Source organism: Williamsia sp. MIQD14 (assembly GCF_051025635.1).
Lineage (GTDB): Bacteria > Actinomycetota > Actinomycetes > Mycobacteriales > Mycobacteriaceae > Williamsia_A.
Map to the genome: position 1 here is coordinate 170,178 of NZ_JBPFDG010000003.1, position 225,651 is coordinate 395,828.

Annotated in this window: 215 protein-coding genes, 1 tRNA gene, 3 pseudogenes and 2 riboswitches (2 of these 221 running past the window's edge); of the genes and pseudogenes, 125 read left to right on the plus strand and 94 right to left on the minus strand. The window is 69.0% G+C overall.

The features are described from left to right. The 4 genes in view from nth to ACQ7HM_RS12295 are tightly spaced (at most 8 nt apart) and all read left to right on the plus strand, a layout consistent with a single transcriptional unit that may run on beyond the window. Positions 1 to 49: the end of an endonuclease III gene (gene nth / locus ACQ7HM_RS12280; protein ID WP_055787605.1), read on the plus strand. The gene continues 632 nt to the left of window position 1, outside the view; only the last 49 of its 681 coding nucleotides appear in the window; its start codon lies beyond the left edge, outside the window; the stop codon is at positions 47 to 49. An 8-nt stretch (positions 50 to 57) separates the two neighbouring features. Beyond that, positions 58 to 750 carry a redoxin family protein gene (locus tag ACQ7HM_RS12285; protein WP_434216560.1) on the plus strand — a complete coding sequence of 231 codons (693 nt, stop codon included), beginning with the start codon at positions 58 to 60 and terminating at the stop codon, positions 748 to 750. Next, positions 747 to 1,523, plus strand: a complete 777-nt coding sequence (locus ACQ7HM_RS12290) for an NUDIX hydrolase (protein ID WP_434216561.1) — start codon at positions 747 to 749, stop codon at positions 1,521 to 1,523. Before ACQ7HM_RS12285 ends, ACQ7HM_RS12290 begins: the two co-directional genes overlap by 4 nt. Then, complete coding sequence (locus ACQ7HM_RS12295) at positions 1,520 to 2,716, plus strand: MarP family serine protease (protein WP_434216562.1); 1,197 nt, start codon at positions 1,520 to 1,522, stop codon at positions 2,714 to 2,716. The genes ACQ7HM_RS12290 and ACQ7HM_RS12295 overlap by 4 nt, the downstream gene beginning before the upstream one ends. 15 nt (positions 2,717 to 2,731) lie before the next feature. Here the strand turns inward: ACQ7HM_RS12295 and ACQ7HM_RS12300 are convergent, their stop codons facing one another. The 4 genes from ACQ7HM_RS12300 to ACQ7HM_RS12315 all read right to left on the minus strand — a co-directional run bounded on the left by ACQ7HM_RS12300 (position 2,732) and on the right by ACQ7HM_RS12315 (position 6,423). Continuing rightward, positions 2,732 to 3,667 carry an alpha/beta fold hydrolase gene (locus ACQ7HM_RS12300; RefSeq protein WP_434216563.1) on the minus strand — a complete coding sequence of 312 codons (936 nt, stop codon included), beginning with the start codon at positions 3,665 to 3,667 and terminating at the stop codon, positions 2,732 to 2,734. Between the two features lie 55 nt (positions 3,668 to 3,722). Further along, a complete protein-coding gene (locus ACQ7HM_RS12305) occupies positions 3,723 to 4,223 on the minus strand; it encodes a phage holin family protein (protein ID WP_434216564.1) in 501 nt (166 codons plus the stop codon). A gap of 121 nt (positions 4,224 to 4,344) precedes the next feature. Continuing rightward, positions 4,345 to 5,454 carry a cellulase family glycosylhydrolase gene (locus ACQ7HM_RS12310; protein WP_434216565.1) on the minus strand — a complete coding sequence of 370 codons (1,110 nt, stop codon included), beginning with the start codon at positions 5,452 to 5,454 and terminating at the stop codon, positions 4,345 to 4,347. A gap of 438 nt (positions 5,455 to 5,892) precedes the next feature. Beyond that, positions 5,893 to 6,423 carry a helix-turn-helix domain-containing protein gene (locus ACQ7HM_RS12315; RefSeq protein ID WP_434216566.1) on the minus strand — a complete coding sequence of 177 codons (531 nt, stop codon included), beginning with the start codon at positions 6,421 to 6,423 and terminating at the stop codon, positions 5,893 to 5,895. A 90-nt stretch (positions 6,424 to 6,513) separates the two neighbouring features. Here ACQ7HM_RS12315 and ACQ7HM_RS12320 point away from each other — a divergent pair, with 90 nt between their 5' ends. Further along, positions 6,514 to 7,749, plus strand: a complete 1,236-nt coding sequence (locus tag ACQ7HM_RS12320; RefSeq protein WP_434216567.1) for a benzoate/H(+) symporter BenE family transporter — start codon at positions 6,514 to 6,516, stop codon at positions 7,747 to 7,749. On the opposite strand, the gene ACQ7HM_RS12325 is transcribed toward ACQ7HM_RS12320, so the two are convergent. Then, complete coding sequence (locus ACQ7HM_RS12325; protein WP_434216568.1) at positions 7,727 to 8,362, minus strand: pyridoxamine 5'-phosphate oxidase family protein; 636 nt, start codon at positions 8,360 to 8,362, stop codon at positions 7,727 to 7,729. The two genes, ACQ7HM_RS12320 and ACQ7HM_RS12325, sit on opposite strands and share 23 nt — an antisense overlap. Before the next feature lie 23 nt (positions 8,363 to 8,385). Between ACQ7HM_RS12325 and ACQ7HM_RS12330 the strand changes: the two genes are divergently transcribed. Beyond that, positions 8,386 to 8,892: an SRPBCC family protein gene (locus ACQ7HM_RS12330; RefSeq protein WP_434216569.1), complete on the plus strand. Its 507-nt coding sequence runs from the start codon at positions 8,386 to 8,388 to the stop codon at positions 8,890 to 8,892. 14 nt (positions 8,893 to 8,906) lie between these two features. On the opposite strand, the gene nhaA is transcribed toward ACQ7HM_RS12330, so the two are convergent. Continuing rightward, a complete protein-coding gene (gene nhaA, locus ACQ7HM_RS12335; RefSeq protein ID WP_434216570.1) occupies positions 8,907 to 10,037 on the minus strand; it encodes a Na+/H+ antiporter NhaA in 1,131 nt (376 codons plus the stop codon). Positions 10,038 to 10,253: 216 nt separating this feature from the next. On the opposite strand from nhaA, the gene ACQ7HM_RS12340 reads away from it, so the two are divergent. Both ACQ7HM_RS12340 and ACQ7HM_RS12345 read left to right on the plus strand, forming a co-directional pair. After that, the gene (locus ACQ7HM_RS12340; RefSeq protein ID WP_434216571.1) at positions 10,254 to 11,765 is read left to right on the plus strand and encodes a SulP family inorganic anion transporter; all 1,512 of its coding nucleotides are present in this window, start codon (positions 10,254 to 10,256) and stop codon (positions 11,763 to 11,765) included. Next, the gene (locus tag ACQ7HM_RS12345; protein ID WP_434216572.1) at positions 11,765 to 12,166 is read left to right on the plus strand and encodes a MerR family transcriptional regulator; all 402 of its coding nucleotides are present in this window, start codon (positions 11,765 to 11,767) and stop codon (positions 12,164 to 12,166) included. The genes ACQ7HM_RS12340 and ACQ7HM_RS12345 overlap by 1 nt, the downstream gene beginning before the upstream one ends. Here ACQ7HM_RS12345 and ACQ7HM_RS12350 read toward each other — a convergent pair. Continuing rightward, the gene (locus tag ACQ7HM_RS12350; protein ID WP_434216573.1) at positions 12,127 to 13,065 is read right to left on the minus strand and encodes a helix-turn-helix transcriptional regulator; all 939 of its coding nucleotides are present in this window, start codon (positions 13,063 to 13,065) and stop codon (positions 12,127 to 12,129) included. The genes ACQ7HM_RS12345 and ACQ7HM_RS12350 overlap by 40 nt on opposite strands. Positions 13,066 to 13,167: 102 nt before the next feature. Here ACQ7HM_RS12350 and ACQ7HM_RS12355 point away from each other — a divergent pair, with 102 nt between their 5' ends. Together ACQ7HM_RS12355 and ACQ7HM_RS12360 are read left to right on the plus strand one after the other, a co-directional pair. After that, a complete protein-coding gene (locus tag ACQ7HM_RS12355) occupies positions 13,168 to 13,935 on the plus strand; it encodes a glucose 1-dehydrogenase (RefSeq protein WP_434216574.1) in 768 nt (255 codons plus the stop codon). A gap of 3 nt (positions 13,936 to 13,938) precedes the next feature. Further along, positions 13,939 to 14,445, plus strand: a complete 507-nt coding sequence (locus ACQ7HM_RS12360; RefSeq protein ID WP_434216575.1) for a cyclophilin-like fold protein — start codon at positions 13,939 to 13,941, stop codon at positions 14,443 to 14,445. Positions 14,446 to 14,466: 21 nt separating this feature from the next. Here ACQ7HM_RS12360 and ACQ7HM_RS12365 read toward each other — a convergent pair whose 3' ends face one another. Together ACQ7HM_RS12365 and acs are read right to left on the minus strand one after the other, a co-directional pair. Continuing rightward, positions 14,467 to 15,174 carry an SDR family oxidoreductase gene (locus ACQ7HM_RS12365; protein WP_434216576.1) on the minus strand — a complete coding sequence of 236 codons (708 nt, stop codon included), beginning with the start codon at positions 15,172 to 15,174 and terminating at the stop codon, positions 14,467 to 14,469. Between the two features lie 107 nt (positions 15,175 to 15,281). Continuing rightward, on the minus strand, positions 15,282 to 17,255 hold the full coding sequence (gene acs, locus ACQ7HM_RS12370) for an acetate--CoA ligase (RefSeq protein ID WP_434216577.1): 1,974 nt from the start codon (positions 17,253 to 17,255) through the stop codon (positions 15,282 to 15,284). Positions 17,256 to 17,698: 443 nt separating this feature from the next. Between acs and ACQ7HM_RS12375 the strand changes: the two genes are divergently transcribed. The 5 genes from ACQ7HM_RS12375 to ACQ7HM_RS12395 all read left to right on the plus strand — a co-directional run bounded on the left by ACQ7HM_RS12375 (position 17,699) and on the right by ACQ7HM_RS12395 (position 23,688). Continuing rightward, entirely contained in the window at positions 17,699 to 19,198 is a 1,500-nt protein-coding gene (locus ACQ7HM_RS12375) for a peptide ABC transporter substrate-binding protein (protein ID WP_434216578.1), read from the plus strand. Between the two features lie 128 nt (positions 19,199 to 19,326). Beyond that, the gene (locus ACQ7HM_RS12380) at positions 19,327 to 20,253 is read left to right on the plus strand and encodes an ABC transporter permease (protein ID WP_434216579.1); all 927 of its coding nucleotides are present in this window, start codon (positions 19,327 to 19,329) and stop codon (positions 20,251 to 20,253) included. Further along, positions 20,246 to 21,217 carry an ABC transporter permease gene (locus ACQ7HM_RS12385; protein WP_434216580.1) on the plus strand — a complete coding sequence of 324 codons (972 nt, stop codon included), beginning with the start codon at positions 20,246 to 20,248 and terminating at the stop codon, positions 21,215 to 21,217. Before ACQ7HM_RS12380 ends, ACQ7HM_RS12385 begins: the two co-directional genes overlap by 8 nt. After that, positions 21,214 to 22,896, plus strand: a complete 1,683-nt coding sequence (locus ACQ7HM_RS12390; protein WP_434216581.1) for a dipeptide ABC transporter ATP-binding protein — start codon at positions 21,214 to 21,216, stop codon at positions 22,894 to 22,896. Before ACQ7HM_RS12385 ends, ACQ7HM_RS12390 begins: the two co-directional genes overlap by 4 nt. A gap of 42 nt (positions 22,897 to 22,938) precedes the next feature. After that, positions 22,939 to 23,688: an oxidoreductase gene (locus ACQ7HM_RS12395; RefSeq protein ID WP_434216582.1), complete on the plus strand. Its 750-nt coding sequence runs from the start codon at positions 22,939 to 22,941 to the stop codon at positions 23,686 to 23,688. Between the two features lie 452 nt (positions 23,689 to 24,140). Here the strand turns inward: ACQ7HM_RS12395 and ACQ7HM_RS12400 are convergent, their stop codons facing one another. Further along, on the minus strand, positions 24,141 to 24,962 hold the full coding sequence (locus ACQ7HM_RS12400) for an HAD family hydrolase (protein WP_434216946.1): 822 nt from the start codon (positions 24,960 to 24,962) through the stop codon (positions 24,141 to 24,143). Positions 24,963 to 25,439: 477 nt separating this feature from the next. On the opposite strand from ACQ7HM_RS12400, the gene ssd reads away from it, so the two are divergent. From ssd to ACQ7HM_RS12425, 5 genes are all read left to right on the plus strand, one after another. Next, positions 25,440 to 26,540: a septum site-determining protein Ssd gene (ssd, locus tag ACQ7HM_RS12405; protein ID WP_434216583.1), complete on the plus strand. Its 1,101-nt coding sequence runs from the start codon at positions 25,440 to 25,442 to the stop codon at positions 26,538 to 26,540. After that, positions 26,537 to 27,727, plus strand: coding sequence for a TadA family conjugal transfer-associated ATPase (locus ACQ7HM_RS12410; protein WP_434216584.1), 1,191 nt, complete (start codon positions 26,537 to 26,539; stop codon positions 27,725 to 27,727). Before ssd ends, ACQ7HM_RS12410 begins: the two co-directional genes overlap by 4 nt. Then, the gene (locus tag ACQ7HM_RS12415; RefSeq protein WP_434216585.1) at positions 27,724 to 28,548 is read left to right on the plus strand and encodes a type II secretion system F family protein; all 825 of its coding nucleotides are present in this window, start codon (positions 27,724 to 27,726) and stop codon (positions 28,546 to 28,548) included. The genes ACQ7HM_RS12410 and ACQ7HM_RS12415 overlap by 4 nt, the downstream gene beginning before the upstream one ends. Then, a complete protein-coding gene (locus ACQ7HM_RS12420) occupies positions 28,545 to 29,141 on the plus strand; it encodes a type II secretion system F family protein (RefSeq protein WP_434216586.1) in 597 nt (198 codons plus the stop codon). The genes ACQ7HM_RS12415 and ACQ7HM_RS12420 overlap by 4 nt, the downstream gene beginning before the upstream one ends. 68 nt (positions 29,142 to 29,209) lie before the next feature. Next, on the plus strand, positions 29,210 to 29,416 hold the full coding sequence (locus ACQ7HM_RS12425) for a DUF4244 domain-containing protein (RefSeq protein ID WP_434216587.1): 207 nt from the start codon (positions 29,210 to 29,212) through the stop codon (positions 29,414 to 29,416). 49 nt (positions 29,417 to 29,465) lie between these two features. Here the strand turns inward: ACQ7HM_RS12425 and ACQ7HM_RS12430 are convergent, their stop codons facing one another. The 3 genes from ACQ7HM_RS12430 to ACQ7HM_RS12440 all read right to left on the minus strand — a co-directional run bounded on the left by ACQ7HM_RS12430 (position 29,466) and on the right by ACQ7HM_RS12440 (position 32,089). After that, entirely contained in the window at positions 29,466 to 30,245 is a 780-nt protein-coding gene (locus tag ACQ7HM_RS12430) for a glycosyltransferase (protein ID WP_434216588.1), read from the minus strand. 188 nt (positions 30,246 to 30,433) lie between these two features. Next, positions 30,434 to 31,237 (minus strand): glycosyltransferase, encoded by an 804-nt coding sequence (locus ACQ7HM_RS12435; RefSeq protein ID WP_434216589.1) that lies wholly within the window; start codon positions 31,235 to 31,237, stop codon positions 30,434 to 30,436. Positions 31,238 to 31,288: 51 nt separating this feature from the next. Next, the gene (locus ACQ7HM_RS12440) at positions 31,289 to 32,089 is read right to left on the minus strand and encodes a glycosyltransferase (protein WP_434216590.1); all 801 of its coding nucleotides are present in this window, start codon (positions 32,087 to 32,089) and stop codon (positions 31,289 to 31,291) included. A 238-nt stretch (positions 32,090 to 32,327) separates the two neighbouring features. On the opposite strand from ACQ7HM_RS12440, the gene ACQ7HM_RS12445 reads away from it, so the two are divergent. Continuing rightward, a complete protein-coding gene (locus tag ACQ7HM_RS12445) occupies positions 32,328 to 32,651 on the plus strand; it encodes a TadE family type IV pilus minor pilin (RefSeq protein ID WP_434216947.1) in 324 nt (107 codons plus the stop codon). Then, the gene (locus tag ACQ7HM_RS12450; protein WP_434216591.1) at positions 32,648 to 33,013 is read left to right on the plus strand and encodes an Rv3654c family TadE-like protein; all 366 of its coding nucleotides are present in this window, start codon (positions 32,648 to 32,650) and stop codon (positions 33,011 to 33,013) included. The genes ACQ7HM_RS12445 and ACQ7HM_RS12450 overlap by 4 nt, the downstream gene beginning before the upstream one ends. On the opposite strand, the gene ACQ7HM_RS12455 is transcribed toward ACQ7HM_RS12450, so the two are convergent. The 5 genes from ACQ7HM_RS12455 to ACQ7HM_RS12475 form a co-directional block, all read right to left on the minus strand. Further along, positions 33,014 to 34,492 (minus strand): mannitol dehydrogenase family protein, encoded by a 1,479-nt coding sequence (locus ACQ7HM_RS12455; RefSeq protein ID WP_434216592.1) that lies wholly within the window; start codon positions 34,490 to 34,492, stop codon positions 33,014 to 33,016. A gap of 117 nt (positions 34,493 to 34,609) precedes the next feature. Next, complete coding sequence (locus ACQ7HM_RS12460) at positions 34,610 to 35,575, minus strand: ABC transporter substrate-binding protein (RefSeq protein ID WP_434216593.1); 966 nt, start codon at positions 35,573 to 35,575, stop codon at positions 34,610 to 34,612. Positions 35,576 to 35,651: 76 nt separating this feature from the next. Continuing rightward, positions 35,652 to 36,752, minus strand: a complete 1,101-nt coding sequence (locus tag ACQ7HM_RS12465) for an ABC transporter permease (protein WP_434216594.1) — start codon at positions 36,750 to 36,752, stop codon at positions 35,652 to 35,654. Beyond that, positions 36,752 to 37,528 carry an ATP-binding cassette domain-containing protein gene (locus ACQ7HM_RS12470; RefSeq protein ID WP_434216595.1) on the minus strand — a complete coding sequence of 259 codons (777 nt, stop codon included), beginning with the start codon at positions 37,526 to 37,528 and terminating at the stop codon, positions 36,752 to 36,754. Before ACQ7HM_RS12470 ends, ACQ7HM_RS12465 begins: the two co-directional genes overlap by 1 nt. 58 nt (positions 37,529 to 37,586) lie before the next feature. After that, positions 37,587 to 38,282, minus strand: coding sequence for a nucleoside/nucleotide kinase family protein (locus ACQ7HM_RS12475; protein ID WP_434216596.1), 696 nt, complete (start codon positions 38,280 to 38,282; stop codon positions 37,587 to 37,589). A 364-nt stretch (positions 38,283 to 38,646) separates the two neighbouring features. Here ACQ7HM_RS12475 and ACQ7HM_RS12480 point away from each other — a divergent pair, with 364 nt between their 5' ends. Together ACQ7HM_RS12480 and ACQ7HM_RS12485 are read left to right on the plus strand one after the other, a co-directional pair. Beyond that, positions 38,647 to 39,372 (plus strand): SDR family oxidoreductase, encoded by a 726-nt coding sequence (locus ACQ7HM_RS12480; protein WP_434216597.1) that lies wholly within the window; start codon positions 38,647 to 38,649, stop codon positions 39,370 to 39,372. A 52-nt stretch (positions 39,373 to 39,424) separates the two neighbouring features. Continuing rightward, entirely contained in the window at positions 39,425 to 40,435 is a 1,011-nt protein-coding gene (locus ACQ7HM_RS12485) for a LacI family DNA-binding transcriptional regulator (RefSeq protein WP_235456274.1), read from the plus strand. 12 nt (positions 40,436 to 40,447) lie between these two features. On the opposite strand, the gene ACQ7HM_RS12490 is transcribed toward ACQ7HM_RS12485, so the two are convergent. Then, entirely contained in the window at positions 40,448 to 41,683 is a 1,236-nt protein-coding gene (locus ACQ7HM_RS12490; RefSeq protein WP_434216598.1) for an HAD-IA family hydrolase, read from the minus strand. An 85-nt stretch (positions 41,684 to 41,768) separates the two neighbouring features. On the opposite strand from ACQ7HM_RS12490, the gene ACQ7HM_RS12495 reads away from it, so the two are divergent. The 4 genes from ACQ7HM_RS12495 to ACQ7HM_RS12510 are packed head-to-tail and all read left to right on the plus strand — an operon-like array spanning position 41,769 to position 46,078. Further along, complete coding sequence (locus tag ACQ7HM_RS12495) at positions 41,769 to 42,776, plus strand: LacI family DNA-binding transcriptional regulator (RefSeq protein WP_434216599.1); 1,008 nt, start codon at positions 41,769 to 41,771, stop codon at positions 42,774 to 42,776. Further along, complete coding sequence (locus ACQ7HM_RS12500; RefSeq protein WP_434216600.1) at positions 42,773 to 44,143, plus strand: FGGY family carbohydrate kinase; 1,371 nt, start codon at positions 42,773 to 42,775, stop codon at positions 44,141 to 44,143. Before ACQ7HM_RS12495 ends, ACQ7HM_RS12500 begins: the two co-directional genes overlap by 4 nt. 46 nt (positions 44,144 to 44,189) lie before the next feature. Continuing rightward, positions 44,190 to 45,092 carry a tagatose-bisphosphate aldolase gene (locus tag ACQ7HM_RS12505; RefSeq protein ID WP_156377912.1) on the plus strand — a complete coding sequence of 301 codons (903 nt, stop codon included), beginning with the start codon at positions 44,190 to 44,192 and terminating at the stop codon, positions 45,090 to 45,092. A 50-nt stretch (positions 45,093 to 45,142) separates the two neighbouring features. Continuing rightward, positions 45,143 to 46,078, plus strand: coding sequence for a metallophosphoesterase (locus ACQ7HM_RS12510; RefSeq protein ID WP_055785601.1), 936 nt, complete (start codon positions 45,143 to 45,145; stop codon positions 46,076 to 46,078). On the opposite strand, the gene ACQ7HM_RS12515 is transcribed toward ACQ7HM_RS12510, so the two are convergent. Both ACQ7HM_RS12515 and ACQ7HM_RS12520 read right to left on the minus strand, forming a co-directional pair. Beyond that, on the minus strand, positions 46,045 to 47,697 hold the full coding sequence (locus ACQ7HM_RS12515; protein ID WP_434216601.1) for a stealth family protein: 1,653 nt from the start codon (positions 47,695 to 47,697) through the stop codon (positions 46,045 to 46,047). The two genes, ACQ7HM_RS12510 and ACQ7HM_RS12515, sit on opposite strands and share 34 nt — an antisense overlap. A 506-nt stretch (positions 47,698 to 48,203) precedes the next feature. Beyond that, positions 48,204 to 48,854 (minus strand): uracil-DNA glycosylase, encoded by a 651-nt coding sequence (locus tag ACQ7HM_RS12520; protein ID WP_055785605.1) that lies wholly within the window; start codon positions 48,852 to 48,854, stop codon positions 48,204 to 48,206. Positions 48,855 to 48,903: 49 nt separating this feature from the next. Between ACQ7HM_RS12520 and ACQ7HM_RS12525 the strand changes: the two genes are divergently transcribed. The 15 genes and pseudogenes from ACQ7HM_RS12525 to ACQ7HM_RS12595 all read left to right on the plus strand — a co-directional run bounded on the left by ACQ7HM_RS12525 (position 48,904) and on the right by ACQ7HM_RS12595 (position 62,532). Continuing rightward, positions 48,904 to 50,259, plus strand: coding sequence for a chloride channel protein (locus tag ACQ7HM_RS12525; protein ID WP_055785607.1), 1,356 nt, complete (start codon positions 48,904 to 48,906; stop codon positions 50,257 to 50,259). 94 nt (positions 50,260 to 50,353) lie between these two features. After that, positions 50,354 to 51,499 (plus strand): sulfite oxidase, encoded by a 1,146-nt coding sequence (locus tag ACQ7HM_RS12530; RefSeq protein ID WP_434216602.1) that lies wholly within the window; start codon positions 50,354 to 50,356, stop codon positions 51,497 to 51,499. Positions 51,500 to 51,766: 267 nt separating this feature from the next. Next, positions 51,767 to 53,032, plus strand: a complete 1,266-nt coding sequence (locus ACQ7HM_RS12535) for a phosphatidylserine decarboxylase family protein (protein ID WP_434216603.1) — start codon at positions 51,767 to 51,769, stop codon at positions 53,030 to 53,032. A 119-nt stretch (positions 53,033 to 53,151) separates the two neighbouring features. Continuing rightward, positions 53,152 to 54,090 (plus strand): LysR family transcriptional regulator, encoded by a 939-nt coding sequence (locus tag ACQ7HM_RS12540; protein ID WP_055785617.1) that lies wholly within the window; start codon positions 53,152 to 53,154, stop codon positions 54,088 to 54,090. Positions 54,091 to 54,198: 108 nt separating this feature from the next. Further along, positions 54,199 to 54,657 carry a hypothetical protein gene (locus tag ACQ7HM_RS12545; protein WP_055785618.1) on the plus strand — a complete coding sequence of 153 codons (459 nt, stop codon included), beginning with the start codon at positions 54,199 to 54,201 and terminating at the stop codon, positions 54,655 to 54,657. A 101-nt stretch (positions 54,658 to 54,758) separates the two neighbouring features. Further along, positions 54,759 to 56,264, plus strand: coding sequence for a multicopper oxidase family protein (locus tag ACQ7HM_RS12550; RefSeq protein WP_055785621.1), 1,506 nt, complete (start codon positions 54,759 to 54,761; stop codon positions 56,262 to 56,264). Between the two features lie 18 nt (positions 56,265 to 56,282). Continuing rightward, complete coding sequence (locus tag ACQ7HM_RS12555) at positions 56,283 to 57,440, plus strand: permease (RefSeq protein ID WP_055785625.1); 1,158 nt, start codon at positions 56,283 to 56,285, stop codon at positions 57,438 to 57,440. Beyond that, a pseudogene (locus ACQ7HM_RS12560) lies at positions 57,430 to 57,561 on the plus strand (DUF1330 domain-containing protein); the annotation flags it as partial. The gene ACQ7HM_RS12555 and the pseudogene ACQ7HM_RS12560, both read left to right, overlap by 11 nt. Positions 57,562 to 57,797: 236 nt before the next feature. Further along, the gene (locus ACQ7HM_RS12565; protein WP_162243395.1) at positions 57,798 to 58,763 is read left to right on the plus strand and encodes a DUF302 domain-containing protein; all 966 of its coding nucleotides are present in this window, start codon (positions 57,798 to 57,800) and stop codon (positions 58,761 to 58,763) included. Positions 58,764 to 58,923: 160 nt separating this feature from the next. Next, the gene (locus ACQ7HM_RS12570; protein ID WP_055785631.1) at positions 58,924 to 60,099 is read left to right on the plus strand and encodes a TDT family transporter; all 1,176 of its coding nucleotides are present in this window, start codon (positions 58,924 to 58,926) and stop codon (positions 60,097 to 60,099) included. Positions 60,100 to 60,142: 43 nt separating this feature from the next. Then, positions 60,143 to 60,460: a hypothetical protein gene (locus ACQ7HM_RS12575; protein WP_055785634.1), complete on the plus strand. Its 318-nt coding sequence runs from the start codon at positions 60,143 to 60,145 to the stop codon at positions 60,458 to 60,460. 3 nt (positions 60,461 to 60,463) lie between these two features. Then, positions 60,464 to 60,535: riboswitch (Fluoride riboswitch) on the plus strand. Between the two features lie 17 nt (positions 60,536 to 60,552). Beyond that, on the plus strand, positions 60,553 to 61,047 hold the full coding sequence (locus ACQ7HM_RS12580) for a FluC/FEX family fluoride channel (RefSeq protein WP_235456036.1): 495 nt from the start codon (positions 60,553 to 60,555) through the stop codon (positions 61,045 to 61,047). Continuing rightward, positions 61,044 to 61,412 carry a fluoride efflux transporter CrcB gene (gene crcB / locus ACQ7HM_RS12585; protein WP_055785637.1) on the plus strand — a complete coding sequence of 123 codons (369 nt, stop codon included), beginning with the start codon at positions 61,044 to 61,046 and terminating at the stop codon, positions 61,410 to 61,412. The genes ACQ7HM_RS12580 and crcB overlap by 4 nt, the downstream gene beginning before the upstream one ends. Before the next feature lie 44 nt (positions 61,413 to 61,456). Further along, positions 61,457 to 61,975, plus strand: a complete 519-nt coding sequence (locus tag ACQ7HM_RS12590) for a universal stress protein (protein WP_055785640.1) — start codon at positions 61,457 to 61,459, stop codon at positions 61,973 to 61,975. Next, a complete protein-coding gene (locus ACQ7HM_RS12595; protein WP_055785642.1) occupies positions 61,972 to 62,532 on the plus strand; it encodes a histidine phosphatase family protein in 561 nt (186 codons plus the stop codon). Before ACQ7HM_RS12590 ends, ACQ7HM_RS12595 begins: the two co-directional genes overlap by 4 nt. Here the strand turns inward: ACQ7HM_RS12595 and ACQ7HM_RS12600 are convergent. The 4 genes from ACQ7HM_RS12600 to ACQ7HM_RS12615 form a co-directional block, all read right to left on the minus strand. Further along, positions 62,529 to 63,254, minus strand: a complete 726-nt coding sequence (locus ACQ7HM_RS12600; RefSeq protein ID WP_055785646.1) for a 2,3-bisphosphoglycerate-dependent phosphoglycerate mutase — start codon at positions 63,252 to 63,254, stop codon at positions 62,529 to 62,531. The two genes, ACQ7HM_RS12595 and ACQ7HM_RS12600, sit on opposite strands and share 4 nt — an antisense overlap. After that, positions 63,251 to 63,469, minus strand: a complete 219-nt coding sequence (locus ACQ7HM_RS12605; RefSeq protein ID WP_055785649.1) for a hypothetical protein — start codon at positions 63,467 to 63,469, stop codon at positions 63,251 to 63,253. Before ACQ7HM_RS12605 ends, ACQ7HM_RS12600 begins: the two co-directional genes overlap by 4 nt. Beyond that, positions 63,466 to 64,050 (minus strand): hypothetical protein, encoded by a 585-nt coding sequence (locus tag ACQ7HM_RS12610; RefSeq protein ID WP_082501632.1) that lies wholly within the window; start codon positions 64,048 to 64,050, stop codon positions 63,466 to 63,468. The genes ACQ7HM_RS12605 and ACQ7HM_RS12610 overlap by 4 nt, the downstream gene beginning before the upstream one ends. A 200-nt stretch (positions 64,051 to 64,250) precedes the next feature. After that, positions 64,251 to 66,584: a DEAD/DEAH box helicase gene (locus ACQ7HM_RS12615; RefSeq protein WP_434216604.1), complete on the minus strand. Its 2,334-nt coding sequence runs from the start codon at positions 66,582 to 66,584 to the stop codon at positions 64,251 to 64,253. 322 nt (positions 66,585 to 66,906) lie between these two features. Here ACQ7HM_RS12615 and ACQ7HM_RS12620 point away from each other — a divergent pair, with 322 nt between their 5' ends. The 4 genes from ACQ7HM_RS12620 to ACQ7HM_RS12635 all read left to right on the plus strand — a co-directional run bounded on the left by ACQ7HM_RS12620 (position 66,907) and on the right by ACQ7HM_RS12635 (position 72,022). Further along, positions 66,907 to 67,110, plus strand: coding sequence for a cold-shock protein (locus tag ACQ7HM_RS12620; RefSeq protein WP_045821523.1), 204 nt, complete (start codon positions 66,907 to 66,909; stop codon positions 67,108 to 67,110). 152 nt (positions 67,111 to 67,262) lie between these two features. Then, positions 67,263 to 67,841, plus strand: a complete 579-nt coding sequence (locus ACQ7HM_RS12625; protein ID WP_434216605.1) for a hypothetical protein — start codon at positions 67,263 to 67,265, stop codon at positions 67,839 to 67,841. A gap of 241 nt (positions 67,842 to 68,082) precedes the next feature. Further along, entirely contained in the window at positions 68,083 to 71,166 is a 3,084-nt protein-coding gene (gene topA / locus ACQ7HM_RS12630; protein WP_434216606.1) for a type I DNA topoisomerase, read from the plus strand. Continuing rightward, the gene (locus ACQ7HM_RS12635; RefSeq protein WP_434216607.1) at positions 71,138 to 72,022 is read left to right on the plus strand and encodes a GGDEF domain-containing protein; all 885 of its coding nucleotides are present in this window, start codon (positions 71,138 to 71,140) and stop codon (positions 72,020 to 72,022) included. Before topA ends, ACQ7HM_RS12635 begins: the two co-directional genes overlap by 29 nt. Before the next feature lie 12 nt (positions 72,023 to 72,034). On the opposite strand, the gene ACQ7HM_RS12640 is transcribed toward ACQ7HM_RS12635, so the two are convergent. Continuing rightward, on the minus strand, positions 72,035 to 73,735 hold the full coding sequence (locus ACQ7HM_RS12640) for an adenylate/guanylate cyclase domain-containing protein (RefSeq protein WP_434216608.1): 1,701 nt from the start codon (positions 73,733 to 73,735) through the stop codon (positions 72,035 to 72,037). 91 nt (positions 73,736 to 73,826) lie between these two features. Here ACQ7HM_RS12640 and ACQ7HM_RS12645 point away from each other — a divergent pair, with 91 nt between their 5' ends. From ACQ7HM_RS12645 to ACQ7HM_RS12655, 3 genes are all read left to right on the plus strand, one after another. Beyond that, complete coding sequence (locus ACQ7HM_RS12645; RefSeq protein WP_055785662.1) at positions 73,827 to 75,089, plus strand: DNA polymerase III subunit delta'; 1,263 nt, start codon at positions 73,827 to 73,829, stop codon at positions 75,087 to 75,089. Positions 75,090 to 75,226: 137 nt separating this feature from the next. Continuing rightward, positions 75,227 to 75,302, plus strand: a tRNA-Thr gene (locus ACQ7HM_RS12650). Positions 75,303 to 75,715: 413 nt separating this feature from the next. Further along, on the plus strand, positions 75,716 to 75,886 hold the full coding sequence (locus ACQ7HM_RS12655; protein WP_434216609.1) for a hypothetical protein: 171 nt from the start codon (positions 75,716 to 75,718) through the stop codon (positions 75,884 to 75,886). Between the two features lie 353 nt (positions 75,887 to 76,239). On the opposite strand, the gene ACQ7HM_RS12660 is transcribed toward ACQ7HM_RS12655, so the two are convergent. Continuing rightward, positions 76,240 to 77,124, minus strand: coding sequence for a HipA domain-containing protein (locus ACQ7HM_RS12660; RefSeq protein ID WP_434216610.1), 885 nt, complete (start codon positions 77,122 to 77,124; stop codon positions 76,240 to 76,242). A gap of 213 nt (positions 77,125 to 77,337) precedes the next feature. Between ACQ7HM_RS12660 and ACQ7HM_RS12665 the strand changes: the two genes are divergently transcribed. From ACQ7HM_RS12665 to ACQ7HM_RS12680, 4 genes are all read left to right on the plus strand, one after another. After that, on the plus strand, positions 77,338 to 78,816 hold the full coding sequence (locus tag ACQ7HM_RS12665) for an amidase (RefSeq protein ID WP_434216611.1): 1,479 nt from the start codon (positions 77,338 to 77,340) through the stop codon (positions 78,814 to 78,816). Between the two features lie 46 nt (positions 78,817 to 78,862). Then, positions 78,863 to 79,213, plus strand: a complete 351-nt coding sequence (locus ACQ7HM_RS12670) for a nitroreductase/quinone reductase family protein (RefSeq protein WP_434216612.1) — start codon at positions 78,863 to 78,865, stop codon at positions 79,211 to 79,213. 78 nt (positions 79,214 to 79,291) lie between these two features. Beyond that, positions 79,292 to 80,728: an MFS transporter gene (locus tag ACQ7HM_RS12675; RefSeq protein ID WP_434216613.1), complete on the plus strand. Its 1,437-nt coding sequence runs from the start codon at positions 79,292 to 79,294 to the stop codon at positions 80,726 to 80,728. After that, positions 80,725 to 81,498 carry a PIG-L family deacetylase gene (locus ACQ7HM_RS12680; protein WP_055785669.1) on the plus strand — a complete coding sequence of 258 codons (774 nt, stop codon included), beginning with the start codon at positions 80,725 to 80,727 and terminating at the stop codon, positions 81,496 to 81,498. Before ACQ7HM_RS12675 ends, ACQ7HM_RS12680 begins: the two co-directional genes overlap by 4 nt. Positions 81,499 to 81,503: 5 nt before the next feature. Here the strand turns inward: ACQ7HM_RS12680 and ACQ7HM_RS12685 are convergent, their stop codons facing one another. Both ACQ7HM_RS12685 and wrbA read right to left on the minus strand, forming a co-directional pair. Continuing rightward, the gene (locus tag ACQ7HM_RS12685) at positions 81,504 to 82,286 is read right to left on the minus strand and encodes a pirin family protein (RefSeq protein WP_055785672.1); all 783 of its coding nucleotides are present in this window, start codon (positions 82,284 to 82,286) and stop codon (positions 81,504 to 81,506) included. Then, positions 82,283 to 82,882: an NAD(P)H:quinone oxidoreductase gene (wrbA, locus tag ACQ7HM_RS12690; RefSeq protein ID WP_055785675.1), complete on the minus strand. Its 600-nt coding sequence runs from the start codon at positions 82,880 to 82,882 to the stop codon at positions 82,283 to 82,285. The genes ACQ7HM_RS12685 and wrbA overlap by 4 nt, the downstream gene beginning before the upstream one ends. A gap of 98 nt (positions 82,883 to 82,980) precedes the next feature. On the opposite strand from wrbA, the gene ACQ7HM_RS12695 reads away from it, so the two are divergent. Both ACQ7HM_RS12695 and ACQ7HM_RS12700 read left to right on the plus strand, forming a co-directional pair. Continuing rightward, the gene (locus tag ACQ7HM_RS12695) at positions 82,981 to 83,451 is read left to right on the plus strand and encodes a MarR family winged helix-turn-helix transcriptional regulator (RefSeq protein WP_055785678.1); all 471 of its coding nucleotides are present in this window, start codon (positions 82,981 to 82,983) and stop codon (positions 83,449 to 83,451) included. 72 nt (positions 83,452 to 83,523) lie between these two features. Continuing rightward, positions 83,524 to 84,537, plus strand: a complete 1,014-nt coding sequence (locus ACQ7HM_RS12700) for an isopenicillin N synthase family dioxygenase (protein WP_434216614.1) — start codon at positions 83,524 to 83,526, stop codon at positions 84,535 to 84,537. Here ACQ7HM_RS12700 and ACQ7HM_RS12705 read toward each other — a convergent pair. Then, positions 84,534 to 84,956, minus strand: a complete 423-nt coding sequence (locus tag ACQ7HM_RS12705; protein ID WP_434216615.1) for a MarR family winged helix-turn-helix transcriptional regulator — start codon at positions 84,954 to 84,956, stop codon at positions 84,534 to 84,536. The genes ACQ7HM_RS12700 and ACQ7HM_RS12705 overlap by 4 nt on opposite strands. Next, a complete protein-coding gene (locus ACQ7HM_RS12710; RefSeq protein WP_434216616.1) occupies positions 84,949 to 86,394 on the minus strand; it encodes an MFS transporter in 1,446 nt (481 codons plus the stop codon). The genes ACQ7HM_RS12705 and ACQ7HM_RS12710 overlap by 8 nt, the downstream gene beginning before the upstream one ends. 190 nt (positions 86,395 to 86,584) lie before the next feature. On the opposite strand from ACQ7HM_RS12710, the gene ACQ7HM_RS12715 reads away from it, so the two are divergent. Then, a complete protein-coding gene (locus ACQ7HM_RS12715) occupies positions 86,585 to 87,703 on the plus strand; it encodes a CaiB/BaiF CoA transferase family protein (RefSeq protein ID WP_434216948.1) in 1,119 nt (372 codons plus the stop codon). 73 nt (positions 87,704 to 87,776) lie between these two features. Here ACQ7HM_RS12715 and ACQ7HM_RS12720 read toward each other — a convergent pair whose 3' ends face one another. Continuing rightward, positions 87,777 to 88,322 carry a GNAT family N-acetyltransferase gene (locus ACQ7HM_RS12720; RefSeq protein WP_434216617.1) on the minus strand — a complete coding sequence of 182 codons (546 nt, stop codon included), beginning with the start codon at positions 88,320 to 88,322 and terminating at the stop codon, positions 87,777 to 87,779. After that, on the minus strand, positions 88,322 to 89,215 hold the full coding sequence (locus ACQ7HM_RS12725; RefSeq protein ID WP_434216618.1) for a LysR family transcriptional regulator: 894 nt from the start codon (positions 89,213 to 89,215) through the stop codon (positions 88,322 to 88,324). The genes ACQ7HM_RS12720 and ACQ7HM_RS12725 overlap by 1 nt, the downstream gene beginning before the upstream one ends. A gap of 156 nt (positions 89,216 to 89,371) precedes the next feature. Here ACQ7HM_RS12725 and ACQ7HM_RS12730 point away from each other — a divergent pair, with 156 nt between their 5' ends. Beyond that, a complete protein-coding gene (locus ACQ7HM_RS12730; RefSeq protein ID WP_434216619.1) occupies positions 89,372 to 90,640 on the plus strand; it encodes an NAD(P)/FAD-dependent oxidoreductase in 1,269 nt (422 codons plus the stop codon). A gap of 9 nt (positions 90,641 to 90,649) precedes the next feature. Here ACQ7HM_RS12730 and ACQ7HM_RS12735 read toward each other — a convergent pair whose 3' ends face one another. The 5 genes from ACQ7HM_RS12735 to ACQ7HM_RS12755 all read right to left on the minus strand — a co-directional run bounded on the left by ACQ7HM_RS12735 (position 90,650) and on the right by ACQ7HM_RS12755 (position 96,030). Further along, a complete protein-coding gene (locus ACQ7HM_RS12735) occupies positions 90,650 to 91,015 on the minus strand; it encodes a cupin domain-containing protein (protein ID WP_055785698.1) in 366 nt (121 codons plus the stop codon). A 32-nt stretch (positions 91,016 to 91,047) separates the two neighbouring features. Then, the gene (locus tag ACQ7HM_RS12740) at positions 91,048 to 92,379 is read right to left on the minus strand and encodes a hypothetical protein (protein ID WP_434216620.1); all 1,332 of its coding nucleotides are present in this window, start codon (positions 92,377 to 92,379) and stop codon (positions 91,048 to 91,050) included. Then, a complete protein-coding gene (locus ACQ7HM_RS12745) occupies positions 92,376 to 92,570 on the minus strand; it encodes a hypothetical protein (RefSeq protein ID WP_055785703.1) in 195 nt (64 codons plus the stop codon). Before ACQ7HM_RS12745 ends, ACQ7HM_RS12740 begins: the two co-directional genes overlap by 4 nt. Then, positions 92,567 to 94,411: a hypothetical protein gene (locus ACQ7HM_RS12750; protein WP_434216621.1), complete on the minus strand. Its 1,845-nt coding sequence runs from the start codon at positions 94,409 to 94,411 to the stop codon at positions 92,567 to 92,569. Before ACQ7HM_RS12750 ends, ACQ7HM_RS12745 begins: the two co-directional genes overlap by 4 nt. 65 nt (positions 94,412 to 94,476) lie before the next feature. Continuing rightward, entirely contained in the window at positions 94,477 to 96,030 is a 1,554-nt protein-coding gene (locus ACQ7HM_RS12755) for an MFS transporter (RefSeq protein ID WP_055785710.1), read from the minus strand. A gap of 132 nt (positions 96,031 to 96,162) precedes the next feature. Between ACQ7HM_RS12755 and ACQ7HM_RS12760 the strand changes: the two genes are divergently transcribed. Beyond that, the gene (locus tag ACQ7HM_RS12760) at positions 96,163 to 96,753 is read left to right on the plus strand and encodes a TetR/AcrR family transcriptional regulator (protein WP_434216622.1); all 591 of its coding nucleotides are present in this window, start codon (positions 96,163 to 96,165) and stop codon (positions 96,751 to 96,753) included. Here ACQ7HM_RS12760 and rfbB read toward each other — a convergent pair. Further along, the gene (gene rfbB, locus ACQ7HM_RS12765) at positions 96,750 to 97,754 is read right to left on the minus strand and encodes a dTDP-glucose 4,6-dehydratase (RefSeq protein ID WP_055785716.1); all 1,005 of its coding nucleotides are present in this window, start codon (positions 97,752 to 97,754) and stop codon (positions 96,750 to 96,752) included. The two genes, ACQ7HM_RS12760 and rfbB, sit on opposite strands and share 4 nt — an antisense overlap. Positions 97,755 to 97,847: 93 nt before the next feature. Between rfbB and rfbA the strand changes: the two genes are divergently transcribed. Together rfbA and ACQ7HM_RS12775 are read left to right on the plus strand one after the other, a co-directional pair. Further along, a complete protein-coding gene (gene rfbA, locus ACQ7HM_RS12770; RefSeq protein ID WP_055785719.1) occupies positions 97,848 to 98,717 on the plus strand; it encodes a glucose-1-phosphate thymidylyltransferase RfbA in 870 nt (289 codons plus the stop codon). Between the two features lies 1 nt (position 98,718). Beyond that, positions 98,719 to 99,345, plus strand: a complete 627-nt coding sequence (locus tag ACQ7HM_RS12775) for a dTDP-4-dehydrorhamnose 3,5-epimerase family protein (protein WP_434216623.1) — start codon at positions 98,719 to 98,721, stop codon at positions 99,343 to 99,345. 16 nt (positions 99,346 to 99,361) lie between these two features. Here the strand turns inward: ACQ7HM_RS12775 and ACQ7HM_RS12780 are convergent, their stop codons facing one another. After that, positions 99,362 to 99,787, minus strand: a complete 426-nt coding sequence (locus tag ACQ7HM_RS12780; RefSeq protein WP_434216624.1) for a PPOX class F420-dependent oxidoreductase — start codon at positions 99,785 to 99,787, stop codon at positions 99,362 to 99,364. Positions 99,788 to 99,855: 68 nt separating this feature from the next. Between ACQ7HM_RS12780 and ACQ7HM_RS12785 the strand changes: the two genes are divergently transcribed. Further along, positions 99,856 to 100,356, plus strand: a complete 501-nt coding sequence (locus ACQ7HM_RS12785) for a DUF5709 domain-containing protein (protein ID WP_055785728.1) — start codon at positions 99,856 to 99,858, stop codon at positions 100,354 to 100,356. 1 nt (position 100,357) lies between these two features. Here the strand turns inward: ACQ7HM_RS12785 and ACQ7HM_RS12790 are convergent, their stop codons facing one another. Then, a complete protein-coding gene (locus ACQ7HM_RS12790; RefSeq protein WP_235456051.1) occupies positions 100,358 to 101,713 on the minus strand; it encodes a M1 family metallopeptidase in 1,356 nt (451 codons plus the stop codon). A 137-nt stretch (positions 101,714 to 101,850) separates the two neighbouring features. On the opposite strand from ACQ7HM_RS12790, the gene ACQ7HM_RS12795 reads away from it, so the two are divergent. Further along, positions 101,851 to 102,270: a DoxX family protein gene (locus tag ACQ7HM_RS12795; protein WP_434216625.1), complete on the plus strand. Its 420-nt coding sequence runs from the start codon at positions 101,851 to 101,853 to the stop codon at positions 102,268 to 102,270. A 12-nt stretch (positions 102,271 to 102,282) separates the two neighbouring features. Here ACQ7HM_RS12795 and ACQ7HM_RS12800 read toward each other — a convergent pair whose 3' ends face one another. Further along, positions 102,283 to 106,164, minus strand: coding sequence for a Pls/PosA family non-ribosomal peptide synthetase (locus tag ACQ7HM_RS12800; RefSeq protein ID WP_434216626.1), 3,882 nt, complete (start codon positions 106,162 to 106,164; stop codon positions 102,283 to 102,285). Between the two features lie 294 nt (positions 106,165 to 106,458). Here ACQ7HM_RS12800 and ACQ7HM_RS12805 point away from each other — a divergent pair, with 294 nt between their 5' ends. Next, positions 106,459 to 107,442: an alpha/beta hydrolase gene (locus tag ACQ7HM_RS12805; RefSeq protein WP_434216627.1), complete on the plus strand. Its 984-nt coding sequence runs from the start codon at positions 106,459 to 106,461 to the stop codon at positions 107,440 to 107,442. Between the two features lie 33 nt (positions 107,443 to 107,475). On the opposite strand, the gene ACQ7HM_RS12810 is transcribed toward ACQ7HM_RS12805, so the two are convergent. Together ACQ7HM_RS12810 and ACQ7HM_RS12815 are read right to left on the minus strand one after the other, a co-directional pair. Next, a complete protein-coding gene (locus ACQ7HM_RS12810; RefSeq protein ID WP_434216628.1) occupies positions 107,476 to 107,658 on the minus strand; it encodes a DUF2256 domain-containing protein in 183 nt (60 codons plus the stop codon). Beyond that, positions 107,651 to 108,457 (minus strand): DUF6882 domain-containing protein, encoded by an 807-nt coding sequence (locus tag ACQ7HM_RS12815; RefSeq protein ID WP_434216629.1) that lies wholly within the window; start codon positions 108,455 to 108,457, stop codon positions 107,651 to 107,653. The genes ACQ7HM_RS12810 and ACQ7HM_RS12815 overlap by 8 nt, the downstream gene beginning before the upstream one ends. Positions 108,458 to 108,539: 82 nt before the next feature. Between ACQ7HM_RS12815 and ACQ7HM_RS12820 the strand changes: the two genes are divergently transcribed. Continuing rightward, positions 108,540 to 109,724, plus strand: coding sequence for an acyl-CoA dehydrogenase family protein (locus ACQ7HM_RS12820; protein ID WP_434216630.1), 1,185 nt, complete (start codon positions 108,540 to 108,542; stop codon positions 109,722 to 109,724). 6 nt (positions 109,725 to 109,730) lie between these two features. Here ACQ7HM_RS12820 and ACQ7HM_RS12825 read toward each other — a convergent pair whose 3' ends face one another. Then, entirely contained in the window at positions 109,731 to 110,276 is a 546-nt protein-coding gene (locus tag ACQ7HM_RS12825) for a TetR/AcrR family transcriptional regulator (protein WP_434216631.1), read from the minus strand. Between the two features lie 165 nt (positions 110,277 to 110,441). On the opposite strand from ACQ7HM_RS12825, the gene ACQ7HM_RS12830 reads away from it, so the two are divergent. From ACQ7HM_RS12830 to ACQ7HM_RS12840, 3 genes are all read left to right on the plus strand, one after another. Then, positions 110,442 to 111,767 carry a cytochrome P450 gene (locus ACQ7HM_RS12830; protein ID WP_434216632.1) on the plus strand — a complete coding sequence of 442 codons (1,326 nt, stop codon included), beginning with the start codon at positions 110,442 to 110,444 and terminating at the stop codon, positions 111,765 to 111,767. A 27-nt stretch (positions 111,768 to 111,794) separates the two neighbouring features. After that, the gene (locus tag ACQ7HM_RS12835; protein WP_434216633.1) at positions 111,795 to 112,133 is read left to right on the plus strand and encodes a hypothetical protein; all 339 of its coding nucleotides are present in this window, start codon (positions 111,795 to 111,797) and stop codon (positions 112,131 to 112,133) included. Positions 112,134 to 112,674: 541 nt separating this feature from the next. Beyond that, a complete protein-coding gene (locus tag ACQ7HM_RS12840; protein ID WP_434216634.1) occupies positions 112,675 to 112,806 on the plus strand; it encodes a hypothetical protein in 132 nt (43 codons plus the stop codon). Between the two features lie 12 nt (positions 112,807 to 112,818). Here ACQ7HM_RS12840 and ACQ7HM_RS12845 read toward each other — a convergent pair whose 3' ends face one another. Beyond that, on the minus strand, positions 112,819 to 113,685 hold the full coding sequence (locus tag ACQ7HM_RS12845) for an LLM class flavin-dependent oxidoreductase (RefSeq protein ID WP_434216635.1): 867 nt from the start codon (positions 113,683 to 113,685) through the stop codon (positions 112,819 to 112,821). Position 113,686: 1 nt separating this feature from the next. Then, positions 113,687 to 114,706, minus strand: coding sequence for an aldo/keto reductase (locus ACQ7HM_RS12850; RefSeq protein WP_434216636.1), 1,020 nt, complete (start codon positions 114,704 to 114,706; stop codon positions 113,687 to 113,689). Positions 114,707 to 114,802: 96 nt separating this feature from the next. Here ACQ7HM_RS12850 and ACQ7HM_RS12855 point away from each other — a divergent pair, with 96 nt between their 5' ends. Continuing rightward, positions 114,803 to 115,384, plus strand: a complete 582-nt coding sequence (locus ACQ7HM_RS12855; RefSeq protein ID WP_434216637.1) for a TetR/AcrR family transcriptional regulator — start codon at positions 114,803 to 114,805, stop codon at positions 115,382 to 115,384. Between the two features lie 20 nt (positions 115,385 to 115,404). Here ACQ7HM_RS12855 and ACQ7HM_RS12860 read toward each other — a convergent pair whose 3' ends face one another. Continuing rightward, the gene (locus tag ACQ7HM_RS12860; RefSeq protein ID WP_434216638.1) at positions 115,405 to 116,157 is read right to left on the minus strand and encodes a DUF2127 domain-containing protein; all 753 of its coding nucleotides are present in this window, start codon (positions 116,155 to 116,157) and stop codon (positions 115,405 to 115,407) included. Positions 116,158 to 116,375: 218 nt separating this feature from the next. On the opposite strand from ACQ7HM_RS12860, the gene ACQ7HM_RS12865 reads away from it, so the two are divergent. After that, positions 116,376 to 118,085: a TIGR03767 family metallophosphoesterase gene (locus ACQ7HM_RS12865; RefSeq protein WP_434216639.1), complete on the plus strand. Its 1,710-nt coding sequence runs from the start codon at positions 116,376 to 116,378 to the stop codon at positions 118,083 to 118,085. Between the two features lie 82 nt (positions 118,086 to 118,167). On the opposite strand, the gene ACQ7HM_RS12870 is transcribed toward ACQ7HM_RS12865, so the two are convergent. Then, positions 118,168 to 119,298, minus strand: coding sequence for an MFS transporter (locus ACQ7HM_RS12870; protein ID WP_434216640.1), 1,131 nt, complete (start codon positions 119,296 to 119,298; stop codon positions 118,168 to 118,170). A gap of 58 nt (positions 119,299 to 119,356) precedes the next feature. Here ACQ7HM_RS12870 and ACQ7HM_RS12875 point away from each other — a divergent pair, with 58 nt between their 5' ends. The 5 genes and pseudogenes from ACQ7HM_RS12875 to ACQ7HM_RS12895 all read left to right on the plus strand — a co-directional run bounded on the left by ACQ7HM_RS12875 (position 119,357) and on the right by ACQ7HM_RS12895 (position 121,776). Next, entirely contained in the window at positions 119,357 to 119,983 is a 627-nt protein-coding gene (locus ACQ7HM_RS12875; protein WP_434216641.1) for a TetR/AcrR family transcriptional regulator, read from the plus strand. Positions 119,984 to 120,039: 56 nt separating this feature from the next. Further along, a pseudogene (locus tag ACQ7HM_RS12880) lies at positions 120,040 to 120,267 on the plus strand (nitrilase-related carbon-nitrogen hydrolase); the annotation flags it as partial. A gap of 191 nt (positions 120,268 to 120,458) precedes the next feature. Then, positions 120,459 to 120,740 carry a hypothetical protein gene (locus ACQ7HM_RS12885; protein ID WP_434216968.1) on the plus strand — a complete coding sequence of 94 codons (282 nt, stop codon included), beginning with the start codon at positions 120,459 to 120,461 and terminating at the stop codon, positions 120,738 to 120,740. A 29-nt stretch (positions 120,741 to 120,769) separates the two neighbouring features. Beyond that, positions 120,770 to 121,156: a hypothetical protein gene (locus tag ACQ7HM_RS12890; RefSeq protein ID WP_434216642.1), complete on the plus strand. Its 387-nt coding sequence runs from the start codon at positions 120,770 to 120,772 to the stop codon at positions 121,154 to 121,156. A 26-nt stretch (positions 121,157 to 121,182) separates the two neighbouring features. Beyond that, complete coding sequence (locus ACQ7HM_RS12895) at positions 121,183 to 121,776, plus strand: TetR/AcrR family transcriptional regulator (protein ID WP_434216643.1); 594 nt, start codon at positions 121,183 to 121,185, stop codon at positions 121,774 to 121,776. Here ACQ7HM_RS12895 and ACQ7HM_RS12900 read toward each other — a convergent pair. Beyond that, positions 121,766 to 123,661: an ABC transporter ATP-binding protein gene (locus ACQ7HM_RS12900; RefSeq protein ID WP_434216644.1), complete on the minus strand. Its 1,896-nt coding sequence runs from the start codon at positions 123,659 to 123,661 to the stop codon at positions 121,766 to 121,768. The genes ACQ7HM_RS12895 and ACQ7HM_RS12900 overlap by 11 nt on opposite strands. Positions 123,662 to 123,801: 140 nt before the next feature. Here ACQ7HM_RS12900 and ACQ7HM_RS12905 point away from each other — a divergent pair, with 140 nt between their 5' ends. From ACQ7HM_RS12905 to ACQ7HM_RS12915, 3 genes are read left to right on the plus strand one after another with little or no spacing between them, the layout of a single operon-like run. Then, positions 123,802 to 124,410, plus strand: a complete 609-nt coding sequence (locus tag ACQ7HM_RS12905) for a DUF5666 domain-containing protein (RefSeq protein WP_434216645.1) — start codon at positions 123,802 to 123,804, stop codon at positions 124,408 to 124,410. Positions 124,411 to 124,452: 42 nt separating this feature from the next. Further along, positions 124,453 to 125,121 (plus strand): response regulator transcription factor, encoded by a 669-nt coding sequence (locus ACQ7HM_RS12910; protein ID WP_434216646.1) that lies wholly within the window; start codon positions 124,453 to 124,455, stop codon positions 125,119 to 125,121. Positions 125,122 to 125,128: 7 nt separating this feature from the next. Then, entirely contained in the window at positions 125,129 to 126,484 is a 1,356-nt protein-coding gene (locus ACQ7HM_RS12915) for a sensor histidine kinase (protein WP_434216647.1), read from the plus strand. A 3-nt stretch (positions 126,485 to 126,487) separates the two neighbouring features. On the opposite strand, the gene ACQ7HM_RS12920 is transcribed toward ACQ7HM_RS12915, so the two are convergent. Then, a complete protein-coding gene (locus ACQ7HM_RS12920; protein ID WP_434216648.1) occupies positions 126,488 to 127,381 on the minus strand; it encodes an SGNH/GDSL hydrolase family protein in 894 nt (297 codons plus the stop codon). A gap of 182 nt (positions 127,382 to 127,563) precedes the next feature. Here ACQ7HM_RS12920 and fgd point away from each other — a divergent pair, with 182 nt between their 5' ends. The 5 genes from fgd to ACQ7HM_RS12945 all read left to right on the plus strand — a co-directional run bounded on the left by fgd (position 127,564) and on the right by ACQ7HM_RS12945 (position 131,189). Beyond that, positions 127,564 to 128,577: a glucose-6-phosphate dehydrogenase (coenzyme-F420) gene (gene fgd / locus ACQ7HM_RS12925; RefSeq protein WP_434216649.1), complete on the plus strand. Its 1,014-nt coding sequence runs from the start codon at positions 127,564 to 127,566 to the stop codon at positions 128,575 to 128,577. 175 nt (positions 128,578 to 128,752) lie between these two features. Then, a complete protein-coding gene (locus ACQ7HM_RS12930) occupies positions 128,753 to 128,911 on the plus strand; it encodes a hypothetical protein (RefSeq protein ID WP_434216650.1) in 159 nt (52 codons plus the stop codon). Between the two features lie 80 nt (positions 128,912 to 128,991). Next, complete coding sequence (locus tag ACQ7HM_RS12935; protein ID WP_434216651.1) at positions 128,992 to 129,894, plus strand: DMT family transporter; 903 nt, start codon at positions 128,992 to 128,994, stop codon at positions 129,892 to 129,894. 11 nt (positions 129,895 to 129,905) lie between these two features. Continuing rightward, entirely contained in the window at positions 129,906 to 130,469 is a 564-nt protein-coding gene (locus ACQ7HM_RS12940; protein ID WP_434216652.1) for a TetR/AcrR family transcriptional regulator, read from the plus strand. 9 nt (positions 130,470 to 130,478) lie between these two features. Next, a complete protein-coding gene (locus ACQ7HM_RS12945) occupies positions 130,479 to 131,189 on the plus strand; it encodes an enoyl-CoA hydratase/isomerase family protein (RefSeq protein ID WP_434216653.1) in 711 nt (236 codons plus the stop codon). 79 nt (positions 131,190 to 131,268) lie between these two features. Here the strand turns inward: ACQ7HM_RS12945 and ACQ7HM_RS12950 are convergent, their stop codons facing one another. Beyond that, complete coding sequence (locus ACQ7HM_RS12950) at positions 131,269 to 131,757, minus strand: polyketide cyclase (protein WP_434216654.1); 489 nt, start codon at positions 131,755 to 131,757, stop codon at positions 131,269 to 131,271. Between the two features lie 142 nt (positions 131,758 to 131,899). Between ACQ7HM_RS12950 and ACQ7HM_RS12955 the strand changes: the two genes are divergently transcribed. The 3 genes from ACQ7HM_RS12955 to ACQ7HM_RS12965 all read left to right on the plus strand — a co-directional run bounded on the left by ACQ7HM_RS12955 (position 131,900) and on the right by ACQ7HM_RS12965 (position 135,871). Beyond that, the gene (locus ACQ7HM_RS12955) at positions 131,900 to 133,945 is read left to right on the plus strand and encodes an ArnT family glycosyltransferase (RefSeq protein WP_434216655.1); all 2,046 of its coding nucleotides are present in this window, start codon (positions 131,900 to 131,902) and stop codon (positions 133,943 to 133,945) included. 149 nt (positions 133,946 to 134,094) lie between these two features. Further along, on the plus strand, positions 134,095 to 135,171 hold the full coding sequence (locus tag ACQ7HM_RS12960; protein WP_434216656.1) for an amidohydrolase family protein: 1,077 nt from the start codon (positions 134,095 to 134,097) through the stop codon (positions 135,169 to 135,171). A gap of 19 nt (positions 135,172 to 135,190) precedes the next feature. Next, positions 135,191 to 135,871, plus strand: a complete 681-nt coding sequence (locus tag ACQ7HM_RS12965; protein ID WP_434216657.1) for a TetR/AcrR family transcriptional regulator — start codon at positions 135,191 to 135,193, stop codon at positions 135,869 to 135,871. Here the strand turns inward: ACQ7HM_RS12965 and ACQ7HM_RS12970 are convergent. Then, positions 135,825 to 137,015, minus strand: a complete 1,191-nt coding sequence (locus ACQ7HM_RS12970; protein ID WP_434216658.1) for a PucR family transcriptional regulator — start codon at positions 137,013 to 137,015, stop codon at positions 135,825 to 135,827. The genes ACQ7HM_RS12965 and ACQ7HM_RS12970 overlap by 47 nt on opposite strands. A gap of 162 nt (positions 137,016 to 137,177) precedes the next feature. Between ACQ7HM_RS12970 and ACQ7HM_RS12975 the strand changes: the two genes are divergently transcribed. The 3 genes from ACQ7HM_RS12975 to ACQ7HM_RS12985 are packed head-to-tail and all read left to right on the plus strand — an operon-like array spanning position 137,178 to position 141,899. Then, positions 137,178 to 138,584, plus strand: coding sequence for a lipase family protein (locus ACQ7HM_RS12975; RefSeq protein ID WP_434216659.1), 1,407 nt, complete (start codon positions 137,178 to 137,180; stop codon positions 138,582 to 138,584). 10 nt (positions 138,585 to 138,594) lie between these two features. After that, positions 138,595 to 140,676 (plus strand): phosphate acetyltransferase, encoded by a 2,082-nt coding sequence (pta, locus tag ACQ7HM_RS12980; RefSeq protein ID WP_434216660.1) that lies wholly within the window; start codon positions 138,595 to 138,597, stop codon positions 140,674 to 140,676. Beyond that, entirely contained in the window at positions 140,676 to 141,899 is a 1,224-nt protein-coding gene (locus tag ACQ7HM_RS12985; RefSeq protein ID WP_434216661.1) for an acetate kinase, read from the plus strand. The genes pta and ACQ7HM_RS12985 overlap by 1 nt, the downstream gene beginning before the upstream one ends. A gap of 3 nt (positions 141,900 to 141,902) precedes the next feature. On the opposite strand, the gene ACQ7HM_RS12990 is transcribed toward ACQ7HM_RS12985, so the two are convergent. From ACQ7HM_RS12990 to ACQ7HM_RS13005, 4 genes are read right to left on the minus strand one after another with little or no spacing between them, the layout of a single operon-like run. Then, complete coding sequence (locus ACQ7HM_RS12990) at positions 141,903 to 142,721, minus strand: glycosyltransferase family 2 protein (RefSeq protein ID WP_434216662.1); 819 nt, start codon at positions 142,719 to 142,721, stop codon at positions 141,903 to 141,905. Next, on the minus strand, positions 142,718 to 143,722 hold the full coding sequence (locus tag ACQ7HM_RS12995) for a glycosyltransferase (RefSeq protein WP_434216663.1): 1,005 nt from the start codon (positions 143,720 to 143,722) through the stop codon (positions 142,718 to 142,720). Before ACQ7HM_RS12995 ends, ACQ7HM_RS12990 begins: the two co-directional genes overlap by 4 nt. A 6-nt stretch (positions 143,723 to 143,728) precedes the next feature. Beyond that, positions 143,729 to 144,871: a glycosyltransferase gene (locus tag ACQ7HM_RS13000; protein WP_434216949.1), complete on the minus strand. Its 1,143-nt coding sequence runs from the start codon at positions 144,869 to 144,871 to the stop codon at positions 143,729 to 143,731. Positions 144,872 to 144,888: 17 nt separating this feature from the next. Next, entirely contained in the window at positions 144,889 to 145,935 is a 1,047-nt protein-coding gene (locus ACQ7HM_RS13005; protein ID WP_434216664.1) for a glycosyltransferase, read from the minus strand. Positions 145,936 to 146,134: 199 nt separating this feature from the next. On the opposite strand from ACQ7HM_RS13005, the gene ACQ7HM_RS13010 reads away from it, so the two are divergent. Genes ACQ7HM_RS13010 through ACQ7HM_RS13020 form a run of 3 tightly spaced genes read left to right on the plus strand, consistent with a single transcriptional unit; the run spans position 146,135 to position 149,432 of the window. Further along, positions 146,135 to 147,052 (plus strand): WcbI family polysaccharide biosynthesis putative acetyltransferase, encoded by a 918-nt coding sequence (locus ACQ7HM_RS13010; protein WP_434216665.1) that lies wholly within the window; start codon positions 146,135 to 146,137, stop codon positions 147,050 to 147,052. After that, complete coding sequence (locus tag ACQ7HM_RS13015) at positions 147,049 to 148,077, plus strand: hypothetical protein (RefSeq protein ID WP_434216666.1); 1,029 nt, start codon at positions 147,049 to 147,051, stop codon at positions 148,075 to 148,077. Before ACQ7HM_RS13010 ends, ACQ7HM_RS13015 begins: the two co-directional genes overlap by 4 nt. Further along, complete coding sequence (locus ACQ7HM_RS13020) at positions 148,074 to 149,432, plus strand: glycosyltransferase (RefSeq protein ID WP_434216667.1); 1,359 nt, start codon at positions 148,074 to 148,076, stop codon at positions 149,430 to 149,432. The genes ACQ7HM_RS13015 and ACQ7HM_RS13020 overlap by 4 nt, the downstream gene beginning before the upstream one ends. A 5-nt stretch (positions 149,433 to 149,437) precedes the next feature. On the opposite strand, the gene ACQ7HM_RS13025 is transcribed toward ACQ7HM_RS13020, so the two are convergent. From ACQ7HM_RS13025 to ACQ7HM_RS13035, 3 genes are read right to left on the minus strand one after another with little or no spacing between them, the layout of a single operon-like run. Continuing rightward, a complete protein-coding gene (locus ACQ7HM_RS13025) occupies positions 149,438 to 151,954 on the minus strand; it encodes a tetratricopeptide repeat protein (protein ID WP_434216668.1) in 2,517 nt (838 codons plus the stop codon). A 35-nt stretch (positions 151,955 to 151,989) separates the two neighbouring features. Then, positions 151,990 to 152,964 (minus strand): glutamate ABC transporter substrate-binding protein, encoded by a 975-nt coding sequence (locus ACQ7HM_RS13030; RefSeq protein ID WP_434216669.1) that lies wholly within the window; start codon positions 152,962 to 152,964, stop codon positions 151,990 to 151,992. Next, the gene (locus tag ACQ7HM_RS13035) at positions 152,961 to 154,466 is read right to left on the minus strand and encodes a hypothetical protein (RefSeq protein WP_434216670.1); all 1,506 of its coding nucleotides are present in this window, start codon (positions 154,464 to 154,466) and stop codon (positions 152,961 to 152,963) included. Before ACQ7HM_RS13035 ends, ACQ7HM_RS13030 begins: the two co-directional genes overlap by 4 nt. Positions 154,467 to 154,627: 161 nt before the next feature. Between ACQ7HM_RS13035 and ACQ7HM_RS13040 the strand changes: the two genes are divergently transcribed. Then, positions 154,628 to 155,113 (plus strand): NUDIX hydrolase, encoded by a 486-nt coding sequence (locus ACQ7HM_RS13040; RefSeq protein ID WP_434216671.1) that lies wholly within the window; start codon positions 154,628 to 154,630, stop codon positions 155,111 to 155,113. A gap of 11 nt (positions 155,114 to 155,124) precedes the next feature. On the opposite strand, the gene ACQ7HM_RS13045 is transcribed toward ACQ7HM_RS13040, so the two are convergent. The 3 genes from ACQ7HM_RS13045 to thiE form a co-directional block, all read right to left on the minus strand. Continuing rightward, positions 155,125 to 155,655 carry a hypothetical protein gene (locus tag ACQ7HM_RS13045; RefSeq protein ID WP_434216672.1) on the minus strand — a complete coding sequence of 177 codons (531 nt, stop codon included), beginning with the start codon at positions 155,653 to 155,655 and terminating at the stop codon, positions 155,125 to 155,127. A 55-nt stretch (positions 155,656 to 155,710) separates the two neighbouring features. After that, on the minus strand, positions 155,711 to 156,163 hold the full coding sequence (locus ACQ7HM_RS13050) for a hypothetical protein (protein WP_434216673.1): 453 nt from the start codon (positions 156,161 to 156,163) through the stop codon (positions 155,711 to 155,713). 220 nt (positions 156,164 to 156,383) lie between these two features. After that, entirely contained in the window at positions 156,384 to 157,055 is a 672-nt protein-coding gene (gene thiE, locus ACQ7HM_RS13055) for a thiamine phosphate synthase (protein WP_434216674.1), read from the minus strand. Positions 157,056 to 157,111: 56 nt separating this feature from the next. Further along, a riboswitch (TPP riboswitch) is annotated at positions 157,112 to 157,225 on the plus strand. Between thiE and thiO the strand changes: the two genes are divergently transcribed. The 3 genes from thiO to ACQ7HM_RS13070 all read left to right on the plus strand — a co-directional run bounded on the left by thiO (position 157,222) and on the right by ACQ7HM_RS13070 (position 159,282). Further along, positions 157,222 to 158,295 (plus strand): glycine oxidase ThiO, encoded by a 1,074-nt coding sequence (gene thiO, locus ACQ7HM_RS13060; RefSeq protein ID WP_434216675.1) that lies wholly within the window; start codon positions 157,222 to 157,224, stop codon positions 158,293 to 158,295. (Overlaps the previous riboswitch by 4 nt.) Then, positions 158,292 to 158,507: a sulfur carrier protein ThiS gene (gene thiS / locus ACQ7HM_RS13065; protein WP_434216676.1), complete on the plus strand. Its 216-nt coding sequence runs from the start codon at positions 158,292 to 158,294 to the stop codon at positions 158,505 to 158,507. The genes thiO and thiS overlap by 4 nt, the downstream gene beginning before the upstream one ends. A gap of 67 nt (positions 158,508 to 158,574) precedes the next feature. Continuing rightward, complete coding sequence (locus ACQ7HM_RS13070) at positions 158,575 to 159,282, plus strand: thiazole synthase (RefSeq protein ID WP_434216950.1); 708 nt, start codon at positions 158,575 to 158,577, stop codon at positions 159,280 to 159,282. Here ACQ7HM_RS13070 and ACQ7HM_RS13075 read toward each other — a convergent pair. Then, positions 159,265 to 160,974, minus strand: coding sequence for a PAS domain S-box protein (locus ACQ7HM_RS13075; protein WP_434216677.1), 1,710 nt, complete (start codon positions 160,972 to 160,974; stop codon positions 159,265 to 159,267). The genes ACQ7HM_RS13070 and ACQ7HM_RS13075 overlap by 18 nt on opposite strands. 171 nt (positions 160,975 to 161,145) lie before the next feature. On the opposite strand from ACQ7HM_RS13075, the gene ACQ7HM_RS13080 reads away from it, so the two are divergent. Further along, positions 161,146 to 162,120 (plus strand): ABC transporter ATP-binding protein, encoded by a 975-nt coding sequence (locus ACQ7HM_RS13080; protein WP_434216678.1) that lies wholly within the window; start codon positions 161,146 to 161,148, stop codon positions 162,118 to 162,120. Next, positions 162,120 to 162,887 (plus strand): ABC transporter permease, encoded by a 768-nt coding sequence (locus ACQ7HM_RS13085; RefSeq protein WP_434216951.1) that lies wholly within the window; start codon positions 162,120 to 162,122, stop codon positions 162,885 to 162,887. The genes ACQ7HM_RS13080 and ACQ7HM_RS13085 overlap by 1 nt, the downstream gene beginning before the upstream one ends. A gap of 17 nt (positions 162,888 to 162,904) precedes the next feature. Here ACQ7HM_RS13085 and thiD read toward each other — a convergent pair whose 3' ends face one another. Then, positions 162,905 to 163,750, minus strand: coding sequence for a bifunctional hydroxymethylpyrimidine kinase/phosphomethylpyrimidine kinase (thiD, locus tag ACQ7HM_RS13090; protein WP_434216679.1), 846 nt, complete (start codon positions 163,748 to 163,750; stop codon positions 162,905 to 162,907). A 7-nt stretch (positions 163,751 to 163,757) separates the two neighbouring features. Further along, complete coding sequence (gene thiC / locus ACQ7HM_RS13095; protein ID WP_434216680.1) at positions 163,758 to 165,416, minus strand: phosphomethylpyrimidine synthase ThiC; 1,659 nt, start codon at positions 165,414 to 165,416, stop codon at positions 163,758 to 163,760. Between the two features lie 279 nt (positions 165,417 to 165,695). Here thiC and ACQ7HM_RS13100 point away from each other — a divergent pair, with 279 nt between their 5' ends. Next, entirely contained in the window at positions 165,696 to 166,040 is a 345-nt protein-coding gene (locus ACQ7HM_RS13100; RefSeq protein ID WP_434216681.1) for a GNAT family N-acetyltransferase, read from the plus strand. 67 nt (positions 166,041 to 166,107) lie between these two features. Then, complete coding sequence (locus ACQ7HM_RS13105; RefSeq protein WP_434216682.1) at positions 166,108 to 166,866, plus strand: siderophore-interacting protein; 759 nt, start codon at positions 166,108 to 166,110, stop codon at positions 166,864 to 166,866. Here the strand turns inward: ACQ7HM_RS13105 and ACQ7HM_RS13110 are convergent. Continuing rightward, positions 166,836 to 168,506: a (2,3-dihydroxybenzoyl)adenylate synthase gene (locus ACQ7HM_RS13110; protein ID WP_434216683.1), complete on the minus strand. Its 1,671-nt coding sequence runs from the start codon at positions 168,504 to 168,506 to the stop codon at positions 166,836 to 166,838. The genes ACQ7HM_RS13105 and ACQ7HM_RS13110 overlap by 31 nt on opposite strands. A 93-nt stretch (positions 168,507 to 168,599) precedes the next feature. Here ACQ7HM_RS13110 and ACQ7HM_RS13115 point away from each other — a divergent pair, with 93 nt between their 5' ends. The 8 genes from ACQ7HM_RS13115 (at position 168,600) to ACQ7HM_RS13150 (ending at position 175,586) form a co-directional block, all read left to right on the plus strand. After that, positions 168,600 to 169,928, plus strand: coding sequence for a salicylate synthase (locus ACQ7HM_RS13115; RefSeq protein WP_434216684.1), 1,329 nt, complete (start codon positions 168,600 to 168,602; stop codon positions 169,926 to 169,928). Next, positions 169,925 to 170,923 carry an ATP-binding cassette domain-containing protein gene (locus tag ACQ7HM_RS13120; RefSeq protein WP_434216685.1) on the plus strand — a complete coding sequence of 333 codons (999 nt, stop codon included), beginning with the start codon at positions 169,925 to 169,927 and terminating at the stop codon, positions 170,921 to 170,923. Before ACQ7HM_RS13115 ends, ACQ7HM_RS13120 begins: the two co-directional genes overlap by 4 nt. After that, positions 170,920 to 171,702 carry an ABC transporter permease gene (locus ACQ7HM_RS13125; protein ID WP_434216686.1) on the plus strand — a complete coding sequence of 261 codons (783 nt, stop codon included), beginning with the start codon at positions 170,920 to 170,922 and terminating at the stop codon, positions 171,700 to 171,702. Before ACQ7HM_RS13120 ends, ACQ7HM_RS13125 begins: the two co-directional genes overlap by 4 nt. Further along, a complete protein-coding gene (locus ACQ7HM_RS13130) occupies positions 171,699 to 172,514 on the plus strand; it encodes an ABC transporter permease (RefSeq protein ID WP_434216687.1) in 816 nt (271 codons plus the stop codon). The genes ACQ7HM_RS13125 and ACQ7HM_RS13130 overlap by 4 nt, the downstream gene beginning before the upstream one ends. Positions 172,515 to 172,573: 59 nt before the next feature. After that, positions 172,574 to 172,849 carry an acyl carrier protein gene (locus ACQ7HM_RS13135; protein ID WP_434216688.1) on the plus strand — a complete coding sequence of 92 codons (276 nt, stop codon included), beginning with the start codon at positions 172,574 to 172,576 and terminating at the stop codon, positions 172,847 to 172,849. Beyond that, positions 172,846 to 174,138 carry a wax ester/triacylglycerol synthase domain-containing protein gene (locus tag ACQ7HM_RS13140; protein ID WP_434216689.1) on the plus strand — a complete coding sequence of 431 codons (1,293 nt, stop codon included), beginning with the start codon at positions 172,846 to 172,848 and terminating at the stop codon, positions 174,136 to 174,138. Before ACQ7HM_RS13135 ends, ACQ7HM_RS13140 begins: the two co-directional genes overlap by 4 nt. A 250-nt stretch (positions 174,139 to 174,388) precedes the next feature. Beyond that, positions 174,389 to 174,607, plus strand: a complete 219-nt coding sequence (locus tag ACQ7HM_RS13145) for a hypothetical protein (protein WP_434216690.1) — start codon at positions 174,389 to 174,391, stop codon at positions 174,605 to 174,607. Continuing rightward, the gene (locus ACQ7HM_RS13150) at positions 174,594 to 175,586 is read left to right on the plus strand and encodes a DUF6414 family protein (RefSeq protein ID WP_434216691.1); all 993 of its coding nucleotides are present in this window, start codon (positions 174,594 to 174,596) and stop codon (positions 175,584 to 175,586) included. The genes ACQ7HM_RS13145 and ACQ7HM_RS13150 overlap by 14 nt, the downstream gene beginning before the upstream one ends. Before the next feature lie 446 nt (positions 175,587 to 176,032). Here the strand turns inward: ACQ7HM_RS13150 and ACQ7HM_RS13155 are convergent, their stop codons facing one another. The 6 genes and pseudogenes from ACQ7HM_RS13155 to ACQ7HM_RS13180 all read right to left on the minus strand — a co-directional run bounded on the left by ACQ7HM_RS13155 (position 176,033) and on the right by ACQ7HM_RS13180 (position 188,663). Beyond that, on the minus strand, positions 176,033 to 177,412 hold the full coding sequence (locus tag ACQ7HM_RS13155; RefSeq protein ID WP_434216692.1) for a lysine N(6)-hydroxylase/L-ornithine N(5)-oxygenase family protein: 1,380 nt from the start codon (positions 177,410 to 177,412) through the stop codon (positions 176,033 to 176,035). Next, the gene (locus ACQ7HM_RS13160; RefSeq protein WP_434216952.1) at positions 177,402 to 178,952 is read right to left on the minus strand and encodes a pyridoxal phosphate-dependent decarboxylase family protein; all 1,551 of its coding nucleotides are present in this window, start codon (positions 178,950 to 178,952) and stop codon (positions 177,402 to 177,404) included. The genes ACQ7HM_RS13155 and ACQ7HM_RS13160 overlap by 11 nt, the downstream gene beginning before the upstream one ends. Before the next feature lie 117 nt (positions 178,953 to 179,069). After that, positions 179,070 to 180,380, minus strand: a pseudogene (locus ACQ7HM_RS13165) (condensation domain-containing protein); the annotation flags it as partial. Between the two features lie 29 nt (positions 180,381 to 180,409). Then, positions 180,410 to 182,737 (minus strand): penicillin acylase family protein, encoded by a 2,328-nt coding sequence (locus tag ACQ7HM_RS13170; RefSeq protein ID WP_434216693.1) that lies wholly within the window; start codon positions 182,735 to 182,737, stop codon positions 180,410 to 180,412. Continuing rightward, positions 182,734 to 184,536 carry an IucA/IucC family protein gene (locus ACQ7HM_RS13175; RefSeq protein ID WP_434216953.1) on the minus strand — a complete coding sequence of 601 codons (1,803 nt, stop codon included), beginning with the start codon at positions 184,534 to 184,536 and terminating at the stop codon, positions 182,734 to 182,736. The genes ACQ7HM_RS13170 and ACQ7HM_RS13175 overlap by 4 nt, the downstream gene beginning before the upstream one ends. A 38-nt stretch (positions 184,537 to 184,574) precedes the next feature. Continuing rightward, a complete protein-coding gene (locus ACQ7HM_RS13180) occupies positions 184,575 to 188,663 on the minus strand; it encodes an amino acid adenylation domain-containing protein (RefSeq protein WP_434216694.1) in 4,089 nt (1,362 codons plus the stop codon). Between the two features lie 117 nt (positions 188,664 to 188,780). Between ACQ7HM_RS13180 and mbtM the strand changes: the two genes are divergently transcribed. The 4 genes from mbtM to ACQ7HM_RS13200 all read left to right on the plus strand — a co-directional run bounded on the left by mbtM (position 188,781) and on the right by ACQ7HM_RS13200 (position 193,539). Beyond that, entirely contained in the window at positions 188,781 to 190,433 is a 1,653-nt protein-coding gene (gene mbtM / locus ACQ7HM_RS13185; protein WP_434216695.1) for a long-chain-fatty acid--ACP ligase MbtM, read from the plus strand. Then, a complete protein-coding gene (locus ACQ7HM_RS13190) occupies positions 190,430 to 191,590 on the plus strand; it encodes an acyl-CoA dehydrogenase family protein (protein ID WP_434216954.1) in 1,161 nt (386 codons plus the stop codon). Before mbtM ends, ACQ7HM_RS13190 begins: the two co-directional genes overlap by 4 nt. A 90-nt stretch (positions 191,591 to 191,680) precedes the next feature. Continuing rightward, on the plus strand, positions 191,681 to 192,508 hold the full coding sequence (locus ACQ7HM_RS13195; RefSeq protein WP_434216696.1) for a hypothetical protein: 828 nt from the start codon (positions 191,681 to 191,683) through the stop codon (positions 192,506 to 192,508). Between the two features lie 47 nt (positions 192,509 to 192,555). Then, on the plus strand, positions 192,556 to 193,539 hold the full coding sequence (locus ACQ7HM_RS13200) for an ABC transporter substrate-binding protein (RefSeq protein WP_434216697.1): 984 nt from the start codon (positions 192,556 to 192,558) through the stop codon (positions 193,537 to 193,539). Between the two features lie 16 nt (positions 193,540 to 193,555). Here the strand turns inward: ACQ7HM_RS13200 and ACQ7HM_RS13205 are convergent, their stop codons facing one another. From ACQ7HM_RS13205 to ACQ7HM_RS13215, 3 genes are all read right to left on the minus strand, one after another. Beyond that, positions 193,556 to 194,353, minus strand: a complete 798-nt coding sequence (locus ACQ7HM_RS13205) for an exodeoxyribonuclease III (RefSeq protein WP_434216698.1) — start codon at positions 194,351 to 194,353, stop codon at positions 193,556 to 193,558. A gap of 55 nt (positions 194,354 to 194,408) precedes the next feature. Beyond that, entirely contained in the window at positions 194,409 to 194,900 is a 492-nt protein-coding gene (locus tag ACQ7HM_RS13210; RefSeq protein WP_434216955.1) for a CHAP domain-containing protein, read from the minus strand. Positions 194,901 to 195,028: 128 nt separating this feature from the next. Then, positions 195,029 to 195,697 (minus strand): hypothetical protein, encoded by a 669-nt coding sequence (locus ACQ7HM_RS13215; RefSeq protein WP_434216699.1) that lies wholly within the window; start codon positions 195,695 to 195,697, stop codon positions 195,029 to 195,031. Between the two features lie 113 nt (positions 195,698 to 195,810). Here ACQ7HM_RS13215 and ACQ7HM_RS13220 point away from each other — a divergent pair, with 113 nt between their 5' ends. Then, positions 195,811 to 196,104, plus strand: a complete 294-nt coding sequence (locus ACQ7HM_RS13220) for a zinc ribbon domain-containing protein (RefSeq protein ID WP_434216700.1) — start codon at positions 195,811 to 195,813, stop codon at positions 196,102 to 196,104. Between the two features lie 25 nt (positions 196,105 to 196,129). Beyond that, positions 196,130 to 197,383 (plus strand): formamidase, encoded by a 1,254-nt coding sequence (fmdA, locus tag ACQ7HM_RS13225; protein ID WP_434216701.1) that lies wholly within the window; start codon positions 196,130 to 196,132, stop codon positions 197,381 to 197,383. A gap of 10 nt (positions 197,384 to 197,393) precedes the next feature. On the opposite strand, the gene ACQ7HM_RS13230 is transcribed toward fmdA, so the two are convergent. Then, positions 197,394 to 197,777, minus strand: coding sequence for a hypothetical protein (locus tag ACQ7HM_RS13230; RefSeq protein WP_434216702.1), 384 nt, complete (start codon positions 197,775 to 197,777; stop codon positions 197,394 to 197,396). Between the two features lie 275 nt (positions 197,778 to 198,052). Here ACQ7HM_RS13230 and eat point away from each other — a divergent pair, with 275 nt between their 5' ends. The 4 genes from eat (at position 198,053) to ACQ7HM_RS13250 (ending at position 202,631) form a co-directional block, all read left to right on the plus strand. Next, complete coding sequence (gene eat, locus ACQ7HM_RS13235) at positions 198,053 to 199,489, plus strand: ethanolamine permease (protein WP_434216703.1); 1,437 nt, start codon at positions 198,053 to 198,055, stop codon at positions 199,487 to 199,489. Positions 199,490 to 199,492: 3 nt separating this feature from the next. After that, positions 199,493 to 200,917 (plus strand): ethanolamine ammonia-lyase subunit EutB, encoded by a 1,425-nt coding sequence (locus ACQ7HM_RS13240; protein ID WP_434216704.1) that lies wholly within the window; start codon positions 199,493 to 199,495, stop codon positions 200,915 to 200,917. Beyond that, positions 200,914 to 201,639, plus strand: a complete 726-nt coding sequence (gene eutC / locus ACQ7HM_RS13245) for an ethanolamine ammonia-lyase subunit EutC (RefSeq protein ID WP_434216705.1) — start codon at positions 200,914 to 200,916, stop codon at positions 201,637 to 201,639. The genes ACQ7HM_RS13240 and eutC overlap by 4 nt, the downstream gene beginning before the upstream one ends. A gap of 110 nt (positions 201,640 to 201,749) precedes the next feature. Next, positions 201,750 to 202,631, plus strand: a complete 882-nt coding sequence (locus ACQ7HM_RS13250) for an FAD:protein FMN transferase (RefSeq protein WP_434216706.1) — start codon at positions 201,750 to 201,752, stop codon at positions 202,629 to 202,631. Positions 202,632 to 202,652: 21 nt separating this feature from the next. On the opposite strand, the gene ACQ7HM_RS13255 is transcribed toward ACQ7HM_RS13250, so the two are convergent. Together ACQ7HM_RS13255 and ACQ7HM_RS13260 are read right to left on the minus strand one after the other, a co-directional pair. After that, positions 202,653 to 203,633: a GNAT family N-acetyltransferase gene (locus ACQ7HM_RS13255; protein ID WP_434216707.1), complete on the minus strand. Its 981-nt coding sequence runs from the start codon at positions 203,631 to 203,633 to the stop codon at positions 202,653 to 202,655. A gap of 10 nt (positions 203,634 to 203,643) precedes the next feature. Further along, the gene (locus ACQ7HM_RS13260; protein ID WP_434216708.1) at positions 203,644 to 204,267 is read right to left on the minus strand and encodes a peptide deformylase; all 624 of its coding nucleotides are present in this window, start codon (positions 204,265 to 204,267) and stop codon (positions 203,644 to 203,646) included. 161 nt (positions 204,268 to 204,428) lie between these two features. On the opposite strand from ACQ7HM_RS13260, the gene ACQ7HM_RS13265 reads away from it, so the two are divergent. From ACQ7HM_RS13265 to ACQ7HM_RS13280, 4 genes are all read left to right on the plus strand, one after another. Then, positions 204,429 to 204,797 carry a DUF3263 domain-containing protein gene (locus ACQ7HM_RS13265; protein WP_434216709.1) on the plus strand — a complete coding sequence of 123 codons (369 nt, stop codon included), beginning with the start codon at positions 204,429 to 204,431 and terminating at the stop codon, positions 204,795 to 204,797. A 63-nt stretch (positions 204,798 to 204,860) separates the two neighbouring features. Next, positions 204,861 to 205,382, plus strand: a complete 522-nt coding sequence (locus ACQ7HM_RS13270; protein WP_434216710.1) for a LytR C-terminal domain-containing protein — start codon at positions 204,861 to 204,863, stop codon at positions 205,380 to 205,382. Positions 205,383 to 205,505: 123 nt separating this feature from the next. Further along, on the plus strand, positions 205,506 to 206,225 hold the full coding sequence (gene sodC, locus ACQ7HM_RS13275) for a superoxide dismutase[Cu-Zn] (protein WP_434216711.1): 720 nt from the start codon (positions 205,506 to 205,508) through the stop codon (positions 206,223 to 206,225). Next, positions 206,225 to 207,352, plus strand: a complete 1,128-nt coding sequence (locus ACQ7HM_RS13280) for a glutamate--cysteine ligase (protein WP_434216956.1) — start codon at positions 206,225 to 206,227, stop codon at positions 207,350 to 207,352. Before sodC ends, ACQ7HM_RS13280 begins: the two co-directional genes overlap by 1 nt. Before the next feature lie 4 nt (positions 207,353 to 207,356). Here the strand turns inward: ACQ7HM_RS13280 and ACQ7HM_RS13285 are convergent, their stop codons facing one another. The 7 genes from ACQ7HM_RS13285 to ACQ7HM_RS13315 all read right to left on the minus strand — a co-directional run bounded on the left by ACQ7HM_RS13285 (position 207,357) and on the right by ACQ7HM_RS13315 (position 215,514). Next, the gene (locus tag ACQ7HM_RS13285; protein ID WP_434216712.1) at positions 207,357 to 208,637 is read right to left on the minus strand and encodes a PucR family transcriptional regulator; all 1,281 of its coding nucleotides are present in this window, start codon (positions 208,635 to 208,637) and stop codon (positions 207,357 to 207,359) included. Positions 208,638 to 208,851: 214 nt separating this feature from the next. Then, on the minus strand, positions 208,852 to 209,184 hold the full coding sequence (gene mnhG / locus ACQ7HM_RS13290; RefSeq protein ID WP_434216713.1) for a monovalent cation/H(+) antiporter subunit G: 333 nt from the start codon (positions 209,182 to 209,184) through the stop codon (positions 208,852 to 208,854). A 22-nt stretch (positions 209,185 to 209,206) separates the two neighbouring features. After that, on the minus strand, positions 209,207 to 209,521 hold the full coding sequence (locus ACQ7HM_RS13295) for a monovalent cation/H+ antiporter complex subunit F (protein WP_434216714.1): 315 nt from the start codon (positions 209,519 to 209,521) through the stop codon (positions 209,207 to 209,209). Continuing rightward, entirely contained in the window at positions 209,518 to 210,306 is a 789-nt protein-coding gene (locus tag ACQ7HM_RS13300) for a Na+/H+ antiporter subunit E (RefSeq protein ID WP_434216715.1), read from the minus strand. Before ACQ7HM_RS13300 ends, ACQ7HM_RS13295 begins: the two co-directional genes overlap by 4 nt. Further along, complete coding sequence (locus ACQ7HM_RS13305) at positions 210,303 to 211,910, minus strand: Na+/H+ antiporter subunit D (RefSeq protein WP_434216716.1); 1,608 nt, start codon at positions 211,908 to 211,910, stop codon at positions 210,303 to 210,305. Before ACQ7HM_RS13305 ends, ACQ7HM_RS13300 begins: the two co-directional genes overlap by 4 nt. Next, positions 211,907 to 212,578, minus strand: coding sequence for a Na(+)/H(+) antiporter subunit C (locus ACQ7HM_RS13310; protein WP_434216717.1), 672 nt, complete (start codon positions 212,576 to 212,578; stop codon positions 211,907 to 211,909). The genes ACQ7HM_RS13305 and ACQ7HM_RS13310 overlap by 4 nt, the downstream gene beginning before the upstream one ends. Further along, positions 212,575 to 215,514, minus strand: coding sequence for a Na+/H+ antiporter subunit A (locus ACQ7HM_RS13315; RefSeq protein ID WP_434216718.1), 2,940 nt, complete (start codon positions 215,512 to 215,514; stop codon positions 212,575 to 212,577). Before ACQ7HM_RS13315 ends, ACQ7HM_RS13310 begins: the two co-directional genes overlap by 4 nt. Positions 215,515 to 215,717: 203 nt before the next feature. Here ACQ7HM_RS13315 and ACQ7HM_RS13320 point away from each other — a divergent pair, with 203 nt between their 5' ends. Beyond that, positions 215,718 to 216,194, plus strand: a complete 477-nt coding sequence (locus ACQ7HM_RS13320) for a hypothetical protein (RefSeq protein ID WP_434216719.1) — start codon at positions 215,718 to 215,720, stop codon at positions 216,192 to 216,194. 2 nt (positions 216,195 to 216,196) lie between these two features. On the opposite strand, the gene ACQ7HM_RS13325 is transcribed toward ACQ7HM_RS13320, so the two are convergent. From ACQ7HM_RS13325 to ACQ7HM_RS13340, 4 genes are all read right to left on the minus strand, one after another. Continuing rightward, a complete protein-coding gene (locus ACQ7HM_RS13325) occupies positions 216,197 to 217,186 on the minus strand; it encodes a CDP-alcohol phosphatidyltransferase family protein (RefSeq protein WP_434216720.1) in 990 nt (329 codons plus the stop codon). Further along, a complete protein-coding gene (locus ACQ7HM_RS13330; RefSeq protein ID WP_434216957.1) occupies positions 217,183 to 217,893 on the minus strand; it encodes a phosphatidylserine decarboxylase in 711 nt (236 codons plus the stop codon). The genes ACQ7HM_RS13325 and ACQ7HM_RS13330 overlap by 4 nt, the downstream gene beginning before the upstream one ends. A gap of 211 nt (positions 217,894 to 218,104) precedes the next feature. Next, positions 218,105 to 219,334 carry a molybdopterin molybdotransferase MoeA gene (gene moeA / locus ACQ7HM_RS13335; protein ID WP_434216958.1) on the minus strand — a complete coding sequence of 410 codons (1,230 nt, stop codon included), beginning with the start codon at positions 219,332 to 219,334 and terminating at the stop codon, positions 218,105 to 218,107. 53 nt (positions 219,335 to 219,387) lie between these two features. Beyond that, complete coding sequence (locus ACQ7HM_RS13340; RefSeq protein ID WP_434216721.1) at positions 219,388 to 220,752, minus strand: M20/M25/M40 family metallo-hydrolase; 1,365 nt, start codon at positions 220,750 to 220,752, stop codon at positions 219,388 to 219,390. Positions 220,753 to 220,814: 62 nt separating this feature from the next. On the opposite strand from ACQ7HM_RS13340, the gene ACQ7HM_RS13345 reads away from it, so the two are divergent. Further along, positions 220,815 to 221,615 carry an HAD-IIA family hydrolase gene (locus tag ACQ7HM_RS13345; protein ID WP_434216722.1) on the plus strand — a complete coding sequence of 267 codons (801 nt, stop codon included), beginning with the start codon at positions 220,815 to 220,817 and terminating at the stop codon, positions 221,613 to 221,615. 122 nt (positions 221,616 to 221,737) lie between these two features. Then, complete coding sequence (locus ACQ7HM_RS13350; protein WP_328856800.1) at positions 221,738 to 221,944, plus strand: hypothetical protein; 207 nt, start codon at positions 221,738 to 221,740, stop codon at positions 221,942 to 221,944. 43 nt (positions 221,945 to 221,987) lie between these two features. Here ACQ7HM_RS13350 and ACQ7HM_RS13355 read toward each other — a convergent pair whose 3' ends face one another. The 4 genes from ACQ7HM_RS13355 to ACQ7HM_RS13370 all read right to left on the minus strand — a co-directional run. Then, positions 221,988 to 222,449 carry an SRPBCC family protein gene (locus ACQ7HM_RS13355; protein ID WP_434216723.1) on the minus strand — a complete coding sequence of 154 codons (462 nt, stop codon included), beginning with the start codon at positions 222,447 to 222,449 and terminating at the stop codon, positions 221,988 to 221,990. A gap of 92 nt (positions 222,450 to 222,541) precedes the next feature. Next, complete coding sequence (locus tag ACQ7HM_RS13360; RefSeq protein ID WP_434216724.1) at positions 222,542 to 223,666, minus strand: acyl-CoA dehydrogenase family protein; 1,125 nt, start codon at positions 223,664 to 223,666, stop codon at positions 222,542 to 222,544. A 59-nt stretch (positions 223,667 to 223,725) separates the two neighbouring features. Continuing rightward, positions 223,726 to 224,898 carry an acyl-CoA dehydrogenase family protein gene (locus ACQ7HM_RS13365; RefSeq protein WP_434216725.1) on the minus strand — a complete coding sequence of 391 codons (1,173 nt, stop codon included), beginning with the start codon at positions 224,896 to 224,898 and terminating at the stop codon, positions 223,726 to 223,728. A gap of 274 nt (positions 224,899 to 225,172) precedes the next feature. Then, positions 225,173 to 225,651, minus strand: partial view of an MFS transporter gene (locus ACQ7HM_RS13370; protein WP_434216726.1) — the 3' end only. 889 nt of this gene lie beyond the right edge of the window; only the last 479 of its 1,368 coding nucleotides appear in the window; the start codon falls outside the window, past its right edge; its stop codon occupies positions 225,173 to 225,175.

Below are 225,651 nucleotides of genomic sequence, written 5' to 3' on the forward strand. Positions count from 1 at the left end.
GGTCAAGGGACCCGAGACGGCGCACCTGCTCGCCCTGGCCGGGATCTGAGACGCAGCATGCGATCCGGTCTCCGACGTATCCCCGCGTCCGCTCGATGGTCCATCGCCGCCCTCGTGGTGGTCATCGCCTTGATCGTGGCGATCTGGCCCCGCGACACCACCTCCCCCGACGGCGCGTTGAGCGCGGGCGGCCAGACCACCGCCGGCCCCATCCCCGGGGCCAGTGCGTCGGTGAGCCCGGGCGATCTCGACGCCGCCCGGTCCCGCGCCGCGCTCGCCCCGTGTCCCGCCGGTGCCGGTCCGGCCCCGGCGACCTCGGCGCTCGCCGGGGTGACCGTGCCCTGCCTGGGCGCCCCCGGCGACGTCGACATGGGCGCGGCGACCGCGGGACGTCCCCTGCTCGTCAACTTCTGGGCGCCGTGGTGCCTGCCGTGTCGTCGCGAACTGCCGACGGTCGCGGCGTTCGCCGCCTCGGCCGCGGGCAAGGTTGACGTCCTCGCCGTGCAGGCCAAGGAGGGGTCGGAGAACCCGGTGCTCGCGCTGGGACTGCTCAGCGAGATCGACGTACGACTGCCGTCGGTGGTCGACACGCAGGCGAAGATCGCCGCGGCACTGGGCATCCCGCGCGCGTACCCGGTGTCGGTGCTGGTGCGGGCCGACGGCACCGTCGCGAAGGTGCTCCCGACGGTCTTCACCGACGAGAAGTCCATCGCGGACTCGGTCGACCGCTATCTCGGTGTCGCCCTGTGAGTCCCCGCTCGGAGGGGCGTGATCACGCCCCCACCGTGGCGGCCGGACCACTCGTCGACACCGACGCGATCCCGGCGTGGCTGCGCCCTCTCACCGACAACGTCGACGGCGTCACCGACAGCGTGAACAACCGCGGCGGTGATCGCACCCGACTGGTGCAGGCCGCGTTCCGCCGCGGGTCGCGGCCGGCGTCGGTGCTGGTGCTGTTCGGCGGCGCCTTCGACACCGACAACGGTCAGGCCCCACCGTCGGACGCCGATGTGCTTCTCACCCAGCGTGCGACGACGCTGCGCAACCACGCCGGCCAGGTCGCCTTCCCCGGTGGCGCCCGCGATCCCGGCGACGACTACCCCGTCGGCACGGCGCTGCGCGAGGCGCAGGAGGAGACCGCCCTCGATCCGGGCGAGGTCCGTGTCGTCGCCCGCCTGCAGTCGTTTCCCGTCCCGCCCTCGGGCTTCGACGTGATCCCGGTGATCGCGTGGACGCCCGATCCCGGGCCGGTGCGTGCGGTCGACCCCGGCGAGACCGCGCGCGTGGTCCGCGTGCCTATCGCGGAGATGATCGACCCGGCCCACCGATTCCAGGTGCAGCGCTCGGTGATGGGTGGCCGCGTGTACCGCGGGCCGGCGTTCTGGGTCGCGGACATGCTCGTGTGGGGTTTCACCGGCGGTCTGCTCGACGCCATCTTCGACACCGCGGGATGGACCGTCCCGTGGGACACCGACGACGTGCGTGACCTCGCGGACATGCTCGAGAAGACAGGACAGCGATGAGCGGTTCGGGATGGGTCGATCTCGCGGTGATCGCGATCGCGGTGCTCGCGGCCGCGTCGGGGTTCCGGCAGGGTGCGGTCGCCTCGGCGCTCGCGTTCGTCGGGGTCGTACTCGGTGCGATCGCGGGGATCCTGTTGGCGCCGCACCTCATCGACCACATCGGTGACCGACGGTGGCGACTCGTCGTCGGTGTCGGACTGCTGGTGGTGCTCGTCGTCATCGGTGAGGCCTCGGGGATGATCCTCGGTTGCGCCGCCCGCGGCGGCATCCGATCGCTCATGGTGCGTCGTGCCGACAGCGTCGTCGGATCGCTGCTGCAGGCCGTCGCGGTCCTCATCGCGGCGTGGCTGCTCGCCATCCCGGTGAGCAGTTCGGCCGAACCGACCATCGCCAACGCCGTGCGCGGGTCGAAGGTGCTCGGCGGTGTCGACGACGTCGCGCCGGCGTGGCTGCGGCAGCTGCCCAGCGATTTCAGTTCCCTCCTCGACGACTCGGGGCTCCCGGAGGTCATCGGGCCGTTCGGTCGCACGCCGGTCACCAGTGTCGACCCGCCCGACGCGGGGTTGTTGACGCTGCCGGTCATCTCGCAGGTCCGGCCGAGTGTCGTGAAGATCGAGGGTGTCGCCCCCAGCTGCAACCAGGCACTCGAGGGCAGCGGGTTCGTCGTGTCGGCCGAGCGCGTGATGACCAACGCCCACGTGGTCGCGGGAACGCGGTCGCTGCGGGTGCAGTCGGGCAACGGCGCGCTCGACGCCACGGTCGTGCTGTTCGACCCCGACAACGACATCGCCATCCTCGACGTCCCCGGCCTCACCGCGCCGGCCTTGAGCTTCGCCGATCGCAACGCCTCCACCGGTACCGACGCCATCGCGCTCGGCTACCCCGAGGCGGGACCGTTCACGGCGAGCGCCGAACGCATCCGTGAGGTCGTGAACCTGTCGGGTCCCGACATCTACCGCGACGGCGAGGTCAAGCGCGAGGTGTACACCGTGCGCGGGTCGATCCGACAGGGCAATTCCGGTGGCCCGCTGATCGACACCGACGGCCGGGTGCTCGGGGTGGTGTTCGGCGCGGCCGAGGACACCGCGAGCGAGACCGGGTTCGTGCTCACCGCCGATCAGGTGCAGGCGAACCTGCGGGCGTCGGAGAACCTCACCGCCGCGGTCGACACGCAGTCGTGCGTGCATTCCTGACGGGCGCTTCGACGGCTACAGCGTGAGCCGCAGGTGGTGGTCGAGCAGTTCGATCACGCGGCCGGGGTTCTCCTCGTGCGCGTAGTGGCCGCTTCCGTCGATCTCTGCGTAGGTCATCCGCGACGCGAAATATCTGCTGGCCGAGACGGTCTCGGCGTGGATGTACCGGTCGTCGCGGCCCCGCGCGGCGAGCACCGGGATGTTGAGGCGATGGTTCATCAGCCGGAGGAACTTCGCGCCGTCGCGCCGGAACTGTGACCGGAACGCCCAGCGGCGGTACTCCAGGCTGCAGAACGCGACGCCCGGGATCTGCACGGCAGATCGGTTGCGCCGCACCATCTCGGCGAACTCGTCGGTGCGTGCGAACGGGGGTGTGGTGCGTTCGGTGAACATCGTCGCGATGAACGCGCCGTCGTCGCGGGTGAGGGTCTTCTCCGCGGTGCGGGGGAGCTGGTTGCCGAGGAACTCGCCCATGAACGCCGACCGCTGAGGGCCGTTGCGCAGCACCGCATGCCGCAGGGCGCGGGGGTGGGGAGAACCGATCACCGCGATCGAGGTCACGGCCCGGGGATGCAGTGTCGCGGTGGCCCACGCCACGAGACCGCCGTCGGCATGGCCGACCAGCGCGGCCTCGGTGTGGCCCAGGGCCCGCACCAGGGCGTTGGTGTCTCCCGCGAGCGTCCACCCGTCGTATCCGCGTGGAGGCTTGTCGGTGTCGCCGTAGCCGCGCAGATCGAGCGCCACCGCGCGGAAACCCGCGTCGTCGAGCGCGGTCAGCTGGTGTCGCCAGCTCCACCAGAATTCGCCGAACCCGTGCAGCAACAGCACCAGCGGCCGATCCGCGCGCCCGGAACCGCATTCGACGGCATGGAAACGGATGCCGTTGGCCCGCACGTCGAGATCGATCCACGGTCCGTCGATCCGTGCGGTCGACGGGTCGGGCGCGGTCACCGGCGGCTCGGCGGTCGGATCAGGGTGGTCAGGTCAGTGACGTCAGATCGGGGCGTCAGCGGCGCGGGGCCGCGCCGATGCCGCCGGGGAGATCCACCGGCGCGCCCTTGTCGCCGCCGGGCAGCACGCTGGGCAGTGCCTTGGCCGAGTCGATGGTCTTCTTCGGGGCCCGTACCCGTTTGAACACGATGAAGCCGACGACGCCGACGACGATCGCGAGCACCAGCAGGATCAGGAACACGATCCCGAAGGCGGCCCAGCGGGGAAGCCACTCGTCGAGGAGTTCGGCGAGGAAGAAGAAGAAGAAAAAGCTGGAGTAGAGCGCGACGACGGCGGCGACGATGAACAGCCCCGCGCCGATCGCGCCCTTCTTGACCTCGCCGACGATCTCGGTCTTGGCCAGCTCGACCTCGGCGCGCACCAACGTCGACATGTGCGAGGTGGCGTCCTTCACCAGGCCGCCGATGGACTGCTCGGCCGGGTTGTGGGGATCGCTCAGCGGTATCGAGGAGACGTTTCTGCCGACGTGATCGGATGCACGGTCGTCCAGGCTCACAGCTGTTCCTCCATTGCGGGTCGGGCTACGGCCTCATCGTGCCATGCCCCTCATCGTGTCATGCAGCTGTGGGGTTCGGCATCGGCAGACCGCTCGGCATCGACCGGTCCGATCCACGCCCTCACGCGTTGGCCCCGGTGAGGGACCGGACCACCGCGGCAGCGGGCTTCTCGGCCCACGAGTCGGTGTAGACGCCGAAGGTGCTCTCCGCGTCGGTGGTGTCGGCGGAGTTGCGGTCGACGAGGGTGTAGACGAACGCCGGACCCGCATAGGACAGCGTGCGCCACGTGGTCACGAAGTCACCGATGAAGTCGGCCTGCTGGGCCGCGGTGGCCTGCATCGTCGAGAGTCCGTACTCGGTCGCCCAGATCTTCTTCGCCGAGTCGCCGTGGGACACCATCAGAGAGCGGATGTCGTTGACCTGGTTCAGCGGCGAGTTCGCGAGCGCCGCGCCCTGGGAGAACTTCGTGGAGCTCTGATAGGGGTGGAATGACAGGGCGTCGAAGGTCCCGGCCGCGCCGGCGGCGTACATCTGCGAGACGAAGTCGACCGGGTCGAGGGTGAAGCCGCCCCAGGTGACCACCGAGCCGAGCACCCCGCCGAGGACGACGGCCGAGCTGTTCGCCGCCTTGATCTTCGGATAGGCGGCCGCCAGGAGCTTGGTGTAGCCGACGGGGTCGGGTGCCGGGGCGTAGCTGATGGCGCCGTTCGGCTCGTTCCAGATCTCGTAGGAGGAGACGGCCGAGGGGTAGCGCGCGGCGAGCGTGCCCACGAAGGCGCCGAAATCGGCCGGATCGGTGGGTGGCTGGTAGACGCTGGTGTTCGCGGCGCGAGCCCAGGTGGGCGTGGTGGTGACCACCGCCAGCACACCCATGCCGCGGGCGGCCGCGGCGTTGACCATGTTGTCGACGCCGCCCCACGTGTACTGGCCCTTCGTGGCCTCCACGGCGGCCCACGGGACCACCAGACGGACGTTGTGGACGCCGAGTGCGGCGGTCTCGTCGAGGTGTTTGGCCACCGCGGTCGGGTCGTTGTAGGCGAAGTAGAGGTCGCTGTCGGCGATGCCGAGCGTCGTCGAGGCGGTGCCGACCGTCGCGGTGTTCGCGATGGCCGTCGGCGGACGATCGACGGGGGATCCGAGTGCCGTGACGCCAAGGGCGACGGTCGCGATCAGAGCGATGATCGTCGATCGGACGATGTCACGAAGAGACAGTTGTCGTGCGATTCGCATTTCTGAACTCCATTCCGGTGAACCCCCCGGAAGAATTCAAGTCAAACAAGATATGACCCCGAAATAAAAGAGGCTCGGGCGAATTACATTGATGTGTTCCGCTTAATGAGCCGTTGATTACAAGAATTCCGTACAGAATCAATCATCGCTATTTCTGGAGAAGCGCCAGATCAGACCAATTTTCTCGGCGTGGCATCCACGTGTATTCACTACAGCAAATACACGATCCATAAACTCCGGAATTATGTCCGATTTGTGTCGAGCGCGGCTCTATGAATGTCGGAATCGTATGATCGTCGAGGATTTCCGGTGGCGGAACGAATGATCATTCATTCTGTGAACGGGTCCGGTACGGACATGTTCGGGCAGGGCGTCGGAGCCTCATCGTGCATGCCCTTCCCGCGTCTGTGGTCGTCGACGCACGCTCTCGCCGCCGGGTCAGCTCCGCCCCGCTCGTCGCGGCGTGCGGATCACGACCACGGCTTCGGCGGGGCCGCTGGTGGTGTAGCGGTGCGGGGTGTCGCTGCGCCAGGAGTGCGATTCGCCGGCGCCGAGGCGCGTGGTGTTGTCGAGGGGGCCGACCAGCAGATCTCCCGCGACGACGGTCAGGTGTTCGGTCACTCCGGTCACGTGGCCGGGTGAGGTGTGGTCGGCATCGGCGGCGAACTCGAGACGGAACACCTCGACGGTCGCGTCGACGAGTTCGCGGATGTCGAGGGTCACCGACGTCATGCCGCCGCTCTCGGTGCGGATCGATGCGGCCGTCAACGCGGTCATCGGCACGCCGAGCGGTGTGCACAGTGCGTACAGCGTCTCGATCGTCGGATTGCGCCGCCCCGCCTCGAGGTCGGACAGCGAGCTCTTTCCCACCCCGGACCGTCGGGCCAGCTCCGACAGACTCAGACCCGCGCGTCCACGGAGCTCGCGCACGCGCTCACCCACTGCGGCCGAGAACGAGGTGGGGTCCATGGGTCTCGACTGTAGGGCGAGACACCGCTATCGTTCCACGAACAGAACGTTCTGTATGTAGAACGATTCGCGCCGGGCGAGGAGATGTCGATGCAGCGGGTGAGTCTGTCCGTGCCGATCGGCGCGGGCGTCGTGTGCGCCGTCGTCGGATTCACCAGTTCGTTCGCGGTGGTGCTGACCGGGCTGCGCGCGGTCGGTGCGAGCCCCGCTCAGGCGGCGTCGGGCCTTCTCGCGGCGTGCCTGCTGCAGGGGCTCGGCATGATCGCGCTGGCCGTGCGTTTCCGGATCCCGATCACCCTGGCGTGGTCGACACCCGGCGCCGCGCTGCTCGCGTCGACGGGTGTGGTCGAGGGCGGGTGGCCCGCCGCGGTCGGGGCCTTCCTGGTCACCGGTGTGCTGATCGTCGCGACCGGTCTGTGGTCGGGACTGTCGCGCCTCATCGCTCTCATCCCTGCCCCGGTGGCCCAGGCGATGCTGGCCGGGGTCCTGCTCCCGTTGTGCCTCGCGCCGGTGACGGCCCTGTCGCACCACCCATGGTCGATCGCGCCCATCCTCCTCGCGTGGGTGGTGTTGACGCGGTTCTCGCCCCGGTGGGCGGTGCCCGGTGCGTTCGTCGTCGCCGTGGCGGTGATCGTGGTGGACCTGGTGCGTTCCGACGCATCGATCGCCAGCGATCAGCTGCTACCGCAGGTGGTGTGGACGACGCCGCATCTCACGGTCGCCGCGGTGACCGGTATCGCGCTCCCGCTCTACATCGTGACGATGGCGGCGCAGAACATCCCCGGCGTCGCGGTGATGCGGACCTTCGACTACCGCGTGCCATGGCGACCGTCGATGGGTGTCACCGGCGTCACGACCATCGCCGGCGCGGGCTTCGGAGTCCATGCACTGAACCTCGCGGCCATCAGCGCCGCGCTCGCCGCGTCCCCCGACGCCGATCCCGACCGCAACCGTCGATGGGTGGCCGCGGCGTCGGCCGGTGTGGCCTACCTCGTGATCGGTGCGGGCTCGGCTGCGGTCGCGACCCTGGTGGTGCTGGCACCCGAGGGCACCATCCAGGCGGTCGCCGGGGTCGCGCTCCTCGCGCCATTGGCCGGGGCCTTGTCGGCGGCGGCCGGGATCGACACCGACAGGGGCGACGCGACACGGGCCACCGGTGCGCGGACCGCGGCGGTGGCGACGTTCGTGGTCGCGGCGTCGGGAACGGCGTTCGCGGGAATCGGCTCGGCCTTCTGGGCGCTGCTGGTCGGGATCGGCATCCACCTCCTGCTGCGGCCCCGACACCCGAGCGACGCCGCCGAGCTCACTGCTCCAGACGGGCCCTGAGAGAGTCGATCTCCTCCTGCAACACCCGGAGTTGTTCGGCGTGGGCGACATTGAGTTCCTTGACGTACTCACGGTCGTACTGCGGGACGATGCTGCGCGAGCAGTTCCAGTCGAACGCCTCGATGTCGATCACGATCGAGCGCTCGCTGCGCGCGGTCATGCGGCCGTCGGCGACGGTCATCAGCTGCGCGTGCAGGTCGGGATCGGCGGCGGCGTCGATCACCTGCGCGCGCCCGTACAGCTTGAGCCGGGTCCGCATCGGGAAGTCGGCGACGAAGATCGCCACGCGCCCGTCGGTGTCGATGTTGGCCAGCGACGTGAACTGTGAGTTGCCGCGGTGATCGGCGAACCCGACACGCGATCCACCGAGGTGGTGGATGAAACCGCGCGGCCCGCTGCGGTACTGCACGTAGGGCCACCCGGTCTCGGCCACCGTCGCGAGGTGGATCTGGAACGCGTGGGTGAGCATCGCGATCTCGCGGCCCGTGATCTCCGGCGGCCCGTCGTCGCCGCGCTCCATCTCCGAGCCGTAGGCGGTGTAACTACCGGTCGCACGCTGCCGGGCGAGGGCACGGGGTCCGAAGACGAGGTGGTGGTAGTGATTGTTCGGCACACCGCTGAGGTTAAGCTCGCCCGATGGCCGAGCATCAGTTGCAACCCATCGACGACGTCGCCTTCTTCCACCGGGCGCCGGTGGTCTACCGGTTCACCGTCGACCTCCCGGTGACGCCCGACGTCGCGTGGGCCGAGCTCACCCGCCAGAACACCCTGGACTGGTGTCGGATGATCAAGAAGGTCACGTTCACCTCCCCCGAACCCCACGGCGTCGGGACCACCCGCACCGCAGAACTCGCCCCCGGGCTGGTGAAGGTCAACGAGCGGTTCTTCGTGTGGGAGGCCGACGCGGAGGCGGGTACGTACCGCAACGCGTTCGCCGTCGTCTCGTCGAACGTCCCGGGACTGCGCCGGTTCGGTGAGCTGACCGAGGTGGTCCCCTCCGGACTCGGCTCGCGGCTGACATGGGCCTTCGCCATCGAGCCCGCGGGTCCGTTGGCCAAGCTGCCGGGACTCTCGGTGGTCAGCAAGCCCGCGCTGGGCACCTTCCGCACCGACACGGTCAAGTACTTCGCGAAGCTCGCCTGACCTCTCTCGCGGGCTCAGTCGTCGTCGAGCAGTCGGCTGTGGACCCGTCCGCGGCGGATGAGGGCCGCGGCCCCGAGCAGTGACGCGACCATCGAGCTGAGAAGTACTGCGGCCTTGGCCAGTTCGGCCTCCGCGGGCGGCAGTGCGAGATCGGCGATGAGCAGACTCACCGTGAACCCGATGCCGCCGAGGATGGCCACCGCGAGCAGGTCGCGGACGAAGAAACCCTCGGGTTTCGCGGCCAGGCGCAACCGGATGCACAGCCAGCTGGTGCCGAAGATGCCGATCGTCTTCCCGACCACGAGACCCACCATGATCCCGATCGCGATCCGGTCGGTGAACAGCTCACCGACGACCGGTGCGCTGATCGGTACCCCGGCGGCGAACAGTGCGAAAAGCGGTACGCAGATCGCCGCCGAGATCGGTTGAATGCGGTGTTCGAGCCGCGCCCCCGGCGCGCACTCCTCACCGGGGTCGGGTCGCACGCGGGTCAACAGACCGAGGGCGACGCCGGCGATCGTCGCGTGGATGCCGGCGTTGTAGACCGCGACCCAGGTGACGATCGCCAGGGGGATGTAGACGAACCGGGTGGTGATGCGTCGGCGTTGGCACCACCAGTAGAGCGCCATGGCCGCCGCGGCGACCGCCAGCGCGGCGAGATCGAGGGAGTCGGTGAACACCGCGGCGATGATCGCGATCGCGATGAGGTCGTCGACCACGGCGAGAGCGAGCAGGAACACCCGGGCGCTCGAGGGGATCCGCGACCCGACGAGCGCCAGCACACCCAGGGCGAAGGCGATGTCGGTGGCCGCGGGGATGGCCCAGGCCTTCTCGATTCCCGGTGTGCCCCAACCGATCGCGACACAGATCGCGATGGGGACCACGACTCCACCCACCGCGGCGATCACCGGCAGGATCGCCTGCTTGAGGCTCGACAACTCACCGAGGACGATCTCGCGTTTGAGTTCGAGGCCCGCCACGAAGAAGAACACGGCGAGCAGTCCCTCCTGCGCCCAGTGCCCGATCGTGAGATCGAGTCCGAGGACGTCGGTACCGACGTGGGTGTCGCGCAGCGTGAGGTAGGCGTCGGACCACGGCGAGTTGGCCCAGACCAGCGCGACGGCTGCCGCGGCGAGCAGGATCATGCCGCCGAACGTCTCGGTGCGCAGGTAGCGGGCGAAATCGCTGGGCGAGGGAGGGGAGAGGCGGGGCGCAGAGATGGCGGGAGTCCTTACCGGTCGCAGGGTCGACGAAGCTGTTGCCGACCAGACTTCCCGGCGCACCTGTCGAGGATCTTAACGCGATCATGACGGCGAGCGCGCATTCACACTCTCCCCTCCGGGGAGGGTAGAGTTCGCCGAATGCCCACCTCGACCACTACCGATCCCGCCCGCGACCAGTCGGTGCTGGCCGCTCTGCGCTCGCCGGCGCGCCTGCGCACCGAGGTCCTCGCCGGGCTCGTCGTCGCGCTCGCACTGATCCCCGAGGCGATCTCGTTCTCCATCATCGCCGGCGTCGATCCGCGGGTCGGTCTGTTCGCGTCGTTCACGATGGCGGTGACCATCTCGATCGTCGGCGGTCGCCCCGCCATGATCTCCGCCGCGACCGGCGCGGTCGCCCTCGTGGTCGCGCCGCTCGTCGCCGATCACGGGCTGGACTACCTGATCGCCGCGGTGATCCTCGCCGGTGTCGTGCAGATCGTCCTCGCCCTGGCCGGGGTCGCGAAGCTGATGCGGTTCATCCCGCGCAGCGTGATGGTCGGCTTCGTCAACGCGCTGGCGATCCTCATCTTCATCGCGCAGCTCACGCACCTGTTCGGGGTGCCGTGGCTGGTCTATCCGATGGTCGCGGTCGGCCTCGCGATCATGGTGTTCCTACCGCGACTGAACTCGATCGTGCCCGCCCCGCTGGTGGCGATCGTGTTGCTGACCGCGGCGACGGTGGCGTTCGGATGGAACCAGGTGCCGAATGTCGGTGACGAGGGTGACCTGCCCTCGAGCCTGCCGTCGTTCCTGATCCCCGACGTGCCCTACACGTGGCACACGCTGTCGATCATCGCGCCGTACGCGGTGACCATGGCGATCGTCGGCCTGCTCGAGTCCCTGATGACGGCCAAGTTCGTCGACGACATCACCGACACGCACTCCGACAAGACGCGGGAGAGCACCGGGCAGGGCGTCGCGAACATCGTCACGGGCTTCTTCGGCGGGCTCGGCGGCTGCGCCATGATCGGTCAGACGATGATCAACGTGAAGGTCTCCGGCGCCCGCACCCGCATCTCGACCTTCCTCGCCGGTGTCTTCCTGCTCATCCTGGTGGTCGGACTCGGAGACATCGTCGCGCTGATCCCCATGGCGGCGCTCGTCGCGGTGATGGTGATGGTCTCGGTCGGCACCTTCGACTGGCACAGCATCACGCCGGCGACGCTGCAGAGGATGCCGAAGAGCGAGACGCTGGTCATGGTGGTCACCGTCGCGGTCACCGTCCCGACCGGCAACCTCGCCTACGGTGTCGGCGCCGGAACCCTCACCGCGATGGTGCTTTTCGCCCGTCGCGTCGCCCACCTCACCGAGGTCGTCGACGTGACCGGTCCCGACGCCGCGCCCGAGACCCGTGTCTATGCCGTGCACGGCCAACTGTTCTTCGCCTCCAGCAACGACCTGATCTATCAGTTCGACTACGTCGGCGACCCGGCGAACGTCGTGATCGACCTCGCCGACGCGCGCATCTGGGACGCGTCGACCGTCGCAACCCTCGATGCCATCACCATGAAGTACGCGGCGAAGGGCACGACGGTCACCATCGTCGGCCTCGACGAGACCAGCGCGCAACGACATTCCCGACTCACCGGAACGTTGACCGGGGCGCACTGATGTCGGAGACGCATCTGCAGATCGGCGAGGTGGCCGACCGGACGGGGTTGTCGATCAAAACGATCCGCCATTACGACGAGGTGGGCCTGGTGGCGCCCTCGGCGCGGTCGGCCGGCGGCTTCCGGCTCTACACCGACGCCGACGTCGACCGACTGTTCGCGATCCGCCGGATGAAACCGTTGGGATTCACTCTCGACGAGATGGGGGAGCTGTTGCGTTCGCTGGCCGTCCTCGACGACCCGGCGTCGGCCGAGAACGAGCGGGCCTCGGCGCGCGACCATCTCGCGGACTGTCACACCCGCGCGACGCAGGCATGCGAGACGTTGAGCACCCAACTCGACTACGCCCGCGAGCTGACAGATCAGTTGTCGGCATTCGCCCCCGGCCCGGAAGTCCGCTGAGCCCGGTCGCGGCTGATGGTCGTCTGTGCTGTACCGGCGTCGGGGAATTCCGTTGCCGCCCAGGAGGAGAGCAGTCGTAGCGCCTGCTCGGACGGCGACGCGGGCTCGGCGGTGTAGATGGTGAGGGTGAGCCCGGGCTCGGCGGCCATCTCGAGACCCTCGTAGGCCAGCGTCATCTCGCCGACCACCTCGTGGTGGAAGGTCTTCGAACCGGTGCCGTGGTGGCGCACGTCGTGACGACTCCACTGCCGACGGAATTCCTCGCTACGCGTGGAGAGTTCGCCGATCAGGTCGTGGAGCTCCCTGTTGTGGGGGTCGCGTGCGGCCTCGGTGCGCAGGATGGCCACGGTGACCTCGGCGAAGAGCCCCCAATCGGGGTAGAACCGCGCCGCGCGGTCGTCGAGGAAGGTGAAGCGCGCGATGTTCGGCGGTCGGCCCGGCATGTCGAAGACGTCGCTGTAGAAGGCGCGGGCGAGCGGGTTGACGGCGAGGATGTCCATCCGGCCGTTGCGGACGAATGCCGGTCCGGCGGTGATCGCGTCCAGGGTCCACTGCAGGCTGCTGTGTGCCTGCCAGGTGCGGGTGGCGCGGCGCCGCGGTGGACGGGCGACGGGACCGGCCGCGTGCGCGAGATCGAAGAGGTGGGCGCGCTCGGCGTCGTCGAGCAGGAGCGCGCGGGCGATCGCGTCGAGGATCTCCGGCGAGGCCCCGCTGATCGCGCCGCGTTCGAGCCGTGTGTAGTACTCGACGCTCACCCCGGCGAGCACCGCGACCTCGCTGCGGCGCAGTCCGGCGACCCGCCGATTCGTGCCCGTGGGGAGTCCGACCGCGGCGGGCGAGACGTTGGCCCGACGCGAGGTCAGGAAGTCCCGGACCTCGGCCTTGTTGTCGACACCCATGGCGACGACGGTAGTCCCGGCACGCGGTGTCGAGGGAGTCCCTGCGCGTACCCCGATCAGCACGGTCTCCCTCGCGCCCCCGGCCGGTGCTGGGGTGGGGTCATGACAGAACAACTTTTCGCGGACAAGGTCGTCATCGTCACCGGGGCGGGGACGGGGATCGGTCGCGCGACCGCCGTCGCCTTCGCCGAGCAGGGGGCGTCGGTGGTGTGCACCGGCATCGACGACGACGCCACCGACGAGACGGCCGAGCTCGTGCGCGCCGCAGGTGGCCATGCGTTCTCGGCGCACTGCGACGTGACCGACGCCGATTCGGTGGTGAGCGCCCTGGAGGCGACCGTCGCGCAGTTCGGTCGGCTCGACATCGCGTTCAACAACGCCGGCGTCGAACAACCGGTGACGCCGTTGGCCGACATCGCCGACAGTGATTTCGACCGTGTCGTCGACGTCGACCTGCGCGGCACGTTCCTGTCGATGAAGCACGAGATACCGCTGATGCTCGCGGGCGGCGGAGGGTCCATCGTCAACACCGCATCCGGTGCCGGGGTGATCGGTATCAGAGGCCAGAGCGCCTATGCCGCAGCGAAACACGGGATGCTGGGGATGACGAAGTCCGCCGCTCTCGACTACGCCGATCAGGGTGTGCGGATCAACGCGATCTGCCCGGGCATCATCGACACCCCGATGATGGATCGGTTCTCCGGCGGCACCCCCGAGGGACGGGCGCGGGTGATCGCCCAGGAGCCCATCGGCCGCATGGGTCGGCCCGAGGAGATCGCGTCGGCGGTGCTGTGGTTGTGTTCGCCGCTCGCCGCGTTCACCGTCGGACACGCGATGGTCGTCGACGGCGGCCAGACCGTGGGGCTGTGAGACATGCGCGTCACGGGCAGCGCCGCCCTGCTCCTCACCGTGCTCGCGATCGCTGCGTGTGCCTCCGAGGCGGGACCCGAGGTGGCACAGACCGATTCGTCCGACCGCATCGCCTCGACGCCCGTGGCCGATGCATCTCCGACGTGTACTAACTCCGCGACGCCGATCCGCATCCGCGTCGGTGCGACCACGCTGACCGGGTCGCTCGGTGGGAGCCCGGCGGCACGCGCTCTGCGTGACCGGTTGCCGATCACCGTCGACGCCACCGACTTCGGCGGTGTCGAGAAGACCGCGGAGATCGCGCCGCTGCCGATGGCGGACATGCCCGCCGGTGCCGACCCCGGACCGGGGACGGTGGGCTACTACGCCCCCGACCGGGTGCTCGTCCTGTACTACGGCGACGTCGGGTACTTCCCCGGCATCGCCGACCTGGGGCGGTTCGCCGACCCCGACGGTGTCGTGGCCGCGGCCACCGGTGTCGTCACCGTGACCGTCGAGCTCGACTGCTGACCTGGTCGGCCCCGCTCAGACCTACGCGGTCGCGAGCTGCGGGTACAGCGTCTCGACGGGTGCGCTGAGACCTGCCTTGACCGACCGGGTGAGGTCGTCACCGAGGACCTCGTAGGCGCCGGCTTCGACTGCGGTGTAGATGGATTCGACGAACGGTGCCGCCTCGAGCTTGGGTCCCTGTGCGCCTGCGGCCATCGCGGTGTCGACGTAGCCCATGTGGACGCCGGTGACGTGGACGCCCTGCGGTGCCAGTTCGAGCCGCAACGAATTGGTCGCCGACCACAGGGCGGCCTTGGACGCGCTGTAGACACCACCGAAGGCGTTCCAGCTCGCGACCGAGTGGATGTCGATGAGGACCGCGCTCTCGGCGGCGATCAGGGCCGGGGCGAACGCGCGGGTGAGCAGCACCGGGCCGAAGAAGTTGACCTCGAGGTTGCGCCGCAGATCCGCCTCGCTGATGTCGATGAGGCTGGCCGTGTGGGTGGTGATGCCCGCGTTGTTGATCAGCACGGTGACGTCGGGGGCGGCCTGTGCGGCGGCGGCGACCGACTCCGGGTCGGTCACGTCGAGGGTCAACGGGACGATGCGCTCGTCGTCCCACTCGCGGGGAGTGCGGGCGGCGGCGTAGACCTTGCGGGCACCGTGTTCGAGGGCCGCGGTGACGAACGGGCGGCCGAGCCCTCCGTTGGCGCCGGTGACGAGAACGACGGAATCGGTGAACGTGGGCATGGTGTCGGCCTCCTGGGGCAGGTAAACAGATCGGTGTACCCATGACGGTAGACCACATGGCGACCGATGTAAACAGATCTGTGTACTCGCCCCCGGAGGGCCGCCGGTTACTTCTTCTTCCGGATGTTCTCGAACACCGTGGGATCGACGAGCGTCGAGGTGTCACCGAGTTCGCGACCCTCGGCCACGTCCTTGAGCAGTCGTCGCATGATCTTGCCGCTTCGGGTCTTCGGCAGCTCGGGCACGACGTAGATCTCGCGCGGCTTCGCGATCGGCGAGATGTCCTTCGAGACCTGCGCCTTGAGCTCCTTGATCAGCTCGTCGCCGGTGTCGGTGGTGCTGCCGCGCAGGATCACGAAGGCGACGATGCCTTGACCGGTGGTCTCGTCCGAGGCGCCGATCACCGCGGCCTCGGCGACGCCGTGGTGGTTCACCAGTGCCGATTCGACCTCGGAGGTCGAGATGCGGTGTCCCGACACGTTCATGACGTCGTCGATGCGGCCGAGAACCCACAGGGCTCCGTCGGCGTCATAGCGGGCGCCGTCACCGGCGAAGTACCACCCCTGCTTCTCGAAACGCGACCAGTAGGTCTCCTTGAACCGCTCGTCGTCGCCCCAGATACCACGCAACATGGCCGGCCACGGCTCGTCGAGGACGAGGTATCCCTGCTCGCCGTCGGCGACCGCGTTGCCGTCGTCGTCGACGATCTTGGCGCTGATCCCCGGCAACGGACGCATCGCCGAACCCGGCTTGGTCTCGGTGACGCCGGGCAGCGGCGAGATCATCATCGCGCCGGTCTCGGTCTGCCACCAGGTGTCGACGATGGGGCTGCGGTTCGCGCCGATCACGTCGCGGTACCAGCGCCACGCCTCGGGGTTGATCGGCTCACCGACGCTGCCCAGCAGGCGAATCGAGGTCAGATCGTGCGCGTCGGGGATCTCGCGGCCCCACTTCATGAAGGTGCGGATCAGCGTCGGGGCGATGTAATACGTTGTGACCTTGTACTTCTCGATGATCTCGAAGTGCCGGTGCTCGTTCGGCGAGTTCGGGGTGCCCTCGTAGACGATCTCGGTCGCACCGTTCGACAGGGGGCCGTAGACGAGATAGCTGTGCCCGGTGACCCAGCCGATGTCGGCGCCACACCAGAAGACGTCGCTTTCGGGCCGGTGGTCGAACACGTTGCGGAACGTGTAGTTGATCTGGGTGAGGTAGCCGCCGGAGGTGTGCAGGATGCCCTTGGGCTTGCCGGTGGTTCCCGAGGTGTAGAGCAGGAACAGCGGGTGCTCGGCGTCGAATGCTGTGTAGGAGTGGGTGTTCGAGGCGTTGTCGACCGTCTCGTGCCACCACACGTCGCGGCCCTCGACCCAGTTCAGGTCGGGGTCGTGGCCGGTCCGCTTGACCACCAACACCTTCTCGACCGATTCCGCGGCGTCGTCGCCGGTGCCGAGCGCCTCGTCGACCGCGGTCTTCAGCGGTGCGGGCTCGCCGCGTCGGTACTGGCCGTCGGTGGTGACGACGAGCTTCGCCGAGGCGTCGTCGACCCGCGAGCGCAGCGCGCCGGCGGAGAACCCGGCGAACACCACCGAGTGCGGCAGACCCAGGCGCGCACACGCGAGGATGGTGACGATGGCCTCGGGCACCATCGGCATGTAGACCGCCACGCGGTCGCCCGGCACCAGGCCGATCTCGGTGAAGTAGTTGGCGGCCTTGCTCACCTCGGCGAGCAGGTCGGAGTAGGTGATGGCGCGGCTGTCGCCGGGCTCACCGATCCAGTGGATCGCCACGCGATCGCCATTGCCCGCGTCGACGTGACGGTCGATGCAGTTGGCGGCCACGTTCAGTTCGCCACCGACGAACCACTTCGCGAACGGCGCGTTCGACCAGTCGAGTGTGTCGGCGAAGTCTGTCTCCCACTGCAGCTCACGCGCCTGCTTCGCCCAGAACGCCAACCGGTCGGCGTCGGCCTCGTCGTAGAGACCGGGCTGTGCGATCGCGTTCGCGGCGAACTCCGCGGGCGGCGGGTACGCGGCGGGATGGTCGGGCTCGCCTGCTGCAGTGGACTGATCGGTAGCGCTGGACATGGTGTGTCGATCACCTTTCTCTTCCCACCGCGCAGGGGAGGTGACCCCGTCGTCGGTGCTCCTCGCGTCTTCCATGGTGAGGGTAGTCACGTTGGGATCGCGTTGCAGGCGGGGTCGAGTCGGATACGTCCGTTTCGCGACAGGTCTTCACACGGATGCGCCAGGGAATTTCCCACTCAGCGAGACGGGTCCGGTGAGCTCTGGGTATCGTCCTTCACGGCTTGCATGCCGGTTAGGAACATTCACGAAGTGTTCCCGATGCGTTTCCCGGGTCCGGATCAGCCCGGATCACCCAGGTTCGACTGCGGCAATCCCGCGCCCGAACGCGTACAGAGAGAGAAGTTCATACGGTGAGAACGAAGAGATTTGTGGCTGCCGTCGGCGCGATCGTCATCGCTGCCGGTGTACTCGCCGCCTGTGGTGGCTCGAGTAACGACAGCAGCATGATCACGGTCAACGGCTCCGAGCCCGAGACCGGCCTGATCACGACGACGACCAACGAGAACGGCGGCGGTCGCATCGTCGATCGGCTGTTCACCGGCCTGTACTACTACGACGCGGACGGCAACCCGAAGCCCGCGATGGTCGACAAGCTCGACACGACGGACAACCAGAACTACACCATCACCATCAAGAAGGGCTGGAAGTTCACCGACGGCACCGAGGTGAAGGCCCACAACTTCGTCGACGCCTGGAACTTCGGCGCCTACACCCCCAACGCCCAGAAGCAGCAGAGTTTCTTCGCGCCCATCCAGGGTTATGACGACGTCTCGTCCGAGAAGCCGACCACGAAGACCATGTCGGGTCTGAAGGTCATCGACGACTACACCTTCTCCGTCGCGCTGAAGAACCCCGCCATCGACTTCAAGCTGGGGCTGGGCTTCACGCCGTTCAAGCCGCTGCCCGACGTTGCGTTCAAGGACATCAAGGCTTTCGGGGAGAACCCCGTCGGCAACGGTCCGTACAAGCTGCAGAGCTGGCAGCACAACGTGCAGGCCACACTGGTGCCCAACGACACCTACCCGGGCGAGAACAAGGCCAAGAACAAGGGCCTGATCTTCAAGTTCTACCTCGACTTCGACTCGGCCTACAGCGATCTGCAGTCGGGCAACCTCGACTTCCTCGACACGATCCCCGTCAGTGCCCTGCGGACCTACAAGCAGGATCTCGGCGATCGCGCGATCACGAAGCCGACCGCGCAGAACCAGACCGTCGACATCCCGTACTCGCTGCCGCACTTCTCCGGCGCCGAGGGTGTCCTGCGCCGCCAGGCGATCTCGATGGCGATCGACCGCAAGCAGATCACGCAGAACATCTTCGCCGGCTCGCGCAACCCGGCTCGCGATTTCACCGCGAAGACCCTTCCCGGGTTCAACGGTGATCTCCCGAACGCCTCGAATCTCGACTACAACCCCACCAAGGCAGTGCAGCTGTGGAACCAGGCGAACGCCATCTCCCCGTGGAGTGGCAACTTCGTCCTGGCGTCGAACTACGACGGCGGGCACAAGGAGTGGATCGAGGCCACGGCCAACAGCATCAAGAACGTGCTGAAGATCGACGCGCAGCCCTCGGCCATCGCGACGTTCTCGCAGCTGCGTCAGCAGGTGAACGCGCGCACCATCAAGTCCGCGTTCCGCGCGGGTTGGCAGGGTGACTACCCCTCGATGCTCGAGTTCCTCGAGCCGATCTTCGTGACCGGTGCCGGATCGAACGACACCGACTACTCCAACCCCGCCTTCGACGCGAAACTGCGTGAGGCCGAGGCGCAGAAGACCAACGAGGCCTCCTACCAGCTGACCGGTCAGGCGCAGTCGATCCTGCTCAACGACCTGCCCGCGATCCCCATGTGGGACTACGTCGCCAACGGCGGCGAGGGAGTCGGCGTCAATGCCCCGATGACCTGGTCGGGCCTCGGCGATTTCGAGAACTTCACCAAGAGCTGACACGACTCATCGGCGCTCCCACGTCCGGACCTCGGCCCGGAGGTGGGAGCGGTCGGCGTCGGCCCGTTCTCACCAGCACTGCCCTCCGGCACGTTCTCGAACTGTTCTGACAAGGAAGTGACCGACTTATGGTCTGGTACACCGTCCGGCGGATCCTGCAGCTGATCCCCGTGTTCTTCGGCGCGACGCTGCTCCTGTACTTCATGGTCTACAAGTTGCCCGGCGATCCCACGGCCGCGTTGGGTGGCGGTCGCCCGCTCACTCCCGCTGTGCGCGAACAGATCCGGGAGCAGTTCCACCTCAACGACAGCTTCTTCCAGCAATACTGGATCTACCTGAAGGGCATCTTCACCTTCGACTTCGGTCAGTCCTTCTCGGGCCGACCGGTCCTCGACGTGATGCAGCAGACCTTCCCGACGACCATCAAGCTCGCCGTCATGGCCCTGATCATCGAGGCCGTCCTCGGCATCGTCATCGGTGTGATCGCCGGCCTGCGTCGTGGCGGATTGTTCGACTCCACGGTGCTGGTGGCCAGCCTCGTCGTGATCGCCATCCCGATCTTCGTCCTGGGCTTCCTGGCGCAGTTCGTGATCGGCGTGAAGTGGGGTCTCGCCCCGGTCACCGTGGGCGGCAACACCTCGATCCAGAACCTGCTGCTCCCCGCGTTCGTCCTCGCGCTCGTCTCGATCGCGTACATCCTGCGTCTCACCCGCAACTCGGTCGCCGAGGTGGCCGGGGCCGACCACGTGCGGACCGCGACGGCGAAGGGACTCGGCCGCCCACGGGTGGTGACCGTGCACATCCTGCGCAACTCATTGATCCCGGTGGTGACGTTCCTCGGCGCCGACCTGGGGGCGCTCATGGCCGGGGCCGTGGTCACCGAGGGCATCTTCAACATCAACGGGATCGGTCAGACCGTCTTCCGCAGTGTGCAGATCGGCGAGGCGCCGACGGTGGTGTCGATCGTCACCGTGCTGGTCCTCGTGTACCTCATCGCCAACCTGGTCGTCGACCTCCTCTACGCCGCCATCGATCCGAGGATCCGTTATGCCTGACCGTGATCCGGACGCATCCGGAGTGCCGAGCAACTACCCCCACCAGGACCGGTTCATCGCCGGCGCGTCGGAGGCGGAGGTGCTCGCCGTCGACGCCGTCGCCGAACGGCAATCGTCCGCCGGGTTCTGGAAGGGCGCGTGGATCGGCCTGCGCCGACGCCCGCTGTTCATCATCTCCGCGGTGATGATCGTGCTGGTCGTCGTCATCTGCCTGTTCCCGGGCCTCTTCGCCCACCAGGACCCCCAACTCTGTCTCGGCTCCCGGAGCCTGCAGAAGCCCTCAGGCGGCCACTGGTTCGGGACCGACCTGCAGGGCTGTGACATCTACGCCCGCACCATCTACGGCGCACGCGCGTCGGTGGTCGTCGGTGTGGTGACCACGGTCATCGTGTTCCTCGTGGGCACGATCGCCGGTGTGCTGGCGGGGTTCTTCGGTGGCTGGCTCGACGTGATCATCTCCCGGCTGACCGACATCTTCTTCGCCCTGCCGCTGATCCTCGCGGCCATCGTCATCATGCAGATGTTTGCCCAGCGCAGCGTGTGGACCGTCGTCACGATCCTGGCGGTGTTCGGCTGGCCCCAGGTGGCGCGCATCGCGCGTGGCGCGACCATCTCGATTCGTGGTGAGGATTACATCACCGCGTCGAAAGCGTTGGGCGCCTCCCGGATCCGCATCATCGTGGCCCACGTGGTCCCCAATGCCCTGGGCCCGATCATCGTCATCAGCACCATCAGCCTCGGCGTCTTCATCGTCACCGAGGCCACCTTGTCGTACCTCGGCATCGGACTGCCGGCGACGAGCGTGTCGTGGGGCATCGACATCGCGGCGGGGCAGAGCCTGCTGCGCTCGGGCAATCCGATCCTGCTGTATCCCGCAGGCGCACTGGCACTCACGGTCTTGGCGTTCATCATGATGGGCGACGCGTTGCGCGACGCCCTCGACCCGAAGGCGCGTACCCGATGACCGACCACGGCACCGTCGATCCCACCCCGCTGCTCCACGTCCGCGACCTGTCGGTGTCGTTCGGCGACTCGGAGGCCGTCTCGGGTGTGAACCTGACCATCTATCCGGGCCAGACCGTCGCGATCGTGGGCGAGTCGGGGTCGGGGAAGACGACCACCGCCAATGCGGTGCTGAACCTGTTGCCCGGGGCCGGTCGTGTGACCGGGGGCAGCATCTCCTTCGACGGCCAGGAGCTGACGACCGCGTCGAAGAAGGACGTCGACGCCCTGCGCGGGACGTCGATCGGTCTGGTCCCGCAGGACCCGATGAGCAACCTGAACCCGCTGTGGAAGATCGGTTTCCAGGTTCGGGAGGCTCTCGAGGCCAACAACATCGCCAAGGGTGCGGCGGCGAAGAAGCGCGCCGCCGAACTGCTCACCGAGGCCGGCATGCGCGACGCTGAGGCCCGCATGAACCAGTACCCGCACGAGTTCTCCGGCGGTATGCGACAGCGTGCCCTCATCGCGATCGGTCTGGCGTGTCGACCGAAGCTGCTGGTGGCCGACGAGCCGACGTCGGCGCTCGACGTCACCGTGCAGCGCCAGATCCTCGATCACCTCGAGGGGCTCACCCACGAGCTGGGTACATCGGTCCTGCTGATCACCCACGATCTCGGCCTGGCCGCCGAGCGGGCGTCGCACCTCGTGGTGATGTACCGCGGCAAGGTCGTCGAATCCGGTCCGGCGCGGGAGATCCTGCGCGACCCGCAGCACGAGTACACCCAGCGACTCGTCGCGTCGGCACCGTCGTTGGCGTCGAAGCGCCTGACCGCGAAGGCCGCTCGGGCCGAGATCGTCGAGCAGGCGGCGGAGGTCGTCGAGGAGAGCAGCACCGCCGCTGTCGACAGCCCGATTCTCGTCGTTGACACCCTGACCAAGGTGTTCCCCATCCGCGGCAGCGTTCCGTGGAGATCGAAGACGCTGACCGCCGTCGACGACGTGTCGTTCTCGGTGACCCGTGGCACGACCACAGCGATCGTCGGTGAGTCCGGTTCGGGCAAGTCGACGGTGGCGCAGATGGTGCTGGCTCTGCTGCCGCCGACCGGCGGATCGGTGACGTTCGACGGCACTGATGTCACGAGCTTCCGGGGGAAGGACGCCCTGGCGTTCCGACGCCGTGTCCAGCCCATCTTCCAGAATCCGTACGGTTCGATCGACCCGCTGTTCTCGATCTACCGGGTGGTGGAGGAGCCCTTGCGGATCCACGGCATCGGGTCCGCCAAGGAGCGTGAGGCGCGTGTGCGCGATCTGCTCGACAAGGTCGCTCTTCCCTCGACGGTGATGAAGCGGTTCCCGAACGAGCTGTCGGGCGGGCAGCGGCAACGTGTCGCCATCGCGCGTGCCCTTGCACTCGACCCGGACCTCATCGTCTGCGACGAGGCGGTATCGGCGCTCGACGTGCTGGTGCAGGCCCAGATCCTCGGGCTGCTCAACGACCTGCAGGGGGAACTCGGTCTCACGTACCTGTTCATCACCCACGACCTGGCCGTCGTGAAACAGATCGCGGACAACGTCGTGGTGATGGAGCAGGGCCGCGTGGTCGAACAGGCGGCGACCGACGCGGTCTTCGACAACCCGACGCAGGACTACACACGCAAGCTGCTCGATGCGATACCGGGGGCGTCGCTCACCACGTCGTAGGCAGTCGGAGCGGGTGGTGGCGCTGCCCTAGGCTGGGCGGTTGTGACCACCGATCCGCTCGCGCCCCTGCTCGACCTCCCGGGTGTCGCGGAGGCATCCGATTCCGCGCGCGAGGCGCTCAGCGCTGTCCACCGCCACCCCGTGAACCTGCGGGGATGGCTCGACACGTCCACGGAGGCATCGTGGCGCGCGGCGCATTCGTCGGCCGCGATCGAGGGTGTGAGCGCGTCGTTCAACCGGTCCGACGACGTCGACGACCCGATGCTGGCCGGCGCGCTGCGGGTGGCGTTGGCGCTGACCGGTGACTCCCTCGACGCGTTGGTGTCGGTGTGGACGCGGGCGCCGTTGCAGGCACTCGCGCGGCTGCACCTGCTCGCGGCGACCGACATCGTGACCGACCCCGACACGCTGGGGCGTCCCCGTGTCGACGCCGAGGTGTCCGAGCGGCTCGAGCTGCTGGCCCAGCTCGTCACCGGTGCCACGACGGTCGCCGCCCCGGTCCTCGCCGCGGTGGTGCACGGCGACCTGCTGACCCTCGCCCCGTTCCCGGTCGCGAACGGGCTGGTGGCGCGGGCGGCGGCGCGGCTGGTGGCCGCCTCGACCGGACTCGACCCGCACAGCCTCGGCGTCCCCGAGGTCACTTGGCTGCGCAGAGTCGATCAGTACCGTTCGGCGGCAATGGCATTCGGCACCGGGACGGGCGACGGCGTGCGGGAGTGGGTGCTGCTGCACTGTGAGGCGCTGTCGGCCGGTGCTGTGGAGGCCAGGTCGATCGCCGAGGCTCGTCGCTGACGCAGTTCTGCACGACTTCCCCTGTGCCAGAACCGGGTCGAGAGAGTATTACGGGCGGCCGGGGTGATCCGATGTGGATCATCCCGGCCGCCCGTCAGCACGGATCCGGGTTACCAAGCGTGCGCGGTGGGTTGCGTGGGTGGCCTCGGCGATGGACCGCGATGCGATGTGCCGCGACGCCCACCCAAGGGTCGTCATGGTTTCCGCTGATCGCGATGTCGCAGGCCCGCAACACTTCTGCCTGTCGCGGCGTGCTCCGCGTGGGTGCTCGATATCCGTGCTGGGTCACGACGTCCGGGGGTCCGCTCCTTCTCTTCCGAAGTGGACTTTGCCGCTCGTCGATCCCGTGCCCTCAGTTCTACACCGTGACGGCCATCACATCAAGGCTTTGGGCGGTGTGAATTCGTCAGTGGCGCCGCGAGGGGGTCGTCGCCCTCGAATCGGTACCAGCGCTACCGGTTTCGGCCTCGGTGCAGCGCTGCGTACGTGAAGCCGCCGGCCACGACCGCGCCGATGCCGACGGCTGCGGCGCCGGTGAGCGTCCCCCGGGACGGCGCGCCGGGGATGCGTTCACGCAACGACACCGGTCGGGAGAACGTGAGCACGGGCCAGCCGTGTGTCGCTGCGGCCCTGCGTAACTGGCGATCCGGATTGACCGCGGTGGGGTGGCCGACCACGGCCAGCATCGGCAGGTCGGTGATCGAGTCGGAGTACGCGAAACACGCCTCGAGGTCGTATCCGCGGCGTGCGGCGAGGTCTTCCATCGCGGCCACCTTGCCGTCGCCGTAGCAGTAGAACTCCACCTCGCCGGAGTAGTGACCGTCAACGACCTCCATGCGGCTGGCGACCGTGGTGTCGACGCCGAGCATCTCCCCGATGGGTTCGACGATCTCGCTGCCCGACGCCGACACGATCACCACGTCGTGTCCGCGCGCCCGATGGCCGGCGATGAGGTCGGTGGCCTCGGCGAACACCAGTGGATCGACGATGTCGTGCAGCGTCTCGGCGACGATGCCCCGCACCTGCTCGACATCCCAGCCGGCGCACATCTGGGTGACGTGTCTGCGCAACCGCTCCACCTGGTCACGATCGGCGGCGGTCAGGAGGAACAAGAACTGCGCATAACTCGATTTCAGGACCGCTCGACGATTGATCAGGCCTTCGTCGAAGAATGGGCGGGAAAATGCGAGGGTGCTCGACTTCGCGATGATTGTTTTGTCGAGATCGAAGAATGCGGCGACGGGGGTCTCGGCGGTCCTCGCCGACCCCGGCACACCGTCTCGGCCGGGCGGGGTCGCGGTCACCGTCCGAGCCTACGTCGCCGACGCCCACTCGGCGCGGTGCCCGCCGGGTGCACTTCGGGGTTTCGTCTGGTCAGGCGCCGAAAACTACCCGGGGGTAACAACCGCCGGTAACTTGCGTTACGCCCCGCGGCAGTGTGTATAGTCGTCCTTACCCGGTTCATCCGGGGCTTTCAGCCCGACCCCCCGGGGCTGAAACGCGACGACCCTGGCCTCCTCCCCCCCTGGCCGGGGTCGTCCTCTATTTACGGCCCTTTTCTGGGAATCGTCGTTGGTGCAGATCCAATTTTCTGTCCACCTGTCACCGCGTGCGAAAAACCACCTCATCGAGTGCACACGTGTACCGATCGTCGTCATCGTTGTACACAGATATCGGCTCATCCACAGGGTCACCCGGTCCGCCGTGTGAAGCGACTCGGTGCATGGGTGTGCACGGCGATCATCGTCGCCATGACCGATCACGTACCCACCTTCGATCGACGACCCGGGACCGACCAGCTCTTGGCGCTCGTCGGCGCCGAGCTGCGCGACGACGTCGCACGCTGCGCCGCGGCCGCCGGCTACCAGGTGGTCGATGCCGCCGCGGCCACCGCGCGGCGCGCCTGGTCGGAGGCGACGGCCGTGGTCGTCGACGCCACGGCGGCCCGTGAACTCATCGCACTGGGGTGGCCGCGACGGCGGTGTGTCCTCGTCGTGGGACCCGCCGAGGTCGATCCCGGGCTCTGGCGGGCCGCACTCACCCTCGGGGCCGAGGACGGCCTGGTCCTGCCCGCCGACGAACACGCCGTCGTCGGTGCCCTCAGCCGGTATCGCGCGCCGCGACGTCTCGCGGGTGCTGCCGTCGCGGTGCTGGGCGGTCACGGCGGCGCCGGGGCCTCGATCCTGGCGGCCGCGGTGGCCGCGCGGGCCGCCGACGACCTGTCCGGGTCGGCGCTGCTGCTCGACCTCGACGAGCTCGGTGGCGGCATCGACCTCGTCTTCGGGGTCGAGGACTCCGCCGGCCTGCGATGGCCCGATCTCACCCTCGACGGCGGCGCGGTGTTCGCCGACAGCCTCCACGCGGCGGTGCCACACGCTGCGCCGGGCCTGGCCCTGCTGTGTCCCCGACGCGGCGTGGACCACCGCATCGGCGTCGACGCAGCGGTCGCGGTCATCGAGGCCGGACGTGACAGCGGCGACGTCGTGGTGGTCGACCTGCCCCGCGCCGGCGACCCCGTGTGCCGAGCCGTCGTCGAATGCGTCGACCTCGTGGTCGTCGTGACCACCGCGACCGTTCGCGGGTGCGCGGCCGCCCGGGACACCGTCACCCGGCTGCGCCCGGTGACCGACCGTCTCGGGCTGGTGGTGCGGGGACCCGCACCGGGTGGGCTCACCGCGTCGCAGATCGCGAACATCGTCGACGTCGAACTGCTCGCCGCGCTGCGCCCGCAACGACACCTCGCAGGCGCGATCGAATCGGGTCGACTCCCACTCGGCAGGCGGTCGCCGCTCGGCGCCGCCGCTGATGCCGTCCTCGACCGTGTTCTCGACGTGGCCGGACTCGCCGCGTGAGCAGTCCCGAATCGCGGTCGGACCTGCTGATCCGCGTGCGGGAGCGGCTGGCGGCGGAATCGGCCGACCCCACCCCGCAGGTGATGGCCGATGCCGTGCGCGCCGAATCGGGCGGAGTCCTCGGCGACACCGACCTCCTCGAGGCGTTGCGCTTCCTGCAGACCGAACTCGTCGGGGCCGGACGGCTCGAGCACCTGCTGTCCGATCCCGATGTCGCCGACATCCTCGTCGTCGGCCCCGACCAGGTGTGGGTCGATCGCGGCCGCGGTCTGGTGCCGAGCACGGTGCGGTTCGACGACGACGCCGCGGTCCGGCGACTCGCGGTCCGCCTGGCGCTCGGGGCCGGCAAGCGCCTCGACGACGCCGCGCCGTGGGTGGACGGGCAGCTCAGCAACGTCGGTCGCCGCGGCTACAGCGTGCGTCTGCACGCGGTCATCCCGCCGATCAGCGTCGACGGCACCTGCCTGTCGCTGCGGGTGCTGCGCCCGGCGACGCAACACCTCGGGGCACTGGTGGAACGGGGTGCCGTACCGCCGGAGATCGCCGGCCTCGTCGAGGAGATCGTGACCGCCCGCCTGGCGTTCCTCGTGGTCGGCGGAACAGGCGCGGGCAAGACGACCCTGTTGAGCGCCATGCTCGGACGCGTCGATCCGGCCGAGCGGATCCTCGTCGTGGAGGACGCCGTCGAACTCGCGCCCGCTCACCCGCATGTGGTGCGCCTCGTCGCCCGGACCGCCAACGTCGAGGGCGCCGGCGCGGTCGCCGTCCGCGATCTGGTGCGCCAGGCGCTTCGTATGCGGCCGGACCGCATCGTGGTCGGGGAGGTCCGGGGTCCCGAGGTCGTCGACCTGCTGACCGCGCTGAACACCGGCCACGAGGGTTGCGCGGGAACACTTCACGCGAACTCCGGGGCGGAGGTCCCCGCGCGTATGGAGGCGCTCGCCGCACTCGGCGGCATGGACCGTACCGCGCTCCACAGTCAGCTCGCGGCCGCGGTGCATGTGGTGGTCGTGGTGGCCCGCGACGCCGATGGTCACCGCGGTGTCGCCGAGATCGGGATGGTCGAACGCGGGGCCGACGGGTGGGTGCGCATCGAGCCGGTGTGGCGCCGCGACAACGGTTTCGGGTCCGCCCTCGATCGCCTCCGCACGGTGATGACCCAGCGCCGCAGCGGGATCGCAGGGTGAGCGCGGTCGTGGCGGCCGCGGCCGCACTGCTCCTGTTGTGGCCCCACGCCCGACCCACCACCCGGATCAAGGGACTCGGCCCCGAGCGGGCGCAACGGCGGAGGGCCGTCCCGGTCGGCGTGCTCGTGGCCGGCGGCGCGGTCCTCACCGCGGTGACGGCGTTCGGGCCGTCCGCGGGTGTGGCCACCGCGATCGTCGCTGTGTCCCTGGTGCACCGCGCCGGTCTCCGACGCCGTGAGCGGACCGACTCCGTCGCTCTCGACCTGTTGCTCGACGCCGTCGCGGTGATGATCGCCGAACTGTCCGTGGGTGCCCACCCGGCGCGGGCGTGTCGTCAGGCCGCCGATGATGTCGCCGCGGCGAGTGATGTGGCGCAGCGGGATTCGCCGGGATCGGTCGTCTCGGTGGTCACGAGGATGGCCGGTCGCGCCGAACTCGGCGGCGATGTCGCCGCCGGTGTCGAGAACGCCGGCGCGGTGCACCAGTCGTCGTGGGACCGGGTGGCCGTGGCCTGGCGGACCGCCGAACAGCAGGGTCTGCCGATGGCAGACCTGCTCTCGGCGGTGCGCGACGATCTCGTCGCCCGACGTCGGTTCACCGAGCGCACCCGGGCGGCTCTCGCGGGTGCCCGCGCGACCGCGACGGTCCTCGCCTTCTTGCCGGTCCTCGGCATCGGACTGGGACAGGCCATGGGGGCGTCGCCGCTGGCCGTGCTCACCGGCGGCGGCCTCGGCGGCATCCTGCTGGTGATCGGCGTGGGCCTCGTCGCGGGCGGCCTCTGGTGGACCGAGAAGATCACCGCGAAGGTGATGACGCCGTGACCGTCGCCTGGATACTGGCCGGACTCGCCGCTGCCGGCGGACTGCTCGTCCTCCCGCCGCACGGCTGGACGGTGTTCCGTATCGCGCCGCCACCCCCTCCCGACCGCACGCCGCGCTGGCTCGGCGTGACGCGCCCCCGTGACGATCCGTTCGCCACTGCCGCGGGGTACGACCTGTTCGCGGTGTGTCTGCGAGCGGGGATGCCGGTCGCTTCGGCCGCGGCGGTGGTCGCGCACTCGGCGCCGCCCGGTCTCGAGGCGACGCTCACCCGTGCCTCGGAGCTGCTCGCCCTCGGCGCCGACCCGGCGCAGGCGTGGGAGACCCCCGAGAACGCAGGCCCCGCCGCGACGTCGTTGTGCGCCATGGCCCGTCGGTCCGCACGCGCCGGGTCGTCTCCGGTCCGCGGGCTCGGAGAACTGGCCGAGGCCGAGCGGGCCGCGGCCCAGGACAACGCCGCCGCGGCTGCCGAGCGCGCCGGCGTCGCCATCTCCGGGCCGCTGGGCCTCTGTTTCCTGCCCGCGTTCGTCTGCCTCGGCATCGTGCCGGTGGTGATCGGACTCGCGGGCCGAGTTCTCGGCGGAGGGGTGCTGTGAACGCGCCGACTCCGACCGTTCCACGACGCGACGACAGACTGTCGCCGCGCATCACCAGGGGAGAAACGATGTACATCAGATGGATTCGGGACATGCAGACGCGGATCATGATCGCGGCCACCGACGAGGACGGCATGTCGACCGCCGAATACGCGATCGGGACGATCGCCGCCGCGGCGTTCGGGGCCATCCTCTACACGGTCGTCACCGGCGACAACATCGTGTCGAGCCTGACCGGCATCATCACCAAGGCGCTCGACACCGCGGTGGGGTGACGCCACACCGCGGCTCGCTCACGCCCGCACTCGCGGGCGTGGGCGGGCGTCAGCGGATGTCGACCTGCTTGCCGGTGCTGTCGCGCTCCTCGGTCCCGTACCAGGCGGCGAACTCCTTGACGCCCACGGCCTTCAGACGCCGTAGCGAGATGTACACGACGGCCTTCGGGGCGAGCGCGAGGCCACGACGGCCGGTGACGGCCCGGACGCGACGCTGCAGCATGTCGTCCTCGTTGGCCTCGTCGATCCGTACGCGGGGGAAGCCTCCGCTGGTGAGGTACATGTCGGCGTCGATCGCCATGTTGCCGCCGCACACCGCGAAGCTGCGTCGGTTCGCGTCGTCCTCGTGGCGCGTCGCCCACCACTGCAGCGCGTGGCCCAGCCGCCACAGGGTGCCGATCCCGTTGAACACGTAGCCGGTGGGTCCCTCGTCGGTGCGGGCCCGCAGGCGTCCGGCGACGAGTCGCTTCCCGTCGACGAGGGGGGCGACGATCCGGCTCAGCCAGTCGGCACGCGGAAGGCAGTCGGCGTCGGTGCGCGCGACGTATTGTGCGCCGGTGGCGATCGCGTGCCGTGCCGCGGTGTCCACCGCGCAGCCCGTGCCCTTCTCGAGTTCGGTGATGAGCTCGACGGGGACGCGGGGGTTCGACGCGATGTGCGCCGAGACGACATCGCGCGTGCCGTCGGTGCTCGCGTTGTCGACCACGATGACCCGGAACGTGTCGAGTACGCGGCCGTCAGCGCGGACCTGGAACCGCTGACGATCGAGGGCCCGCAGCGTGTGCGCTATGTACTTCTCCTCGTTGTGGGCCGGAACGATGACCGCCACAACGGATCTCTGTTCGCCGGTCACGCAGAGCCTGCTGCCGGGCGCACGCCTGTGTGCATGTCGAAATGTAAACACGAGGTTGCGTGATTCGCCGCAATTTTCAGATGAACACATCAGAAATTGTGAAACGGGACGAACCTCACGTCTGTACACGGTGACCGCGGGTCCCGTCGAGCGAGCCGAGCCGGTCAGCGGATGTCGATCTGCTTCCCGGTGGTGTCGCGGTCGTCGGTGCCGTACCAGGCGATGTAGTCCTTGGCGCCGAGCCCCTGCAGACGACGCAGCGACATGAAGACGACCGCATCCTTGGCGAGTGCGATCGCGTCGCCGCCGGCGACCCTGCGTACGCGGACCTGCAGCACGTGGTCCTCGTCCTCGTCGTCGATCTTCGTGCGCGGGAACCCACCACTGCGCTCGTAGATGTCGGCGTCGAACGCCATCGACGGCCCGCACACCGCGAAACTGCGGCGCTCCTCGTCGGGCATGTTCCGCGTCTTCACCCAGTCGACGGCGTGACCGATCCGCCACAGCGACCCCACGGCGTTGAACACCCTCGCCGTCGAACCCTCGTCGGTGCGGGCGCGCAACCGGCCACCCACGAGGCGCTTGCCCTGCAGCAGCGGCCGCAGCAGGTTGCCGAGCCAGTCGGGTGCCGGGATGGTGTCGGCGTCGGTGCGGGCGATGAACGTGGCGCCTCCGCCGATGGCGTGGCGCGTACCGGTGTCGACCGCGCAGCCGGTGCCCTTCTCGGTCTCGGTGATCAGCTCGAACGGGAACCGGGTCCCCGCGGCGATGAACTCACGAACCACATCGGCGGTGCGGTCGGTGCTGTTGTTGTCGACGACGACGACACGGAAACCGCCGAGCACCTCACGCTGGAAGAGGGTGTCGAACCGTTGTGCGTCGAGGCCGCGCAGCGTGTCGAGGATGAACTTCTCCTCGTTGAACGCCGCGACGACCACAGCGACGCGGGGCGACCCGTTACCCGACACGGGGACCAGTGAACACGATCGGGACCGCGGTGACCATCATCTGATCGACGCTCAGCGGACGTCGGCTTCCATGGTCTTCCCGGCGCCGTCGCGATCGTGGTACCAGGCGACGAAGTCCTTCACCCCGAAGGCCTCCAGGCGCCGCAGAGAGGTGTAGACGAGGGCGTCCTTCTGCAGTGCGATGGCGTCACCGCCGGCGACGTGCCGGACGCGCTGCTGCAACACGTAGTCGTCGTCGAGGTCGCTCATGTTGGTGCGGGGGAAGCCACCGCACTCGGTGTAGATCTCGGCGTCGATCGCCATGTTGTTGCCGACGACGGCGAAGCTGCGCCGCTGATCGTCGGGGCCGCGACGGGTCCGCAACCACTCGGCGGCGTGGCCCACACGCCACAGATGACCGATCGCGTTGAACGCGAACGAGGAGGTGCCCTCGTCGCTGCGCGCCTTCACACGCCCGCCCACGAGGTGCTTGCCCTCGAACAGGGGGATCAGCAGGTGGGCGAGCCAGTCGGTGGCCGGGAGTGAATCGGCGTCGGTGCGGGCGATGAACTTCGCGCCCAGCTCGATCGCACGCTTGGCGCCGGAATCGGCCGCACAGCCGCTGCCCTTCTCGGTCTCGGTGATGATCTCGACCGGGAAACGCGTCCCCGCCTCGATGTAGTCGTTCACCAGCTCCGCGGTCTTGTCGGAGCTGTTGTTGTCGACCACGATCACCCGGAAGCCGCCGAGCAGCTCGCGGTGGACAGTCGAATCGAACTCCTGGGCGTCGATCGCGCGCAGTGTGTCGAGGATGTAGTCCTGCTCGTTGTACACAGGGATGATCACGGCGACCGAGCATGTGCCTTGCGTCATGATCATGAGTAAACACCGGGAGTTCGGCCCGTGCGGTGTTCGTAGTGGGACCAGAACGCCAACTCTTCGACAACTGTGACGCAGCCCGAAGCATGACGAATCGCTCACCTGCGATGACGGGGAACCGGCGGGCAGGTCTCCGCGTCGGAGTGACATGGTTCTCACTTCGCCCCGTCCCCGTATCCGTCGGTGTGACCCGGGTCGCCGCGCGGCGCGACGACTGGCCGGCGAGGGCGGCATGGTCTCGGTGGAGGCCGCGTTCGCCATCGCCTCCATCGTCGCGGTCCTCGTCCTCGGGATCGGTGCCGTCCTGGCGATCGGCACGCACCTGCGGTGTGTCGACGCCGCCCGCGAGACCGCGCGCACGGCGGCGCAGGGCGACGCATCCGGCGCCCTCGCGGCGGGCCGGTCGGTCGCACCGGCGGGGGCCGACATCTCGATCGCCGCACGCGGCGACCGCGTGGTGGTGACCGTGCACGCGTCGTCGCCGGTCCTGCCCGGTGTCGATCTCGGTGCCGAGGCGGTGGCGGTTCGCGAACCGACCGCACAGGACGCGTCGTGACCTCCGGGCGCGCGCGGCTGCGGGACGAGCAGGGGATGGCCACCGTGTTGGGGGCGTGTGTGATCGCGGCGATGGTCGCGCTGATCGTGGGGGTGAGCTGGTTCGGGGCGGCGGTCGTCGCCCGTCACCGTGCCCAGTCGGCGGTCGATCTCGCCGCGCTGGCCGCGGCGCAGCGATGGATCCTGGCCCTCGACGATCCCTGTGGCGCAGCACGTTCCGTCGCCGCCGAGACGAGGGTTCGGATCACACTTTGTCGTACCGACGGCGACGACGTGGTGGTGACGGGGTCGGTCGACATCGATCTCGGACCGTTCGGTGCGCGGACAGCGGTGGCCGACGCCCGCGCGGGGCCGTCGGGATGATCAGCGGGCGCCGCTGGAGTGGGCGGCGACCATGCGCATCGCCCCGATCGGGCCGTGGTCCTGCAGATGACATTTCGCGAGTTGGTAGGCCACCCGCAGGCACACGCTCGATGCGAGTCGGCCGAAGACCTCGGGGTTCTCGAGGAACGCGCCCGGCCGGTCGTGGTCGGCCCAGGCGAGCCTGCGCAGATGGTCGGTGTCGGCGTCGATCATGGGGATCGTGTCGGCGTCGAGCACCGCGCACCAGGCCGCGAGCATGAGCGCGGTGTGGTCGATCGACGCGCCGGACCGCAGGCGGTCGGTGATCACCGGCAGCACGAACTTCGGCACGCGATCGGAGGTGTTCACCATCTGACGGGCGAGGGTGTCGCGGATCGCGAGGTTGGAGAACCGCTCGATCAGCTGCGTGATGTAGTCGTCGAGATCGACGCCGGACACCGGGCGCAGCGTCGGCAGCGCCTCGTGTCGCATGTAGGAGCCGACGAAGCCGCGGATGTCGTCGTCGGCGAGGGCCTCGTGCACGTAGGTGTATCCGGCGAGCACACCGAGATGACCGAGCACCTGGTGCGAGGCGTTGAGCAGCCGCAGCTTCATGTGTTCGTAGGGCTCGACGTCGTCGACGAGGACCACGCCGACGTCGTCGAACGGGGGCCGGCCGGCCGAGAAGGAATCCTCGAGCACCCATTGGGCGAACGCCTCCGAGGCCACCGGCCACGCGTCGTCGACACCGAGTTCGCGGCCGACCTGCTCGACGACGGCGTCGGTGGTGGCGGGGGTGATGCGGTCGACCATGGAGCTGGGAAAGGCGACGTTCTCGTCGATCCAGCGGGCCAGATCGGCGTCGTGGCGCGCCGCGAAACCGGTGACCGCGGCGCGGGCGACCCGACCGTTGTGTTCGATGTTGTCGCACGACATGACGGTGAACGGCGCGAGGCCCGCATCCCTGCGCATCCGTAGAGCGGCCACGATGAACCCGAACACGCTGCGTGGGTCGTCGGGATGGTCGAGGTCGCGGACGGTCAGGGCGTCGCGCGGGGCGAACTCGCCGGTGGTGTCGTCGACGCCGTAGCCGCCCTCGGTGATCGTCAACGACACGATCCGCGTGCCCGGCGCGGTGAGCACGTCGAGCACGTCCCGTGGACGGTCGGGCGCGAAGATCATGTCGGCCACGGCGCCGATGACACGCGTGTCACGACGGCCGTCGGCATCGGTGGTCACCAGCGTGTAGAGGTGGTCTTGCGCGGCGAGGATGTCGGTGATCCGGCGGTCGCCGGGGAGGACGCCGATCCCGCAGATGGCCCAGTCGGTGTGGCCCGCGGCGAGCAACCGGTCGACGAACATCGCCTCGTGTGCGCGGTGGAAACCGCCGACACCGAAATGGGCGATCCCGATCGTCAACGCCGACGGGTCGGTGACGTGGGAGGCGACGCCGACGTGTCCCGGGAGATCGGTCACGGTTGCGCGGTGCAGAGCCGGCATCAGATCACCTCCGGGGGTGTCGCTGGACAGAATCGAAGTATCGCAAATGGGATGCGGTGGCGCCCCGGTTTCGTGGTCGCGGGGCGCCACCGCAGTCTGATGGACGTCAGATCGTCATCAGCACGACGACTTGTAGACGTATTGCGCGCCGTCTCCGTCGATCGTGTCCTTGGTGATCACGTGGAATCCGGTCGAGATGGTCTTGGTGACCGGCTTGTTGTCGATCGCGTTCATGGCCTGCTCCACGCCGTCGGTGCCGATGGTGGCGGGCTGCTGGGCGATCAACGCCTGCACCACGCCCTCGCGCAACTGCTTCACCTGTGCCGGGCCGGCGTCGAAGCCGACGATCTTCACCTGGTCCTGCTTACCGGCCTGGCGTACACCGGTGGCGGTGCCCTCCGCGGCGAAGGTGTTGGTGGCGAACACGCCCACGATGTCGGGGTCCTTGGCGAGCGCGGCGGTGACGAGCTTGGCCGCCTCGGCGGGATCGTTGTGGCTGTACTGCACCCCGAGGTAGGAGAACTTCGAGTCCTTGGCGACCGCGCCCGAGAACCCCGCCACGCGGGCGTCGGTGGTCGAGACGCCCGGGTCGGTCGAGATGACGAGCACCTTGCCGCCGGAGGGGTTGAGCTGCTGGATGGCCGAGAACGCCTCGGCGCCGCCACCGGCGTTGTCCGACGAGATCGCCGAGACGGCGATCGAAGGATCGTTGATCGTGGTGTCGACGAGCACGATCTTGATGCCGGCGCGTTCGGCGGCGGCCAGCGGGGCCTGCATGGCTGCGACGTCGGTCGGGGCGATGAGGATCGCGGCGGGCCGCGATGCGACGACGGAGTCGACGATCGGCTTCTGCAGGGTGGGGTCGAACTTGGCGGGCCCCTGGACCTCGACCGAGGCGCCTGCCTTCTTGGCCGCATCCTCGATGCCGCACTGCATGCTGATGTAGAACTCGTCGCCGCTGACGCCCTGGATGAAGGCGAGCTTGTTGCTGCCACCGCCGGAGTCCGAGGAACACCCGGACAGGACAAGGGCCGAGGTGGAGAGAACGGCCAGGGCAGCAACGCTGATGCGTGAGATTGTCATGATGGCTTTCTTGTTCGGCGACGCAAGGGGTTTCACGTCAGGGGAAGTGCGTGGAAGGGTGAGCGTGCGGCCCCGATCAGGGACTCTTGGACCAGAGTTTCTTCAGTGACGACGTCGACTGCCCGCGACTGGCCGCGGCTCTGCGGCGCTGATCGAAGTAGACCGCCGCGATCAGCACGGCGCCGACGGCGACCTGCTGCCAGAACGGCTCGACACCGACGATGACGAAGCCGTTGAGGAGAACGGCCGGGATGAACAGGCCGATCACGGTGCCGAACATGGTGCCGACGCCACCGAAGAGGCTGGTGCCGCCGATGACGACGGCGGCGATCACGTTGAGGTTGGTCTGCGACTGCCCGGCGATCGCGGTGGTCCCGTACTGCGACAGCGACAGGATGCCGGCCAGACCGGCCATCGCCCCCGACAGTGCGTAGATCTTGATGAGGTGCAGGTCGACCTTGATGCCGACGCGTCGTGCCGACTCCTCCTTCGAGCCGACCGCGAAGGTGTAGAGCCCGAACTTGCTGCGGTGCAACACGACACCGAAGATCACGACCGCGACGACGGCGATCACCGAGATCAGCGGCAGGGTGGTGGCAGGCAGATTGCCGTAGCCGATCGTGTCGACCAGGACCGGGGGGACGTCGCGGATGTCGACGCCGCCGGTGATGACCTGCGACAGACCGAGTGCGCCACCGAGGGTGCCGAGGGTGACGATCAGTGGCGGCACCTTCGCCTTGCCGATGAGGATGCCGTTGAGCAGTCCCCACGCGAGCCCACACGCGACGGCCACGACGATGCCGATCGCGGCGACACCCCAACCGTCACCGCCGATGGCGCGCATGGTCTTCGCGGCGACGACACCGGAGAACACGAGCACCGAACCGACCGAGAGGTCGATGCCGCTGGTGACGATCACGAACGTCATGCCGATGCCGAGGACGGCGAGGATCGAGACGTTCTGGATGATCTGGCGGAAGTTGCCCCACTCGGGGAAGCTCTCGGGCGCCATGATGGAGAACACCAGGCAGATGGCGACCAGGACGAGGACGATCTGGATCATCTGCAGGCGGGCGAGTTTCGACATCGTGCCGACGAGATCGAAGGTGTGTTTGCCCTTCTCGGGCTCGGACGGCGGGGTGACGCCGGCGGGCGGGGTCATGGTCTGGTTGCTCATCAGGCTGCTCCGACGGTCGCGCCGGTCATCGCACCGACGAGTTGTTCCATGGTCGTGTTCTTGGCGTCGAAGGTGGCGACGCGATGCCCCATCCGCAGCACCTGCACGCGGTCGGCGACCTCGATGACGTGGGGCATCGAGTGGCTGATGAAGACCACGCCGACCCCCTTGTCGGCGACGCGGCGGATGGTGTCGAGGACGTTGCGGGTCTGCACCACACCCAGTGCGGCGGTGGGCTCGTCGAGGAAGACGACGCCCTTGGCCCAGGCGACCGCTCGGGCGATGGCGATGGCCTGTTGCTGACCACCCGACATCGACCCCACCGGGTCGGTCATGCTCCGCACGGTCGCGCCGAGGTCGTCCAACGCCTCCTGCGACTGCCTGCGCATCTCGGCGGTGTTCAGGAAGCCGAACCGCCCGAGGAGACCCGGCGCCGGCAGTTCGCGGCCGAGGAACATGTTCTGCGCGGCGTTGAGGTGCGGGGCCAACGCGAGATCCTGGAACACCGTCTCGATGCCGAGATCGGCTGCGGCGGTGGGACTGTTGAGATCGACCGGCGTGCCGTCGAAGAGGATCTCGCCGGAGTCGAGGGCGAGGCTGCCCGAGAGCGCCTTCACCAGGGTCGACTTGCCGGCGCCGTTGTCACCGATCAGCGCGACCACCTCTCCGGCGTGGACCTCGAAGTCGGCGTCGTCGAGTGCGCGGACGTTGCCGAAGCTCCGCGACAGCCCGCGTGCCTGCAGGATCGGCGTGCGGCCGGGGGACGGTTCTGCCATGGGGGCTCCTTGTGATCGGACAGGGTCGATGTCGTGGTCGGGTGGGGAGTGCTCGGCGTCAGCCGGGCGGTGCGTCGGGAACCGTGCCCGGCACCGATCCCTGCGCGTCGGGAACGGTGACAATCAGGTCGGCGCGGTGGCGGGTCTCGGTGATGACGGCGGCGTTGCGCATGTCGACGTCCTCGGTCCACCGCAGCGCGTCGTCGTGCGAGCGGCCGTGGTGTTCGTGACGGCGGATGAGCCGCGCGGCGCGGACGTCGGCGGACGCGTCTAGGAACCAGACCTCGTCGAGCGCCCCCCGCACCTCCTCCCAGCCGCCGCGGTCGAGCAGGAGGTAGTTGCCCTCGGTGACCACCAGCGGTGTGGTCCGCGCGATGGGGACGGCCGAGCCGATCGATTCCTCGATCTCCCGCTCGAATCGTGGTGCATAGACGAGATCAGCGCTCTGGGAGCGCAACCGGCGAAGCAGTGCGACGTAGCCGTCGACGTCGAAAGTGTCGGGTGCACCCTTGCGATCGCGCCGGTGCAGGCGGGTCAACTCCTCGTTGGCGAGATGGAACGCGTCCATCCCCACCAGGACCGCGTCGCTGCCGAGGCGCGCGGCGAGCATGGCGCACAGCGTCGACTTGCCCACCCCGGGAGGACCGGTGATGCCCAGGATCCGGCGATCACCGGAGGCGACGAGAGAGCGGGCACGTGCCGCGAGCTCGTCGACGAACGCGGCGAGATCCGCAGTGGCGGTTGCTCGATCCACCTGAATCACCTCCGCCACCGGCTGCATCGTCGCATCCCGTCCTCTCGCGTCACCGAACACGTCCGTCGGGTTCGATGCGGATCAGTGTGACCCACACCTCACCCGTTTGTCACGCGTTCCGGGGAAATTCATGACACCGATGACATGGCGCCGGCAGCGCGCGGTCGTGGAACCAGTGGTCTGGCGGGCGTCCGTGACACCGTGTCATGGTCCTGAAGTGCTGTTATCCGCACGATCCAGCAATCGCAGGACGCGCGTCGGGCCGGTCGTCTACTGTCCATGACATCGATGACATGTGAACCCCGATCCGAGGGTGATGACATCGATGACATGACATGTCACGAGACGAAGAGGGAGGGCCGACATGGCCGACTTCACCGGACAGACGATCCTGGTCACCGGAGCCAGCGGCGGCATCGGTGCCGCCACCGTGCGGCGGCTGGTCGCCGACGGCGCCGGCGTGATCGCCTCGGGTCGGCAGACCGATGTCCTCGACAAGCTCGCCGACGAGACCGGGGCGACGCCGCTCGCGTTCGACCTGACCTCTGAGGACGAGATCCGCGACGCGCTCTCCGGACTCGCGCTGGACGGTGTGGTCAACTGCGGTGGCTTCGGCGGCGAGATCGCCACCCCACAGGACACCGACATCGACATCTTCGACAAGGTCATCGCCATCAATGCCCGGGGCACCCTGCTCGTCACCAAGTACGTCGCGCCGGCGATGATCGCCGCCGGTCGTGGCTCGATCGTCAACGTGTCGAGCCAGGCCGGCCTGGTGGCCCTGCCCGGCCACATCTCCTACGGATCGTCGAAAGCGGCCGTGGACAACATCACCCGCGTCTCGGCACTCGAACTCGGGCCGCACGGCATCCGAGTCAACAGCGTGAACCCGACCGTGGTGATGACGGAGATGTCAGCGTTCTACTGGGGTCGGCCGGAGATCGAGGGCCCGTTCCTCGAGGCCATGCCGCTCGGGCGGTGGGCCACCGAGGACGAGATCGCCGGCCCCATCGCCTTCCTGCTCAGCGACGACGCATCGATGATCTCCGGCGTCAGCCTGCCCATCGACGGCGGCTACACCTGTCGCTGAGCGCGATGACCGGCAGGATGGCACTCGACGAGGAGGTGGGGCCGTGACGACGATGCAGGATGTCGCCGCGCTCGCGCGCGTGAGCGCCAAGACGGTGTCGCGTGTCTACAACGATGACCCGCACGTCGATCCCGACACCCGCGCACGGGTGACCGCGGCGCTGGAATCGTTGAACTACGTGCCGAACACGATCGCGACGTCGTTCCGCGCCGGCCACACCGCCGCGGTCGGTGTGGCCGTTCCCGACATCGCCGATCCGTTCTTCGCCGCCATCGCCCGGGCGATCGAGGACCGTGCGCGCCGCAACGACATGGCCGTGTTCATCACGAGCCTGGGCACCGACGGCGCCGCCGAACAGGGACTGGTCGAGTCGTTGCTGCGCCGCCAGCTCAGCGGTCTGATCATCGCGCCGACCGGGGTCGATCACGAGTACCTCAAGCGGTGGATCGGGCGCACACCCACCGTCTTCGTCGACCGTGCCGCGAACGGCATCACCGCAGACAGCTTCGTCGACGACGATCACGGCGGTGCGGTGATCGCCACCGAACACCTCTTGGCCAAGGGACACCACCGGATCGCCTTCATCGGCGACAACTCCGACATCCCCACCACCCGCAACCGACTCGCCGGGTACGGCGACGCACTCGCCGGGCGCGACCTCACGGTCGACGACTCGCTGGTGGTCACCGGCGTGATGGACCGCGCCGAGGCGGTCACCGCTCTGCGCGACCTGATGGCGCTCGACGACCCGCCCACCGCGCTGTTCCTGTCGAACGCCCGGGTCGCGATGGACTGCGTGCCGGCCATCCAGCTGTTGGGTCTCGATGACGTGGCCTTCGTCGGGTTCGGCGACTTCCCCCTGGCCGACGCGGTCTGCCCTCCGGTCACCGTGATCGATCAGAACCCCGCCGAACTCGGGCGCCAGGCCATCGAACGCATCCTCGGTCGCATAGAGCACCCGCAGCGACGTTTCCGGCGTCGCAACATCCTCGACGTGGAACTCGTGGTGCGGGAATCCTGTTCACCCCGTACGGCATCGGGTGCCCGCACCCATCGCCACTGACCATCGTCGCCGTCACCGCGGCGTGAGTGCGAACCCTTCTCCTCGCGCGACGATCTCGATCTGATCGAGTGCGTCGACCAGGAGATCTGCCCCGGAGTCGGTGAGATCGACGGTGCCACGGATCCCGAGAACCCGGCACCCCGCGGCGCGTCCCGCGGTGATGCCGGCCGGGGCGTCCTCCACCACCAGGCACCGTCGTGGATCGACGCCCAGTCGGGCCGCACCGAGCAGGTAGGGCTCGGGGTCGGGCTTACCGCGGTCGACGTCGTCGGCGGTGATCACGATGTGCGGCGCGGAGATCCCGGCGGCGGCCATCCGCGCCCCGGCGACCGGTGGTGTGCCCGAGGTGACCACGGCCCAGGGGATGTCGTCGAGACCCGCGAGCGTGTCCAGAGCGCCGGGGATGGCCGTCACATCGGCCACGTCGTCGGTCTCTAGGGCGATCAGTCGTGCGCCGGCGGCGGGTCCCGACTCGGGGCCGAGGATGGCCGAGAGGCCTGCGGCGGCGGGCATGCCGTGTCCGATGGCGGAGTCGTGGAGGTCGAACCCGAACTCGTCGGCGACCCTCGACCAACTGCGATGCACCGCCGCGGTGGAGTCGAGCAGGGTGCCGTCGAGATCGAACAGAACCGCGTCGAAGGTCTCGCCGAAGAGCGCCGACGCGGCGTCGACCGGCGTGCGGACACCGAGGGCGCGCAGCACCCGGAACACCTGCTGTTCGGTGGTCAGTGCGGCGTCGATGCCGACGACGTCCACGGCGATCTCGGTGGCGCGATCGACGCGGGGACGCTGCCGATCACGGTCGGCACCTCTGAGCGCCCGACGCGCCTCGAGCAGCTCGGGCGCTCCGGTCAGGTGGACCACGGTGATCGGCGCGGGTGCGACCGCAGCGCCCAGCGCCCGCCACGCGTCGCCGCCGGCGAGCTCGGCGGTGAACGGGGCGACAAGTATCGGGCTCTGGCCCACGGCCACCAGATCGGCCGCGGCGCAACGCAACACCGCGTAGCGGGCATCGCGGACCGCGACTCGGTGGGGTCCGTCGGCGTTCCAGTGTCCGTCGATCCCGAGCAGCGGTAACCGGTCGAGCAGCGGGTTGGTGAGCGTGTCGAGGTCGAGGATCGGGCGCCCCAGCGCCACCGCCAGTGCCCGCCCGAGCGTCGTCTTCCCGCTCCCCGCGGGGCCGGCGACCGCCACCACCGACGGTGACACCGGATCGGTCGGGGCAGGGGCTTGACAGGTGCGGTCCACGCTGTGGATCATACGAGACAACGTTGTCTCACCGGAACCCCTCGTTCTGCGAACCACGAGACAACGTTGTCAGGAGGAGTCGCCGGTGGCAGATCGCGCCAGCATCAAAGACGTCGCGGCTCGCGCCGGGGTCAGCTTCAAGACCGTCTCGCGGGTGGTCAACGGCGTCGACACCGTGCTACCCGAGCTGCGTGCGCGCGTGGAGGCCGCGGTCGTCGAACTCGACTACGTGCCCAATTCCGCCGCGCGATCACTGAAGTCGGGGGCGGGCAACGCCATCGGCATCGTGATCGACTCCATCGACGACGTGTTCTTCGCCTCCCTGGTCCGCGAGATCGAGGACAGGGCACTCGAACTCGGGCTCGCCGTGATCGTCGGCAGCACCGGCTTCGACGCCGGCCGGGAACGCGACCAGCTCATGCGGTTGGCCGGGCAGCACGTGCGCGGCATCATCCTCGCGCCGGTCGGCGACCACGGCGACTTCCTCCTCCCGCGGCGGTCCACCCTGCCGGTCGTCACCGTCGACCGCTCGGTCCCCGGGTTCGACTCGGTCACCGTCGACGACTACGCCGCAGCCACCGACGCCGTCGAGCGTCTCGTCGCCGCCGGGCACCGCAGCATCGCGCTCGTGGGGCTCGACGAACGTCTGCAGACCGCGCGCCGTCGCCGCGACGCCTTCGTCGACACCCTCGCCCGCCACGGCATCACCCCGCAGGCGCGCTTCATGCCGGAGGTGGCCCACCACGCCGACGCCGTCCGCCCGGTCGTCGATGCCCTGCTGACCCAACCCGATCCGCCGACGGCGCTGTTCGTGTCCAACGCGCGTCACGCCACCTCGGTGGTGTCGGTGCTGCACGAGCTCGCCCGTACCGACGTCGCCATGATCTCGTTCGGCAGTTTCGGGCTCGCCGAGGCCGTGGCGCCGTCGATCACCTGCATCGACCAGGACCCGCGCCACATCGGGGCGCTGGCCTTCGACCGTCTCGTCGCGCGTTTCGACGACCCCGACGGTCAGGCGGTCGACCTGCGCGCCGACACACGTCTCATCGCCCGTGCGTCCGACACCCTCCCCGTCGCCGGAGGTCGGGCATGACCGCGCGTCTCGTCGCCGGCCTCGACCTCGGCAGCACCGGTGTGAAGATGCTCGTCGCCGACGTCGACGGCAGCGAGATCCTCATCGAGTCACGACCCACGCCGTGGCGCAACGGTCCCGGGGGCACCACCGACATGGACGCGGCCGCCCTCGAGGCCGTCGTGGTCGACCTGATGTCCGCGGTCGCCCGCCGCCTGCCCGACGACACCCGCATCGAGGCGGTCGCCGTGTCGGGGATGGGGGAGACCGGCTTCCTCGTCGACCCCGCGGGCGCGGTGGCAGCCCCGGCCTTCGCGTGGTTCGACCCGCGCGGTGGCGCCGAGATGGCCGCACTCCCCGAACACCTGCGTCGCGACTTCCCCGCGCACACCGGTCTCCCGGTCGGGGCCCAGGTCTCGGTGGCCAAGATCGCCCACCTGCGCACCGAGGGGATCGACCTCACCGGTCTGCGCTGGTTCAACCTGCCCGAGTTCGTGGTCCGCATGCTCGGTGGCGCCGAGGTCGGCGAGTACTCGCTCGCGTCGCGGACCGGCCTGCTCGACCAGGACACCGGTGGCCCGTGGACGGCGCTGCTCGATCACCTGGGGATCGGCGACGACATCCTTCCCGCCCTGGTCGACGCGGGCACCGACCTCGGGTCCGCCGACACCGCCTGGCTGCCGGCCGCGTTCACCGGTGCGCGACTCACCGTCGCCGGACACGACCATCTCGTGTCCGCCGAGGCCGGCGGTGCGATCCCGGCCGATGGATATCACGTGTCCATGGGCACCGCGGAGGTGCTGCTGCGGGTGCTCGACGAACCCCCGTCGGCCCAGGCCCGGGCCCGCCTCGCCGAACATCTGATCAACGCGGTGCGCCATGTGGTCCCCGGCAAACACGTGCTCGTCGCGGGGGTGAAGACCGGCCTGATCATGCGCCGCACCCTGCAGATGTTCGACATCTCCGACCGCGACGGACGCGATCGTCTCGACGACCGGGTGTGCGCGCTGCCCCAGGACGCACTCGCGCACGGCGGGATCGAGGTGACCGGTGCCCGCAACGACGACGGCGTGTTGTCGCTGACCGTGCGCACCGACGGCGTCAGCTCGGCGGAGATCTTCGCCGCGGTGGTCGAGCACGGCAACGACGAGATCGTCCGACTGATCGCCGCCCTCGACCGCGAGATCGCGCCGGCCCGCTCGACCGTGCTGACCGGTGGATGGAGCGGGATGCGCTGTGTGCGCGACGCCCGCGCGCGCATCCTTCCCGCGGTCACCGTGTCGACGCGCAGCCAGGACACCGCCTACGGCGCAACCAGATTCGCCGCACGGCTGCTCGCTCCACACCTCCTCGCCCCACACCTCATGGCCACCGACGCCGTCGTCTGACGCCCGAACCCGACACACCAGAACCCCACATCAAGGAGAGATCACCGTGAACGAACTCACCACCATCGAGAAGCGCGGCATGGCCGCGATCTCCACCGCCGAGGGCAACATGCTCATCGTCGCCGGCGATCAACGCAACGGCATGAAGGCCGTCATGACCGATGCGCCCGACGGTCCCGGCTCGGTGACCGCACCCCAGTTGGCCGACGCCAAGGCCGATCTCGTGCGTCACCTGGGCAACCACGCCCCGGCGATCCTCCTCGACCCCGAGGTCGCGCTGCCCAGGATCGTCGACGACGGGACGCTCTCGCGAGACACCGCGCTGGTGGTCGGTATGGACGCGTCGGGCTTCGAGACCATCGACGGCCTGCGCCACACCCGTTTCGTCGACGGCGTCACCCCGCGCACGGTCCGCGACCTCGGCGGCGACGCCGCGAAGATGCTGTGGTACCTGCGCCCCGACCGCCAGGGGCTCGATTCGGTTGCTGCCCAGTCCATCCGCGACCTCACCGCCGCGGCGACCGCGGAAGGTGTGCTGCTCATCGTGGAGATCCTGACCTACCAGCTCGAGAACGAGAGCGACGAGGACTACCGCGCCGCGTTCGGCGGCCTCATCGCCGAGTCGGCGCGGCTGTCGGTCGCCTGCGGCGCCAAGGTGCTCAAGCTCCAGTACCCGGGTTCGGCGCAGGCGTGTGCCGCGGTGACCGAGGCCGCCGACGGCGTGCCGTGGGCCGTGCTGTCGGCCGGCGTCGATCACGAGACGTTCGTCGAGCAGGTCCGCATCGCGGTCGACAACGGCGCCGGTGGCGCCATGGCCGGACGATCGTTGTGGAAGGACTCGATGGCCGTCTCGGCAGCCACCCGCGCCGACCTGCTCACCCATCGGGCCCTGCCGCGTCTGCGTGAGCTCGCCGATGCGGTCGACCATCGGGTGCCCGCCCTCGCCTGACTAGAGTTGGCCGGGATGAACCTCCTGGGTGTCGACGACGCCGTGACCCGATGAAGGCCCGGACCGCCGAACACCCGCGGCCGGACTTCACCCTGCTGCACCTCAGCGACACCCACCTCGTGGCGGAGGGTGTGCTCTACGGCGACGTCGACAGCGGTCGGCGGCTGCGCGAGATCCTCGCCGACATCGGCAGCTCGGGTATCCGACCCGACGCCCTGGTGTTCAGTGGCGACCTCGTCGATCGCGGGGAGGCCACGGCATACGACGCGCTGCGCGCCATGGTCGAACCGATCGCCGCCGAGATCGGTGCCACGGTGGTGTGGGCGATGGGCAACCACGACGACCGTGCGCAGTTCCGCAGCCACCTCCTCGACACCGAACCCTCGAGCGCACCGGTCGATCTGGTCCACGACATCGACGGGCTCCGGGTCGTCGTGCTCGACACCACGGTGCCCGGGTACCACCACGGCGAGATCACCGACGCCCAGCTGGCCTGGCTCGCCGATGTTCTCGCGACCCCGGCCCGGTACGGCACCGTCCTGGTGATGCACCACCCGCCGATCCCTGCGGTACTCGACCTGTCGGTGCTCGTCGAGTTGTTCGATCAACGCCGACTGGCCGAGGTGGTGCGCGGCAGCGACATCCGCACCATCCTCTCGGGGCACCTGCACCACTCGACCAGCGCCACCTTCGCCGGGATCGGGGTGTCGGTGGTGTCGGCGACGAGCTACACGCAGGACCTGGCGATACCGGTGGGCGCGATCCGTGGTCGTGACGGTGCGCAATCGCACAACCTCGTCAGCATCTACCCCGACACCGTCGTGCACTCGGTGGTCCCGATGCGCGGTCAGTCGTCGGTGGGCGAGGCGGTCTCGGCGACCGATGTGGCGCAACGGCTGCGCGACCACGAGGTCACGATCGTCGACAGCGCACGCAGTCGTTCAGAGCCGGCTCAGGACTCCCACTCACCGGCGATCGGGAAGTAGCGCTCGAGGAAGTCGGTGACCGTCGCGGTGCGCACGTCGAGATCGACCTCGGGGAAGCTGCCGTCGTTGAGGCAGAAGAAGTCGACCGCCCGCTTGGGCAGCAGCTTGCCCATCGCCCGCAACCCCGACGCGGTCGTGGTGTCGATGTAGCGGACCTTCGCGCCCCGCTGCACCACGGCCTGACCGGTCTGCAGCGCGTAGTAGTGATAGAGCGAGTTGGTGACCGAGATGTTCTCGCTCGACCGGAAGGCGCTGGCCGCGGTGGCGGCGAACTCCTCGGGGAACTCCTGCTCCATCTGTGCCATCACGCTCTTCCGCAAGGGTGTCGCGACGTGTTCGAGGTGTCGTGTGGTCACCGACCCGAAGCGTTCCCGCAGGATCCGCCGGTTGACGCGGGCGGCGTTCTCGAAACCACTGCGCTCGTTGTCGTTGTGACCCAACCCGATTCGTACGGCACCCTCGACGAACATGCTGATGCCGCCTGGGGAGAAGAACATGTCCGGTGACACCGGTCGCGCGAAGAACATGTCGTCGTTGGAGTACAGGAAGTGCTCGGACAGGCCGGGGATGCGGTGCAGCTGCGACTCGACCGCCTGCGAGTTGTGGGTCGGCAGCACCGAGGTGTCGGCGAAGAACTCCTCGCTGCGGACGAAGGTCACGCGCGGGTCGTCGGCGAGCCAGGCCGGCCGGGGGGAGTCGGTCGCGACAAAGATGCGGCGGATCCACGGTGCGTACATGTGCACCGACCGCAGTGCGTATTTCAGCTCGTCGATCTGTCGGAACCGGGCCGCGGAGTCGTCGCCGGAGCCCACCACGTAGTTCTTCATCCGCTTGGCCCGCTGGGCCTGGAACTCCGCGGACGACCCGTCGACCCAGGAGAAGACGATGTCGATGTCGAACCCGATGTCGGAGGCATGGGCGTCGAACATGTTCTCGATGGTCGGCCAGGTGAGCCCGTACCGCTCGACGGTCCCGTGGACGGCCTCCGAGGCCGGTATCGAGCGACGGGTCAGCGAATTGACCACGGGTGCGACGATGTCGGCGTCGGTGAACGACCAGAGCTCAATCTGGACCGCACCCGACGTGCCGTAGTGCATACCGCTCGTCGGCTCGACGCGGGGTCGGTGCACGCGCAGGATTCGTGCGTCGGCGACCGTCGAGAGTCCACCGTCGGCGACCAGTCGCAGACGGGACCCGCGGATGTCCATTGCCTTGGCGTAGAACGGTTCTCGCGCACATCCGGCGGTCAGCGCGGCGCGCAGTTCGGGACCGCGGGTCACGTCGACGGCCAGCACCGGTCGGTCGTCGTTGCCGCGGACCAGCAGGTAGCCGATGTCGGCGGCGTCGAGGACTCCGCGGACGAACAGCAGGTCGGCGATCGTCGCCTCATGGGGGGTGGTGGTGACGTTGCGCAGCGCCAGGCGACCGCGGAACTCGACGATGTCGTCACGGTCACGGAGTCGGGCGACGGCGCCGGAGGTGCTGTCGGACAACGGTAGTGACGAACCCGGGTCACGGGGGACGAGTCGGAGTTCGGAGGTCGGTCGTGACGAGATGATGGTGATCCTTCCCAGGTGGCGCAGTACCCGGGCAGGAGCCGATGCGTGTTTCCCCAGCATACGGCACCTGACGAGCAGGTGACGACGCGGTGAACACGCGCCTACGGCGTCTCGCGCAGCAACGGGTTGAGCACCGCGATGGCGCCGGCCTTGTCGTACGGCTCGTTTCCGTTGCCGCACTTGGGTGATTGGACACACGACGGGCATCCGCTCTCACAGCGGCAGTCGGTGACCGCGTTGCGGGCGTCGACCTGGGGGCGGTGGCGGCAATGGAACCGGTGTCGGCGGATGACCGGTGACCGGAGTCCGTCTGCGTGGTCTCAGCACCGATGACATCGGTGTGGCGTGTGGTGCTGCGACGGTGATCACCGCGCTGTCGGATGTCGCCATCAGTCGGTGTCGTACCGACGGTGCGGCCGTCGCGGTCGTCGCGGTCGTCGCGGTCGTCGCGGGCGTGCGGGTCGATCTCGGACCCTTCGGGAGCCCGCGCAGCGGCCAGGGCCGGCCCGACGGAGTGATCGCCGACGAATGTTCAGGAGCTCGACCTGAACAGGTGTTCGATCGAACTATCGGTCGTCATGTGCTGATTTCCTCAGGAACGCCGCCACCGACGCGAAGGCGTTCTCGATGCGGGCGATCGACTCCGCTCGCGCCCCGGCGTTGCGCTGCGACGGATGCGGCGCGGCGACAACACGGCGTAGAGGTTGTCGACTCCGCGACGTCTGGTTCATGAAGCCGAGCATCGCCGGCCGGCCAAGGGTGATCACGACCTCGATACGGGATGCCACCACGAGGAGTTCGTCGAGACACACCGCGGCCGCGCGAAGGTCGCCGGCCGACGGCGACGTCGGATGGCCGGCGGCGTCGAGCACCGCCCACGGCACGACATTCCACTTCAGGCAGGCCGACCGTGGCACGCCCGCCGCCGCGCGCAGACGCGACAGCAACTCGTTGCTGCGATCCGGGTTGTCCTCCGAACAGAACCCGGTACCCCCTGCTCGCACCGTGCTCGGTGCCGGCGACTCCATGAGGATGAGCACCCGCGCATCGACGCCACCGTCGTCGGGGTCGAACCACGGGACGAGCTGTTCCGGCGCTTGGCCGCGCCATGTGTCGACAAGCGCATTGAGCGGTTCGACATGAGCAGCGCGAATGCGCTCCGATTTGGCCGCGATGATCATGACGTACTCCCTCGTCGATTCTGCGATGGTCGACATCGCGGTCGGTCGTATCCGAGGATGAAGCCATGAGCCATCGGCACCGTCGTTGACCGACCGCGAGCGCATCCCCACCCCACTGCTGAAGAAGCGCCTTCCGTCTGGCCGCGGCGCGATGTTGCAACCCAACGCGACAGGTGACGGCGAGGCGCAACTCACCGCGAGGTTCTGGGCACTGGTCATCGTGACCGGAATCGTCACCGGCTTCTTCGGTGTTCTGCTCATGCTCATCCTGTTCACCGTCGAGCATGCCGCGTTCGGGGTGAGCAGTGACGGTCAGGGGTTCTCGGCCGCGGTCGCCGCCGCCGACGGGTGGCGCCGCGTGACCCCGTTGCTGATCGGTGGCGTGATCGCCGGCGTCGGGTGGTTCCTGTTGCGGCGCTTCACCCCCGGCCGGAAATCCGAGGCCGACGAGGTCCTGTGGACCGGCGAGGGCCGCCTGTCGTTCCGACGGAGTCTCGGTACGTCTGTGTTGTCGGAGATCGTGATCGGTCTCGGTGCGTCGCTCGGGCGCGAGGCCGCGCCGAAGTTGATGGGCGCGGTGTCGGGCAGCGTCGCGGCGGAGTGGGCCGGGATGTCGGCGGCGCAGCAGCGGCTGCTCGTCGCGTGTGGCGGCGGTGCCGGGCTGGCGGCGGTGTACAACGTGCCGCTCGGCGGTGCCCTGTTCGCCGCTGAGGTGCTGATGGGCGCGGTGGCGCTGCCACTGGTGTTGCCTGCCCTGGCGTGCGCCGCGACCGCAACGGCCGTCGCCTGGGTGTACCTCCCCGAACACGCCACGTACCTCGACATCCCCGAGTATCGGTTCGACCTCCGACTGCTGGTGTGGGCCGCAGTCCTCGGGCCGATCGTCGGGATCGTCGCTGCCGGATACATCCGCGTCATCGGATGGATCTCGCACCATCAGGCGCGGGGCCGCTGGGTTCTCATCGCGCCCCTGATCGCTTTCGCTGTGCTCGCCGGTGTCGCTGTGGCCTTTCCACAGCTGTACGGCAACGGCAAAGGAATGGCCCACGACGCGTTTGTGGGCGTGGGCAGCATCGGGTTGTTGGTGGCGCTGGCGGTGCTCAAACCCCTCGTCACCGCACTCTGCCTGGGTGCAGGGGCGTCCGGCGGTCTCTTCACCCCGGTGATGAGCACCGGCGCGGTCCTCGGCGCCGCGCTCGGCATCGCATGGAGCCAGGTATGGCCGGGGAGTCCCATCGGGGCCTATGCGCTCATCGGTGCGGCCGCCATGATCGGCGCCGGGATGCAGGCCCCGCTCGCGGCACTCGTGTTGGTTCTCGAACTCACCCACAGCGGTTTCGGGTTGATGGTGCCGATGATGGTCGCCACCGTCATCGCCACCGCCATCACCCGGTGGATCGACGGCTACTCGATCTACACCGCCCGGCTGTCCTCGGCCTGAGACAGACCACCGCGCCGCGTGCGATGTGCAACCCTGGACCACATCCCGAACTCGTGCAGACCACGCGGGTTCCTCGTGATCGCCGAGGAGAACCATGTGGAACAAGCGAGCCGACACCCGTGTACACGAGGTCGATCCCTACAACGCCGAACCGTCACCGGCCGCGCTGGCCGCGGAGTCGCTGACGGCCGACGACACGTTTTACAGCCGCAATCACGGCCCCATCCCGGACATCGATCCAGCGCAGTGGCGACTGACCGTGTCGAACGGTCGCGGAGCGACCCGCACCTTCTCGTTGGACGAGATCCGACGCGACTTCGACGAGATCTCGACCGTCGCGACGTTGCAGTGCGCGGGTAACCGCCGAGCCGGGCTCATCGCGGTGCGCGACATCCCCGGCGAGGATCCGTGGACGCAGTGCGCGACATCGACCGCGCGGTGGAGCGGCGTTGCCCTCGCCGACCTACTCCGCGCCTGCGATGTCGCCGACAACAGCACAGATCACGTTGAATTCATCGGTCCCGATGTCTCCGATCTGGCAACACCACCGCAGCGGTACGGCAGCTCGATCGAGCTGAGCAAGGCGATGTCGCCGGGGACAATGCTCACCTGGGCAATGAACGGGCAACCCCTCCCACGGCTGCATGGCGGTCCGATCCGCGTGGTCGTACCCGGCTACATCGGCGCCCGCTCGGTCAAGTGGGTCGACAGCATCACAGTACGAGAAAGCCCGTCGGACAACTGGTTTCAACGAGTCGCCTACCGGGTGCTGCCCGTCGACGCCGACCCCGACACAGCCGGACCCGGCGACGGCATCTCACTGTCGTCAGTTGCCCTCAACTGCGACTTCCTCTACCCGGACCCGGCCACACCGATCGACGCCGCCGAGGTCCTGGTAGGCGGGTACGCCTTCGCCGGAGACGAACGGGGCATCTCGCGGGTACAGGTGTCGACCGACCAGGGGGCGACGTGGATGGAAGCGGACCTGGCACAGCCGCAGGGACCCTGGGCATGGCGCCGCTGGTCGGCAGTCGTCGCCCTCGACGCTCCCGCCGTGGAGTTGTGTGTCCGCGCCTGGGACGACGCGGCCGCGACGCAGCCCGCCTCGGCCGCCGAGCTGTGGAACCCGAAGGGCTACGTGAACAACTCCTGGGGGCGACTCACACTGCACCGAGACCGAGACCGAGACCGAGACCGAGACCGTGACCGAGACCGAGACCGAGACCAGACCACAACGTGAGCTTGTAGCCTCACAACGTTGCTCCCTCTACCCCTGCTGATGGTTCGCGCCGAGACTGGATGAACGAGCACCGCCACTCGCTTCCACACCCTGCGGACCCGGCATTCGACGCACCGCGTCGATTCGGCCTCGCAGTGCCGCCCGCGCGTGTTCGGGCACATCACCCCGAACTGGGGCAGCAGGACGGTTCCATGCCGCACATCCTCAGAATGTTCTCAGTATTGTTGTGCTGCAACACATGTCGAAGTTCTGGTGTAGCGTCGCATCATGACCGTAGACAAGTCGCATCCCGATTCCCGCCGCCAGGGTGGCTGGCTCCCCGCTGAGCAGGACGACCTCGAGCAGTGGTTGCGGGGGCACAGCGAGAAGGCCGAGTCGGCCGATGGCCGCGTGGTACACCCGGTCATCGTCGAGTTTCAGGAGCTGATCGACGCGGATCCGGTGGTCCGTATGTACCTGGAGAAGATGATCGAGCAGGTCCCGACGGGCAGGACCTACCGCGACCGACACGTACAGGATCTCCCCCAGTTGTTGCGTCTGATCGACGAGGTCCTCACCGTCGCACCTGAATACGGTCCCAACTCCGTCGTCACACCTCTCGGCGCTATTCTCGATTGGTCGATGGGAACCGCCGCGGGACATTCCGCGTTCCGCGACCCCCGCGTGAACGCCATGCTGAAGAAGATCTTGACGGCCTGGTGCGAGTTCCTGAGCAGCCCCGGTTCGCGGTACGTCCTTGACGACTCTCCCTCGGGATGGCTCTGTCAGGAGGCGCGCGACAAGATCGGGTTCGATGAGTTCGAACACAACCCCGATGACGAGCATGCGGGTTTCTCGTCATGGAACGATTTCTTCACCCGGACCTTCACGCCCGGAGCACGTCCCGTCGCCGCCCCCGACGACGACTCCGTCATCGTCAGTGCGTGTGAGTCCACGCCCTACCGCATCAGTAGCGATGTCTCACTGCGTGAATCGTTCTGGGTCAAGGGTCAGCCGTACTCGCTCGCCGATCTGCTCGACAACGACCCGTCGGTGGACGCGTTCGACGGCGGGACCGTGTACCAGGCGTTCCTCAGTGCTTTCAACTACCACCGCTGGCACAGCCCGGTCGCGGGCACCATCGTGAGCACACGACTCGTCGACGGCACCTACTTCTCCGAAGCCGACGGCCAAGGCGACGCGCTGCAGCCGACCTACTCCCAGTCGTACCTCGCGCACGTCTCGGCGCGGGCGATCATCGTCATCGACGCCGACAACCCGGTGATCGGGCGCATGGCGTTCGTCGCCATCGGGATGTCGGAGGTGTCGTCGTGTCTGATCTCCGACGACGTCCGTCCCGGGGCACACATCGGCAAGGGCGACGAACTGGGCTACTTCCAGTTCGGCGGCTCGACACACTGCCTCGTTTTCCGGCCGGGCGCCATCAGCGAGTTCGCCCTACGATCCGTCCCGCAGACCAACGACCCGCACGCTCCGCTGGTCCGTGTGAACTCCCACCTCGCCACCGCCGCACCCCGCCCACAGCTGTCCTGACACTCTGACTCGCCCGAACATCTCAGGAGGCCACCCCGTTCGACTCGGGTTGATCGCGGCGCTCCGTACTGCCGGACCGCCACAATCCGTGGTTGTGGACGATGAGCTATGGTGCGATCGTGGCCCTGAGTTCACGCATGCCGGATCTGACCGCCTTCGAGGTTCTCACTGCTGTCGCTGCCGGCGGCAGTCTCACCGCTGCTGCACATCAGCTGAATCTGACACAGCAGGCCGTCTCTGCTCGCATCCGCTCGATGGAGGCGCAGACCGGAGTCCAGATGGTCATTCGAACCAGCCGTGGTTCCACCCTCACCCCCGCCGGTCGCGTCGTGGCGGAGTGGGCCGACGGGCTTCTCGACACCGCTCACCGCCTCGATTCCGGGTTGGCCTCGCTCCGCACGGACGCACGCGCGCACCTTCGGGTCGCGGCGAGCCTGACGATCGCCGAACAGCTCCTACCTCGGTGGTTGATGTCGCAGCGAGCCGAGTCGATCCGGCTCGGCGTTGCGCCCCCGGAGGTGACGCTGGTGGCATCCAACAGCGAGCAGGCGATCGCCGCCGTACGCGACGGAGACGTAGATCTCGGCTTCGTCGAGAGTCCGGGAACACCGAAGGGAGTGCGCAGCCGCATCGTCGACCACGACGAACTCGTCGTCGTCGTCGCGCGGGCGCACCCGTGGGCGAGGCGAACGCGTCCGGTGACGGCCGAGGAGTTGAGCACGACGTCCCTGGTCACCCGCGAAACAGGCTCGGGGACACGCGACTTTCTGTCCTACGCCATGCGTCTGGCGCTCGGTCCCACCCATCCGCAGGCTGCGCCCGCGATGGAGATGACCACTGCCTCGGGCGTCCGATCCGCAGTCTTGGCAAACGCCGGCCCGGCAGTTCTGAGTCGCCTGTCGGTGGCCGACGACCTCACACTCGGTCGGCTCGTGGCCGTCGCCACCGACGGCATCGGTCTCCGCCGTGACCTGAGAGCCGTGTGGATGGGCGGCCGGACTCCCCCTGCCGGGGCGATCCGGGATCTCGTCGGGCACGTGGCGGCGTCACGAAGCTGACGCGGCCGCGCAGATGCTTCGCCTGGACGGCGCCACCCGTGGTCGGACGCGAGGCGCCGCACCGCCGAGGACTCGACGGGTACCCCATGGGGGTATAGATTCGATGGCATGCAGATCGGGACCGCCGCAACGGGCACAGGGGTATCGCCTCGTGGCACGCGGCGACCGGTCGTCGCGACCTTCTATGTCATGGTCGTGCTCGCCGTACTCGCGACGATCCGACTGTGTTGCTGCGTCGACGGCACGTCAGCGCAGCAACCGGAGAGCGCGGTCGCCCTCGCCGCGTCCCATCAGGCGGAGTCGGCGGCCACTGCCGTACCGAGTGTGCGCCGCGCGCATCACGAGACAGCTTCGGCACCCACCGCCCACTGCTCGAACCATTCGACGGTCGACCTGGCGATCCCCACGGGCGCGGCCGTCGACCACCACGACCCGGCCGTCCTCGCCACACGCGCACTTCCGGCCGATGAGGTGACGCCTCCGTCCTCGCGACGAACGCACAGCTCGCGTAGCCCTCCGACGACCGGCGTGACAATTCTCCACGACAAGAGTGTTCTACAGATCTGAGTGACGCCTGCGGCACGTCGTCTGTTCGACGACGCCGCCCACCAGGCCGGCCTGCGCTGCGACATCAGCCGCTGCGCGCACTCATCATCTGGAGAGACTTCATGAACACCTCGAACATCACCACGCGTCCGGTCAGTCGGCGAACCTTTCTGGGAGCTGCGGCCATGGGCCTCACCGCCGCCGCCGCCGCGTGCGGCACGCGTGCGGTCAGTCCGGTCGACGCGCACCGGGTCGACAAGAGTGCGATCGATGCCGCCGAGGCCCGACGACCGCACACCGGACGGACGGTCTCGTACACCCTCGATCCGCGGCGAACCGACATCGATCTCGGCGGCCCGGTTGTGAACACCTACGCATACGGCGACACCATTCCGGGCTCGGTCATCCGCGCCAATGTCGGCGACGAATTGTCGATCACCACGCGCAACGCACTGACCGACGCGACATCGGTGCACTGGCACGGAATCGCATTGCGCAATGACATGGACGGAGCGGCACCGGCGACTCCGGACATCGCCGCAGGCGACGCCTTCACCTACCGCTTCTCGGTACCGGACTCCGGAACATATTGGGCGCATCCGCACGTCGGATTGCAGAGTGACTTCGGCCTCTACGCTCCGATCATCATCGACGACCCTCGTGAGCCGCACGATTACGACACGGAATGGATCGTGGTTCTCGACGACTGGACCGACGGTGTCGGGAACAGTCCCCGAGACATCCTCACGTCGCTTCAGAAGGGCGGCATGTCCATGGGCGGCATGTCGGGAGGCTCGACGAGTGGGGTCGGCACGAGCGCTCTCCTCGGTGGCGACGCCGGAGACGTCGCCTACCCGCTCTACCTGGTCAACGGGCGAATCGCCAACGCGCCGACGACATTCACTGCTGCGCCGGGACAACGAATTCGTATCCGCATCATCAACGCCGGTGCGGACACCGCCTTCCGTGTCGCACTGGGTGGGCACCGGATGACCGTGACCCACACCGACGGTTTCCCGGTGACACCGACTGACGTCGACGCGCTCCTGATCGGGATGTCCGAACGCTACGACGTGGTCGTCACGGTGAAAGACGGGGTATTCCCTCTGGTGGCGTCTCCAGAGGGGAAGACCGGCACCGCTCGCGCGCTGCTGCGCACCGGCGCGGGGGCCACACCCGCGGTGAACGTTCGTCCTGCCGAGTTGGACGGATTCGTCGGTACCGTCGACACCTTCGTCGCCACCGACGACGTCACATTGCCCACCGGCCGCGAGGACGCCGCACTGCAAGCGATACTCGCGGGCACCATGAGCAAGTACCAGTGGACCATCAACGGGCGGGTCTACGAGCAGATGGAACCCATCATGATCACCCAGGGCCAACGGGCCAGCCTCACTTTCACCAACACCACGACGATGTGGCACCCGATGCATCTGCACGGCCACACATTTCAGGTTCGACGACCCGACGGCACCCCTGGCCCGCGCAAGGACACCGTAGCCGTACGTCCGGGCGAACGCGTCGTCGTCGATCTCGTCGCCGACAACCCCGGACAGTGGATGCTGCACTGCCACAATGCTTATCACCAGGACGCCGGAATGATGACCCGCCTGGACTACCGAATCTGACCACGAACAGGATCTGATATGAACGCCATAGAACATGCTCTACGCCTGACCGGCTCGATGACCTGGGAGATCCTCTGGGCGCTGGTTCTGGGATTCCTCCTCTCGGCCGTCGTGCAGGCGGTCGTCCGCCGCGGAACCGTGGTGCGGCTCCTCGGCGACGACAGCCCTCGATCCCTCGCCACCGCGACCGGTTTCGGCATCGCATCGTCGTCCTGTTCGTACGCAGCGGTGGCACTTGCGCGCTCACTCTTCCGCAAGGGGGCGAATTTCACCGCCGCCATGACCTTTCAGATCGCGTCGACCAACATGGTGATCGAGCTCGGGGTGATCCTGCTCCTGTTGATGGGGTGGCAATTCACGGCGGCCGAATTCATCGGCGGGCCGGTGATCATCGTCATCGTCGCATTGCTGTTCCGCAGGCTCCTGACGACGAAGCTGATCCGAGATGCGGCGGAGCAGGCCGACAAGGGCCTGTCCGGCTCGATGGAAGGCCATGCGGCCATGGACATGTCGGTACGGCGCAAGGGCGGGTTCCTCCGCCGGTTGGCGTCGCGCGAGGCCGCGACCTCGGTCAGTCACGTGTTCGTGATGGAATGGGCGGCCATCTGGAAAGACCTGGTGATCGGACTCCTCATCGCCGGCGCAGTCGGAGCCTGGGTCCCCGACAGCTTCTGGCAGGGATTGTTCCTGGAAGGACACCCCGTGCTCGCAGCGATCTGGGGACCCTTGATCGGTCCCATCGTCGCGGTGATCAGCTTTGTCTGCTCGGTCGGCAATGTGCCACTCGCCGTGGTTCTGTGGACGGGTGGGATCAGCTTCGGTGGGGTGATCGCGTTCGTCTTCGCCGATTTGCTGATCCTGCCCATCCTCAACATCTATCGGAAGTACTACGGCTGGCGCATGACCATGATGATCGCGGGGACCTTCTACGTCGCCATGGTCGTCGCGGGATACGTGGTCGAACTCCTCTTCACGCCGACGGGACTGGCGCCGAATCGTGCCGACGCCCATCTCCCCGACGCCGGGATCAGCTGGAACTACACCACATGGCTGAACATCGTCGCCGTCATCGTCGCCGTCGGCCTCGTCGTGAGATTCTTCCGCAGTGGCGGGCGTGGGATGTTGTCGATGATGGGCGGCGCTCCGAGTATGGAAGGCTCCCAGCATGGCCATTGATCCCCGCGGTGTCGACCTGAAACGCTTTCTCGCCGAGGATCCCGGCGGTCCCGTCGTGATGCTCGACCTCTTGCGCTTCGCCGAGGGTGGCCGCGACGACTACCGGTTACCTCGCTACGCACCACGGCGTTGGTGGAAGCAGTTCTCCAGGCTACGACCCCACGGAACCCTCTCTCTGACACAGACTGATCGGGTTGGCCGTCTCTCGCGTGCGACAACGCCGATTTGTGAGGTCACAAGCAGCTGCCCGTAGCTGAGGGGTCTGTCGTCACCTGACACTGACCGTCAGGCCATCGACTCGATGGCTCCCACCTGACGTCAGGAACACCCTTCATGAAATCCGGTCCTCTGCGCGCTGTGACCGCAACGGTCGCCACCGCGTCGATTGTTCTTCTCGCCGCCTGCTCGACCTCATCGACGAACACGGCCACGTCGTCGACGGCGGCGACATCCGCGTCGACATCGGCCGACACCACCGCGCGCGACGCGGCCCCCCAGGAATCGGGACTCATCGTCTATGTCAGCAGACATTCCTTCGGTGACACGGTCAGCGCGCTGCGGCAGCGCATCTCAGACAAGGGAACCGTCACCGCCACGGTCGACTTCGCAGCGTTGGCGAGCAAGATCGGCAAGCAACTGCGGCCGACGACAGTTGTGGTCGGAGGAAATCCACGCGCGGTCGCCCCGGTGGTGGCGGCCGATCAACGGACGGCGATCGATCTGCCGCAGAAGTACCTCGTCTGGCAGGCAGCGGGTGGCACGGTCTTCGTCGCCTACAATTCGGCCGATTACATCGCGCAACGCGCCGGGCTGGCGGTCAGCTCGGGACAACTCGACGCACTGCGGACCGGATCGGCGGCCATCACCTCCGCGGCAACGGGCTCGACATCGGCCGCGGCGGGCGGCAGCGTCACATCGACGTCGGTTCCGTATCTGGTCGAGAAGGTGAGCAACGCGTCGGTCACGGAGTCGATCGCGCGATACGCCGCCGCGTTCACAGCCAAGCAACTGCCCACGGTTGCCACCGTGGATCTCGCAGCGGCGGGGCAGAGCGTGGGGGTCGCGTTGCGGCCCACGATGACGATCCTCGTCGGAAATCCCACTGTGTCGACCGCGCTGCTGTCGCAGCAGCAGACCATGGGGATCGATCTCCCCGTCCGCTACTCGGCCTGGCAGGACGTCGACGGCGTGGTCCATGTCGCGCACCCGGACTACCGCGGCCTGGCCGCTCGTCACTCCATACCGTCGACGAGCCCCGTGCTCGCCATGGTCGACACCGCCACGTCGACCTTCACGAGTGCGGCAGCCGGAACGGGAAACTGACTGCACCGCCTTCCCGTCACGAGTTCCCATCGACCAGTGCAGAAGCGCCCGGACACTTCTGCACTGGTCGATTTACGTGCGTATGGACACAAATGAAGTTTGTGGCCCCACAAGTCAGCACCATCTGGTGCCGCACGTGCCATCCGCCGACACTCGATGTATGACCACCACCGTGAACCTCACCTCGTCAACCGTCGCGCGCTCGGCGGACCGGTCGAAGTCGCATCGTCGCGCTCCGGTCGTGTTCGGGCACCTGGGTCGCCCTGGTCAGATGCTCGAGCACATCACCCCCAACTGGTACGCCTCGGTGATGGGGACAGGCATCGTCGCGAACGCGGCCGCCACCCTGCCCCTGCAGTTCACCGGCCTGCACACCTTCGCGACCGTGGTGTGGCTCATCGCGTCGACCGCGTTGGTCGCGCTGACCGTCGCCTTCGCTGCGCACTGGACGCTGCACCGCGGTCACGCCCGTGCCCACGCCGCACACCCGGTGATGTCGCAGTTCTACGGTGCACCGCCGATGGCGATGCTCACCGTGGGCGCCGGCACGATCACGTTGGGACCTGCGCTCATCGGCTCGAGCGCCGCGGTGTGGATCGACGCAGTCCTGTGGACCGCGGGAACACTGACCGGTCTGGCCACCAGTCTGTGGATTCCGTACCGGATGATCACCGCTCACGATCACGACACCGCCATGGCGTTACCCGCGTGGTTGATGCCCATCGTGCCTCCGATGGTGTCTGCGTCGACCGGCGCACTGTTGCTCGATCACGTCGCGGCCGGGCAGTCGCGGCTCGCGCTCATCGCCGCCTGCTATGCCATGTTCGGACTGAGCCTGTTCCTCGGGATGATCACCATGACGATGATCTACTCGCGCCTGGTCCACGGCGGCATGCCCGCCGTGCAGGCCGCACCCACCGTGTGGATCACCCTGGGCATGATCGGCCAGTCCATCACCGCCACGAACCTGCTCGGCACCCACGCCGCGACGGTGTTCGTCGGCAAGCAGGCCGTCATCGCGACCGGACTCCACATCTTCGGCATCGCATACGGCTTCGCGATGGGCGGATTCGGCATCCTGATGTTCGCCCTCGCCACCATGCTGACCATCCACGCCGCACGGCGCGGGCTGAGCTTCTCACTCACCTGGTGGAGCTTCACCTTCCCGGTGGGAACCTGTGTCACCGGTGCCACCGCACTGGGCACCGCAGCCGGCATCTCGGTCATCCACGCGATGGCCGTCGGCCTCTACGTCGTGCTGCTGACCGCCTGGGCCACGGTCGCCACCCACACCCTGCGCGGCACGATCAGCGGCAAGGTCTTCCTCCCCGCCTGATGGGCGAGCAGTAACGGGAACACCGAACTTCCCTTCGATGGAGATGACGATGAACGACGTACAACGACGACTGCGCCGCGAACGGCGAACCACACCGGCCATGTGGGCTGCGGCGACGATGGTGATGGCAGGCACAGCAACCGGCGGCGTCACCCTCGTGGCGCTTGCCGGCGGCGAAGTCATCTTCTGGATCGTGATGGCGGTGATCACCCTTGTGCTGTTCGGCTCGGCGTACGCGCTCCTGAGGATGGATCTGAGCGTGTCCCGCGATCCGGCGCTGCGTCGTGATGTCGTTCGCGCGCGTCGAGCGAAGTACCTCGGTGCTTACGGCCCGATTCGCCGATCGACCCGCACACGCTAGGCTGACGAACACGGTGATGGATCCCGCCGGAGCATCTGCTCGAACCGCCACACGGCTGATGGTTCCTACCCATGTCGATGATGGGTGGGCGCATGAGTCCTGGTGACAGGCGACGAGACCTCGAGAAGCTGCCGATCGACCCCGACTCCGGCGGTCGCGCGGGAGTCCCGTTCCACCTCCGTCCGGAAGCGCTCGGCCTGGTTCTGCTCGGGGGAGCAGCGGGAACAGCGGCACGGTACGGCATCGAACTCGTGCTGCCCCACGAAGGCACCGGGTGGCCGACCGGCACATTTGTGATCAACCTCGCCGGAGCGGCCGTTCTGGGCGGGCTCCTCGAGGCGCTCGCCCGTCTGGGGCCCGACTCTGGATGGCGCCGCCGAACCAGGGTGCTCGTGGGCACCGGCGTGTGCGGCGCATTCACCACTTACAGCACCCTGGCTCTCGAGGCGTCACTCCTCGTCCGCGATGGTGCAGCGGGATTGGCAGCCGGCTATGCCGCGGCGAGCGTGGTCGGCGGGATCATCGCCGCCTGGGCCGGCATCACCGCAGCCGCGTCTGTGCGACGTACAGCGGATGGCGACCGATGACACTGATGCTGACGATCATCGCAGGGGCCATCGGCGCGGTGTGCCGGTTCGTGGTCGATGCAGAGGTCAAATCCCGATGGGAGAGCACTGTCCCGTGGGCGACCATCGCGATCAACGTCTCGGGGTCTTTTTTCCTCGGGGGTCTGGCCGGCGCAGCGATCTTCCACGGTGCAGCACCCGGGTGGCAAACGGTGCTCGGGACGGGATTCTGCGGCGGTTACACCACTTTCAGCACAGCGAGTTTCGAAAGCGTCCGACTCATCCAGCAGCGGGCGCATCTTGCTGCGGCCGTCAACATCCTCGGCACACTCGGAGCGTCGGTCGCCGCATGCGCTCTGGGACTCCTCCTGACCTCCGCACTCTGAACTGTCGAATACGCCACATCCCACCACAACGGCAGGACCATCTCATGGACAACGATCCCGAACTCGACATCGAACGTCATCGCACCATGTCGAGCACAACGGACGCTCGCGCCGCAACCACCTCACTCGTCGTCGGGTGGGATCACGAATCGGCGAGCGGGTCAGCGCTCACCTTCGCGGTCGATCTCGCGCGGCGCCTCGCCGCCCACCTACACGTCGTCCACATCGTCGACATCGACGACCTGCCGGTCGACCCGGATTCGGCGGACTGGGAGGACGAGATCCGACGCACCCTCGATTCTCAAGCCCACGACGCGGTGGCGGCACTCCGCGACGTCGACGCCGGCTGGACGTATCACTGCGCGCACGGAGACCCCGCGCGTCTTCTCCTCTCCGTCGCCCACGACTACGACTCCCTGATGGTTGTCGTCGGATCACCGCACAGCGGTCTACGGTCCTTCCTCGAATCTCTCGGTGAACCGTCGGTGGCACACGGATTGATCGGACGACACGACCTGCCGATACTCGTCGTACCGCGCGACACCGACGAGGCCCACCGATGAGCCGGATCATTCTCGTCCGGCACGGTCGCACCGTGCTCAATGCCGAGGACCGGCTTCGAGGTCTCGCCGATCCCGAACTCGACAGCATCGGTATCGATCAGGCCAAGGCGGTGGCAGCCGACATCGCTCACCTGGACCCTCACGTGGTGTGGTCGAGTCCGTTGAAGCGAGCGGTGCGCACAGCCACGATCATCGCCGACGCCGCCGCCATCACCCATCACGTCGACGCTCGGCTCAACGATCGTGATTACGGCGAATGGACCGGTGAGCTGCGCAGTGAGGTGATCAGACTGTTCGGACGCGTTGACGCCGCCCCCGGAGTCGAGCCGCAATCCGATGTGTTCGAGCGCGTCTGGCCCGCCGTCGTCGACGCAGCGCAGACCGCGACCAGCGGACCGGTGGTCCTCGTGAGTCATGACGCCGTGTTGCGACCCATCCTGGAGTCGATCATGGGAGGCACGATCGACGAGACCATCGCCCCCGGGTCATGCCACCTCATCTCCGAGGATGGCAATCGGTGGTCGGTGCAAGCGATGAATTGGAAGGTCGGTTCCTAGACCTGCTCTGATGGTGGGGGCTTCATGGTTTCGCCGCCGTGCACGGTGGGCGAGGAGTTGTGGCCGAAGCGATAGAGCAGCGGCTCACCCGTTCCCAGACGGCGCGCCGCCAATTCCGACTGCGACAGATGCTCGATGACCACCAGGAGCGCCCGCAGTGAATTTCCGTGCGCCACGACGAGCACCGTTGCGCCCGCCCCCAGTTCACTCGACAACGTCTCCTGCCAGAATCTGGATACCCGGAGAACAACGTCACCGAGGGACTCCGTCAGGATCCCGGTCAGCGACAGGCGGCTCGATGGCCACCTCGAATCCCTCAGTCGTGCCAGATCGTTGCCGGACAGCGGTGGTGGGGGCACGATGAGTGAATTTCGCGCTTCGTCGAAGAACTCGGGGCCGACAGCACCTAGAACCTCGCTTTTGTCGCGCCCGGTGAACGCCCCGTAGTGCCGCTCATCCAGCGACCGATGCGCGGTGATGCGCGCATCGAGTGATCGAGGCAGCGCCTCGCAGATCAGGCGCGCAGACTCTTGCGATCGCGAGAGGGTCGATGTGTGGATGATGTCTGGGATGCAGTCGGTCTCGGCCAAGGTCCGCCCGACACGGCCGGCCTCAGAACGACCCCGCAACGTCAGCTCGACATCGAGCCACCCGGTGAACACCCTCGCCGCGTTGGTGACGCTCTCACCGTGGCGCACGATCACCAAGCGGCCTTCGGTCACCGATCAACCCGCAGTGCGGCGAGACCAGCGGCTCGGATCGTCTCTGGGTCGGCCACGAAGATGTCGTCGCCCACCAACTGGACCACGTCACCCAGCTCTCGGATCAGCAGCTGCCACCCCTCGTCGTCACCTTCGGCGCACCCGTCTTCCAAGAACCACACCGGGAACTCGTCGATGAGACCGCGATAGAACTCAACCAGTGTCGACGGACTCATCTCCTTCCCGTCCAGCGAATACGAGGATCCGTCGAAGAACCCGTTCGCAGTCCGCTCGTCAAACCAACCCGGCGCAGTTCGGACCGCAGTGACGCATACACCTCGGCTCCCCACCGCAACGCCTCGGCGTGACACGGTGCGCCGATGGGAGCGATCATGAACTCCTGAAGATCGAGTGCGTTGGCCGCGTGCGCGCCGCCATCGAGAAGATTGAAATGCGGAACTGCTGGTCGCAGTGCGGTTCTCGTCGATGACGAGAGATAGCGGTAGAGCGGCTCGCTCCTGTCGTGGGCGAATGCGCGGGCCGCGGCCCTCGACACTCCGACGATCGCGTTCGCCCCGAGCCGGGATTTTTCCGTCGTGCCGTCCAGCGACCGCAACGCGTCGTCCAGACCGGCGAGGCGTGTCCACGCCTGTGCTGTGACCAGCTCGGCGATCTCGTCGTTCACGTGCTCGGCTGCAGTCGTGAACCAGGCAGATCGACGCCCCCGCTTCGGTACTCGTACTCGAAGCTTGTCGCCCGGTGAGATCGCTTCTCGCCCGATCGTCGTAATCGACCGGCAGTGTGCGGCCGACGACATAGCCGAGCCATTCGACAAGGCCGGGGCGGACCGATTGTGCGCTCATGTTCTCGACTCCATCGTTCGGAGAATGCTCCGTGAACAAAGGATGCGCTCACGGCCGGACACCGGAAACAGAGGAGTCGTTGTGGCGCGACAAGCGTTGGTTGTATCGAACATGGCGTCGGCCGGGTGTCCGCTGTCGACGATTCGGTGAACGTCTACCCGCGGACCTCACGCAGGATCAGGTCGAGCACCGCGATCGCACCGGGTTTGTCGAGCGGCTCGTTTCCGTTGCCGCACTTGGGTGATTGCACACACGACGGGCATCCGCTTTCACAGCGGCAGTCGGTGACCGCGTCGCGGGTGGCGCGGATCCAGGTGGCGAAGGCGGTGAACCCGCGTTCGGCGAAGCCCGCGCCTCCGGGGTAGCCGTCGTAGACGAAGACCGTCGGCAGGCCGGTGTCGGGGTGGATGTTGGTCGACAGGCCACCGATGTCCCACCGGTCACACGTGGCGATCAGCGGCAACAGTCCGATCGCGGCGTGCTCGGCGGCGTGCAGGGCGCCGGGGAAGCGGTCGACGGGGACGCCGACGGCCTCGAGCGCCTCGGGCTCGAGGGTGTACATCACCGATCGGGTGCTCAGGGTCTGCGGCGGCATGTCGAGTTCGATGACGTCGAGCACCTCACCGGTGTGCAGCGTGCGCATGTACCCGACGACCTGATGGGTCACGTCGACGTCGACGAGTGCCACCGTGAGCGGTCCCGACCGCCACGACCGGGTGGTGCCGGTGATGTCCATCGCGGTGGTCTGCCGCGCCGAGGTGGACCACTCGGGGTCCTCGGGGTGGGTCAGCGCGAGACCGTCGTCGAGGTCGAGTTCGTCGACCACGAACGACCGCCCCTGGTGCAGGTGCACCGCGCCGGGGTGCACTGTCGACATCGCGCGGCCGGTGTCGACGGTGCCGAGCAGCTGCGAGGTGGTGGCGTCGACGATCATCACCTGTCCGCCGATGCCGCCGCGGATGTCGATCTCGCCGTGCGGGAACAGCCCGGCCGCGGGGTACCAGCCCGCCGGTCGCCTGCGCAGCAGGCCGCGGGCGGTGAGGTCGGCGACGACGTCGGCGGCGTCGAAGGCCGCCACGTCGGCCTCGCTCAGCGGCAGTTCGGTGGCCGCACACAGCAGGTGCGGGCCGAGGACGTACGGGTTGGTGGGGTCGGTGACGCTCACCTCCACCGGACGCTCGAGGAGCGCCTCGGGGTGGTGCACGAGGTAGGTGTCGAGCGGGTCGTCGCGCGCCACCATCACCACCAGCGATCCCTCGCCGCGTCGCCCGGCGCGTCCGGCCTGCTGCCAGAACGACGCGACCGTGCCGGGGTAGCCGGCCACGATCACCGCGTCGAGTCCGGCGATGTCGACCCCGAGTTCGAGGGCGTTGGTGGTCGCGACGCCGAGCAGCGTCCCGTCGGACAGGGCGGCCTCGAGTTCGCGGCGGTCGTCGGCGAGATACCCGGCGCGGTAGGCGGCCACCCGATCGGCGAGTTCGGGGTCGGCGGCGGCGAGGATCTGTCGTGTCGAGAGCGCGGTGATCTCGGCACCGCGGCGGCTGCGGACGAAGCACAGCGTGCGCGCCCCCTCGATCACGAGATCGGCCATGATCCGCGCGGCCTCGGCGCCGGCGGCGCGGCGCACGGGGGCGCCGTGCTCGCCGGTGGCGCCGGGGGTGAACGTGGGCTCCCACAGCGCGACCGTGCGCTCGCCGTGCGGCGACCCGTCGTCGGTCACCTCCGCACAGTCCTCGCCGATGAGTCGGCGCAGTGCGTGACCGGGTTCGCCTGCGGTCGCACTGGCCGCGATCACCGTCGGGTTCGCGCCCGCGGCGCGGGCGAGTCGTAGGGTCCGCTGGATCACGAGCGCGGTGTGTGACCCGAAAACGCCGCGGTAGTGGTGACATTCGTCGATCACGAGGTACCGCAGGTTGCGGAAGAAGTGCCGCCACCGGCCCGGTGACCCGAGGAAACCGATGTGCAGCATGTCGGGGTTGGTGAAGATCCACCGCGAGTGTTCCCGCGCCCACTGGCGCACGTCGGGCTCGGTGTCGCCGTCGTATGCGCACGGTGCGATGTGTGCGAACTCGCGACGCCCGGCGGTCAACGCGGTGAGCGCGCGGATCTGATCGGCGCCCAATGCCTTTGTGGGAGCGATGTACAGGGCCGTGGCATGCGGTGCGACGCCCGAGGTCATGTCGGACAGGATCGGCAGTTGGTACGCCATCGACTTGCCCGAGGCCGTGCCGGTCGACACGACGACGTGGGTGCCGTCGTGGGCGTGCTGCGCGGCGACGGCCTGATGGCTCCACGGCCGACGGACGCCGATGTCGGTGTAGGCCGCGCGGACGGGTTCGGTGACCCAATCGGGCCAGTCGGCGAACTGTGCTGTCTGCGAACGCATCACGGTCTTGTATGTGACAGGTGACAAATCGGGGTCGACACCGGCCAGGGAGCGGTGCAGAAGTTGCTCACCGAACGATTCGCCGTTGTGTGAGCTGGTCATCGGAGTGCCCGTAGGGCCGTCGCGGCGTTACCGACAGATGTCGCCGACCTGAAATCTGACGATGTTCCGTTCAGTTTCGTTTCCTGACTGTCGGGCGCGACATGTTCATGATTGACTGTCGTCGGTCGCAGCTTTCGGGGGCTTCCACGAGGGTCGACATCGGCACGGATGGTCTGCCCCCCGAGAACGTGTTGCGGGCGTAATACCCAAGGTTAGTGCGCGGCACGTCCGCAAACGTCGCCAGTCGGTATGGCGGTCGGAACGGGCCCGTCGCGGTGACACATCGTGACGTATCCGGTGAGTCAGTAAAGGAATGCAAGAAATGGCACAGGGAACTGTGAAGTGGTTCAACGCGGAAAAGGGCTTCGGCTTCATCGCGCCTGATGATGGACCGGACGACGTGTTTGTCCACTACTCCGAGATCCAGGGATCCGGTTTCCGCACCCTCGAGGAGAACCAGCGCGTCGAGTTCGAGGTCGGTCAGGGAACCAAGGGTCCGCAGGCCACCGGCGTCCGCGCGGTCTGAGCTCGCACACTCTCGTTCATCGCCCCCGGCGTCCGCACATCGCGGCGCGTCGGGGGCGTTGTGCGTCTGAGGGTCAGAGCGTGGCCACTGTCGTGGGCGCGCCTGGTGATGCGTGTACCTGTCGACCATCCGTTCGAGTAGAGTTCCCGACCGTGGGCCAACTGTCCTTCTTCTCGGCCGAAACCGACGAGCCCTCACTGGAGGATCTGTCGGGATTGTTTGCCGCGCATGGGCAGTCGTCGTTCTCACCGGCCGGCAGCCGGGTCTCCATCGTCGTCGACGCGCAATGGCGCGCCGATGCACTCGTCGAGGAGATCGAACTGTGCGGCGTGCGTGCGCACCCGGCGGTCTCCGACGAGGGCTCGCCGATGGCGCGCACCGAGACCTCCAAGTCGCTCGACGCCCTCACCCGCTCATGGGTGAAGGGCGCGGTGAAGACGATGCCGGCCGATTGGGTGCCCAGTCCGCGCGCGCTGCGGCTGTGGGCGATCGCCGCGGGGCGTCGTGAGGAGGATCGCTACCTGCTCGGCCTCGACCCGCACGCACCCGAGACGCACTCGCCCCTGGCGACCGCACTGATGCGCGCGGGGATCGCACCCACCCTCGTCGGCACCCGCGGTCATTCGCCGGCCCTGCGGATCGCCGGACGGCGGCGGTTGTCGCGTCTGCTGGAGAACATCGGCGCACCGCCCGGGCACCTCGATGCCGTCGGATTCTGGCCCACGGTGTGACACATTCATTTGTCAGATCGATCACCCCGCTGACCTGCCTGTTCTCCCACCTCGCAGCGCCCTGGCGCGGGGTGTCCGGCGCCGCGGAAACCTTTGTGCTCTCAGCGGCGTTGTGTCAATAGGCTGTTATATGGGGTAGAACAAGCCAGATGTGTCGGCTGCGCGGACCGTCTCCGATGCCGTCAGAACACATATAGAAGGCCTTACCCAACAGGCCGGTAGAAAGGTGCAGGCACAGACAGTGGCTGATAGCGACACCGCGTCCACCCGCTCCGGTGGCAATGTGCGCCGCCTCGTGATCGTCGAGTCGCCCACCAAAGCCCGCAAGATCGCCGGATACCTGGGATCGAACTACGTCGTCGAGTCGTCCCGTGGACACATCCGGGACCTCCCGCGCGGCGCGGCCGACGTGCCCGCCAAATACAAGGGACAGCCCTGGGCCCGTCTGGGGGTTAACGTCGAGCAGGACTTCGAACCGCTCTACGTGGTGTCGCCGGACAAGAAGTCCACGGTCACCGAACTCAAGCAACTGCTCAAGGGTGTCGACGAGCTCTACCTCGCCACCGACGGTGACCGCGAGGGCGAGGCCATCGCGTGGCACCTGCTCGAGACGCTGCGTCCCAGCGTCCCGGTGAAGCGCATGGTGTTCCACGAGATCACCCAGTCGGCCATCCAGGCCGCCGCCGACACCCCGCGTGATCTCGACGTCGACCTCGTCGACGCCCAGGAGACCCGCCGCATCCTCGACCGCCTCTACGGGTACGAGGTGTCGCCGGTGCTGTGGAAGAAGGTCATGCCGAAGCTGTCGGCGGGCCGCGTGCAGTCGGTGGCCACCCGCATCATCGTCGAGCGCGAACGCGAGCGGATGGCGTTCATCTCCGCCTCGTACTGGGACATCGACGCCACGCTCGACGCCGGCGCCGACGTCTCCCCGCGCACGTTCAAGGCCAAGCTCGTCTCCGTCGACGACGATCGCGTCGCCTCCGGCCGCGATTTCGACGCGGCCGGCCGGATGAAGAAGTCCGAGGGCGTGGTGGTGCTCGACGAGGCCCGCGCCAACGCGCTGGCCACCGGACTGCAGGGTGCCGACCTCTCGGTCACCTCGGTCGAGGAGAAGCCGTACACACGCCGCCCGTACGCGCCGTTCATGACCTCGACGCTGCAGCAGGAAGCCGGCCGCAAGCTGCGGTTCACCTCCGACCGGACCATGCGCATCGCGCAGCGTCTGTACGAGAACGGCTACATCACCTACATGCGTACCGACTCCACGACACTGTCGGAGTCGGCCATCAACGCCGCCCGTGGGCAGGCCCGTGAGCTCTACGGCGCCGACTACGTGCACCCGACCCCGCGGCAGTACACCCGCAAGGTCAAGAACGCCCAGGAGGCCCACGAGGCCATCCGTCCGGCCGGCGAGACGTTCCGCACCCCCGGCCAGGTCGCCTCGGCCCTGCAGTCCGACGAGTTCCGGCTCTATGAGCTGATCTGGCAGCGCACCGTCGCCTCGCAGATGGCCGACGCGCGCGGCACCACCATGAGCCTGCGGATCAGCGGTACCGCCACATCCGGCGAGCGCGCGACGTTCGCCGCGTCGGGTCGCACCATCACCTTCCCCGGCTTCCTGTCGGCCTACGTCGAGACCGTCGACGAGCAGGCCGGCGGACAGGCCGACAACGAGGAGGTGCGGCTGCCGCTGCTGACCGAGGGCCAGCACCTCACCGCCGCCGAACTCGAGGCGGCCGGCCACTCGACGAACCCGCCTGCGCGGTACACCGAGGCGTCGCTGGTGAAGACGCTCGAGGAACTCGGCATCGGCCGCCCCTCGACGTACGCGTCGATCATCGGCACCATCCAGGATCGCGGCTACGTCCACAAGAAGGGCAGCGCCCTCGTCCCGTCGTGGGTGGCGTTCGCCGTCGTGGGACTGCTCGAGGCGTACTTCGGCAGCCTCGTCGACTACGACTTCACCGCCTCGCTCGAGGACGACCTCGACCAGATCGCCTCGGGTCGGGAGAACCGCACGCACTGGTTGTCGCGGTTCTACTTCGGCGCCGACGCGTCCGAGGACTCCGCCGACTCCGCGGCGAGCTCCGATGTCGCCGCCCACGGCGGGCTCAAGAAGCTCGTCGGCGTGAACCTCGAGGAGATCGACGCCCGGGAGATCAACTCCATCAAGCTCTTCGACGACGAGCAGGGCCGTCCGGTCGTCGTGCGCGTCGGTCGGTTCGGGCCGTACCTCGAGCGCAACGTCGCCGGCCCCGACGCCGAACCGGATCTGCAGCGGGCGAACCTGCCCGACGACATGACCCCGGACGAGCTGACCATCGAGGTCGCCGAGAAGTTGTTCAGCACCCCGCAGGAGGGGCGCACGCTCGGTGTCGACCCGGTCACCGGGCACGAGATCGTCGCCAAGGAAGGCCGTTTCGGCCCCTACGTCACCGAGGTCCTGCCCGATCCCGATGAGGGGTCCGATGGCGACAGCGGCGACGGTGGCAGTTCGGTTCCGGCGCTGACGGTTCCGCCCGGCCCCACCCCGCTCGACGGCGACGGTGCGGCTGCGTCCGGCGGATCCGGTGGCGGTACCGCGGTGGCCACCGAGGCCGGCGCGACCACGAAGACCGCGGCCAAGAAGGCGACCAAGAAGGTCGCCGCGAAGAAGGCCGGCCCGAAGCCGCGCACCGGATCGCTGTTCAAGTCGATGGAGATCGCGACGGTCACCCTCGACGACGCGCTCAAGTTGCTGTCGCTGCCGCGCGTGGTGGGCGCCGATCCCGAGAGCGGCGAGGAGATCACCGCCCAGAACGGTCGGTATGGCCCATACCTCAAGAAGGGCACCGATTCTCGCTCGCTGAGCGCCGAGGACCAGATCTTCGGCATCACGCTCGAGGAGGCTCTCGAGATCTACTCCGAGCCCAAGCGACGTGGTCGTGCCGCGGCGGCCCCGCCGCTGCGTGAACTGGGCAAGGACTCGGTCAGCGAACAGCCGATGGTGATCAAGGACGGTCGCTTCGGTCCGTACGTCACCGACGGTGAGACCAACGCCAGCCTCCGCAAGGACGACGACGTCGCCTCCATCACCGACGAACGCGCTATGGAACTGCTCGCCGACCGCCGCGCGCGGGGGCCGGTGAAGAAGAAGGCGAAGAAGGCCCCGGCGAAGAAGGCGACGGTCAAGAAGACGGCGGCGAAGAAGGCCCCGGCCAAGAAGGCGGTCGCGAAGAAGGCGCCGGCCAAGAAGACGGCCGCCAAGAAAGCGCCCGCGAAGAAGACCGCAGCGACGAAGACGGTGGCAACCGATGGAACCGGGTCCGACTCCGACGAGTGACCCTGTCGACCTCGACTCCCGGTGGTACCGCGCGATGTTCGAGGCCAGTACCGTGCCCATGGCGCTCGCTGACGAGGACGGTCTGTTGGTCGTCGCCAATTCCGCCTACTGCGCGATGGTGGGTCGATCGTGGGCCGAGATCGCGGGTCGCTCGTCCCGCGAGTTCACCCACGACGACGATCTCGGGCAGCACCGGGCGATGGACCGACTGATGGCCGACGCCGCCGAGCGCGGCGAGATCCTGCGGTTGGAGAAGCGCTACATCCACCCCGACGGCACCGTGCGGTGGGGGTGGGTCTCGGCCAGTCCCGTCGACGGTCCCGGCGGCCGGAGATGGACCATGGCGGTCATCCACGACACGACCGATCGTCGGCGCACCGAGGACGATCTGCTGACCGCGGCGAGTACCGACCAGCTGACCGGGCTGCTCAACCGTCGCGGGTGGATGGCGCGCCTGGCGGAGTTCGAACACAGCGCGGCCCACATCGGCGGCGATCTCGTTCTCGCGATCATCGACCTCGACCGGTTCAAGGCCTACAACGACTCCCGGGGCCACGACGCCGGCGATCGGTTGCTGGCCGAGTTCGCGCGGGCCATGGTGGCGTCGGCGTGTGAGGCGGCGGTGCTCGCGCGGTGGGGCGGTGAGGAGTTCGCGCTCGCGCTGCCCGGTTCGGCGGCCGTCCACATCGACGGTGTGCTGCGCGGTCTGGCCCGCAGGGTCCCCGACGGCCAGACGTTCTGCGCCGGATACGCCACGGTGCACGCCCGCGAGTCGGTGGCCGAGTGTTTCACGCGGGCCGACGCACGTCTCTACGAGGCGAAACGGCAGGGTCGCGGACGAGTGTTCGGCGACTGACCGCCGCGTCGTTCAGACGCTGCTGCGGGATTCCTCGTCGTCGTCCTCGTCGACGTCCGTGGTGGTTTCCGGCCGCGCGTCGGCCGTGGTGGACGCGCTCGAGGGAGTCGTGTGGGATGCCCCGACCGCGGCGTCGACGACACCGTCGGTGTCGTTGTCGACATCGTCGTCGTCGATCACCAGCGCGAACTTCGGCCGCGCGAGCTTGGTCTCGATGCCGCGACCCCGCAGCTCCACACCTTCGCCGATGTCCCAGCACTCGGCCTCGGCGTCCGACGCCAGGTACACCGCACGCGCCGACCCCAGGACCCGTGTCGGTTCGTCCTTGGCCATCTCGGTGAGCCGTGCGGCCTCGTTGACCGGGTCGCCGATCACGGTGTACTCGAGTCGTCGTTCGGATCCGATGTGGCCGGCGATCGCCTTGCCCGCCGAGACGCCGATGCCGACGTCGGTCTCGCCGAGGGTCCGCTCGAGCTCGATGCGCAGTTCGCGGGCCGCGGCGAGTGCCTGACCCGCGAAATCCTGGAGGTCCAGCGGCGCACCGAAGATCGCCAGGGCGGCATCACCCTGGAACTTGTTGATGAACCCGCCATGGCGACCGACGGTCTCGACGACCACCTGGAAGAAGTCGTTGAGCAGATCCACGACCTCACGGGGTGGGCGGGTCACCGCGAGCCGGGTCGATCCGACGATGTCGACGAACAACACCCCGACGTAGCGTTCCTCGCCGCCGAGTTCGGTTCCCGATTCGATGGCCCGTCGTGCGACGTCCTCGCCGACGTAGCGACCGAACAGGTTCCGCAGTTGCTGTCGTTCGCGGAGGTCGCCGACCATCTCGTTGAACCCGGCCTGCAGTAGACCCAGGTCGCTGCCGTCGTAGATGCGGACCGAGGTGTCGTAGTTGCCCTCGCTGACCAGGCGTTGAGCGTTGCGGAGTTGCTTGATGGGATCGGCGATGGCGCCCACGAGCCGCACCAGACCGATCAACCCGAAGATGACCGACGCGGCGGCCAGCCACAGCAGCGGTCGTTGCAGTCCCTCGGCGTCGGTGCGCACCAGCCCGAACTGCTGGCCCACGATGAGACCGACGATCGCCAACAGGGGCACCACCACGCTGACACTCCAGAACAGGGTGATGCGGACGGTCACGCTGGGCGCGACGGCGCTCGTCGGGTCGTTGGCCATCGCCGAGACGGTGATGGGACGCAACACCTTCTCCGACTGCATGTAGCCCAGTACGCAGGAGACGAACCCGCCGATCGCCGACGCGATCCACACCACCAGCGCCGTCGCACCCGAGGCGGGCAGGTTCAGCAGCGCGAACAGGATGCCACCGACGGTCCACAGCCCGAGGTTCACCGCGGTGAGCAGCACCGGCAGTCGCAGCGCGCGATTGCGGGCCATCTCGTTGTCGAGACGGGTGCGCCTGCGGTGCCAGATGAGCACCGGCAGCGTCAGCAGGATGCTGAGGTACCCCCCGACGAAGGTGGCGGCCACCAGGTACGCGACGAACACCGCCTGGTTCGAGGTGCTGATCTCCTGGATCCGCACCGTGTACTGGTACGGCATGCCGAACCGCAGGAAGGCGAAGGTGAACAGGGCGCCGATGATGTTCGCGCGGACGAGGTCGAGGGCCAGGATCGGCCACGGTGTGTGCGCCAGCCACCGCAACAGGTGCACACCCCGCTGCAGACGCGACTGTCTCTGGACCACGTGTTCACGGTAGCGGGCGCACAGGGCCCGTATCTGCCGTTGGTGACAGTGCCGACAGGCGGTGTCGGAGCGCGCGATTACGATCGCCCTCGTGACGTCGGTGTTCGATCGCCTGGTGGGCCAGCAGGCCGTGGTGGACGAGTTGTCGGCCGCCGCTCGGTCGGCGGTGGGCGCCTCGGCCGCTCTCGACGACACCGATGGCGGTGCCGAGTCGATGTTCGGCGACGCGGTGGCCGCACCCCGCAACTCCATGACCCACGCCTGGCTGTTCACGGGCCCGCCCGGCAGTGGCCGGTCGGTGGCCGCGCAATGCTTCGCCGCCGCCCTGCAGTGTGAGATCGCCACCGGCGCGCCCGGGAGCGAGGTCGGGTGCGGCCGCTGCCACGCCTGCGCGACCGTGATGGCCGGCACCCACGGTGACGTGCGCCGCATCGTCCCGGAGGGCCTCACGATCTCGGTGAAGCTGATCCGCGAGACGGTGCAGATCGCGTCGCGTCGTCCCGGGGTGGGGCGTTGGCAGATCGTCCTCATCGAGGACGCCGACCGACTCACCGAGCAGGCCGCGAACGCACTGCTCAAGGTCGTCGAGGAGCCGCCGTCGCGCACAGTGATCCTGCTGTGTGCGCCGTCGGTCGATCCCGAGGACATCTCGGTGACGCTGCGCTCGCGGTGCCGCCACGTCCCGCTGACCATGCCCGGCGTCGACTCGATCGCCGAGGTGCTCATCGGCGACGGCATCGACGCCGAGCGCGCGCGGTGGGCTGCATCGGTGAGCGGCGGCCACGTGGGTCGGGCACGGCGCCTGGCCACCGACGAATCGGCCCGCTCCGAACGCAACCAGGCGCTGGGTCTCGCGCGGGCGGCGACCAACGAGTCGACCGCCTACGGCGCGGCCGAGGCGCTGGTGAAGACCGCCGAGAACTCGGCGAAGGCCATCAGCGCCGTCCTCGACGAGGCCGAGACCGAGGAGATGCGCACCGCGCTGGGTGCGGGCGGCACCGGCAAGGGGGCCGGCGGCGCGATGCGCGGCACCGCGGGCTTCCTCAAAGACATGGAGCGGCAACAGAAGTCGCGTCGCACCCGTCTGCAGCGTGACGTGCTCGACCGAGCGCTCGTCGACCTGGCCGCGCTGTTCCGCGACGCCGTCGTCGCCTCCTACGCGGCTCCGGTCGCCGCGATGCATCCCGACCACTCCGAGCAGACCTTGCGGATGGCCGGTTTCGCCTCGCCCGAGAAGTTGCTCCGGTGTGTCGAGGCGGTGCTGGCGTGCCGCGAGGCCCTCGATGTGAACGTGAAACCGAAGTTCGCCGTCGACGCCATGGTCGCCGACGTCGCCACCGCCCTGCGTCGCTGAACCCGTTCCCGTGTAGTTCTCGCGAGAGAAACCGCAGGTCGGTGGCGCGAGATGTACGCAGATTGGGACGTGCCCACGCGGTTTGGTCGGGGTGCGCGGCGGTCGATACACTGGTCGACGTTGCCTTCGGGCGGCACGCCGCCTTAGCTCAGTCGGTAGAGCGCTTCACTCGTAATGAAAAGGTCGCGAGTTCGATTCTCGCAGGCGGCTCCATGCGTCATCACCGAACAAAAGGGTTGTCGTCACCTGGGATTGCGACGAGTCCTTCCCTGCCGGAATCGGCGTGGCACGCGTCTCTGGCCGGTGGACCACTTGCACTTGCGTCGTACGGCTTCCGCCAGCGCATGAGGCGGGCGGACGGCTGGCGAGGTGGCTACACAGGGAAGCTAAACAGTTTCCCATTGTGGGTTCGAAAACAATGCGCGGTCCACGGGCGCCCGACCCTCAATGGTCACCAGCAGTCGAAAGTGGAAACCGACCTCCGGACCATTGGCGCGCGCAACGGTGAGGCACTCATTCGACAGTGACTCGATGACCTCGATCAGTGGGTCCGGCACCCAACCTAAGCGTGTAGATCCTCCATCTGTCACAAGGAGGGCTCGCGGATTAACAGGGTTGGCGGCATCGTGTCGAAGCTGGAGCGCGTCTCCCGGCAGGAGCGAGGCAATCTGATCCTGCTCGTGCCGCTCCAGATGCCGAACGCCGTGCGTGAGGAACAGAAACGAGACTCGAGAGCCTGGATCAGCCGCTGGAGCGGGGAGCAGCTCGATGGTGTCACCGATGCGTTGGCCATGTGATCGAGCAAGCACTTCGAACGGGGCCGCATCCAGCGGCAGAGCTAGCGCTTCCATCGAGGTCATACGGTCTGGCCGTCGAGACGACACGACTCTCTCGGCGAATACGGGGAAAAGCTCAGTCGAGTAGACCGGTCCCTCAGTGGCTTTGGTCAGTCCGGGTAGCGGGCGGAACTGCTGACGCCGAAGAGCCGACGCAAGGTAGGAAAACTCATAGCCGCGTTCGGGTGAGCGGACGAGAAATCCGACGGGAAGGTAACGACGTGTATGGGGGTCGCGAACAGTCACCAGCAACCGGTTCAGCGTCCCTGACTCCGGGGTGGCGTGGTCGGGACCTGCGTCGTCCCGAGTGGTCGTCATACCGCCAGCCTCCTCTGATTGATTGTTAACAGGTTAAGAAGAAACCTACGGCGAACGTCTGACATGCCCGGAATGGCGCGCACGATTGCCTCGAGGTCGACCGTTTCTACTGCACAAATGCGGTCTATCCACACCCGAGTGTGCTCGCTTGATCGAGTCAGGGCCTGATGGGCCAGGTCGCACAACGACAGAGTCTCACCACCCTCAAAGCGGTGGGCGTAGCCGCGCGCCGCGTATGCCGCAACATCCACGGTCGCGAGGTGAGCGTCCTGGGCGCCCGACGCAAGCGCGCTGCCGTGATCGAACGACGGAGCGACGCGTCGCAGGCCATCGTCATTTGAGATGAGAACGCCCCAATTAATAGCGTGGCGGTCCGTGTTAGCTATCCACGCGTCGAAGATGAGGTACCCAGTAAAGAGGTCGAACCCGTTCAGGCCTCCGATGTCGGATTCGGGGTGATCAATTCCGGCGAGCAGGCTTTGAATGTTGTCGAGGTTATGGCCTACCCGGTTCTTTGGTCGGTGGTCACCGGCGCATGTGACGTAGCCATCAAACTCTGAAAGAAGTGTATCGCCCGATTCGAGGGAAAAGCCGTCTGGCGTAACGTTTTTTGAGATTATCCCAATCTCCGAATGTCGTTCGGCGAGTTCGACGCGGGCTGCCGGTAGCCCGATTAGAGTCGCGAGTTCGGAGGCAACTTTCTCAGACCAGTCATCACAACGCCTATAGCTCGCATTTTTGATCGGTTTGAAGACCCACCACTCCGACTGGCTCTCAAGGTGCGTGTTTTTTTGCTCTGCCACCCAGTCTTTCGGGTCGAGCCCGCGAGCCTCTTGACTAACGACCACCCAGTCGGCGATGTCGCAGACCTCGTAGGTCATGGAGACGGGAGGTCGGCCTTCCTGCATGCGTTGATCATGCCTGACGGGCGCGGTAGGCCCCAGATTCCTCAGTTCGATTCTCGCAGGCGGCTCCATCTGTTCGGCGTCACAGCGACGCCGTCACCCGCACGGGTGACCCTCCGACATCGACGGTCGGTGCCTCCCGAATCGCTATCGTCGTCGGTGTATCGACATTCGATCAGCGGGGGAGCGATGCGGCACGACGAGTACGTCGAACACGACGCGGTGGGACTGGCCGACCTCGTGGCCCGTGGTGAGGTGACTGCGGCAGAGCTGCTCGAGGCGGCCATCGCGCGGGCCGACGCCGTGGAGCCCTCGCTGAATTCCATCACCGTCCGCCAGGACGATGCCGCGCGTGATCGCGCGTCGGGTCCCCTGGCCGGACCGCTGGCCGGGGTGCCGTTCCTGGTCAAGGACCTGTACCAGTCGCAGCGTGGTGTGGTGAGCAACAACGGATCTCGTTCGTGCGCGAACGCCGTCGCCGCCGAGGACGACACCGTGGTCACACGCTGGCTCGACGCCGGGTTGGTCATCTTCGGCCGCACCAACACCCCGGAGTTCGGCGCCAAGGGGACCACCGAGCCCGAGGCGTTCGGCGCCGCCCACAACCCGTGGGACCTGGCCCACACTCCGGGCGGCTCGTCGGGTGGTTCGGCGGCCGCGGTGGCCGCGGGGATCGTCCCGGCCGCGGGTGCCAGTGACGGCGGCGGCTCGATCCGCATCCCGGCCGCCTGCTGCGGGCTGTTCGGACTCAAGCCGGGACGCGGGGTCGTGCCCTCGGGTCCCGGCCGCAGCGAGTCCCTGTACGGCTCGGCGGTGGACGGCGTGGTCACCCGGACGGTCCGCGACAGCGCCGCGATGCTCGACGTGATGCGCGGGACCGACCCCGCGGCCCCGCCGTATGTCTTCGCCGAACCGGACGCCACCTACCTCGACGCGGTGTCACGGGCACCGAAGCCGCTGCGCATCGGCGTACAGCGACTCTCCGTACTCAACAACACACCCGATCCGGCGGTGCTCGATGCGCTGTCGGCGACCTGCGATCTGCTCACCGACCTCGGCCACGTCGTGGAGGAGGCACGCCCCGCCATCGACGAGCAGCAACTCGCCGACGATTTCCTGTTGCCGTGGTTCGTGCACGTCGCGTCCGCGGTCGACGACCTGCGCGCCGACGGTGCCGGCACCTCCGACTTCGAGCTCGACACCCTCGTGATGGCCGCGATCGGCCGTACCACCAGCGGTGTCGAACTCGAGGCGGCACACGGACGATGGCACACCCACGTCCGCGCGTTGGGTGCGTTCCACCAGCGGTACGACCTGCTGATGACACCCACCGTCGCGCGGACCGCGCCCCGTCTCGGTGACTACGCGACGTCGTCGCTCGAGCGACTCGCGGCGCGCACGGTGCTCACGGCTCGACTCGGTCGGTTCCTCGACGCGACCGGGACGGTCACCGCGGCGATCCTCCGCAACCTGTCGTGGGTGCCCTACACGCAGCTCGCCAACCTCACTGGTCGACCGGCGGCGAGCATCCCGCTGCACCAGGCGGCGAACGGTCTGCCCATCGGCATCCAGTTCGTCGCCCCACCCGGCGGCGAGGGACTGCTGTTCTCGCTGGCCGGACAGCTCGAGCAGGCGTTGCCATGGCGCGATCGCCGTCCCGCTTTGTAGGCTCGTGCTCAGCGAGAGCCCGAATCCGCGAGGAGATGAGTTGATCGTGAACGCATTCCAGAAGTCGGCGGCGGTGTGGAACTCCTTCTTCACCCGCCTGATGCGAGTTCCTGTGCTGGACAAGGTGATCGGCAAGTCGACGGCCATCATCACCTACACGGGACGCAAATCGGGGAAGACGATCAGCCTCCCGGTGAGCTACTCGCGATCGGGTGAGACGCTGACGGTGCGGGTGATGATGCCGGAGAAGAAGAACTGGTGGCGCAACTTCACCGGAAATGGCGATCACGTCACCGTGGACATCGCCGGCGTCGAACGCGCCGGCCATGCGGTCACCTCGCGGAGCGACTCCGGCGCGGTGTCGGTGCGCATCGACCTCGAACCGTCCGCGCGCTGAGGCGGGGCCGTTGGCGCCGCGGCCACTGCTAGGTTTACTTGCATATAGTTTGCCGCGCTCGCCGACCGAGGACCTCCCATGACCGCACCCATCCCCACCGACGCGGGGTCCTCGCGTCGGTCCCTCGTCGTGTCGGCACTGGGCACCCTGCTGGTGTTGGTCGCGTTCACCGCACCGCTGTCGACGCTGAACGTGACCGCCGCATCGCTGGGCGCCGACGTGAGCGGCAAGACCTGGATCCTGAGCTCGATGAGCATCGGCCTGGCCGCGGCCCTGCTGTCGGCGGGGACCATCGCCGACGACTTCGGTCGTCGCCGTACCCTCACCCTCGGTCTCGTCCTCATGGCCGTCGGATCCGTTGTGGGCGTGCTGGTCCCGGATGTCCTCGTGTTCGTGCTGACCCGCGTGGTCGTCGGGGTCGGTGGAGCCGCGGTGATCGCGTCGAGCCTGGGCATCATCGCCCACACCTTCGCGCCCGGTCCGGCGCGGGCTGCGGCGAGCGGTGTCTGGGGAGCGAGCGTGGGCGCGGGTATCGCGATCGGGCCGCTGCTCTCGGCGCTGCTGGAGAAGGCGCACAGTTGGCACGACGCCTACTGGGTCCTCGCCGCAGCCGCGCTGATCCTGGCCGGGGTTGCCGAACGGGTGGTGCCCGAATCGCGTTCGGACACACCGCGAGGTCTCGACCTGCCGGGCGCCCTGCTGTTCGCCGGCGGGATCGCGACGCTGCTGGCCGGCCTCGTCGAGGGACGGCAGGGGTGGGGACAGCCGGTGGTGATCGTGCTGTTCGTCGCGTCGGCGGTGCTGCTCACGCTGTTCGTGATCGTCGAACACCGCAGCGCGACATCGATGCTCGACCTGTCGCTGCTGCGATCCCCGGCCTTCGGGGCCGCGACCCTGGCTGCCGTGGCGATCGGTGCCGGTGCGATCGCGCTCATGTCCTACATGTCGGGGTTCCTCGGTGCGGCGCTCGGGGTCTCGGCTCTCGGCTCCGCGCTGCTGCTGTTCGCGTGGTCGGGCACATCCGTCGTCACCGCGCTGTTGGCCCGCCGCATCCCCGCCCGGATATCGGGACGGGTCCAGCTCGGCGTCGGGTTGCTCGGCGTCGCCATCGGTCTCGCCGGTCTGACCGGAATCGGTGAGGGCTCGGGATGGCCGCGATTCCTCCCGGGGTTGCTGTTCGCGGGGATCGCGACAGGCGTGGTGAACGCCAACCTGGGTAAGGAGGCCGTGGCGAGTGTCCCGGCCGGACGCGGCGGGATGGGCAGTGGGGCCAACAACACCGCCCGCTACGTGGGGTCGGCGATCGGCGTGACGATCGTGTCGGTGATCGCCACCCACCCGGGACCCGGATCGGTCACCGCCGATCTCGTCCACGGCTGGAACACCGCATCGGTGGTGACGGCGGTCATCTCGGCCGTGGGGGGTCTGGTGGTGCTGTGCCTCCACGTGCGGGCCACTAAGCTCTCGACCAACGCCCTCGCGGGCCCGACAGTGCAGGTGGCCGACAAGCTGTGAGCGTTCTCGTGTGTTTCCACGCCCATCCCGACGACGAGGTGTTCAGCACCGGCGGCACGATGCGCCGAGCCTCCGACGACGGTCACCGTGTGGTGCTGGTGACGGCCACCGACGGGGCGCGGGGCGAGTTCCCGCCGGACCTGTTGGCCGAGGGCGAGTCGTTGCTCGAGCGACGTCGTGTCGAATTGCAGCGCTCGGCCGAGATCCTGGGCGTGCACCGACTCGTGATGTTCGACTACCCCGACTCGGGGATGGCCGGTACCGATGACAACGCCAACCCCGACGCGTTCACGAACGTCGACGTCGAGACCGCGGCACAGCGCCTCGCCGACATCCTCGTGGAGGAGAAGGCCGACGTGGTCACCTTCTACGACAGCAACGGCGGGTACGGGCACCCCGATCACATCGCGGTCCACCACGTAGGTCGGCGCGCCGCCGAGATCGCCGGTACACCACACAGTTTCGAGAACGTGGCGAACCGCGACCGTATGCGCGAGATGATGAAGATCAATCCGCGGTGGTCGGAGGAGGAGTCCCCGGTCGACATCGAGACGTTCGGCGTCCCGGCCGCCGAGATCACCGTCGAGGTCGACGTGAGCGACCTCATCGAGATCAAGCGCGCCGCGATGGTCGCCCACGCCACCCAGATCGGCGACTTCGGGCCGTTCCTGGAGATGCCGGTCGAGATCTTGACCGCGGCGTTCGGGCTCGAGTCGTTCCGGCGTGCCGATCTCGTGCTCGAGCCGATGCGCAACCGTCTGCCGCTGTAGCCGGTTCAGCCGATGGTGGCGTGCATCTCCCACACGATGACCTCGGCGCCGACGTCGGTCGAGAGCGTCTGACCACCGCCACCGGCGATCCGCACGGCGTCTCCCTCGGTCAGCGGACCGACCCCTTCCAGCGAGGCGGTGCCCCGCGCGACGAACACGTGCAGGAACGGCGCGTCGGGCAGCGTGACCGGGCTCGCGTCGGGCTGCAGTCGTGCGACATGCATGGCCGCGTACTTGTTCTTGATGCGGATGGCCGAATGGTCGGCGTATTGCGGCATCCCCGAGGCGACCGGGACCAACCCACCGGAGAGCAGCTCGTGATCGATCTCGAGTTGCTCGTAGGTCGGGGTGATGCCGGCCTCGTCGGGGACGACCCACATCTGTACGAAGTGCACGGGTTCGGCGTGTTCGGAGCGGTATGCGCCCGCGACGTCGCCGAGTCGCCACGAGTCGTTCTTCTCCGAGTGCATGATGCCCGTGCCGGCGCTCATGCGTTGTGCGAGACCGGGATAGATCACCCCGGAGTGCCCCATCGAGTCCTGGTGGACCAGTGACCCCTGGAGCACCCACGTCACGATCTCCATGTCACGGTGCGGATGGGTGTCGAAACCCTGTCCGGGCGTGACGATGTCGTCGTTGTTGACCAGCAACACCCCGTGGTGGGTGTTGTCCGGATCGTAGTGACTGCTGAACGAGAAGCTGTGCTTCGAGTCGAGCCACCCGATCCGGGTCTTGTACCGGTCGTCGGACCGACGGAGATCGATGTTCGGGGTGACCGCGGTGCTCATGAGGCCAGTTTGCCCGCGATGGTGACCACACGGGTGCCGAGGTGCTCGAGCGCGGCGGTGGTGGCGTCGTTGATCTCGTCGGTGTTGTTCGGGCCGGTGACGTGGCCGACGCCGTAGGGGTTGCCGTCGGCGAACTTCAGGCCGTCGGTGTAGCCGGGCGCCACGATGATGCCGCCCCAGTGCATGAACGAGGTGTACAGCGCCTGCAGCGTGGTCTCCTGGCCGCCGTGCAGGGTCTGGCTGGAGGTGAACCCGGCGTAGGCCTTGTCGGCGAGCTTGCCCTGGGCCCACAGACCGCCGAGGCCGTCCATGAAGGCCTGGAACGGGGCCGCGGTGTTGCCGAAGCGGGTCGGCGAGCCGAAGATCACGCCGTCGGCCCACACGATGTCGTCGCCGGTGGCGGCCGGCTGATCCTTGGTGGCCTCGTAGTTCGCGGTCCAGGCCGGGTTCTCGGCGAACACCGACGGGTCGGTGGTCTCGGCGATGTGGCGCACACGCACCTCGGCGCCGGCCTTCTCCGCTGCGGCGGCGATGGTGTTGGCCATCGTGGTCCCGTGGCCGGTGGCGGAGTAGTAGAGGATCGCGAGCTTGGTCATGTCGGTGACGCCTTTCGTCGGTGAGTTCGCGCGGTCTGTCGTCTTCGACGGTACAGAAGATGATTGCGTTGTCAACCAAATGTCGTATTGTGGGAGCCATGACCGAGACGCAATGGCTCACCGCGGACGAGCAGCGGATGTGGCGTGCCTACCTCGACTCCATGCGGATGCTGGTCACGCGTCTCGACCAGCAGCTCGCCCGCGACGCCGGGATCTCGCTCACCGACTACGAACTGCTGGTCACGCTGTCCGAGGCGCCGGAACGGCGGATGCGCATGTCGATGCTGGCGACCGCCGTCACCGCGACCCGCAGCGGCGTCACCAGGGCGATCAACCGATTGGTCGAGTCCGGCTGGGTCGAGCGCGTGCCGTGTCCGGACGACCGTCGCGGCGCGCTCGCGGTGCTCACCGACGCCGGCGCCGCGAAGTTGGCCGATGCCAGTCCCGGACATGTCGCCGAGGTGCGCACGAACGTCTTCGACGTGCTCTCGCCTCGCGACGTCGAACGGCTGACCTCGACCTACAGCGAGATGCGCAGTCACATGTCGGAGACGTCGCCTCGTCGGTGAGTGGTTTCATCGACAACTGTGTGCCGGGTTCTGCCGTGCGTGGTGCGTGCCCTGGGACGACAATCGACGGCTATGGGCGACGTCATCGAGGTTCCTGTGATCGATCTGTCGGGACCGCGTCACGACGTGGTCGCCGAGGTCGACGACGCCTGTAGGCGAGTCGGTTTCCTGCAGATCGTGGGCCACGGGATCAACGCCGCGGTGGCCGACGGACTGGCTGACGCGATGGACGCGTTCTTCGCACTGCCGGCCGAGGTGCGCGCCGGCTATCGGGTCCCCGGGGCCAATCGCGGCTACAGCCCGCCGAAGAGCGAGTCGCTCAGCCTGAGTCTCGGCGTCGAGTCGGTGGCCCGGATGAACGACTTCTTCGAGGCCTTCAACGTCGGCGTCGAGGGCCGATCGTTCCCCGGCCTCGACCTCGACGAGAGCGACTACGGCATCAACCTGTGGCCCGACGTCGCCGGCTTCCGCGAGAACGTGGAGGCCTGGTTCGCCGAGGCCGGACGGGTGGCACGCGCACTGACCTCGATCTTCGCCGAGGCACTGCACCTGCCGCTGGACTTCTTCACGGCGATCACCGACCACTCGATCGACGTGCTGCGCATGAACAACTACGCGCTGCCGCCGGGCACCCTCGCACCGGACGGCAAGCTCACCGGGATGGGTGAACACACCGACTTCGGCATCGTCACCGTGCTGTGGGCCGATCCGATCCCGGGACTGCAGATCGTCGGGCCCGAGGGCCGATGGCAGAACGTGGAGCCGGTCGACGGAGCGCTGTTGGTGAACCTCGGTGACCTGACCGCGCGGCTCACCAACGATCGGTGGCGTTCGACCCTGCACCGCGTGCGACCACCCGTCGTCGACGGCGCAATCCGGCGGCGGCGTTCGGCGGCGTTCTTCCACGACGGCAATCCCGATGCGGTGATCGCCACGCTTCCCGGCTTCGACTCCGCCGCAGACGGTCTGGCGTATGCACCGATCCGGATCCGCGACCACATCGCCGCGAAGCTGGCGGGCTCACGGCAGGGTCGGTCGAACGCAGCAGCGATCCGCGAGGCGCAACGCGTTCTCGACGCCCGCTAGCGCCCGCCCGCGCTCTCGAGCTTCGACAGGAGCGTCGCCAGGGTGGCCACCTCGTCGGGGTCGAGGGCGGCGAAGGCGTCGGGTGCGGGGTCGGCGGTGGCCATGGCGTCGTCGAGCATCGCGCGCCCCGCATCGGTGAGCGACACCAGCTTTCGGCGCCGGTTCGTCGGGTCGACTGACCGCTCCGCCAGACCTCGCTTCTCGAGTTCGTTCACCCCGACCGTGGCCGCCGGAGCGTCGATGGAGGCCGCGGCGGCCAGCTCGCCGATGGTGACCGGGCCCGCCGCGATGCGCCGCAGCAGCCGGAAGTGATTGAACGGCAGCCCGGTCCGGGCCATCATGGCCTTGCGCCACGGTCCGCGGTTGTCGATCACGAAGTGCGCCATCACCTGCCAGGCGCGGGTGCGCGCATCAGACATGTGCCGGGGCCTTCGGTTCGGTCGGTGTGAACAGGAACGCCGTCTTCTCGACGGTGTTCTTCGCCCACGCGGTGGTGCTCATGATGCCCAGCGCGGTGATCGCGAGCGCGAGGCCGGTGGTCACCCACCACAGCGGCTGCACCGCGTCGGTGAACGAGCCGTCCGACGCGGTGACCGCGGCGCCGGCGATCGAGCCGCTGATCGCGACACCGAGGCTGACGCCGAGCTGACGACTCGTCGACGCCACCGCCGAGGCCGCACCGGCCCGGTCACGCGGCATGCCGCTGACCGCCGATGTCGTGATGGGGGCGTTGACCAGACCGAAACCGACCCCGAACAGACCGAAGGTGATGATGAGCTGCCACACGGGGGTGGTGGGTGTGAACGTGGTGAGCAGCACCGATGCCACCGCCAGCAGGAGGCCCGACACGATGAGGGACGGGCGGGTGCCGTACTTGCCGACGAGTCGACCGGAGATCGGCGAGAAGATCAGCGTGCCCACCGCGATGGGGAGGTAGATGACGCCGGTGTGGATGGCGGAGTACCCGCGGACGTTCTGCAGGTAGTTCGACATCAGGAACAGGAATCCGCCGTACGCGGCGAAGGCCAGGATGCCGATGACCGTGGCCGTCGCGAACGGGACGCTGCGGAAGAACCGCAGGTCGATGAACGGCGACGCGTGGCGGCGTTCGTGGCGGATGAAGCCGACCAGACCGATGATCGCCACGGCGAAGATGGCGAGCGATCGTGGGTCACCCCAGCCCATGTTCGGGCCCTCGATGAGTCCCGACACCAGCGCCGCCATGAAGACGATGCCCAGCGCCTGACCGATCGGGTCGAGTCGACGCACGGTCGACGACTTCGACTCGGGCACGAAGATCGCGGCCAACACGACGGCGGCGGCACAGATCGGCAGGTTGATCCAGAACACCGCCTTCCAGTCGAGGAGGTCGATGAGGACGCCGCCCACCATCGGCCCCAGGGCCATCGAGATCCCGACCACCGCACCCCAGATACCCACGGCACGTGCACGTTCGGCGCGACCGGTGAACACCTGGGTGATGATCGACATCGCGACGGGATTCAGCATCGAACCGCCGATCGCCTGCACGAATCGCGCGGCGATGAGCATCTCGACGCTGGTCGAGAGACTGCAGAGCAGCGATCCGAGCGCGAAGACGGTGAGGCCGATCTGGAAGATGCGTCGGCGACCGATGCGATCGGCCATGGCACCGGAGAGCAGCAGCAGGCTGGCGAGCACGAGCGTGTAGATGTCGATCACCCACTGCAGACCCGACACCGAGGCGTTCAGATCGCGACGGATCGCGGGGATGGCGACGTTCACGATCGTCGCGTCCATCGACACGATGAGCAGGCTCAGGCAACACGTCGCCAGGATGATCATCTTGCGCCGCGCGCCGTACTCGGTCTCGTCCATCAAACCATTGTGAAAGTACAACTGTTAGTCGATCAAGCGATTTGCGAGTGGGATGGGTCACCCCGCGCCGCCGACCGTGCCGAAACCGACCGCCGACCGTGCCGAACCGACCGCCGACCGTGCCGAAACCGATCGCCGAGTGTGCCGATAGCGTCTGTCGGGTGGACAGTTCTCCTGACGTGACCGCGCGATCATGACCGGCGCACTCGACGGCATCGTCGTGGCCGACTTCAGTCGGGTACTGGCCGGGCCGTACGCGACGATGATGATGGGCGACCTCGGGGCCGAGGTGGTGAAGGTGGAGCGCCCGGGCACCGGCGATGACACGCGGTCGTGGGGGCCGCCGTATCTCCCGGCCGACGAGAACACCGACCCGATGGCGACGTACTTCGCGTCGGTGAACCGCAACAAGACCTCACTCGTCGTGGATCTGCAGACCGAGGACGGGCGCGAGCAGGCGCGCGACCTGGTGCGCCGATCGGATGTGGTGATCGAGAACTTCCGGGCCGGCACCATGGAGCGTCTCGGCCTCGGATACGACACCCTCGTCGCCGAGAAGCCGGATCTGATCTATTGCGCCATCACCGGTTTCGGACGCGACGACGGCGCCGACATCCCTGGTTACGACCTGCTCATCCAGGCCATGAGTGGGCTGATGAGCATCACCGGCCCGGATGGCTCGCCCAGCAAGGTGGGTGTGGCCGTGGTCGACGTCCTCACCGGCGTGCACGCCGTCGCGGGGATCCTCGCGGCCCTGCGGCACCGCGACCGGACGGGCGAGGGACAGCGCGTCGATCTCAACCTGTTCATGGTGGCGTTGTCGTCCATGGCGAACATGACCACGGCCTACCTCGGCGCCGATGTCGTGCCGCGCTCGATGGGCAACCGCCACCCCAGCATCGTCCCCTACGAGGTGTTCTCGACCGCGGATCGTCCTCTGGCGCTCGCGGTGGGCAACGACACGCAGTTCGCACGTCTGGCAACGGCATTGGGCGTCCCCGATCTGGTCGATGACGAGCGGTACGCCACGAACACCGCGCGTGTCGCCCACCGCGACGACCTCGTCGCCGAACTGACCGAGAAGCTGCGACACGAAGGCGCCGACCACTGGTACCAGGTGCTCACCCGTGCCGGTGTGCCCGCCGGTCCCATCAACGACATCGCCGAGGCGTTCACCTTCGCCCGCTCGATCGGCATCGAACCGGCCGTCGACGTCGAGGGAACCGACATCCCCGCCGTCGGCAACCCGATCGGGATGTCGCTGACGCCGGCGACATACCGCCTCCCGCCGCCGGTGCTGCCCACCTGACGTCGTTACGTGCCCAACTGGCGTCGTTAGGTGCCCAACTGCGGTCGTTACGTGCCCAACTGGCGGGTGGGGGTCAGGGGCGGGGGTCGGTGGGGAGGAGGCCGTGGAGGACGACGTCGTGGCGGCGGCCGTCGGTGCCGAGACGGACCGATCGGAGCACGCCCTCCTCGACGAACCCGCACCGCGTGGCCACCCGGCACGACGCCGGGTTGTCGGCATCGGCGTTCACCGCGATGCGCTGGGCGCCGATCGACCAGGAGTAGTCGATGAGCAACTTCGTCGCGCGGGTCGCGATCCCGCGTCCGCGCGCCCAGGGCGACACCATGTATCCGATCTCGGTCACGGCTGACTCCTCGTCGCGGATACGCAGGCCGCAGGTACCGATCAATGCGTCGTCGGCGTCGGCGATGGCCACCTCGAACCCCGGCCACACCTTCGATGCCGACGCATCGACGAACTCGACCGCGTCGGCGCGGGTGTACGGGCTCGGGATCGAGGTGAACGCCGCCGAATCGGGGTCGAGGGAGGTGGCCAGCACCGCATCGACGTCGTCGACCTCGAGTGGGCGCAGGGTGATCACGCCGTCGGTGAGGATCGGGATGGTGCGCGGCCACTCCATCAGCCCACCGCCCCGTCGCCGTGCCCGAGCGATCGCATCAGGTCGGTCGTGATCGCCCCCCGCGCACCGGTGGCGTTCTCGTGCCGCGCATCGACGCGCATCAGCGCGCTCACCGGGATCCGCAGTCTCCCTTCGCGTTCACGCAGGCGGGCGATCGCCGATCCGGGCGGCTCGTCGTAGAGAACCGTCCACGCGTCGGGCTGGTTGATCAGTTCCAGGGTCGCGGTGTGGTCGGCGGGCACGGGCGGGCCGTAGCGCGGCGTGAGACCGATATCGGCGAACGCGTCGCGGATCACGGTGTGCAGCAACACCTGCTGCTTCTGCGGCGGCATGATCAGCGGGTGGCGCGCGAGGTCAACCAACGCGACATCGGCGGTGCCGGCGAGCGGATGCTTCTCCGACATGGCCACCGTCAGTTCCTCCACCCACAGTTGCGACACGTGCAGGCGGCTGTCGACGATGGTGCCGCGGATGAGTGCGATGTCGACGTCGCCGGACACCACGGCATCGACCCGCTGCTGAAAACTCTTGATGACGAACTCGATCTCGACGCCGGGGTGACGTTCACGGACCGCGGCGATGGCAGCCAGCGACCGCCGCGCGAAGGTCATGTTGGCCGCCAGTCGAACCCGCGAGCCGGGATCACGTACGGCCGCGTACGCACGGTTCTCGAGGTCGATGATCTGGCGCGCGATGGGCAGGAGACGTTCCCCGGCCTCGGTCACGCTGACCGCACGGGTCGACCGTTCGAGCAGGGTGGCTCCGAGGTCGCGTTCGAGGCGGGCGATCTGATGACTGATCGCCGACTGCGAGATGAACGTCCGCCGCGCGGCGCGACTGAAGCTCAGCTCGTCGCACACGGCGACGAAATAGGTGAGCTGGCGCAGTTCCATTCGGGCCTCCGGGTGTCGTCCCCCGGGAACGTTACCGCTATTCATGAGTGATCGCGATGAGTTCCATCTGAGAAACGCGCGTGACGACGGGATCAAACCGCAGCACCATGGACGTTGGTCATGAGTAGAAGTGATCGGAAAGCGAGGGAGAACGAGATGCGTACAGACGATGCGACCTACTACGACGTGGTGATCGTCGGTTCGGGCTTCGGCGGACTGGCCGCAGCGCGCCGACTGCGCGGTCGCGGCAAGAGCGCTCTGCTGATCTCGAGCACCCCCGAATACCTCTTCCAGCCCCTGCTCTACCAGGTGGCGACCGGTGTCCTGCACCGCGACGACATCGCGCCCCGCACCGACGCACTGCTGCGCCGGCACCGCGACGTCGAGGTCGTCGAGGGCGAGGTCACCGCGGTCGACGCGATGCCCGCCGTCCTCACCTACCGCGCCGACGGACGTGACCACCGCGTCCGCTACGGCTCGCTGATCGCCGCGACCGGTGCCGCGCAGAGCTACTTCGGGCGCGACGAGTACGCCGATCGCACCTTCGCCCTCAAGACCATCGACGACGCCACCCGTCTGCGCGCGCACCTGCGCGCATGCTTCGACGCTCCCGCTCAGGACACCGCAGCGACCACGTTCGTCGTGGTCGGGGCGGGTGCGACCGGTGTCGAGGTCGCGGGTCAGATCGCCGAGTTGGCGCGTCGGCACGAGCACCGCGAGGTCGCCATCACCGTGGTCGAGGGACTCGACGAGGTGCTGCCCGCGTTCGGTGGCGGGCTGAGCGACTACACCCGCGCATCGTTGGAGAAGGCCGGCGTCGAGGTGCTCACCGGATCGATGGTCACCGACATTGCCGACGGCGTCGTCACCATCGACGTCCACGGCGGCGCCGCGACCCGCAAGATCACCACCGACACCGTCGTGTGGTCGGCCGGGGTCGCCGCGAGCGGCTTCGCCGGCGTCCTGGCCGAGGCGACCGGGTGCGACACCGACCGCGCCGGACGCCTGCTCGTCAACGACGACCTCACCGTCGGCGGCGTGGCCAACATCTACGCCATCGGCGACATGACCTCGCTGCACGACTTCCCCGGCCAGAGCCCGGTCGCCATGCAGCAGGGCCGCCACGCGGTCGACATCATCACGCGCAAGCTCTACCCCGGCAGCGCGTTCCACTACCTCGACAAGGGGTCGATGTCGATCATCAGCCGCGGCCGCGCGGTTGCGAAGCTGACCGAGCGGATCACCTTCCGCGGCCTGCTCGCCTTCGGCGCCTGGCTCGCGGTGCACCTCTACTACCTCGCGGGCATGGGCAACCGGGCGAAGGCGGTCGTCGCCTGGATCCGGTCGTTCCTCGGCACCGCCCGCCCGGGCTTCGCCGAGGTGACCCGCACGCCGCAGGAGCACCGCGAACGCCTCGCCGGCTGACCGGATCGGTCAGAGGGGCACGGCCTCGGTGGTGAGGTCGCCGCCGGCGTCACCGGTGTTGACGACACCCCGAGGTTCGATGAGGAGCGCCCGCACCTCGTTGTCGGCGCGCGGGCAGTGTTCGACACCGCGCGGGACGACGAACAGTTCACCGGTCTCCACCACGACGTCGCGGTCACGCATCTGGATCGTGAGCGTGCCCTCGACGACGATGAACAGCTCGTCGGTGTCGTCGTGGCTGTGCCACACGAAGTCGCCCTCGATCTTGACGACCTTCACGTCGTAGTCGTTGAGCTGGGCGACGATCTTCGGCGACCACGTCTCGGAGAACTGGCCGAAGGCGGCGGCGAGGGTCACGACAGAGCTGGATGCCATGACACGAGGATGCCACCGAGATGGCGATCAGGTCAGCCGCCGAACAGCAGGTACAGCCCGAGGAACGTGTAGCCGACCATCGTCAGCATCAACGCGAGCTGGCCGGTGAGCCGGTGGCGGCGGGGTAGAAGTCGCAGTGACGCGTCGTGTGCCGCGACCACGGCGGCGATGTGGCCGCCGACGACGAACACGAGCTTGAGGGTCGAGGACACCGTCGGGTGCGACGACAGCACGTACTCGGGGTGGATGTCGCCCAACCACAACACGTTCCAGCCGCGTTCGAGGGGATCGGCGAGCGAGGCGAACACCAGCTGGCTGCGCTCGACGATGTAGTTCAGGTAGTGGGCGAGGATGTACCCGACCACGATCGGGATGAGCGTGTGCGTCATCTGCACCGGCAGGCGTCGCCGCTGGTGCGGCGTCACGCCGCCGGTGGCACGGGTCGCCGCCCAGAACGTCACCGCCACCACCGCGATGAAACCGGCGAGCGTCACCGTCGACACCACCGATGCGATGGCGGTGCCCTCGCCGAGATCGTCGATGGTGCGCTGCCACAGCGGGAACGACGAGAAGCTGTCGAACGCCGTCGATCCCAGCAGCACCGACATCACCGCGAGCATGCCGGGTCGTTCGGGCAACGTCGACAGATGCGCCAGCGGATTGCCCACCACGACGCGGCCCGATTCGTCACGCCAGAACGGTGCGATGCGTGACGCGACGACGCCGTAGGTCTCGAACGGGTCGGCGCGGGCGAACCACCGCGTGCCGGTGAGCAGACCACCGACGGCCATGGCCACGACGTAGACCACCAACCAGATCCGTATGCCGATCAGCGAATCGGGATCGGGCGAGGCGAGTTCCAGCCACACGAACGCGGCCAGCCCGACCGCGGCGGGCCGGTGCCCCCACGACTCCGGGTACGCGCGCCGCGCCGTCGCACCGATCGGGAGGGTCGAGAGCAGCCGTGCCACGGTCCGGACCGGCGAGATGACCCGCCACACCGGTCCGATCAGCACCGACAGGACCACCAGCCCGACCCACAGCAGCACGTAGAAGACGCCGGGGAGCGGGTTGATCTCGGGATCGTCGCTGCCCGCGACGGCCGCGAGCGCGACCCACACCGTGAACAGCAACGCGGCTCCGGCGACGACCGCACGCACGCCGCGCGAGTCGACCAGTCGCGTCACCGCCGCAGGCAGCCCGATGCCCGAGGTCCGCGGATCCAAGCGCGGTGTCTTCCAGGCGAAGGCGACGATCGCAAACGACGCCGTCAGCGCCCAGGCACCACCGATCAGGGCGTAGGTGTAGGGCAGCGGAAGGTATTCCGCGCCCAGCCCGTGCGCCAGGATCGTGCTCTGGCTCACCGCCGTTCGGCCGGATCGCTGCCGGCGGGATCGACGTCGGTGGCGGAGTCGGGCTCGGTGTCCTCGTCGTCACCGCGCCGTCGGTCCCGCACCGCGATGAACACGATCACGCCGACCAGTAGGACGGCGGGGACGAACGCGGGCAGCGCCAACAGCAGCGAGTGCGACGCCAGCGTCGTCGTGGTCGTCACGGTCGCGGCCCCACCTTCGGCCGCTCGCTCGTCGAGCGCACCGGGGTGGCGTCGTTGCGGTTGATGCGCGCGGCACCCCACGCCATCGCCGTGATGAGCAGCAACGAGCAGACCCCGACGACCAGCGATGCCGCACCGTAGAGCCAGCTGGGGTAGTCGAAGGTGCGCTCGCGCTGCAGGATCGTGATCTCGCGGACGAAGTCGCGGGTCATCCTCGGCTCGGCCGGCACCTCCTCGGCGCCGATGCCCGGGTCGGCGGGCAGGTACACCGGGACCGCGGTCATGGTGGTCCCGTCCTGCACGCGCAGCAGCGTCTTCCACGACCCCGACGTCGGCACCGACCGCGTCGAGCGGTACAGCCCGGGCCCGATCTTCTCCAGCGGGTCGATGATGAGCCCGCGGGACTTGTCGAGACCGCCCTGCCAGGCCAGCATGGTCACCCACTCGGGGTCGTCGCTCACCAGATCCTTCGGCGTGATCGCGACGACGGCGGTGGCGCGGGTCTCGCCGTCCACACTCGGCGCCGGGCTCAAGGTGATGGTGGCACTGGCGTTCTCGGGCACCGTGGTCCGCAGGCCGTTGGCCACGGCGCCGCCGATCACGAGCACGGTGACCGCGACAGCGACGGTCGCCCACTTCGGCCGTGGCAGGCGTTCGCCGGTGAGGATGATGCCGAGAAGCGCACCGCAGACACCCATCCCGATGGCGACCGGGATCGCCATGGCGAGCGCCTCGGCCCACATGCCGACCGGCCATGGGTAGTGGTACACCGCGTCGATCCAGAGCGATTCGAGGTACAGGCCCGCGGTGGCGATGCCGAGCCCGCCGACGACGCCGAACCACACCGGCTTGCGGATGAGGGGTGTGAGAGCGAGGAGCTCGATCACCACGGCCGGGCCGAGGTAGAGCGCGAAGACGTTGATCGGTGCGCCGAGTCCGGGGCCGACGACGAGCGCGACGACGCCGCGGATGACGGCGGCGAACACCGCGGCGATCAGCGCGGCGCCACGCCCCAGGGTGATCCGCGCGGCGATCAGCGCGAACGCGGCCGCGCCGGCGATCATCATGGGTTGCAACACGAGTCGGAACTGCTCGATGCCGAAGTCGTACTCGATCTGGAACACCGACAGTCCGATGAGCAGTCCGCCGAAGGCCAGGCATCGGGTCAGCCACATGCCGCGTCCGTCGGCCGGGGCGTCGTCGCCCATGGCCGCGCGGCCCTCGCGCTCGAGGAGCAGGACGCCGATCAGCGACATGCCGGCACCGCCGATGAGCATGAGGTGAGTGGGGCCCCACAGGGTGACGTCCTGACCGAAGATGCGGTGCCAGATGTCGTCGAGGGGGAACCCGATCAGCGCGTACAGGCCGGAGCCCGCGAGCAGGATGCCGCCGACCGGCGCGTGCCAGGTGCGGGTGATGCGGATCGCCGCGCGGCCGGGCTTGTCGTACGGCAGGAAGATCGAGAGCATTCCCGCGATGAACAGCAGGAACAGGCCGACGAGGATGAAGTAGTGCGCGGGGTTGGCGAGCGGCCCGGCGTCACGGCCCTTCCCCACGTGCAGGCTCACGTCCCACAGGAACCCGAACAGCGCGCAGATGATCGTGGAGACGAACAGGAACACGGGCAGCGCCGCCCACGGTGGTCGGTTGAGCCGACGCCCCGCCCACTCGCCCAGCGACGTCAGCCAGGTGATCTGACGGGTCCGGTGGCGCCATCCGATCCACAGCAGCGCCACCGAGACCACGGCCGCCGCGACACTCATACCGAAAACCTGGTCGAGGGCCGCGCCGCCACCCTCGGAGGCCTCGACCGCGAGAACCGCATCAACCGGTGTTGTCATGGTCTCAGTATTGAACAACCACCGTTGTCATGTCCACGAAACGGTGTGTTTCGGGTGAACCACCCTCACCCGTCGACGGGTGCGAGGTCCTCCTGGGCCTGCTGACCTGCCTCGACACGCGCCGCGTGGAAGTCCTTCGAGCGGATGAGGAACGCTGCGCTCACCGCTGCGATCCCGGCGATGCACGCCGCGATGAGCAGGATGAGGTCGAGCGCGTCGGCGTATCCGCGTCCTGCGCGTTCGGCGACCATCGCCCGCAGCGGCGCGGGGACGGAGTCGATGACCTGGGCCGCGGCGCCGTTGGCGACGGCATCACCGATCTCGCGGCCCTTGTCGGCCAGCGGGGTGCCGGCCAGTGCCGACTGCACGTTGTTGCTCAGGCGCGAGGCGAGCAGGCTGCCCAGCAGGGCGACACCGGTGGCGATGCCGATCTGGCGAAAGGTCGAGTTCATGCCCGAGGCCATGCCGGCGCGTGCCTGCTCGACCACGCCGACGGCGGTCGAGGCCAGCGGCACGTTGATCAGACCGGTACCGATACCGGCGACGATGAAGCCCGGGATGAACTGGGTCCAGCCCCCGGTGGGGTCGGTGCCGCGCATCAGCAGCAGGCCGATGCCCACGAGGATGAAGCCGGGCGTGATGAGCCACCGCGCGGGGACCTTGTCGGAGAGTCGGCCGGCGATGGCGGCCGAGACGAAGACGAGTCCGGAGAACGGCAGGAAGTACAGACCCGCCTGCAGCGCCGAGTAGCCCATGGTGCCCTGCAGGTAGATCACGATGTAGGTCAGCAGCGAGAACATCGAGGCCGAGATGGCCCAGGCGGCGATGAGTCCGCCGGTGAAGGTGGGTACGCGGAACAGCGACGCGTCGACCATCGGCTCGGCGACGGTGCGCTCGACGACGGCGAACGCGATCAACAGCACGGCGGCGGCGATCAGCGAACCGGAGACCTGCAGCGAACCCCACCCGTCGGCGTGGCTGCGGATGAGCCCGAAGACGAGGAACGCCAGTGCGGCACTGAAGGTCACGCAGCCCAGCCAGTCGATCTTGTGGGTGCCGGGGGCCTTCGACTCGTCGACGCCGACGATGGTGATGACGAGCGCGATGATGCCGACCGGGATGTTGACGAAGAAGATCCAGTGCCACGACAGACCGGTGGTGAGAACGCCGCCGAGGACCGGGCCGACCGCGACCGAGACGCCGGTGACCGCACCGAAGACGCCGAACGCGATGCCACGTTCCCGCGGCGCGAACGCCTGGGCGAGCAGGGCCAGGGCGGTGGCGAACATGATCGCGCCGCCGACGCCCTGGGCGAGTCGGGCGATGATCAGCGTGAGGATGTTCGGCGCGAGTCCGCACGCCAGCGAGCCGACGGTGAAGACGACGATGCCGGTGGCGAACACCAGTCGGCGGCCGACGATGTCGGCGATGGTGCCCGAGGTCAGCAGCAGCGCGGCCAGCGACAACGCGTAGGCGTCGACGACCCACTGCAGGTCGGACAGGTTCGAGTTCAGGTCCTTCTGGATGTCGGGCAGCGCGACGTTCACGATCGTGACGTCGAGCAGGAGCATGAAGACGCCGGTGCATACGGCGGTCAGGGTCAGCCACTTACGGGCCATGGTGCCTCCAGATCGAGTGCGAGCTCAGGAGATGGTCGCACATTCTGAGTACGCACTCAACAATTGACATTCGGTGGGTAGTGTGGCCCCATGGCGCGACGCGGAAGGCCACCGGCGATCGGACGAGACGAAGTGTTGTCGTCCGCGCTCGAGGTGCTGCGCGAACGCGGTGTCGCACGGTTGACCACACGCGAAGTCGCCTCGCGCGCACGGGTTTCCGAGGGCTCGATCTTCTATCACTTCCGTGATCGGCAGGGTCTGCTCACCGCGGTGTTCGACGAGGCGCTGCGGCCGCTGTTCGCCTTCAAGAACGACATGGACCCCACCGTGGTCGGGGAGCTCGAGGACGTGCGGGCGGTGCTCGAGCAGTACGTCGCGGCCGTGCACACCTTCCTCGACGACGGGCTCGAACTGCTGGTCGCCGCACACGGCGACGCCGGTCTGCGCGACGAGGTGGGCGCGGTGGTGACGGCCAACGACTTCGGTCCGCATCGCGGCGTCGCCGCGGTGGGCGAGTACTTCGCGGCGCTGCAGGAGGCGGGGATCATCGCCTCCGACGTCGACACCGGCGCCGCGGCCTACCTGATGGTCAGTGCGACGTTCCTTCGCTCGGCCCAACCCAAGCTGTTCGGCCATTCCCACGGCATCCCGCCGATGTCCGACGTCATCGACGTCGTGCTCCGGATGCTGGGGGCACCCGCGCGCGAGAGTCGCTCGGTCTAGCCGAGGACCTTCTCGGTCTTCGCGTACCCGCTCTCGACGCCGTCCTTGTACGGGCGCCACCAGTCGGCGTTCTCGCGGTACCAGTCGATGGTCGCGGTGAGGCCGGCGGTGAAGTCGACATACCGTGGTGTCCAGCCGAGTTCGGTGCGCAGTCGGGTCGAGTCGATGGCGTAGCGCATGTCGTGACCGGGGCGGTCGGTGACGTGGTCGTAGGCGTCGGCGGGCTCACCCAGGACGGTCAGGATCGACTCGACGACGGTCTTGTTGTCGGTCTCGCCGTCGGCGCCGATCAGGTACGTCTCGCCGACTGTGCCGCGCTCGATGATGGTCCAGACGGCGTCATTGTGATCGTCGACGTGGATCCAGTCGCGCACGTTCGTCCCCGCGCCGTAGAGCTTCGGCCGCAGGCCGCTCAGCACGTTCGTGATCTGCCGCGGGATGAACTTCTCGACGTGTTGGTACGGCCCGTAGTTGTTCGAGCAGTTCGACAGCGTCGCGTGGATCCCGAACGAGCGGACCCATGCGCGGACCAGCAGGTCGCTGCCCGCTTTCGTGGAGCTGTACGGGCTCGACGGGTTGTAGGGCGTCGACTCGGTGAACCGCGCGGGGTCGTCGAGCTCGAGGTCGCCGTAGACCTCGTCGGTGCTGATGTGGTGGTAGCGGGTGCCGTGGCGGCGGACCGACTCCAGCAGCGTGTAGGTCCCGACGAGATTGGTGTGCACGAACGCTGAGGGGTCGGCCAGCGAGTTGTCGTTGTGCGACTCGGCGGCGAAGTGCACCACCAGATCGGTCGCGGCGACGAGCGGATCGACCACCGCGGCGTCGGCGACGTCGCCCTCGACCAGGGTGATGCGGTCGGCGACCGGTGCCAGCGTCGCCGGGTTGGCCGCGTAGGTGAGCTTGTCGAGCACGGTGATCTCGACGTCGGGACGTTGTTCAACGGTGCGCAACACGAAGTTGGCACCGATGAAACCTGCCCCGCCGGTGACCAGAACACGCATCAGGTGGCTCCTTCCCTCGAGGGCGAAGACTACCGGCCCCGTAGCGCGGTCGCGTGACTCACGCGTGTGTGCGCGGTGCAATAGTGTGGCGCCATGCGGGGAATCATCCTGGCCGGTGGCACCGGTTCACGACTCCATCCGATCACTCTCGGCGTCAGCAAGCAGCTGGTGCCGGTCTACGACAAACCGATGATCTACTACCCGTTGTCGACGTTGATGCTGGCCGGTATCCGCGACATCCTGGTGATCACCACTCCCGGTGACGCGGCAGCGTTTTCGCATCTGCTCGGCGACGGATCGCAGTTCGGCATCTCGATCACCTACGCCGTGCAGCCGTCGCCCGACGGCCTGGCGCAGGCCTTCGTGCTCGGGGCCGAGCACATCGGAAACGATTCCGTCGCACTGGTTCTGGGCGACAACATCTTCTACGGACCCGGCCTCGGCGATCAGCTGATGCGCTACACCGATGTCGACGGCGGGTCGATCTTCGCCTACTGGGTGGCCGAGCCGAGCGCCTACGGCGTCGTCGATTTCGATGCCGACGGCAAAGCGATTGCGCTGCAGGAGAAACCGGAGAACCCCCGATCGAACTACGCGATCCCGGGTCTGTACTTCTACGACAACGACGTGATCGAGATCGCGCGGTCGCTGCAGCCCAGTCCCCGCGGCGAGTTGGAGATCACCGATGTCAACGCGACCTATCTCGAACGCGAGAAGCTGTCGGTGCACGTTCTGCCCCGCGGGACAGCGTGGCTCGACACCGGTACCTTCGACTCGCTGCAGGACGCCGGGAATTTCGTACGAACGGTCGAACAACGACAGGGCCTGAAGATCGCGGTGCCCGAGGAGATCGCATGGCGTCGCGGCTTCATCGACGAGGACGGACTGCGGCGCAGGGCCGAGACCCTGATGAAGTCGGGGTACGGCGCCTACCTGCTGACCATCCTGGAACAGGGGAGCTGACATGCGTGTGCGACCACTGACGATCGCCGGGTCGTGGGAACTGACGCCGGTGCAGCACGGTGACCCGCGCGGGGTGTTCCTCGAGGCGTTCAAGGCGCCCGTCCTCGCCGAGCTGATCGGCCACGATTTCACCCTCGCGCAGGTCAACATCTCGGTGTCGGCGGCCGGGGTGCTGCGCGGCATCCACTACGCCGACACCCCGCCCGGGCAGGCCAAGTACGTCACCTGTCCCCGGGGCGCGATCCTCGACGTCGTGGTCGACATCCGCGAGGGGTCGCCGACGTTCGGACAGTGGGACAGCGTCGTCCTCGACGACGTCGACCGACGCGCGATCTACCTCTCGGAGGGGCTCGGGCACGCGTTCTGCTCCCTCGAGGACGACTCGACGGTCTCGTACTTCTGCTCGACCGGCTATAACCCGGGCGGCGAACACGGCATCCACCCACTCGACCCCGATGTCGGGATCGACTGGCCCGCGGTGGGTCGCGACGGTGCGCCGCTGGAGTACTCGCTGTCGGACAAGGACACCGCCGCGCCGACGTTGGCCCAGGCCCGCGCCGATGGTGCGCTGCCCCGCCTCGACGACGTCGAGAGGTACCTGCGCGGTCTCGCCGCCCGCGACGCCTGACCCGCGCCGCGCGTGGTCAGCCGGCCTGACCGTAGAGGTGGTCGGCGTGCAGGCGCAGGACGAGTCGTTGGTCGGCGATCATGGCGCTCCGGTAGTCGTCCCAGTCGGGGTGCTCGCCGCCGATCGAGCGGTACAACTCGACGAGTTCGGTGACCGCGTCGTCGTCGGGGGTCTGCGCCACGGCACTGAGCTCGGCGGGCCCGTCGGCCACGGCGTACGACCACCCGTCGGGGCTGCTCACGTGCAGCGCTGCCCGCGGGTCGCGGCGCAGATTCGCGGTCTTGGCGCGGCCGTCGGTGATCGAGACCCGCAGGATCTCGGTGCGAGCGTCGAAGGCGTAGTTGACCGTCGACAACTGCGGACGGCCGTCGCGGCGGATCGTGGCCAGCACGCCCTGGTCGTGTGCGCGGATCAGATCGATGAGTGCGGATCGCGATGCCATGGGTGGACTATGACGGCCGCGGGTCCCGGCGACAACCCCCTCGAGGGTGACGTCGCTAGGGTGGAGTGATGAGTGACGACGTCGAGAGCATCTCCGAGGGTTCGGACAACGAGTACAGCTACGATTCCGACGACCAGCTGCAGCCCGAGGACACCCTCGTGGACCGCGGTGTCGACGACATCCTCGACGAGGGCATCTCCCCGCCGGAGAAGCCGAGCAAGGCAATGCGTTACGGGGTCACCGCCGAGGATCAGCGTGAGGGCGAGTCCCTCGAGGAGCATCTCGCCGAAGAGGTCCCCGATCCCGCCGCCGAGGTGACCTTCCACGAGGACAGCGCCCCCAAGCCCGCGGTTCCCGCCGACGAGGACCTCAGCGACGCCGTCGACGAGATCGACGAATTCGACAACGAGGTGGGCGACGACCGCGCAGGCCGACTGGTCTCGCCCGATGAGGGCGTGAACCCGCACACCACCCACCAGGAGGTCGCCTCCGACGCCGGCATCGACGGCGCCGGGGCATCGGCCGAGGAGGCCGCCGTGCACACCGTCCCCGAGGGTCAGATCCCCTGAGTCAGCGCTGTTCGGGGAAGGCGGGCAACGCCTTCTGCCGCAGCCACTTCTGCCACAGCGGCGTGAGCGACGTCTCGCTGTGTCGGGCGGCGAGAGCCGTGAAGTCGTCGGTGCTCACCGAGCTGTAGCGGTATTCACGCGTCCACTCCTTGAGCAGGGTGAAGAACGCGTCGTCGCCCACCGTGCCCCGCAGAGCGTGCAGGGTGAGTGCGCCGCGTTTGTACACGCGGTCGTCGAACATCTTCTCCGGGCCGGGATCGCCGATCACGATGTCCTTGCGCGACGTCGCCAACTGCCGATGGTGTCTGCGGGCCAGGTTGTCGGCGGTGTCGTCCCCGGCGTACTCGGCCCACAGCCACTCGCTATAGCAGGCGAACCCCTCGTGCAGCCAGATGTCCTGCCAGCGGGCCAGGGTGAGCGAGTTGCCGAACCACTGATGGGCGAGTTCGTGGGCGACGAGGCGCTCCGACCCGCCGTTGCCGTCGCAGTGGTTCGCGCCGAACGTCGACATCCCCTGGGCCTCGATCGGGATCTCGAGGTTGTCGTCGGTGACGACGACGCTGTATTCGGGGAACGGGTACGGCCCGAACATGTCGCAGAACGCCGTCATCATCTGTTCCTGGCGCGCGAAGTCGGATTCGAAGCCGCTGCGCAGCCGCTCGGGCAACACCGCGTGGATCTTCACCGGTTTGGTCGCCAGGGTCTTCCGCACGTACGGACCGATGGAGATGGTCGCGAGGTAGGTCGCCATCGGCTCCACCTGCTCGTACACCCACGTCGTCATCGCGGCCTTGTTCCGCTTGCGCTGCAGGGTCCCGTTCGCGATCGCGTGATACGGCGACTCGGTGGTGATGGCGATCCGATACGACGCCTTCGACGACGGATGGTCGTCGCACGGGAACCACGACGCCGCGCCGTTGGGCTGGTTGGCGCACAGCGCACCCTCGGTGAGTTCCTCGAAACCGACCTCGCCCCACGGCCCGCGGATCGGCTTGGGTGAGCCCGAGTACTTGATCACCACGGTCATCGACGCACCCGGCGGCGGTGGTGTCGCCGGCGTGATCGACAGCTTGTTGGACCGCTGGCTGTAGCGCGAGGCCCGCTTGCCGTTCACCGACACCCGCGACACCGACAGCGACGTCGCGAGGTCGAGCGAGAAGCGTCCGAGGTGGTTGATGGCGGTCGCGGTGATGGTGGCGGTGCCGGTCAGGCGGTTGCTGGCCACCTTGTACTCGAGCTCGAGGTCGTACCGACTGACCCGGTATCCGAGGTTGCCGTTCTTGGGCAGGTAGGGATCGATCCCGTCGGTGGGGTCACCGAGTAACGGACCCCCACCCGAAGAACTGCTGTCCGGCACCAAACCTCCACTCGCACATGTGTGTCGTGCGCCCCCGGCGCCCACGATCGTGAAATGAGGTTACCCGGCCACCTGTGGGGTCCGCTCCGGTAGCGTTCGCCCCGGAGCTGGCGAATCGGACATCAGGAGGAACGGTCATGGGCGCATCGAGAAGTCTCACATCGCTGATCGCACGGGTGATCCTGGGCATCATCTTCATCATGCACGGCTGGCAGAAGCTGCACACCAACGGAATCGACGCCACGCAAAAGGGATTCGCGGCCATGGACGCACCGTTCCCCGAGTTCAGTGCCCACTACGCGACCTGGGTCGAGTTCGTCGGCGGCATCCTGCTGATCCTCGGCGTCCTCGTGCCGCTGGTGTCGATCCTGCTCATCATCGACATGATCGGCGCGATCTTCGTCGCCCACATCGACAAGGGGTTCTGGAACTTCGACGGCGGATACGAGTTCCCGCTGGCCCTGATCGCGGCGCTCATCGCCGTCGGTCTGGTCAACACCGGCAAGACCGGTGTCGACGGTTACGTCATGAGCCGCCGCGGGCGCAGCAGCACCTAGTACCAGTGACTTCTAGCTGGTCTCCGACCAGGGAGCGATGGGGTTGCCCTGCCAGCGGGTGAAGTCGGGGACCACGTCGCCGCGCATCACCAGCGACGCCGGGCCGACGGTCGCCGCGTCGCCGAGACCGGCCGCCGGTAGCGCGACGCAGTGCGGCCCCAGCGTGGCGCCGTTGCCGAGGGTCACGCGGTCCATGGCCATCACGCGATCGTGGAACAGGTGTGTCTGCACCACGCAGCCGCGCGCGATGGTGGCGCCGTCACCGAGGGTGACCAGGTCGGCCTCGGGGAGCCAATAGGTCTCGCACCACACGCCGCGACCGATCTTCGCGCCGAGCAGCCGTAGCCACACGTTGAGGATCGGGGTGCCCGTGGCCGCGTTGGCGAACCACGGGGCCGCGACGGTCTCGACGAACGCGTCCGACAGCTCGTTGCGCCACACGAAGGAACTCCACAGCGGGTGTTCGCCCACCGCGATCCGGCCCACCACCAGCCATTTCGCCGCGGCCGCGATGCAACACGCGGCGGCCCCGGCGACCAACAGCATCAGGCCGCTGACCAGGCCGGCGAGCCAGAAGTTCGACTGTGAGGCGATGTACTGCAGGCCGATGAGGACGAACAGTCCGAGGCCGAAGGAGATCATCACCGGGATCAACCGCATCGTCTCGACGATCGCGCGCGCGACCTTGAGTTTCCGCGGCGGGTCGAAGGTGCGGCTGGTGTCGGTCTGGGCGACGGCACGTCGCAGACGCACCGGCGGGCTACCCAGCCAGCTCGATCCCGACTTCGCCTTGTCCGGTGTCGCCGACAGCACCGCGACGAGGCTGTTCTTCGGGACCTTGCGTCCCGGACCGGTCATGCCCGAGTTGCCGAGGAAGGCGCGCTTGCCGATCTTCGCCTCGTCGATGTGCATCCAGCCGCCACCGAGTTCGTAGCTCGCCACCATGGTGTCGTCGGCGAGGAACGCCCCGTCGCCGACCGAGGTGAACTTCGGGATCACCAGGGCGGTGCTGATCTCGGTGCCCGTCCCGATGTCGGCGCCGAGCAACCGGAACCACGCGGGCGTCAGGAGGCTCGCGTACAGCGGGAACAGGTAGGTGCGCGCGGAGTCCATCAACCGTTCGGTGGCCCACACCTGCCAGCCGACCCGCGAGCGCACCGGGTGGTAGCCGACGGACATGCCGATCGACAGCAGCCGCACACCGATCGCGGTGATCGCCGCGAACACGAGCAGGCTCACGACGGTCGCCGCGGGCAACAGCGCCAGCGACCGTAGGGCCACGTCGCGCAGGCGGTCGGCGCGCGCCGCCCAGGTGCCGATCACCGCCAGGCCCGCGGCGAGGGCGATCAGCGGGATGCCCGCCAACAGGATGGAGCTGATGCCGTACACCGGCACCCACCAGCTGGCGCGCGGCGGTCGTTCGGCCGGCCACGGCGTGGTGGCCTTGCCGGTCTTCACCGCGGGCGACCCGGCCCAGTGCTGACGCGCCTTCACCTTGCCGAGGACGGCCGAGCCCGGGGCGACGACGGCGTCGCGGCCGATGCGGGTGCCGGGCAGGAGCGTCGAGCGGCTGCCTACGGTGGCGCGCTCGGCGATCTCGATGTCGCCGATGTGGACCACGTCGCCGTCGATCCACCAGCCCGCGAGATCGACCTCGGGTTCCACCGAGCAACCCTCGCCGAGCGAGATCATCCCGGTCACCGGGGGAAGGGAGTGCAGATCGACACCGGAGGCGATGTCGGCGCCCAGCGCCCGGGCGAAGTAGATCATCCACGGTGCGCCGGCCAGGTTCGATGCGCCGCTGGCCTCGGTGAGGCGTTCGGCGACCCAGAGCCGCAGGTGCACCGACCCGCCGCGCGGGTAGGTTCCCGGCGTCACCCCCGCGAGCAGCAGACGGCAGCCGACGGTGGCGATCACCATGCGGCCCAACGGGGTGATGAACACGATGAACGCGGCGAGCAGCACCCACCAGTTCACCGCGATGAGCCACGGGACGTCGGTGAACGCGGCGGCGACGTTGTTCGCGACCCCGAGCCACGTGGCCCACTGAAGGCCGGTCAGCGTCGTCAGCGGGATCGACAGCAGGATCTGCGCGACACCGGTGGCGCGTGGTGTCGGGCGTACCTCGCGGGGTTCGGCGACGATGCCGGGGTTGAGGTCGTCGAGCATGCCGGCGAGCGAGCCGAGGCGTGGGTGGTCGTAGAGGTCGGCGACGGTCACCTCGGGGTAGCGCTCGCGCAGCGCGGTCACCAGCTGCGCCGCGGCGAGCGAACTGCCGCCCTCGCTGAAGAAGTCGGCCTTCTCGTCGGCGATGGCGACGCCGAGCACCGCGGTCCACAGGTCGGCGACCCACTGTGCGGTCGGGCCGAGGTCGGAGCGGTCGGCGTCCCCGCTCGCGCCGGGCAGCGGCCAGGGCAGTGCGTTGCGGTCGACCTTGCCCGAGGTGCGGGTGGGCAGCTCGTCGACGAGCGCGAGCCGAGGCACCATCGGCGCGGGGAGTTGCTCGGCCAAGATGTCGTGCGCCCGCTTCAGGTCGAAGGCGGGATCGGTCGAGGCGAGGTAGCCGACGAGCACCGAGTTGCCTGCGGCGGTCTTGCGTACCGCGGCCGCCGCGCCGCCCACACCCGGCAAATTCTGCAGGGCGTTGTCGATCTCGCCGAGTTCGATGCGCCGTCCACCGACCTTCACCTGGTCGTCGGCACGTCCGGCGAAGACCAGTCCCTCCGCCTCCAGGCGCACGAGGTCGCCGCTGCGGTAGGCGCGGTCCCACCCGAGAGTGGGCATGGCCGAGTACTTCTCGGCGTCCTTGGCCGGATCGAGGTACCGCGCGAGTCCGACACCGCCGATGACGAGTTCACCGGTCTCGCCCTCGGCGACGGGGTTGCCCGCAGCGTCGACGACCGCGAGATCCCATCCGCGCAGCGGCAATCCGATGCGTACCGGACCCTGCCCGGTCAGCGGTGCGGCACACGCGACGACGGTGGCCTCGGTGGGGCCGTAGGTGTTCCATAGCTCGCGGCCCGGCACCGCGAGACGTTCACCGAGCTCGGGCGGGCATGCCTCGCCGCCGAAGATGAGCAGTCGCACCGCTTCGAGGGCCTCGGCGGGCCACAGTGCCGCCAGCGTCGGGACCGTGGAGACCACGGTGATGTCACGGGCGACCAGCCACGGCCCGAGGTCCATGCCGCTGCGCACGAGCGCCCGCGGCGCCGGTACCAGGCACCCGCCGTGGCGCCACGCGAGCCACATCTCCTCACAGGAGGCGTCGAACGCGACCGACAGACCCGCGAGCACGCGATCGCCCGGACCGATCGGCTCGTCGACGAGGAACATGTCGGCCTCGGCGTCGACGAAGGCCGCGGCGTTGCGGTGGGTGACCGCGACACCCTTCGGCGTGCCGGTCGAGCCCGAGGTGAAGATGATCCACGCGTCGTCCTCGGGGGTGGGGGCCATCGACGACGCCGATGCGGGCACCTCGACGGTGTCGCGGTTGCGCACCGACGCCGTGCGGTGCAGCCCCGACCTGTCGATGACCGCGGCGACCTGCGCCTCGCCGAACACGAGCTGCGCGCGCTCGTCGGGGTCGTCGACGTCGACCGGGACATAGGCGGCCCCGGCGGCCAGCGTCGACAGGATCGCGAGGTACAGCTCGCGTGAACCCGACGGCATCCGGATGCCCACACGGTCGCCGCGCCCGATGTTCTGCTGCGCCATCCACCGTGCGCCGTCGTCGACCGCCTCGAGGAGTTCGGCGTATCCCAGCGACACCTCACCGTCGTCGATGGCGGGTGCGTCGGGGTGGCGACGGGCGGTCTCGGTGAGGATGTCGATCAGCGTTCGAGCGTCGCCGGCCTGCGACGACAACAGGTACTGCGGCGGGATCGGATGGGTCACCGATGTCCTTTCCGGCTGTGGTCACGGCCCCGGTCGGGCGATGACAGTGTGGCAGCCCCCGGCTGCGGAGATGCGGTGAGGTCGGCCACGCCGACGGCGATGTCGGCGGGGGTCGGCGGCCGCGGTCCGACGACGGTCTTGCCCGGTTGGTGTTACGTTCGGATACAGAGATCAACGTCACCCAATCCGGCGTCACCGTTCGTTCACCGAGCGTCTGCGTCCCGTTCGACTCCGCGCGTTCCGACAAACAGGGGCGGTCGCGTGAGTGTCGACACTCCACCGGAGGAGGCCCTCATGCCGGTGATCACCCACAACCGCCCCAGCCGCGGTTCGAAGCCCATCTGGATCGGTTCCCGTCTCATCCTCAAGCCGATCCTGCGGCTGTGGCCGGTCACGCCGGCCGGTCTGCGACTGCTCTATCTCATCGACCGTGCCGCCGCCCGGGGCCCGAAACCCCAGGGCGTCGTCAGCGAGGAGATGGAGCTGGCCGGTCGACCCGTCGAGATGTCGGTCCCCGCCGGACCCAGCCGCCGCGACAGCGACACCGCACTGCTCTACCTGCACGGCGGCGCGTTCATCACCTGCGGTCTCGCCACGCATCGCGTGGTCGCCGGACGCATGGCGCGCTCCACGGGTCTGCCGGTGTTCTCCCTCGCCTACCGCCAGTTGCCCGAGGCGGGTGTCGGGACGTCGGTGCACGACGCCTACTACGCCTACCGGGAGCTGCTCCTCGAGCGCGGCTACCGCCACGTGGTCGTCGCGGGCGATTCGGCCGGCGGCTTTCTCGCCGCGAAGATCGGCGAGTACGCCCATCGCGACGGCCTCGCGATGCCCACCGCCTACGTGGGGTTCTCGCCGTTGCTCGATCTCGACCTCGCGAACAATCCCGACCGCAGCAGCCGCAGTGACGCCTACCTGCCGATGTCGAAGATGGCCGAGCTGACCCCGATGTTCGATCAGGGGCCGATCTCCCTCGACGGTGTCCGCCGCATCGGGGCATTGTCGCCCCGGTCGATCCCGCCGCTGCTCATCACGTGCGCGCAGGACGAGATGCTCGAACCCGACATCATCGAGCTCGTCGAGTCCCTCGACGCCGCGGGTGCGACGGCCGTCGCCCACAGCTTCTCGTGGCAGGTCCATGCGTTCCCGGCCATCTCGGGCAAGCACCGCGAGGCACTCGAGGCGATCGCGTTGGCCGGTGAGTTCGTCCGCGAGGCGCTGCAGAGCGCCAAGCAGGGCGACACCGCGGCCGAGAAGATGCACGGCCAGGCCGGCTAGGTCCGATCGGCCGGCTCGGCTCGGCTCGGGCGTTCAGGTCTGGTTCGGGGCACGCCGTTCGCGGCGGGCCTGCGCTCGACACTTCGCCGAGCAGTATCGGACGTCGTCCCACTGTCCGCGCGCGGCCCAGCGCTTGCGGTTGTCGAACGGTCGACCGCACACCTCGCAGGTCTTGCTCTCCCGCCAGTCCGCCGAGTCGCCGCGCTGCCTACCCATCACCCCATTCTGCGCCGATGGATTCGGGGCCGACGGTTTCCGGGCCGATGGTCGACTCGACCGCCGAGATGCGCCGGAGGTCGTCGAACCGGACGGTGACGGTCCCGTCGGCGCAGCGGAGGTCATACCGGTCGACGTCGGCGCGATCGAGTTCGATCCCCTCGCGGCGAGCGGCGTAGGAGTGGACCGCGAGGACGTGGTCGGTCATCAGCCCCGACGACAGCCCCTCGGTCAGGGTGCGGTTCACCGACAGGCTCCCGGCCGGCGGCAACGAGAACTCGGCGTCGTTGCGCAGGATGAACGTCGCCTGGTCGTCGGGGGAGTCCCCGAGAGATCGGAACCAGATCGGCGCCGGGTCGAGCGACAGTGCCTGCGTGAGCAGCGTGTACTGCGTGGCGACGTCGGTGCGGGCGGGCAGTCCCTGCGCCGCACGGGCGTCGGGGTCGAGGGGCTGCAGTGGGGTGGTCAGTTCGGTGATCCCGAGTTGCTCGCCGTTGCCGTACACGGTGTTCGCGATCGCGACCACCGACTCGGTGAACTGATTGATGTTGTGCCATCCCCACATCCACGATCCCTCGGCAGAGGTCGACCCCACGAAACTCGGCGCGAACAGGGTCGGGGGGTCGGTGTGGAAGGTGAAGGTCGGTGGCTCGGAGAGGTCGCCCACCCAGGCGACCCCGCCGAACCGTTCGGCGAAGCGCACCTGCGACTCGCACGCCAGCAGGACGATGTGATCGACGAGTTGGGCGACCACGTCACCCTCGACGTCGATCCAGAAGTTCGGCTCGAGATCGGCCACCGGTCTCCCCTTCGGTGATTGCGTGTTCGCCGAGGACCCTATCCAGCCCTCGGCCCCCGGGCGCGGGGCTAGCCTGGGAAGCATGACCGCTCAATCCGTCACCGAACTCATCGCGCTCGACGATCTCCTCGACGCCGACGAACGCGAGATCCGCGACACCGTCCGTCGGTTCGGTGAGGAGAAGCTGCGCCCCCATGTGGCCGGCTGGTTCGAGGACGCGAAACTGCCGGTGCGCGAGCTCGCGGGCCAGCTCGGTGAGCTGGGACTGTTCGGGATGCACCTCACCGGATACGGCTGCGCAGGCCTGTCGGCGACCACCTACGGCCTGGCGTGCCAGGAACTCGAGGCCGTCGACTCCGGTCTGCGTAGCTTCGTGTCGGTGCAGGGGTCGTTGGCCATGTTCGCGATGCACGCCTTCGGCAGCGACGAGCAGAAGGACGAATGGCTGCCGAAGATGGCCGCGGGTGAGGCCATCGGTTGCTTCGGGCTGACCGAGGCCGACTACGGCTCGAACCCCGGCGGCATGCGCACCAACGCCAAGCGTGACGGCGACGACTGGGTGCTCAACGGGTCGAAGATGTGGATCACCAACGGTTCGGTCGCCGACGTCGCCGTCGTGTGGGCGCGCACCGACCTCGACGAGGGTCCCCGCGGCATCCGCGGCTTCGTCATCCCCACCGACACCCCCGGGTTCAGTGCGCCCGAGATCACGAAGAAGATGTCGTTGCGCGCGTCGGTCACCTCCGAGCTGGTACTCGAGGACGTGCGCCTCCCGGCCTCGGCGATTCTGCCCGGTGTGCAGGGCCTCAAGGGGCCGCTCAGCTGTCTCAACGAGGCGCGGTTCGGGATCGTGTTCGGCGCGCTCGGTGCCGCCCGCGACTGCCTCGAGACGGCGCTGTCGTACGCCGCCGACCGCGACGTGTTCGACAAGCCCCTCGCCGGCTACCAGCTCACCCAGGCCAAGCTCGCCGACATGGCGCTCGAGCTGGGCAAGGGGCAGCTCTTGGCGGTGCACCTCGGACGTCGCAAGGATCGCGGCGAGATCCGTCCGGAGCAGATCAGTGTCGGCAAGCTGAACAACGTCCGCGAGTCGATCAAGATCGCCCGCGAATGCCGAACGATTCTCGGCGCCAACGGCATCACCCTCGAGTACCCGGTGATCCGGCACATCAACAACCTCGAATCGGTGCTCACGTACGAGGGCACCAGCGAGATGCACCAGCTCACGGTGGGCAAGGCCCTGACCGGGTTCGACGCCTTCCGCTGACCGTCACTACGTCGGGGTCAGGGCGGGACCGACGAAGCGGAGCAGGATCTCGCGCTCGGTCTCCTCGTCGGCGGCAGGCCACTGGCACAGTGCGAGGACCGCGCGGATGAACCAGGCGACGGCGAGATCGTCGGGTGCGCATCCGATCATCTGCGCGGCCGGGCCGGTGATGGTCGGTGACCGTTCCACCCACCGCAGTGACCCCGGGGGCAGGGGCAACATGCGCCGGGCGATCGGTTCGTGGCGGATGCGGTCGATGCCGACGCGCATCGCGGTCACGACCCTCTCGGCTCCGGTCAGACCGTCGATCGCGGCGAAGACGTCGTGCATGATCCGGGCCGACATCTGGGTCAGCACCGCATCCCGGATCTGATCCCTACCGCCGGCGTGGCGGTAGACGGTGGCGGGTGAGCAGTGCACCATCGCCGCGATGTCGGCGATGGTGAGGCGCTCGGGACCGTGGCGCGCGATGAGGGTGGCCGCCGCGCGATGGATGCGGGTCGCGGCCGCCGATGACCGGTCCGCACCCACCAGCCAGTCCGATTGACCCACGGGTTCCTCGATTCTCACGGTGATAGACAACGGTGCCCTCTCGATGTCCAAAATACCTGCTCGGAGGCGTGGTCTGAGAAAAAAGTCTTCACGGTTGGGATTCGGGCGTGTCGACTTTCGACCTCGTCGTTGACCGGTGGGGGACAGCGGGTCGACGCTGTGGCCATGCGTACCGACAGGGCGAGGTCAGCCAAGGCCGCGATCGCGTCGGTGCGCGGGATCGGGGGGCCGCTGCTCGAGGCGGCGTCGATGAATCTCGACATGGCGGTGCGCACCGCGATCCGTGGCACCCGGGGGTGGGCTGGGGCCACGAACACCGACTACGACCCGGCGGACGCGGCGACCGCGGCCCAGCCGTTCGAGGCGTACCGCAGGTTGCACGACCACGGCGGTCGGGTCTTCTACAACCCGCGGCGAGCCACCTGGATCCTTCCCGGCCACGAGGACGTGCGGGCCGCGCTACGCAGTACCGACGCGGTCACCAGCACCCGGGGCGTCACGAGGTTCATGATCACCGCGCCGATGCTCGTCCTGTCCGACGGAGCAGAACACACCCGTCTCCGCAGACAGGTGCAGCCGGCGTTCACCCGGGGTGCGATGGCCGCGTGGCAGTCGGCGATCGACACGCTCGCCGAGGAACTCGTGGCCGATGTCGTAACCGGTCGGGCGTGCGATGCCGTAGCGAGATTGGCCGTCCCCCTGCCGATCCGGATCATCGCGCGCATCCTCGGTGTCCCGGAGACCGACGGCCCGCAATTCCGTCGGTGGTCGGAGGACGGGGTCGGTTTCGTCAACGCCGCCGCGACCCCGGCCGGGGTCGCGCAGACCGTCACCGCCATCCGGGCGATCCGGTCGTTGCGCGGCTACTTCTCCCGACAGTTCGCCTCGGGGGTCTTCACGGCATCCGATACGGTCCTCGGCCGGTTGCTCGAGTACAACGAGGGCGGTGAGCTCGACGAGGACGGACTGTTCTTCATCGCCCTCCTGCTCCTGTTCGCCGGCAACGAGACGACCACGAACCTCATCGGCGGGATGATCGACACCCTCGCGCATCGACCCGACGTCTTCGACGCGCTCCGCGCGGACCCCGAGCTGATCCCGGCGGCGGTGGAGGAGCAGCTCCGGTTCACCTCACCCATTCAGAACCTCTACCGCTACACCCGCGCGCCCCACGAGGTGGGGACCGTGACGATCCCCACCGGGTCGCGGGTGCTCATGTCGTTCGGGGCGGCGAACCGGGACCCACGGGTGTTCGACGATCCCGACACCTACCGTGTGGATCGCGATCCCCGTACGCACATCGCCTTCGGGTACGGGCCGCACATGTGTGTCGGCGCGATCCTGGCCCGCATGGAAGCCCAGGCCGTGCTGCGCCAGCTCACCCGACAGGCCGCGGCGATCACCCCCGCGGGGCCGACGACCTGGTCCACGCACAGCTCGCTGCGGGGACCGGTTCACCTGCCGGTCCGGCTGATCCCCGCCACCGGGTGACCGCCCCGCCTCGCTAGTCTGTCGGCCATGGAACAGGGCATGCGTACGTTCTCCAAGAGCCTCACCGTGCTCGGGTCGATCCTGCTGATCGGCTGCGTCGGCTACCTCATGGTCGGATGGTTCTCCGACGAACGGTGGGGCTGGGTCGCGATCGGCGTCATCGTGATCGCCGCGAACCTCGGCGTGCTGTTCGTCCAGCTCAAGCCCACCCCCGCGCCGCGTGACTGGACGGTCGAGGAGGTCCGTGCACTCATCGAGCCGGTGCACGGCGAGATGGCACAGATCCGCACCCTCCGCCGCGCCGACAAGGGCCTCTCCCTCGCGGCCGCGGTCGAGCTCGTCGCCCAGGCCCGCATAGGCACGTAGATGCCGGCGGTGTTCTGACTGTGTGGAACCTGCCGGTCTGGTTGTGCTGACTGTGTGGAAACGCTCGTCGAGTGTGCTCACCGGCTGGCGTGAGCCGACGACGAGACACCGCACACTCGACGACCGGCTTCCGCACAGTCAGCGGTAGTAGAACGCAACCAGAAGAGCGAAATACACTAGCGTTCAACACTATTCACTGAAATCAACCCCCGACGCCTCGAACGTCCGTGCTGACCTGGATGTACAGAACCACCTGGGGAGGGGGCAGGCCGATGAACGATATCGAATCGGATTACGCTGCCCTGGAACAGATTGTGAGCAGAATCCTTTCTGCCGACTCCACCTCGTGCACTGACGAGGAGGTCGCGGATCTCGCCATCCGCAACGAACGGAAAAGATCACCGACGGACCCGACCGAGGCCGCTACGGCTGGCGTCGCAACACCGACCCACCCGAGACACTCCGCGCGAACCATCTGCACCGCATCGATGAACTGCTCGAACGGCACTCCTCGGGCGACGACCCATGGGTCGGTCCGACGGTGGTCTCAGAACCGCCGCCACCGTTCGTCGCCATCGAACTCCAGCTCGCCCACCTCGTGGTCGAGCGGCGCGGGCGTGCCCCGCGGGTCGACATCACCTGGCCGCGACACCCCCTCGACCTCGCCGCATGACCAGCGCAGTCGTCAGTGTGCGCTCGCCGGCGTGATGATCTCGTCGACGACCCAGCGTGCGACACCCGGTGGGTAGGGCGCGGGCAACCCCAGCGTGACGTGGCCGAAGCCGGCCGCGACGGCCTCGGCGATCGCTGTGCGGGTGGCGGCGGGGTCGTCGTAGGACACCCCGAGATGGATCGATCGGGTGATCGCCGCGGGGTCGCGTCCGATGTCGTCGCAGTACCTGTCGAGCAGCGCGCTCCGTTCGACGACGTCGTCGATGTCGCCGCCGGGGATGTTCCACATGTCGGCGTGCTCGGCGACGAGGCGCAGGACGCCCTTCGACCGCCCGCCGATCAGGATCGGCGGTCCGGGCCGCTGAACGGGTTTCGGGTTCCCGAAGGCGCCGGTGACATCGACGTGGTCACCGTGGAAGTCGAACGGTTCGGACTCCGTCCACAGCTTCCGGATCACCGTCAGCGACTCACCCAGGCCCGCGACAGCGCCGGTCGCATCGAGATAGGGCAGACCGTGGGCGTCGTATTCGCGACGCGCCATCGGCACGCTCGGTCGTGAGCCCGCACCGATTCCGAAGATCAACCGCCCCCCGGACACCACGTCGACCGTCGTCGCGATCTTCGCCAGCATGGCAGGCGGTCGGAACCGGTTGCTGGTCACCAGAAGGCCGAGACCGATGCGCCGGGTCTGTGTGGCCAACGCCGACAACAACGTCCAGCCCTCGAGGATCGGGCCGTCCGGATCGCCGCCGATCGGCATGAGGTGGTCGAAGAGCCACAGGTCGTCGATCTCCTCGATGCCGTCGGCCTCGGTCCACACCCGCACCAGATCCGCGTAGTCGACGTTCTGTGGGGGAGTGGCGATCCCGAAACGTGTCATGTCAGCGTCGCCGCAGAGATGCGTCGAGGATCGCCGGCGGGGTGTCGAACTTCTCCTCGGGAGCCAGATCCACACCGGGGGCGACGATCTCGTCGATCGCGTCGAGGACATCCGCCGACAGGTCGATGTCACCGGCGGCGAGCTGCGAGTGCAGGTGCTCGACGGTGCGCGGTCCGATGATGGCGCTCGTGACGCCGGGGTGTGCGGTCACGAAACCGAGCGCGAGCTGGATCAACGTCAGGCCGGCCTCCTCGGCGACGGTGATCAGCTTCTCGACGGCGTCGATCTTGGCCCGGGCGGCAGGAGCGTCCGGACCGAATCGCGCAGGCATCAGCTGCGCGCGGTGGGTGGCGTTCTCCTGCCCGGCGCGGATCGCGCCCGACAGGAACCCGCCGGCCAGCGGGCTCCACACCAGCACACCCATCCCGTACTCCTCGGTGACCGGCAGGACGTGGGATTCGATGCCGCGCTGCAGGATCGAATACGGGGGCTGCTCGGTGGTGAACCGGCTGAGGTGGTTCTCCTTCGCCGCCCACTGCGCCTGCACGATGCGATGGGCGGGGTAGGTCGAGGAGCCGAAGTAGCGGATCTTGCCCGCGCGCTGCAGATCGGTGAGGGCCGAGAGGGTCTCGTCATCGCCGGTTGTCGGGTCCCAACGGTGGATCTGGTAGAGATCGACGTGGTCGACGCCGAGTCGGCGCAGGCTGTTCTCCAGCTCGGTGATGATCCAGCGGCGCGAGCTCCCGCGGTGGTTGCGCTCATCGCCCATCGGGTTGAACACCTTGGTGGCCAACACGATGTCGTCGCGACGACCCGCGATGGCCTTGCCGACCATCTCCTCCGATTCGCCCTGGCTGTACATGTCGGCGGTGTCGATGATGTTGATGCCGCCTTCGAGTGCGGCGTCGACGATGGCGGTCGCGTCGTCCTGGGTGGTCTTGCCGATGGCGCCGAAGTTCATCGCGCCGAGCGCGAGGGTGCTGACCTGTACGCCGGTGCGTCCGAGGGTGCGGTACTTCATGGTGACTCCTGCTCTGGGCTATCGTGTCGGAAACGGAACGCGGTTCCGATAAGAACGTTACGGAACACGGTTCCGTTTGTCGAGGGGAGTGGTGAGGTGGTCGACGAACTCCCGTCGCCTGCGCCCAAGCGGGCCGACGCCCGGCGCAACGCCGAAACGCTGCTCGACGCCGCGGCCGCCGCGTTCGTGACCTCCGGTGTCGCCGCACCGGTGCGCGAGATCGCCGCCGCCGCCGGCGTGGGGGTCGGGACGATCTATCGGCACTTCCCGACGCGGGCCGATCTCATCGTCGCCGTGTATCGCCATCAGGTCGACGCCTGCGCGCAGGCCGGCCCGGAACTGCTGTCGCGCAACGACTCCCCGTACGGCGCGCTGGCCTCGTGGATCGATCTCTTCGTCGATTTCCTGGTGACCAAGCACGGTCTCGCCGAGGCGCTGCAGTCGACAGACCCCACTTTCGAGACCCTGCACGCGTACTTTCTCGACAACCTCGTACCGGTGTGTGCCGACATCGTCGCTGCCGCCACGAGAGCGGGCGAGATCCGAGGCGATGTGCGGCCGCTCGAGCTGATGCGCGCCGTCGGCAACCTCTGTATCGGAGCGGCCGACGACCCGCGATACGACGCGCGCCACATGGTCGGCGTGCTGGTCGCCGGTCTCGGGTCGGTCGGCGACTGACGGCGCCTGGATCGCGACGGTCAGGCGGCGGCGCGCTCCACCGAGAGCAGGCTGTTGGCGTGGTGTTCCTCTGCGTAGGCCTTCGACCCGCCGTTGGCGCCGAACAGCTTCTTGCTCCACACCAGCCAGACGACCGCGGCGATGTTGACCGCGAGGAGTGCGATGCGTAGGACGGTCACCTTCTCGGTCAGTTCGTAGACTTCGACGGGCACGAACACGCTGGTCGCGACCACGGCGAAGTACTCGCCCCACCGCTTCATCAGCCACAGGCCGGTCGCCTCGATGAGCTGGGAGATGCCGTAGACGACGATGGCGATCCCGATCCACACCAGCGTGGTGGAGCTGAGCGAGAAGCTCTTCTCGACGAGCCGGACCACCTTCGAGTCGTCGATGTTCCAACCCAACTGATTGGCGAGTGGGCGCAGCAGCGGCAGTTCGGTGTCGAAGGCGTTGCGGGCCGATTCGCGGCTGTCGCGGAACCGGATGACCGCGCCGCCGGCGATCAGCAGCACGACGGCGCGGAGCAGTCGCTCGACGGCGAGCAGTCGTAACACCACCCGGTCTCGCGCTGCCTTCCCGCCCGCCAGGTCGGGTGCCTCGTCGGCCGGACCCCGCCCGCGCGGTTCGCCGACGGCGAAGTCGCCGCAGCGCAGGCAACGCCAGGCGTCACCGGCCGCGGTCGTCGTCGTCAGCCGCGATCTCAGGCCGGGGTGGTCGGTGGGCTCGTAGGTGGCGTGCCCACGTCGGCTACACGCGCGCAGTGACCAGTCCATCGATGCCGACGCCTCCCTCGGGCCGAATGTGACCACACGATAGGCGGTCGTCGTGAACGCCGACCGATCATGCGATCTTTGTCCGATTCGGTGGCGACCGGGGTGAATGGGTGGCGTTTCACTGGGCTGCCGCGCGAGTCTGAGGCAAGATCAACGCGGCACGATGTTGGCGTGCCGTCGACGCAGACCGCTCGTCTGCCCGGGTCGAGGAGACCACCATGACCGGCTTCGACCGCCACGACATCAGCCGCCGGACCCTGTTCAAGGGAGCCGGAGCGCTCGGAGCGGCTGCCGCCGTCGGCGCGGTGAGCAGCAAGAACACCCCTGTCGCGTTCGCCGATCCCGCCGTCGGGTCGCGCGCGGTGTCCATCGCGGGCACCACCCTCGACACCGTCGGCGTTCCCGCCGCGACCGGACCGAAGTCGTACCGCCGCCTGGTGGCGGGACCCGCGTGGCCGCTCGTGGTTCGAGGAGAGCTGGCCACACCCAAGGCGGGTCGAGACAGTCGACGGACGGGGCTCGCGTCGATCGTGCAGACCACCGACGTCCACATCGTGGACGCCGAGAGCCCGGTGCGTGCGGAGTTCGTGCATCAGTACAACGGCTCGGCGTTCCGGCCCCACGAGAAGCTCGGTGCCGCGGCGACCATCAACCTGGTGCAGCGGATCAACGACCTGAGATCGGCCCCGTTCAGCGGACGGCGTTTCGACTGCGTGGTCTCGACCGGCGACAACACCGACAACCACGAGTTCGTCGAACTCGGATGGTTCCTCACCCTGTTCAGCGGCGGCACCCTGGCGCAGTCCACCGGTGACCTCACCCGGTACGAGGGCGTGCAGGTGTGGGGTTCCGAGCTGTACTGGCAGCCGGAGTCGGCGGTGAACGACCTGTACAAGCAGAAGGGGTTCCCGCAGATCCCCGGGTTGCTCGCCTCGAGCATCAAGCCCGTCACCAGCCCCGGCCTCGACACCCGCTGGTACAGCGTGTTCGGTAACCACGACGACAGCGTGCAGGGCACCCTGCCGAGCGGGATCGGGGCGCTCGACGCGCTCTACACCGGTTCCATCAAGCCGGATCTGCCGCTGCGCCAGACCGAGGTCGCCCGGATCGCCGATGCCTTCGGCAACCGGCCGGCCGACGCCGCCCGCATGCTGGCCGCGCAGGCGACCACCGGGCCGATCCGCACCGTCACCCCCGACCCGCGCCGGCGTCCGTTCACCCCGCGGCAGTACATCGCCGAGCACTTCAAGGACCGCTATACCGGTCCCGGCCCGGTCGGTCATGGATTCGACCGTGACGCAGCCGAATCCGGCATCACCTACTACTCGTTCGAGATCGCTCCCGGCGTGGTCGGCATCTCGATGGACACCACCAACCACGCCGGGTTCACCGACGGGTCGATCGGGCAGGGTCAGCTCGACTGGATGCAGCGTCTGTTCACCCGCGACCGCAGCACCCTGTTCGTCGCGTTCAGCCACCACACGAGCGACACGATGGAGCTGCCGATCCCCGATCCGGAGCGGCCTCTCGAGCGTCGCGCCACCGGGCCGCAGCTGATCGAGTTCTTCCACCGGTTCCCGAACGTGATCGCGTGGGTCAACGGTCACACCCACACCAACAAGATCACCCCGCATCGCGGACCCACTCCGGCGCAGAGCTTCTGGGAGATCAACACCGCCTCGCACATCGACTTCCCCCAGAACGCCCGGGTGGTCGAGGTCTGCGACAACGCCGACGGCACCCTGTCGCTGTTCTGCACCCTCATCGAATCGGCGGCGCCCTACTCGGTCGACTACGCCGATCACTCGGTGACCGGTCTCGGGTCGATGTACCGCGAGTTCTCCTACAATGACACCGGTTACGAGGCGAAACGTCTCGGCACCTCGGTCGACCACAACGTCGAACTGCTTCTCCCCAAGCCGGTCTGACCCTGCAGCCTCTCGCCGTCTCGCGCTGCTGAGATCTCGCACCCGGCGAGCAGCCAGGCCGCGTACGACGGTGCCGGTCCGCTCAGTGGACGATCCCAGCCGCCGGTGCCACGCCCAGGGCGGCGATTGCGGCGACTCCGAGCACCCCGCCGATCTGCCGGGCGACCGACACGGTCCCGGAGGCCAGACCGGCTGCGGCCGGCGGGACGTCAGCGGTCGCACGCGACACGATCGGCATCGTGAGCACCCCTGCGCCGCAGGCCCAGACGAGCGTCGCGCCGATCAGAACCGCCGGGCCGTGATCGAAGGCCATCGACATCGTGAGTGCCGCCGCTCCGGCCGCCGCCACGATCGTTCCCGTCGTCGTGACGGCAGTGGTTCCCCAGCGGGCGAGAAGCCGAGGGGATGTGACCGCGCCGAGGGCGAGGACGGCGCTCATCGGCAGCAGAGCCGACCCCGTCTGGAGTGGATTGCGACCCTGGACGTTCTGTAGGAACAGCGACAGGCAGTAGAGAGCAGCGGTCATCGCCGCACCGAGTACCGCCATCGACACGTTGGCGACGACGATGCTGCGGCGAAGGACCATTCGCCACGGGTAGGGGGTCGATGGTGGTGCCTCGACGGTGCCCGCGACCGCCGGCAGGGCTGCGGTCAGCGCGAACACGGCGACGCCGAGAGGGACGTTCGCGAGGAACACCCACCGCCACCCGAGTTCGGCGGTGATGACCCCGCCGACGACGAGGCCCCCGGCTCCGGCAACCGCCGACGTGGCGCTCCACGCGGAGAGTGCTCGGGACCGTGCATCACCGGTGAAGGTGGTGGTCAGAAGACTCAGGCTGGTCGGAGCGATCGCCGCCGCCCCGATTCCCTGGGCCACCCGCGCGGCGACGAGCATCCCCGCGCCAGGCGCCAGGCCACCGCAGAGGCTGGCCAGGGTGAACACCACGACACCGGCAGTGAAGACCTTTCGGTGTCCCAGCCGGTCGGCGGCGCGGGAGGCGACGAGAAGCAGCGCGCCGAAGGCCAGCAGATAGGCGTTGACGACCCATCCCTGGGTTGCCGCCGACAACTCCATGTCGGAGCGGATGTCGGGAAGGGCGATCGTGACGATCAGCCCGTCGATCACCACCATCAGCTGGCCGATGCACGCAACCGCGAGCGTGTGTCGCGAGCCGGAGGCGGTGGACCGGCCTTCTGGGTAAACAATGTTCACCTAGCAGAAGCTAGGCCGTTCGACCCCGTCGGTCAACCGCGGACGTAATGTCTCGGCGATGGCAGTGCACAGACTGAACCGGGATCGCCTGGTGGCGATCGCGCACGCCTATGTCGCCGAGAACGGTCTCGACGCACTCACGGTTCGACGGCTGGCGGCAGCGGCGGAGGTGACACCCGGGGCGCTGTACAAACACTTCCGCGACAAGCGTGATCTCCAACGTGCGATGGCCGACTCCGTCTACGCGACCGTCGATCTCGACGCCCTCGTCGACGGCTCGCCCAGCGTCGACCAGGTCGTCGAGTGTTGTGTACGAATGCGTGCCGCGATGTTGGGATTCCGCGACGGGGGACGAATCGTCGCGGGCTCCTACGCGCCGTTCGCGGCGACGGTCGCGATCTCGACGGCGCTCCGTGACCTGTTGGCGCCGATCGTCATCGCGCGGTTCGACGCCGGCGACGTGGCCTTTGCGTTACGAAATTTCACGGTGGGCTTCGTGATCGAGGAGCAGGCGTATCTCGCGTTGGCCGCGTCCGGTGAGTGGGAGGGGCTCGTGGCCGAGGTCCGCGCGGGCTCGCCGGCGATTCCGGCATCCGCCTCCGACGGTGTCGCGATCCTGTCCGGTGATCGTGATGCGCGATTCCGTGCCGGTCTCGCAGCGGTTCTCGCCGGAACGGTCGAGTGAGCGGGCAGGTCGAGCGGTCGCGGACGCTGCGCGTCGCGGCCGCCCAACCGCGCACCGTGCTGGGTGATGTCGCGACGAACGTCCTTGCTCACGCAGAGTCGATCCGAGGGTGTCGGGCGCGATTGGTCGTGTTCCCGGAGTTGTCGCTGACCGGGTATTCGATGGATGCGCCTGTCGTGAGCCCGGATTCTCCCGTGCTCGAACCGCTGGTCGAGTCGTGCGCGCTCGCCGGTTCGGTCGCCCTTGTCGGAGCGCCGGTCCGCCACCATGGCAACCGGTCCATCGGGATCATCGCCGTCGATGCCGACGGACCACGCGTCGTCTACCGGAAGATGTTCCTCGGCGGGCCGGAGGTGAACGCTTCCGACGCGGGACGTCGCCGGCGGTCGTCGAGATCGACGGGTGGCGAGTCGGTCTCGGTGTCTGCAAGGACACGCGCATCGTCGAACACCTCGACGCGACAGGGGCGTTGGGGATGGACCTCTATGCCGCCGGGCTGGTGCACACGCCGCGCGAGATCGGCGCATTCGATGAGCGGGCGCGCGCGATCATCGATCGTTTCCGGGTTCCGGTGGTGTTCGCGGGATTCGCCGGTCCGACCGGCGGTGGGTACGGCGAGACGTCCGGCGGCTCGGGGATCTGGATCGGTCACGGCCCGCCCGTGGTGCAGGCCGGTGCGAACCCGGGGGAGTTCGTCGTCGTCGATCTTCCCGACGGCGACCGGACCGCGCCGGCGTCGGCAACGGCCTTGACGTAATGACTGAGTAGTCATTAGTGTTCCGGTCCATGACGAAGACCGATGCTCGGACCCGAACGATGCTGCCTGTCATCAGCGCGCTGGTACGCGTCTACGTGGCGATCGCGGTCGCGACCGTGGTCGCGCTGGCGATCCTGTCGGTGGTGGCGCCCGGCCAGGCTCCCCGGGACGCGTGGGTGCACGCGATCATCGTCGTCGTGTTCGCCGCGGTGCTGCCGTTGCGACTGCGGTCGGCGCAGCGGGGGAGCGTCGCGGCGCTGCGCGCGGTGGGCATCATCGCGGCGGTGTTGTTCCTCGCCAACGTCATCGAGGCGATGGTCCCGAACTTCGCCCCGGGGTGGATGCGCGTCGAGATGATCGTGATCGCCCTGGTGATGCTCGGGATCATCGGCGCCGTCGTGCGGGAACGCGTGTGACGGTGCCCGCGTCACCACGACGCCGCTTGAGCCCCGACGCGCGCAGGGAGCAGCTCGAGCGCGCGGCGATCGACCTCATCGGCAGTGGCGGCCTGTCCGCGGCGACCGCCGAGGCGATCGCGGAGGCGGCCGGGGTCTCGAAGGGCCTGCTCTGGCGGTATTACGACAACCTCGACGGCCTCATGATCGCCGCCGGACGCCGCGCGTTCGCCGCCCTCGAATCCGCGGTCTCGGTCGATGTCGACCTCGATGCCCCGGCCACCGCGCTGTTCACGTCGGCCATCCACCGCGCCGCCAGCCTCCCGGCCACCCATCCCGCCGAGCTGCGCGCCATCCGCGCGATCGGCGCGGCCTTCCGCCCCGACGACGGCGACGCCGCGGCACGCGCGGCGGAGTATCGCGCGCTGCACCGCAGGCAGGCCGACCTGCTGCGACGGTGTCAGGAACGCGGTGACATCCGGACCGATCTCGACCCCGACCTGCTGGCGATCACCTACCAGGGCATGGTCGACACGATGCTCGACCACCTCGACGCCGACCCGACCCTCGACCCGGCCGCGCACGCCGACCATGTCGCCGCGGTGTTCCTCGGCGGCGCCGCGTCGGACGTCAGACCGTGACGTCGGCGGGTTGCTGATCGGCGAACTGGGTGCGGTACAGCTCGGAGTAGCGACCCCCCGACGCCAACAGGGTGAGGTGGGTGCCACGTTCGATGACACGGCCGTCCTCGAGGACCAGGATCTGTTGTGCGGCCCGCACCGTCGACAACCGGTGCGCGATCACGATCGACGTCCGGTCGACGAGTGCCTCCGACAATGCTTCCTGCACAGCGGCTTCCGATGTCGAGTCGAGGTGCGCGGTGGCCTCGTCGAGGATGACGACGGCCGGTTCGGCCAGCAGCAGCCGCGCGATGGTGAGGCGCTGACGTTCACCACCGGAGAGACGGTAGCCACGCTCGCCGACGACGGTGTCGAGCTGATCGGGCAACGACCGCACCAACTCCTCGAGGCGGGCGCGCCGCAGCGCGGCCCAGATGTCGTCCTCGGTGGCGTCGGGCGCGGCGAGCATCAGGTTCGAGCGCACGGTGTCGTGAAAGAGGTGACCGTCCTGCGTGACGAGTCCGACTGCGCGGTGCAGTGACGCCGAGGTCACGTCGCGCACGTCGATGTCGTTGACCGTGACCGCGCCCGAGTCGACGTCGTAGAGGCGGGTCGCGAGCTGGGCGATGGTCGACTTGCCGGCACCGGAACTGCCGACGAGGGCGACCATCGAGCCCGCGGGGACCTCGAACGACACGTCGTGGATGACCTCGACGCCGCCGCGGTTGTCCAGCTGTGCAACCTCTTCCAGTGACGCCAGCGACACCTTGTCGGCGGACGGGTAGGCGAATCGGACGCCGTCGAAGCGCATCGACACCGGTCCGCGGGGCAGCTCGCGGGCGTCGGGCTTGTCGGCGATGAGCGGCACCAGGTCGGTGACCTCGAAGACGCGCTCGAAACTGACCAGTGCACTCATGATCTCGACGCGCGCGTTGGCCAGCGCGGTGAGCGGCGCGTACATCCGGGTCAACAGCAGCGCGAGCGACACGACCGAGCCGGCGTTGAGGTGGCCGTGTACCGCGAGGTAGCCGCCGACGCCGTAGACCAGCGCGAGCGCCAGCGCCGACACCAGCGTCAACATGGTGACGAACACCGCCTGCAGCACCGCGCGCCGTACCCCGATGCCGCGCACGTTGGCTGCGCGCGCGGCGAATTCGCGTGACTCCTCGTCGGGCCGGCCGAAGAGCTTCACCAGCGTGGCGCCGGGCGCGGAGAACCGTTCGGTCATCTGCGTCGACATCATCGCGTTGTACTCGGCGGCCTCCCTCGACAGCGCCGCCATCCGTGCGCCCATGCGCCGCGCGGGAACGACGAAGAGCGGCAACAGGACCAGGGCGAGGAGAGTGATCTGCCAGGAGATGAACAGCATCACGGTCATCGTGAGGATCAGCGTCACGAGGTTCGACACCACGCCCGAGAGCGTGTCGCTGAACGCGCGCTGGGCACCGATGACGTCGTTGTTGAGGCGGCTGACGAGCGCTCCGGTCCGGGTGCGCATGAAGAACGCGATGGGCATCGTCTGCACGTGGTCGAAGACCGTGCGTCGCAGATCGAGGATCAGACCCTCGCCGATCGTCGCCGACAACCACCGCACCAGCAGTCCGACGCCTGCCTCGACCAACGCGATGACCGCGATCAGCACCGAGAGCCAGACGATGACCGAGGTGGAACCGTTCCCGGTGATCTGGTTGACGACGCGGCCGGCCAGGAGGGGAGTGGCGACGGTGAGCACCGCGGTGATGATGCTGAAGACGAGGAAGACCGCGATGCGGGTGCGGTGCGGACGGGCGAACCGGCCGATCCGTCGCATGGTGCGACGCCGCTCCTCCTTCGGCAGCCGCGACTTCTTCTCCGACCGCGACATCGTGCGGTACAGCGAGTTGTACGCGACGGATTCCATGGACATCTCCCGAGCGTAAGACATCAACCAATGTTCAGGTCAACGGAAGACCGCCCCGTTCGCGTTCAGGGGAATTCCACCGGTGGCGCCCCGACCTTAAGAAGGTCTTCAGCTCGGCGGCCGCGATCGTCCCTAGCGTGGTCGGCATGACACAGCCTCACGATCCGAACCAGCCGGAACCGCAGCAGCCGACCGAGAGGTTCGACGCCCCCGCGCCGCCCGCGTTCGCGCCCCCGCCACCCGCGCAGCAGCCCCCGACGCGGCCGTCGTGGTTCTCGGGTACGCGCCGGACCGCGATCGTGACCGGTGTCGCCGGGCTGGTGATCGGTGGTGTGATCGGCGGCAGCATCGGATGGGCGGCCACGGGCAACGACGATTCGGCGCACACGGGTTCGGCCTACTCGAGGCAGATGTCGACCGGCGAGGGCGGACAGAACGGCGCCGCGCCGGCCAAGCGGCACGCGCGCGGGGCCGTGGCGGGCACCATCACCGCCATCAACGGGTCGTCGTGGACGGTCTCGGGTCGCGGCGGCCGGACCCTCACGGTCACGGTCGGGCAGAACACGACATTCGGGACGAAGAAGACCCCGGCGCAGCAGTCGGATTTCCGCGTCGGCGACCGCGTCGCCGTCGTCGGCAAGGACGTCTCGGGCACCATCGAGGCCACCCGCGTCGCGAAGAGGACGACCCCTGCCGCGCAGTCCACCGCGCCGAGTGCGTCGGCGACACCCGGCGCGACGAGCCAACCCGGCTGACGCGACACCGGCTGTGACACCGACCGGGGGCATCATGGGCTGATGGGTTCGTCGGTACTGCTCGTCGAGGACTCGACGTCGATCCGGGTGGCCATCGCGGCCGCGCTGACCGATGCCGGGCACTCGGTGCTGGCCCGAGGCGACGGTGCGCGCATCGAACTCGATCTCGGCGAGTTCCGGCCCGACGTGGTGTTGCTCGACGTGATGCTGCCCGGCTCCGACGGGTTCGCCCTGCTCGAGATCGTCCGACGCCGCAGCGACGCCGGCATCGTGATGGTCACCGCACGCGACGCCGTCGGTGACCGACTGCGCGGTCTCACCGAGGGTGCCGACGACTACGTCATCAAACCCTTCGAGATGGCCGAGTTGGTCGCCCGGGTCAACGCGGTCCTCCGCCGCCGCGGCCGGGGTGCGTCGATCGTCCACGTCGACGACCTGGTGATCGACCCCGACGCCGCCGTCGTGGTGCGCGGCGGCAGCCCGATCGCGTTGACCGCGACCGAGTTCCGCATGTTGGTGGTGCTGGCCCGGCGACGGGGTCGGGTGCTCACCAAGACCCAGATCCTCACGGCGGTCTGGGGGTACGAGCACTACGACCCCAATCTCGTCGAGGTGCACATGAGCGCGCTGCGCCGGAAGTTGGAGGAGCACGGACCGCGTCTGCTCCACACCGAGCGGGGACGCGGCTACACCCTCGACAGTGCCCGGTGAGACCGCCGTGAACCCGACCGACACCGACTCCCCGCGTCTGCAGACGCGGTCGTTGCGTTTCCGCGTCACCGCCATCTGCCTGGGCGTCCTGTCGATCATCCTGATCGCCGTGATTTTCACCACCGCAACGCTGTTCACCGCCGTCTCGCATCGCGACGTGAACAACCTCCTGTCCGACCGCGTCGCCTACGCACGGCAGCTCGCCCGCACCGCGACCGGACCCGAGGCGTTCCTCACCCGCATCGACGGTCGGTCGGTCCGCGCCCAGCTGGTCCTCGCCGACGGCACGGTGGTGGGAAGGCCGTTGTCGCCGAACGAGAGTGAGGAACGCCGCGTGGTGCGCCTGCGCGGCGGTCGCGCGTGGACCCAGGGCGCCGAGCTCACGCTCGCCGTCGACAACCGCCTCCTCGACCGATTGCAGACCCGGCTGCTGTGGGGCATGGCGATCGCCGGGATCGTCGCGCTCGTGCTCACCGCGGCACTGCTGTGGTTCGCGGTCCGCTACGCCCTGGCGCCACTCGACGCCATGACCGGTCTCGCCCGGTCGATCAGCCGTGGCCATCGCGGGCGCCGACTGTCCCCGCAGCGCCGCGACACCGAACTCGGCCGCACGGCAGCGGCATTCGACGACATGCTCGACTCGCTCGAGGGCGCCGAGGCCCGCGAACGCGCCGCCCAGCAATCGGTGCGGCGGTTCGTCGCCGACGCCGCACACGAACTGCGCACCCCCATCACCGGCGTGGCGGCCATCGCCGAGACGCTCCTGCAGTCCGACCGCGACACCCCCGTCGAGGATCGCGAACAGTTGTGTCTGCTGCTGGTGCAGGAGACCCGACGCGCCGGGCGACTCGTCGACGACATGGTCGACATGGCCCGCATCGACGCCGGGTTGACGCTGAACCCGTCACCCACCGAACTGCGGTCGCTGGTCGCCGATCAGGTCGCCCGCGTCTCGGTGATCCACCCCGACATCGCCGTGACGGTGCGGGGCGAGAAGACGCCGCTGGTCGCCGACGCGGGCCGCATCAGTCAGGTGGTGGCCAACCTCGTCGACAACGCCTGTCAGGCGACACCACCCGGCGGTGCGGTCACCGCGTCGATCTTCGCGACGCCGGGCTGGGCGCACCTCGAAATCGCCGACACCGGCGGAGGTGTCGCCCCGGCCGACCGCGAACGGATCTTCGAACGGCTGGTCCGTCTCGACGCCTCTCGCGACCGCCGGTCCGGGGGGTCCGGACTCGGACTCGCCGTCGCGCGCGGCCTCGCCCGCTCGCACGGTGGCGATCTGGTGCTCGTGGACTCCCCGCCGAGCGGGGTGGGCGCGGTCTTCCGTCTCGATCTGCCGCTCTCGCCCGCTCCCTGACCGCTAGCGCAGCAGGGGCAGGAACGTGTCGGCGATGACGCGGTGGCCGGTGGGGTTGGCGTGGATGTCCTTGTACTGGGTGCATCCCCAGGTCCACTGGCAGATCCGCGCGACGTTCTTCGGCAGCGGTCCGAAGCCGTCCACGGGGATCTGCGTGAGGACGTCGTTGTTGGAGAAGGCGTTCAACACGTCGGCCGTGGCGAACCCGTTGGCGGCGTTCGCGCCGGCGATGGTGCTCGCGAAGATGTTGTCGGCGGCCGCGATCGCCTGGGAGGACACCTTGCCCTGCGCGCTGTCGATCCACTGGCGCAGCGGAGGCGTGTAGTAGTTCATGCCCACGTAGCGCGGGCCGGTGCCGCCGGCGGTGCGCAGCCGACCGTCGATGGTCGACAGGTTGGTGCCCACCGTCTGCAGGGCACCGCCGATGCAGCCGACGTCGGGGATCCCGAGCGCGGAGGAACCGGTGGTGACCGATCCGTTGAGGCAGCGGTAGAGGTCGTTCGCGCCGATGTCGAGGGTCACGAACTTCACCCGGGCGCGGTTCGCGGCCAGGAAGCGGGTCGCCTGATCGAGCTGCGACGACGCCCCCGCGTAGGTGCACCGACCCCCGTTGATCATGGTCGCGGTCGTCTCACCGCTGCAGCCCAGCCGTACGTGCACGAGATTGGGGTCCGCGGCTTTGAGGGCGTCATAGATGCGGTCGGTGTACGAGACGGGCTCGTCGGTGTTGGTGTTCGGTTGGTAACCGGCGGCCAACGAATCACCCAGCGACACGTAGTAGGTCGCGGTCGGTGACGGGTCGGGCAGCGGTCCCGGGGCGGCCCACGCCGGTGTGGTGACCAGTGCCGCGACCGACAGTGCGGCCGCTCCGATCGCTGCGAGCACGCGTATGCCCATGAACGAACCTCCCGAGACTCACCTGTCCTCCGAACAGAGGACGCCGGTTCGATTCGTACCACTGAAGGTGTTGGCCGGAAGAATGTTTCATCGCATCGAGACCGCACGTATGTCCGACCGACACCGTGGCGCTAGGTTGGAGCGGAGTGCCGACGGCGGTACCCCGGTGGAGGAGAAGTGCAATGGCGCAGCAACTGAGACTCGGCTACAAGGCATCGGCCGAGCAGTTCGATCCCCGAGAACTCGTGGAGATCGCGGTCTCCGCCGAGGAACACGGCATGGACTCGGTCGCGGTCAGCGACCACTTCCAGCCGTGGCGTCACAACGGGGGCCACGCCCCGTTCTCGCTGGCCTGGATGGCCGCGGTCGGCGAACGCACGAAGCGCGTCCAGATCGGCACCTCGGTGATGACCCCCACCTTCCGCTACAACCCCGCGGTCATCGCGCAGGCCTTCGCGTCGATGGCGTGCATGTACCCCGACCGCATCATGCTCGGCGTCGGTACCGGCGAGGCTCTCAACGAGTACGCCACCGGCTTCACCGGTGAGTGGCCCGAGTTCAAGGAACGCTTCGCCCGGCTGCGCGAGGCCATCGCGTTGATGCGCGAGCTGTGGACCGGCGAGCAGGTCGATTTCGAGGGCGAGTACTACACGACCCAGGGCGCCTACATGTACGACATCCCCTCGACGCCGGTCCCGGTGTACGTCGCCGCCGGCGGCCCGGTCGTCGCCCGCTACGCCGGACGCGCCGGCGACGGATTCATCTGCACCTCCGGCAAGGGCATGGAGCTCTACACCGAGAAGCTGCTGCCCGCGGTCGCCGAGGGTGCGGGGAAGGCCGAGCGCGACGTCGCCGACATCGACAAGATGATCGAGATCAAGATCTCCTACGACCCGGACCCCGAGCTGGCGCTCGAGAACACCCGTTTCTGGGCGCCGCTGTCGCTGACGCAGGAGCAGAAGCACAGCGTCAACTCCTCGACGGAGATGGAGCGTCTCGCCGACGAACTCCCGATCGAGCAGGTCGCGAAGCGGTGGATCGTGGCCTCCGATCCCGATGAGGCCGTCGAGCAGGTCAAGCAGTACACCGACGCCGGACTCAACCACCTGGTGTTCCACGCGCCCGGACACGATCAGCAACGGTTCCTGACCAATTTCCAGAACGATCTCGAGCCGCGGTTGCGCAAGCTGGGCTGAGCACCTGCTCAACGCAGGTGTCGAGCTCGTCACAGGCCGGGCCGATGAGGTCGACGCGGACGGTTGCGGTCCCTAGCCTGGGAGGCTCATCAACCGTTCGAGTCAGAGTCGACTCCCCTGGGTGTCCGATCTCCTCGCGAGTCGTCGGCCCCGATCTCCACAGGAGCCGTGACACATGTCGTTTCTTCCCCTGCTCATCGTGATCCAGGCCTTCGTGCTGTCGACCTGGTCGATGGTCGTGCTGACCGCCTACCTCGTCACCCGTGACGACGACCACGCCTACGAGTCGTTCGATCTGACCGCGGCCAACGTGGCGGGCACCCGCACCCGGTAGCGCCGCCTCGCCCCGGTTCGTCGGCGGCAGCTGAAAAAAGCCGTTTGTCGGCGCGGGGTGTCCTCGCGCAGGCTGTCCCCGTGAGCCGTCGACCCGACCCCGCGACCCTTCCCGTTCTCGCAGCCGTCGTGACGGTGCTGCTGTGGGCGTCGTCGTTCGTCGTCATCCGTTCGGTCGGCGACCACTTCTCGCCCGGTGCCCTGGCGTTCGCGCGTCTCGCCGTCGGGTTCGCGGGCCTCGCGGTGATCGCCCTGCGCTACCGAAGGCGCCTGCCACGGGGCCGAGCCATGGTGTTGGTCATCGGGTACGGCGTCGCCTGGTTCGGTGGCTACACCGTGTTGCTGAACTGGGCCGAGCAACACCTCGACGCCGGAACGGCTGCGCTCCTGGTCAACTTCGCGCCGATCATCGTCGCGGTGTTCGCGGGCCTGTTCATGTCCGAGGGTTTCCCGCGGCCCCTCGTGATCGGGATGGTGATCGCCTTCGGCGGTGTCCTCCTCATCGCCTTCGGGGGGAGCGGCGGCAGCGGGTCGAACGACACCCTCGGGATCGCACTGGGGCTGGTGACGGCCGTGCTGTACGCGGTGGGCGTCCTCATGCAGAAGGTGGCGCTGCGGTCGGTCGACGCGATCACCGCCACCTGGGTCGGATGTCTCGCGGGCCTGCTGGTGACCGTCCCGTTCGCGCCGCAGGCCGTCGGTGAGATCGCCGACGCCTCGGCGGGCCAGATCGCCGGCGTGGTCTTCCTCGGCATCGGACCCACGGCCATCGCCTTCACCACCTGGGCGTACGCGCTCACCCGCACCGACGCCGGGAAGATGGCCGCGACCACCCTCACCGTCCCGGCCATCGCGATCGTCCTGTCGTGGGTCACCCTCGGTGAGGTGCCGACGCTGCTGGGCCTCGTGGGCGGCGCGATGTGCCTGACCGGTGTCGCCATCTCCCGACGCCGCACGCGCCCTCGAACGGTGGCCACCGCCTAACGTCTGCAGTCATGGATCGCGAGCGCATGGTCGACGTGGCGGTGTCGGTGGTGTCGCGTTTCGGCGCGCAGGCGCTGAGCCTGACCTCGGTGGCCCGGCACGCCGGCGTCGGACGCGCCACCGCATACCGCATGTTCGGCGGCCGCGACGAACTGCTCGCCGCGATCGTCGACCGTGAGGTGTCGACCCTGCACGACCGCATGGACGAGTGGATGCTCGCCGTCGACGACCCACACGACAAGGTCCACACCCTGGTCACGAAGACGCTCGCCTACATCCGCGAGCACCAGGCCCTGCAGTACCTGCTGCGCAACGAGCCGGGCGAACTGGTGTCGACACTGGTGGCCAGCGGCCCCGATCGCGCGACCGACACCACGATCATCGACGTCATCGTGCAGCGCTGCCTTCCCGACCTCGACGCCCAGCCCGCCCTCGCCGGTGCCCTGCACCCCGACGGGCGTGCGGCGTCGGAGTTCGCCGCGCGGGTCGTCTACTCGCACATGCTCGTCCCGGGCAGTTCGATGACCGACGATCAGGTGGCCGACCTCGTCTGTCGCGCCGTGCTGAGTGGTTAGGGTGGAGTTGTGGCCCATCTGACCCGTGACGACAGCGTTTTCGTGCTCCATCTCGGCGACGAGGGTGGTGGTGACGACGAGAACGTCTTCGGCCCGCCGCAGGTCGCGGCGATCAACGCCCTCCTCGACGAGGTGGAGGCGAGCGACGGCCCGACCGCGCTGGTCACCACGAACGAGGGCAAGTTCTACTCGACCGGCCTCGACACCGGCTGGGTGCTCACCCATGTCGACGAGGTCGATCCCTACATCCAGAGCGTGCAGGAACTGCTCGCGCGCATCCTCGTGTTCCCGATGCCGACCGTCGCCGCCGTCGCGGGCCACGCCTTCGGTGGTGGCGCGTTGTTCGCCCTTGCCCACGACCACGTCGTGATGCGGTCCGACCGCGGGTACATCTGCATGCCCGGCGTCACGATCGGCGCGAGCTACGCCCCGGGCAGCGTGATGCTCGTCGGCGACAAGGTGCCTGCACGGGTCAACCACGAGATGCTCGTGACGGGCAAGCGGTACGGCGGGCAGCAGGCCCACGATCTCGGGATCGTCGACGCGGCAGCCACTCTCGACGACGTCCTGCCCACCGCTCTCGCCTACGCCCATGCCCACTCCCACACCCGCGGCCGCACCATCGGCGAGATCAAGGCCTCGATGTACGCACGCACCGCTGCCGGACTCCGGGCCACCGTCAGTGGCGTCGGCGGCCAGGCCGCCATCGCCGAGAGCTGATTTCCCTGCTGGGATGTGCCACCCGGCGGGTCGGTATCGTCCCCACGGCGATGCCGTTGCGCTCAGTGGCAGATCTCGGTCATCCCTCGCTGAGGGCTTTGAGGTTCAAGAGCTGTCGGCGGGCCATCACGAGGTCGCCGACCGAGACCAGCGGCGCGATCAGGCGTCCGCGGGCCATCACGATCTTGAGCAGTAGACGGGTGTGCGCGCCGGCGGGCGCCAGCACGTACGACATCACCGCGCCCGCGATCTCGCCGGTCAGCGCCTCAGTCGGCGCCACGTCGAGGATCCGGCCCAGAGGCCGTCCACCGCAGGACATGAAGTGCTCTCCCACAACGGGTTCCGGCAGGCCTGTCAACGCGGTGGGTGAGCGACGGCCGAGGTTGTCGATCCAGTCGTAGGAGTAGGGCGCGAGACGCAGTTGACCGATCCACGGCCACACGCGGTCGGGGGTCGCGCGCACGGTGACGCCCCGCCACGCCCGCAACACCGGCGTCTGCACGATGTCGTCACACGGGAAGTGCCGCGCGGTCTCCGCAGCGTCCACGCCCCACCGGTCTGCGATCATCACCCGTTCCTACCAGCGCAGGACGGGCGATGCGCTCCCAGGGACCTCCCAGCATCCGCCCAGCCGCGCAGGAGACAGAACGGACATCGTGAGCAACGTACCGATCGGCGCACGGCCGATCGGTGACTCACACGGAGGCATCATGACCACCCTCGTCGACCGGGCCCGTACGCCCGCCGATCCGGACCCCGATGGTGGTCGCCATCGGGTCGTCCCCGACACCGGGCGCAGCGCCCGTTCTCGCCTGCTGACCCGCGCGCCACTGCCGGTGCTGCTGGTGGTGACCGCGGTGCTCTACCTGTGGAACCTGTCGATGAACGGCTACGCCAACAGCTTCTACGCCGCGGCGGCGCAGGCCGGCGGGACCAGCTGGAAGGCATGGTTCTTCGGCTCGCTCGACGCGCAGAACTTCATCACCGTCGACAAGCCCCCGGCGTCACTCTGGGTCACCGGCCTGTCGGTGCGGATCTTCGGGATGAACAGCTGGGCCGTCCTGGTGCCGCAGGCACTCATGGGTGTCCTCGCGGTGTTCCTGCTCTACGCCACGATCACGCGCACGGTGGCGAACCCGCGTCACGCGCAGGCCGCGGGTCTCATCGCCGGCGCGGTGCTCGCGTTCACACCCGCCGCGGCGTTGATGTTCCGATTCAACAACCCCGACGCGCTGTTGGTGCTGCTCATGGTCGCCGCGGGCTACTGCCTGATCCGCGCGATCGCCGCCGGATCGTGGCGATGGTTGGCGCTGGTGGGCATTGCCCTCGGATTCGCGTTCCTCACCAAGATGCTGCAGGGCCTGCTGGTGCTCCCGGCGTTCGGTCTCGCCTACCTGCTGCTCGCGAACACCGGATGGCTGCGGCGCATCGCGCATCTCGCCGTGGCGACGGTGTCGCTCATCGCGGGTGCCGGATGGTGGGTCCTCGTGGTCGCGCTGTGGCCGGCCGGGTCACGGCCGTACATCGGTGGCTCCACCGACAACACCGTGATGGACCTCGTGCTCGGTTACAACGGACTCGGCCGCATCTTCGGGGCCAGTGGCGGCGGCGGTGGCGGCATGGGCGGGAACGGTGCTGCCGGTTCGAGTTTCGGTGGCGCCACCGGACTGAACCGACTCTTCGGTTCGGAGATGGGATACGAGATCTCCTGGCTGCTGCCGGTCGCTCTGTTCGTGCTCGTGTTCGGCGCCTACCTCGTGGTGCGACAGTTCATCCGGGCGCGGGAGACCGACCGTCTGTCGCGCACCGAGAGGGCCGGCCTGGTGATGTGGGGTGGCTGGCTCATCGTGACCGGGCTCATCTTCAGCTTCATGAGCGGCACCATTCATCCGTACTACACCGTGGCGCTCGCGCCGGCGATCGGCGCACTGGTCGGCCTCGGCTGTGTCTACGCCTGGCGGCTGCGGGACCGGTGGGACGGGCGGATCGCGTTGGGCGCCATGATCGCTCTGGCCTCGGCGTGGTCGATCGTGCTGCTCGACCGGGCCGACTTCGGTCCGGTGTGGACCCGCTACCTGATCGGTGCAGTCGCGGTGGTCTCGATACTGGTCATCGCGGTCGGCGGACGGTTCGGGTTCCGGAAGGCGGTCGCCACCGCTGTTCTCGTCGGCGCCCTCGCCGGGTTCAGTGCCTCGGCGGCCTTCGGTGTCGCCACGGCCGCAACCGAACACACCGGCTCCATCCCCACAGCGGTGCAGACCGCGGACTCCTCGGGCGGCATGGGCGGTCCCGGTGGGGGAGCCCCCGGCGGAGGCGGCTCCGGTGACGCCGGCCCGGGTGGCACCTCCGGTCAGCGGCCCTCGGGTGCGCCCGGTGGCACCGCGACCCGGACCCAGGCGTCCACACAGCGCACCGGCGGCATGGGCGGGTCGACCAGCACCGAGTTGTCCGCGCTGCTGCAGTCCACGACCACGAAGTGGGCTGCGGCGACCACTGGTTCGCAGTCGGCCTCGGGGATCGAGATCGCGAGCGGCACCTCGGTGATGGCGATCGGCGGCTGGAGTGGTGACCCCACCCCGACGCTGGCGCAGTTCATCTCCTACGTGCAGGACGGCAAGATCGGCTACTACATCGGAAGCGGTCAGGGCGGTGGCCCGGGCGGGTCGAGTTCGAGCGCTTCCGAGATCTCGACCTGGGTCGCCGAGCACTACACCGCCACCACTGTCGGAGGGCAGACGGTCTACAAGCTCACCTGAGCGATCCAGCAGGAAGGTGCGACGCCGGTGGTCACCCCGTGACCACCGGCGTTGCGCCATTCCTCAACGCCTGTTGTGCCCGCGGTCGACCCGTGCTTGAATGCCCACTGATCGAATCATCAGAATCGATCAGGCCGTAGAGGATGCCCATGGATGTCACGCGCCGCCAGGCGATCGCCGCGCTGGCCGCCGGAGGGGTGGTCGCTGGGCTCGCGAACGGGACCGCCACGGCCGTGGCCGATCCCGGTCCCACGGGGTCCGGCCGGTACCGCGTCGACCTGCACGCGCACTTCCTCCCGCCCCGCTACCGGTCGGCATTGCAGGCGAGTGGGTACACGCTCCGTTCGTTCGTCCCCGTGCCGTCGTGGTCACCGGCCGAGGCGCTGGGGTTCATGGATGCGCACGGGATCGGCACCCAGGTGCTCTCGATCTCGGACCCGGGCGTGAATTTCCTGCCGCCCGCGCAGGCCCGTGCGATGAACCGGTACTGCAACGACTATCTCGCCGATCTGATCGCCCAGTACCCCACTCGTTTCGGCGGTTTCGCGTTCCTGCCCCTGCCCGACGTCGCCGCATCGCTGGCCGAGATCACCCACGCGCTCGACGTCCGACGGCTCGACGGCGTCGCGCTGTTGAGCAACTACGACGGCATCTACCTCGGCGACACCCGCTTCGAGCCGGTGATGGCCGCGCTGAACGCCCGCTCGGCCTTCGTGTTCGTGCATCCGGCCGAACTCGCGCCGAGCAACCGGCCCGAACTGCCTTTCCCCGCGTTCTACGAGGAGTACCCGTTCGACACCACGCGCGCCGCAGCGCTGCTGATGGCCACCGGGACCGTGGACCGGTACCCGGACATCCGGTTCTCCCTCGCCCACGCCGGCGGTTGCGTGCCGTTCCTCTCGCAGCGACTGTCGACACCGCGCCAGGCGTTCCCCGCGGCGCCCGACGTCTCGGTGTTCGGCACCGACTCGGCGATCCGTGACTTCTTCTACGACACCTCGTTGTCCACGTCACCCGCCGCGATGCGCAGTGTGCTGGAGGTGACCGGCATCGACCACATCGTCTTCGGGTCCGACTGGCCGTTCAGTGCACTGACCTATCGCGGGCAGTCCGGAACCGATCCGGCACCCGCACTCGCCGGGGTCTTCGACCCGGCGCAGCGCTACCGCATCGAACGACTCAATGCGCTGGCACAATTGCCCCGATTGGCATCGCGCCTGTCGTGAACCGAGGGGAGGGCGCGCCGTGGCGACACCCGAGACGCCGAATCCTGCCCCCACCCCGAATCGCCCCGCCCCGAATCGCCCCGCCCCGAACCGCACAGACCGACGCCGCGCGAAGACGCGTCAGGCGCTGATCGACGCCGCGCGCACGCTCATCGCCGACGGGCGTGCGGCGACGGTGAGCATCGCCGACATCACCGCCACCGCCGATGTCGGCTTCGGAACGTTCTACAACCACTTCGACGACAAGAAGTCGCTGTTCGACGCGGCCATCGACCAGATCCTTGAGGCGCTCGGCGACCACCTCGACACGATCGCGACGCGGGCCATCGATCCCGCCGAGGTGTTCGCCACCTCGTTCCGGCACGCCGGTCGCCTGGCCATCAGCCATCGTCAGACCGCCGAGATCATCGACTCCTACGGCTTCGTGCTCATGGGTTCGCCGACCGGGCTGGGGCCGCGAGCCCGCCGCGACCTGGCCGACGCCGTCGCCGCGGGCCGGCTACGGATCGAGAACATCGACCTGGCCACCGCCATCACCTGCGGCCACCTGCTCGCGCTGGTGCACGCCTGGCTGGCCGATCCGGTGTCGGTCACCGACGCCGATGTCGACGCCTCCCTCGAGACGTTGCTGCGGTCGTTCGGGATGGCGGCGGTCACCGCCCGTCGACTCGCCCATCGTGACCTGCTGTCGATCGACTGAGCGCCGCGAGCCGCAGCGCAGCGCCCAGCACCCAGCCGCCCTCGGTGGTGCGGGGATCGTGACCGGTGACCGCGGCGACGCGGGCCAGGCGGTACCCGACGGTGTTGCGGTGCACATGCATTCGAGCCGCGGTCGAGACGGTGTTCGATCCCGAGGCGAGGTGGGTGCGTACCGTCTCGTGCAGGATCGGATCGCTGTCGAGTGCGGCGAGCACCCGTCGCAGGTGGGGGTGGGCCGCCGCGGCTGTGGCGACCGCGAAACCGAACAGCACCATCGCTCCGGTGCACATCTCGTCGTGGCGTCCCTCGGTGCGTGCCACCGAACACACCAGCGTCGCCTCGGCGCGCGCTCGGGGGATGCCTGCGCGTGATGTCGGCGCGGAGACGCCCGCCCAGAACGTCGGTGCCCCGTCACGAGGGTTCGCCTCGTCGAGTGCCCGCGCGGTTGCGTCACCGGTCTGATCGCCATCGAGAGCGGGGACGAGCGCCGTCCACCCGTCGTGGTCGGCCACCACGAACGCGCCGGGGATGTCGGTGATCGCGGTGACCACCGACCGCAAGGCCACCGGATCGGCGGCGGCCGTCGGCGCGAGCACGCAGACGCAGAACGACGTGGCGATGTCACCGGCCCGCACCGTCGCCCACGGCCCCGGGTCGGCACCGTCGAGCAGTGCTGTCGCCACCACCCGGCGCGCATCGGCTGTGCCCCAATGGTGTTGGGGGGCCGCATCGGATCGGATCGCGGCCGCGATGCGGCCGGTCACGCCGGTCAGATACCGGACGAGCGCGGTGCTCGCCTCGATGAGCACAGCGTGATCGGCGGGTCCCAGTTCGCCCGCGGTCCGTTCCCAGATGGTGACCGACCCGGTCTGATAGATGCCCAGGATGTCGTCGAGGGCCACCCCATCGGCGTGACGGGTGATGGCGAGGTCGACGACCGGCTGCAGCTGCGCGTCGGTCGGCATGACGCCGGTCGACAGATAGTGGAAGAACAGGTCGATGTTCACCCGGATGCCGTGCACCACATCGGCCTCCACGAGCGCGCGCGGCGCATCGTCGTATCCCGGCATCGCCGAGGAGAAGCTGGTGATGACGGTCGAGGCCCGCTGATGCAGTCGTCGGATCACCGCCGCCCGGTCCGTCATCGGGGCACTCCGCTCGATCTTGCTCGCCGATGGGCAGGTGCACAAAGGTCGCCGCGAACTCATTGTGCGGACGACCATGGACCGTGTGCCGAGGTTTGCGGTGTGGTGTAGCGCAGATCACAACCGCCCGTCGGGGGCGTCGTGCAGGGAGGTCTCGGTCGGATGATGCGGACAGAACGACGGTGGAGCGTGTGGGTCGCGGTGGCGGCACTGTGTGTCGGAGGCCTGCTCGCCACGGTCACCCCGGCCGCGGCGGCACCGCCCGCACCCGCGCCACCGACGATCGCGCCCGCGCCGCCGTTCCCGGTCCCTCCGCTGCCGCCGGAACTCGATCCGGGCTTCTACGCACCGCCGCAGGCTGTGGTCGCCTCGAAGCAGCCCGGCGAGATCATCGCCGCGCGACGGGTCAACCTCGCGTTCTACGCCGCGCTCCCCCTGAACATGGACGCCTGGCAACTGTCGTTCCGGTCGTCGGACTCCCGCGGTGCCGCGGTCCCCGCGGTGACCACGGTCATGCGCCCGCGCGGCACGACCGCGCCCCACCGACCGCTGCTGTCGTTCCAGTCGGCGGAGGACTCGTTGGGTCAGTACTGCCGACCGTCGTACGTCACCCAGCTGGCGTCGGTCGGTCCGCTCGCCGGTGCGATCGAGACCAACTCCCTGTTCGTGGTGCCGCTCGCGGCGCTGGAGATGGGCTGGTCGGTCGTCATCACCGACACCCAGGGACCCCGACAGGCGTTCGGTGCGGGTCCCCTCGAGGGCCGGATCACGCTCGACGGCATCCGCGCAGCGGAGAACTTCTCGCCGATGCGGCTGTCGCGGTCGACGCCGGTGGGGATGATGGGCTACTCGGGCGGAGCGATCGCCACCGGGCACGCCGCCGAACTGCACCGCAGCTATGCGCCCGATCTGCGGATCGTGGGTGCCGCCGAGGGCGGGATACCCGCCGACATCGGGGCCGCGCTGCGGCTCAACACCCGCAACATCGGTTCAGGACTCATCTTCGCCGGCGCCATCGGGGCACAACGTGAGTACCCCGTCCTGCAGGACCTGTTCCGGCGGTACCTGACCCCGGCCGGTCGCGCCTATGTCGCCGCGAAACAGAACCTCTGCCAGGTGCCCTCGGCGGTGGTGTTGCCGTTCGTCGACATCGAGTCGCTGTTCTCGATCCCACGACCGTTCGACGACCCGCGGGTCCGCGACGTGCTCTCCGAGATCTCGATGGGCCATGCGACGCCGGACTTCCCGATGTTCATGACGCAGTCCAACCCCGACTACCTCGTACCTGTGGGCCCGGTCAACGCTCTGGTGAGGAAGTACTGCACCGATCCGCAGGCGCGGATCGAGTACCTCCGTGATCACTTCAGCGAGCACATCACCCTCGACATCTTCGGGCTGCCGCTGTTCCTGAAGTTTCTCGCCGATCGCTTCGACGGGGTCCCGGTCGCGAGCGGGTGTCGCACGAAGGACGCCGGCAGTGTCCTCCTGGCCCCGCAGCTGTGGCAGACATTGCTGCCGTCGATCGCACCGGTCGTCCTCGATCTCCTGGGCAAACCCGTCGGCCGATAGGCTGAGCGGCATGGCCGCAGGCAGTCCGACCTCGAGCAGCATCTACATCGCCTCCCCCGAGGGCGACACCGGGAAATCGACCATCGCGCTCGGCACGCTGCACCTGCTGGCCGCCACCGGCGGTCGGGTCGGCGTGTTCCGGCCGATCTCGCGGGCCGCGGCGGGCGAGCGGGACTACATCCTCGACCTGCTGATGGAACACGACTCGGCCGACCTCTCCTACGAGGACTGCATCGGCGTGACCTATGAACAGGTGCACTCCGACCCCGAGGCGACGCTGGCCGAGATCGTCGACCGCTTCCACGCCGTGGAGGAGCAGTGCGATTCGGTCCTCGTCATCGGATCGGACTTCACCGACGTCGCGAGCCCCTCGGAGCTCAGCTTCAACGCGCGGATCGCCGCGAACCTGGGCACCCCGATGGTGTTGGCGCTCAAGGCCGCCGACCGGACACCCGACGAGGTGCTCGCCCTCGCCGAACTCTGCCTGGCCGAGGTGCGCGGCGCCCATGCGCAGGCCGCGGCCCTCATCGCCAATCGCTGTGCGCCCGATCAGCTCACCGAGGTCAAGACGACATTGGAGACCACGGGACTGCCGGCGTGGGCGCTGCCCGAGGACCCGGTGCTGGTGGCGCCGACGATGAACGAGCTGATGGCCGCCCTCGACGGCGAGCTCTACAGTGGCGATCCCGAGCTCCTCGACCGTGAGGCGATGAGCGTGATGGTGGGCGGCATGACCGCCGAACACATCCTCGAACGTCTCACCGACGGTGTCGCCGTCATCACCCCCGCCGATCGATCCGACGTGCTGCTCGCGCTGGTGACCGCCAATGCGGCACAGGGTTTCCCGAAACTGTCGGGCATCATCATGAACGGCGGTATCAAGCCGCACCCGATGATCTCCTCGCTCGTCGAGGGACTCAAACCGGCACTGCCGATCATCACGTGCGAGCAGGGCACCTACGAGACCGCCCGCACCGCGGCACTGGCGCGCGGGCGGGTCGGCGTCGAGTCGGTGCGCAAGATCGATGCGGCGCTGACGCTGATGGAGGAACACGTCGACTCCGAGTCGCTGCTGGAGAAGCTGCGGCTGTCGGCGCCGACGGTGGTGACGCCGCAGATGTTCGAATACCAGCTGATCTCGCGCGCGAAGTCCGATCGCAAGCGCATCGTGCTGCCCGAGGGCGACGACGACCGCGTGCTGCGCGCGGCAGGCCGGCTCCTGCGGCGGGGCGTCGCCGACCTCACGTTGCTCGGTGACGTCGACGACGTACGTTCGCGCGCACAGGAACTCGGAGTCGATCTCGACGCCGCCGAGGTGATCGACCCGACCACGTCTGATCTCCTCGACCGCTTCGCCGACTCGTACGCGGAGCTGCGCAAACACAAGGGCATGGACACCGCCCGCGCGCTGCAGGTCGTGCGCGACGTGTCGTACTTCGGCACGATGATGGTGCACGAGGGCATCGTCGACGGCATGGTGTCGGGCGCGAAACACACCACCGCACACACCATCCGGCCGGCGTTCGAGATCATCAAGACCCTGGAGGGGGTCTCGACGGTGTCGAGCGTGTTCTTCATGTGCCTCGCCGACCGTGTCCTGGCCTACGGCGACTGCGCGATCGTGCCCGACCCCACCGCCGAACAGCTCGCCGACATCGCCATCTCCTCGGCCGCCACCGCCGACCAGTTCGGCATCGAGACCCGCGTCGCGCTCCTGTCGTACTCGACGGGGGAATCGGGGTCGGGTGCCGACGTCGACAAGGTGCGCACCGCCACCGAACTCGTGCGGGACCGCGCACCGGAACTGTTGGTGGAGGGGCCGATCCAGTACGACGCGGCCGTCGAGCCGTCGGTGGCGCAGAGCAAGATGCCCGACTCGAAGGTGGCCGGCCAGGCGACGGTGCTCGTCTTCCCCGACCTCAACACCGGCAACAACACCTACAAGGCGGTGCAGCGCAGCGCGAACGCCGTCGCCATCGGTCCGGTGCTGCAGGGATTGCGCAAACCGATCAACGACCTCTCCCGCGGCGCACTGGTGTCCGACATCGTCAACACCGTCGCGATCACCGCCATCCAGGCGCAGGCCCTGTGATGACGGACTCCGGGCGCATCGGCGATGCGACAGGTGCCGTCCTGGTGCTCAACTCGGGATCGTCCTCGCTGAAATATCAGCTGGTGCACCCCGATTCGGCCGACGTCATCGCCTCGGGCCTCGTGGAGCGCATCGGATCGGGTTCCGCGGCCGCCGAACACGGGCAGAACGGTCAGACGCGTCGTTTCGACGGCGCGATCGCCGACCACCACGAGGCGCTGGAGAAGGCGCTGGACCTGTTCGCCGAGTCCGGCACCGACCTGGCGTCGAGCGGGCTGCAGGCGGTCGGACACCGGGTGGTCCACGGCGGGAAGGAGTTCTCCGAACCCGTGCTGGTGAGCGACGAGGTGATCGAGACGATCGACGCGCTCTCGGGACTGGCACCCCTGCACAATCCGGTGAACCTCATGGGGATCACCGCGATCCGTGCGCTGCTGCCCGATGTGCCCGGTGTCTGCGTGTTCGACACCGCCTTCTTCCACGACCTGCCGGCTGCGGCCGCGACGTACGCGATCGACCGAGAGGTGGCCACTGCGCATCACATCCGGCGCTACGGATTCCACGGCACCTCGCACGAGTACGTGAGCGGCGCGGCTGCGCGGTTCCTCGGCGCCGATCCCGCCGACGTGGCGCAGATCATCCTGCACCTCGGCAACGGGGCCTCGGCGTCGGCGGTGCGCGGCGGCCGCCCGATCGACACGTCGATGGGCCTCACCCCGCTCGAGGGTCTCGTGATGGGAACCCGCAGCGGCGACATCGATCCCGCGATTGTGATGTACCTGCGCCGGGTGTCGGACATGGACATCGACGACATCGACCGGATGCTGAACTCCGGCTCCGGTCTCAAGGGACTGTGCGGGGAGAACGACTTCCGCACCATCACCTCGATGGTCGCCGACGGCGACGAGGCCGCGCAGCTCGCCTACGACGTCTACATCCATCGCCTGCGGCGCTACATCGGCGCCTACATGGTCGATCTCGGCCGGGTCGACGCCATCGTGTTCACCGCCGGTGTCGGGGAGAATGCGCCGACGGTGCGCCGCGACGCTCTGGCCGGACTCGAGCGATACGGCATCGCCGTCGACGACGAGGCGAACGTCGTCCGGTCGCGGGAGGCTCGGCGGATATCCACCGCGGACTCGGAGGTGGCGGTGCTCGTCGTCCCCACGAACGAGGAACTGGCGATCGCCCGCAAGGCCGCCGCGCTCGTCGGCGCCGCCTGAACCTCAGCTCCGGACGGCGATCTCCTCGTCGCTGCGGGTGATGAGGCCTGCACGTTCGAAGTCGTCGAGCCACCCGGTCATCGGCCACCGACCCCACCGCCGGTGGAACACCGTCGCGTTCGCGACGATGTCGTCGAGATGCTCGACCGGTGGCCGGGACACGGGGTGGTGCTGGTGATGGGCGTGCGCGCCGCCGACCCACGAGATCCCGACACCCGTCGCGGCGGCCACGGCGGCGAAATCCGTGTCCTCGCCGCCGTATCCGCGATAGTCCTCACAGAAACCGCCGACACGTCGCCACGTGGCCGGGGTGACCGCGAACGACAGGGACCAGAACAGATCGGGGTCGTCGCCCGTGAGGACCACGCCGTCGGGTGGGTTCGGACGGGCCGGGTGCGGATCGGTCGCCGACGCCAGTTCGGCGGCGGTCCAGGGGTGGTCGCGCGGCGGCAGGTAGGTGACCGGGCCGCACAGCAGGGTGTCGGGGTGCTCGGCTGCGGCGGCGGCGTAGCGCGACAGCAGATCCGGGGCGGGGATGCAGTCGACGTCAAGGAACACCAGCAGGTCGGCGCCGGCCTCGATCGCGGTGGCGGCGCCGAGGTTGCGCGCGGTCGCCAGCGGCAACCGGTGGTCATCGTCACCGACCGTGTCCAGGGTCGTCGGCAGTGGGTTCTCCTCGAGGACCTCGGCGACCGCCGGATCGTCCATGGCGACGACCACGTGCACGGCGGGCGGAACCGTCGATGCCGCGAGACCGACCCGCTGGGCCCGCAGATGACGGTGCCGACCCGAGACGACGGTCACCACGGCGGTCATCGTCATCGCGCGACCTCGGCGATGAGGTCAGACACCACCGCGGCGGCACGGTCGGCCGCGCCGTCGGTCTGCAGGTTCTTCCAGCGTGTGGTGTCGATGGCCGAGGCCTCGGCGAGCAGTCGCGGCCACGCCTCCGGTGCGGGCCACGTGTCGAGGGTGACCGCGATGCTGTTGCGGGACAACGCCTCGGCGGTCGCGTTCTGTTCGCCGAAGGGACGGTCCTGGGGGATGACGACCGCCGGTGTGGCGGCGCAGGCGACGTCGGCGACGGCGTTCTGGCCGGCGTGGGTGACCACCACCGACGCGGAGTGCAGCAGTGGCCACACGTCGTCGACCCACGACCCGGGGCCCGCGAACCGCCATCGGTGGTCCGGGCAGGCCCGCGCCGCGGCCTCGACCGCGTGTGTGTCGACCGCCGATCCGCCGGCGCCACCGAGGACGAGGACGGTCGGGTCGAGGGGAATCGCGGCGGGGTCGCGGGTGCGATCGGCGAAACGGCTGATCGACCCCACGTGTCGGGTCTTGGCCGCGAACGGGTGGAGGTGCGCGGGGTCGTAGACGCCGCGCGACCACGGGGCGACGATGCGATCGGCGATCCGGTGGGCGAGCTCGTGGGGGCTGTCGGTGCGATCACCGGGCATGGCCATCACGACCACCGGGACACCCATGAGACGCACGAACACCGTCATCTCGACCGACACGTCGACCACCACCGCCGACGGCCGCACCCGGGCGATCCACGCGGCCACCGCCGCCATGCGGTCGGTGAGTCCGACGACATCGGTCGGTGCCCAGTGCACGGCGCCGTGCGCGGTCGGGTCGGCAGCGGTGTCGCCGAGGGGATCCGCGGGGACGTCGAGGGGCAGATCGAGCCAGTCGACGGCCGGGTGATCGGCCGGCGGACGCCGTGACGACAACACGGTGACCGGTTCGTCGAGAGCGGCGGCGATCGACGCCGAGCGGGTCATGTGGCCGACGCCGTGGTGATGGACGTAATAACCGATCACGTCAGATCAGCCGACCACGCGGGTCGTCGGCTCAGCCGCACCCTGTCGGGTCAGCATTCGGTCGTAGATGTGCAGGTACTCGTCGACCATCCGCGTCTCCGAGCACACGTCCTGCGCACGACGGCGTGCGTCGGCCCGCGACAACCCCGCGGCCTGGGTGAGGGCCGCGGCCAGCGACGCGACGTCGTCGGGCCGGGCGAGCCGTCCCGATGACGCGTCGACGATCTCGGGGATGCCACCCCGGTCGAACGCGGCGACCGGCGTGCCGCACGACAACGCCTCGGCGACGACCAGCCCGTACGGCTCGTCCCACACCGGTGTCACCAGCGCGACGGCCGACCGTCCGACGAGCTCGGCGAGATCACGTCGGTGGAGGTGACCGACATACTCGACGCCGGGGCCCAGGCGGGGGGCGATCTCCTGGGCGAAGTAGCGCTCGTCCTGTACGGGGCCGGCGATCCGGATCGGCATGCCCGCGGCGCGCGCGGCGTCGATCGCCAGGTGCGGTCCCTTCTCGGGGACCAGGCGTCCCGACCACACGGCGTGGTCGCCGCCGGGGCCCACGGGCCACCGGTCGGTCGCGATGCCGTTGAACACGACGTCGACATCACCGGCCACCGGTTCCCACTGCCGTGCGGTGTAGCGACTGACCGCCGCGAACGACGTGGTGATGCCGCGGGATACGGCGATCGCCGACTCCAACCACGCGAACGGCGGGGTGTGCAGTGTCGTCAGCATGGGGATGTCGAGCATCCGCGACATCGCGATGGGGAGGTAGTGCAGGCTGTGGTTGTGCACGAGATCGTATGTCTGACTCCCGGTCTCGGCGAGCTCGAGCATCAGCGACAGATAGGCGTGGTGCTCGTTCACCATGCGTTCGGGTGTTGTCGGATCCGATCGGGAGATCTCGGAGAGCTCCAGCGTCCGGACCCGCAGCATGCCCGAGGCGATGTCGGTGGCCGATCCGTCGGCGGCGAACAGTGTCACCTCGTGCCCGAGTGCGGTCAGCGCCGTGGCCCACTGGTGGATGTGCGCCTCGAGGCCTCCCGCGAACGGCTCGCAGATCGGGTAGCTCGACGACCCCAGCAGCGCGATCCGCAGCGGCCGGTCGGTGGGCCGACCCCCGGTCGGGACAACAGATGAGCGCAGCGGGGCGAGAACGCCGGTCACGACGCACGCGCCGTGAGGTCGGTGTGGGCATGGCGCAGAGCGCGGCGGTAGACGGCGTCGTGTGCCGCGGCGACAGCCTCGCGCTCTGCCTCGCGCCCGGATCGGGTCGCCGTCGGCGGGTGATCGCGCAGCAGGTACGCCGACCGGACGGCCCGCTCCAGGCTGTGGGCGTCGAAACGGTCGGGACCGAAACCGAACTGGGTGACCGGGCGTTGGTCGCCGTGGTGACCGCAGTCGCCGATGATCACCGCGGTGCCCACGTCGAAGCACGCCTCGAGCCACCCCGAATGGGTGCCGAAGCGATACGGGAGCACCGACACGTCGATCACGGACAGGTAGTGCCACAGTTCGTCGTCGGTGAAACGTGGATGGACGCGCAGGTCCACCCCGGGTCGGTCGGCGACGGCGTGGAGCTTCGCGGCCTCGGGATGATCGCCGGCGTCGATGTCGATGCGCAGGGTCACGTCGTCACCGTCGTCGTTCATGCTCGCCACAACGCGCGCGAGGGTGTCGACGACGGCACCGGGATCGAGATTGGCGCGAAAGCTCTTGGCGTGCAGCCCGATCACGAACCCGTCGCGCGGGGTGCGCGGTGCGCCGACGCGGTCGAGCGGCGCGATGTGCGGATGCGCGATCACGGTCGGTCGGCGTCCCCACCGCCGCTCGATCTCGACGGCCGCACCGCGGGTGAGGGTGATCAGTTCGTCGACACCGGGGATCAGCACGTCCAGACACGCCCGATGCGCGGCATCGTCGGGGAAGTGGGGATTGTGCAGGTCATGCGCGGTGAACACGACCGGTTTGCCCGCCGCGTGCACGGTGTCGAGAACGGCGCGCAGGGAGTCGGGCGTCGCCGTGTCGAACCCGAAGTGCAGGTGCAGCAGGTCGAAGGACTCGACATGCTCGGCGAGCCATCGCGGTTCGAGCAAGCGTGGCGGCCACCAGCGCGTGTCGCCGGGGCCGGCGCCCGCCGGGCGTGGGTCGGCGAGTCGGTGCACGACCATCCCCGGGCCGGGGTTCGACGGCGAATTCAGATGTGCCACATAGGGATGCGCCGAGGGTATGGAGGCGACGCGGATGTGGTCAGGAGGAGACGACGAAACCGATGGTGTCAGGGTCAAATTTTCTCCGAGCGCGGCAGACGTTACAAAGGGGGGAGGGATACACCCGGCCCGACTGCTCGAGAGGGAGAAGAATCGTGCTCTTCGACAATAGCCCCTCCCCCCGACAGGCCCCACCCCGGTGACCGCGGAGCTCGATCCGCGCACGATCCACTACGGCGGTTTCTACGGTGTCTCCGAGCCCCGGGGGGCCCAGGACGGCCGTCCGCTGTGGGTGGTGTGGGGCAACTGTCAGGCCGAGGCGCTGCGGGTTCTCCTCGACACGGTCGCCGATCGCGGGTTCGTGACGTGCCGCGTGCCACCGGTGCACGAACTCACCGGCGATGACATTCCTCACGTGCAGGCGCTGCTCACCCGGGCTCGGGTGGTGCTCTCCCAACCGGTGCGTTCGGGGTATCGCGATCTGCCGATCGGCACCGACGATCTGACGCGCTGGCTGCCCGCCGACGCGGTACGACTCCGATGGCCGGTGATCCGCTACGGCGGCCTGTACCCGTTCCAGGTGATCGTGCGCGATCCCGCCGAGCCGTCGGTGTCGCCGCCGGTCGTCCCGTATCACGACCTGCGCACGCTGTTCGGTCACGACGACGTCGAGGTGACGCCGGAACAGATCCGCGACGCGGCGCAGTGGAGCATCGACCAGTTGGCCGCCCGCGAGGCCCGGGACTGCGATGTCGGCGTCTCCGACACGCTGCACGGGTTCGGGGCGGCGGCCGCACACACCATCAACCACCCCGGCAACCCCGTTCTCGCGACGGTCGCCACCCGACTGCTGTCGGCCGCCGGTCACCGCGGCGTCCCGGGTGATCCGGGCCGCATCCTCCTCGGCGGTGTCCGGTCGCCGCTCGAGGAGCGGGTGGTCGACGCGCTGGGCCTCGACGCCGCGCCGCGAGACGCCTGGACGGTCGACGGCCGTGCCGTCGCGCAGGCGGAGGTGCGCACCGCGCAGGCCGCGTTCTACGCCGACCACCCTGTCTATGCCGAGGCCGCACGCACCCGCTACGCCGAACTCCTCGAGATCCTGGGGATGGCTCCGTGATCGGTGCGGACGTGTCGGTGGTGCACCTGCTCGTCGGACCCCCCGAACACGGCGTGGTCCGCCACGGCGCGGCCGTGCACGCCGCGCTGGCCGGTGACGCCCGGGTGATCGCGCGCGAGGTCGACCCCCGGACCGCGACGAACGCCTGCACAGCAACGGTTCCCGACGTCGTGCACCTGCAGTTCACGGACCGCCTGTTCGGTGCGTCGGCATCAGCGGCCGCCGATGCCGCGACCGGATTGGTGGCCGCGCTGCACGAGCGGGGTGCGCGGGTGAGCGCCACGCTCCACGACCTCCCGCAACTCTCGGACGGCACCGGTTTCGCCCGCCGTGTCGAGTGCTACCGGCGGGTGGCGTCGGTCCTCGACGCGGTGGTGGTGTCGAGCGACCACGAGAGTGCCCTGTTGGCCGAGCATCTCGGCCTCGACGTCACCCCCGAGGTGATCCCGCTGATGGTCGAGACCCTCGACATCGCAGCTGCCGATCCGGCGGCGGCCACCGGTGGACGGTCGGTCGGCGTGCTCGGGTTCCTCTATCCCGGGAAGGGTCACATCGAGACCCTGCGCGCCATGGACGGGCTCGACGCCGACGTCGCGTTCGTCGCGCTCGGCGCGCCGTCCGACGGCCACGACGACCTCGTCGACGAATTGCACGCTCACGCGGCGTCGATCGGCCGACCGGTGGAGGTGACGGGGTTCCTCGACGACGCCGAGTTGTACCGACGGATGGCGACGATCACCGTCCCGGTGGCCCACCATCGACACATGTCCGCATCGGCCTCGGTGAACACCTGGCGATCGCTGCGGCGTGCGCCGCTGGTACCGCGCACCCGCTACACCGAGGAGATCGCGGCCCGGTCGCCGGGAACGCTGGTGGTCTACGACGACGCCGACCTCACGCCGTCGATCACTGCGGCGCTACATGATCCGTCACGTACCCGCATCGGCGGCGCCGTCGCCGTGCACCCCACTCCCGCGGAGGTGGCCGACGCCCACCGCGCCGTGTTCGCACGGGTGGGCCGATGACCGGCCCCGGGGTGTTCCGCTGCGCGGATGGGACCGTGGTCGTCGCCGACAATCGGTGGGATCTCGTCTCCGACGAGCGATGGGGCCTCGTCGCCGACGAAACCGCGCCGGCCCGTTCGATCAGTGTGGTGATCCCGTACTACGAGCAACCCGCGCAGCTGCACCGCGTCCTCACCGCTCTCGACACCCAGACCGTCGGCACCGACAGGATCGAGGTCATCGTCGCCGACGACGGGTCGGCGCAGCCACCGGACGTGCGCGGCCACACCGTCGATGTCACCGTGGTCCGGCAGGCCGACAACGGGTTCCGGGCGGCGGCCGCACGTAACCTCGGCGCGCGGACGTCGAACGGCGAGCTGCTCTGCTTCCTCGACGCCGACACCGTGCCCGAGCCCGACTACCTCGCCCATGCCATCGCACTGCCTTCGGTGGTGCCCGACGCCCTCGTGGTCGGGCGTCGCCGCCACGCCGACTTCTCCACCACCCCGGCGACAGAGCTCACCGAACCGCAATGGCTCGTCGACGCCTACGGATGGACCGAGAACCTGCTGCGGCCCGGCTGGACCGGGTACCGCTACGTGATCAGCGCCGTGATGACCTGCAGCCGAGTGCTGTTCGACGAGGTCGGCGGATTCGACGAGTCGTTCACCCGCTACGGCGGCGAGGACTGGGAACTCGCGAACCGCATGACGATGGCCGGCGCCGTGCTCGCCCACGAACCGCGTGCGGTGGCGTGGCACGACGGCCCCGACTGGGCCGCGCGCGACACCGCGCGGCGCACCGACGCGAAGAACGGTGAGGCGCTGAGCCTCGCGCCGAGGATCACCGAGCCGGCCGCCCGCACCGCCGGTCTGCGCTACGAGGTACCCGACGTGGTCGCGCGGGTGTCGACCGCGGGACACACCCCGGCGTCCCTGCACCGGACGATCGCGTCGATCGTGCGCACCGGCGATGTCGCGGTGTGGCTCGTCGGCGACAACGGTGCGGACATGCACGACGTTCTGGCACTGCATGATTCGCGGATCCGTCGCGGCGCGCCCGGGCGATACGTGCTCGACCGGTGCCGATTCGTCGCCGACGTCGCCGGGCGGGTCGTGTTCGGCGACACCACCCTCGAGGCGCTGACCACTCCGCTCGGTCCCGGCGGAGCGGGTGGCATCGACGTCGACTTCGGTGACACCGGGGCCGTTACCCGGGTCACGACGACACGAGCGCTGCGCCGCGCGGAGCGCCACGCCGCTCGCCTGGGGATGACGCAGGACGAGGCGGTCGCCGCGTTGTTCGGACACATCGACGTCGCCGCCGACGACGTGCAGGCCGCTGTGGTGCGAGAGGAACCCTGGCTGAGCTGGTAGTGCCCTCAGAACAGGGTGTGCGGCCGGATGAGATTCGCGAGATCGACCAGGTTGAAACGCTGTTTGCGGTCGACCGTCGATCGGGCCAGGCGGCGCAGTGACCGTTCGAGCCCGGCCCGCAGACCGTGTTCGGTGAACGGGAACCCGAGCAGCGAGATGTTCGGTGACGCCTTGTCGGGGTGGGCGTTCACCCAGCCGAGTGCGGTGCCCAACACCATGATCGACAGGCGCGGCTTGCGTGGTTCGGTCTCGGGCATCGCCGCGAGTCGGCGGGCCGCCTCGCGCAACTGGTCGCCGGTGACCTGCTCGGGGTCACGACCGTGGACCAGCGCGAGCACGGTGGTGCACGACGCGGTGTTGAAGTGGCGGCTGGTGGCGGGGACGTCGTCGAGGGCCTTCACCGACTCCTCGATCTCCCCGGCGGTGAACAACATCCGGGCCACGCCGAACGCGGCGGTGACGATGCCGCGGTCGGTCTGCCACAGGGTGGTGTACTCCCGCAGCGCCACCTCGTCCCAGTGTTCTATCGCCGCAGCACGTTCGGGATCGGCCGCGGTCGTGCCGCCACGACGCGAGCCGGGATCGGAACTCTCGCTGCGCAACCAGCGTCCGATGAGTTCGGCGGTCGCGGCGACGGCGAGCTTGGGGGCGATCTCGCCGGGCATCGCCGCCAGCACCGTCGAGAATCGTTCGTGGGCGACCTCGGGTTCCCCGTTGATCAGGGCGCACAACCCGAGGTACCACTCGATACGCCAGGAGTGTTGGTGGTGGCGTGAGGTGATGTCGAGCAACCCCAGCGCGGTGTCGACGTCGCCGAGTTCGATGTAGGCGCGGGCCTCGGCGAGATCGACCTCCAGCGACGGATGGTCGTCGCCGGGGTCGGTGCCGATCAACGACGACAGGCCGTCCTGCTTGGCGCTGCGGATCGTGTCGAGCGTCTGGTTGGGTTCCGACAGCGCCGCCGACGTGAGAAGTCCTGCGGCGGGGTCGGTCTGGTCGACCAGCGGCACGGGCAGCGCCGCGGCGATGTCGTCGGGGTCGAGGAAGGTCTCGGAGTTGATGGGATCGAAGAACCCGTCGACCGGCCCGAGCAGCAGGTCGGTGCCGAAGGTGGTGCGCTGCGGGGTGAACACCGTCGACAGTGCGGGGCGCGGCACACCGGTCGACCGCGCGACGATCTCGCGCAGCACCGACAGCATCTGCGTCGCCATCTCGTCGGTCGACGAGAAGCGCTGCGCCGGATCGGGATCGGTGGATCGCTGCAGCAGTCGGTGGAACGACTCGTTGTCGGCGAGGACCTGCGCGTCCTCGGGGGAGGGGAGGCCGTCGACGTAGCGGCCGTTCTCCATCGGCATCGGCAGGGTGAGAACCGCGAGGGTCCGTCCGATGCTGTAGATGTCGGTCACGATCTGCGGACCGGTCTTCACGATCTCCGGGGCCTGGAATCCCGGTGTCCCGTAGAGGTGTCCGTAGCCGTTGATGGGCGACACCGCGCCGAGGTCGATCATCTTGACCTCGTCGCCGCCGATCATGATGTTCTCGGGTTTGACGTCGTTGAACACCAGGCCCACCGAGTGGAGATAGCCCAGGGCGCCCATGACCTCGAGCAGGTAGGCGATGGCGTGCGAGATCGGTAGGTGCTTGCGGTGTGAGGAGTCGCCGTCGACCGTGGTGAGGCTCTTGAGCGTCGCGCCGCCGACGTACTCCATCACGATGTAGCCGAACGTGCGCCCCGAGGTGTCGAGGTGTTCGACGAAGTTGAAGATCTTGACGATGTTCGGGTGCGACACCGACGCCAGGAACTGCCGTTCGGCGAACGCGACGGCCTGCGCCTCGGCGTCGTTGGAGTTCAACAGGCCCTTGAGCACGACCGCGCGGTCGGACACGTTGCGGTCGAACGCGAGGTAGATCCACCCGAGACCGCCGTGGGCGATGGCGCCGGTGATCTCGTACTGGTCGGCGACCATCGTGCCCGGTGCGAGCCCGGGGGTGAACGAGTAGTGGGCACCGCAGTGGGGGCAGTCGCCGTTGAGCGGGCCCTCGCCGGGACCCGACGCGCGACCCAACGGGCGGCCGCACTGCCAGCAGTCACGCTTGCCCTCGGGGATCACCGGATCGGACATCACAGCGTCCTCGGGTGCGATGTCGCGGACCCAGGTGACGTCGACGAGCCCGGCGCCGAGGCGACGTCGCTTGCGCGTCACCCGACTGGTCAGGGCCTGCAACGCCGGCGGGATGCGGGTGCCGGCGTCGTCGGTGGTGGCCTCGGTGCCCGAACCGCCCGACACGGCGGACGGGACGGCGGCCTGGGTGGCCTGCGTGCCGACGTCGGGAACCGCGGCCCGGGCCGCTTGCGTACCCACCTCGACATCAGTCGCCTGCGTACCCACCTCGAGGTCGGCGGCCTGCGTGGCGACCTCGAGGTCGACGGCCTGGGTGGCGACCTCGACGGCGTCATCGGTGTGGTGGTCGGCGCCGGCGTCAGCGGACACCGGACCCTCGCGTGCGTCGGTCTCGGCCATCGTCGTTCACCTCCCAGAATTCGCGTCGGTCGTGGTCAGTCGCGGTAGAGCGGCTGGGGTGGGTAGTACACCGGTCCGAGGATCGAGAGCCACCGAGTGTAGATCTCGTACCAGGTGCCGTCGGCGCGGATCTGATCGAGCACGCCGTTGACGAACCGCACGAGGTCGGGTTGGTCCCTGTTGATCCCGACGCCGTAGGGCTCCTCGCCCAGGCTCGCCCCGACGACGTGGACGTACGGGTCCTGCGCGGCGAGGCCGGCGAGGATGGCGTCGTCGGTGGACACCGCGTCTACTCCGCCCTGCTGCAGCACCACCAGGCAGTCGGCCCATGTCGACACCGACGCGACGCGCACGCTGGGCACCCGCTGCTGCAGCCGGGCGATGGAGGTGGTGCCGCGCGCGGCGCAGACCCGCTTGTTCGCGAGGTCGTCGATGCCGTTGATCGGCGACCCGCGCAACGCCAGGATGCGTTGCGACGCCTCGTAGTACACGGTCGAGAACGCGATGTCCTGCAGCCGGTCGCAGGTGATGCTGAGGGTCTTGACTACGAGGTCGACCTCGCGGTTCTGCAGCGCCGAGATCCGTTCGTTCGAGGTGAGGATCCGGTATTCGATGCGGTTGGGGTCACCGAAGATCGCCAGCGCGATCTGCTTGGCGATGTCGACGTCGAAGCCCTCGATGTCACCGCTGATCGGGTCGCGGAAGCTGAACAGGTTCGAACCCACATCGAGCCCCACGATGAGCCGTCCGCGCGCGAAGATGCCCTCCATGGCCGAGCCGGTCGGCATACGGCCGACCGGGGGCAGCGGGCCGGGGCGCAGGCTGCCGGTCTCGCACGAGGCCTGGTCGGGGACCTCCTCGCGCGGCGCGTCGGTCGTGAGTCCCGGCGGCGTCGGGGTCGTCGCCGAGGCCGACGGGGGCGGATCGTCGGGCGCGGGTACCCGCAGGCATGCCGACGCGGTGAGCACGACGACCGCGAGGACGAGCGCCGCCAGCAGACGCCGGATCATCGGTACTCCCGGATGCGCGGGGTCATGCCGAGCGCCGAGGTCGCCGCGGCCAACAGGCCGAGCACCAGGGCGCCGCTGCCCACGTATCCGATGACGACCCGCGCGGTGTTGATGTCGTCGCGGAAGGCGGTGCGTGTGCGGGTGATGCCGTCGATGAGCGCGCGGTCGAGGGTCATGTAGGCCTGCGCGGCTCCGTCGGCGGTGTTGCCGACGGCCATCGCGGTCGCCCCGTCGAAGTCGCCGGCGTTGGACCGCTCGATCGTCGCGGCGTGCGCGGTCTGCCACGTCGACAGGGCGGCCAGCGCCCGCTGGACCGATTCTCGGGCATCGGTGTCGTCATCGTCGTCGGTGTCGGCGAGATAGGAGTTGAGGGTGGCCGCGATGCGACCGTTGGCGCTCACGAACTGGTTCTGCAACGTCGCCTCGTCGCCGCGACGCACCAGCGCCAGGGTCTCCGCCGAGCGTGCCTGCTGGGTGAGGATGCGCGCGGTGGTGAGGTCGCGCAGCGGTTGCGCGCCCCTGGTCTCGGCGCTGTTGGTCGACGACACCGAGAGCAGGCTGCCGACGAGCACCCACATGGCCGCCACGACGGTGAACCCGATCGCGAGCAGCAGACCCAGGTTGAGGCGGCGACGGGTGCGTCGGGCCAGGTACTGGTGGGTGGCGATGAGCGCGACGAGCAGCACGGCGAGCGCGGCGTAGACCCCCCACGGCGGGTCGGTGAAGCGGTTCTGCGGATCGCTGATCGCGGTCGACCGCGCGGTGTAGAGCCGCTGCGCCGCGGGCAGGATCGTGGTCTGCATGAGGTTCGAGGCCTCGCCGAGGTAGGCCGACCCGACCGGGTTCCCCAGACGGTTGTTGGTGCGCGCCGATTCGATGAGGCCGGTGTAGACGGGGAGCTGCTCGGCGAGGGAGTTGAGGTCGTCGCGGACGGTGGTGTTCTCCTCGGCCGTCCCGCTCGCCGCCTGGATGAGGGCCTGCGATGCCGTCGCGATCGCCGCGGAGTAGCGACTGCGCAACGCGGCCGGTTCGAGTCCGCCGGAGATGAAGGCCGCGTTCGCCGACGCGTCCGCGATCGACAGATCGCTGTAGAGGACCTGCGACGACTCGGCGATGGGTTCGGTGTCGGAGATGGTCTGGGCCAGTGCCGCGGTCCGGTTGTCGAGCGAGGTCGATGCGTACCAGCCGGTGGCGATCGCCCCGATCACGAGGATGACCGCGATGAGGAACAGCTTGCCCGGGCTGGTGCCCAGGAGCTGTCGGATCGTGGCGAGCGGCGATCGGGCCTGGTCACGCGCCAGCGCCATCAGTTCGCGTCGTTCGGCGCGTGCCCCGCGGGAGGTGAGGGACCCGCGTCGCTCGGTGCGTCGACCGCCTCGCCGGGTGCGCAGCAGCCTGCCGGGCCCGGTCGCGGTGGGTCCCGAACCCTCGGGTCGGTTGTCGACGGACTCCGACGGCCCACGGATCAGCCGGGAGCGCAGGGACGCCGCGTCGCCGGTCACTGAGGGGTCCCTTCCGTGCGGACGGTGCTGATGTACCTGTCCGACTCTAATCGCGCGGCGCGTGCCCATGTCCGCAACGACGACGCCGTCACCTCATCTCGGTACGGTTGAGACATTCGGCGACCTGCTCCGTCGTCGGGGCGAGAGAGACGAGGTGCGGAGTGCGAGGCGACGGTGACGGTTGGGTCTTCGAGTCCGACGGCGTCCGACACTGGGGTCTGCACGGGGCGGCGGGCCTCCTGCTGCGCGCGCCACTCGACGACGGATCGGTCGGGATCCTGCTGCAGCACCGCGCGCTGTGGTCGCACCAGGGCGGCACCTGGGGACTGCCCGGTGGTGCGCGCGACTCCCACGAGTCCGCCCGCGACACCGCCGTGCGCGAGGCCGGCGAGGAGGCCGGCATCTCCCACGACGACCTGACCGTCCGCGACGAGGTGCTGACCCATCAGGCCGCCAGTGGCTGGACCTATCACACGGTGATCGCCGACGTCAGCGCCCCGTTGGCGACCGTTGCCAACGTCGAGTCGTCGGAGCTGCGGTGGGTGGCCGAACAGGTCGTCGACGAACTCCCGCTGCACCCCTCGTTCGCGAAGGCCTGGCCCGCACTGCGCACCCGCATCACCACCGGACTCCCCGGACCGGGCTGACTTCGCCGTCGTCACATCTGGGAGGCCTGGATGTAGATGCGGGTGCCCGATGTCCCGTCGGCGGGGTCGTACTCGGCGGACAGCACCCCGGCCCCGCTGACTGCGCTGTGGCAACCGATCAGTGTGGCCGATTCGCCGGGCCCGTGGTCGTCGCGTGACCTGTGCTGGCTCCCCGGCGTCCGACTCTCCGGACCGCACCCCATCGCCGACGTCGTCAGCAGCCGGTCGCGGTCGGCGGGAGTCCGCGTCTCGACCACCAGGTAGGAACCCGAGTCAGGAAACGACGACTGGTACTCGCCGTAGACGATGCGGTCGCCGGGCCGTAGCTCGAGCCCCAGTCCCTGGGCGAGGCGTCGAGCGGAATTCTTGTCTTCGGAGACGTGAACACCGGTCATCCCGTCGTCGATCCACCGCAGCATCAGCCACCCGCCGGTGAGCACCACCAGGACGGCCATGACGCCCGCACCGAGGCCGATCCAGAGGAACGTGCGGTGTGGTCGCTGCCCGTACCGCGCGTCGACGTTGCTCCCGTTCTCGTCCATCGCGCCGACCGTAATGAACGGTTGTGCAGGATGTGTGCAGATGTCGAGGGGGTGGTCAGCGCAGCCGGTTGGCCGCGGCGATCAGTGCACCGACACCTGCGAGTGCGGGTTCGGGGGCCACGCCCATGCCCCAGGCCCGGTGACCATCGATGTCGCCTTCGACGAAGGTGACGGTGTCGGCGCCGACGGTCTGCTGGTGCAGGCCGGTGATCTCGATCGCGACGCCGAGCGCGTGCAACATCGCAGTCGCCGCGCCGAGCGGTCCGACGGCGGTCGCGTCGACGGCGCAGATGCGGTCACCGACGGCCATCGTCGCGCGGAAGGCGATCAGGTCGTCGTGGGCGGCGACAGCCGACCAGGTGCCCAGGCGGATCGGTCCCGAGACGGCGCGGCCGGCGCAGAAGTCGCGCCAGTCGAGGGTGTCGGCCGCCGCGCGCAGAGCACGTGGCAAGGGAGTGGGGAACCGGCTCGACGCCGGTGCGAAGGGTGTGGATGTGGTGGCGAACATGAGTGGTCTCTCAGGGAAAGAAGGAGGACCGAGAAGACGAGCGCATAGCGACCCCGCAGCGGGGGGTCGGTCGGATCAGACCCCGCTGCGGCGGGCTACGAGAAGAATGCGCGTCATGATGCGACGAGCCTAGATCAGTCGGCGATGAGTACACAACCATCACCGATGGTGCACGCCGCGTGGACCATCCACGCGGCGTGCACTCACGGTGTCATCTGTGTCAGCGACCGGAGACGACCAGTGCGCGCAGTCGCCGGGCGGCGGCGCGGGGGTCGGACGCCCCGGTGATGGCCCGGACGACGACGATCCGGCGGGCGCCGGCGGCGACCACCTCGGGGACCCTCGTCTCGTCGATGCCGCCGATGGCGAACCACGGCAACCGGTTCGATCGCCCGGCCGTGGTCTCGACGAGTCGCAGGCCCGCGGCGGGCCGACCGGGTTTGGTGGGCGTCGGCCAGCACGGTCCGGTGCAGAAGTAGTCGATGTCGGGATCGGCGTCGGCGGCGGCCGCCTGCGTCGCGTCGTGGGTCGAGCGGCCGATGATCGTCTCCCGCCCGACGACCGCGCGCGCGGCGGACGGTGTCAGATCGTCCTGGCCGAGGTGCAGCACGTCCGCCGAGGCGGTGGCGGCGATGTCGGCGCGATCGTTGACGGCGAGCAGCGCACCGTGACGCGCGGTCACTGTCGCCAGGTCACCCAGCAGATCGATCTCCCGGGCGGCCTCGAGCGTCCCGAACTGCTGCTCGCCGGGGGAGCCCTTGTCGCGGAGCTGCACGATGTCGACGCCGCCGGCGAGCGCGGCGTCGACGAAATCCACGAGGTCGCCGCGTTCGCGGCGGGCGTCGGTGCAGAGGTAGAGCCGGGCGTCGGCCAGTCGTGCGCGCGTGTCCACCCGCTCGACCCTAGAGGTCGAGGCCTCTCGACGTGACAGGCGCAGCGTAGGGTCGAGAGCACACACACGGGGGCCCGAGGGATGAATCGGGCTGAGATCGCGGCTCACCGCCGCTGACCGTCGCACCTGATCCGGGTCATGCCGGCGAAGGAAGGGAGTGGACTGCGTGAGCGCACGTCTGGCCGTCGTCGGCGGCGGCGTCATCGGCTCGATGATCGCCTGGCGCGCGGCCCGGAACGGTTGGCGGACAACGCTGCACGCCCCCGATATCGCCGGCGCGGGCACCTCGGTCGCCGGCGGGATGCTCGGCTGCGCGGGGGAGGGGCGGCCCGGTGAGGACGCGGTGCTCGAGTTCGCCCTCGCCGCGCGCGAGCGGTGGCCCGCGCTGCTGGCCGACCTCGAGCAGTCCGGTGTCGACACCGCCGACATCAAGGTCGCCCGCGACACCCTGCTGGTCGCGGCGGACAGCTCCGATGCCGGACACCTGCGCGCCGTGATCGATCACCTCGCCGCCTTCGATGTGCGACCCGAGGCGGTCGACCGGAGCCGGATGCGTTCGGCGGCATCGATGTTGGGGTCCAGCGTGCGGCGCGGACACCTGGTGGCCGGAGAAGGTGCCGTCGACAACCGTGCCCTGCTGGCCGCGGTGCGCTGCGGCGCGCGGGAGGCGGGCGTGACCGTCACGGCCGAGAAGGTCTGCCGCGTGGACGATCTCGACGCCGACCAGGTGGTGGTGGCCGCCGGCTCCTGGACGTCCGATCTCGTCGAGGGCCTGCCCGTCACCGCCGAGAAGGGCGAGATCCTGCGGTTGTCGCGCCCGCCGACCGCGCCGCCACCACCCGACGCCGTGGTCCGCGCCCGCTGGCGTGGCCGCTCGGTGTACGTCGTCCCGCGCCGCGACGGCGTCGTGGTCGGGGCCACCCAGTACGAGACCGGTGACCGCGGCGACACCGCACCACGGGTGGGCGGGGTGAGTGACCTGTTAATCGACGCCACCGAACTGATGCCCGGCCTCGCCGAGTACCGCGTCGTCGAGATCGGCTCTGGCCTGCGCCCCACCACGCCGGACGGATTACCCCTGGTCGGCCGGTCCGATGCCCGCACCATTGTCGCGGTCGGGCACGGACGCAACGGCATCCTCACCGCACCGCTGACCGCCGAACTCGTCGTCGACCTGCTCGACGACCCACCGTCGACGTCACCGTGGGTGGCGCGACTCGACCCCCGGAGGTTCCCATGACCGACCACGCGCAGGTGTCGATCCGGGTGAACGGGACCGACCGCGACCTGCCCGCTGGTATCACCGCCGCCGGACTGCTCGACGCGCTCGGCCTCCCCGACCGGGGCGTCGCCGTCGCCGTCGACGACGCCGTGCACCCACGCTCGGCCTGGGACCGACCGTTGCCCGACGGCGCGCGCGTCGAGATCCTCACGGCGGTACAGGGTGGCTGACGCGCACGACCACCGCGAGGCCGAGGGGCTCGACATCGGCGGGCACCGGTACTCCTCGCGACTGATCATGGGCACGGGTGGCGCCGCGAATCTCGATGTGCTGGAACGCTCTCTGGTCGCGTCGGGCACCGAGCTGACCACCGTCGCGATGCGTCGCGCCGACGCCGGTGGTGGCCCCGGTGTCATCGACCTCCTGCGCCGACTCGGTGTCGCGGTGCTGCCCAACACCGCCGGATGCCGCACCGCCGCCGAGTCGGTGCTCACCGCACAGCTCGCCCGCGAGGCCCTCGAGACCGATCTGGTGAAACTCGAGATCCACGGCGACGACCGCACCCTGCTGCCCGACCCCGTCGAACTGCTCGATGCCGCCGACACCCTCGTCGACGACGGGTTCACCGTGCTCGCCTACACCAGCGATGACCCGATCGTCGCCGCCCGGCTCCGCGACACCGGCGTCGCGGCGGTGATGCCGTTGGGATCACCGATCGGCACCGGACTCGGGATCGCCAACCCCCACCACATCGAGATGATCGTCGCGTCCGCCTCGACACCGGTCATCCTCGACGCCGGGGTCGGCACGGCCAGCGACGCGGCGTTGGCGATGGAACTCGGCTGCGACGGGGTGTTGTTGGCGTCGGCGGTCAACCGCGCCGACGACCCGCCGATGATGGCGGCGGCCATGGCCGCGGCCGTGCACGGCGGGTTCCTGGCCCGGCGGGCCGGACGCATCCCGCGTCGCTTCTGGGCGCAGGCCTCGTCACCCGCCCGCGACTGAACCCGTCGCCTCGGCGCTGTCGCGGGTCTGTTTGGCGAGGTACATCGCCTGGTCGGCGTCCCGCAGGAGGTCCTCGGGTTCGGCGCTGCGCGACGATGCGACCCCCACGCTGATGGTCAGCGGCTCCGATGCGCCGGTGTCGGCGGCGCGGATCCGAGCGGTCATCCGCGCGACGTCGTCCGCTGACGTGCGGGTCAGGATCGCGAACTCGTCGCCGCCGTAGCGCGCGACGGTGTCGCCCGGCCCGGCGACGTCGGTCAACGCCCCGGCGACCGCGCGCAGGAGCTCGTCCCCGACCGCGTGCCCGCGGGTGTCGTTCACCGACTTGAAGCGGTCGACGTCGCAGAACAGCACGGTCACCTCGGGCCCGCCGCCGCGAGCGTCGTCGAGGGCCGCGCCGAGCAGCTCGGTGAAACGGGTGCGATTGAGCAGACCGGTCAGCGGATCGGAGATGGCCCGACGGAGCAGGTCGGCCTCGGCGATCTTGCGGGTGGTGATGTCGTGGAGCTGTTCGAGGACCGCCGACGGACTGCCGTCGACGCCGCGGAGCACCACCGATGTCGCGTCGACCCAGACCGTCGAGCCGTCGGCGCGCAACAGCCTGGCCTCGTAGGCGGATCCGACGGCGTCGGGGACGCCCGCGGCGATCGCGGTCTCGACGGTGTCGCGGTCGTCGCCGTGGACGCGGTCGAGCAGCGTCGTCCCGACGAGGTCGGCGTCGGTGGCACCGAGCATCTCCTGCAGGGCCACGTTGGTCCGCCGCACGCGCCCGTCGACACCGCGCAACGCCATCCCGATCGGTGACGACGCCATCACGGTGCGGAACACCTCGACCGCGGCGTCGCGGGCCTGCTCGGCCTCGATGCGCGCGGTCACCTCACGAAACGACGACTGCAACTGGTGCGGTCGGCCGCGTCGGTCACGGATCAGCTGTCCGATCACCTCGGCCCACAGCACCGCACCGTCGGCGCGCCAGATGCGCACCGTCACCGTCACGGGCTCCGCTCCGTCGAGCAGCGCGACGAGCGCAGCGTTCGCCGCACCGATGTCATCGGCATGGATCAGATCGAAGACGTTGGTGCCCAGGAGTTCCGCGGGTAGGCGGCCGAACACGCGACCGGCTGCCGGCGACGCCCACAACCAGGTGCCGTCGAGGCCGTGGATGCCGACGACCTCGTGGGACCGCTCGGTGATCATCCGGAACGTGCGCTCGGACTGCGCCAGACGCAGCTCGGCCGCTCGGGGGCCGTCGATGACGCTGAAACACGACAGCACGGCTCCGGGAGGCCGCGGCTCGTCGTGCGGGAGCATGTGGGTGTCGACGCGCAGCCAGGAGTGCTCGCCCGCCGCGTCGCTGCCGCGCTGCACGCCGATGAGCACGCCGGACTGCGGGCGGCCGGTGCGCAGGGTGGTGTTCGCCGGCAGTTCGTCGCTCGCGACCGGATCGCCGTCGACGGTGATCGCCGACCAGCGTTGGTCCACGATGGTGCGCCCCAGCAGTTGCTCGACGGAGAGTCCGAGGATGTCGGCGGCGGCCGGGGTCGCGGCGATGAACCGTCCGTCGGCACCGCTCACGATCACGCCGAACTCGGTGACCGGGACCCGCCCCAGCACGCGCGCGGCCATCGACTCGAGCTCGGGAGTCGTCCACGGCGCAGCGCCGGCGGCCACAGGGGAACCGGGTGACGTCACTGTGCTTCCGCCTCTCCCACGCCCGAAGTCCGCCCCGAACCGCAGGTCGACGATACCCGTCCGCACCCGCATCGCCCCCGGGATCGTCCGACCTTCGACGGCCCCCGACGACCACCGTTGTCAATCCATCGACCGATCCGCCGCGCTTGTCCGACTGGCATAGTCCGGGGGGTGATCAACGTTCAAGGACTGACCAAGACCTACGGGGCCACCCGTGCGGTCGACGACCTCACGTTCGAGGTGAAACCCGGCATGGTCACCGGCTTCCTGGGCCCCAACGGCGCGGGCAAGTCGACCACCATGCGGATGATGCTCGGACTCGACAACCCGACCTCGGGCACCGCCACCATCAACGGTCGCCCCTACCGCGAACTCACCGACCCGCTCCGGCAGGTCGGCGCCCTGCTCGACGCCAAGTGGGTGCACCCCAACCGTTCGGCGCGGTCGCACCTGCGGTGGATGGCCGCCGCCAGCGGTGTGCCCGTCAGTCGTGTCGACCAGGTGCTCGAGGACGTCGGACTCACCGCCGTCGCAGGCAAGAAGGCCGGCGGGTTCTCCCTCGGCATGTCGCAGCGCCTGGGACTCGCGGGGGCACTGCTCGGCGACCCCGGAGTCCTGCTGTTCGACGAGCCGGTCAACGGTCTCGACCCCGAGGGCATCGTGTGGATCCGCAAGTTCATGCGGGCGCTCGCGACGCAGGGCCGCACCGTGCTCGTGTCGAGCCACCTGCTGACCGAGATGTCGCTCACCGCAGATCATCTCGTCGTGATCGGTCAGGGACGCCTGATGGCGGACTGCTCGGTGAAGGAGTTCACCAGCCAGGCCCAGCGGATCGTCACCGTCCGCAGTCCCCAGCTCCCGCAGTTGCACACCGCTCTCGTCGCCCAGGGTCTGGCGCCCGCGCCGGCCGCCGACGGCTCGTCGGCGATGACCGTCCCCGACGTGACGACCGATCAGATCGGCGAGATCGCCGCGGCCCACTCGATCGTGCTCCACGAGCTCTCCGGCAGCACGGCCTCCCTGGAGGAGGTGTTCATGGCGTTGACCGCGAACTCCGTGCAGTACAGCGGGTCGGCGAACAAGGGTCCGCAGAACAGTGGTCCGCAGAACACCGGCCCGCAGAACTTCCCCGGAGGACAGCAGTGATCACCAACGCCATCAACGCCGAGCGCATCAAGCTTCTCAGCACCAAGTCGCCGTACTGGTGCGTCGGGATCGTGGTGGTCCTCGGCATCCTCATCGCGGTGCTGGTCGGGTTCGCCGACTCGTCGCTCAGTGCGTCCGAACCACTGCTGGGCGCACCGGGTTACCTCATCGGTGTCACCCAGTTCGGTGTGCTCGTCCTCATGATCATGGCCGTTCTCGCCGTGACCAGCGAATACCGGTTCGGGACCATCCGCACCACGTTCCAGGCCATCCCGGCGCGGTCGAGCGTCATGTACGCCAAGGCCGTGGTCTACGGCGGTGTGTCGTTCGTCGTGACCCTGGTGCTCGCGTTCGTGGCCGTGCCGCTCGGCAAGGCGCTCGCCGGTGACCGGTCGAGTCAGGTCGATCTGCTGGGCAGCGACGCGGTGCGCCAGTACTGGGGTGTCCCGGTCTACATGGTGTTGTGCGTGCTGATCGGTCTCGGTGTCGGCGCGATCGTCCGGCAGAGCGCCGGCGCGATCGTCATCGTCCTCATCTGGCCGCTCGCACTGGAGCTGATCCTGTCGAGCATCCCCAAGGTGAAGGTCGTCGCCCCGTACCTGCCGTTCAACAACGCGAGTCGGTTCCTCGCGGGCGGTTCGGACGTGAACGGTGGCGGCAGCATCGACTACCCGTGGAACGACTACGGCTCGTTGATCTACTTCGCGGTGTGGGCGATCGGCCTGTTCGCGGTCGGCATCGTGCTGACCAATCGTCGCGACGCCTGAACGACCCGCCCCCTCGACTACGGACCGGCGACCCGCCACAGCGGGTTGACCGGTCCGTGGCCTTTGCCGAGGGGATAGGACCAGCGGATGGACTCGCTCACCCACGCCTTGGCGAAGGTGGCGGCGTCGGGCACCGACATCCCGTGCGCGAGAGCCGAACACATCGCCGAGGCGAGGGTGTCGCCGGCGCCGTGATCGTGCGGGGTGTCGATCCGGACGTGTTCGAACTCGAGGAACTCGGTGCCGTCGTAGAGGATGTCGGCGCTACGCGGGCTGCTGCGCAGATGGCCGCCCTTCACCATCGCCCACTGCGCACCCATCTCGTGCAGCACGACCGCCGCCTGCCGCTGGGTGTCGCCGTCGACGACGTCGATCCCGGTGATCAGCCGCACCTCGTCGAGGTTCGGGGTCACCACCGTGGCGATCGGGATGAGCCGGTCACGCAGGGTGTCCATCGCCTCGGGCGCGAGCAGCTGGTGACCGTGCATCGACGCGCACACGGGGTCGACGACCAGCGGGATCGCACGGTCGCGGCCGAGCCCGACCTCGGCGGCCACGTCGACGATGGCGTCGATGATCGCCCCGTTGGCGAGCATCCCGGTCTTCATCGCCTGTACGCCGATGTCGGTGACGACCGCGCGGATCTGCCCGGCCACCACCTCCGGCGGGATGGTCTGCACCGCGCTCACCCCGAGGGAGTTCTGCACGGTGACCGCGGTGACCGCGACACATCCGTGGACCCCTGCGAGAGCGAAGGTCCGCAGGTCGGCGGCCACCCCGGCGCCGCCGCCGGAGTCGGTACCCGCGATGGTCATCGCGCGGACCGGGGTCTCGCCGAGCGCCGGCGGCGGCAACAGGTTCATCGGTCCATCATCCCTGCGCAGGGCTCGCGGCCGGGCTGATGTCGAGATAGACCTGCTTGCCCGCCGCGACGAACTCGCGCGACTTCTCGTCCATCTTCGCCGCGAGCATGGCGTCGATGTCGGCCTGTGTCTCGAGGTTGTTGTCCTCGGCGTACTGCCGCACGTCGGCCGAGATCCGCATCGAGCAGAACTTCGGGCCGCACATCGAGCAGAAGTGCGCGGTCTTGGCGGGCTCGGCGGGCAGCGTCTCGTCGTGGAAGGCGACGGCGGTGTCGGGGTCGAGCGAGAGGTTGAACTGGTCGTTCCACCGGAACTCGAATCGCGCCTTCGACAGTGCGTCGTCGCGTTCCTGGGCACGAGGGTGTTCTTTGGCGAGGTCGGCGGCGTGGGCGGCGATCTTGTAGGTGATGACGCCGGTCTTCACGTCGTCGCGGTCGGGCAGCCCGAGGTGTTCCTTCGGGGTGACGTAGCAGAGCATCGCGGTGCCGGCCTGGGCGATCATGGCCGCGCCGATCGCGGAGGTGATGTGGTCGTAGGCGGGCGCGATGTCGGTGGCGAGCGGACCGAGTGTGTAGAACGGCGCCTCGTCGCAGAGTTCCTCCTCGAGGCGCACGTTCTCGACGATCTTGTGCATCGGTACGTGGCCGGGGCCCTCGATCATCACCTGCACGCCATGCGATTTCGCGATGGCCGTGAGCTCGCCGAGGGTGCGCAGTTCGGCGAACTGCGCCTCGTCGTTGGCGTCGGCGATCGATCCCGGACGCAGACCGTCGCCCAGGGAGAAGGTGATGTCGTAGCGCGCGAAGATCTCGCACAGCGCCTCGAAGTGCGTGTAGAGGAACGACTCCTGGTGATGGGCGAGGCACCACGCCGCCATGATCGACCCGCCGCGCGAGACGATGCCGGTGACCCGTCGCGCGGTCAGCGGCACGTAGCGCAGCAGCACGCCGGCGTGCACGGTCATGTAGTCGACGCCCTGCTCGGCCTGCTCGATCACGGTGTCGCGGTACATCTCCCACGTCAGCTTGGTGGCGTCGCCCTTGCACTTCTCGAGTGCCTGATAGATCGGGACGGTGCCGACGGGGACCGGCGAGTTGCGCATGATCCACTCGCGGGTGAGGTGGATGTCGTCGCCGGTCGAGAGATCCATGATGGTGTCGGCGCCCCAGCGGGTGGCCCACACCATCTTCTCGACCTCCTCGGCGACCGACGAGGTGACCGCGGAGTTGCCGATGTTCGCGTTGACCTTCACCGCGAACGCCTTGCCGATGATCATCGGCTCGGACTCGGGGTGGTTGTGGTTGGCGGGGATCACCGCACGACCGCGAGCGACCTCGGAGCGGACCAGTTCGACGTCGACACCTTCACGGGCGGCGATGAACCGCATCTCCGGTGTGACGAGACCCGCACGCGCCCAGGCCAACTGGGTGCTCGCCCCGTCGATCGGATCGGGATGTTCCCAGCTGTCGCGGGTGGTCGGCAGGCCGCGGTCGAGGTCGATGGCCACGTCGGAGTCGGTGTAGGGACCCGAGGTGTCGTAGAGGTCGAGGTGATCACCGGTGCTCAGGTGCACTCGACGGAAAGGCACGGCCATCCCGTCGACGTCGCGCAGGTGCTTGGAGCTCCCCCGGATGGGACCGGTGGTGATGGCGGCAGAATCGTGCATCGAGTTCATCTCCCTACGCCGGCATTACCCGGACAGGTTCGGTCGGTCGGCGGCCGCCTGCCGCCATCTCAGCCCTCGGTTCGCGAGAGCCCCCGTGTGTTTTCGGTTGTGGTGTTCGGTGTTCTGGGACCAACCGTACGCGACCGTTGCGGTGCTGTGATCGACACCAACGCGGTCGACTCGAAGTGGTTACGAGTGCCTGAACCTTGGAAAAACTACGCCACCGTAGGTAGGTGTCGATGTACTGTGATGGCTGTCACATTCGAGAGGAGGTCGCTGATGCAGGTACGTCGTAAGAAGAAGCCACCGCAGTCGGCGCAATCGATCCTGCACCAGATCTCCGAGGTCGTGCACAACGCCGACCGCGAGCGGTTCGAGCTGTACGTCGCCGGCGATCTCGTCGGCGTCCTGGGCTATCAGGTCGAGCAGGTCGACGGTCAGCGCGTGATGACGGTGCTGCACACCGTCCTCTACGACGAGTTCACGGGCCACGGGTTGGCCTCGCGCCTGACGACCGGCGCTCTGCAGTACGTCGTCGACACGGGCGCAAAAGTGCGTCCCATCTGCACGTTCACCCGTCACTACCTCGCCACGCATCCCGGCGTCGCGCCCATCGCGGCCTGACCGGACGGGGTCTTCGGCTCCAAGTTAGGTTACCCTCGCCTCACTGACATGAGGAGAGGGAACAACCATGGGTGAGTCCATGACGGCGACGCCGTCCAAGGGGTGGCAGGGCGCGGTCCTCAAGCTGTTCGGCGCCACCGACTTCACGATCACCGTCACCGGGTCGGAGATCGTCACCTACCACTACGTCCGGGTGTTCTTCACCGGCGGTGGCCTGCTCGCGAAGACCTCCGTCCACCCGACGATGTGGGTCCGGGTGTGGTTCGAGGCCGAGGGCAGCCTGCATCAGCGCGGCTACACCCTCGTCGATCCCGACCCCGCGGCCGACACCTTCGCCATCGAGTTCGCCGTCCACGACGGGACCGCCGCACGCTGGGCCCAGCAGGTGACGGTGGGCGAGACCATCACCGCGACCGTGATGGGTTCGAAGTTCGCCTTCCCCGATCCGGCGCCCGCGGGTTGGTTCATCGCCGGCGACGCCGCGTCGCTCGCCGCGATCAACTCCCTGCTCGACGCCATCTCCGCCTCGCCCGCGCCCGAGGTCCCGGTCACGATCTGGTTCGAATACCAGCACTCGAGTGACCGCGACCTGCCGCTGCGCACCCGGCCCGGCGACACCGTGCACTGGATCGAGCGCGGCGACGGCACGGCCGTGGTCGACGCCGTCCGTGCGGCCGCGACACCGTCGCCCGATCACCACGGATGGGTGGCACTCGAGGCCGCGGCCACACGTGCGGTCACGGCGATCCTCAAGAAGGACTTCGCACTCGGCCGGAAGTCGGTGACCTCGATGGCCTACTGGACCGAGGGCAAGTCCGCGGGCTGATCCCGCTCGAGGACCGTGCGGCGCAGTGCGGCCTTGTCGATCTTGCCGACCGCGGTCACCGGCAGCGACGACTGCGCCCGCACCGTGTCAGGGAGTTTGAACGTCGCCAACCCCCGCTCGGCGAGGAATCCGCGGACCTCGCCGAGCGTGGGCGTGCCGTTCGCGGGTACCGCGGACGAGGTGACCAGTACGGCGCAGATCCGTTCTCCCAGCGCCTCGTCGGGCAGTCCGATCACCGCGGCGGCAGCGATGTCAGGGTGGGCGAGGAGATGTTCCTCGATGTCGTCGGCGGCCACGTTCTCCCCCGCGCGCACGATGGTGTCCTTGATCCGTCCGGTGACGGCGAGATGCCCCGACGGCAGACGCCGCACACGGTCACCCGAGCGGTAGAAGCCGTCGGCGGTGAACGACCGCGCGTTGTGGTCCTCGGCGCGGTAGTACCCGCGGATCGTGTACGGGCCGCGGGTGAGGAGTTCCCCCTCGACGCCGTCGGCGACATCGAGACCGTCGGCGTCGACGATGCGCACCTCGTCGAGGTCCGACATCGGCGCACCCTGCGACTCGTGCACCAGCGCACGGGGATCGGTGAGTCGGGTGTAGCAGATGAGCCCCTCGGCCATCCCGAACACCTGCTGGACCACGTCGCCGAGAGCGGCGTCGATCGCGACGGCGTCGGGGTGGGCGAGCTTGGCCCCGCCCACCTGCAACAGACGCAGCGACGACAGGTCGGCCGGCTCCCAGTCGGTGGCAGTACACCACACCTGCGCGAGCGCGGGCACCAGCGCGGTCACGGTGACGCCGTACCGCTCGATGAGGTCGAAGGTGTTGTCGGGACTGGGATTGTCGGTGAACACGGTGTGCGCACCGACGGTCAGTGCACCGAGCAGGCCCGGGCAACACAGCGGGAAGTTGTGGGCGCCGGGCAGCGCCACCAGGTAGACGTCGCGGTCGGTGAGCTCGGCGATCTCGGCGGACCGTCGGGCGTTGAAGCGGTAGTCGGCGTGCGTACGCGCGATGAGCTTGGGCAGCCCGGTGGTCCCGCCGGACACGAGGAACAGCGCAGGCAGTTGTGGGTCGATGCTCGTCGGCAGGTCCACCGTGTCGGGGTCGCCGTCGGGGGGCGCGGGGAGGTCGTGTCCGCCGCCCTCGACGAACACCGTCGCCACCGCAGGGACGCGTTCGATCAATTCCGCGGCGACCTCGGGTGCGTCTCCGATGTAGGCGACGGCGCCCGCGGTCTCGGCGAGGTGGGCGAGCTCGGTGATGCGGTGGGCGGGCAGCGCGAGGACCGGTGCGAGACCCGCGCGAAGCAGGCCCAGGACGGTGACGGCGAAGGCCGCGGAGTTGTTCTGGTGCACCATCACCCGGTCACCAGGTGTCAGCCCGGCATCGAGAAGGCCCGCCGCACGGCGTCGTACCGCGTCGGCGAGTTCGGCGTAGGTGAGGGTGCGGTCGGGGTCGCTGACGGCGGGCGTTCCCGGCGCACGCCGCGCCGCGGCATCGACCAGCTCCCACAGGGGCGCGTCGTCGACGACCCCCGCGGCACGGTATCGCCGCAGCGCGTCGGGGTCGTGGGGCACGAAGCCGGTTGCGAGATCGTCGGTCTCGGGGGTCGGGCGCGGGAGTGTGGGCTGGGCCATGACGACATCCAATCACGCCTACGTTAGGGTAGCCTTTCCATACCCCGATGCGCTCGCGATCCGAGTGCACACGACTCCCAGGGAAGCAGACTCATGTCGTTGACCGTCGACGCCGCACCGCCCCCCACCCCTGCCGTCGATGATCCCGCGCGAGCTGCCGATGTCGTCGCCGCCTGGGCGGCGTCGGGCGAGTTCGGGGACCACGTGGTCTACGAGCGGAACGGTCGTTGGACCTTCGCGGCGGGCGTCCGATCACGGATCATCCTCACCGGCACCGAGATCCGCGTCGACGACGGCGAGCACAGTGCGGTCACCGCGTGGACGGGCGAGCCGTCGGAGGCTCTGGAGTCGGCGGTGTCGTCACTGTCGTCGGGTGCGGACTGGCGCGTGTACGGCTGGGTCGGGTTCGACTTCTGCGCCGCCCGCCACGGCCTGGGAGACCACGTCGACGGCGACGCCGTCCTGGCGCACCTCATCGTCCCCGAGTTCGAGGCGTACGTCGACGCCGACGGAGTCGACACCGGCACCGCCGATCCCGCCGGCGCAGCCCGCCTGCGACACCTCGCCCACGTCTCGGCGGATCCCGCGGCGAGCCGCGCGGTCGATGTCGACACCGACGTCGACGACTACCGCGGTCGGGTGGCCACGGCGGTCGCCGAGATCGCGGACGGTCGCTATCACAAGGTCATCATGTCGCGGGAGGTGTCGATACCGTTCGCCGTCGACATCCCGGCCACGTACGCGCGGGGTCGCGCCGCGAACACCCCGGCGCGGTCGTTCCTGCTCTCGCTCGGCGGGCTGTCCGCGGCCGGCTTCAGTCCCGAACTCGTCGTCGCCGTCGATGCCCGGGGCGTCGTGATCACCGAGCCCCTGGCGGGCACCCGGGCTCTGGGGCAATCGGCCGAGGCCGATCTGCGGGCGCGCGACGATCTGCTGTCGGACGGCAAGGAGATCGCCGAGCACGCGATGTCGGTGCGTGCGTGCGTCGACGAGATCGCGTCGGTCTCGCGTGACGGGTCGACCACGGTCGACGAGTTCATGGAGGTCCGTCGCCGCGGCAGCGTGCAACACCTCGCCTCCACCGTCAGCGGTCGGCTGGACGCGGGTGTCAGCGCGTGGGACGCGCTCGCCGTGCTGTTCCCCTCGATCACCGCCTCCGGTATCCCGAAAGCCCCTGCGCTGGAGGCGATCTATCGCCTCGAACCCACCTCGCGGGGTCTGTACTCGGGTGCGGTGATGACCGCCTCGTCGACCGGCGAGCTCGAGGCCACCCTCGCCCTGCGCACCATCTTCGCCGACTCCGACCGTGCCTGGCTGCGGGCCGGCGCAGGCGTCGTCGCCGCCTCCACACCCGACCGCGAGTTCACCGAGACCTGCGAGAAGCTCGGCAGCGTCGCGCCCTACGTGGTCCCCGCCCGGTGACCGACGACACTCGCACGCCCGATTTCCCGACGGTCGAGGTGACCGACCTCGTCAAGAGCTACGGCGGGGTGCGGGCGCTGGCGGGCATCTCGTTCACCGTCGCGCGCGGCGAGGTGCTCGGGCTGCTGGGTCCGAACGGCAGCGGCAAGACGACGACGGTGTCGGTGCTGTCGACATTGCAGCGGCCCACGTCGGGCACCGCCCGGATCTGTGGGCACGACGTCGTCGCCGACGCGGCCCGTGTGCGCGAGCTGATCTCGCTCACCGGCCAGTACGCGGCGGTCGATCCCGGCCTCACCGCGGCCGAGAACCTGGCGGTGTTCGGCCGACTGACCGGCCTGCGCGGCCGTCACCTCACGAGCCGCATCGACGATCTGGTCGACCAGTTCGACCTCGGCGCCGTCCGCGGACGGCGGGTGGGACACCTCTCCGGCGGGATGCGGCGTCGGGTCGACATCGCCGGCGCGCTCGTCACCCGACCGGAGGTCGTGTTCCTCGACGAACCGACGACGGGCCTCGACCCGCGCAGCCGCGCCGCCGTCTGGGACACCGTCGCCGGGTTGCGCGACGCCGGCATCACGGTGGTGCTCACCACGCAGTACCTCGAGGAGGCCGACCGCCTCGCCGACCGCATCGTGCTGCTCGATCGCGGCGCCGTGGTGGCGACCGGCAGTCCAGGACAGCTCAAGTCCCGTGCCGGGGGAGCGGTCTGCGAGATCACCGTCGCCGACGGCGAGAACGCCGCCCGCGCCACCGCTCTGCTCACCGGCTTCGACGTCGTCGACACCGGCGACGACCCGTCGGGGCCGCCAACCGAACCGGGGCGGGCGCGGCTCGTCGTCCGTGCCCCCGACGGGGTCACCACCGTCGGTGAGGTCATCGCACGGCTCGACGGTGTCGGCGACGACGGGCGCGGCGTCGAGGTCGTCGACATCGGTCTGCGCCGCCCCTCGCTCGACGAGGTGTTCCTCCAACTCACCGACGCGCCGGCATGACCGCTGTCCTCGACGACCGGTCGTCGGTCGGCCTGGTGTCGGCGTCGGCCACGTTGGCGGGCAGAAAGATCCGTGCCGCCGTCCGGTCCGGCGACGCCACCTTCGCGCTGCTGAGCCCCGCGGTGTTCTTCCTCTGCTTCCACACCCCGCTGCACCGCCGGTTCGAACTCGGTGGTGGCGACTACGCGCAGTTCCTCACCCCGCTGATCCTGGTGCAGGCCGGGCTGTTCGCCGCGATCGCGGCCACCGAGTCGGCGGGTGCCGATGCCCGTGCGGGCACCCGCATGCGGATGATGTCGATGCCGATCTCCCGTCTCGCGCCGGTCGTGGCCCGCATGACGTGGGTGTCGGTGCGGATGGTGCTGTCGATCGCCGCCGGTGTCGCCGTCGGCGCGGTTCTCGGCTTCCGCTTCGACGGATCATCCGTCGACACAGCGCTGTTCGTGTGTCTGCTCGTCGCGTTCGCGGTGTCGGTCAGCCTGCTCACCGATGCGGTGGGCACGATCGTGACCGGCTCGGCCGCGGTCGCCGGCGTGCTGATGATCCCGCAGCTCATCCTGGTGATGGCCTCGACCGGACTCGTTCCCGCCGAGGGCTTCCCGGGCTGGGCGCAACCGTTCGTCCGCAACCAGCCCGTGTCGGTGCTGACCGACGCGCTGCGTGCTCTCGCCGAGGGACGTGACATCGACGTCGTCGCGATCGGGTTGTGGTCGCTGGGCCTGTTCGCAGCCGGAGTTCTCGCCGTGAGCATCGCCGGACGACGGCAGTTCGCCCGATGACCGCCGGACACGCTGCGGCACAGCTCACTCCGGTGCGCGGCTCGGTGGGTCTCACCCGCCAATCGGTCGTGCACGCGACCGCGCTGCTGCGCACGTGGTCGCGCGATCCCGGCATCGTGGTGCAGGCCGTCGTGTTCCCGGTGTTCCTGCTGCTGATGTTCCAGCTTGTGCTCGGCAAGACCGTCACCTCGATGGGCAGCGGCGACAGCATCGTGGGCAACACGGGACTCGTCGCCCTCGTCGGCGCGCTCTACGGGACCGTCGCCGCCGCGCTGACCGTGATCGCCGACCGCGACTCCGGCGTCCTCGCGCGACTGTGGACCCTGCCGGTGCACCGGTCGGGCTTCCTCCTCGGCCGTCTGCTCGCCGAGGCGATACGTACCGCGATGGGGACCGTCGTCCTGTTCGCGGTCGCCACGACGATGGGTTTCCGTTTCGATCAGGGGATAGCCGCCGCGGTCGGGGCCCTCGCCGTACCGATGGTGTTTGGTGTGGGCGTGGCCATCCCGGTGATCGCTCTGGCGACGGTCGCCGCGGGACGCGAGGTGGTGCAGCTGCTCGGTGGCGCGTTCCTGTTCCTGCTGTTCTTCACCACCGGGTTCGCCCCGCTCACCGAGTACCCGGGGTGGATCCGGCCTGTGGTCGCGCATCAACCCATGAGTCCGGCGATCGACGCGATCGCCGGCCTCACCGACGGCGGCCCCGTCGCCGCACCCCTCGCGGTCACCGCGGCCTGGACGCTCGGCCTCGCGATCGTGTTCGGCCCGGTGGCGATGCGCGGCTACCGGCGTGCCGCCGCAGGACCCCGATGACCCGACCTCCCGTCCACGCAGTCGACCCCACGACGACTCACAGCAAAGGAGCACCACCCATGACCGAACCCACCGCTGACCCCGGCGCAGACCGCGTGCACGACGAGCTCCGCGACATCCTCGCGAACGACCTCGATCTGTCCCCCGACCACGTCACCGGCTCGGCCCGCCTCGTCGACGACCTCGGTCTCGACTCGGTCGCCGTCGCGATCGGTGTCGTCGCCATCGAGGAACGCCTCGGCGTCGCCCTCACCGAACGCGAGATCTTCGAGAGCGCCTCGGTCGCCGACCTCGAGCAGGTCATCCGGTCGCGTCTGGCCGTGGTCGGCGGATGACCGAGACGACCGAGGTCGCAGACGTCGCGACGGATGCCGCGGCCGGCCCGACCGAGTACGGCCCGCCGGATTTCACCTACCTGCACATGGACACCCCTGCGCGGCCGATGCACTGGTCGATGGTCCTCGAGATCGCCGGCGGTGACGCCCCGGTGGGCATCGACGAGATCCGCGATCGGGTGCGCTCGCGGGTCGCGCGCTACGACGTGTTCGGCGTGGGCGTGCGTGGCGGGCGGTGGCGTCGTCCCGACATCGTCGTGACGCCCGCCGACGCGATCGACATCGACCACCACGTCGTCGCCACCGAGGTGGCCGACGCCGCGGCCCGTGACCGGATGATCGCCGAGCTGTGCGCCACCCACCTACGACGTCCGGATCCGTTCTGGCACATCACCCTGATGACCGTCGCGGAGTCGGGTGAGCAGCTGCTGGTGCTGCGGGTGCACCACAGCCTGTCCGACGGCCTGGCCGGTGCGGCGTTCGCCGCGCTGCTCGCCGACGGGACGCCCGAGCAGCTCGCCGAGTTCGACCGGTTCGGCGCCGGTCCCCGCTTCCGCGTCGGCGACGTCGATCCCGACGTGCTCGCCGACGCCCGCGCCGCCCACGACGAGCAGTGGAAGGCCGGCCGGTCCGGTCGCGGCTGGCCCGCGCTCACCAGATCCGGCCGCCGCGAGATCGCGACGGTGTCGGTGTCGACCCGCGACCTCCGTCGTGCCGCGAAGCGCCACGAGGCCACGGTGCACGAGTTCGTGCTGGGTGCCGTCGGCCGAACCCTCAGCGCGCATCCGCCGACCGCGACCGGTCCCGAGAACATCCGGGTGACCCTGCCCGCCACCCTCGATCCCACGTTCCGCCACACCGGGAACGCCGTGTCGGTGACACTGCTCAACCTCGCGGGCGACGACACCGACCTCGACCGGCAGATCGCCCGGAGCCGGGAGCAGTTGTCGCTCATCGAGACCCGGCGCGCGGCACTCGCACTCGCCGCCACCGGGCACCCGTCGCCGCCGTGGCCGGTGATGCGCGCCATCGTCGGGGCCTCGATGTCGCGGATGGCGCCCGACATCCACATCGGGGTGAATCCCGGGTTCTCCCGGGTGCGTTCGGTGCTGGGGCGTCGGATCGTCTCGCTCACGCCGCTGTCGCCGCTGGGCGGGTACTCGTTCTCGGTGACCTCGCTGGTCCTCGGCGACCGCACCACGTTCGGGATCGTCACCGACCCGCAGGCCCTCCCCGGCTACGCGGCGCGCTTCGCCGCCGCCTTCGACGAGCTCCTCACCGCCCCCTGACCCGCCAGTTGGACACGTAACGACCGCAGTCGGGCACCGCTTTGTTCGGCCGCCCGCGATCTGAAAGCACAGATTACGAACGACCGACCGACCCGTAGAAGACCGGCCTCGGAAGCCGCGCCTGCGCCTATTTAATCGGCAGCGCCAACGGAGTGCGGCATCCAGTCGGAGGTGATATCCCGGGACTCACGACCCGCACGGTCGTCGCCACGGCGGCTGGCCAATTGCGGTGCGTCACGGAAGGCCCTGAGTGAGCGCGATTATCGATTCCAAAGGTCCGCTGTCGATCGATCTGGTGTCCCTGCTCGGCTTCGCCTTTCACGAAACGAGTGTCGGCGACATGCCGAGCATTCGGGACGAGATGTCGCAGGCCGTATCATTGAGCGTGCCGATTGCGGTCCAGTGGGCCATCATTCCCCCGAGTCGGGGGCTGTCCCTTGGAGGAGGAAAGTTGAATGTTTCTTCGTGACTACCTATATGTAGATTTGGATAAAGTTCGGGCGTTGATATCGCAAATACTTGATGGAGTTCCCGAACTGTCGACTCGCGTGGAAAGAAAAGAGAAAGACCGAGAGTTAAAAAATCGATACATTGGGGGCGTGTCGACGAAAAACGCAGATGAGCAATCGTACGAGAATAGTCTCTCGGACTCGTTGTTTCGAATCCTCGAAGAGGAACTGGAGCCGCTAGGGCTACTGGTAGATGTTTCACAAGAGCTCGCCGCGTCTAATGATTGGGGGGCACTTGAGGATACGATCTACCCGGGCGCCATCCTACGAATTTCGGCGCCAGCCACTCTTTTTCACCCGGGGCATCTTTCGAATGCGTTGGTTGGTATTGCGACGGCTGCGCACGGGTTGTCGACACTGGGAGACGTCGATGCGCCTCCTCCGGCTGGCCCTGGCGGGGGTAAGCGCAAAAATCAGCCTAGAAACCGAGCGCTTCCTCAAAAGGTTGCGGGCGGCAACCCGGAAGATTTGTTGCCCTCTGAGGCCAAGATTCCTGTCCTTGACATACCTCGGGAAGAGCTTTCAGGAATGATTCAGCTTATTCGGGGTCTTTACGACAACGGTGTGCATCTCACAATGAAGCCGTGTGGCTCCGATGGCCCGGTGGTCTCGGCGCGCCTCGAAAGTGGAAGAAGGTTCCTTGATGCATCGCCTGAGATACTGTTCTCTCGCTACGGCTCAGGCGAACAGGTCTGGACCGCGGTCGGGCTGGTCGGACAGTTAGGCATAACTGCCCCTGATGCCGATCCGCCGAGAGCTGTAGACGACGATGGAAACATAAGCCGTGCGTCCACAATGGGACTGATCGACTGGTTTCTCTCGATTGCGGGCACGTCAGGTCTGATTGACCAGCCTGTCAAGCCTAGCTTTTCATTCGTGCCACTTGCAGTCTATAGATCGATTGGACAGCCTGAGGTGCAGCCGAGTCTGCATGCGTAATAAGAAGTTATGTGTATACGCGACTAGTAACGAAAGTCAGAGAGCGAAAGAATCTCAAACAAATTTCAAGGCGTCGGATTCGTACGCGCGGCAACTGGCAGTGTTAATTTTCGTGTGTCGCGCATATCCTAGGGTGGTGGGACCCTCGTCTTGACCCGCGCCTCGCGGTCCGCTCGAACTAGCTTTGAAGCTGTTCGGCGGCCCCCGCGACCAACGTCGAACCCAGCAGTACATCCGAATCGTGCCTGTGTCTTCTTTCCGCAAGTTTAAGCGGCAGTGACCGCAGACTGCCATTTGCACTCGCAAGAACGAACTTCGAAAGTTTCGACCGACCCTTCTAGACCCCTCTTCATGCCATGCTGAACAATTGCTGGCACTGTCACGTTCGTCAGAAGTCGCAGCGAGATCCAACCGGGCCGTCAGCACTTACCGCCCAAATGGGGCGTTTACGTGCCCAACTGGGGTAGCGGGAGCTCGATCACGTCCTCGCCCGGGCCGAAGGTGGTGAACGCCGTGTGGCCGGGGAGCCGGTAGACCTCACGGCCGGTGACCGCGTTGAGGATGCGCGCGTTGCGGACCGCGCCGATGTCGAGGTTCGGCGAGGACACGCCGTGGCTGTGTTCCTCGGCGTTCGCGACGAACAGTCGACGGTCGAGGCCCTCGCGCATCGTGACGGAGTGGTCGTCGGCGATGACCGGTCGGCCCCGGGAGTCCCGGACCATCAGGGCGTCGAGCGGGTCGAGGAACGACGTGCTGCGCGGTCGGTATCCGGTGGCCGCGACGACGAGGTCGGCGGTGTGCGCGATCGTCGCGCCCGTGTCGTCGTGGCGCGCGTGGATGCGCAGGCGCCCGTCGGGCTGCTCGGCCAGACCCGTCACCGACACCCCGACACGCAACTGCACCGGCGGGAGCTTGCCGGCGAGCTGGCGGCGGTAGAGCAGATCGTGGAGGCGTTCGAGGGTGTCGGCGGAGATGCCCTTGTGGAACTGCCAGTGGCCCGCGCGCACGGAGTCGCGGGTCTGCTCGGGCAGCGAGTGGAAGTAGTCCATGTACGCCGGTGTCGTCATCTCCAGCGACAGCTTCGTGAAGTCGAGCGGCGCGAACCACCCGGTGCGGGTCCACCACCGTACGGCGGGGCCGCCGGCGAGGTTGGCCTCGAGAAGATCGACGACGATCTCGGCGCCCGACTGCCCCGACCCGATGACGGTCACCGCCTCGGCGGCGTGGGCGCGGGACCGGTGGCCGAGGTAGTCGCTGCTGTGGATCAACGACGGTGATCCGGTCGCGTCCCGCGCGGTCGCCCGTGCCGAGAGCGTCTGTGTCGAGAGCGTTCGGGGCAGATGCGGTTCGGTGCCGACGCCGCAGACCACGTGGGTCGCATGGATGACCGACCTCTCGCCGTCGGAGGTGACGACGACACGGAACGAGTCGGTCTCGGCGTCGAAGTGGACCTCGGAGACCGAGGTGTCCCACCGCAGCGAGCCCAGTCGTTCGACGACCCACAGCAGGTAGGCCTCGTACTCGACGCGTGTGGGGAAGAAGTTCTCGCGCACCAGGAACGGGTAGAGGCGGTCGACGTCGGCGAGATAGGCCAGGAACGACATCGGGTGGGTCGGGTCGACGAGCGAGACGAGGTCGGAGAGGAAGCTGACCTGCAGTGTCGCATCGTCGAACATCAACCCGGGATGCCAGCGGAACTCCGGGCGTGCGTCGACGACGAGGAGGTCGAGGTCGTCCACGGTCGACGCCAGTGCGGCGAGGCCGAGGTTGAACGGGCCGCAGCCGATCGCGAGAACGTCGACGCGACGGGGGGACTCAGTGCTCACGGGATGCCTCCAGCGCGTCGGTGGACGGTGAATGGATGGACGGGCCGTCGGCCGAGAGTGCGCGTGCGTTCTCGGATTCGACCTCGAGTGCCACACGGATGATGTCGTCGAACAGGGCGTCGATGTCGGTCTCGTGGGTCTCGGGGTTGAGCAGGGTCAGCTTCAGGCAGACCTGCGGGTGGTCGGCGTCGGCGGTCACCACCCGGGTGCGGCCGATGAGGGCCGCCCCGGACCGGATGAGGCGGCGTCGGAGTTCGGCGTTCACCGCGTCGAGATCGGCGCAGCGGTAGCGGAACACGACCGTGGTGAGGGTCACCGGGGCGATCAGCTCGAGATGCGGTTCGGTAGCGATCCGCTGCTCGGCGTGCCGTGCGAGATCGTGGCACCGATCGAGCATCGCCCCGAGCCCCAGCCTGCCGTAGGCGAGGAACGTGGCGGCCACCTTGAGGACGTCGGGACGCCGCGTGGTCTGCAGGGTCTGCCCCAGCAGACCGCCGTATCCCGCCTCGATGTCGTCGGTGGGGTTGAGATACGACACCGACCGGTCGACGGCGGCGAACCGTCCGGAGTCGGCGAGCAGCAACACACTCGCCGCGGCCGGCTGCCACCCGATCTTGTGGAGATCCAACGTGATCGAGTCGGCACGATCGACCCCGTCGAGGAGACCGGCGAGTCGATCGGAGAACAACGACCCGAAACCGTAGGCGGCGTCGACGTGCAGCCACACACCGTGCCGACGGGCGATGGCGGAGATCTCGCGCAGCGGATCGACGGTGCCGAAATCGGTGGTGCCCGCGGTGGCGACGATGGCCACCGGCGTCCGATCCCCGGCGGCGGCGAGCGCGGCCTCGAGCGCCGCGGGGACCATGCGGTGGTCGTCGTCGACGTCGATGCCGACCACCGCCGATTCGCCGAGACCGAGTGCGGCGCAGGCGCGATGCAGCGAGAAGTGCGCGATCCGCGAGCAGAACACGACCGGACGGGGGAGTGCTCCGGTGCCGTCGGCGCGGGTGTCGAGGCCGATGGCCGCGGCGGCGTGGTCGCGAGCGATCAACAGGGCCAGGAGGTTCGAGTACGAGCCACCCGGCCCGAACACGCCGCCCGCATCGGCGCCGAGGCCGGCGAGATCGGCCAGCGCCGCGATCATCCACTGCTCGATGGCCAGCGTCGCGGGCCCCGAATCGTAGGTGTCGAGGGAGGCGTTGGTGGCCCCGGCGAGGGCGTCGGCGACGACCGCGACCGTCAGGGGTGGGGGTTGCAGGTGCGCGGCGGTACGTGTGTGGGTGAGGTCGAGACCGTGTCGTGCGACGAGGTCGCCGAGACGGGCCAGTGCCTGCGATTCGCCGATGCCGGCCGAGGGGATGACCCGCGGGCCGAGGCGGGAACCGACCTCGTCGAGGACGTCACCGGGGAGTCCGTGCGGCAGGGGTGCGCCGTGGTGGGACGTGGCGGAGACCGATTCGGCCATGCGGATGAGATCCTCGCCGACCTGTGCCCACCCCCGACCGGGGGAGGTGAAACGAGAACGGCGTGCGGGCAACTCGGGGAAGGCGCACGCCGCACGCACCGCGTCGACGAGGTCGGCGACGGTGGAGTCGAGGTCGGCGGGCAGTTCACGGAGCAGACCCATCGCTACGCCCGGCGCACGCTGCGTCACCTCCGCGTCGGGGGTGTCGGTGCGACGGTCGATCTCGAGTTGGATCCCGTCGTCGGTGATCTCGAAGGCATAGCTCAGCGTGTAGCCGCCGACGCCTGTCGAGACCGATCGGTAGGCGACGCCGCCTCCGGCTGCGACACCCCGTACCGGTGCGCTGCGCACCGAGGCCATCACGTCGGCGACGGGGAACCGCCCGCCGTGGGTGCGCAGGGCGGTCAGCAGGGTGCCGTAGTCGACCGACGCGAACTCCATCGCCGAGTAGACGGCGGACATCATGCGGTGCAACGTCTCCCGGACCGATGCCGTCGGGTCGACGGTGAACCGGATCGGCACGATGTTGCCGCAGTACCCGACCGCACGCGGGTCCTCGTCGGCCCGCCGGTTCTCGCTCGGGACGAGCATCACGAAGTCGTCGGCGCCGCTGAGCGAGTGTGCGGCCAGCGCGCACACCCCGATCATCAGTGCGTTCGATGTCGCGCCGATGTCGCGGGCGACGTCGGCCAGGGCGGTGACCACCGCGGGGTCGACGGCGCGGCGGTCCCGCGACACCGCGCCCTCGTCGAGGGGGGTGATCCAGCTCTGTTCGGCCGACTCCGTCGGCCGGGCCCCGGTCAGCGGGTGCCGGATGTCGTCGGCGGCCCAGGTCGACAGGGCATGGCGCAGTGCGTCGTCGACCGGTGCTGCAGATCCATCCGGCCCGGCACCGCCTGTCTCGGTCCCGCCGGTCTCGACACCGGTGACCGTGCTCGCGCCGGCGACGAGGGGGCCCAGCACTACCGGCCACGAGGTGCCGTCGACGGCGATGTGGTGGATGACGAGGATCAGCGTGCACGTGCCGTCGGGGAGCACGGTCAGGCGTGCGCGGGCCGGTGCCTCGTCGGCCAGATTGAACGGCCGTCGGGTGAGCGACTCCGCGGCGTCGTCGACGTCGTCGATTCGTGCTTCGCCCTCCGCCGACGCGGGCCACTCCCAGACGGTGTCGGGTGCCGACCAGCCGGCCTCGACGTCGACGCGCCGCCGTCGCACGACACCCTCGTCGTCGACGATGACCGACGACAGGACCGGGCTGCGCAGCGTCTCCTCGAGGGCGGCGACCACACTCTGCGCCGGCCGACCGTCGATGAACGTGAGCACGAGACCGATGTTGTGCGAGATCGACGCGGGATCGAGCTGGTGGATACGCCACATCCGACATTCGGCGACGCCGAGCTCACCGTCCGGTCGGGGCGTCGAATCCGTTGCGGCGTCGGGAGTCGAGGCCGTGTCGGCGGCGACCGCGCCGGTGTCGACACCGGCGAGGCGTCGTCGCATCAGCTCGAGCCGTGATTCGTCCAGTACGCTCACGCGTCCTCCATCGTTCGACTGTCGGTGGTTGTCCCCGTGGTGGCCGGGGTGGAGATCGGGTCATGGGCGGTCTCGGTCGGCAACCGGTCCCAGGAGTCGACGACGGGCAGCAGATCACCACGCGCCCACCGTGACGACTGGTTCTGATAGGCGCGGTCGCGCGGGTCGCCGGAGGCCCCGAGGGGTACCACCCACCGGCTGGCGGAGCGGTCGGCGAGGTCCCACACGAAACGCGCGGCCGAGCCGACGCTGCAGGCGTGGCTGAAACCGATTGCGCTGCCGTTGGCGAACACTGTCTCGGCGTCGCCGCCGAGAGCGTGCGGATGGGGGCGCAGCCGTGCCGAGAGTGCGGGGTGGGCGGCCGTCGCACCGACGAGGTCGAACCCGTGGATCGGGGTGAGCACGTGCACGTCACCCCACGTCGGGATGTCGTCGAGGTGGTCGAGACCGGTGGCGACGGCGTCGATGGCCTCGCGCAGGATCGCGGTGACGTCCGCACCGAGCCCGCCCGCGTGGGTGACCACCGATTCCAGTGCGGCCGAGACGCGGGGCAGCGAGACGAACCAGGGATCGAAGACGGCGGGGAACACGTGCCGGGTCGCCAACGGCTGCAGCGCGGGCGAGCGGATGAGGCCCCGGACGAGATGGGCACGGATCTCGGCGAACACGTAGGCCTGCGTGCTGTCGACGGCCATCGACCGGTCCCATCCGTCGAGGTGCGCGACCAGTCGGCGTCCACGCCTGTCGAGGCCGTCGACGTCGGCGAGAAGCCGGACCACGACATCCCGCTCGTCGAGGACGTCGTCGCGATGGATCCGTTCGGAATCGGCGACGCTGTGCTGGGACTTGGCGCGCAGGAGTGTCGCGATCCGGTCGGCACGATCGGCGCGGACACATTCGGTCGTGACGGGCTGCAGCGGCGCCGACGTCATGCGTTGGTTGGCGATGATCGAGAACGACGCGACCTCGGCTGTCCCGGGCTCGTGGACCGAGGTGGCGCGCATCCCGGTCCACCGGTGCCGATCGGTCCAGCCGGGCACCGGGAGCCAGTAGTTCTCGGGTGTGCGTTCGGGCATCGCCCCGACGAGGTGGGCCACGAGTCGACCGCTCGTGTCGCCGATGACGACGCGGTTGACCGGCTCCACCCAGTCGCCCAGCGCACGTTCGACATCGGTGATCGACGCCGCGAAGAGCAGGTCGATGAACGGATCGGCGGTGGTGGTCTCGTCGTGGAGGATCGGGGTGCGCAGGCTCAGTGCGATCGGTGCGTCGGGTCCGCCGACGATCACCGATCCGTGTGTGGTGTCGATGATCTCGACCGTCACCGGTTCGGCGTCACGCACCGTGATGGATTCGGTCCGGGTCGCCACCTCGGTGTCGCCGTGGGGTCCCTGTGCGGTCACCGACCCGTCTCGGCGCGAGAGGCGTTCGATGTAGACGTCCTGGTGGTCGCCCATCGCGTTGGTGATGCCCCATGCGACCGGGCCCGCGTGGCTGAAGTGCGGCATGCCCGGGACCCCGGCGAACGCAAGGCCGACGACGTCGAATTCCGGTGACGCGAGATGGGTCTGGAGGTAGATCCCGGGGAGTTCGAGGAAGCGGTGCGGATCGCCGGCGATCTGCGGCGAGCCGCTCGACGAGTGTGCGGCGGCGACTCCCCATGCGTTGCTGCCGCTGATCGCGTCGCTGAGCGGAGTCGGTCCGGGCGGTTCGGCCCCGGTGGTGCCCGCTGCCGCGAACTCGGCGAGCACGGTGTCGAGGAACGCGGTGTCGGGCAGGGGCGGGTCGAAGGGATCGTCCGGGTCGGGGTCGTCGGGGCCCTCGAAATCGAACAGGCGCAGGGCATCCGGACCGAGATGGGTGCAGGCGTGCACGCGCCACAGTTTGGTCAGGAAACGGCCGAAGAGGATGTTGTGGGTGATGAACACCGCGATTGGCGTCCACGGTGACCAGGGCGCCGGCCGGTGGTCGAGTTCGGTGAGTTCGAGGGCCCGGGCGGTGCCCAGCGTGCTGTTGACCCCGTCGACATACGCCGCGAACAGGTCTCGCGTCCGCACCGAGGAGCGAGCGAGGATCCGGCGTGCGGCGCGGTCGATCCCGGCGCGCCGGGCGAACTCGTCCCAGCCGACGGCGTCGGCGCCGAAGACCTCGGCGGTGCGGCCCTCCGACCGCAGTCGGAGGAACTCGATCTGCCAGGCGCGGTCGAGGCCACACGCCCGGCCCTGTCCGTACAGGGCGCCGCGTGCCGAGTGGGCGCGGATGTGCGGGACACCCCATGCGTCGCGGCGGATCTCGACACCCTGGGCATCGCAGGGAGCGGTCACGGGCGTTGCGCTGCCGACGGCGGGGAGGGGGCGTACCGCGCGATCGGGTTCACGAGGCGGTGGTCGGTGTCGAGCAGGGCGGCGTAGGAGTCACCGAGATCCACCATGCGGCGACTGTTGCCGAGCTGCAGGCGGTTCATGTGGATGGCCCCGAAGTCGGGTGCGAACAGGTCCCACCGGGCGAACCGGTCGGCGAGGTCGGGGTGGTCGCCGATGTAGGCGGTCACGCTGTCGGCGACGGTCTTCCAGAACGAGGCGTCGTCGCACAGACCGGCCTGGTGCAGGATCCCGGCCAATGGTCGGAGGAAGTCGTCGAAGACGTCGGACAGGATGCCCAGGTTGCCGATGGCGTCGTCGGTGGGGACGACCGCGCGGCGGCAGGACTCGGGCAACCCGGGGGCGTCGTCGCCGATGGTGACCTCCTCGCCGATGTCCTTGAGGATCGCCCGCACCGGCACGCCGTCGGCGAGCACCAGGATCAGGTTCTCGCCGTGCGGCGAGAACTTCAGCCGGTACCGGTAGAGGAGGTGGATGATCGGGTGCAGATAGGTGCGCAGGTAGCGCGCGAGCCATGCGGTGGCGGACAGTCCGGACCGTTCGACGAGCGCACCCACCAGCGGGTCACCGCGGTGGTCGATGTGCAGCAGTGCCGCCATCGTCATCAGCTGCTGGTCGTCGTCGACGAGACCGACGGGGCTCTGCCGCCACAGCGCCGACATCAGTTTCCGGTACTCCGATCCGGGCTCGGTGACGCTCTGCAGCACCGGGTTGCGGTAGCCGATCGCGACGACCTCGAACACCATCGTGAAGCCCACGGACCGCAGGAACGGGTCGTCGCCGACCCGGTCCCGGACCCAGTCGTTGATGAGCGGGGTGGTGCGCATGTAGTCGGCCGACATCCCGCGGGTGAAGCCCATGTTGGTGATCGACAGGGCGAGTTTGACGTAGTGCCTGCGGGGTTCGTCGGCGTTGAACAGCGTGCGGATCGACTGCTGTGGTCGATACAGGTCGGTGCCCTCCCCGACGCACACCAGCGTGCCCTCGGCGAGTTCGCGCGCGAAGACGCGAGCGACCTTCTCGTTCCACTGCCACGGGTGCACGGGCAGGTAGAGGAAGTCGGCGGGATCGAGTCCCCGCGAACGCAACTCGGCGTCGAACTCGTCGAGGGTGGTCGAACCCAGTTCGCCGCGCAGCAGGTCGTGGTGGTCGTGGTCGGACATGGCCGCGACCTCGCAGTGTCCGCGGGGCGCCGCGACCCACACCAGTCGGCAGTGCTCACCGCGCTCGGGTGCATAGCGGGCGACGTCGTCGGAGCTGAACCCGATACGACCGGCATTGGCCACGATGCAGGGATGTCCCTCGGTCATCGTCTGCTCGACGGTCTGGAAATCCGCCCGGGCCAGTTCCGCTGCGGGGACACGGAGGTGGTCGGGTCGATCGGCGCCCAGGCCGAGCGTGTTGACGAACTCCTCGAGATAGGCGGGCACGGCGTCGGCGGCGATCGCGAGGCGCTCGCGCAGGTCGAGAAGCATCGCGACCGGATCGACCGGCACGTCGGCGCCGTCTACCAGGCGGCGCATCGACGGCCCGTCGATCACCCAGTTGTCCAGCGACAACACCTCGGCACGGAACACGTACTCGGTGCTTTGGTCGTCGGAAACGACCAGATACATCGAACCGGCACCCGACGCCCCGGCGTCGTCGGGACCGGGCCCCAACGGGATCGGGTGGATGATCTGTTCGTGGGCGAACTCGGCCAGCACCTTGCGCGCCATACGTCGCCCGTACACCGCGGCCATGTGGGCGCGGCCGTCGGTGACGGGTGACACCGTGGCGGTCACCGGGTGGCCGTCTCGGTCGCGGCGAAATCCTCTGCTGTGCAATAGCTCAGACGCGCCGTCTTCGCCCCGACGGGGTGATCGCCGGCGACGCGGAACCCGACCAGGTCGTTGAGTCGATGAACGGCGGTGTTGCGGACGTCGGGTTCGACGACGACGCGCCGCGCGCCGGCCTCGGTGAACGCGGTCCGCATGATGTGGCGCATGACCGCTTCGGTGAAGCCGGCCACCGGGGTGTCGGTCGGGGCGACCAGCAGGTGCATGCCGACGTCGCCGGGGGAGTGGACGTAACCGGTACCCGCATCGGCCAGTTCGCTCGAGAGGGGTTCGTAGAGTTCGAAGAGGAACTGCGGCTCGGCCCCCACGCCTCCGACACGGTCCTCATCCCCGCCGACACCGACGACGCCGAGTCGCATCCCGAAACCGGTCGCGTCGGCATGGGTGATCAGGGCGACGACCTCCTCGCGGGTGGCCGACGACATGTCCCAGAAGTGCGACTTGGGGTGGGTGAGCCACCGGTGCACGAGGTCGACGTCGGTGTCGAGATCGATACGACGATGGGTGATCTCGCGGTCGGTGGTGTCCGGGTCGCTGTCGGCCCGGTCGAGTTCGGAGGCGACCTCGCCGGCCGAGAGCCCGAGCACATCGAGCATCACCTCGGCGACCTCGGTGATCGCCGCACCGTGCAGTTCGTCGAGCCGTGTCGCGACACCCGCGACGGATCGGCGGGTGAAGACGTCGGCCACGGTCACCGAGGCCGCGGCACCGGGTACGGCGAGCCACCGGCGGATCTCGGCGACGAACCGTGTGGCGAGCACCGAATCCCCGCCCAGGGCGACGAACTCGTCGGTGACGCCGATCGGCCGTGTGTCGAGGATGGTCTCGAGCACCGTCACGAGGGCCTTCTCCACCGGCGTGCGCGGGGCAATCGACGCCGACGACCCGGCGTCGTCGAACTGCTCTGCGATACGCGCCCGATCGAGTTTGCCGTTGGCGGTCAACGGGAGCCGGTCGACGACGGTGATCGATCGCGGGATCATGTGCGCGGGGAGCAGTGCACCCAGATCGGCGACGAGACGCGGGGGTTCGGAGGTTTCTGTGGTCGGTCCGGTCACCGCGGCCCGCAGGTCGCGTCCGTCGGTCCAGGCCACGGCGGCCGACACCTGCTCCAGGCGTAGCAGTGCGGCCTCCACCTCGCCGAGTTCCACGCGATGCCCGCGGATCTTCACCATGTGGTCGTCGCGGCCGAGGAAGTCGAGGAACGCACCCGGCAGGTACCGCGCGACATCCCCGGTGCGGTACCACCGCACGTCGTCGACCTCGACGAAACGCTCCGCGGTGCGGTCGGTGTCCCCGCGATACCCCGCGGCCACCCCGTCGCCGCCGATCCAGAGTTCACCGGGCACGAAGTCGGGCCGATCGCGGCCGATGGCGTCGACGACCCGGCAGCGCACGCCGCGCAGGGGGGTGCCGTACGGGACGAAGCCGCTGTCCTCACCGACGTCGGCCAGTTCGCAGACGGTGGAGTGGATCGCGGTCTCGGTGGTGCCGCCGAGACCCGCGGCGCGGACGCCCGGTACCTGCTCGGCGATGCGCCGCAGATGGCCCACCTCGACACGGTCGCCTCCGGTGAGCACGACCCGCAGCGACGCGGGCATGTCGGTGATGTCGAGGAGCATCCCGAGAACCGTGGGGACGCAGTTCAGTACGGTCACCGACGCCTCGTGGAGCGCCCGAGCCCAGGAGTCGACGCGGGTGGTGGGGTCGTCGTCTCCGACGACCACCGATCCGCCGACGGCGAGCAGTGCGAACACGTCGAACACCGAGAGGTCGAACTCGAGGGACGACACCATGAGCGCGCGATCGGATGCGTCCAGCTCGTATCGGTCGGTGAGGTCGGTCAGCGTCGCGACCGCGGCGCGATGGGGGACCTCGACACCCTTCGGGGTACCGGTCGACCCCGAGGTGAACAGGATGTAGGCGAGCGAGTCGGGGCCGCTCGGGTCGTCGGAGGGGTCGAGTGGTGCGGCCGAGGACGTGTCGTCGAACACGACGACCTCGATCGCGGTGTCGGATACGCGGTCGGGCCGGTCGGTGAGCACCGCCGATGGGGTCGCCACCGCGACGATGCGGTCGCGGCGATCGGCCGGTTGCGACAGCGAGATCGGTACGTAGGTGGCGCCGGCCGCGAGAACGCCGATGGCCGCGACGATCTGCGGTGCGCCCTTGGGCATCGTCACGACGACGGTGTCGCCGGCGCCGACACCGGCTGCGCGCAGTGCCCCCGCCACCCGTCGTGCACGGTCGGCGAGTTCGCCGTGGGTCCAGTTGGACTCGTCGTCGACGAGCGCGGCGGTGTCGGCCCGGGATGCGGAGCGATCGAGGATGCCGCGGTGCAGCGTGCCGTCGAAGATGTCGGTGTCGGGCAGCGGATGTTCGACGGCGTGACGCTCGGCGATCACCTCGGACGGCACGCTCGAGGGTGCCGGTCGCCCCCAGTCGCCGATGACGAGCAGGTCGAGCAGCGTGACGTAATGATCGAACATCGACTGCGCCACAGCAGGATCGAGATCGGAGGCGCGGACGTCCCAATTCAGCAGCAATCCGCCGTCGATCTCGGTGACCTGCGCGTCGAGGAGGACCTGGGGGCCCTGCGACACGATCCAGGACGGGGTGCCGAACACCTCGGTCACCGCGGGGGAGAACAGTTCGCCGAGCCCGAGTGCGCTGGTGAACACCACCGGCGACACCACCGGTTCGCCGCGCCGCCGGCTGAGGTCGCGCAGGACGTCGAGGCCGCTCACGGTGCCGTGCGCCGCGGCGTCGTGCATCGCCGCACGCATGTCCACGGCGCGCTCGACGAGGGTCCGCTCGGCCGTCAGATCGACGGCGACGACGATGGACGACGTGAAGTCGCCGACCACCCGGTCGACGTCCGCGTGGGTCGCGTCGCGATCGAAGAGGGGAACCGTCAGCAGGAAACGGGATGTGGCCGAGTGTGTTCCGACGGCCTCGGCGAACATCGCGGCGACCGCGGTCGCCGGTGTGACGCCGTGTGCGTGGGCGTGGGTCTCGAGGCGCTCGCGATCGGCCGCGTCGATGACGTGGTGCAGCCGCACCGTCGTGGCGCCGCCGTCCGCGCCGGAACCGGTCGGGTCGGTACGCGGCAGCTCCGGTGGTCCGGGGAGGTCGTCGAGACGCGCCCGCCACCAGGCGATGTCGGCGTCGCGGGCCGGCCGCGACGCGCGTGCCGCCGACAGGGTGCGGAAGTCGGTGCCCAGCGGGGTCAACTGCTCGCCGCGGTGGAGGCGGGCCAGGTCGTCGACGAGGACGCGGAAGCTCATGGCGTCGGCCGCGATCATGTCGACGTCGAGATGTACCCGGGTGCGGCCCCGGGGTAACAGGGTGAGCTCGACGCGGATCACCTGACCGTCCTCGACCGGCAGCATCGCGTGGGTGTTGGCCCGGCGCTGCTGCGTGAGGAACTCCCCGACCGCCTGCTCGGACCGGCGTCGGAGGTCGTGGACGCGCACGGCCTCCGGGTGTGCATCGCCGACGCGCTGGGTGCCGTCGGGTGCCACCGCCACGCGCGTCATCGGATGCCGCGCGAGGAGAGCGGCGACGGAGGCTCGGAAGCGGTCCGGATCGATTGCCGTGCCGTCGAACTCGACGTACAGGTGTGCGGCGACACCGCCGAGGTCGTGGCTGTCGGAGCGGCCGACCCAGTACGCGTGCTGCATGGGGGCGAGCGGAAACGGCGAGTCGTCATCGGCGGCCGCGTCGGTGGGATGCACGTCGCCGCGTCGCGGTTCGTTCGCCTCGGCCACGCCCGTGTCGGGGCCCGGTCGGTCGAGCAGACGCGACCACGCCACGATCGTCGGCTCCTGCGCCAGTCGCGCGAAGTCGATGTCGTACCCGCGTTTGCGCCACTGACCTGCGAGCCGCATCATCCGCAGCGAATCGAGCCCCTGCGCGATGAGGTCGCTCTGCGGATCGAGATCGGCCGGGTCGACGCCGAGTGCCGCTCCGACCGCCGACACCACGTCGGTCGACGCGCCCTCCGTCGACACCGCTGTATCGACCACCATGGTGACTCCCCTTCGTTGTCGGCTCCCGTCGAACTTAGGTTAGGTTAGGCTTAATATACAAACGGCGGGGATGCGGAGAGGTGTACGTCGATGTCAGTTGTTCCGACCGATCGCGAAGTGGCACAGCATGATCGGCGTGGTGGCGACAGCGGCCGTCGGGATTGGGCCGGACTGATCGACACGGCGATCAGCGAGAGCGACGCGGTGTTGTCGGCTTTCGACGTGTCCACCGAGCAGTGGGTGCAGCGGCCGTGGCGGGCGATCCGGGAGCGCGCGATAGAGATCGCGACCTGGATCGACGCCACCCGAGGTGGGCGTCCGGCGGGGGCGGCCGTCGGACTGATCGGCGATCCAGGTCCCGACCTGGTCGCCGCGGTGCATGCGTCGTGGCTGTCGGGATCGGCCGTCTCGATCCTCCCCGGACCGGTGCGCGGGGCCGACGACGCGCGGTGGGCGGTGGGCACCGCGGCACGCTTCGCCGGGATCGGGGTCGACATCGTGCTGGGATCCGGCCCCCACCTCGAGGCGCTGATCGCGGTCGACTGTGCGCTGCACATCGAGCACGTCGACCTCGTCGGTGTCGGCATCGACACCGGCGCCCACCGTCCGGTCGGTCTCATCGGCGATGCGCCGGCGATCCTGCAGGGGACCGCCGGATCCACCGGCGACCCGAAGACGGCGGTGCTCACCGCCGACGCGGTCGCCAAGAACACCGCGGCGCTGGTCGACCGTCTACGCCTCGACGCCGCCGACGACATCGGTCTGAGCTGGTTGCCGCTCTACCACGACATGGGACTGACGTTCCTCGTCGCCGGGATGTACACCGGTATCCCACTGTGGATCGCGCCGAACTCGGCCTTCGCCGCGTCGCCGTTCCGGTGGCCGCAGTGGCTCACCGACTCGTCCGCGACCATCACCGCGGCCCCGAATTTCGCCTACGACATCGTCGGTCGCTACGGCCGACTGTTGGCGGGTGCCGATCTGTCCCGCCTCCGGGTCGCGCTCAGCGGCGGCGAACCCATCGATCCCGATGCCTTCGATCGCTTCCTCGCCCACGCGTCGGCGGTCGGATTCGATCCGTCCGCCGCGACACCGGCCTACGGCATGGCGGAATCGGTCTGCGCGGTCACGGTTCCCGCACCGGCCGAGGGTGCACGCTACGACGCGGTGAGCGTGCGAGGTGACGACGGGACGACCATCGAGCGGCGCTACCCGCTGCTCGGCGAACCGTTGGAGGGCATGGAGATCCGTGTCGTGGCCTCCGATGTCGAGGTGCCGGCGATCGACGGACGCGACGTCGGGGGTGTGGAGATCCGCGGAACCTCGATGATGTCGGGCTATCTCGGGCACCCGCCGGTGCAGCCCGGCGACTGGTTTCCGACCGGCGACCTCGGATACCTCGTCGACGGCCGACTCGTCATCTGCGGTCGGGCGAAAGAGATCGTCATCGTCGCCGGTCGCAACCTGTTCCCCGTGGAGATCGAGCGTGCGGCCGCCGGGGTCGACGGCGTCCGACGCGGAGGGGTGGTCGCCGTGTCTCGGGGGTCGGGACGTCCCGGACTCGTGGTCGTCGCCGAGACCCGCACCTCGCCTGCCGAATTGCCACGGTTGCGCGCCGCGGTGATGTCGGCGGTGGCCTCCGACTGCGGGGTGGTCCCCACCGACGTGGTGTTCACCGCCCCCGGGTCGGTGCCGCGCACGACCTCGGGCAAGCTCCGCCGCCTCGCGACCCGCGAACTCGTCGAGTCGGGGGCGTGGGCGTGGGCGTGACCGTCGTCGCGCCCACCGGCACCTACCAGCACCTGCTCGACCGGGTCTTCGACGACGAACTGCGCGGGTGGGTCGACGAGGCGGAGGCCACGGCGCACTTCCCGCGCCGGCTCATCGAGAGACTGGGCGCCGCAGGTGTGTTCGCCGAGAAGTGGGGTACCGCGACGACCCCCGACATCGACAGGCTGGTGGCGCTGTCGTTCGCGCTCGGCCGGCTGGGGTCGGCGGGCATCGGGGTCGGGGTCAGTCTGCACGATTCGGCGATCGCGATCCTGCGCCGCTTCGGTGGCCGTTCGGAGACGCTGCGGGAGGTGGCGCAGGCGGCCATCGCGGGTGAGGCCATCCTGTGTCTCGCGGCGTCGGAGTCGTCGGGTGGGTCGGACCTCCAGATCGCGCAGACCTCGATCACGAGGCAGGACAATGGGTTCTGGGTGCGTGGCGACAAGAAGTTCGTCTCGCTGTCGCCGATCGCCGACCACATCCTGGTCGTCGCCCGCGACTCCTCGGCCGACGGCTCGACGTCCCACGGCAACGTCGCGCTCGTCCTGGTGCCGACCCGCGAGGTCACGGTGCACGCGCCGTGGGCCAAGGCCGGCGCCGCCCCGCTCGACACCGCCGCGGTCGAGATCGACACCTGGGTCCCCGCCGAGAACCTCATCGGCCGTCCCGGAACGGGTCTGGCGATGGTCAGTTGGGGGTTGGCACACGAGCGGCTCTCCATCGCCGGGCAGGTGGCCGCGGCGTGCGAGATGGTCATGGGCATCACGGTCGCCCGCATGCAGGACCGGACCCAGTTCGGGAGCACGCTCTTCGAGCACCAGGCGCTGCGCCTGCGGATGGCGGATCTGCATGCGCGCGTGGAGATGCTGCGCCTGTCGCTCACCGGGGTCGCGGCGACGGGGCGCCTCGACGTGCGCACCGCGTCGGCCCTCAAGGTGACCGCCGCCCGCCTCGGCGAGGAGGTCATGGGCGAGTGCATGCACATCTTCGGCGGTTCGGGATATCTCCCCGACGAGACGCCCCTGGCCCGATGGTGGAGGGACATGAAGCTGGCCAGGGTCGGCGGTGGCGCCGATGAGGTGCTGTGGGAGCTCGTCGCCGCAGGGATGCGACCCGACGTCGACGGCTATCGGCGGTTCGCGGACGCGATCAGCTGACCCGCGTTTGGCGATTGAGGTTAGCCTCACCTATATTCTGAGCACACCGCGGGCGACATCACCCGCACCGCGACGAGGAGACCACACGACATGACCCAGGGCGATCCCTACTCGCGTGACACCCAGGGGGCCGAGCACCACGAGGCCACCGCGACCCCGTCGTCGACGCGGACCTCGTCGGTGAACCTGCCCACCGTGCTCGCCTCCGCCGGTGTCGCTGCGGTCGTCTCGGCCGTCATCGTCACGATCGGCGTGGTGGGACTGGTGATCTCGGGCGACATCGACGGTGCGCCGAGTGTATCGGCGCAGACGCCGACCGTCGTCAATCTCGGTGCCGCCCAGTCCGGACTCACCCAGCAACCCGTCGCGCAGGCGGCCCCGCAGTCCGCTGTACCCGCCGCGTCGGCGACGCCCGGCGCTCCCGCGGGCGCCGCCCCGGCCGCCGAGCAGGTTCCCGAGAGCGGCGGCGGCGCGGGAGCGGGAACGGCGCCGGTCGCCACCGCAGCCCCCTCTGCGGCCCAGCCGGCGGCGCCGCAGCAGGCCGCGCCCGCCACTCCTGTCGCCGCACCGCAGGCCCTCACCGCCGGCCAGCTCAACACCAAGGTCCGGATCCTCATGAACACCGGCGCCTCGCGCGCCGCCCGCGCCGACGAACTACAGTCCGGCGCCAGGGGTCTCGGGTCGGTCGACGGTGTCGCAAACCTGTTGCGCGTGAGCGGCGCGGGCTTCACCTACCGGATCATCGACCCGGTGACCGTGAACGGCACCACCCTGAACGCGACGCTGCAGATGACGCTCGTCGGCCAGGGATCGAAGACCCAGGCGTTGTCGTGGGTGTGGTCCGACGGCAAGTGGAGGCTGTCGAACTCCAGCACCTGTGCGGTCGCCGGTCTAGCACTCCTTCCCTGCACGGTCTGAGCAGTCGCGCTCACGCGGCTGCAGCACAACACCTCTCGAGGAGAACGATGACGTCACGACGCCGCCTGGCGACCATCACGATCGCGCTGATCGGTGCGCTCACGCTGGGGTTGTCGGCGTGTAGCGCGCCGGCCGAGAACGACGACGCGTCCGGCTCGGTCGCGCCGGTCACCGTCAACACCTCGGCCGGGTCGGTGACCATCACCTCGATCCCGAAACGGATTGTCGCGATCGGTGACCAGTGGACCGACGCCGTCGCCGCCTTCGGGGTGACGCCGGCCGCCTACGGCACCACCGCGCAGATGCAAGGTGGTTCGGTGTCGCCGTGGGTGAAGGACAAACTGGGTTCGGCGAAGGTCATCGACCTCAGCGGGGATCGTGTGTCGCAGATCGCCGCAGCCGATCCCGACCTGATCCTCCTGCCGGGCTTCGGCGTCGAGTCGGCCGAGATCGACAAGCTCAAGGCCATAGCGCCGACCATCCCCAGCCTCACCGGCGCGCAGATCGACCCGTGGCAGGACCAGATCACCCTGCTCGGCACCATCCTGAGGCAGCAGGACAAAGCCACCGAGATCGTCGACGGGGTGCAGGGCCAGGTGGCCGCGCTGAAGAAGGCCGATCCCGGTCTCGCCGGCAAGACGTTCACCTTCGCGTACCTGTACTCGGCCGATCAGATCCAGGTGTTCGGCGACCCGAAGGACGGCGCGGCGACACTGTTCGCCGATCTGGGACTGACGATCCCGCAGCGGCTGCAGGCGGTGGCCGCACAACAGAAGATGCCGCGATTCCCCATCAGCACCGAGAACATCCCGGAGCTGAACTCCGACCTGCTGGTGATCGCGGCCTCGTCTCCGCAGCTCGCGGGGACGTTGAAGGACCTTCCCGGCTACGGACAGCTCGACTCGGTGAAGAAGAACGCAGTCGCCCAGCTCGACCTCACGGCCATCACTGCGTTGAATCTGCCGTCGGCACTGTCGATCCCGTACGCGCTGGACAAGCTGAAGCCCGCACTCTCCGCCGCCGCGGCCTGATCGTTTCCCGTACAGCTCAGTCGAGGTCGACGATGACCGGGGCGTGATCGCTGGCGCCCTTGCCCTTTCGTTCCTGACGATCGATCTCGGCTCCGATGACCCGGTCGGCCAGGGCGGGTGAGCACAGTGCGAAGTCGATGCGCATCCCCTCGCGGCGGGCGAAGCGGAGCTGGGTGTAGTCCCAGTAGGTGAACACCCCGGGGCCCGGGGTGAACGGGCGCACCACATCGGCGAAACCGGCGTCGACGACGGCGTCGAACGCGGCCCGCTCACGGGGTGAGGTGTGGGTCTTGTCGGCGAAATAGGCGGTGTCCCAGACATCGTCGTCGGTCGGAGCGATGTTCCAGTCACCGGTGAGCGCGATCTGCGCCTGCGGGTTCTCGGCCAGCCACGCCGCGCCGGCCGTGCGCAGCGCCTCGAGCCATGCCAGTTTGTATTCGTAATGCGGATCGGCCAGATCGCGGCCGTTGGGAACGTAGAGACTCCAGACACGCACGCCGCCGCAGGTCGCACCGATCGCGCGCGCCTCGATCACCTTCTCGGCGTCGGCCTTGCCGAAGGCCGGCTGGCCGTCGAAACCTCGGGCGACGTCGTCGATGCCGACGCGTGAGGCGATGGCCACGCCGTTCCACTGGTTGTGGCCGAAGGTCGCGAGGTCGTAGCCGGCGGCCGCGAAACCCATCGCCGGGAACTGCTCATCGGTGCACTTGGTCTCCTGGATCGCCAGGACGTCGATGTCGTGCCGTTCGAGCCAGTCGACCACCCGTTCGCTGCGGGCCCGGATCGAGTTCACATTCCACGTCGCGATACGCACGAGTGCGAACGCTACGCGGCGCCGACGGGTGCAGGCCCGTCGAGGTTGCGACCGTTCAGGCCCGCGGCGCGAGGATGTAGCCCATTCCCGGCACGTGACGGATCCACGTCCACCGGGTCGCGAACGGTCCGCCCGGTCCGTTCATGTCGTACATGTGCAGCCACGTCGATGCACCGACGCGACGGAGCGCGTCGACCCAGCCGACATGGCCGTACCGGCTCGCCCCCTGCACGCCCGGCGGGAACACGACCATCGCGAACGGGCGGGGGGTGGCCGATGTCGACCACCCGGTCGCCCGGGCGTTGCGATACCAGTCGGCGGCGTTGCCTCTCAGGGCGGCATACCGACCGGAGTAGGCGCGGAACTTCTCCATCGCACCCCAGGTGCACTGGCCCGGTGCGCCGGTGTTGTACGAGATCGTCGTGCCGACAGCACGATCGGTCACCGCGGCGGAGGGCGCGGCTGACACCGGGGCGGCGACGAGGGCCACCGGCGCGATCGACACGAGCAGGGTGACGAGGATGCCGAACAGGCGCAGACGCAGCATCACGGGCATGACTTTCGGTTCAGCCGACCCCGAACCGGACGTCTGACGTGGCAGGTGCCGCGACGAAATCTAACGGAACCGTCGCGGTCGTGTCCACGGAACCGATCAGCTCGTGGCCCGCCGGGCGATCAGTTCGGGGCGTTGCCGGTGAGCCGGTAGGTCTTCGAGGTGCCGTTCTCGCCCGTCACGGTGACGGTGCCGAAGGCCCTCTTCGTGACGTCGCCGAGCACCACGGTCACCTGCTCGCCGACGACCGAGCCCTGTGCGCAGTTGGGCTCGCACACCTTGCGCACCTCGGTGCCGCTGCCGACCGCCTCGCGCGCACCCCATCGGGTCCACTGCAGGTTGGTCAGCGAGACGGCGTTGTCGCCGCAGTAGATCGAGGTGATGTCGGACGGTCGCACCTGGGCGTTGCCCGCGCAGTCGTACACGGCGGCGTCGCGGCCGTTGCCCGCCGACTCCGACGACGTCGCCGACGCGGAGTCCTCGGTCGACGTCTCCTCGGTGGTGGTCGTCGTCTCCTCGGTCGTCGTGGTCTCCTCGGTGGTGCTCGGGGTGACCGTGACCGTCTCGGTCGCCGGGGTCGACGACGTCGACGCGCTCGAGGCCTCAGGCGAGTCGCTCGAACCCGATGTCGCGATGAGGATGGCCGCGATCACGATCGCGACCGCGGCGACCGCGGACACCGCCAGCAGGATCGTGGTCCGTCGCGACGACGGATCGGGTCCGCCGGTGGGGTCGGTTCCGGGTTCGTCGGGCCGGGGATCGTGGGGTCCGGGGGTGAAGGGCTCAGTCATGGCCGTCCAAGGATAGGGGACGTGCCTGAGAGGGCACGGTCGTCGCTCCGGTGGACAGGTGTCGCGGGTCGCCTTAGCGTTCCCCCTACGTCCGCAAGACGAGAGGACCCGCGATGCCGCTGTACGGATTCCGCTGTGACCAGGGGTGCGGCGACGCCGAGCGTGCGTTCTCCATGGCGTCGGTGCCCGATCGGATCGCATGTCCCGGATGTGGCGCGGTCGCTCGTCGTCGCTTCGAGTCGATCGCGGTGGGCCATGGCCGGTCGGCGGCGATGCGACTCCACGACGCCACCGCCGCGACCGCGGACTCCCCGCGGGTCACGTCGTCGGTGCCGCCTGCGGGCCCGGGGCGCACCCGGCGACCGGTGTCGACCGATCCGCGGCATCGGCGCCTGCCCCGACCCTGAAACCCCCACCAGATCGGAAACTCCCATGCCCGAGTTGATCTTTCCCCTGGATTCGACCAAGCCGTTCACCGCGCAGGAGAAGGTCGGGCACAACCGGTGGCACCCCGACATCCCCGCCGCGGTGACCGTGAAGGCCGGCGACTCGTTCCGGGTGCACTGCCGGGAGTGGTTCGACGGCGCGATCGTCAACGACGACTCCGCCGACGACATCCGTGACGCCCCGCTCGCCGGTGTCCACGTGTTGTCGGGCCCGATCGCGGTCGAGGGAGCGAAACCCGGCGACCTGCTCATCGTCGACATCCTGGACATCGGGCCCATCCCGCAGGAGGACTCGGGTCCGCTGGCGGGGCAGGGCTGGGGCTACACCGGCATCTTCCCCACCCTCAACGGCGGCGGCTTCCTCACCGAACAGTTCCCGGACGCCTACAAGGCGATCTGGGACTTCCACGGCCAGAAGACGACGTCGCGGCACGTCCCGCACGTCGAGTTCACCGGCATCGTGCACCCGGGTCTGATGGGGACGGCACCCTCGAAGAACCTGTTGAGCACGTGGAACACACGCGAGGCGGCGCTCATCGCGACCGATCCCGAGCGCGTTCCGCCGCTGGCGTTGCCGCCGCTACCCGACAGCGCGATCCTGGGGTCGCTCACCGGCGCGGACTTCGACGCCGTCGCGGCCGAGGGCGCGCGGACCGCACCTCCGCGCGAGAACGGCGGCAACCAGGACATCAAGAACCTCACCAAGGGCAGTCGGATCTTCTATCCCGTGTTCGTGGACGGCGCGAACCTCTCGGTCGGCGACCTGCACTTCTCGCAGGGCGACGGTGAGATCACCTTCTGCGGCGCGATCGAGATGGGCGGCTTCATCGACCTGCGCGTCGAGATCCTCCGCGACGGCATGAGCACCTACGGCGTCAGCGAGAACGCGATCTTCATGCCGGGCAACACCGACCCGCAGTACTCGGAGTTCCTCGCCTTCTCCGGCACGTCGGTCACGCTCGACGGCGAACAGCGCTACCTCGACTCGCATCTGGCGTATCAGCGCGCGTGCCTGCACGCCATCGACTACCTCACGAAATTCGGCTACTCGCCGGAACAGGCCTATCTCCTGTTGGGTGCCGCCCCGATCGAGGGTCGACTGTCCGGGGTCGTCGACATCCCCAATGCCTGTGCGACCGTGTACATCCCGACCGCGATCTTCGATTTCCCGGTTGCCCCCAGCGCGTCCGGGCCGTTTCAGATCGATCCCGGCATCGGGGCCCCGCACTCGGCCTTCTGACGGGCCGGGTTCAGCCGGGGTTCTTCGCAGGCTTTCCGGGCCCGCCGGCGGGGCCACCCGCGCCGGGGCCGGCAGGGTCGTCCTGCTTCTTCTGACGACCGGGCGGCTCCTTCGGTCCGGCGGGACCGGGTGCCTGCTCGGTCGTCGGTGTCGCCTCGGTCGCCTGGGTGGTGGCCGGTGTCGGCGCGGGAGTCGTGGACGTCGTCGTCGGTGTCGCGTCGGTGGACGACGAGACGCTCGAGGTCACGGCCGGGACCGGCTGATCATCGCCACGGCACGACACCCCGATCGCGAGCACGATCACCAGGATCGCGAGCAGCGCCGCGACCGCCACGAGGATGCGAGTGCGCCGAGAGCGCTGCTCCTCGGCCGGCGACGGCATCTGCAGGGTCATCGGTGTCAGATTACGTCGCGTTCGAGGGAACGGGGTCAGCCCGACGACGTGTCCTGCGAGGTCGATCGCCGACGCTCGCACGCTCGCCGATCGTTCGCACGCTTGTGCGCCGTTCGCACGCCGCCGGCGGGGTGCGAACAGCGCGAGAGCGTGCGAACGGTGCATCAGCGTGCGAAGGGGACCGAGCGCGCGAGAAAAGTTCAGAGCCGGTGAACGAAACATGCCCGAAAAGCCGATATCACCCGTAGTTCTCACAACGGGTCTAGCGTCCGGTCATGACGATCGACAAGTCCGCCCCTCCGGTGTCCGCGGCGTCGAAAGGCGCAGGTGCCGAAAGTGATTACCTCGAGAAACGACAGCTGAAGAAGGGGACCGCGGGCTGGGTGCTGCTGGCCGGCCTCGGCGTTAGTTACGTCATCTCCGGCGACTACGCCGGCTGGAACGGCGGGCTCGGCGAGGGCGGCTTCGGCGGCCTGCTGATCGCCGCGATCATCATCGCCGCGATGTATCTGGCCATGGTGCTGGGCATGGCCGAGATGTCGTCGGCGCTGCCGGCCGCGGGGGGCGGCTACACCTTCGCCCGTCGTGCGATGGGTCCCTGGGGCGGATTCGCCACCGGCACGGCCATTCTCATCGAGTACGCGATCGCACCCGCCGCCATCGCCACATTCATCGGCGCCTACGTCGAATCGTTGAACCTGTTCGGCATCACCGACGGCTGGTGGGTCTACCTCGCCGCGTACGCGATCTTCATCGGCGTCCACCTGGTCGGTGCGGGCGAGGCGCTCAAGGCCATGTTCGTCATCACCGGCATCGCGCTGGTCGGACTGGTCGTCTTCGCGGTCGCGGCCGCGGGCATGTTCGACGCCTCGAATCTCACCGACATCGCCGCCGATCCCGACGCCGCCGGGTCATCGAGCTTCCTCCCGAACGGATACCTCGGGATCTGGTCGGCGATCCCCTTCGCCATCTGGTTCTTCCTCGCCGTCGAGGGCGTGCCGCTCGCCGCCGAGGAAGCCGAGAACCCCGAGCGCAACGTCCCGCGCGGCATCATCGTCGCGATGCTGATGCTCGTGGTGACCGGCGCGGTGGTCCTCGTGCTGGCGACCGGAGCGATGGGTGCCGACGAGATCTCCGGTTCGGGCAACCCGCTCGTCGAGGCGCTCGGCGACGGCACCGCCGCCACCGTGGTCAACTACATCGGCCTGGCCGGCCTGATCGCGAGCTTCTTCTCCATCATCTACGCGTACTCGCGTCAGACGTTCGCCCTCTCGCGCGCCGGTTACCTCCCGACGTCACTGTCGCTCACGAACAACCGCAAGGCGCCGGTGTGGGCCCTGATCATCCCCGGCGTGATCGGTTTCGGACTCACCTTCATCGGCGAGGGCGCGATGTTGCTCAACATGGCCGTGTTCGGTGCCGCCCTGAGCTACGTGTTGATGATGATCGCCCACATCGTGTTGCGGGTCCGCGAGCCCGACATGCCGCGCCCGTACCGCACCCCCGGCGGCATCGTGACCACCGGCTTCGCGCTGGTCATCGCGGTCGCCGCGGTGATCGCCACGTTCCTCGTCGACACCACCGCCGCTCTGTGGACCCTCGGTGCTTTCGCGGCGTTCATGGCCTACTTCGGCCTCTACAGCCGCCGCCACCTGGTGGCCGGGTCGCCCGACGAGGAGTTCGCACTGCTCGCCGACGACGAGGTGGCGTGAGGGGTGTCGACCCACCGGCAGAGGCTCGGCGGCACCACCTTCACCTTCGACTCACTGATCGACCTGCTCGCGAAGGCGACACCGCGGCGTAGCGGCGACGAGCTCGCCGGGTGTGCGGCGCAGACCGACCTCGAACGGGCCGCCGCGCAGTGGGCGCTCGCCGACGTCGCGCTGACGACCTTCCTCGAGGACCTCGTGATGCCGTACGAGACCGACGAGGTCACGCGGCTCATCATCGACAGCCACGACAGGGCCGCGTTCGCTCCGATCGCGTCGCTCACCGTCGGCGGACTGCGCGACCACCTGCTGTCGGTCGCGAGCGCACCCGACGCCGCGTCGACGCTCGCCGCGCTGGGACCGGGGCTGACGCCGGAGATGGTCGCCGCGGTGAGCAAGCTGATGCGCAACCAGGACCTCATCGCCGTCGCGAAGGCGTGTCGTGTGACCACGGCGTTCCGCACGACGATCGGCTTGCCGGGCACGCTCACCACCCGCCTGCAGCCCAACCACCCGACCGACGACCCACTGGGGATAGCCGCGGCCACCCTCGACGGACTGCTGCTCGGCTGCGGTGACGCGGTGATCGGCATCAATCCCGCCACCGATTCCCCCCAGGCCACCTCCGATCTGCTGCACCTGCTCGACGACATCCGCGTCCGCTACGCGATTCCCGTGCAGTCGTGCGTGCTGTCGCATGTCACCACCACGATCGGGCTGATCGAGGCCGGTGCACCGGTCGACCTCGTGTTCCAGTCGGTCGCCGGGACCGAGGGCGCCAACCGTGGGTTCGGCGTCGATCTGGCCGTGCTGCGCGAGGGCAACCAGGCGGGGAAGTCGTTGCGGCGCGGCACCGTCGGCGACAACGTGATGTACCTCGAGACCGGGCAGGGCTCGGCGCTGTCCGCGGGTGCGCACATCGGTACCGGCGGGAGGCCGGTCGACCAGCAGACGCTGGAGACACGCGCCTATGCCGTTGCGCGCGAACTGGATCCGTTGCTCGTCAACACCGTCGTCGGGTTCATCGGGCCCGAGTACCTCTTCGACGGCAAGCAGATCATCCGCGCGGGTCTCGAGGATCACTTCTGCGGCAAGCTGCTCGGACTCCCGATGGGCGTCGACGTCTGCTACACCAACCACGCCGAGGCCGATCAGGACGACATGGACACCCTGCTCACGCTTCTCGGAGCGGCCGGGGTGCCCTTCGTCATCACCGTTCCCGGCGCCGACGACGTGATGCTCGGGTATCAGAGCCTCTCGTTCCACGACGCCCTCTACGCCCGGCGGGTCCTCGGCCTGCGGCCGGCACCGGAGTTCGAGGCGTGGCTCGATTCGGTCGGCATGCTCGACGCGGGCGGCCGCATCCTCGACCTCGCGCCCGAGGCGTCGCCCCTGCGCGCCCTCACCGACGCGACGGCGGCACACTCATGAGCGACCTGTGGGACATGTTGCGCGAGAACACCGCCGCCCGCATCGGTCTCGGCCGAGCGGGTGACTCCCTGCCCACGGCGCGGGTTCTCGAGTTCGCAGCCGCCCATGCCGCGGCCCGCGATGCGGTGCACCATCCTCTCGATGTCGGCGCGCTCGTCGCGTCGGTCGAACCGATCGGGCTCGGCACACCCGAGGTGGTCGCCAGCCGCGCGGCCGACCGCAGTGAGTACCTGCGCCGCCCCGACTTCGGACGGACCCCGGGAGAGGGCTTCTCGGTGGCGCAGGCCGACGCCGACATCGGCATCGTGCTCGCCGACGGTCTCTCGCCGATCGCGCTCACCGAACACGCCGCCGGTGTCGTGGCGGCGATCAAGGATGTGCTGACACCGACCTATTCGATCGCCACGCCGGTGATCGCGACCCAGGCGCGTGTCGCGCTCGGTGACCACATCGGTGCCGCGCAGAAGGTCGGCACACTCATCGTCGTGATCGGCGAGCGGCCGGGGTTGTCGGTCGCCGACAGCGTCGGCATCTACCTCACCCATCTGCCGCGCCCGGGGCGTGCCGACTCCGAACGCAACTGCATCTCCAACATCCACCCACCCGGTGGCCAGAGTTACGTGGGCGCCGCACGGGTCGTGGCGGCGTTGGTGGAAGGTGCTCGCGCACTGGGCCGTAGTGGTGTCGATCTGAAGGACACGAGCCGCACCCTCACCACCTGACCGGTGTTCGCAGTTCCATAGGCGTCTGTCGGGTGGCTCACAGGAAGCACCCAGGGTCGGTGCCCACGATGGTCTCTGTCAGCCATCCACCACCGACACAGGAGTCGACGATGATCGCCACCGCCTCTCTCACCGGTCTCGACACCGACATCACCGTGTCGGTCACCGAGCCCGCCACCCTGGAATCCGCTCGACGGGAGGTCGCGCGCCACGCCGAGAACGTCGACCTCACCGTCAACCGCCGCCGTGCCTCGGCGGAGATCCACGCCGTCGACCTCGCGGCGGGTAGCCCGGTGATGGTCAGTGCGCTGTTCGAGCAGATCCTCACCGACGCCCTCTTCCACGCCGATCTCACGTCCGGGGCGACGCAGGCGGTTCGGCGCAGCGCCGTCCCCGACTACCGCCACCTCCCGCACCTGCAGTTCACCACCGACGGCCCGTTGCCCGTCGTCGTCCGGACCGTCTCGCCCATCCCGGCCTGGCATCGGCCACGGCTGGGTGACGGCTGCGTGACCGTTCCCGCCGATGTCCGCATCGAATTGCTCACGGCCGCGGGCGCTCTCCTCGCCGGCCGGTCCGCCCACCTCGTCGCCGAACGCCTGGGGTGTGGGGTGATGGTGTCGGTCGGCGGCGTGGTCGCGACCGCGGGACATCCACCGTTGGGCGGATGGCGCGTCGCCGGTGGTGCGACGCCGGTCGGCGAACTCGAACTCCCACAGGGACATGCGCTCGCGACGGTCTCGGCGGCCGACATCGCCGCACTGCCACGCGGCCCCTTCGACCCCCGGCCCGTCTCGACAGCCGCAGCGGTCACGGTGGTCGCCCACCGCGCAGGCACCGCGCAGGCCGCGGCGACGCTCATGCACACCGATCCGGCGCGCGCTCGTGCCTGGATCGTCGAGGAAGAGATGTCGGCGTGGACGGTGGATCGCGTCGGGACGGTGGACGAGATGGGCCCTCTCGCCGCACGGTTCCACGCTCACGCGGCCTGACGCAGATCGGTCTCGCGTGGGTCAGAGGGGGAGGTAGCCGTAGGTGTGGTGGCGGGTGAAGCCGAGGCGGCGGTAGAGGCGGATGGCCGCGGTGTTCCCCGACTCGACCTGCAGGTAGGCCTGCTCCGCGCCGGGCCCGCGGCCCCATGCGAGCAGTCTGTCGACCACGGCCGTACCGACACCGCTGCCGCGCAGGCGCGGGTCGGTCCACAGGCAGGTGATGCCGTTCCAGGCGGTGCCGCGCGTCGCGGAGTCGAACGGCTCGTCGGTGGTCACCGCCCCGCGGCCGATGGCGACGATCTCCCCCGCGTCGAGCACCGACGCGAATCCGAGGGCCCCGTCCATCGCCGCGGTCACCACCGACCGGACGAGGTCGGGCGTCCCCACCCGGTCCGCGCTACCGAGGTAGGCGCGGATCCAGGCGTCGGACGGCGTGTCGGTCATCGTGACCTCCACCGCCGGCACGACACCCGTGGCCTCGGCTGATCGGACCATCGCGATCGCCTCGATCTCGAAGCGGCCCGGGTCGACGTGTGCGGTCGGGATGAGCCGTTGCACCACAGCGCATCTCGCGGCCAGATCGCGATCGGCGTAGAACCGCGACAACGCCTCGACGACACCACCGTCGAGTGTCGCGCCCTGTCCGAGCGGCACCGCGGAGTTGGCGCGTCGGCTGAAACCGCCTCCGGCGCGCACGAACCAGCCGTCGATCGTCGTCGACTCGAGCCCCGGCCAGCCGCGCGCCGCGGCGCGTTCGAGCGCGCGGATCCCGGAATTGCGGACCGGGCGATCGGAGAGCACCCGCACCGACATCACCAGATCGGCCGGGATCGAGACGATCTCGCCGTCCCGATCGACCATCAGTGAGCCGTCGGCAGCCGGCCCCACGAGGACACCGGTCACGTCGCTCGCCGTCGCGGACGCATCGCGACGCCAGTCGCCGGGCGCGCCGTCGCCTTTGCGGAAACGGACCACCACGCGGTCGCCCGGGGCCGCGGTCATGCGGCGGGGGTCATTCGTCCTCGGGGTCGTCATCGTCGTCGTGGCCGAACGGGTCGGGACCCTCGCCCGGGGTCCACGTGAGCCCCGGCTCGCCCCACCCGTTGCGCTTGATGGCCTTCTTCGCGGCGCGGGCGTTGCGTCCCACCAGGACATCAACATAGAGGAAGCCGTCGAGGTGACCGGTCTCGTGCTGCAGCATCCGCGCGAAGAACCCGGTGCCCTCCACGACGACCTCGGCGCCCGTGCGATCGACGCCGGTGACACGCGCCCAGTCGGCGCGACCGGTGGGGAACTGCTCACCCGGCACGGACAGGCAGCCCTCGTCGTCATCGTCCGGATCGGGCATCGTCTCGGGGACCTCGGACGTCTCGAGCACCGGGTTGATGATCTCGCCGCGCTCGCGGTCGGTCGACCGTGTCTCGCCGGCGGGGCAGTCGAACACGAAGAACCGCCGACCCACGCCGACCTGATTGGCCGCCAGCCCCACACCGTGGGCGGCGTCCATCGTCTCGTACATGTCGTCGAGCAGCGCCACGACATCGGCGGGCGGCCGACCGTCGGCGTCGAGCTCCACCGGCTCGGTCGGTCGGTGCAGCACCGGCTCACCGACGATGCAGATGGGGAGGATTGCCATGCGGCACAGATTACTCGGCACGCCGCACCCGAAATCCCGTTGACTCCGTGGTTAGATGTTCAACGAACCACACCGATGTAATTCGACCAGTCCGATCGTCGATGCGGGCATCGTTCGCCGGTCACGCGGTGTGTAAGCACGAAAGACCTCGAGGGAGCGAGATGGACGGCGCAACTGCGCGTAGTCAGAAGGGGTCGGGCCCGGTCGGCACCGGCGAACAGTCTGACACCCCCGGCACCCCCACATCCGGAACCGACGCGAATGTCGTCGGGGCCGACGGCCTCACGCGCCGCGAACACGACATCCTCGCCTTCGAGAGGCAGTGGTGGAAGTACGCCGGCGCCAAGGAGGAGGCCATCAAGGAGCTCTTCGGGCTCTCGGCCACGCGGTACTACCAGGTGCTCAACGCACTGGTCGACCGGCCCGAATCGTTGGCCGTCGACCCGATGCTCGTGAAGCGCCTGCGTCGTCTGCGGGCCAGCAGGCAGAAGGCGCGCGCCGCCCGCCGCCTCGGCTTCGAGATCACCTGACGCCTCGATCGGTGGAGTCCGGACCGCGATGAGGCTGCGGGTGTCCGTAGAGTGGCGGCCGTGATGGCCCCCGAATCTGACAACACGCGGTTGCCGCTGCGCGCCGGGGCGATGCTGCTCTTCGCGATCGCGGTGGTCTGCATCGGGTTGGGTTGGCATTCCGCGGTCACCACCACCAGCAGCCCCGAGGCCGATCTCCGCGCCGCCGCGTCGAGCGCCTCGGAGAACCCGTCGTCGTCCGCCGTGTCGACCTCGGCCGCGAGCGGCGCGCCCGCGAGCGGTGCGAGCTCGTCCACCTCGGCCTCGGCGTCGAGTCCGCTGGTATGCGTCTACAACGCCGGTTCCCAGTCGGGCCTCGCGGTCGAGGTCACCGACACCCTCAAGGCCAAGGGCTACCGCACGAGCGCGCCCGGCAACCTGCAGTCGGCGAGCATCACCGAGAACACCGTGTTCTACACCGCGGCGCTGCGCGACGAGGCCGAGAAGGTCGTCGCCGACCTCGACAACGGCGCCACCGCCGACGCGCGCCCGTCGGCGTTCACCCAGTGCCGCGGCGGTATCGCCGTCATCGTCATCACCCGATGACACCCGGCCCGTGAACGACCACGGGCACCGAGCGGGCGGCGGGACCCGGTACGCGGCACGCCGGATATGATTTCCCCGACGCGCCCGCCCCGCGCCCGATCACAACAAGGGAGACCTTCCGCGATGATGTTCCAGCCGACCCTCCGCCACGCCGGTGTGCGCCGCGCACTCGTGCTCGCCGCCTCCACGGTCGCCGCCGGAGCAGTCCTCACCGCGTGCAGCCCGGGCGAGGAGCCCAGCTCGCAGCAGGGCACCACCCCCGCCGTCGTCACCGGTGACCAGGCGCCGAACAATCTCGGTATCAACGAGCGGGAGGCCGGCGCGTCGCCGACCGAGTCGGGCAACGCCGAGCCGTCGGGCTCGGGCCTGACCGCGTCGCTCATCAGCCCCGGGGGTGCGCGGGTCGGCGAGGCCACCTTCTCCACCGAGGGTTCCGCGGTCCGGATCGACGTGAAGGTCACCTCCTCGATCACCCCCGGTTTCCACGGCCTGCACATCCACGCGGTGGGCAAGTGCGAGAACAACTCCGTCGCGCCCACCGGCGGTGCGCCCGGCGCGTTCCTGTCCGCGGGCGGGCACTTCCAGGTCGACGGCCGCACCGGCTATCCCGCGAGCGGCGACCTCGTGTCGATCAACGTCACCGAGGGCGGCACCGGCGAGACGGTCACCACCACCAGTGCTTTCAGCCTGAGCCAGATCGTCGGCAAGTCGATCATGATCCACTCGGGTCCCGACAACTTCGCCAACATCCCCACGCGCTACGCGCCCGCCCCCGATCAGGAGACGCTCTCGACCGGTGACGCCGGTACGCGCGTCGCCTGCGGAGTCATCGAACAGGGGTGATCAGCCCCATCGAGTTCCGGGGTTCTCCCGCACCGACACTGGGTGTCGAGTGGGAATTCGCCCTGGTCGACAAGACCACCGGTGAACTCTCGAATTCGGCTGCGGCGCTGTTCGATCGGGTTGTGGATCTCGCGGATTCCTCCCTCGACAACCGGATCCACCAGGAGTTGCTGCGCAACACCGTGGAACTGGTGACCGGTGTCTGTACCACCACCGGTGAGGCGATGGCGGATCTGCGGCACACGCTCGGCGTGGTGCGGACCATCGCCGACGACATCGGCGTCGACCTCTTCGGCGCCGGCACGCATCCCTACAGCGAGTGGTCGACCCAGCAGCTCACCGAGTCGCCGCGTTACGCCGAACTGATCGAACGCACCCAGTGGTGGGGTCGTCAGATGCTGATCTGGGGTGTGCACGTCCACGTCGGCATCGACCGCCGCGACAAGGTGCTGCCCGTGGTCAACGCGCTGCTCGCGTACTACCCGCACCTGCTGGCGTTGTCGGCGTCGTCACCCATGTGGGCGGGCACCGACACCGGCTATGCGAGCAACCGCGCCATGATGTTCCAGCAGTTGCCGACGGCGGGGCTGCCGTTCCAGTTCTCCGAGTGGACCGATTTCGAGGCGTTCGTCGCCGATCAGAAGACCACCGGCATCATCGACGACATCAACGAGGTGCGCTGGGACATCCGCCCCTCACCGCGCCTGGGCACCGTCGAGGTCCGGGTGTGCGACGGCGTGTCGACGGTCGCCGAACTCGAGGCCCTCGTCGCGCTGATCCACTGCCTCGTCGTCGACATCGACGACCGCCTCACCGCGGGCACCCTGCCGCGGGAGATGGCGCCGTGGCTGGTGCAGGAGAACAAGTGGCGCGCAGCGCGGTACGGCCTCGACGCCGTCATCATCCAGGACGCCGACTGCAACGAGCGGCTCGTCACCGACGACCTCGCCGACATCCTCGCGCGACTCGAACCCGTTGCGCGACGGCTCGATTGCGTGGACGAGCTCGCCTCGGTCTCGTCGATCATCGACGGCCGCGGCTCGTATCAGCGCCAGCGTGCGGTGTTCGCCGAGACCGGCGACATGCGTGACGTGGTGACCGCGGTGGTCAACGAACTCGGTCGCTGACCCCTCAGACCGTCGGTCGGGTGGCCTGCTGCTCGAGATCACGCGCGAGGAGCGCGATGTGTGCCCGCGAGATGCCCTCGGGCAGGGCGAGGTCGATCCCGGTGGTCTGCGTGATGCGACGGAGTCGGTAGTCGACGGTGTTCGGGTGGATGTGCATCCGGCGCCCGGTGCCCTTGCGGTTGAGCCCGGTGTCGAGGTGCACCCGCAGCGTCTCGAGGAGCTCGGGGTGGTTGTCGAGAGGCTCGAGGGTCGAGGCGAGATGATCACGCGCCGGACCCGGACGGGTGATCTGGTACTCGATGAGCAGATCCTGCATCTCGTAGAGACCCGGCGGACGGCGGATGGCGCGCACCAGATCCATCAATTCGTGGCTCTCCGACGCGAGTTCGGGGATGCGGTCGGTGGTGCCGATCGAATGGGTCGCGATGATGGGAGCCTCGGCGACGGCCGCGAGGTCCTCGAGCAGTTCGCCGGTCAGCACGGGCATGTCGGCGTCGGCGGGGATGAGCACCGTGCCGCCGTTGTTGCTCAGCAGCGTCAGCGCGCGCGAGTTGAACGTGGTCGCCAGCGACGACTGGAGGCGACGCAGCTTGCGGCGCGCGGCGATCTTGGTGTTGACCCGCGGATCGAGCTCGTCGGGGTGGGGCGCGATGGTCATCGACACCACCTGGTAGCTCTGCGCGACCGGGAGGCCGGTCTGCCGTGCCACCGACGACGCGGTGTGCCCCGACAGCAGCGCCGACATGAGAGTCTGCGTCGCCGACTGGTGTTGCCCGGCGACGAGGCGCTGCTCCTCCACGTACGCGGTGGCGACGGTGACGGTGAACGTGTCGAGCAGCTTCATCACGAGACGGAAACCGGAGACGAGGTCGGCGAGGTCGTCGCCGCCGGCCTTGGCGGAGATCAGGTCGAAACCGATCTTGATGCCCTCGTGGTAGGTGTGGATGATCGTGTCGAGCGGCACGCCCTCACGGGCCCACTGCGCGGCGGCCTCCCGGAGTTGCGCGAGCTGTTCCTCGCCGGGCAGGCGCTGCTCGTCGAGGATCTCGATGGCCATCCGCAGACAGGTCTGGGTGACGGCGGTGACGTCGCCGTGCAGTTGCTCGCCGGGCAGGGTCCCGCACGGGGCGACGTTGTCGGCGAAGTGTCCGACGAGCTGGGTCGCCAACTTGTTGATGTCCGACAGCGACCGCGATGCGGGAAGGCCCGCGACGGTGATGGTCGGACCCGGCGCGCGATCCCCCGACGCGGCCGTGGTGTCCAGATCGGTGCTCGGTGTCGACATGATCAGTGGTACTCCCCGCTCCGTCACACGTACCCCCATAGCCACGTGCGATTCATTTCGTGAGCTGAACAGTAACGCATGTTGAGGGGCCTCGGAAGTGTGCAGCTACACAAGTTACACATCCTCACGATCTGCTACGCATTTCGGGCATTGCGCCGACCGCGTACGGTCTGAGCACCGATGATGTCCATGCCGATCGGTACGGGAGAACCGTTCAGTCCGTCGAGCCCGACTCCACGTCGGAACGTTCGATCAGATCGTCGCGGACCCGCTGCTCCTGATACGCGAGGCGCCCGATCCGGTGGGCGACGACCGGCGCGGTGATGAGCGCGAACAACCCCGAGAGCACGAGCATCCCGAAGTCGACGCTGCCCGCGAGACGGATCATCGCGGCGATCAGGATGAGCAGCAGACCGAACGTCTGCGGCTTCGTCGTCGCGTGCATCCGCGTCATCGTGTCGGGGAAGCGGAGCACACCGATCGACGCCGTGAACGCCAACACCGACCCGCTCAGCACGAGGATCGCCACCACCACATCGGTGATCACCGTCGGACCTCCGGACTCGTCGTCACCGTCGGACCTCCGGTCCGGTACTGGGTTCGCCGGTCACCGGATGCACCCGCACGACGTCGTCGCGGACACGGAAACGCGCGATGGCCACCGACCCCACGAAGCTGAGCAGCGACAACGCCACGATGGCGGGCACCACGGTCGAGTCGAGGCTGTAGGCCGCCCAGCCGGCGAGGCTGCACATGGCCAGCGCGATCACCGTGTCGAGGGCGACGAGTCGGTCGAGTGTGTTGGGACCCAACAACACCCGGACCATGGTGATCACCGCCGACGCCAGAAGCAGGATCGCCGCGATGATCCAGACGATTGTCATCGCCGTTCTCCCTTCGCCTCCGACACGGGGCCCTTCGTCTCGCGGGGGTCGCTGCGGACGGGCGGCATGCCGTGGAACTCGTCGTCGAGACCGTGGTACGGACTCGGATGCCATTCACTGTCGCGCTCGAACGCCCGGATGAACAACCGCTCGACGGTCTCCATCTGCCGGTAGAACGCGCGCACCTTCTTCTCGCTGCTCACGTCGATCAGGTGGACGTAGAGCAGGCGTCGGCGGTGATCGATCTCGACGACCATCGTGCCGGGGACGAGGTTGATGTAGTCGACGGCCAGCGTGAGCACCATGTCGGACTTGATCGCCAACCGCGTACGCAGCACCGCCGACAGCGGTGGTCGGCGTGGACGGACCGCGAGCCAGGCGACCTCGGCGCTCGAGACGAAGAAGTCGCGGATCAGGTAGGCCACCAGCAACACGACCGTGGCCGGGTGGATACGTCCCTCGACGGGCACCCGCGGCAGGGGCAGCAACGCCAGGATGATCACCGCGACCGCGACACCGCCGAGGATGTTGGCCCACGAGATCGTGCCCCACAGCAGCACCCACACGAAGGTGAGCCACCCGATGGTCCACAGGCGGACGGCGATCTCGCGACCGTCGCCACCCAGCCACGACAGCAGGTGCACACGCGAGCGCGCCCACACCACGACTCGGGCCAGCCCCCAGGCGATGCTGAAGAACGACACCCGCCAGGCGTGGTGGAGCCGACCGTAGACCGGCCCCTTCGCCGGGATCGGTCCCATCTCGCGCCGGGGTTCGTCGCTCATCGGGAACCTCCCAGCACGGCGTCGAGGTAGAGACTCGAGTCGGTCAGTTCGGCCGCGGCGTTGTTCGTGAAGTCGAAGATGGGTCCGGCCCACACGGTCAGGGCGACACCGGCGACGACCATCAGCATCGTCGGGACGACCATGCCGATCGGCATGCGGCCGACGTCGGCACGGTCACCGAACGCGATGTCGCCTTCCTCCTCGACGAGCGCCGAGGGACCGGTGTCGGCGAGATCGCCCTCGGGTGCGTCGGCGCGGGGACGCCAGAACGCCTTCGTCCACACCCGAGCCATCACGTACAGCGTGAGGAGGCTGGTGACGACCGACCCCGCGACGAGCAGCCACGCCAGCACGCTGCCGTCCTGCGTACCGGCCTCGATGAGCGCGACCTTGCCGATGAACCCCGAGAACGGCGGGATGCCGCCCAGGTTCAGGGCCGGGATGAGGAAGAGCCCGGCCAGCAGGGGACTGGCGGCCAGACCACCGAGGCGGCGCAGCGACGCCGACCCGGCCTGACGTTCGATGAGACCCACCACGAGGAACAGCGTCGTCTGCACGAGGATGTGGTGCGCGACGTAGTAGATGGCACCGGACAACCCGAAACGCGACGACAGCGCGATGCCGAAGATCATGTAGCCGATGTGACTGACCAGCGTGAACGACAACAGACGTTTGATGTCGGCCTGGGCGATGGCACCGAAGATGCCGACCAGCATCGTCAGCAGACCGGCCACCAGCAGCACCGTGTCCATCGAACCGCCGGGGAACAGCAGGGTGTGGGCCCGGATGATCGCGTACACACCCACCTTGGTGAGCAACCCGGCGAACACCGCGGTCACCGGCGCCGGTGCCGTGGGGTAGGAGTCGGGCAGCCACGTCGACAGCGGGAACACCGCGGCCTTGATGCCGAACGCCACCAGCAGCGTCGCGTACAGCGCACCCTTCGTCCCGTCGGGGATGTCCTGCAGCCGGACCGCCATCTGCGCGAGATTGAGCGTGCCGGTCGCGGCGTAGGCGAAGCCGATGCCGGCCAGGAAGATCAGCGACGACACCATCGACACCAACACGTACGAGACACCCGCTCGCACACGGTCGGCGCTCGCACCGAGGGTGAGCAGCACGAAGCTCGCCGCGAGGAGCACCTCGAACGACACGTACAGGTTGAACAGGTCGCCGGCGAGGAACGCGTTGCAGACGCCCGCGGTCAGCGCGAGGTAGGTCGGCAGGAAGATCGAGACCGGCTGCTCGGAGGTCCCGTCGCGGATGCCCTGCCCGACGGCGTAGAGGACGACGCACAGCAGGACCACCGTCGACACCACCAACATCAGCGCCGAGAGCTGATCGGCGACGAGGGTGATGCCCAAGGGCCCGTTCGTGTAGCCCTTGCCGTCCCAGCCGCCGACGTGCAGCGCGTAGGTGCCGTACTTGTCGGTGAGGTAGAGCAGCAGACACGACGCCACGAACGCCGCGCCGATGGCGGTGACGGCGACGGCGCGCTGGATGCGGGGACTGCGACCCATCACCAGGGTCAGCGCCGCTCCGGCCAGGGGCAGCAGCGTCGGGATGATGGTCAGCGTCGCGAACCAGCCGGCGTCGATGGTCATCGCCGATCACCCGCTTCCGGCGAGCCGTCGTCTGCGACTGGCGATTCCGGCGAGCCGTCATCTGCTGCGTCCGGGGCGATGTCCTCGGGATCGACGTCGGCCAGATCCGGATCGTCCGGGATCAGGTCGTCGTTGGCATCGTCGTCGACCTCCTCGGGCATCAGGTCGGCCTCGATGCGCCGACGCTTGCGCTCACGGATCTCCTCTGCCGACAACGGCGTGCCGTCGTCGTCGAACATGTCGCCCGAACGCGTGTCGACCCCGGTCACGGGGTCGTCGCTGCGGTCGCGGTCGGGCGCCTCCGACAGCGACTGCTTCTTGACCTTGAGGTCCTCGGGATCGTCGTCGACCTCGTCGTCGGTGTTGATCACGAACGACCGGTAGGCGAGGGCGAGCACGAAGGCGGCGATGCCCATCGTGATGACGATCGCGGTGAGCACCATGCCCTGGGCGAGCGGATCGGCGTCGGCGGTCCGGCGGTCCGACGAACGACCGTAGATCGGCGGATTCCCCTCGCGACCGGCGATCGTGATGATCAGCAGGTTCAGTCCGTTGCCGACGAGCAACAGCCCCAACAGCATCCGGATGAGGCTGCGTTCGAGCAGCAGGTACACCCCGCACGCGGCGAGGAGTCCGGCGACGATGAGCAGTCCGAGGTTGATGGTCACGGGCGTGCCCCCGCCCCGGCCGACGCGCGTCCGGCGGTCGTCGAGGTCTCCTCGATGTCGAGACGGGCGCCGAGACTGCGCAACACGTCGAGCACCAGCCCCACGACGATGAGGTACACCCCGAGATCGAAGAACAGCGCGGTGACCAGCTTGATGTCACCGAGAACGGGCAGCGTGAGCTCGATCGTCGCCGACGACAGGGCCGGCGCGCCGGCGAACACCGACGCCAGCGCCGTACCCACCGACAACGCCAACCCGAGCCCGAGGATGCGACCGGCGTCGACCGGGATGGCCTCGCCGAGCTCGTACCGACCGCCGGCGAGGTAGCGCAGCACGAGCGCCATGCCCATCGTGAGTCCGCCCGCGAACCCGCCGCCCGGTGCGTTGTGGCCCGCGAAGAAGAAGTAGATCGACGCGACGACCATGGTCGGGAAGATGAGTCGGGTCGTCGCCTCCAACACCATCGAGCGGTGTCGTGGGTCGCGCAGTTCGCTGCCGCGGAGCCAGGTGGTCCGTGCGGTGGGCATGTCGTCCACGGCGCCGGGATCCGCGCCGTGCAGGCGGGCGGCGTCGGCGACGCGCGGCGCGGCACCGAACCGCCGGTGGCGGAACACCATCGACGCCACACCGGTCGCGGCGACCAGCAGCACCGACACCTCGCCGAGGGTGTCCCAGGCGCGGATGTCGACGAGCAGCACGTTGACGGCGTTGGCGCCGTTGCCCAGTTCGTAGGCGGCCTTGGGCAGGTCGTCGGCGACCGGGGTGGTGGTGCGCGCGCCCGCGGCGTAGAGGCCGATGACCACCAGCAGCGCGCCGAACGCGAGCCCGATGAGCGCGCGCAGGGGCTTGAACCCGGTGGAGTGGCGTGCCTCGGCCTCGGCGGGCAGCTTGCGCAGGACCAGCACGAAGATGACCAACGTGAGTGTCTCGACGAGGAACTGGGTGAGTGCGAGGTCGGGGGCGCCGTAGAAGGCGAAGATCATGCCGCAGCCGTATCCGGTGACACCGACGACGAGGGCCGCGGCCAGTCGGTTGCGGAGCATGGTGGTGGCGATCGCGGCGGCGACCATGATGCCGCCGATGACGACCTGCGCGAACGAGTCGAAACCGTTGATCTCCAACCGGTTCCGTGCGCCGACCAGGAGCGCGACGGTCGGCACGACGATGGTCGTGACCATGATGACGCCCTGCGTGAGCGGCAGCGAGCCGCGCTGGGTGACACGGGTCAGGGCCAGTGACACGGTGTCGGCGCCGCGCAGCACCGCGTCGTAGATGCGGTCGGCGTTGCCCAGCGGCGGGGTGTGGAAGCCCAGGCGACGACGACGACGTCGCAACACGACGAACGTCCCGACACCACCGACGATCACGATCACGGTCAGCAGCAGCGGCAGGGTGAACCCGTGCCACAGGGCGAGGTGTTCGAGTTCGTGTCCGTTCGCGGGCAGGGTCTTCGCGTAGGGCTCGAACAGCGACCCAAGCGGGCCCGCGGCGAACCCGGCCGCGACACCGAGCGCGGCGAGGATCCCGGCCGGGGCGATGAACGCGATCGACGGGTGGTGCATCCGCGCGACCGCGGCGCTGGGCTCGGTGCGGACCTTGCGTCCGAACGCTCCCCACAGGAACCGGGTGGTGTAGGCCATCGTGAGGATCGACCCGAACACGATCACCGCGGTCGACACCGGTCCCTGCCATCCGTCGAACCCGTCGACGTCGAGCAGCGAGGTGAGTGCCGCTTCTTTGCCGACGAACCCGAGGGTGATGGGCAGTCCCGCCATGCTCGCCGAGGCGACCGCGGCGATCACCGCCAGCGACGGTGCCGTGCTGCCGAGGCGGGCCAGTTTGCGGACGTCGCGGGTGCCGGTGGAGTGGTCGATGACGCCGACCACCATGAACAGCGACGCCTTGAACAGTGCGTGCGCGACGAGCATCGCGACGCCGGCCAGGGCGACGTTCGCGTCACCGGTGCCGACGAGCACCATGAGGAAACCGAGCTGCGACACGGTGCCGAACGCGAGGATCAGCTTGAGGTCGAACTCGCGCAGCGAACGCCATCCGCCCAGCACCATCGTCAGCATGCCCAGGCCGACCACCGATATCTGCCAGGCCATGAGGTCGCCGAAACCGGGGGCGAGGCGTGCGACGAGGAAGATGCCCGCCTTCACCATCGCCGCGGCGTGGAGGTAGGCGCTGACCGGGGTCGGCGCGGCCATGGCGCCCGGCAGCCAGAAGTGGAACGGCACGATCGCCGACTTGCTGAGTGCGCCGATGAGGACGAGCACCACCGCGACGGTGACCGCGGTGCCGGTCGGGGGGCTCGCGATGACGTCGGAGAGCAGGTAGCTGCCGGCCCGTTCGCCGAGGATGACGATGCCGGCGAGCATGGCCAGGCCGCCCGCGGTGGTGACGAGCAGGGCCTGGGTGGCGGCGCGTCGCGACGTCGCGCGTTGGGCGTAGAAGCCGACCAGCAGGAACGACAGGACGGTCGTCGCCTCCCAGAAGATGTAGAGCACGATCATGTTGTCGCTGACCACGAGCCCGAACATGGCCCCGGTGAACGCGACCATCTGTGCGCCGAACCCGGCCACGCGCCGCCGGATGCGCGGTGCCGACGGACTGCCGTCCCCGGGAGATGTCTCTCCGGTGTCGAAATACTCCGCGCAGTAGCAGAGGACCAAAGCGCCCACCCCGAGCACCAGGATCGACATGATCGCCGAGAGGGTGTCCATCCGCAGATCGATGTTCATCTGCAGCGCCGGGACCCAACGGATCGACTCGGTGCGCGGCGCCTCACCCGCGCGCGGCCACTCCACGATGACGCCGACCATCGCCGCCGCAGGGGCTGCTGCGAGCACGTAGAAGCCACGGCGGCCGAGCCAGGAGATGATCGCGGGCGCGGCGAGAGCCGTGAGGACCAGCGCGATCAGGGTCGCGATCACCAGGCACTCCGTCGTTCGATGGGCGGGGTGTCACGCAACGGGTGGCGGTGACACCGCCGGTTGCGTTCTCCCAGCTTACCGGCGGCACGGGGACCGGTGCCGCTCGGGGGACGCCGCACCGCGCGACCCGCGATAGGGTTCCCCCGGCGAGGACGACGGCCGACCGATCCGGCGGCACGGGGAGCAAAAGGACGTGGTTGCAGGTGACAGGCCCAGATCAACAGCGGCGTCGGCCGGGGCGACGGCGCGGCGTGACGGCGACGCGGTGGGTGGCGATGCTGATGATGGTGATCGCGTCGGTGCTGCTGGCCGGATGCGGGTCGGGCTCCTCGTCGCAGGCGGAGAGTTCCACCGCCGGCGCACTGCAGCTGCCCGCCGACTTCCCGCGCGCCGAGGTGCCGCTGATCGACGGCGCGCTGCTGTCGGCGGGCGGCTCGGCGTCGGAGGGCTGGAACCTCACGGTGCAGGGCTCGTCCACGATCGCCGCCGCGCTCGACGCGGGCGTGAAGAAACTGACCGACGCCGGGTACCGCGAGGTGCAGCGCACCACCGACGGCGGGAACCAGGTGGTGGTGCTCACCTCGACGCGGTCGTCGACGACGTACACCGTCGAGGTCGGCAGTGTCGCGGGTGCGGCGGGCGGACCGAATTCGGTGTTCTACCAGGTCTCGAAGAACTGAGTTCAGCGGCGTTCGGGACGCCGTAGTCCGAGCCTGGCCTGCGACTTCTGCGGCCGACTGCGGTCGATCGCGCGCATGGCCCGACGTTCGGCGCGGCGTTCGGAGGGGGCCTGATCCCACGTGTGCGGTCGCGACGCGATCCAGCGTTGGGTGCGCCACGCGAACGGGATGTGGACCAGGTAGGCCGCGATCACCAGGAACATCAGCAGGTACGGGAACGTGACGAGCAGCGCGGCACAGATCGCGACGAGGATGAGCAGCCCCACGACCGCGCGCGGCGGGATCGAGTAGGTCTTCAGCGACGCGGTCGGGATGCGGCTCACGGCGAGCGCGGCGGTCAGCATCATCCACGTCCCGACGGCGGCGAGCGAGGTCCACCAGCCGGTGCCGAACTGCTGCTCGGCCGCGACCGGCAGCAGCGCGATGAGTGCCGCAGCCGGTGCGGGCACGCCGACGAAGTAGTTCTTCGTGTACTCGGGCACGTCGTCGGTGTCGTCGAGGATGTTGAAACGCGCCAATCGGAGCACCACCGCGCACACGAAGATCAACGCGAGCACCCAGCCGGTGTCCTGGCCGCGCAGCAGCAGAAGGTACAGCGTGAGTGCCGGGGCGACACCGAAGTTGATGGCGTCGGCGAGCGAATCGAGTTCGGCACCGATCTTCGTGGTCGCGCCGAGCAACCGGGCGATGCGTCCGTCGATCCCGTCGAGCAGGGCCGAGGCGGCGATCATCCCGACGGCGAGATCGACACGACCGTCCAGGGCGAACCGGGCCGCCGAGAGGCCCGCGCAGATCGCCAGCACGGTCAGCGCCGACGGCACGAGCAGACGGCCACCGCCGAGATCGGGAACGCGGGAGCGGTTGTGCGCCACCGACTGTCGGAGGGTGCGTCGCCTACCCGCGGTGCCCCGTCCCGACGCGCCCCGACCCGATGCGCGCCGTCCGGTGGGGCGGCGCGACGACCGCACCGACGTCCGCCGGGCGTCGATCACGTGAGGCTCGCGAAGACGGTCTCGGCGCCGACGGCCCGTTGACCGGGCAGCACCAGCGGTGTCACGCCCTCGGGGAGGTACACGTCGACGCGCGATCCGAAACGGATCAGCCCGTAGGTCGCACCGAGGACGAGCGAGTCGCCGGGGCGCGCCTCGCAGACGATGCGTCGCGCGATGAGACCGGCGATCTGCACGACCCCCACGTCGACGCCGTGGTCGGTCCGGATTCGCATGGAGTTGCGCTCGTTGTCGGTGCTGGCCGCGGGCAGATCGGCCGACAGGAAGCGACCGGGTGTGTGCGTCACCGACACGACCTCGCCGGCGATCGGCACCCGCTGCACGTGGACGTCGAGAACGCTGAGGAACGTCGAGACCCGGGGGAGCGGACGATCGCCGAGACCGAGTTCGGCCGGGGGGACCGCGGTGTCGACGAGGGTGATCTCGCCGTCCGCGGGGGCCACGACCGCTCCGGTCGTGGTCGGCGGCACGCGGGTGGGGTGGCGGAAGAAGGTCGCCGACGCGACCGCGAGTGCGGTCGCCGGGCGGCGGATCCACCGGTGTCGGCGGGCCAGCACCGCGACGGCGGCCGGTCCCGCCACGAAGGGGATCCCCGCCGGGTGCATCGGCGGGACGGTGTGACGGATGAGTTCGACGATGTGCGCGGCGCCGCTGGTGTGCTCGGTGAGCACACCGTCGACGGGCGGCACGGCGATGCCGTCGGTCTCCAACAGGTGCGACTCGGCCCCCTCGTCGGTGTCGACCGTGGGTGTCCGAGCGGGAGTGCGGGGCCGTCTCGCCACGTCCGCTGCTCCCTCCCTCGACAAGTCTGTGATGGTGCCTGCCGGCGTTCGGCGGACGCGCTCAGGATAGCCGAGCGTGACAGGGCGTCTCAGCGCCCCACGGGTCGATGCCCGAGCATCACGGCTCGAGCAGGATGACCTCGACCGTGCTGCCCGCCGCGACGTCGTCGGTGTCGGCGGGGATGTCGATGAGGGCATTCGCCGAGGCCAGGAAACGGAGATGGTGCGACGACGGCGGCCCGATGGGATGGACCGACGCGGTCCCCTCGGCGTCGACGGCGACCACGCCGCGGCGGAACTGTTCTTTGCCGCGCGGTGATCGCATGTCGTCGGTGAGCCGTGCCCGGCGTCGGGTGCGGTCGGCGGGCAGGCCCATCGCCGCCCGCATCGGCGGGCGGACGAAGATCTCGAACGACACCTGCGCGCTCACCGGGTTGCCGGGCAGCGTGACGATCGGCACCGACACCCCGTCCGCGGCGCTGTAGGTGCCGCAGCCCTGCGGCATGCCGGGCTGCATCGCCACCTTCACGAACTCCACGCCGTGCCCGGCCAGCGCGTCCTTGACCACCTCGTACGCGCCGGCACTGACGCCGCCGGAGGTGAGGATCAGATCGACGCGACCCCCACCGGTGATCATCGTGTCGAGACGCGCACGGAACTGCTCGACGTCGTCGGGGACGAAGTGCACCGGCGTCGCCCGCCCACCGGCCTCACGCACCGCGGCGCACAGCATCGCGCCGTTGGACTCGTAGATCTGGCCGTGGTCGAGGTCGACCCCCGGCGCCATCAGTTCCGACCCCGTCGACAGCACCACCACGTGGAACGGTTCGTGCACCCGCACCTGCGCGACGCCGAGCGCGGCGAGCAGACCGACCTGCGAGGCGTGCAGCACGGTCCCCGCGGTCAGGGCGGTGTCGCCGGCGGCGATGTCGGATCCCGCACGCCGGATGCTGGTGCCCTCGGCGACCGGGGTCGCGATCGCGACCTCGTCGACACCACCGTCGGTCGCCTCCACCGCGACGACGGCATCGGCGCCCTCGGGCAGCGGTGCGCCGGTCATGATGCGGTGCGCGGTGTCGGGGTCGAGGCGCAACCGATCGGTGCGCCCGGCGTAGATGTCCTCGGTCACCGTTAGTCGTGTCGGGGTGTCGGCGGTGGCGTCGGCGATCTCGGCGGCACGTACGGCGTAGCCGTCCATCGCCGAGTTGTCGAAACCGGGCAGGCTCACCGCGGCACGGACGTCGTCGACGACCGCCCGTCCCAGGGCGTCGGCGATGGCGACCGACTCGACGGGCGTGGGGGAGAACAGGTCGGCGACGGCGCGCGCGTGGTCGGCCACCGAGCGCAGTGTCGCGGGGTCCTCGAGGTGCTGGTGCCCGTGGTCGTGGTGCTCGCGTGTGCTCACGACGCGTACGACGCGAGGAACAACGCCTCCGACAACGCGGTGCGACGGATCTCGTCGGGTGCGACGCTCTCGTCGGGTGCGTGGATGCGGCACCGGGGCTCCTCCACGCCGAGCAGTGCGATCTCGGCGTCGGGACAGATCTCGGCGAGCACGGTGCACAGCGGGATCGACCCGCCCTGCCCGGAGTGCGCGACGTCGGCCCCGTAGGCCGCCGCCATGGCCGCGGTGAGCGCGCGGTAACCGGGGCCGTCGGTGGACGCGGCGAACGGCGCCCCGACCGCCTCGGGTTCGATCGTCACCCGTGCGTTCCAGGGGATGGCGCGACGCAGGTGGGCCTCGAGGGCGTCGCGGGCGGCGGTGGGATCGATGCCCGGTGGCACGCGCAGGTTGAGCACGGCCGAGGCGGTGGGCACGATCGCCGCGGCGCAGTTCGCCGTCGACGGTGCGTCGAGGCCGATGACGGTGACCGCCGGCCGTGCCCACACCATGTCGGCCGGGGCGCCCGAACCGATCACCTCGACACCGTCGAGAACCGTTGCGTCGGAGGCGAAGACGTCGCGACCGTAGGGAACACCCGACCACGTCTGATCGGCGGCCAGCCCGTCGATGGTGGTGTTGCCGTCGGCGTCGCGCAGGCTCGCCAGTCCGGCGATGAGTGCGGCGAGGGCGTCGGGTGCCGCGCCACCGAACTGTCCGGAGTGCACATCGGAGCCCAGCGTGGCGACGGTGACCTTGAGGTTCGCGACGCCGCGCAGGCTGGTCGTCAGCGTCGGTGCGCCGACGGCGACGTTGCCGGTGTCGGCGATGAGGATCATGTCGGCGGCGAACAGCTCGGGTCGCTCGCGGGCCAGGTGGTCGAGCCCCTCGCCGCCTGCCTCCTCCGAACCCTCGATGACGACGCGGATCCCGCAGCCCAGCGCGTCGAGTCCGGGATGCGACGCCAGTGCCCGCAGCGCGGTGAGATGGGCGACGACGTTGCCCTTGCAGTCGGCTGCGCCGCGCCCGAACCACCGGCCGTCGCGGTCGGTGAGCGTGAACGGCGGCGAATGCCAGAGGTCGTCGGCGCCGGCGGGCTGCACGTCGTGATGGCTGTAGAGCAACACCGTCGGCGCGCCGTCCGGGCCCGGACGGTGACCGATGACCGCCGAACTGCCGTCGGAGGTCTCGATCGCCTCGCACGGGACACCCACCTCGGCGAACGCCGCGGTGACCCATTCGGCGGCCCCGGCGCACGCGTCGCGGTGCGACGGGGAGCCGTGTACCGATGCGTACGACACCAACTCGGCGAGATCGGAACGCGCCGCGGCCATCAGCTCGTCGGTGACGTCGACGGGAACATCTGCGGTGGGGTTGTCGGCCATGTCCTCAGGATGCCATCCCCACGTGCTGCGACCCCCCGCGGAGACGACTAGCTTGAGAACACATGACGATCGGGCTGCTGCTGGACATCGACGGGGTACTGGTGACCTCGTGGCGTCCGCTGCCGGGCGCGGTCGATGCGCTGGAGGCGTTGCGCGAACGCGGGATCCCACGGATGTTCCTCACCAACACGACGTCGCGATCACGTGCCGAGATCGCGGAGGCGTTGAGCGACTGCGGGTTCGCCGTCGAGGCCGAGGAGATCCTGAGCGCGGCCCGCCTGACCGGCGAATACCTGCGGGCGAATCATGCGGGCAAGCGGGCGTGGGTGCTCAACAAGGGCGCCATCGCCGCCGACCTGACCGGCGTGGAGGTGGTGACCGATCCCGACGACGACCCCGAGATCGTCGTGCTCGGCGGTGCGGGACCGGAATTCACCCACGACGCGATGTCGCGGGTGCTGGAGTTCATGATCGCCGACGTGCCGGTGATCGCGATGCACCGCTCGATGACGTGGTCGACCGAGCAGGGCGTCCGCATCGACACCGGCGTCTACCTCGAGGGTCTGGAGAAGGCTGCGGGCGCCTCCATCCGGGCCATCGGCAAGCCGTCGCCCATCGGGTTCCGCTCGGCGGTGGAGATGATGGGACTCGAACCGACGTCGGTGGTCATGGTCGGCGACGACATGCACAACGACGTCCTCGGCGCACAGGCGTCGGCGATGATCGGAGTGTTGGTGCGCACCGGCAAATTCCGGGCGTCGGCGCTGGAGAAACTGCAGGCCGACGAGTTCGGGCCGGTACCCGACCACGTGATCGACTCCGTCGCCGATCTCCCCGCGCTGCTCGACGAGCTCGGTCGCTGACCCCTCGCCCGGGTGAACTCTCGGTGCAAACCCCCTCGATGACTCCCGCCCGTTTCGTACCCTGACGCGGTGCGGTGTCGAATCGCGACGCCGTCTCGACGACGAGGACTGAGGCGACACAGATGAGCGGATTCAAGGACAAGTTCGACAAGGCCTTCGAGGACAAGCCGATCGACGAGCTCGCCGACGCTCCGGTGGACGCATTGCAGGGCGTCAGCCCGCGGCATGCCGAACTGTTGAAGGAGGCGTTCAACATCACGACCGTCAAGGACCTGGGCACCAACAAGTACTTCCTGTGGGCGCAGGCGGTGTCGAAGCTCGCCGAGTGAGATGAGCTGACGGATCCCCTCGAGGCCGTCGCCGCGACGTGGCTCAGCCGCGTTCGGCGGCGGCCTTGATCTTCACGAGGGTCTCGCGCATGCCCTCGGCGAGTTCGTCGTCGAACGGTTCGGTGCCGCCCATGAACTTGCCGATGAGGAAGGCCGATGCGGCGGTGGTCTTGCCGTTCTTCGCGGTCCGTCGTTCGGTCAGCGTGACCCCACGGTCGGTCGGGGTGATCTCGAATCCCCACTCGGTGCGGTTCTCGGTGATGCGGTAGGCGATCTGCCGGTCGGGTTCGAAGCGGGTGACGATGGCGGTCGTCGGCCACACCAGCAGTCCGCGCTTGTTGACGTTGATGGTCCTGGCGCCGAGTCGGGTCCTGCCGCCGCGCACGATCACCTTGCGGCACTGGGGACTCCACTCGCCCATCCGCGACAGGTCGGAGACGATGGACCACACCTTCTCGGGGGTGGCCTCGATGTCGGTCGAGGTCTCGATGAGCGGTGCAGCCATGGCGGTTCTCCTGGTGGTCGACGCAACGATGCGTGGTGGAGGGAGTCTATCGACCCCCACCACCACGCCTCGCGACCGCCGCGTGGGCTCCGTCAGATCAGGGTGAGCATGTCGTGGTCGGCAACCGACTCCGACAGGGCGCGCAGATGATCGTCGGCGCCGCCGAGTGTGTGGGCGATCGCGGTCAGGCGACTCACCACGTGGCCCACCGGGTACTCGGCGGTGAGGCCGATGCCGCCGTGGAGCTGGATCGTCTCCTGCCCGATCAGTCGCGCCGAGTGGCAGATCTGCAGCTTGGCGCGCGACGCGGTGGCCGGATCGACGTCGTCGTCGGCGAGGCGCATCGTCGCGTAGGTGCTGATGCTGCGAGCCAGCTCCAGTTCGACGTACATGTTCGACGCACGGTGGGTGAGTGCCTGGAACGTCTTGAGCGGCACGCCGAACTGCTTGCGCGACTTCAGGTATTCGGTGGTCTGGTTCAGGGCCTGCTCCATGGCGCCGACGGCCTCGGCGCACAGCAGGGTCTGGGTCACGACCTCGGCCTTGGTGATCACCGCGGCGGCGTCGTCGACCGGCAGGGCGGTCGCGGCGGCGTTGTCGAAGGTGATGCGGGCGGCACGACGGCGGTCGTGGGTGCGCAGCGGTGTGCGGGTCACACCCTCGGCGTCGGCGTCGACGAGGAACAGCGCGGGTGCGCCGTCGAGTGTCGCGGTGACGACGATCTTCCCGGCGATGTCGCCGGCGAGCACGGGGCTCTTGGTGCCGGTCAGGGTGTGACCGTCACCCGATGCGGTGGCGGTGGTGGCCAGCGCCGCCGTGGGCCAGCGATCGCCGGGCTCGTCGTGGGCGTAGGCGAGGACCAGACCGCCCTCGGCGACCGCGCCGACGATCTCGCCGCGCAGGGCGTCGTCGGTGACCGCGGCGATCGCGACGCCCGGGGTCGCCATGCCGGTGATGAACGGTTCCGGAGCGAGCGACCGGCCGAACTCGCCTGCCACGACCGCGGTCTCGGCGAAACCGGCGCCGGCGCCGCCGTCGTCCTCGGAGAACGGCAGACCGAGGATGCCGATCTCGGCGAGCGAGCTCCAGACCTTCTCGCTCCAGCCGCGGTCGGTCTCGGCGACCTCGCGGAGCTTCTCGACGTCGTAGGCGCGGCCGAGCACCTCACGCGCGGTGTCGCGCAGGAGCGACTGCTCCTCGGTGAGTTCGAAATCCATGGGGAAGTGACCCTTTCGTGGGTACAGGTGAGAGAGGTGTGACGGGGGGCGGGCTCGACCTAGAGGCCGAGGATGCCCGAGGCGATGATGGTGCGCTGGACCTCCGACGATCCGCCGTAGATCGACACCTTGCGGGTGTTGAGGTAGGTCGGCATCGCCAGGTGCGCCCACTCGGCGTCGTCGAGGGCGGGGTCGAAGACGGTCAGGGCGTCGGTCCCGGCGAGGTCGGTCATCAGCTCGGTGACCTCCTGGGTGAGCTCGCTGCCGCGCAGCTTCAGCACCGACGACACGGGGTTGGGCTTGCCGTCGCCGTCGGACGCCACCACGCGCAGCTGGGTGAGTTCCAGTGCCAGCAGGGCGTTCTCGAGTTCGACGAACCGCGCACGGGTGAAGGGATCGTCGAGCAGGGAACCGTTCGGAGTCGTGATGGAGGCCGCGATCTCCTTGGCCCGGGCGAGACGGATCTTGTTGTAGGAGACGCGCGCGATGCCGCCACGCTCGTTCGACAGCAGGAACTTCGCGTAGCTCCAGCCGGCGTTCTCCTCGCCGACGAGGTTCTCCACCGGGACGCGCACGTCGGTGAACCAGACCTCGTTGACCTCGTGGCCGCCGTCGATGAGCTGGATGGGGCGGCGCTCGATGCCCTCGGAGTTCATGTCGATGAGCAGGAAGCTGATGCCCGCCTGCTTCTTCGGTGCGTCAGGGTTCGTGCGGACCAGGCAGAAGATCCAGTCGGCGTACTGGGCCAGGGTGGTCCAGGTCTTCTGGCCGTTGACGATGTAGTGGTCGCCGTCGCGGACGGCCTTGGTCTTGAGCGATGCGAGGTCAGAACCGGCCTCGGGCTCCGAGAAGCCCTGGCACCACCAGATGTCGAGGTTGGCCGTCTTGGGCAGGAAGCGGTCCTTGATCTCCTGCGAGCCGAACTGCGCGATGACCGGTCCGACCATGGCGGCGTTGAACGCCAACGGCTCGGGTACGGCGGCGAGGTTCATCTGGTCCTGCCAGATGTGGCGCTGCACCGGGGTCCAGTCCTTGCCGCCATCGGCGACGGGCCAGTTGGGGACCGCGATGCCTTCCTCGTTGAGGATGCGCATCGTGGTGACGATGTCGTCGGGGAAGTTCAGATTTCCCGCGGCCGAGCGTTCGCGGATCTCTTTGGGGATCTTCGTGGTGAAGAGCGTCCGCATCTCATCGCGAAAGTCCGCTTCTTCGGGGGTGAGGGCGAGGTGCATAGCTCCTTATTACTCCCACTTCCACCCGATGCGTCAATGCAGGTGGCCCCGTGGACGACACCGGGACACGATCGCCACCACCGTTATCGCTTCGTGATGTTTCGAGACCTTCTCGTGATGTGCCGCCGGGGTTCGGCGAGACCGCAGGCGGGCACTGTCGAAGAACGCGTCACGACCCCCGAGGAGACCCATGATCCCGCTGCTGGCTCGCCGCTACATATATCGCTACCTGCTGGTGGCGTTCGCGTTGCCGCTCATCGCCCGGCTCAGCCTGTCAGCGGGCGCCCGACTCGAACGGCGCAAGGGTCGCCGCACGATCGCCTCGCGCATCCTGACCGGCGTCGGTCGCTTCTCGCGCAAGCGGGTGACCAAGGCCGTCGACAAGGGCGTCGTCACGCCCAAGGCCGCCGAGCGCGCCCGCGCCTGAGGGCGCCTCGTCGGTCGGGAGTTCGCCGCGGTCGCGGAGGATCACCGCGGCGATCGCGGCCGCGGCGATCAGCGACACGATGAAGATCGCGTAGCCCACCGCGGTTGCGCGCAGCCCGGCGTGCACGGTGACGATGCCGGCGATCACGGCGGGCACGCTGAACGCGGTGTAACAGACCGCGAACACTGCCGCGAAGACCTGGGCGCGCTGCGACGGCGCACTGACGCGCGCCATCTCCGACATGATGCCCAACAGTGTCGTGCCGAAGCCGATCCCGGCGAGGATCGACCCCACGACGTAGATCGGCGCCGACTCGGCCAGCACCG

What these genes read in the sequence shown, in the direction of transcription:
- ACQ7HM_RS12355 (WP_434216574.1), top strand. Translation starts at nt 13,168, where the DNA reads ATGACAGAACAACTTTTCGCGGACAAGGTCGTCATCGTCACCGGGGCG.
- ACQ7HM_RS12605 (WP_055785649.1), bottom strand. Translation starts at nt 63,469, where the DNA reads ATGAGTCCGTCGACACTGGTTGAGTTCTATCGCGGTCTCATCGACGAG.
- ACQ7HM_RS12440 (WP_434216590.1), bottom strand. Translation starts at nt 32,089, where the DNA reads ATGACGCAAGGCACATGCTCGGTCGCCGTGATCATCCCTGTGTACAAC.
- ACQ7HM_RS13115 (WP_434216684.1), top strand. Translation starts at nt 168,600, where the DNA reads ATGTCGTTGACCGTCGACGCCGCACCGCCCCCCACCCCTGCCGTCGAT.
- ACQ7HM_RS12830 (WP_434216632.1), top strand. Translation starts at nt 110,442, where the DNA reads ATGCGTACCGACAGGGCGAGGTCAGCCAAGGCCGCGATCGCGTCGGTG.
- rfbB (WP_055785716.1), bottom strand. Translation starts at nt 97,754, where the DNA reads ATGCGTGTTCTGGTCACCGGCGGGGCAGGTTTCATCGGTGCCAACTTC.
- ACQ7HM_RS13110 (WP_434216683.1), bottom strand. Translation starts at nt 168,506, where the DNA reads ATGGCCCAGCCCACACTCCCGCGCCCGACCCCCGAGACCGACGATCTC.
- ACQ7HM_RS13305 (WP_434216716.1), bottom strand. Translation starts at nt 211,910, where the DNA reads ATGACCATCGACGCCGGCTGGTTCGCGACGCTGACCATCATCCCGACG.
- ACQ7HM_RS12515 (WP_434216601.1), bottom strand. Translation starts at nt 47,697, where the DNA reads ATGCTGGGGAAACACGCATCGGCTCCTGCCCGGGTACTGCGCCACCTG.
- nhaA (WP_434216570.1), bottom strand. Translation starts at nt 10,037, where the DNA reads ATGATCCTGCTCGCCGCGGCAGCCGTCGCGCTGGTCTGGGCCAACTCG.
- ACQ7HM_RS12930 (WP_434216650.1), top strand. Translation starts at nt 128,753, where the DNA reads ATGTCGTTTCTTCCCCTGCTCATCGTGATCCAGGCCTTCGTGCTGTCG.
- ACQ7HM_RS12390 (WP_434216581.1), top strand. Translation starts at nt 21,214, where the DNA reads ATGACCGACCACGGCACCGTCGATCCCACCCCGCTGCTCCACGTCCGC.
- ACQ7HM_RS13180 (WP_434216694.1), bottom strand. Translation starts at nt 188,663, where the DNA reads ATGGTGGTCGATACAGCGGTGTCGACGGAGGGCGCGTCGACCGACGTG.
- ACQ7HM_RS12350 (WP_434216573.1), bottom strand. Translation starts at nt 13,065, where the DNA reads ATGGGTGTCGACAACAAGGCCGAGGTCCGGGACTTCCTGACCTCGCGT.
- ACQ7HM_RS12725 (WP_434216618.1), bottom strand. Translation starts at nt 89,215, where the DNA reads ATGGAACTGCGCCAGCTCACCTATTTCGTCGCCGTGTGCGACGAGCTG.
- ACQ7HM_RS12720 (WP_434216617.1), bottom strand. Translation starts at nt 88,322, where the DNA reads ATGGAGTGGCCGCGCACCATCCCGATCCTCACCGACGGCGTGATCACC.
- ACQ7HM_RS13350 (WP_328856800.1), top strand. Translation starts at nt 221,738, where the DNA reads ATGAGCGGATTCAAGGACAAGTTCGACAAGGCCTTCGAGGACAAGCCG.
- ACQ7HM_RS12950 (WP_434216654.1), bottom strand. Translation starts at nt 131,757, where the DNA reads ATGATCGCAGACCGGTGGGGCGTGGACGCTGCGGAGACCGCGCGGCAC.
- sodC (WP_434216711.1), top strand. Translation starts at nt 205,506, where the DNA reads ATGATGTTCCAGCCGACCCTCCGCCACGCCGGTGTGCGCCGCGCACTC.
- ACQ7HM_RS12575 (WP_055785634.1), top strand. Translation starts at nt 60,143, where the DNA reads ATGACGATGAACGACGTACAACGACGACTGCGCCGCGAACGGCGAACC.
- ACQ7HM_RS12595 (WP_055785642.1), top strand. Translation starts at nt 61,972, where the DNA reads ATGAGCCGGATCATTCTCGTCCGGCACGGTCGCACCGTGCTCAATGCC.
- ACQ7HM_RS12960 (WP_434216656.1), top strand. Translation starts at nt 134,095, where the DNA reads ATGGATGTCACGCGCCGCCAGGCGATCGCCGCGCTGGCCGCCGGAGGG.
- ACQ7HM_RS12425 (WP_434216587.1), top strand. Translation starts at nt 29,210, where the DNA reads ATGTACATCAGATGGATTCGGGACATGCAGACGCGGATCATGATCGCG.
- ACQ7HM_RS12735 (WP_055785698.1), bottom strand. Translation starts at nt 91,015, where the DNA reads ATGGCATCCAGCTCTGTCGTGACCCTCGCCGCCGCCTTCGGCCAGTTC.
- thiC (WP_434216680.1), bottom strand. Translation starts at nt 165,416, where the DNA reads ATGCACGATTCTGCCGCCATCACCACCGGTCCCATCCGGGGGAGCTCC.
- ACQ7HM_RS12295 (WP_434216562.1), top strand. Translation starts at nt 1,520, where the DNA reads ATGAGCGGTTCGGGATGGGTCGATCTCGCGGTGATCGCGATCGCGGTG.
- ACQ7HM_RS12955 (WP_434216655.1), top strand. Translation starts at nt 131,900, where the DNA reads ATGACCACCCTCGTCGACCGGGCCCGTACGCCCGCCGATCCGGACCCC.
- ACQ7HM_RS12900 (WP_434216644.1), bottom strand. Translation starts at nt 123,661, where the DNA reads ATGTCCATGGAATCCGTCGCGTACAACTCGCTGTACCGCACGATGTCG.
- ACQ7HM_RS12345 (WP_434216572.1), top strand. Translation starts at nt 11,765, where the DNA reads ATGTCGGAGACGCATCTGCAGATCGGCGAGGTGGCCGACCGGACGGGG.
- acs (WP_434216577.1), bottom strand. Translation starts at nt 17,255, where the DNA reads ATGTCCAGCGCTACCGATCAGTCCACTGCAGCAGGCGAGCCCGACCAT.
- ACQ7HM_RS12780 (WP_434216624.1), bottom strand. Translation starts at nt 99,787, where the DNA reads ATGGCATCGCGATCCGCACTCATCGATCTGATCCGCGCACACGACCAG.
- ACQ7HM_RS13265 (WP_434216709.1), top strand. Translation starts at nt 204,429, where the DNA reads ATGGACGGCGCAACTGCGCGTAGTCAGAAGGGGTCGGGCCCGGTCGGC.
- crcB (WP_055785637.1), top strand. Translation starts at nt 61,044, where the DNA reads ATGACACTGATGCTGACGATCATCGCAGGGGCCATCGGCGCGGTGTGC.
- ACQ7HM_RS13020 (WP_434216667.1), top strand. Translation starts at nt 148,074, where the DNA reads ATGACCGGCCCCGGGGTGTTCCGCTGCGCGGATGGGACCGTGGTCGTC.
- ACQ7HM_RS13270 (WP_434216710.1), top strand. Translation starts at nt 204,861, where the DNA reads ATGGCCCCCGAATCTGACAACACGCGGTTGCCGCTGCGCGCCGGGGCG.
- ACQ7HM_RS12285 (WP_434216560.1), top strand. Translation starts at nt 58, where the DNA reads ATGCGATCCGGTCTCCGACGTATCCCCGCGTCCGCTCGATGGTCCATC.
- ACQ7HM_RS13355 (WP_434216723.1), bottom strand. Translation starts at nt 222,449, where the DNA reads ATGGCTGCACCGCTCATCGAGACCTCGACCGACATCGAGGCCACCCCC.
- ACQ7HM_RS12820 (WP_434216630.1), top strand. Translation starts at nt 108,540, where the DNA reads ATGACCGCTCAATCCGTCACCGAACTCATCGCGCTCGACGATCTCCTC.
- ACQ7HM_RS12380 (WP_434216579.1), top strand. Translation starts at nt 19,327, where the DNA reads ATGGTCTGGTACACCGTCCGGCGGATCCTGCAGCTGATCCCCGTGTTC.
- ACQ7HM_RS12465 (WP_434216594.1), bottom strand. Translation starts at nt 36,752, where the DNA reads ATGAGCAACCAGACCATGACCCCGCCCGCCGGCGTCACCCCGCCGTCC.
- pta (WP_434216660.1), top strand. Translation starts at nt 138,595, where the DNA reads ATGGCCGCAGGCAGTCCGACCTCGAGCAGCATCTACATCGCCTCCCCC.
- ACQ7HM_RS13045 (WP_434216672.1), bottom strand. Translation starts at nt 155,655, where the DNA reads ATGGACGAGAACGGGAGCAACGTCGACGCGCGGTACGGGCAGCGACCA.
- ACQ7HM_RS12455 (WP_434216592.1), bottom strand. Translation starts at nt 34,492, where the DNA reads ATGCCGGCTCTGCACCGCGCAACCGTGACCGATCTCCCGGGACACGTC.
- eutC (WP_434216705.1), top strand. Translation starts at nt 200,914, where the DNA reads ATGAGCGACCTGTGGGACATGTTGCGCGAGAACACCGCCGCCCGCATC.
- ACQ7HM_RS12620 (WP_045821523.1), top strand. Translation starts at nt 66,907, where the DNA reads ATGGCACAGGGAACTGTGAAGTGGTTCAACGCGGAAAAGGGCTTCGGC.
- ACQ7HM_RS13255 (WP_434216707.1), bottom strand. Translation starts at nt 203,633, where the DNA reads ATGACCGCGGCCCCGGGCGACCGCGTGGTGGTCCGTTTCCGCAAAGGC.
- ACQ7HM_RS12665 (WP_434216611.1), top strand. Translation starts at nt 77,338, where the DNA reads ATGCGGCACGACGAGTACGTCGAACACGACGCGGTGGGACTGGCCGAC.
- ACQ7HM_RS13130 (WP_434216687.1), top strand. Translation starts at nt 171,699, where the DNA reads ATGACCGCCGGACACGCTGCGGCACAGCTCACTCCGGTGCGCGGCTCG.
- ACQ7HM_RS12520 (WP_055785605.1), bottom strand. Translation starts at nt 48,854, where the DNA reads ATGTCGACCATCGCAGAATCGACGAGGGAGTACGTCATGATCATCGCG.
- fmdA (WP_434216701.1), top strand. Translation starts at nt 196,130, where the DNA reads ATGCCCGAGTTGATCTTTCCCCTGGATTCGACCAAGCCGTTCACCGCG.
- ssd (WP_434216583.1), top strand. Translation starts at nt 25,440, where the DNA reads ATGACCGATCACGTACCCACCTTCGATCGACGACCCGGGACCGACCAG.
- ACQ7HM_RS12695 (WP_055785678.1), top strand. Translation starts at nt 82,981, where the DNA reads ATGACCGAGACGCAATGGCTCACCGCGGACGAGCAGCGGATGTGGCGT.
- ACQ7HM_RS12535 (WP_434216603.1), top strand. Translation starts at nt 51,767, where the DNA reads ATGACCGTAGACAAGTCGCATCCCGATTCCCGCCGCCAGGGTGGCTGG.
- ACQ7HM_RS13070 (WP_434216950.1), top strand. Translation starts at nt 158,575, where the DNA reads ATGGGCACGGGTGGCGCCGCGAATCTCGATGTGCTGGAACGCTCTCTG.
- ACQ7HM_RS13200 (WP_434216697.1), top strand. Translation starts at nt 192,556, where the DNA reads ATGACGTCACGACGCCGCCTGGCGACCATCACGATCGCGCTGATCGGT.
- ACQ7HM_RS12795 (WP_434216625.1), top strand. Translation starts at nt 101,851, where the DNA reads ATGGGCGCATCGAGAAGTCTCACATCGCTGATCGCACGGGTGATCCTG.
- ACQ7HM_RS12590 (WP_055785640.1), top strand. Translation starts at nt 61,457, where the DNA reads ATGGACAACGATCCCGAACTCGACATCGAACGTCATCGCACCATGTCG.
- thiS (WP_434216676.1), top strand. Translation starts at nt 158,292, where the DNA reads ATGACCGACCACGCGCAGGTGTCGATCCGGGTGAACGGGACCGACCGC.
- ACQ7HM_RS13260 (WP_434216708.1), bottom strand. Translation starts at nt 204,267, where the DNA reads ATGGCAATCCTCCCCATCTGCATCGTCGGTGAGCCGGTGCTGCACCGA.
- ACQ7HM_RS12710 (WP_434216616.1), bottom strand. Translation starts at nt 86,394, where the DNA reads ATGGACGAGACCGAGTACGGCGCGCGGCGCAAGATGATCATCCTGGCG.
- ACQ7HM_RS12785 (WP_055785728.1), top strand. Translation starts at nt 99,856, where the DNA reads ATGAGTGACGACGTCGAGAGCATCTCCGAGGGTTCGGACAACGAGTAC.
- ACQ7HM_RS12970 (WP_434216658.1), bottom strand. Translation starts at nt 137,015, where the DNA reads ATGACGGACCGGGCGGCGGTGATCCGACGACTGCATCAGCGGGCCTCG.
- fgd (WP_434216649.1), top strand. Translation starts at nt 127,564, where the DNA reads ATGGCGCAGCAACTGAGACTCGGCTACAAGGCATCGGCCGAGCAGTTC.
- ACQ7HM_RS12545 (WP_055785618.1), top strand. Translation starts at nt 54,199, where the DNA reads ATGCAGATCGGGACCGCCGCAACGGGCACAGGGGTATCGCCTCGTGGC.
- ACQ7HM_RS12865 (WP_434216639.1), top strand. Translation starts at nt 116,376, where the DNA reads ATGACCGGCTTCGACCGCCACGACATCAGCCGCCGGACCCTGTTCAAG.
- ACQ7HM_RS12570 (WP_055785631.1), top strand. Translation starts at nt 58,924, where the DNA reads ATGACCACCACCGTGAACCTCACCTCGTCAACCGTCGCGCGCTCGGCG.
- ACQ7HM_RS12685 (WP_055785672.1), bottom strand. Translation starts at nt 82,286, where the DNA reads ATGAGCACCGCGGTCACCCCGAACATCGATCTCCGTCGGTCCGACGAC.
- thiD (WP_434216679.1), bottom strand. Translation starts at nt 163,750, where the DNA reads ATGAACCTGTTGCCGCCGCCGGCGCTCGGCGAGACCCCGGTCCGCGCG.
- ACQ7HM_RS12975 (WP_434216659.1), top strand. Translation starts at nt 137,178, where the DNA reads ATGATGCGGACAGAACGACGGTGGAGCGTGTGGGTCGCGGTGGCGGCA.
- ACQ7HM_RS12920 (WP_434216648.1), bottom strand. Translation starts at nt 127,381, where the DNA reads ATGGGCATACGCGTGCTCGCAGCGATCGGAGCGGCCGCACTGTCGGTC.
- ACQ7HM_RS12730 (WP_434216619.1), top strand. Translation starts at nt 89,372, where the DNA reads ATGCGTACAGACGATGCGACCTACTACGACGTGGTGATCGTCGGTTCG.
- ACQ7HM_RS12850 (WP_434216636.1), bottom strand. Translation starts at nt 114,706, where the DNA reads ATGAAGTACCGCACCCTCGGACGCACCGGCGTACAGGTCAGCACCCTC.
- ACQ7HM_RS12485 (WP_235456274.1), top strand. Translation starts at nt 39,425, where the DNA reads ATGCAGGATGTCGCCGCGCTCGCGCGCGTGAGCGCCAAGACGGTGTCG.
- ACQ7HM_RS12340 (WP_434216571.1), top strand. Translation starts at nt 10,254, where the DNA reads ATGCCCACCTCGACCACTACCGATCCCGCCCGCGACCAGTCGGTGCTG.
- eat (WP_434216703.1), top strand. Translation starts at nt 198,053, where the DNA reads ATGACGATCGACAAGTCCGCCCCTCCGGTGTCCGCGGCGTCGAAAGGC.
- ACQ7HM_RS13220 (WP_434216700.1), top strand. Translation starts at nt 195,811, where the DNA reads ATGCCGCTGTACGGATTCCGCTGTGACCAGGGGTGCGGCGACGCCGAG.
- ACQ7HM_RS13285 (WP_434216712.1), bottom strand. Translation starts at nt 208,637, where the DNA reads ATGTCGACACCGAGCACCGATCTGGACACCACGGCCGCGTCGGGGGAT.
- ACQ7HM_RS12320 (WP_434216567.1), top strand. Translation starts at nt 6,514, where the DNA reads ATGCAGCGGGTGAGTCTGTCCGTGCCGATCGGCGCGGGCGTCGTGTGC.
- ACQ7HM_RS12550 (WP_055785621.1), top strand. Translation starts at nt 54,759, where the DNA reads ATGAACACCTCGAACATCACCACGCGTCCGGTCAGTCGGCGAACCTTT.
- ACQ7HM_RS12940 (WP_434216652.1), top strand. Translation starts at nt 129,906, where the DNA reads ATGGATCGCGAGCGCATGGTCGACGTGGCGGTGTCGGTGGTGTCGCGT.
- ACQ7HM_RS12845 (WP_434216635.1), bottom strand. Translation starts at nt 113,685, where the DNA reads ATGACACGTTTCGGGATCGCCACTCCCCCACAGAACGTCGACTACGCG.
- ACQ7HM_RS12530 (WP_434216602.1), top strand. Translation starts at nt 50,354, where the DNA reads ATGTGGAACAAGCGAGCCGACACCCGTGTACACGAGGTCGATCCCTAC.
- ACQ7HM_RS12310 (WP_434216565.1), bottom strand. Translation starts at nt 5,454, where the DNA reads ATGCGAATCGCACGACAACTGTCTCTTCGTGACATCGTCCGATCGACG.
- ACQ7HM_RS12660 (WP_434216610.1), bottom strand. Translation starts at nt 77,124, where the DNA reads ATGACCTACGAGGTCTGCGACATCGCCGACTGGGTGGTCGTTAGTCAA.
- ACQ7HM_RS12675 (WP_434216613.1), top strand. Translation starts at nt 79,292, where the DNA reads ATGACCGCACCCATCCCCACCGACGCGGGGTCCTCGCGTCGGTCCCTC.
- ACQ7HM_RS12910 (WP_434216646.1), top strand. Translation starts at nt 124,453, where the DNA reads ATGGGTTCGTCGGTACTGCTCGTCGAGGACTCGACGTCGATCCGGGTG.
- ACQ7HM_RS13175 (WP_434216953.1), bottom strand. Translation starts at nt 184,536, where the DNA reads ATGGCCGCGGTGTACGGGCGACGTATGGCGCGCAAGGTGCTGGCCGAG.
- ACQ7HM_RS12835 (WP_434216633.1), top strand. Translation starts at nt 111,795, where the DNA reads ATGGAACAGGGCATGCGTACGTTCTCCAAGAGCCTCACCGTGCTCGGG.
- wrbA (WP_055785675.1), bottom strand. Translation starts at nt 82,882, where the DNA reads ATGACCAAGCTCGCGATCCTCTACTACTCCGCCACCGGCCACGGGACC.
- ACQ7HM_RS12985 (WP_434216661.1), top strand. Translation starts at nt 140,676, where the DNA reads ATGACGGACTCCGGGCGCATCGGCGATGCGACAGGTGCCGTCCTGGTG.
- ACQ7HM_RS12700 (WP_434216614.1), top strand. Translation starts at nt 83,524, where the DNA reads ATGGGCGACGTCATCGAGGTTCCTGTGATCGATCTGTCGGGACCGCGT.
- ACQ7HM_RS12470 (WP_434216595.1), bottom strand. Translation starts at nt 37,528, where the DNA reads ATGGCAGAACCGTCCCCCGGCCGCACGCCGATCCTGCAGGCACGCGGG.
- ACQ7HM_RS12365 (WP_434216576.1), bottom strand. Translation starts at nt 15,174, where the DNA reads ATGCCCACGTTCACCGATTCCGTCGTTCTCGTCACCGGCGCCAACGGA.
- ACQ7HM_RS13125 (WP_434216686.1), top strand. Translation starts at nt 170,920, where the DNA reads ATGACCGCTGTCCTCGACGACCGGTCGTCGGTCGGCCTGGTGTCGGCG.
- ACQ7HM_RS13210 (WP_434216955.1), bottom strand. Translation starts at nt 194,900, where the DNA reads ATGCTGCGTCTGCGCCTGTTCGGCATCCTCGTCACCCTGCTCGTGTCG.
- ACQ7HM_RS13150 (WP_434216691.1), top strand. Translation starts at nt 174,594, where the DNA reads ATGTTTCTTCGTGACTACCTATATGTAGATTTGGATAAAGTTCGGGCG.
- ACQ7HM_RS12615 (WP_434216604.1), bottom strand. Translation starts at nt 66,584, where the DNA reads ATGACCAGCTCACACAACGGCGAATCGTTCGGTGAGCAACTTCTGCAC.
- ACQ7HM_RS12315 (WP_434216566.1), bottom strand. Translation starts at nt 6,423, where the DNA reads ATGGACCCCACCTCGTTCTCGGCCGCAGTGGGTGAGCGCGTGCGCGAG.
- ACQ7HM_RS13230 (WP_434216702.1), bottom strand. Translation starts at nt 197,777, where the DNA reads ATGACCCTGCAGATGCCGTCGCCGGCCGAGGAGCAGCGCTCTCGGCGC.
- ACQ7HM_RS12330 (WP_434216569.1), top strand. Translation starts at nt 8,386, where the DNA reads ATGGCCGAGCATCAGTTGCAACCCATCGACGACGTCGCCTTCTTCCAC.
- ACQ7HM_RS13340 (WP_434216721.1), bottom strand. Translation starts at nt 220,752, where the DNA reads ATGGCCGACAACCCCACCGCAGATGTTCCCGTCGACGTCACCGACGAG.
- ACQ7HM_RS13105 (WP_434216682.1), top strand. Translation starts at nt 166,108, where the DNA reads ATGGGTGAGTCCATGACGGCGACGCCGTCCAAGGGGTGGCAGGGCGCG.
- ACQ7HM_RS13295 (WP_434216714.1), bottom strand. Translation starts at nt 209,521, where the DNA reads ATGACAATCGTCTGGATCATCGCGGCGATCCTGCTTCTGGCGTCGGCG.
- ACQ7HM_RS13345 (WP_434216722.1), top strand. Translation starts at nt 220,815, where the DNA reads ATGACGATCGGGCTGCTGCTGGACATCGACGGGGTACTGGTGACCTCG.
- ACQ7HM_RS13050 (WP_434216673.1), bottom strand. Translation starts at nt 156,163, where the DNA reads ATGTTCGCCACCACATCCACACCCTTCGCACCGGCGTCGAGCCGGTTC.
- ACQ7HM_RS13195 (WP_434216696.1), top strand. Translation starts at nt 191,681, where the DNA reads ATGACCCAGGGCGATCCCTACTCGCGTGACACCCAGGGGGCCGAGCAC.
- ACQ7HM_RS13360 (WP_434216724.1), bottom strand. Translation starts at nt 223,666, where the DNA reads ATGGATTTCGAACTCACCGAGGAGCAGTCGCTCCTGCGCGACACCGCG.
- ACQ7HM_RS12375 (WP_434216578.1), top strand. Translation starts at nt 17,699, where the DNA reads ATGATCACGGTCAACGGCTCCGAGCCCGAGACCGGCCTGATCACGACG.
- ACQ7HM_RS12500 (WP_434216600.1), top strand. Translation starts at nt 42,773, where the DNA reads ATGACCGCGCGTCTCGTCGCCGGCCTCGACCTCGGCAGCACCGGTGTG.
- ACQ7HM_RS13135 (WP_434216688.1), top strand. Translation starts at nt 172,574, where the DNA reads ATGACCGAACCCACCGCTGACCCCGGCGCAGACCGCGTGCACGACGAG.
- ACQ7HM_RS12610 (WP_082501632.1), bottom strand. Translation starts at nt 64,050, where the DNA reads ATGTCGTCGGCCGCACACTGCCGGTCGATTACGACGATCGGGCGAGAA.
- ACQ7HM_RS13365 (WP_434216725.1), bottom strand. Translation starts at nt 224,898, where the DNA reads ATGCACCTCGCCCTCACCCCCGAAGAAGCGGACTTTCGCGATGAGATG.
- ACQ7HM_RS12480 (WP_434216597.1), top strand. Translation starts at nt 38,647, where the DNA reads ATGGCCGACTTCACCGGACAGACGATCCTGGTCACCGGAGCCAGCGGC.
- ACQ7HM_RS12775 (WP_434216623.1), top strand. Translation starts at nt 98,719, where the DNA reads ATGCGTGTGCGACCACTGACGATCGCCGGGTCGTGGGAACTGACGCCG.
- ACQ7HM_RS12555 (WP_055785625.1), top strand. Translation starts at nt 56,283, where the DNA reads ATGAACGCCATAGAACATGCTCTACGCCTGACCGGCTCGATGACCTGG.
- ACQ7HM_RS12360 (WP_434216575.1), top strand. Translation starts at nt 13,939, where the DNA reads ATGCGCGTCACGGGCAGCGCCGCCCTGCTCCTCACCGTGCTCGCGATC.
- ACQ7HM_RS13030 (WP_434216669.1), bottom strand. Translation starts at nt 152,964, where the DNA reads ATGATCCGGCGTCTGCTGGCGGCGCTCGTCCTCGCGGTCGTCGTGCTC.
- ACQ7HM_RS12580 (WP_235456036.1), top strand. Translation starts at nt 60,553, where the DNA reads ATGAGTCCTGGTGACAGGCGACGAGACCTCGAGAAGCTGCCGATCGAC.
- ACQ7HM_RS12705 (WP_434216615.1), bottom strand. Translation starts at nt 84,956, where the DNA reads ATGTCTGATGCGCGCACCCGCGCCTGGCAGGTGATGGCGCACTTCGTG.
- ACQ7HM_RS13300 (WP_434216715.1), bottom strand. Translation starts at nt 210,306, where the DNA reads ATGAGCGACGAACCCCGGCGCGAGATGGGACCGATCCCGGCGAAGGGG.
- ACQ7HM_RS13215 (WP_434216699.1), bottom strand. Translation starts at nt 195,697, where the DNA reads ATGACTGAGCCCTTCACCCCCGGACCCCACGATCCCCGGCCCGACGAA.
- ACQ7HM_RS12460 (WP_434216593.1), bottom strand. Translation starts at nt 35,575, where the DNA reads ATGACAATCTCACGCATCAGCGTTGCTGCCCTGGCCGTTCTCTCCACC.
- ACQ7HM_RS13140 (WP_434216689.1), top strand. Translation starts at nt 172,846, where the DNA reads ATGACCGAGACGACCGAGGTCGCAGACGTCGCGACGGATGCCGCGGCC.
- ACQ7HM_RS12810 (WP_434216628.1), bottom strand. Translation starts at nt 107,658, where the DNA reads ATGGGTAGGCAGCGCGGCGACTCGGCGGACTGGCGGGAGAGCAAGACC.
- ACQ7HM_RS12860 (WP_434216638.1), bottom strand. Translation starts at nt 116,157, where the DNA reads ATGGACTGGTCACTGCGCGCGTGTAGCCGACGTGGGCACGCCACCTAC.
- ACQ7HM_RS12385 (WP_434216580.1), top strand. Translation starts at nt 20,246, where the DNA reads ATGCCTGACCGTGATCCGGACGCATCCGGAGTGCCGAGCAACTACCCC.
- ACQ7HM_RS12890 (WP_434216642.1), top strand. Translation starts at nt 120,770, where the DNA reads ATGACGAAGACCGATGCTCGGACCCGAACGATGCTGCCTGTCATCAGC.
- ACQ7HM_RS12875 (WP_434216641.1), top strand. Translation starts at nt 119,357, where the DNA reads ATGGCAGTGCACAGACTGAACCGGGATCGCCTGGTGGCGATCGCGCAC.
- ACQ7HM_RS12885 (WP_434216968.1), top strand. Translation starts at nt 120,459, where the DNA reads ATGGACCTCTATGCCGCCGGGCTGGTGCACACGCCGCGCGAGATCGGC.
- ACQ7HM_RS12805 (WP_434216627.1), top strand. Translation starts at nt 106,459, where the DNA reads ATGCCGGTGATCACCCACAACCGCCCCAGCCGCGGTTCGAAGCCCATC.
- ACQ7HM_RS13100 (WP_434216681.1), top strand. Translation starts at nt 165,696, where the DNA reads ATGCAGGTACGTCGTAAGAAGAAGCCACCGCAGTCGGCGCAATCGATC.
- ACQ7HM_RS13025 (WP_434216668.1), bottom strand. Translation starts at nt 151,954, where the DNA reads ATGGCCGAGACCGACGCACGCGAGGGTCCGGTGTCCGCTGACGCCGGC.
- ACQ7HM_RS12750 (WP_434216621.1), bottom strand. Translation starts at nt 94,411, where the DNA reads ATGACAACACCGGTTGATGCGGTTCTCGCGGTCGAGGCCTCCGAGGGT.
- ACQ7HM_RS13250 (WP_434216706.1), top strand. Translation starts at nt 201,750, where the DNA reads ATGATCGCCACCGCCTCTCTCACCGGTCTCGACACCGACATCACCGTG.
- ACQ7HM_RS12990 (WP_434216662.1), bottom strand. Translation starts at nt 142,721, where the DNA reads ATGACGATGACCGCCGTGGTGACCGTCGTCTCGGGTCGGCACCGTCAT.
- ACQ7HM_RS12510 (WP_055785601.1), top strand. Translation starts at nt 45,143, where the DNA reads ATGAAGGCCCGGACCGCCGAACACCCGCGGCCGGACTTCACCCTGCTG.
- rfbA (WP_055785719.1), top strand. Translation starts at nt 97,848, where the DNA reads ATGCGGGGAATCATCCTGGCCGGTGGCACCGGTTCACGACTCCATCCG.
- ACQ7HM_RS12905 (WP_434216645.1), top strand. Translation starts at nt 123,802, where the DNA reads ATGACACAGCCTCACGATCCGAACCAGCCGGAACCGCAGCAGCCGACC.
- ACQ7HM_RS12445 (WP_434216947.1), top strand. Translation starts at nt 32,328, where the DNA reads ATGGTCTCGGTGGAGGCCGCGTTCGCCATCGCCTCCATCGTCGCGGTC.
- ACQ7HM_RS12635 (WP_434216607.1), top strand. Translation starts at nt 71,138, where the DNA reads ATGGAACCGGGTCCGACTCCGACGAGTGACCCTGTCGACCTCGACTCC.
- ACQ7HM_RS12755 (WP_055785710.1), bottom strand. Translation starts at nt 96,030, where the DNA reads ATGGCCCGTAAGTGGCTGACCCTGACCGCCGTATGCACCGGCGTCTTC.